General features: G+C 66.7%; 185 protein-coding genes and 1 tRNA gene (2 of these 186 only partly in view). 89 read left to right on the plus strand and 97 right to left on the minus strand.

Features of this window, described 5'->3' with window-relative positions; translation table 11 throughout:
• Positions 1–1,258, plus strand: partial view of an adenosylhomocysteinase gene (gene ahcY, locus AC3QL3_RS18205; protein ID WP_492895513.1) — the 3' portion only. Its footprint begins 170 nt before the window's first position; only the last 1,258 of its 1,428 coding nucleotides appear in the window; its start codon lies off the left edge, out of view; it ends in the stop codon at positions 1,256–1,258.
• A 122-nt stretch (positions 1,259–1,380) separates the two neighbouring features.
• Here ahcY and AC3QL3_RS18210 read toward each other — a convergent pair whose 3' ends face one another.
• The 4 genes from AC3QL3_RS18210 to AC3QL3_RS18225 all read right to left on the minus strand — a co-directional run bounded on the left by AC3QL3_RS18210 (position 1,381) and on the right by AC3QL3_RS18225 (position 4,695).
• Positions 1,381–1,932, minus strand: coding sequence for a hypothetical protein (locus AC3QL3_RS18210; RefSeq protein ID WP_492895515.1), 552 nt, complete (start codon positions 1,930–1,932; stop codon positions 1,381–1,383).
• Positions 1,933–2,039: 107 nt separating this feature from the next.
• Positions 2,040–3,002, minus strand: a complete 963-nt coding sequence (locus AC3QL3_RS18215) for an alpha/beta hydrolase (RefSeq protein ID WP_492895516.1) — start codon at positions 3,000–3,002, stop codon at positions 2,040–2,042.
• A gap of 46 nt (positions 3,003–3,048) precedes the next feature.
• Positions 3,049–3,606, minus strand: coding sequence for a DUF3228 family protein (locus AC3QL3_RS18220; protein ID WP_492895517.1), 558 nt, complete (start codon positions 3,604–3,606; stop codon positions 3,049–3,051).
• Between the two features lie 129 nt (positions 3,607–3,735).
• Positions 3,736–4,695, minus strand: a complete 960-nt coding sequence (locus tag AC3QL3_RS18225) for a glutathione S-transferase family protein (protein ID WP_492895518.1) — start codon at positions 4,693–4,695, stop codon at positions 3,736–3,738.
• Positions 4,696–4,840: 145 nt separating this feature from the next.
• Here AC3QL3_RS18225 and metF point away from each other — a divergent pair, with 145 nt between their 5' ends.
• The 4 genes from metF to AC3QL3_RS18245 all read left to right on the plus strand — a co-directional run bounded on the left by metF (position 4,841) and on the right by AC3QL3_RS18245 (position 8,943).
• Positions 4,841–5,668 (plus strand): methylenetetrahydrofolate reductase [NAD(P)H], encoded by an 828-nt coding sequence (metF, locus tag AC3QL3_RS18230; RefSeq protein ID WP_492898983.1) that lies wholly within the window; start codon positions 4,841–4,843, stop codon positions 5,666–5,668.
• Between the two features lie 354 nt (positions 5,669–6,022).
• Positions 6,023–7,288 carry a M12 family metallo-peptidase gene (locus AC3QL3_RS18235; RefSeq protein ID WP_492895519.1) on the plus strand — a complete coding sequence of 422 codons (1,266 nt, stop codon included), beginning with the start codon at positions 6,023–6,025 and terminating at the stop codon, positions 7,286–7,288.
• 139 nt (positions 7,289–7,427) lie between these two features.
• Positions 7,428–7,967, plus strand: a complete 540-nt coding sequence (locus tag AC3QL3_RS18240) for a hypothetical protein (RefSeq protein WP_492895520.1) — start codon at positions 7,428–7,430, stop codon at positions 7,965–7,967.
• A 52-nt stretch (positions 7,968–8,019) separates the two neighbouring features.
• On the plus strand, positions 8,020–8,943 hold the full coding sequence (locus AC3QL3_RS18245; protein WP_492895521.1) for a branched-chain amino acid transaminase: 924 nt from the start codon (positions 8,020–8,022) through the stop codon (positions 8,941–8,943).
• A 157-nt stretch (positions 8,944–9,100) separates the two neighbouring features.
• Here the strand turns inward: AC3QL3_RS18245 and AC3QL3_RS18250 are convergent, their stop codons facing one another.
• The 9 genes from AC3QL3_RS18250 to AC3QL3_RS18290 form a co-directional block, all read right to left on the minus strand.
• Positions 9,101–10,390, minus strand: a complete 1,290-nt coding sequence (locus AC3QL3_RS18250; protein WP_492895522.1) for a sensor histidine kinase — start codon at positions 10,388–10,390, stop codon at positions 9,101–9,103.
• Positions 10,374–11,060 (minus strand): response regulator transcription factor, encoded by a 687-nt coding sequence (locus tag AC3QL3_RS18255; protein ID WP_492895523.1) that lies wholly within the window; start codon positions 11,058–11,060, stop codon positions 10,374–10,376. The genes AC3QL3_RS18250 and AC3QL3_RS18255 overlap by 17 nt, the downstream gene beginning before the upstream one ends.
• 423 nt (positions 11,061–11,483) lie before the next feature.
• Positions 11,484–13,451, minus strand: coding sequence for a TonB family protein (locus AC3QL3_RS18260; RefSeq protein ID WP_492895524.1), 1,968 nt, complete (start codon positions 13,449–13,451; stop codon positions 11,484–11,486).
• Entirely contained in the window at positions 13,451–13,852 is a 402-nt protein-coding gene (locus tag AC3QL3_RS18265; RefSeq protein ID WP_492895526.1) for a BlaI/MecI/CopY family transcriptional regulator, read from the minus strand. Before AC3QL3_RS18265 ends, AC3QL3_RS18260 begins: the two co-directional genes overlap by 1 nt.
• Before the next feature lie 63 nt (positions 13,853–13,915).
• Positions 13,916–14,407: a hypothetical protein gene (locus tag AC3QL3_RS18270; RefSeq protein WP_492895527.1), complete on the minus strand. Its 492-nt coding sequence runs from the start codon at positions 14,405–14,407 to the stop codon at positions 13,916–13,918.
• Positions 14,408–14,470: 63 nt separating this feature from the next.
• Positions 14,471–14,977, minus strand: a complete 507-nt coding sequence (locus tag AC3QL3_RS18275; protein ID WP_492895528.1) for a hypothetical protein — start codon at positions 14,975–14,977, stop codon at positions 14,471–14,473.
• Positions 14,978–15,031: 54 nt separating this feature from the next.
• The gene (gene rimK / locus AC3QL3_RS18280; protein ID WP_492895530.1) at positions 15,032–15,937 is read right to left on the minus strand and encodes a 30S ribosomal protein S6--L-glutamate ligase; all 906 of its coding nucleotides are present in this window, start codon (positions 15,935–15,937) and stop codon (positions 15,032–15,034) included.
• The gene (locus tag AC3QL3_RS18285; RefSeq protein WP_492898985.1) at positions 15,934–16,377 is read right to left on the minus strand and encodes an ATP-dependent zinc protease family protein; all 444 of its coding nucleotides are present in this window, start codon (positions 16,375–16,377) and stop codon (positions 15,934–15,936) included. Before AC3QL3_RS18285 ends, rimK begins: the two co-directional genes overlap by 4 nt.
• 101 nt (positions 16,378–16,478) lie before the next feature.
• Positions 16,479–16,552 (minus strand) — tRNA-Gly (locus AC3QL3_RS18290).
• A 230-nt stretch (positions 16,553–16,782) separates the two neighbouring features.
• Here AC3QL3_RS18290 and AC3QL3_RS18295 point away from each other — a divergent pair.
• From AC3QL3_RS18295 to AC3QL3_RS18320, 6 genes are all read left to right on the plus strand, one after another.
• On the plus strand, positions 16,783–19,341 hold the full coding sequence (locus tag AC3QL3_RS18295; RefSeq protein ID WP_492895532.1) for a DUF6600 domain-containing protein: 2,559 nt from the start codon (positions 16,783–16,785) through the stop codon (positions 19,339–19,341).
• A gap of 99 nt (positions 19,342–19,440) precedes the next feature.
• Positions 19,441–19,641, plus strand: coding sequence for a sulfur carrier protein ThiS (gene thiS, locus AC3QL3_RS18300; RefSeq protein WP_492895533.1), 201 nt, complete (start codon positions 19,441–19,443; stop codon positions 19,639–19,641).
• Between the two features lie 106 nt (positions 19,642–19,747).
• A complete protein-coding gene (locus AC3QL3_RS18305) occupies positions 19,748–20,536 on the plus strand; it encodes a thiazole synthase (protein WP_492895535.1) in 789 nt (262 codons plus the stop codon).
• An 82-nt stretch (positions 20,537–20,618) separates the two neighbouring features.
• Positions 20,619–21,311: a tRNA (guanosine(46)-N7)-methyltransferase TrmB gene (gene trmB, locus AC3QL3_RS18310; protein ID WP_492895536.1), complete on the plus strand. Its 693-nt coding sequence runs from the start codon at positions 20,619–20,621 to the stop codon at positions 21,309–21,311.
• Positions 21,312–21,467: 156 nt separating this feature from the next.
• Complete coding sequence (locus AC3QL3_RS18315; protein ID WP_492895537.1) at positions 21,468–23,318, plus strand: SLC13 family permease; 1,851 nt, start codon at positions 21,468–21,470, stop codon at positions 23,316–23,318.
• A 92-nt stretch (positions 23,319–23,410) separates the two neighbouring features.
• Positions 23,411–23,779, plus strand: a complete 369-nt coding sequence (locus tag AC3QL3_RS18320; protein ID WP_492895538.1) for a hypothetical protein — start codon at positions 23,411–23,413, stop codon at positions 23,777–23,779.
• 13 nt (positions 23,780–23,792) lie between these two features.
• Here AC3QL3_RS18320 and AC3QL3_RS18325 read toward each other — a convergent pair whose 3' ends face one another.
• Positions 23,793–24,125: a Rieske (2Fe-2S) protein gene (locus tag AC3QL3_RS18325; RefSeq protein WP_492895539.1), complete on the minus strand. Its 333-nt coding sequence runs from the start codon at positions 24,123–24,125 to the stop codon at positions 23,793–23,795.
• 131 nt (positions 24,126–24,256) lie between these two features.
• On the opposite strand from AC3QL3_RS18325, the gene AC3QL3_RS18330 reads away from it, so the two are divergent.
• The 3 genes from AC3QL3_RS18330 (at position 24,257) to yedA (ending at position 26,488) form a co-directional block, all read left to right on the plus strand.
• The gene (locus AC3QL3_RS18330) at positions 24,257–24,544 is read left to right on the plus strand and encodes a hypothetical protein (RefSeq protein ID WP_492895540.1); all 288 of its coding nucleotides are present in this window, start codon (positions 24,257–24,259) and stop codon (positions 24,542–24,544) included.
• A gap of 58 nt (positions 24,545–24,602) precedes the next feature.
• The gene (locus AC3QL3_RS18335; RefSeq protein WP_492895542.1) at positions 24,603–25,466 is read left to right on the plus strand and encodes a bifunctional transcriptional activator/DNA repair enzyme AdaA; all 864 of its coding nucleotides are present in this window, start codon (positions 24,603–24,605) and stop codon (positions 25,464–25,466) included.
• Between the two features lie 101 nt (positions 25,467–25,567).
• Entirely contained in the window at positions 25,568–26,488 is a 921-nt protein-coding gene (yedA, locus tag AC3QL3_RS18340) for a drug/metabolite exporter YedA (RefSeq protein ID WP_492895543.1), read from the plus strand.
• Positions 26,489–26,533: 45 nt separating this feature from the next.
• On the opposite strand, the gene AC3QL3_RS18345 is transcribed toward yedA, so the two are convergent.
• The 4 genes from AC3QL3_RS18345 to AC3QL3_RS18360 form a co-directional block, all read right to left on the minus strand.
• Positions 26,534–27,847 (minus strand): ABC transporter permease, encoded by a 1,314-nt coding sequence (locus AC3QL3_RS18345; RefSeq protein ID WP_492895544.1) that lies wholly within the window; start codon positions 27,845–27,847, stop codon positions 26,534–26,536.
• 10 nt (positions 27,848–27,857) lie between these two features.
• A complete protein-coding gene (locus AC3QL3_RS18350) occupies positions 27,858–29,021 on the minus strand; it encodes an ABC transporter permease (protein ID WP_492895545.1) in 1,164 nt (387 codons plus the stop codon).
• Positions 29,022–29,147: 126 nt separating this feature from the next.
• Entirely contained in the window at positions 29,148–29,837 is a 690-nt protein-coding gene (locus AC3QL3_RS18355; protein ID WP_492895546.1) for an ABC transporter ATP-binding protein, read from the minus strand.
• Positions 29,838–30,003: 166 nt separating this feature from the next.
• On the minus strand, positions 30,004–31,239 hold the full coding sequence (locus AC3QL3_RS18360) for an efflux RND transporter periplasmic adaptor subunit (RefSeq protein ID WP_492895547.1): 1,236 nt from the start codon (positions 31,237–31,239) through the stop codon (positions 30,004–30,006).
• A gap of 244 nt (positions 31,240–31,483) precedes the next feature.
• Here AC3QL3_RS18360 and AC3QL3_RS18365 point away from each other — a divergent pair, with 244 nt between their 5' ends.
• The 4 genes from AC3QL3_RS18365 to AC3QL3_RS18380 all read left to right on the plus strand — a co-directional run bounded on the left by AC3QL3_RS18365 (position 31,484) and on the right by AC3QL3_RS18380 (position 34,730).
• Complete coding sequence (locus AC3QL3_RS18365; RefSeq protein WP_492895549.1) at positions 31,484–31,918, plus strand: DUF3052 domain-containing protein; 435 nt, start codon at positions 31,484–31,486, stop codon at positions 31,916–31,918.
• A 45-nt stretch (positions 31,919–31,963) separates the two neighbouring features.
• Positions 31,964–32,653 (plus strand): fumarylacetoacetate hydrolase family protein, encoded by a 690-nt coding sequence (locus AC3QL3_RS18370; RefSeq protein WP_492895550.1) that lies wholly within the window; start codon positions 31,964–31,966, stop codon positions 32,651–32,653.
• 71 nt (positions 32,654–32,724) lie between these two features.
• The gene (mscL, locus tag AC3QL3_RS18375) at positions 32,725–33,120 is read left to right on the plus strand and encodes a large-conductance mechanosensitive channel protein MscL (RefSeq protein ID WP_492895551.1); all 396 of its coding nucleotides are present in this window, start codon (positions 32,725–32,727) and stop codon (positions 33,118–33,120) included.
• 167 nt (positions 33,121–33,287) lie between these two features.
• Positions 33,288–34,730: a M28 family peptidase gene (locus AC3QL3_RS18380; RefSeq protein WP_492895553.1), complete on the plus strand. Its 1,443-nt coding sequence runs from the start codon at positions 33,288–33,290 to the stop codon at positions 34,728–34,730.
• A 6-nt stretch (positions 34,731–34,736) separates the two neighbouring features.
• Here AC3QL3_RS18380 and AC3QL3_RS18385 read toward each other — a convergent pair whose 3' ends face one another.
• From AC3QL3_RS18385 to AC3QL3_RS18405, 5 genes are all read right to left on the minus strand, one after another.
• The gene (locus AC3QL3_RS18385) at positions 34,737–35,561 is read right to left on the minus strand and encodes a TrmH family RNA methyltransferase (protein ID WP_492895554.1); all 825 of its coding nucleotides are present in this window, start codon (positions 35,559–35,561) and stop codon (positions 34,737–34,739) included.
• Positions 35,558–36,115 (minus strand): GNAT family N-acetyltransferase, encoded by a 558-nt coding sequence (locus AC3QL3_RS18390; RefSeq protein ID WP_492895555.1) that lies wholly within the window; start codon positions 36,113–36,115, stop codon positions 35,558–35,560. The genes AC3QL3_RS18385 and AC3QL3_RS18390 overlap by 4 nt, the downstream gene beginning before the upstream one ends.
• Before the next feature lie 96 nt (positions 36,116–36,211).
• On the minus strand, positions 36,212–48,808 hold the full coding sequence (locus tag AC3QL3_RS18395) for a DUF7933 domain-containing protein (RefSeq protein WP_492895557.1): 12,597 nt from the start codon (positions 48,806–48,808) through the stop codon (positions 36,212–36,214).
• A 74-nt stretch (positions 48,809–48,882) separates the two neighbouring features.
• The gene (locus AC3QL3_RS18400) at positions 48,883–52,791 is read right to left on the minus strand and encodes a DUF6923 family protein (RefSeq protein WP_492895559.1); all 3,909 of its coding nucleotides are present in this window, start codon (positions 52,789–52,791) and stop codon (positions 48,883–48,885) included.
• Between the two features lie 376 nt (positions 52,792–53,167).
• Positions 53,168–53,884: a response regulator transcription factor gene (locus tag AC3QL3_RS18405; protein WP_492895561.1), complete on the minus strand. Its 717-nt coding sequence runs from the start codon at positions 53,882–53,884 to the stop codon at positions 53,168–53,170.
• 419 nt (positions 53,885–54,303) lie between these two features.
• Here AC3QL3_RS18405 and AC3QL3_RS18410 point away from each other — a divergent pair, with 419 nt between their 5' ends.
• The 3 genes from AC3QL3_RS18410 to AC3QL3_RS18420 all read left to right on the plus strand — a co-directional run bounded on the left by AC3QL3_RS18410 (position 54,304) and on the right by AC3QL3_RS18420 (position 56,999).
• Positions 54,304–54,834 carry an O-acetyl-ADP-ribose deacetylase gene (locus tag AC3QL3_RS18410; protein ID WP_492895562.1) on the plus strand — a complete coding sequence of 177 codons (531 nt, stop codon included), beginning with the start codon at positions 54,304–54,306 and terminating at the stop codon, positions 54,832–54,834.
• Between the two features lie 132 nt (positions 54,835–54,966).
• On the plus strand, positions 54,967–55,545 hold the full coding sequence (locus tag AC3QL3_RS18415) for a cysteine dioxygenase (RefSeq protein WP_492895563.1): 579 nt from the start codon (positions 54,967–54,969) through the stop codon (positions 55,543–55,545).
• 41 nt (positions 55,546–55,586) lie between these two features.
• The gene (locus AC3QL3_RS18420; protein ID WP_492895564.1) at positions 55,587–56,999 is read left to right on the plus strand and encodes an FAD/NAD(P)-binding protein; all 1,413 of its coding nucleotides are present in this window, start codon (positions 55,587–55,589) and stop codon (positions 56,997–56,999) included.
• 102 nt (positions 57,000–57,101) lie between these two features.
• Here AC3QL3_RS18420 and AC3QL3_RS18425 read toward each other — a convergent pair whose 3' ends face one another.
• Positions 57,102–59,978 carry a protease pro-enzyme activation domain-containing protein gene (locus tag AC3QL3_RS18425; RefSeq protein WP_492895565.1) on the minus strand — a complete coding sequence of 959 codons (2,877 nt, stop codon included), beginning with the start codon at positions 59,976–59,978 and terminating at the stop codon, positions 57,102–57,104.
• Between the two features lie 315 nt (positions 59,979–60,293).
• Between AC3QL3_RS18425 and AC3QL3_RS18430 the strand changes: the two genes are divergently transcribed.
• From AC3QL3_RS18430 to AC3QL3_RS18440, 3 genes are all read left to right on the plus strand, one after another.
• Complete coding sequence (locus tag AC3QL3_RS18430; protein ID WP_492895566.1) at positions 60,294–62,111, plus strand: assimilatory sulfite reductase (NADPH) flavoprotein subunit; 1,818 nt, start codon at positions 60,294–60,296, stop codon at positions 62,109–62,111.
• 77 nt (positions 62,112–62,188) lie between these two features.
• Positions 62,189–63,892 (plus strand): assimilatory sulfite reductase (NADPH) hemoprotein subunit, encoded by a 1,704-nt coding sequence (gene cysI / locus AC3QL3_RS18435; protein ID WP_492895568.1) that lies wholly within the window; start codon positions 62,189–62,191, stop codon positions 63,890–63,892.
• A complete protein-coding gene (locus AC3QL3_RS18440; protein WP_492895569.1) occupies positions 63,889–64,611 on the plus strand; it encodes a phosphoadenylyl-sulfate reductase in 723 nt (240 codons plus the stop codon). Before cysI ends, AC3QL3_RS18440 begins: the two co-directional genes overlap by 4 nt.
• Before the next feature lie 100 nt (positions 64,612–64,711).
• Here AC3QL3_RS18440 and AC3QL3_RS18445 read toward each other — a convergent pair whose 3' ends face one another.
• A complete protein-coding gene (locus AC3QL3_RS18445) occupies positions 64,712–65,704 on the minus strand; it encodes a LysR family transcriptional regulator (protein ID WP_492895570.1) in 993 nt (330 codons plus the stop codon).
• Between the two features lie 311 nt (positions 65,705–66,015).
• Here AC3QL3_RS18445 and cysG point away from each other — a divergent pair, with 311 nt between their 5' ends.
• A complete protein-coding gene (gene cysG, locus AC3QL3_RS18450; protein WP_492895571.1) occupies positions 66,016–67,446 on the plus strand; it encodes a siroheme synthase CysG in 1,431 nt (476 codons plus the stop codon).
• Positions 67,447–67,656: 210 nt separating this feature from the next.
• Positions 67,657–68,613 (plus strand): cysteine synthase A, encoded by a 957-nt coding sequence (gene cysK / locus AC3QL3_RS18455; protein WP_492895572.1) that lies wholly within the window; start codon positions 67,657–67,659, stop codon positions 68,611–68,613.
• Between the two features lie 49 nt (positions 68,614–68,662).
• Here cysK and pdxR read toward each other — a convergent pair whose 3' ends face one another.
• Entirely contained in the window at positions 68,663–70,090 is a 1,428-nt protein-coding gene (gene pdxR / locus AC3QL3_RS18460) for a MocR-like pyridoxine biosynthesis transcription factor PdxR (protein WP_492895573.1), read from the minus strand.
• 80 nt (positions 70,091–70,170) lie between these two features.
• On the opposite strand from pdxR, the gene AC3QL3_RS18465 reads away from it, so the two are divergent.
• The 7 genes from AC3QL3_RS18465 (at position 70,171) to AC3QL3_RS18495 (ending at position 78,586) form a co-directional block, all read left to right on the plus strand.
• Entirely contained in the window at positions 70,171–70,797 is a 627-nt protein-coding gene (locus tag AC3QL3_RS18465; protein WP_492895574.1) for a hypothetical protein, read from the plus strand.
• A 222-nt stretch (positions 70,798–71,019) separates the two neighbouring features.
• Positions 71,020–73,263 (plus strand): TonB-dependent receptor, encoded by a 2,244-nt coding sequence (locus AC3QL3_RS18470; RefSeq protein WP_492895575.1) that lies wholly within the window; start codon positions 71,020–71,022, stop codon positions 73,261–73,263.
• On the plus strand, positions 73,263–74,639 hold the full coding sequence (locus tag AC3QL3_RS18475) for a PepSY-associated TM helix domain-containing protein (RefSeq protein ID WP_492895577.1): 1,377 nt from the start codon (positions 73,263–73,265) through the stop codon (positions 74,637–74,639). Before AC3QL3_RS18470 ends, AC3QL3_RS18475 begins: the two co-directional genes overlap by 1 nt.
• 105 nt (positions 74,640–74,744) lie before the next feature.
• Complete coding sequence (locus AC3QL3_RS18480; RefSeq protein ID WP_492895578.1) at positions 74,745–75,986, plus strand: ATP-binding protein; 1,242 nt, start codon at positions 74,745–74,747, stop codon at positions 75,984–75,986.
• Entirely contained in the window at positions 75,983–76,528 is a 546-nt protein-coding gene (locus tag AC3QL3_RS18485) for a response regulator transcription factor (protein ID WP_492895580.1), read from the plus strand. Before AC3QL3_RS18480 ends, AC3QL3_RS18485 begins: the two co-directional genes overlap by 4 nt.
• 166 nt (positions 76,529–76,694) lie before the next feature.
• Positions 76,695–77,579, plus strand: coding sequence for an oxidoreductase (locus tag AC3QL3_RS18490; RefSeq protein ID WP_492895581.1), 885 nt, complete (start codon positions 76,695–76,697; stop codon positions 77,577–77,579).
• Positions 77,576–78,586 carry an AraC family transcriptional regulator gene (locus AC3QL3_RS18495; protein WP_492895582.1) on the plus strand — a complete coding sequence of 337 codons (1,011 nt, stop codon included), beginning with the start codon at positions 77,576–77,578 and terminating at the stop codon, positions 78,584–78,586. Before AC3QL3_RS18490 ends, AC3QL3_RS18495 begins: the two co-directional genes overlap by 4 nt.
• Positions 78,587–78,612: 26 nt before the next feature.
• Here AC3QL3_RS18495 and AC3QL3_RS18500 read toward each other — a convergent pair whose 3' ends face one another.
• From AC3QL3_RS18500 to groES, 5 genes are all read right to left on the minus strand, one after another.
• The gene (locus AC3QL3_RS18500) at positions 78,613–80,193 is read right to left on the minus strand and encodes a flavin monoamine oxidase family protein (RefSeq protein ID WP_492895584.1); all 1,581 of its coding nucleotides are present in this window, start codon (positions 80,191–80,193) and stop codon (positions 78,613–78,615) included.
• Positions 80,194–80,272: 79 nt separating this feature from the next.
• Positions 80,273–81,685, minus strand: coding sequence for a hypothetical protein (locus AC3QL3_RS18505; protein WP_492895586.1), 1,413 nt, complete (start codon positions 81,683–81,685; stop codon positions 80,273–80,275).
• A 138-nt stretch (positions 81,686–81,823) separates the two neighbouring features.
• Positions 81,824–82,948 carry an agmatine deiminase family protein gene (locus AC3QL3_RS18510; protein ID WP_492895587.1) on the minus strand — a complete coding sequence of 375 codons (1,125 nt, stop codon included), beginning with the start codon at positions 82,946–82,948 and terminating at the stop codon, positions 81,824–81,826.
• A 202-nt stretch (positions 82,949–83,150) separates the two neighbouring features.
• The gene (groL, locus tag AC3QL3_RS18515) at positions 83,151–84,800 is read right to left on the minus strand and encodes a chaperonin GroEL (protein ID WP_492895588.1); all 1,650 of its coding nucleotides are present in this window, start codon (positions 84,798–84,800) and stop codon (positions 83,151–83,153) included.
• A gap of 124 nt (positions 84,801–84,924) precedes the next feature.
• The gene (gene groES / locus AC3QL3_RS18520) at positions 84,925–85,212 is read right to left on the minus strand and encodes a co-chaperone GroES (protein ID WP_492895589.1); all 288 of its coding nucleotides are present in this window, start codon (positions 85,210–85,212) and stop codon (positions 84,925–84,927) included.
• 349 nt (positions 85,213–85,561) lie between these two features.
• On the opposite strand from groES, the gene AC3QL3_RS18525 reads away from it, so the two are divergent.
• The 14 genes from AC3QL3_RS18525 to purD all read left to right on the plus strand — a co-directional run bounded on the left by AC3QL3_RS18525 (position 85,562) and on the right by purD (position 103,619).
• A complete protein-coding gene (locus tag AC3QL3_RS18525) occupies positions 85,562–88,081 on the plus strand; it encodes a M64 family metallopeptidase (RefSeq protein WP_492895590.1) in 2,520 nt (839 codons plus the stop codon).
• A gap of 128 nt (positions 88,082–88,209) precedes the next feature.
• A complete protein-coding gene (locus AC3QL3_RS18530; protein WP_492895591.1) occupies positions 88,210–91,806 on the plus strand; it encodes a M64 family metallopeptidase in 3,597 nt (1,198 codons plus the stop codon).
• Between the two features lie 91 nt (positions 91,807–91,897).
• Positions 91,898–92,212, plus strand: a complete 315-nt coding sequence (gene cutA, locus AC3QL3_RS18535; RefSeq protein WP_492895592.1) for a divalent-cation tolerance protein CutA — start codon at positions 91,898–91,900, stop codon at positions 92,210–92,212.
• A gap of 76 nt (positions 92,213–92,288) precedes the next feature.
• Positions 92,289–94,631 (plus strand): protein-disulfide reductase DsbD, encoded by a 2,343-nt coding sequence (locus tag AC3QL3_RS18540; protein WP_492895593.1) that lies wholly within the window; start codon positions 92,289–92,291, stop codon positions 94,629–94,631.
• Positions 94,628–95,179 carry a TlpA family protein disulfide reductase gene (locus AC3QL3_RS18545; protein ID WP_492895594.1) on the plus strand — a complete coding sequence of 184 codons (552 nt, stop codon included), beginning with the start codon at positions 94,628–94,630 and terminating at the stop codon, positions 95,177–95,179. Before AC3QL3_RS18540 ends, AC3QL3_RS18545 begins: the two co-directional genes overlap by 4 nt.
• Positions 95,180–95,272: 93 nt before the next feature.
• Positions 95,273–95,713 (plus strand): type II 3-dehydroquinate dehydratase, encoded by a 441-nt coding sequence (aroQ, locus tag AC3QL3_RS18550; RefSeq protein WP_492895595.1) that lies wholly within the window; start codon positions 95,273–95,275, stop codon positions 95,711–95,713.
• A 32-nt stretch (positions 95,714–95,745) separates the two neighbouring features.
• Positions 95,746–96,219, plus strand: a complete 474-nt coding sequence (gene accB / locus AC3QL3_RS18555) for an acetyl-CoA carboxylase biotin carboxyl carrier protein (protein ID WP_492895596.1) — start codon at positions 95,746–95,748, stop codon at positions 96,217–96,219.
• A 20-nt stretch (positions 96,220–96,239) separates the two neighbouring features.
• Positions 96,240–96,674, plus strand: coding sequence for a four helix bundle protein (locus AC3QL3_RS18560; protein WP_492895597.1), 435 nt, complete (start codon positions 96,240–96,242; stop codon positions 96,672–96,674).
• On the plus strand, positions 96,664–98,031 hold the full coding sequence (accC, locus tag AC3QL3_RS18565) for an acetyl-CoA carboxylase biotin carboxylase subunit (protein ID WP_492895598.1): 1,368 nt from the start codon (positions 96,664–96,666) through the stop codon (positions 98,029–98,031). Before AC3QL3_RS18560 ends, accC begins: the two co-directional genes overlap by 11 nt.
• Before the next feature lie 123 nt (positions 98,032–98,154).
• Entirely contained in the window at positions 98,155–99,084 is a 930-nt protein-coding gene (gene prmA / locus AC3QL3_RS18570) for a 50S ribosomal protein L11 methyltransferase (RefSeq protein WP_492895599.1), read from the plus strand.
• A gap of 175 nt (positions 99,085–99,259) precedes the next feature.
• Positions 99,260–100,048 (plus strand): zinc-ribbon and DUF3426 domain-containing protein, encoded by a 789-nt coding sequence (locus AC3QL3_RS18575; RefSeq protein WP_492895600.1) that lies wholly within the window; start codon positions 99,260–99,262, stop codon positions 100,046–100,048.
• A gap of 225 nt (positions 100,049–100,273) precedes the next feature.
• Positions 100,274–100,555: a helix-turn-helix domain-containing protein gene (locus tag AC3QL3_RS18580; RefSeq protein ID WP_492895601.1), complete on the plus strand. Its 282-nt coding sequence runs from the start codon at positions 100,274–100,276 to the stop codon at positions 100,553–100,555.
• Positions 100,556–100,633: 78 nt separating this feature from the next.
• Positions 100,634–102,211, plus strand: a complete 1,578-nt coding sequence (gene purH / locus AC3QL3_RS18585) for a bifunctional phosphoribosylaminoimidazolecarboxamide formyltransferase/IMP cyclohydrolase (protein WP_492895602.1) — start codon at positions 100,634–100,636, stop codon at positions 102,209–102,211.
• A 127-nt stretch (positions 102,212–102,338) separates the two neighbouring features.
• Positions 102,339–103,619, plus strand: a complete 1,281-nt coding sequence (gene purD / locus AC3QL3_RS18590; protein WP_492895603.1) for a phosphoribosylamine--glycine ligase — start codon at positions 102,339–102,341, stop codon at positions 103,617–103,619.
• Between the two features lie 24 nt (positions 103,620–103,643).
• Here purD and AC3QL3_RS18595 read toward each other — a convergent pair whose 3' ends face one another.
• On the minus strand, positions 103,644–105,341 hold the full coding sequence (locus AC3QL3_RS18595) for a tetratricopeptide repeat protein (RefSeq protein WP_492895604.1): 1,698 nt from the start codon (positions 105,339–105,341) through the stop codon (positions 103,644–103,646).
• A gap of 171 nt (positions 105,342–105,512) precedes the next feature.
• Here AC3QL3_RS18595 and AC3QL3_RS18600 point away from each other — a divergent pair, with 171 nt between their 5' ends.
• Positions 105,513–107,393 (plus strand): MFS transporter, encoded by a 1,881-nt coding sequence (locus tag AC3QL3_RS18600; protein WP_492895605.1) that lies wholly within the window; start codon positions 105,513–105,515, stop codon positions 107,391–107,393.
• Entirely contained in the window at positions 107,390–108,520 is a 1,131-nt protein-coding gene (locus AC3QL3_RS18605) for an MGDG synthase family glycosyltransferase (protein ID WP_492895606.1), read from the plus strand. Before AC3QL3_RS18600 ends, AC3QL3_RS18605 begins: the two co-directional genes overlap by 4 nt.
• A 4-nt stretch (positions 108,521–108,524) precedes the next feature.
• Here AC3QL3_RS18605 and ampE read toward each other — a convergent pair whose 3' ends face one another.
• The 5 genes from ampE to AC3QL3_RS18630 all read right to left on the minus strand — a co-directional run bounded on the left by ampE (position 108,525) and on the right by AC3QL3_RS18630 (position 111,999).
• Entirely contained in the window at positions 108,525–109,400 is an 876-nt protein-coding gene (gene ampE / locus AC3QL3_RS18610) for a regulatory signaling modulator protein AmpE (protein ID WP_492895607.1), read from the minus strand.
• Positions 109,401–109,473: 73 nt separating this feature from the next.
• Positions 109,474–110,436, minus strand: coding sequence for an NAD(+) diphosphatase (gene nudC / locus AC3QL3_RS18615; RefSeq protein WP_492895608.1), 963 nt, complete (start codon positions 110,434–110,436; stop codon positions 109,474–109,476).
• Positions 110,437–110,441: 5 nt separating this feature from the next.
• Positions 110,442–110,810 (minus strand): iron-sulfur cluster insertion protein ErpA, encoded by a 369-nt coding sequence (gene erpA, locus AC3QL3_RS18620; protein ID WP_492895609.1) that lies wholly within the window; start codon positions 110,808–110,810, stop codon positions 110,442–110,444.
• Positions 110,811–110,861: 51 nt separating this feature from the next.
• Positions 110,862–111,281 (minus strand): bactofilin family protein, encoded by a 420-nt coding sequence (locus AC3QL3_RS18625; RefSeq protein WP_492895610.1) that lies wholly within the window; start codon positions 111,279–111,281, stop codon positions 110,862–110,864.
• A complete protein-coding gene (locus tag AC3QL3_RS18630; RefSeq protein ID WP_492895611.1) occupies positions 111,268–111,999 on the minus strand; it encodes a DUF6776 family protein in 732 nt (243 codons plus the stop codon). The genes AC3QL3_RS18625 and AC3QL3_RS18630 overlap by 14 nt, the downstream gene beginning before the upstream one ends.
• 112 nt (positions 112,000–112,111) lie before the next feature.
• On the opposite strand from AC3QL3_RS18630, the gene AC3QL3_RS18635 reads away from it, so the two are divergent.
• A complete protein-coding gene (locus AC3QL3_RS18635; protein WP_492895612.1) occupies positions 112,112–112,540 on the plus strand; it encodes a CopD family protein in 429 nt (142 codons plus the stop codon).
• A 105-nt stretch (positions 112,541–112,645) separates the two neighbouring features.
• Positions 112,646–114,025 carry an EAL domain-containing protein gene (locus AC3QL3_RS18640; protein WP_492895613.1) on the plus strand — a complete coding sequence of 460 codons (1,380 nt, stop codon included), beginning with the start codon at positions 112,646–112,648 and terminating at the stop codon, positions 114,023–114,025.
• A 16-nt stretch (positions 114,026–114,041) separates the two neighbouring features.
• Here AC3QL3_RS18640 and AC3QL3_RS18645 read toward each other — a convergent pair whose 3' ends face one another.
• The 8 genes from AC3QL3_RS18645 to AC3QL3_RS18680 form a co-directional block, all read right to left on the minus strand.
• On the minus strand, positions 114,042–114,791 hold the full coding sequence (locus AC3QL3_RS18645; protein ID WP_492895614.1) for a cupin domain-containing protein: 750 nt from the start codon (positions 114,789–114,791) through the stop codon (positions 114,042–114,044).
• Between the two features lie 103 nt (positions 114,792–114,894).
• The gene (bfr, locus tag AC3QL3_RS18650) at positions 114,895–115,365 is read right to left on the minus strand and encodes a bacterioferritin (RefSeq protein WP_492895615.1); all 471 of its coding nucleotides are present in this window, start codon (positions 115,363–115,365) and stop codon (positions 114,895–114,897) included.
• Between the two features lie 152 nt (positions 115,366–115,517).
• Positions 115,518–115,721 (minus strand): (2Fe-2S)-binding protein, encoded by a 204-nt coding sequence (locus AC3QL3_RS18655; protein WP_492895616.1) that lies wholly within the window; start codon positions 115,719–115,721, stop codon positions 115,518–115,520.
• A gap of 181 nt (positions 115,722–115,902) precedes the next feature.
• Positions 115,903–117,543, minus strand: coding sequence for an MSCRAMM family protein (locus AC3QL3_RS18660; protein ID WP_492895617.1), 1,641 nt, complete (start codon positions 117,541–117,543; stop codon positions 115,903–115,905).
• A 294-nt stretch (positions 117,544–117,837) separates the two neighbouring features.
• The gene (locus tag AC3QL3_RS18665; protein WP_492895618.1) at positions 117,838–118,293 is read right to left on the minus strand and encodes a hypothetical protein; all 456 of its coding nucleotides are present in this window, start codon (positions 118,291–118,293) and stop codon (positions 117,838–117,840) included.
• The gene (locus AC3QL3_RS18670) at positions 118,283–127,651 is read right to left on the minus strand and encodes a toxin TcdB middle/N-terminal domain-containing protein (RefSeq protein WP_492895619.1); all 9,369 of its coding nucleotides are present in this window, start codon (positions 127,649–127,651) and stop codon (positions 118,283–118,285) included. The genes AC3QL3_RS18665 and AC3QL3_RS18670 overlap by 11 nt, the downstream gene beginning before the upstream one ends.
• A 1,456-nt stretch (positions 127,652–129,107) precedes the next feature.
• Positions 129,108–129,638 carry an RNA pyrophosphohydrolase gene (locus tag AC3QL3_RS18675; RefSeq protein WP_492895620.1) on the minus strand — a complete coding sequence of 177 codons (531 nt, stop codon included), beginning with the start codon at positions 129,636–129,638 and terminating at the stop codon, positions 129,108–129,110.
• Between the two features lie 160 nt (positions 129,639–129,798).
• A complete protein-coding gene (locus AC3QL3_RS18680) occupies positions 129,799–132,552 on the minus strand; it encodes a TonB-dependent receptor plug domain-containing protein (RefSeq protein WP_492895621.1) in 2,754 nt (917 codons plus the stop codon).
• 238 nt (positions 132,553–132,790) lie between these two features.
• Between AC3QL3_RS18680 and AC3QL3_RS18685 the strand changes: the two genes are divergently transcribed.
• Positions 132,791–133,918, plus strand: a complete 1,128-nt coding sequence (locus tag AC3QL3_RS18685) for a carboxylate-amine ligase (protein ID WP_492895622.1) — start codon at positions 132,791–132,793, stop codon at positions 133,916–133,918.
• Between the two features lie 9 nt (positions 133,919–133,927).
• Here the strand turns inward: AC3QL3_RS18685 and AC3QL3_RS18690 are convergent, their stop codons facing one another.
• Positions 133,928–134,701 (minus strand): NYN domain-containing protein, encoded by a 774-nt coding sequence (locus AC3QL3_RS18690; RefSeq protein WP_492898987.1) that lies wholly within the window; start codon positions 134,699–134,701, stop codon positions 133,928–133,930.
• A 136-nt stretch (positions 134,702–134,837) separates the two neighbouring features.
• Here AC3QL3_RS18690 and AC3QL3_RS18695 point away from each other — a divergent pair, with 136 nt between their 5' ends.
• Complete coding sequence (locus AC3QL3_RS18695) at positions 134,838–135,986, plus strand: serine hydrolase domain-containing protein (protein WP_492895623.1); 1,149 nt, start codon at positions 134,838–134,840, stop codon at positions 135,984–135,986.
• A gap of 58 nt (positions 135,987–136,044) precedes the next feature.
• A complete protein-coding gene (locus AC3QL3_RS18700) occupies positions 136,045–136,842 on the plus strand; it encodes a DUF4377 domain-containing protein (protein WP_492895624.1) in 798 nt (265 codons plus the stop codon).
• A gap of 10 nt (positions 136,843–136,852) precedes the next feature.
• Here the strand turns inward: AC3QL3_RS18700 and AC3QL3_RS18705 are convergent, their stop codons facing one another.
• The 3 genes from AC3QL3_RS18705 to AC3QL3_RS18715 form a co-directional block, all read right to left on the minus strand.
• Positions 136,853–137,299, minus strand: coding sequence for an SRPBCC family protein (locus AC3QL3_RS18705; RefSeq protein ID WP_492895625.1), 447 nt, complete (start codon positions 137,297–137,299; stop codon positions 136,853–136,855).
• A 109-nt stretch (positions 137,300–137,408) separates the two neighbouring features.
• A complete protein-coding gene (locus AC3QL3_RS18710; protein WP_492895626.1) occupies positions 137,409–137,786 on the minus strand; it encodes a DUF488 domain-containing protein in 378 nt (125 codons plus the stop codon).
• Positions 137,783–138,418, minus strand: coding sequence for a uracil-DNA glycosylase family protein (locus tag AC3QL3_RS18715; RefSeq protein ID WP_492895627.1), 636 nt, complete (start codon positions 138,416–138,418; stop codon positions 137,783–137,785). The genes AC3QL3_RS18710 and AC3QL3_RS18715 overlap by 4 nt, the downstream gene beginning before the upstream one ends.
• 226 nt (positions 138,419–138,644) lie before the next feature.
• Here AC3QL3_RS18715 and AC3QL3_RS18720 point away from each other — a divergent pair, with 226 nt between their 5' ends.
• From AC3QL3_RS18720 to AC3QL3_RS18730, 3 genes are all read left to right on the plus strand, one after another.
• A complete protein-coding gene (locus AC3QL3_RS18720) occupies positions 138,645–140,756 on the plus strand; it encodes a WD40/YVTN/BNR-like repeat-containing protein (RefSeq protein ID WP_492895628.1) in 2,112 nt (703 codons plus the stop codon).
• Positions 140,757–140,884: 128 nt separating this feature from the next.
• Positions 140,885–143,332 carry a winged helix-turn-helix domain-containing protein gene (locus tag AC3QL3_RS18725; protein WP_492895629.1) on the plus strand — a complete coding sequence of 816 codons (2,448 nt, stop codon included), beginning with the start codon at positions 140,885–140,887 and terminating at the stop codon, positions 143,330–143,332.
• A gap of 286 nt (positions 143,333–143,618) precedes the next feature.
• Positions 143,619–145,352: an MSCRAMM family protein gene (locus AC3QL3_RS18730; protein WP_492895630.1), complete on the plus strand. Its 1,734-nt coding sequence runs from the start codon at positions 143,619–143,621 to the stop codon at positions 145,350–145,352.
• 129 nt (positions 145,353–145,481) lie between these two features.
• Here the strand turns inward: AC3QL3_RS18730 and AC3QL3_RS18735 are convergent, their stop codons facing one another.
• The 3 genes from AC3QL3_RS18735 to AC3QL3_RS18745 all read right to left on the minus strand — a co-directional run bounded on the left by AC3QL3_RS18735 (position 145,482) and on the right by AC3QL3_RS18745 (position 147,699).
• Positions 145,482–146,483, minus strand: coding sequence for a WD40/YVTN/BNR-like repeat-containing protein (locus AC3QL3_RS18735; RefSeq protein ID WP_492895631.1), 1,002 nt, complete (start codon positions 146,481–146,483; stop codon positions 145,482–145,484).
• Positions 146,484–146,637: 154 nt separating this feature from the next.
• Positions 146,638–147,078, minus strand: a complete 441-nt coding sequence (locus tag AC3QL3_RS18740) for a YybH family protein (protein WP_492895632.1) — start codon at positions 147,076–147,078, stop codon at positions 146,638–146,640.
• Between the two features lie 6 nt (positions 147,079–147,084).
• Positions 147,085–147,699, minus strand: a complete 615-nt coding sequence (locus tag AC3QL3_RS18745; protein WP_492895633.1) for a hypothetical protein — start codon at positions 147,697–147,699, stop codon at positions 147,085–147,087.
• A 187-nt stretch (positions 147,700–147,886) separates the two neighbouring features.
• On the opposite strand from AC3QL3_RS18745, the gene AC3QL3_RS18750 reads away from it, so the two are divergent.
• From AC3QL3_RS18750 to AC3QL3_RS18775, 6 genes are all read left to right on the plus strand, one after another.
• Positions 147,887–148,594 (plus strand): ferric reductase-like transmembrane domain-containing protein, encoded by a 708-nt coding sequence (locus AC3QL3_RS18750; RefSeq protein WP_492895634.1) that lies wholly within the window; start codon positions 147,887–147,889, stop codon positions 148,592–148,594.
• Between the two features lie 3 nt (positions 148,595–148,597).
• Positions 148,598–149,023, plus strand: a complete 426-nt coding sequence (locus AC3QL3_RS18755) for an organic hydroperoxide resistance protein (RefSeq protein ID WP_492895635.1) — start codon at positions 148,598–148,600, stop codon at positions 149,021–149,023.
• 10 nt (positions 149,024–149,033) lie between these two features.
• On the plus strand, positions 149,034–149,825 hold the full coding sequence (locus AC3QL3_RS18760; RefSeq protein WP_492895636.1) for an alpha/beta fold hydrolase: 792 nt from the start codon (positions 149,034–149,036) through the stop codon (positions 149,823–149,825).
• 3 nt (positions 149,826–149,828) lie between these two features.
• Complete coding sequence (locus tag AC3QL3_RS18765; RefSeq protein ID WP_492895637.1) at positions 149,829–150,344, plus strand: thioredoxin family protein; 516 nt, start codon at positions 149,829–149,831, stop codon at positions 150,342–150,344.
• Between the two features lie 84 nt (positions 150,345–150,428).
• Positions 150,429–151,169, plus strand: coding sequence for a response regulator (locus AC3QL3_RS18770; RefSeq protein ID WP_492895638.1), 741 nt, complete (start codon positions 150,429–150,431; stop codon positions 151,167–151,169).
• On the plus strand, positions 151,166–152,494 hold the full coding sequence (locus AC3QL3_RS18775; RefSeq protein WP_492895639.1) for an ATP-binding protein: 1,329 nt from the start codon (positions 151,166–151,168) through the stop codon (positions 152,492–152,494). The genes AC3QL3_RS18770 and AC3QL3_RS18775 overlap by 4 nt, the downstream gene beginning before the upstream one ends.
• A gap of 25 nt (positions 152,495–152,519) precedes the next feature.
• Here the strand turns inward: AC3QL3_RS18775 and AC3QL3_RS18780 are convergent, their stop codons facing one another.
• Positions 152,520–153,446 carry an alpha/beta hydrolase gene (locus AC3QL3_RS18780; RefSeq protein ID WP_492895640.1) on the minus strand — a complete coding sequence of 309 codons (927 nt, stop codon included), beginning with the start codon at positions 153,444–153,446 and terminating at the stop codon, positions 152,520–152,522.
• A gap of 110 nt (positions 153,447–153,556) precedes the next feature.
• Positions 153,557–155,872 carry a choice-of-anchor Q domain-containing protein gene (locus tag AC3QL3_RS18785; protein WP_492895641.1) on the minus strand — a complete coding sequence of 772 codons (2,316 nt, stop codon included), beginning with the start codon at positions 155,870–155,872 and terminating at the stop codon, positions 153,557–153,559.
• 177 nt (positions 155,873–156,049) lie between these two features.
• Here AC3QL3_RS18785 and AC3QL3_RS18790 point away from each other — a divergent pair, with 177 nt between their 5' ends.
• Positions 156,050–158,896: a choice-of-anchor I domain-containing protein gene (locus tag AC3QL3_RS18790; protein WP_492895642.1), complete on the plus strand. Its 2,847-nt coding sequence runs from the start codon at positions 156,050–156,052 to the stop codon at positions 158,894–158,896.
• 117 nt (positions 158,897–159,013) lie between these two features.
• Entirely contained in the window at positions 159,014–160,204 is a 1,191-nt protein-coding gene (locus AC3QL3_RS18795) for a right-handed parallel beta-helix repeat-containing protein (RefSeq protein WP_492895643.1), read from the plus strand.
• A gap of 125 nt (positions 160,205–160,329) precedes the next feature.
• Here the strand turns inward: AC3QL3_RS18795 and AC3QL3_RS18800 are convergent, their stop codons facing one another.
• Entirely contained in the window at positions 160,330–160,863 is a 534-nt protein-coding gene (locus AC3QL3_RS18800) for a hypothetical protein (RefSeq protein ID WP_492895644.1), read from the minus strand.
• A gap of 301 nt (positions 160,864–161,164) precedes the next feature.
• On the opposite strand from AC3QL3_RS18800, the gene AC3QL3_RS18805 reads away from it, so the two are divergent.
• Positions 161,165–162,316 carry an acyltransferase family protein gene (locus AC3QL3_RS18805; protein WP_492895645.1) on the plus strand — a complete coding sequence of 384 codons (1,152 nt, stop codon included), beginning with the start codon at positions 161,165–161,167 and terminating at the stop codon, positions 162,314–162,316.
• Between the two features lie 85 nt (positions 162,317–162,401).
• Here the strand turns inward: AC3QL3_RS18805 and AC3QL3_RS18810 are convergent, their stop codons facing one another.
• Both AC3QL3_RS18810 and AC3QL3_RS18815 read right to left on the minus strand, forming a co-directional pair.
• Positions 162,402–164,465 (minus strand): amidohydrolase, encoded by a 2,064-nt coding sequence (locus AC3QL3_RS18810; RefSeq protein ID WP_492895646.1) that lies wholly within the window; start codon positions 164,463–164,465, stop codon positions 162,402–162,404.
• A gap of 175 nt (positions 164,466–164,640) precedes the next feature.
• Positions 164,641–165,537 carry a LysR family transcriptional regulator gene (locus AC3QL3_RS18815; RefSeq protein ID WP_492895647.1) on the minus strand — a complete coding sequence of 299 codons (897 nt, stop codon included), beginning with the start codon at positions 165,535–165,537 and terminating at the stop codon, positions 164,641–164,643.
• Between the two features lie 139 nt (positions 165,538–165,676).
• On the opposite strand from AC3QL3_RS18815, the gene AC3QL3_RS18820 reads away from it, so the two are divergent.
• Positions 165,677–166,234 carry a hypothetical protein gene (locus AC3QL3_RS18820; protein ID WP_492895648.1) on the plus strand — a complete coding sequence of 186 codons (558 nt, stop codon included), beginning with the start codon at positions 165,677–165,679 and terminating at the stop codon, positions 166,232–166,234.
• Complete coding sequence (locus AC3QL3_RS18825; protein WP_492895649.1) at positions 166,231–167,610, plus strand: MFS transporter; 1,380 nt, start codon at positions 166,231–166,233, stop codon at positions 167,608–167,610. The genes AC3QL3_RS18820 and AC3QL3_RS18825 overlap by 4 nt, the downstream gene beginning before the upstream one ends.
• Before the next feature lie 137 nt (positions 167,611–167,747).
• On the opposite strand, the gene AC3QL3_RS18830 is transcribed toward AC3QL3_RS18825, so the two are convergent.
• Entirely contained in the window at positions 167,748–168,407 is a 660-nt protein-coding gene (locus AC3QL3_RS18830) for an Ig-like domain-containing protein (RefSeq protein ID WP_492895650.1), read from the minus strand.
• Positions 168,408–168,432: 25 nt separating this feature from the next.
• Here AC3QL3_RS18830 and AC3QL3_RS18835 point away from each other — a divergent pair, with 25 nt between their 5' ends.
• The 4 genes from AC3QL3_RS18835 (at position 168,433) to AC3QL3_RS18850 (ending at position 171,143) form a co-directional block, all read left to right on the plus strand.
• The gene (locus AC3QL3_RS18835) at positions 168,433–168,528 is read left to right on the plus strand and encodes a transposase (protein WP_492895651.1); all 96 of its coding nucleotides are present in this window, start codon (positions 168,433–168,435) and stop codon (positions 168,526–168,528) included.
• Between the two features lie 30 nt (positions 168,529–168,558).
• On the plus strand, positions 168,559–169,203 hold the full coding sequence (locus AC3QL3_RS18840; RefSeq protein ID WP_492895652.1) for a hypothetical protein: 645 nt from the start codon (positions 168,559–168,561) through the stop codon (positions 169,201–169,203).
• 196 nt (positions 169,204–169,399) lie between these two features.
• Entirely contained in the window at positions 169,400–170,053 is a 654-nt protein-coding gene (locus tag AC3QL3_RS18845) for a hypothetical protein (protein ID WP_492895653.1), read from the plus strand.
• A 184-nt stretch (positions 170,054–170,237) separates the two neighbouring features.
• Complete coding sequence (locus AC3QL3_RS18850; protein ID WP_492895654.1) at positions 170,238–171,143, plus strand: hypothetical protein; 906 nt, start codon at positions 170,238–170,240, stop codon at positions 171,141–171,143.
• Positions 171,144–171,294: 151 nt separating this feature from the next.
• On the opposite strand, the gene AC3QL3_RS18855 is transcribed toward AC3QL3_RS18850, so the two are convergent.
• From AC3QL3_RS18855 to AC3QL3_RS18895, 9 genes are all read right to left on the minus strand, one after another.
• Positions 171,295–171,504 (minus strand): hypothetical protein, encoded by a 210-nt coding sequence (locus AC3QL3_RS18855; protein WP_492895655.1) that lies wholly within the window; start codon positions 171,502–171,504, stop codon positions 171,295–171,297.
• 297 nt (positions 171,505–171,801) lie between these two features.
• The gene (trxA, locus tag AC3QL3_RS18860; RefSeq protein WP_492895656.1) at positions 171,802–172,131 is read right to left on the minus strand and encodes a thioredoxin; all 330 of its coding nucleotides are present in this window, start codon (positions 172,129–172,131) and stop codon (positions 171,802–171,804) included.
• Positions 172,132–172,173: 42 nt separating this feature from the next.
• Positions 172,174–172,932 (minus strand): signal peptidase I, encoded by a 759-nt coding sequence (lepB, locus tag AC3QL3_RS18865; RefSeq protein ID WP_492895657.1) that lies wholly within the window; start codon positions 172,930–172,932, stop codon positions 172,174–172,176.
• Between the two features lie 244 nt (positions 172,933–173,176).
• Positions 173,177–174,211 (minus strand): SIR2 family protein, encoded by a 1,035-nt coding sequence (locus tag AC3QL3_RS18870; RefSeq protein ID WP_492895658.1) that lies wholly within the window; start codon positions 174,209–174,211, stop codon positions 173,177–173,179.
• A gap of 18 nt (positions 174,212–174,229) precedes the next feature.
• Complete coding sequence (locus AC3QL3_RS18875) at positions 174,230–175,048, minus strand: TSCPD domain-containing protein (RefSeq protein WP_492895659.1); 819 nt, start codon at positions 175,046–175,048, stop codon at positions 174,230–174,232.
• Positions 175,049–175,179: 131 nt separating this feature from the next.
• Positions 175,180–175,512: a hypothetical protein gene (locus tag AC3QL3_RS18880; protein WP_492895660.1), complete on the minus strand. Its 333-nt coding sequence runs from the start codon at positions 175,510–175,512 to the stop codon at positions 175,180–175,182.
• Between the two features lie 81 nt (positions 175,513–175,593).
• A complete protein-coding gene (locus AC3QL3_RS18885) occupies positions 175,594–176,184 on the minus strand; it encodes a hypothetical protein (protein ID WP_492895661.1) in 591 nt (196 codons plus the stop codon).
• 172 nt (positions 176,185–176,356) lie between these two features.
• Positions 176,357–178,504, minus strand: a complete 2,148-nt coding sequence (locus AC3QL3_RS18890) for an adenosylcobalamin-dependent ribonucleoside-diphosphate reductase (protein ID WP_492895662.1) — start codon at positions 178,502–178,504, stop codon at positions 176,357–176,359.
• Positions 178,505–178,774: 270 nt separating this feature from the next.
• Complete coding sequence (locus tag AC3QL3_RS18895) at positions 178,775–178,915, minus strand: hypothetical protein (RefSeq protein WP_492895663.1); 141 nt, start codon at positions 178,913–178,915, stop codon at positions 178,775–178,777.
• 42 nt (positions 178,916–178,957) lie between these two features.
• On the opposite strand from AC3QL3_RS18895, the gene AC3QL3_RS18900 reads away from it, so the two are divergent.
• A complete protein-coding gene (locus AC3QL3_RS18900; RefSeq protein WP_492895664.1) occupies positions 178,958–180,349 on the plus strand; it encodes a DegQ family serine endoprotease in 1,392 nt (463 codons plus the stop codon).
• Between the two features lie 47 nt (positions 180,350–180,396).
• On the opposite strand, the gene AC3QL3_RS18905 is transcribed toward AC3QL3_RS18900, so the two are convergent.
• Complete coding sequence (locus AC3QL3_RS18905) at positions 180,397–181,269, minus strand: CPBP family intramembrane glutamic endopeptidase (RefSeq protein WP_492895665.1); 873 nt, start codon at positions 181,267–181,269, stop codon at positions 180,397–180,399.
• Positions 181,270–181,368: 99 nt separating this feature from the next.
• Between AC3QL3_RS18905 and AC3QL3_RS18910 the strand changes: the two genes are divergently transcribed.
• The 4 genes from AC3QL3_RS18910 (at position 181,369) to AC3QL3_RS18925 (ending at position 186,251) form a co-directional block, all read left to right on the plus strand.
• Positions 181,369–182,679, plus strand: coding sequence for a substrate-binding domain-containing protein (locus AC3QL3_RS18910; RefSeq protein WP_492895666.1), 1,311 nt, complete (start codon positions 181,369–181,371; stop codon positions 182,677–182,679).
• Between the two features lie 73 nt (positions 182,680–182,752).
• The gene (locus tag AC3QL3_RS18915) at positions 182,753–183,445 is read left to right on the plus strand and encodes an HAD family hydrolase (protein ID WP_492898989.1); all 693 of its coding nucleotides are present in this window, start codon (positions 182,753–182,755) and stop codon (positions 183,443–183,445) included.
• A gap of 39 nt (positions 183,446–183,484) precedes the next feature.
• Complete coding sequence (locus tag AC3QL3_RS18920; protein ID WP_492895667.1) at positions 183,485–184,861, plus strand: leucyl aminopeptidase family protein; 1,377 nt, start codon at positions 183,485–183,487, stop codon at positions 184,859–184,861.
• A gap of 49 nt (positions 184,862–184,910) precedes the next feature.
• Positions 184,911–186,251: a hypothetical protein gene (locus AC3QL3_RS18925; RefSeq protein ID WP_492895668.1), complete on the plus strand. Its 1,341-nt coding sequence runs from the start codon at positions 184,911–184,913 to the stop codon at positions 186,249–186,251.
• A 121-nt stretch (positions 186,252–186,372) separates the two neighbouring features.
• Here the strand turns inward: AC3QL3_RS18925 and AC3QL3_RS18930 are convergent, their stop codons facing one another.
• The 4 genes from AC3QL3_RS18930 to lipB form a co-directional block, all read right to left on the minus strand.
• The gene (locus AC3QL3_RS18930; RefSeq protein ID WP_492895669.1) at positions 186,373–186,993 is read right to left on the minus strand and encodes a YiiX family permuted papain-like enzyme; all 621 of its coding nucleotides are present in this window, start codon (positions 186,991–186,993) and stop codon (positions 186,373–186,375) included.
• Between the two features lie 13 nt (positions 186,994–187,006).
• Entirely contained in the window at positions 187,007–189,310 is a 2,304-nt protein-coding gene (locus AC3QL3_RS18935) for a carboxy terminal-processing peptidase (RefSeq protein WP_492895670.1), read from the minus strand.
• Between the two features lie 156 nt (positions 189,311–189,466).
• Positions 189,467–190,468: a lipoyl synthase gene (gene lipA, locus AC3QL3_RS18940; protein ID WP_492895671.1), complete on the minus strand. Its 1,002-nt coding sequence runs from the start codon at positions 190,466–190,468 to the stop codon at positions 189,467–189,469.
• The gene (lipB, locus tag AC3QL3_RS18945) at positions 190,465–191,151 is read right to left on the minus strand and encodes a lipoyl(octanoyl) transferase LipB (protein ID WP_492895672.1); all 687 of its coding nucleotides are present in this window, start codon (positions 191,149–191,151) and stop codon (positions 190,465–190,467) included. The genes lipA and lipB overlap by 4 nt, the downstream gene beginning before the upstream one ends.
• A 107-nt stretch (positions 191,152–191,258) precedes the next feature.
• On the opposite strand from lipB, the gene AC3QL3_RS18950 reads away from it, so the two are divergent.
• Complete coding sequence (locus AC3QL3_RS18950) at positions 191,259–193,259, plus strand: hypothetical protein (protein WP_492895673.1); 2,001 nt, start codon at positions 191,259–191,261, stop codon at positions 193,257–193,259.
• A 67-nt stretch (positions 193,260–193,326) separates the two neighbouring features.
• Complete coding sequence (locus AC3QL3_RS18955; RefSeq protein WP_492895674.1) at positions 193,327–194,493, plus strand: hypothetical protein; 1,167 nt, start codon at positions 193,327–193,329, stop codon at positions 194,491–194,493.
• Positions 194,494–194,535: 42 nt separating this feature from the next.
• On the opposite strand, the gene AC3QL3_RS18960 is transcribed toward AC3QL3_RS18955, so the two are convergent.
• The 4 genes from AC3QL3_RS18960 to mltB form a co-directional block, all read right to left on the minus strand.
• The gene (locus tag AC3QL3_RS18960; protein ID WP_492895675.1) at positions 194,536–194,826 is read right to left on the minus strand and encodes a DUF493 family protein; all 291 of its coding nucleotides are present in this window, start codon (positions 194,824–194,826) and stop codon (positions 194,536–194,538) included.
• Complete coding sequence (locus tag AC3QL3_RS18965) at positions 194,826–196,151, minus strand: D-alanyl-D-alanine carboxypeptidase family protein (protein WP_492895676.1); 1,326 nt, start codon at positions 196,149–196,151, stop codon at positions 194,826–194,828. The genes AC3QL3_RS18960 and AC3QL3_RS18965 overlap by 1 nt, the downstream gene beginning before the upstream one ends.
• Before the next feature lie 102 nt (positions 196,152–196,253).
• Positions 196,254–197,210, minus strand: a complete 957-nt coding sequence (locus tag AC3QL3_RS18970; protein ID WP_492895677.1) for a septal ring lytic transglycosylase RlpA family protein — start codon at positions 197,208–197,210, stop codon at positions 196,254–196,256.
• A complete protein-coding gene (gene mltB, locus AC3QL3_RS18975) occupies positions 197,207–198,214 on the minus strand; it encodes a lytic murein transglycosylase B (protein WP_492895678.1) in 1,008 nt (335 codons plus the stop codon). The genes AC3QL3_RS18970 and mltB overlap by 4 nt, the downstream gene beginning before the upstream one ends.
• A 230-nt stretch (positions 198,215–198,444) precedes the next feature.
• Between mltB and AC3QL3_RS18980 the strand changes: the two genes are divergently transcribed.
• Complete coding sequence (locus AC3QL3_RS18980) at positions 198,445–198,918, plus strand: hypothetical protein (RefSeq protein ID WP_492895679.1); 474 nt, start codon at positions 198,445–198,447, stop codon at positions 198,916–198,918.
• Between the two features lie 48 nt (positions 198,919–198,966).
• Here the strand turns inward: AC3QL3_RS18980 and rodA are convergent, their stop codons facing one another.
• The 5 genes from rodA to AC3QL3_RS19005 all read right to left on the minus strand — a co-directional run bounded on the left by rodA (position 198,967) and on the right by AC3QL3_RS19005 (position 204,727).
• Positions 198,967–200,097 carry a rod shape-determining protein RodA gene (gene rodA, locus AC3QL3_RS18985; protein WP_492895680.1) on the minus strand — a complete coding sequence of 377 codons (1,131 nt, stop codon included), beginning with the start codon at positions 200,095–200,097 and terminating at the stop codon, positions 198,967–198,969.
• Complete coding sequence (gene mrdA / locus AC3QL3_RS18990; protein WP_492895681.1) at positions 200,094–202,001, minus strand: penicillin-binding protein 2; 1,908 nt, start codon at positions 201,999–202,001, stop codon at positions 200,094–200,096. Before mrdA ends, rodA begins: the two co-directional genes overlap by 4 nt.
• An 11-nt stretch (positions 202,002–202,012) precedes the next feature.
• Positions 202,013–202,501, minus strand: a complete 489-nt coding sequence (gene mreD / locus AC3QL3_RS18995) for a rod shape-determining protein MreD (protein ID WP_492895682.1) — start codon at positions 202,499–202,501, stop codon at positions 202,013–202,015.
• Positions 202,498–203,544, minus strand: coding sequence for a rod shape-determining protein MreC (gene mreC, locus AC3QL3_RS19000; RefSeq protein WP_492895683.1), 1,047 nt, complete (start codon positions 203,542–203,544; stop codon positions 202,498–202,500). The genes mreD and mreC overlap by 4 nt, the downstream gene beginning before the upstream one ends.
• 136 nt (positions 203,545–203,680) lie before the next feature.
• Positions 203,681–204,727 (minus strand): rod shape-determining protein, encoded by a 1,047-nt coding sequence (locus AC3QL3_RS19005; RefSeq protein ID WP_380021142.1) that lies wholly within the window; start codon positions 204,725–204,727, stop codon positions 203,681–203,683.
• Positions 204,728–204,988: 261 nt separating this feature from the next.
• Between AC3QL3_RS19005 and AC3QL3_RS19010 the strand changes: the two genes are divergently transcribed.
• Both AC3QL3_RS19010 and AC3QL3_RS19015 read left to right on the plus strand, forming a co-directional pair.
• The gene (locus AC3QL3_RS19010) at positions 204,989–205,924 is read left to right on the plus strand and encodes a carbohydrate kinase family protein (protein ID WP_492895684.1); all 936 of its coding nucleotides are present in this window, start codon (positions 204,989–204,991) and stop codon (positions 205,922–205,924) included.
• Between the two features lie 36 nt (positions 205,925–205,960).
• Complete coding sequence (locus AC3QL3_RS19015; RefSeq protein ID WP_492895685.1) at positions 205,961–206,401, plus strand: DUF192 domain-containing protein; 441 nt, start codon at positions 205,961–205,963, stop codon at positions 206,399–206,401.
• 28 nt (positions 206,402–206,429) lie between these two features.
• On the opposite strand, the gene AC3QL3_RS19020 is transcribed toward AC3QL3_RS19015, so the two are convergent.
• Both AC3QL3_RS19020 and AC3QL3_RS19025 read right to left on the minus strand, forming a co-directional pair.
• Positions 206,430–206,642, minus strand: a complete 213-nt coding sequence (locus tag AC3QL3_RS19020) for a hypothetical protein (RefSeq protein WP_492895686.1) — start codon at positions 206,640–206,642, stop codon at positions 206,430–206,432.
• Positions 206,643–206,781: 139 nt separating this feature from the next.
• Positions 206,782–206,979: a rubredoxin gene (locus AC3QL3_RS19025; protein WP_492895687.1), complete on the minus strand. Its 198-nt coding sequence runs from the start codon at positions 206,977–206,979 to the stop codon at positions 206,782–206,784.
• 63 nt (positions 206,980–207,042) lie between these two features.
• Here AC3QL3_RS19025 and thiE point away from each other — a divergent pair, with 63 nt between their 5' ends.
• Together thiE and hemL are read left to right on the plus strand one after the other, a co-directional pair.
• Positions 207,043–207,678, plus strand: a complete 636-nt coding sequence (gene thiE, locus AC3QL3_RS19030; RefSeq protein ID WP_492895688.1) for a thiamine phosphate synthase — start codon at positions 207,043–207,045, stop codon at positions 207,676–207,678.
• Positions 207,679–207,737: 59 nt separating this feature from the next.
• Positions 207,738–209,024, plus strand: coding sequence for a glutamate-1-semialdehyde 2,1-aminomutase (gene hemL, locus AC3QL3_RS19035; RefSeq protein ID WP_492895689.1), 1,287 nt, complete (start codon positions 207,738–207,740; stop codon positions 209,022–209,024).
• Positions 209,025–209,048: 24 nt separating this feature from the next.
• On the opposite strand, the gene AC3QL3_RS19040 is transcribed toward hemL, so the two are convergent.
• The 7 genes from AC3QL3_RS19040 to AC3QL3_RS19070 all read right to left on the minus strand — a co-directional run bounded on the left by AC3QL3_RS19040 (position 209,049) and on the right by AC3QL3_RS19070 (position 215,547).
• Positions 209,049–210,443, minus strand: a complete 1,395-nt coding sequence (locus AC3QL3_RS19040) for a metal-dependent hydrolase family protein (RefSeq protein ID WP_492895690.1) — start codon at positions 210,441–210,443, stop codon at positions 209,049–209,051.
• Positions 210,444–210,527: 84 nt separating this feature from the next.
• The gene (locus tag AC3QL3_RS19045) at positions 210,528–211,763 is read right to left on the minus strand and encodes an acetylornithine/succinylornithine family transaminase (RefSeq protein WP_492895691.1); all 1,236 of its coding nucleotides are present in this window, start codon (positions 211,761–211,763) and stop codon (positions 210,528–210,530) included.
• Positions 211,763–212,200, minus strand: coding sequence for a VOC family protein (locus tag AC3QL3_RS19050; protein WP_492895692.1), 438 nt, complete (start codon positions 212,198–212,200; stop codon positions 211,763–211,765). The genes AC3QL3_RS19045 and AC3QL3_RS19050 overlap by 1 nt, the downstream gene beginning before the upstream one ends.
• Positions 212,201–212,229: 29 nt before the next feature.
• Positions 212,230–212,820 (minus strand): LON peptidase substrate-binding domain-containing protein, encoded by a 591-nt coding sequence (locus AC3QL3_RS19055; RefSeq protein WP_492895693.1) that lies wholly within the window; start codon positions 212,818–212,820, stop codon positions 212,230–212,232.
• A 57-nt stretch (positions 212,821–212,877) separates the two neighbouring features.
• The gene (mpl, locus tag AC3QL3_RS19060; protein WP_492895694.1) at positions 212,878–214,323 is read right to left on the minus strand and encodes a UDP-N-acetylmuramate:L-alanyl-gamma-D-glutamyl-meso-diaminopimelate ligase; all 1,446 of its coding nucleotides are present in this window, start codon (positions 214,321–214,323) and stop codon (positions 212,878–212,880) included.
• A 20-nt stretch (positions 214,324–214,343) separates the two neighbouring features.
• Positions 214,344–214,820 (minus strand): hypothetical protein, encoded by a 477-nt coding sequence (locus AC3QL3_RS19065; RefSeq protein WP_492895695.1) that lies wholly within the window; start codon positions 214,818–214,820, stop codon positions 214,344–214,346.
• A gap of 139 nt (positions 214,821–214,959) precedes the next feature.
• A complete protein-coding gene (locus tag AC3QL3_RS19070) occupies positions 214,960–215,547 on the minus strand; it encodes an adenylate kinase (RefSeq protein WP_492895696.1) in 588 nt (195 codons plus the stop codon).
• 271 nt (positions 215,548–215,818) lie between these two features.
• Here AC3QL3_RS19070 and AC3QL3_RS19075 point away from each other — a divergent pair, with 271 nt between their 5' ends.
• On the plus strand, positions 215,819–217,081 hold the full coding sequence (locus AC3QL3_RS19075; RefSeq protein ID WP_492895697.1) for a 6-phosphofructokinase: 1,263 nt from the start codon (positions 215,819–215,821) through the stop codon (positions 217,079–217,081).
• Here AC3QL3_RS19075 and AC3QL3_RS19080 read toward each other — a convergent pair whose 3' ends face one another.
• Entirely contained in the window at positions 217,082–218,233 is a 1,152-nt protein-coding gene (locus AC3QL3_RS19080; RefSeq protein WP_492895698.1) for an acyltransferase family protein, read from the minus strand.
• Positions 218,234–218,413: 180 nt separating this feature from the next.
• Here AC3QL3_RS19080 and AC3QL3_RS19085 point away from each other — a divergent pair, with 180 nt between their 5' ends.
• Complete coding sequence (locus tag AC3QL3_RS19085) at positions 218,414–220,468, plus strand: sodium-translocating pyrophosphatase (RefSeq protein WP_492895699.1); 2,055 nt, start codon at positions 218,414–218,416, stop codon at positions 220,466–220,468.
• A gap of 106 nt (positions 220,469–220,574) precedes the next feature.
• On the opposite strand, the gene AC3QL3_RS19090 is transcribed toward AC3QL3_RS19085, so the two are convergent.
• Both AC3QL3_RS19090 and AC3QL3_RS19095 read right to left on the minus strand, forming a co-directional pair.
• Complete coding sequence (locus AC3QL3_RS19090; RefSeq protein ID WP_492898991.1) at positions 220,575–222,833, minus strand: heavy metal translocating P-type ATPase; 2,259 nt, start codon at positions 222,831–222,833, stop codon at positions 220,575–220,577.
• Positions 222,834–222,955: 122 nt separating this feature from the next.
• Positions 222,956–223,357, minus strand: coding sequence for a heavy metal-responsive transcriptional regulator (locus AC3QL3_RS19095; RefSeq protein ID WP_492895700.1), 402 nt, complete (start codon positions 223,355–223,357; stop codon positions 222,956–222,958).
• A 135-nt stretch (positions 223,358–223,492) separates the two neighbouring features.
• On the opposite strand from AC3QL3_RS19095, the gene AC3QL3_RS19100 reads away from it, so the two are divergent.
• On the plus strand, positions 223,493–223,975 hold the full coding sequence (locus tag AC3QL3_RS19100) for an MgtC/SapB family protein (protein WP_492895701.1): 483 nt from the start codon (positions 223,493–223,495) through the stop codon (positions 223,973–223,975).
• A gap of 48 nt (positions 223,976–224,023) precedes the next feature.
• Here AC3QL3_RS19100 and AC3QL3_RS19105 read toward each other — a convergent pair whose 3' ends face one another.
• From AC3QL3_RS19105 to AC3QL3_RS19120, 4 genes are all read right to left on the minus strand, one after another.
• Positions 224,024–224,734: a c-type cytochrome gene (locus AC3QL3_RS19105; protein WP_492895702.1), complete on the minus strand. Its 711-nt coding sequence runs from the start codon at positions 224,732–224,734 to the stop codon at positions 224,024–224,026.
• Between the two features lie 10 nt (positions 224,735–224,744).
• Positions 224,745–225,779, minus strand: a complete 1,035-nt coding sequence (locus tag AC3QL3_RS19110) for a copper resistance protein B (RefSeq protein ID WP_492895703.1) — start codon at positions 225,777–225,779, stop codon at positions 224,745–224,747.
• Positions 225,776–227,584, minus strand: coding sequence for a copper resistance system multicopper oxidase (locus tag AC3QL3_RS19115; RefSeq protein ID WP_492895704.1), 1,809 nt, complete (start codon positions 227,582–227,584; stop codon positions 225,776–225,778). Before AC3QL3_RS19115 ends, AC3QL3_RS19110 begins: the two co-directional genes overlap by 4 nt.
• Before the next feature lie 145 nt (positions 227,585–227,729).
• Positions 227,730–228,146 (minus strand): CopL family metal-binding regulatory protein, encoded by a 417-nt coding sequence (locus AC3QL3_RS19120; RefSeq protein WP_492895705.1) that lies wholly within the window; start codon positions 228,144–228,146, stop codon positions 227,730–227,732.
• A 115-nt stretch (positions 228,147–228,261) separates the two neighbouring features.
• Here AC3QL3_RS19120 and AC3QL3_RS19125 point away from each other — a divergent pair, with 115 nt between their 5' ends.
• Both AC3QL3_RS19125 and AC3QL3_RS19130 read left to right on the plus strand, forming a co-directional pair.
• Positions 228,262–230,424: a prolyl oligopeptidase family serine peptidase gene (locus tag AC3QL3_RS19125; protein ID WP_492895706.1), complete on the plus strand. Its 2,163-nt coding sequence runs from the start codon at positions 228,262–228,264 to the stop codon at positions 230,422–230,424.
• Positions 230,421–230,686: the 5' end (the start) of a thioredoxin fold domain-containing protein gene (locus AC3QL3_RS19130; protein ID WP_492895707.1), read on the plus strand. It continues 1,027 nt past the right edge of the window; the window shows 266 of its 1,293 coding nt (coding positions 1–266); it begins with the start codon at positions 230,421–230,423; the stop codon falls past the right edge of the window. The genes AC3QL3_RS19125 and AC3QL3_RS19130 overlap by 4 nt, the downstream gene beginning before the upstream one ends.

Here is a 230,686-nt window from a genome sequence, read left to right on the forward strand (position 1 = left end):
CGGCTCGCTGCACATGACGATCCAGACCGCGGTGCTGATCGAGACGCTGAAGGATCTCGGCGCCGAAGTGCGCTGGGCTTCATGCAACATCTTCTCGACCCAGGACCACGCCGCCGCCGCGATCGCCGCGTCCGGCACGCCGGTGTTCGCCTGGAAGGGCGAGACGCTGGAGGAGTACTGGGATTGCACGCTCGATGCGCTCTCCTTCCCCGGCAACAAGGGTCCGCAGCTGGTGGTCGACGACGGCGGCGACGTAACCCTCTTGATCCACAAGGGCTACGAGCTCGAGAACGGTTCCGACTGGGTCAACACGCCTTCGTCCAACCACGAAGAGCAGGTGATCAAGAACCTGCTCAAGCGCGTGGCGAAAGAGCGTCCGGGCTTCTGGGCCGGCGTGGTCAAGGAATGGAAGGGCGTCTCCGAAGAGACCACCACGGGCGTGCATCGCCTGTATCAGCTCGCCGAGGCGGGCAAGCTGCTGGTGCCGGCGATCAACGTCAACGACTCGGTCACCAAGAGCAAGTTCGACAACCTCTACGGCTGCCGCGAGTCGCTGGCCGACGGCCTCAAGCGTGCGATGGACGTGATGCTGGCCGGTAAGGTCGCGGTCGTGTGCGGTTACGGCGACGTCGGCAAGGGCTCGGCGCACTCGCTGCGCGCGTACGGTGCGCGCGTGGTGGTCACCGAGATCGATCCGATCAATGCGCTGCAGGCGGCGATGGAAGGCTTCGAGGTCAACACGGTCGAAGCCACGCTCGGCCGCGGCGACATCTACGTCACCACTACCGGCAACAAGGACGTGCTCACGCTCGCCCACATGCAGGCGATGAAGGACCAGGCCATCGTCTGCAACATCGGCCACTTCGACAACGAGATCCAGGTCGATGCACTGAACACCTCCGGCGCGACCCGCCTCAACATCAAGCCGCAGGTCGACAAGTACACCTTCAAGAACGGCAACTCGATCTTCCTGCTCGCCGAAGGCCGCCTGGTGAATCTCGGCTGCGCCACCGGCCACCCGAGCTTCGTCATGTCCAACTCGTTCTCGAACCAGACGCTGGCGCAGATCGACCTGTGGGCGAACAAGGACGCTTACGAGTCGAAGGTCTACATCCTGCCGAAGAAGCTCGACGAGGAAGTCGCGCGTCTGCATCTGGAAAAGATCGGCGTGAAGCTGACCACGCTGACGGCCGACCAGGCCGCGTATCTCGGCGTGTCGGTGGACGGTCCGTACAAGCCGGATCACTACCGCTATTGATCGGCGGTTCGATCCATCCCTGAAACGAAACGGGCGCCGCGAGGCGCCCGTTTCGCTTTAGAGGATTGCCGCACTCGCCCTTTCGCCGAAGCCGATGCGGGCGAGCGCGACAGCGCCGAGGATCAGTTCTTATGCTTGCGGAACAGAATGTCGAACAGCGGCTTCCAGGTCTTGCCGCCGTCGTCGGAGACGGTGGCGGTTTCGCGCACGTCCTCTCCCTGCGGATACCAGACCGCACGCGTGCGCTTCTTGCCCTTCGGCGTGATCGCTTCTCCTTCCAGCGTGATGCGCTCGCCCTCGCGCTTGCCTTCGAGGATCAGCAGCTCGCCTCGATTGGTCACCCAGCTCTGATGCCAGACCTTGCGTGTCGCGTCGTAGATCGTAAAGCTCTGGCCGCGATAACCGTCGAACTGGTCGTAGTCCTCGCGGATCACGCAGCCTTCCAGGATCGCATCGATGCGAGTGCGCGCAACCGACTTCGAGGTCGGCGTCAGCGGCAGGTCGAACGTATCCCAATCGCCGACCCAGAAATCGAACTTGCGGTGTTCCGGATCGCTGCACGATTTCGTCGGCTCGGCGGCGACCGCGCTCGCTGCAAATCCACCCACCATGCACAGCAGCAGCAGCCAAAACCAAGCCTTCATCGCGCGTCCTCCACCGTTGGAAGTACGCATCTTCGACGCCCTTGCGGCACCCGTTAAACACCAATTCGTGCGTTCCGCGCAGAGCCACTATGGCCTAAGCGGCGGATTTCACGAGAGCGAACGCACCAACCCTTGCATCACGGCAACTTCCGCAACACGCCGATCGCTCGCAGCCACGACTCAAGCAAGTCCGGCCATTGCGTGATCGGCTGATCGCTGTGACGCAAGCCGAACGCATGGCCGCCGTGGGCGTACAAATGCATCTCGACCGAAACGTGTGCCTTCAATAGCGCGAGGTAGTAGACGAGCGATTCGTGCACGTCGTCGACCGGGTCGTCCTGCGCCTGCACGATGAAGGTCGGCGGCGTCGCCGCACTGACCCGAACGTCGCCGATCAATGTCTGCAGATGATGGCCGTCCCACATATGGCCGGGATAGAGCACGACGGCGAAGTCGGGGCGGCTGCTCTGCGTGTCCGCATGGTCGACGGCTGAATAGCGGCGCGAGGTCTCGTTGCTGACCGCCGCGACCAAGTGACCGCCGGCGGAAAAACCCAGCACGCCGATCTTGTGCGGATCGACGCCCCACTCCTGCGCGCGCTCGCGCAATACGCCGATGGCTCTTTGCGCATCCTGCAACGCCATCGGCACACGCGGAGTCTTGCCGCAGCGGCACGCTTCGTTCCAATGCGGACCCGAACCGGGAACGCGGTACTTCAACACCGCACAAGTGATGCCGATCGGAGTGAGCCAATCGCAGACTTCCGTCCCCTCGAGATCGATCGCCAGTACCCGATAACCGCCGCCGGGGAAGACCACGACCGCGGCCCCAGTATTCGGTCCGGTGGCGGGAAACACCGTCATCGTCGGGCGTTCGACGTTCTCGATCATCGTCCACGGGCGACCCGCGACCATCGTGGGCGCGGACGACGCGCGCTCTTCGCCACGAATCTTCGGACGTTCGATCGTGATGCCGTCCGGCCAGAGCGGAATCTGCTCGATGCCGGCCGGCGGCTGCCATGCTGTCGCCGCAGCACTGTGCGCGAAGGCGATCGCAGCCATCGTCAGGCAAGCCCGCAGCAGAATGCTCAGCTGTTGCATAAAACCTCTTCGCGCGGAATGAACTCGCCGGCTGCGTTCGCGCACGCTAAGGGCGCCAGTTCGCATGGCGTTCCCAATACTCGACGCTGCGCCGATAGGCCGCGCGGTCGAGCGGTACACCCGAGCCCCCTTCCTCGACGCCGAGCGCGTTGCGCATCATCGTGATCGGCGCCATCGGAATCTCTTCCGGCTCCATCGTGTAGAGACAGCCGACGATGCCCCAGTCGGCTGCGATCGGCGCACCTTCGTTGGCGAGCTGTTCGCGGCTGTACAAGATCGCTATCAGATAGTTCGCCACCGGCGGCTCGACGCCTTCGAACCAGCGCACCAGTACCGGCAGTTCTTCCGACGAGCGCGCTTCGTAGGCCGAGCGGAGCCGGTCGCGATTGTGTTCGGTGATCGGCGCGGTCAGGCAGCGCGTCGAAGTCCAGTTGCGGTGCACGTGCAGCTTGCAGAACGGGGCATAGCCGTCGAGCACGTTCAGCGGAGTCTCGCTGTCGAGCCGACGTTCGAACTCATCGGGCGTGCAGTCCTGAATCGTGTTGCGGCGTGGCCGCGCGGGAAACAAGCGGGTACGAGCGAACGGGGTCAAGACGATCGACATGGAGAGAGGTTGCAACTCCGACAGAGTGCTTGCACAGGGATCGGACAAAACATACGCGATGGCGCGCCATTCACCTAGAAGCTCTTGCAGCGATTCGCCCTCACCGAAACGGGATTTTCCGCGATGGCATCAGCTCGGTATGCCGGCAACGTACGGAACTCGGCCCACTCCGCTGAACCAGCGCAGCTTCAGATAGCCAGGCAGACCCAGCAACAGCGAGCCGCGACTGACCGGATGCTGGTCGTTGTGCACCGCTCGCAACGGCGGTGTGAGCGCCGCCTCGATCGCGCCGTCCATCGACGTGCGCAGCCAGCTGACCCGTCCGCACATCGAACGCCGTCGCTCGCGGCGCGCCCGGATCAGCCCTTCGTAAGCGTAGGCCGGGTCGCGTCCGTGCTCACGAAACAAGCGCTCCTGCCACGCGAACAAAGATTGCAGCCGTGGATGGCCGCGGAAGTGCGGCACGATGCGCAGCGGCCGCAGCAGCGAGGCCAAGGTCAGATCGGCACCGGTGAAACCTCCGCCGACCAGGAATCCATCGCGGTCGATCCGCGCCGCAATCGGCAGCAGTTGCGCTTCGAGCTGCTCGTGCACGCGGTCGGCGCGGTTGCGGTCGAAACGGAAGCGTCGCACCAGCATGGCGCCGAGAATGGGCGCCGCCAGCGCACGCCAGCCCGCACGCGTGAACAGGCCGCCGAGCACGTTGCGCAGGAACAAGCTCGACAGCGCCGCCGGGGCTTCCATGATCAGCTGGGTGTAGCCGAGCCGGCGCGCGTGCAGGCCGAGGGTCGAATCCAGATGCAGCATCCAGCGCCACGCCGCTTCGCGCTCGGCCGGATCGGCCGGCAGCAGAGCCGGCTGCGGATAGGTTTCGTCGAGGTAGCGAACGATCGAGGAGGATTCGCTCATCGCGATCCCGCTCGCCGTGTCGTGGATCAGCGGCACGCGCTGCGGACAGGCGAAGCGCTGCATCTCGCGCTTGCTGTAGGCCACGACCTCGATATCGCGCCAAGCGAGCCGCTTGAAATCGAGCGCCCAGCGAACCTTTTCGACGTAGTGCGACCAGCGCAGTTGATAAAGCTCGATCATCTCGGCCCCTCTTCGGAACGAACGAGATCAGGGTGACCGAGGACGGATCAAGCCGTCCGATCGCCGAGCGCCGATGCCACATATATCCCTTCATCGCGACAAAGAGATATATACTTTGCCTTCCTCCGACTACGACCCGCCGACGATGCCGTCGATCAGCCTCGAATTCTTCCCGCCGAAAACCGACGAACAGAAGTCGACGCTCGAAGCCGCGCTGCCGAAGCTGAAGGCGCTCGCTCCCGATTACGTCAGCTGCACCTTCGGCGCCGGCGGCTCGACGCTGTCGTACACGCCCGAGACGGTGCGCCACTTGCGCGAGGAACATGGCCTCGACGCCGCACCGCATCTTTCCTGCATGGGCGGCACGCGCGATGAAATTCGCCGCCTGCTCGATCAATACAGGGCGATGGGCTGCAAGCGCATCGTCGCCTTGCGCGGCGACCTGCCCTCGGGCATGGCCAGCTACGGCGATTTTCGCTACGCCAGCGAATTGGTCGCGTTCATCCGCCGCGAACGCGACGGCTGGTTCCACATCGAGGTCGCCTGCTACCCGGAAGTGCACCCGCAGTCCGACGACGCGCTGGCTGACTTGCGTCATTTCAAGACAAAAGTCGACGCCGGCGCGAACGGCGCGATCACGCAGTACTTCTACAACCCCGATGCCTACTTCCGCTTCGTCGACGCGGCGCGGCGCGCCGGCGTGAACGTGCCGATCGTGCCCGGCATCATGCCGATCGCGAACTTCACCCAACTGCGCCGCTTCTCGGACATGTGCGGCGCGGAAATTCCGCGCTGGCTGGCCAAACGTCTGCATGCCTACGGCGACGACGTCGATTCGATCCGCGAGTTTTCCGCCGACGTCGTCGCCGAACTTTGTCGCCGTCTGCTCGAAGGCGGCGCGCCGGGTCTGCATTTCTATACGCTCAATCGCGCCAAGGCGACCTTGGCCGTGTGCGAGCGCCTCGATCGCTGACGGGACGAGAACGTCGGTCGCACGCCTGCCGACTGCACCGTTCTGAACGCTGGAGCGACGCATCGCGACTCCGCGATGTGCGTCGAAAAATCCTCGGCGAACAATAGCGCCGAATCGGCGGCCGATCGAAAAACACGGCGCGTAACTCACTCACCGTGAATTTCCTGCGAATTCTCGCGCGCTCCTACCGGCATGGGCGCACATTGCCGGAAGCGTGGACCCAATCGCATAACCCGCTCCGATGCGGGAGTACAACCGACGCGAGGTCGGGTCCGCCGTTTCTCAACGGCTGCGCAGCGCCGCCTCTGAATGCGGACCTTTCGGCGCCGAGCAGTCCACGGAGGAGGACGTTTCATGCAACTGGGGAAAGTCATTTCGGGGTGTGCGTTGTGCGCGGCAATGCTGGTTCCGGCCGGTGTTGTGCTGGCGAGCGAACCGTTGTTCTCGGCCGCGCCGCTGGTACTCAAGAACGCTACTGAGGATCGCGCCTACGCGGCACTCACCGCACAGCCATCCAGCCATGCAATCCAACTCGTCGTCGCCGACAGCGCCTTGGTCGACGAAGCGACGCCGAGCATTGCCTTCGATCTCGATTTCGGCGGCGCAATGCGGCTGACCGCGGAGCGCACGAAGTCCTATCGCAGCACGTCGGGAGCGGTGATCTGGCAAGGCACGATCGCCGAAACCGCGGCCAAGCGCTCGGGCGACGCCAACGAGATCGCGAGCGATCCGATGAACTCGGTCATCCTCGTGCGCAACGGCGACAAGATCACCGGCAACCTGCACGTGCAGGGTCAGCTGTACGCGATCCGTCCACTGCACGACGGCCGCACGGCGATCGTCGAGGTGAATCAGGCGGCGATGCCGCCGGACCATCCGCCGGCTTCCTATCGCCGGATCTTCGAAGAGAGCGCGGCGATCGACGATGCCTCTCTTTCGGCCGCAGGGCCGCTGCCGCTGGCCAACACCGTCATCCGCGTCATGGTGAACTACACCCCGGCGGTGGCAGCGAACGTCGCCGACGTACCCGGTCTGATCGATCTCGCCGTATCCGAATCGAACGACGGCTACACCAACAGCGACGTTTCGATCACGCTGGAGCTCGCCGCGACCTCGCAGGTGACCTACACCGAAACCGGCAACTTCGACACCGATCTCGCGCGCTACCGCGGCACCACCGACAGCTACATGAACAACATTCATACGCTGCGCAACAGCTCAGCTGCCGACGTCGGTGTGCTGCTGGTCAACAACACCGCGTATTGCGGACTGGCCTCGGCCATCGGAGCGAGTGCGTCGACGGCCTTCGTCGAGGTGTATTGGGATTGCGCGACTGGCTACTACTCGTTCGCGCACGAGATCGGTCATTTGCAATCGGCTCGCCACGATCCGGCCAATGATCCGACCAACACGCCGTACGCCTACGGTCACGGCTATCAGTACCCGGCCGGGCACTGGCGCACGATCATGGCCTACGAATGCTCCGCCGGCTGCACGCGGCTCAACTATTGGTCCAATCCCGGCAAGACCTACGGCGGCGTGCCGATGGGAACGGCGGCGGGCAACGACAATCATCGCGTGCTCAACAACACGCGGGCGACGATTGCCGCGTTCCGCTGAGCCTCGTCTGACGATGAGTAACTGAAATCGGATGTCCGCGGATCGCCGTCGATGACGATCCGCGGGCATCTCGATGCGATGGAGTTCTCCGTGCAGCGGCAAGCGGGTTAGCCTTGGCGATATCCCGCCGGACTCCGCCATGTTCGCCAAGATCGTTGTTCCTTTCGCCTTGCTGGCTGCAACCACCGAAGTCCACGCGCAAGCGGCGACATCGACGCAGCGCGTGCATCGCTGCGTAGGCCGCCACGGCGAGATCGTGTTCTCCGGATTGCCGTGCCGCAGTGATGCCGCCGCCGTCGGCAGCGCACTCGCGAGCGATGCAGCGAATCCGGTAGCCAGCTCGCCGGCGCTGAGCATGTCCTGTCCCGCTACACGCGCCGAATTGCGCGAGCGCATTGCTGCCGCCGTCACACAGCGAGATGCGAACGGGCTTGCCAGCCTGCTGCGTTGGAACGATGTCGGCGGTCGCGCCGCGGGAACGCGCTTGCGCGAGTTGCGCGATCTCACCCAACGCCCCTTGCTCGCGATCGAGGATGGCAGCGCCGACGCGACGGATCGCGCCACTGATGCAAACAGCGACCACCTACGCCTGCGTACGGGCAGCGGCGCCGAGGGCGGTGTGCGCGAGCATTCTTTCGGCGTCAGCGCACACGCAGGCTGCTACTGGCTCGAATGGTAGGTGAGCGGCCGGCTGGTATCATGCGCGTTTCCCCCGCTCGACGGATCCGCACATGGCGCAGCAGTATCCCGATCACATCTGGCAGAACGGCCGCATGAAGCCATGGGCGGAAGCGACCGTGCACGTGATGGCACATGCGCTGCATTACGGTTCCTCGGTCTTCGAGGGTATTCGCAGCTACGAGACGCCGAACGGTCCGGCGATCTTTCGCCTGACCGATCACATCAAGCGCCTGTTCGCGTCGGCCAAGATCTACGACATCGCGATTCCCTATACGCTCGAAGAGATCAACGCGGCTTGTCGCGAAGTGATCAAAGCGAACGGCTTGACCAAGGCCTACCTGCGCCCGGTCGCCTATCGCGGCCTCGGAGGATTCGGACTGTCCGCCGAAACACCGACGGATGTCGCCGTCGCGGCCTGGTTCATGGGTCCCTACCTCGGCGCCGGCGTACTCGAGCAGGGCATCGACGCCTGCGTCTCGAGCTGGCAGCGCTTTGCGCCCAATACGATCCCGGCCGGTGCCAAGGCCGGCGGCAATTATCTGTCCGGTCAGCTCGTCGCGCGTGAAGCGCGCCGACTGGGCTTCGGCGAGGGCATCGCACTGGCGTCGACCGGCCTGCTCAGCGAGGGTGCCGGCGAGAACCTGTTCCTGGTCTTCGACGGCGTTCTGCACACGACGCCGGTCAGCGCGGCGCTGCTCAACGGCCTCACGCGCAACACGCTGATCACGCTCGCGCGCGCGAACGGCATCGAAGTGGTCGAACGCGACCTGCCGCGCGAATACCTTTACCTCTGCGACGAGCTGTTCATGTGCGGCACCGCGGCCGAGCTCACGCCGATCCGCTCCGTCGACGGCAAGCCGGTCGGCAGCGGCAAGCCGGGTCCGCTCACCGCGCGCATGCAGAAGCTATTCTTCGGCCTGTTCGATGGCTCGACGGAAGATCGCTGGGGCTGGCTCGAACCGGTCGGCAGCTGAAGGTCGGAATCATGGCCACCGTCTCCAACGAAGTGGCGGTGAGTTGAAAAGTGCAGGCACGGATGCCTGCTGTTTGATCTTCGCGATCAAGGACGAGCGCAGAAGTATCCGAATGCCTGCTGTTTGATTTTCGCGATCAGAGACGATCGCGAAAAACTCATCGATCGCTGAAATCCAACGTGGCGGTCGCCCCACCCTGCGGCCGCGGCGCCAGCGAAACTTTCCAGCCGTAGAGTTCGCACAGACGGCGCACGATCGCCAGCCCGAGCCCGCCGCCCTTGCCGACCGTGGTGCCGCGGACGCCGCGCTCGAACAGCTTCTCGGCTTCTTCGGCCTTGATGCCGGGGCCGCTGTCTTCGACCGTCACTCGTCCATGGCCGACCGTGACGATGACCTCGCCGCTCGGCGTGTACTTGAACGCATTCCCGATCAGGTTGCTGAGCGCAACCGCGACCACCGAAGACGGCGCCGCCGCTGCCAGCGGCTGCTCGAGTTCGACACGCACCTGCACGGGCTTGTTGGCCAAATGCGGACGTTGCGCGTCGACCACCTGCTCGACGACCTTGGCTACATCGGTCGTTTCGCCATCGGTCGGTGCCTGGCGTTCGCGGCGCGACAGCAGCAGCAACGCATCGATCAGCTCGGTCGACTGGCGCACGGCGCGCTCGATGCGCTTCAGGCGCTCGCGCAGCTTGTCGGTCAGGTCGGGCGAGCCTTGCAGCAGTTCGGTCGTGCTCGCGATCACCGCCAGCGGCGTGCGCAGCTCGTGGCTGACGTCGGCGTTGAACTCGCGATCGCGCTGCACGATCTCGGTCAGGCGCATGGAATAGTCGTCGAGCACCGAGGCGAGTTCGCCGACCTCGTCGTCGGCGAAGTGCTTCTTCAGCGATTCCGGCTTACCGCTGCGGCTCATCGCGCGTACGCGCCGGGCGAGTTCGATGACCGGGCTGATCACCCGCGCCGACAGCCAGAAACCGATCACCAACGAAAGGATCGCGAACAGGAACACCACGGTGGCGAGCGCAGTGAGCAGTTGGCGCTCGTTGAGCTTCTGCGTGCTCAAGTCGAAGCGCAAATACGCCCAGTAGTCGGCGTCTTTGTAGACGGCCAATCGATATGGGCGGTTCTTGCCTTCGCGGCCGATCTCCTCGATGTCGTAGACACCGGAATCGAATCTCTGCCAGGCCAGCGGCACGGTCGCGCTGCGGCCGGCGCGTACGATCTGCGCGTCGTACACGCTCATCGTCCACGGCGCGTTCGGATCGGGGTTGTCGCGCTTGAAGTCGACGAAATTCTTCAGCTCGCGCTGCAGCGTGTTGTTGATCAGCTGGTCTTCCAGCCGCGCGCGCAAGTAGATCGTGGCGACCGCGAACAGCGCGGTCAGCCCGAGTCCGAACAACGCGAAAGAAATGACGATGCGGCTGCGCAGCCTACGCCGGTAGCGCATCCGGATCGACCATGCGGTAGCCGATGCCGTGACGCGTCTGAATCAGCGGCTTGTCGAACGGTTTGTCGATCGCCGCGCGCAGACCGTGGATGTGCACGCGCAGCGAATCGCTGTCGGGAAGCTCTTCGCCCCACACGCGGGTTTCGAGCTCTTGCCGCGTGACCACCGACGGCGCCGCTTCCATCAGCGACTGCAGCAGCTTCAGGCCGATCGGGTTCAACTGGATCGGCTTGCCGGCGCGATTGATCGTCAGCGTGTCGAGGTTGTAGGTGAGGTCGGCGAGCTGCAGCAGGCGGCTCTTGTTGCCCTTGCCGCGTCGGCCGAGCACTTCCAAGCGCGCGGCCAATTCCTGCAGCGCGAACGGCTTGACCATGTAGTCGTCGGCGCCGGAATCGAAACCGGTCAGCTTATTGTCGAGTGTGTCGCGCGCGGTCAGCATCAGCACCGGCGTCTGCCGCTTGGCTTCCTGGCGGAGTTTGCGACAGACCTCCAAACCATCCATGCCGGGCAGGCCGAGGTCGAGCACGATGACGTCGAAGTCGTTGACGACCGCGAGGTGCAAGCCGGTCACGCCGTCGCCGGCGAAATCGACTACATGACCCTTGTCGGCCAGGAAATCACCGATGTTCGCGGCGATGTCGCTGTTGTCTTCAATAACGAGAATACGCATGGGTGCTTACTTTAACGCGGAATTCGCCGAATGCGGAGCGCGGCCGCGCCGGGAAAGTTCCGCTCGAAATGCAGCCGCCCCCGTCAGAACCATCCGATGGCGCCGCAGGCGACACGCGTGATCGACGAGAAGTGCCGCTGTGAAAGGCCGCTTCTGGATTCCAGCGCAGCGGAGGAGAGTTCAGGGTTCGACTTCCGCATCGAAGTCGACGCGACCTAGGACGGATCGCACAAGTACACAAAAGAAAATGGCCCAAGGAGGTGTCATTGGGGGAACACACCTCGCTTGGGCCAAAAAGCTACTGCCCCGATTACCGTAATTCGCCAGTCACCTGACCTGACTTAGGAGTGTCGAGCAAACTACAGTGCAGCGACTATAGGCATTGAAGAATTAAGCTGCCGTTAAAGCGCTCTGAGCCTTCCGTTAACCGCCGGTCGGCGCGCCGTTGTACGGCATCTGCGCAGCCTGCTTCGGGCCGGCCAGGACGTCGACGGTCGACTTCTCGGTGCCATTGCAGACGCGCGATCCCAGGCGCCGATCACAAACGGCTACCGCCATTTGCGTCGCCTCGTCCTGCGGCGGAGCGAGCGTATCGCCACCGCCCTCACCAGCACGCCGGCACAAGCGCGAACCGGTGCGGCGCCCGCAACCGAGATCAGCCGTCTCGCTGTCGCCTCGCGGCGAAGCGAAGACGAAGGTCTGTGCGTAGCGCTTCCGCGCCGAGGATTGGAACGAACCTGGCGCGAATTGCCATTGCTTCAATGCGCGCTCGGCGGCGCGGGAAAACGCGACCGGTTGCGAGGACACGACTTGGATGTCGCGCACGCCGCCGTTCGCGGCGATCGAGAATTCAAGCTTGACGCGTTCGGTGCGGGTCGATGAACTCGCTTCGGGATACTCCGGCGACACCGTATGGATCGCTACCGGCGACGACTTCCGCTCGGCGGCGGGCGCCGCGGGCTCCGAAGCGGCGCTGCTCGACGGCTCGGCGGCAGCCAGCGAGGCCGCCGCGGGCGCCGGTTCGGGCTGCGCTGCCGGTGCGTCCGCGCTCGGCGGACTCGTCTGAGCCGAGGCAGCGGGTTCCGTCGCGGCGACCGCGATCTGACGCTTGTCTTGCTCCTCACCCATCGCAGGGCTCGCCGGCGCGGTCTGCTCAGCCGCAGGCGGGGCGGCGATCGGACGTTCCTCGATTTTCGCGACCGGTGCGGACACCACCGCCGTCTCGGTCGACGGCTGTATGGGCTGCAGATCGGGATCGGCTTCGCGCGTCAGTGAGATCAGCGGCGGACGACGCAGAGGCGCGGCGGAGAAGTCCGCCGGAACCAGCTGAGCCAGTGCCGGCCGATCCAAGAGCAACTCCAAGCCGGCGACGGAGGTGGGTTCGCGATGCTCGATTCGCATCGCCACCAGCAACGCGATCGCGGCACCGGCAACAGCGAACAGCCACGGCCAGCGGCCGGAGCGTTTCGCAGGACTGCGATGACCGCCCAAGATACGCCGAACCCGATCGAGCAGAACGCCGCCGGTAGCGGCCAACGCGAGCTGCGCCGGCGGCTGGCGCAATTCCTCCAGCGCCGCGAGCGTTCGCGCGTATTCACGCGGATCGCTCGACGTCTTGTGCAGCACCAGCGTATCGCAGCAGATTTCGCGCTCGTTGCGGATCTCGCGCGAAACCCAATGCACCACCGGGTGATAGAACAGCAGCGTCTCGACCATCGCCTGCGCCAGATTGACGATGTGATCGTAGCGGCGCAGATGACCCAGTTCGTGAGCGAGAATCAGTTCCACTTGCTGACGTGGAAAACCCAAAACGACGGCGGTCGGCAGCAGGATCACCGGCTTGAACCAACCGATCAGAATCGGCGTGTCGATGCGATCGGACACCAGCACCTTGATACGGCGCACGAACTCGAAGCGGCGCGACAGCGCGAGTAATGCCGTTTCCAGCTCCGCATTCGGCTGCGCCCACTTGCGCGCGATCTGCATCAGCGAGCGCCACTGGTACCAGGAGCGGTACGCCATCAACAGCACACCGGCGATCCACAGGCAGACGATCCATTGCAGCGCGGTATCCATCGCGGACATCGCCGCCGACGGAGCCGAATCGGAAATAGCACTGGCCGTGGCGGCTACCGCGGTGGTCAGTGAGGTCGCCGATTCGGCCGGCATGTCCGCACGCAGCATCGCGAACAAGGTGACCAGCGGGAACACCAGCATGAGGGCCAGTGCAGCCAGGCCGTTGGCGTAACGCGCGTTGCAGTTGCCGACCGGAATCAGCGCACGCAACGCGGCGAACACCATGCCGATTAACGCGCCCTGCCAGACGAAGTGCAGCAGAGTCCATCCCAGCGCCTGCACCCATGGCAGCTGCGCGATGTACGACGGCGTCATCACTTGCCTCCTTCCAACCGGTCGAGCAACGCGCGAATCTCGTCCAATTCCTCACGCGTGGCGCGCGGCCGGCCACCGAGCGCCTGCAGCACGAGCTGCGAGGGCGAGCCGTCGAAGACTCGCTGCACGATATCGGTCAGGAAGCGCTTTTGCGTGCGCTCCTTGTTGACCGCCGGTCGATAGACGTGCGCGCGTTGCGAATCGTCGCGCTCGACCAATCCCTTCGCGTGCATGATCTGCAGCAACTTGAGCGCGGTCGTATAGCCGCCACCGTCGTCGCGATACAGATCTTGATACACGTCACGCACGGTACCTTCGCCGTTTTCCCACAGCACGTTCAGGATGGCCAACTCGGCTTCGGTCGGCTTGGGAATTTCATTCGGCTTGCGCGGCAGGCTCATCGGACGGGTCTCCCTTGGCGGCGGCGATGGAGGCATCAGCGTACAGATGATAACCCGGGCGGGCTAGTTGCCAGGGGCCTGGCTGCCGCCGCCCTTCAAAATTGCATTTTGAAACCCTTCTTGACTCTTACGGCGCTCGCGGTCGCGATCGCTCACCGTCATGCAGGTCTTGTACTTGAAGTTCGAGCCGGAACGGCGTTCGAAGGTGCAAACCAGCCGGTCGCCGTCATTGCGCGTCAGAATTGCATTGACCCGCTCCTGCGCGTTCGCCAGCTCCACCTGCTCGCCGCCGCTCAGGACGCTGCCCGAGCCTTTGCGCTTGAGCAAGTCCGAAATCTTGTCGAGGTCGACCTCGACCGCGTGGCGATCCGAGGTGCTGATGCCGGCGTATTGACCGGACTCTTTCATTCCGTCGCGTACTTTGCTCGCCTGCTGTTCAAATTCCGCCGGCGTATCCGCGTTGAATTTCCAGTTCTGTCCGCTGTTGGCCGATGCCGTTCCGACCACTCCGCATGCAACCAGCGCTGCCAGCAGCGCCACCGATTTCACTGACATGTTGCCCTCACTGAGATAAATAAGAGACGGGGCGATCGAGAAAGCGCCGTCCCGGTTGTTCGGTTAGTCTCCGTGCACCGATTGACTCCGTTTCTTCGTTTCAGTGAAGAAACGGTCTTTGTCGCGTCGCTGGCTTTCGATATCACCGTAGGTTCGACATGTCTTCACCGGGACCAACGAACCGATCGGCGCCTTCTTCTCGCAAACCAGACGTCGACTGTCGCTACCGGTCAGAATGCCGTTCAATTTTTCCTGCGCATTGAACAGCTGCAATCGATCCCGTTCGGACATCGCGGCGACCGAGCCGCTTTTCTCCAGCATCCCTTGCATGTCGCTGAACAGCCCTTCGGCCTGGGTCCGTTTCTCCGGGGAAATGAATTCGTAGCGCCCTCCGGGCGCCATTTCCCCTTCGACCGAGGCCTTCGTCTCGAGCAGCTTTTGCGGCGTATCCGCAACCACGACCGTGTCCGGCGTTTCAGCCCGGACAGAGCCTGCGGATACCGCAAACAAGAACAATGCCAATAGGCGAATATTCATGGCAGCCTGTCGTACGATCAGCCTCGTATTCATGCTATTCGCCCTTGTTCGAGGTGTCAACGAGAAACTTCGTAGATTTGCAAGTCCTTACTTTCGGACCTGTGAGGCGGTGCGCTTTTGTTGTACGGCGCGCTCCACGCTCTTGATGATCTTCGCGGCGACGTCCACCCCGGAGGCGCCCTCGATGCCTTCCAGCCCGGGCGAGGAATTGACTTCCACCACCAGTGGCCCGCGGGTGGATCGAAGCAGATCGACGCCGGCGATGCCCAGTCCCAGAAGTCGTGCCGCCCGAATCGCCGTGGCGGCCTCGTCGGCGCTCAATTCCACCGGACTGGCCTTGGCGCCGCGGTGCAGATTCGCGCGGAACTCGCCGTCCGGCGCCTGCCGCTGCATTGCCGCGATGACTTTGCCGCCGACCACGAAGCAGCGCAGATCCGCGCCCTTCGCCTCGCGGATGAATTCCTGCACGAGGAAGTTGGCGTAGAGGCCGCGGAAGGCTTCGATCATGCCCTGTGCCGCCGAGCGCTTCTCGGCCAGCAGGACGCCCTGCCCCTGCGCGCCCTCGTTCAGCTTGATCACGTGGGGCGGGTCGCCCAGCATCGCCAGCAGATCGGCGGTGTCGTCGGGGTTGTCGCCGAATACGGTGGTCGGCAGGTCGATGCCTTCGCGGGCAATCAGCTGCAAGGTACGCAGCTTGTCGCGTGCGCGCAGGATCGCGTCGGACCCGTTCGGCGTGTAGACCCCCATCATCTCGAACTGGCGCACGACGGCGGTGCCGTAGAACGTGATCGACGAGCCGATGCGCGGGAGTACCGCGTCGACACCGCGCAGTACACGTCCTTTGTAGTGCATCTCGAACTTGCCGGCCGCGATGCGCATGTAGCAGCGCAAAGGGTCGAGCACGCGTGCACTGTGGCCGCGAGCGCGTGCGGCCTCGACCAGACGTATCGTCGAATACAAGCGCGCGTTGCGCGACAGGATGGCAATCTTCATGGGGTACCTTTGCGGACGTCCTCGTCCGCGAGCGCGGAAAGGCGGCCGTCCGCCGCTGCATTTTTCGATGGAGGCTTACCGGCACGATACGAGCCGGCCGGGTCGACGGCGAAGCGGCCGCCGAGCGCGCTGCGCCCGAGCAGCAGCGGAAACAGCATCGCGCCGCGGTCTGTCAGATTTATTTCGGTGGCGAAGCGGAGGCCGGCGAGATCGACCTCGGTGCGGATGAACCAGCGCTCGCTCCGATGTCCGCCCGAATCGGTCACCAGCCGGCGATCGTGCACCGGCGCCGCACAGGCGACGAGGCGCTTGCCGCGGCGGCGCGGACGAACCACGAAGCGCACATGCAGCACACCGTCCTGCTGAAACGTTTCCAAGGCCTCGACGTGCAGCGCCGAGGAGCGCGCGCCGGTGTCGAGCTTGGCCTTGATCGCCACGATGCCGAGGGCCGGCAGCGCCAGCCATTCACGCCAGCCTAGACTCGTGCAAGGAGCCGCCAGGGTCGGCAGCGGAGGGGGATGGGGGGACACGGCCGTGCGCCTGGAGCGGGTGATGGGAATCGAACCCACGTTCGCAGCTTGGGAAGCTGCTGTCTTACCATTAGACGACACCCGCGGGGTGCCGAAGCGTAGCCGCAGGCGTGCGCAGCGACAAGCGCCGGCGGCGCCTCTGAACACGCGCTAAGCGGTCGCGCAAGAAGATGCAAAGCGCGATGGGTGGAAAGTCGTCATTCAGCGGCTTTGCGCTGATATTGTGCCCAGCCTGTCGGCGCGGCCCGGCTGATGCGTATGGGGAAGGCGAATCCCACCGTAACCGCGTCTGGCGTAGGCTCCAGGAGAGCTTTCATGTCCACCAAGCGTCATTCCACTCCCAAGCTCTGGTACGCAGCCGTCTTGCTGCTGTGCGGGCTGTACGCGGGCACCGCGTTGGCCGACGTCGATCCGCCCGATCGCGTCGCGCGCGTGAGCTACCTGCGCGGCAACGTCAGCTTCCAGCCGGCCGGCGACGATCAATGGGCTGAGACTTCGCTCAACCGCCCGCTGGTCACCGGCGACAAGCTCTATGCCGACCGCGACTCGCGCGTCGAGCTGGAGATCGGCGCCGCCAGCATCCGGCTCGACGAAAGCAGCACGTTCAGCCTGCTCAATCTCGACGACAACATCGCGCAGATCGAGCTGACCGAGGGTACGCTGAACCTGCACGTGCGCCGCGTCTTCGACGGCCAATCCTACGAAATCGACACGCCGACGCTGGCCTTCGTCGTCAATCGCCCGGGCGACTACCGCATCGACATCGCGCCGCAAGGCGATTCGACCATGGTCACCGTGCTCGAAGGCGACGGTGACGTCTATGGCGAGAACAACGCGAGCTACAGCGTCCGCGCCGGCAACTCTTACAAGTTCCACGATTCCAGCCTGCGCGACTACGAGGTGTTCGACCTGCCGCGCCGCGACGACTTCGACCAGTGGTGCCTGTCGCGCAACGATCGCTACGAGCGCTCGGTGTCGCGTCAGTACGTCTCCGACGACGTCATCGGCTATGCCGACCTCGACGATCACGGCAGCTGGCGCGAAGAGCGCGAGTACGGCGCGGTGTGGTATCCGAGCAGCGTCGAAGTCGACTGGACTCCTTACCGCAGCGGTCGTTGGTCGTGGGTCGATCCATGGGGTTGGAGCTGGGTCGACAGCTCGCCTTGGGGCTTCGCTCCGTTCCACTACGGCCGCTGGGCCTACATCGGCAACCGCTGGGGCTGGTGCCCGGGCGCGCGCCACGTGCGCTCGGTGTATGCGCCGGCGCTGGTCGGCTTCGTCGGCGGCGGCGGTTGGGGCGTCTCGATCGGCAGCGGTCCAGTCGGCTGGTTCCCGCTCGGCCCGCGCGACGTCTACGTGCCGTGGTATCGCGCCTCGCGCAACTACTTCACCAACGTGAACGTGCGCAACACCACGATCATCAACAACACCTACATCACCAACGTCTACAACGACTACTCGCGCGGACGTCCGATCCGTGGCGATTACGCCTACGGCAGGAACGTGAACGCCGTGACCGCGGTTTCGCGCGACACCTTCATCGGTTCGCGCGCCGTGTCCGGCGCACGTGTGCAGGTGAACGAGACCAACCTGCGCAACGCACAAGTGGTCAGCCGCCTCGGTATCGCGCCCGAACGTGCCAGCTTCGCCGCCAGCGCCGGCCGCGGCCGCGCCGCGCCGACCGCCGCGCTCGACCGCCGCGTGATCGCGCGCGCCGCGCCGCCGGCGCAAGCGGCTCCGATCGCCTCGCGTATCCAGGCGATTCAGCGCAACGATGCGCAGCCGCTCGCGCGCAACCAATTGCGTGATCTGTCGCCCGCACGCGGCGGTGCCCAGCCCGGTGAGCGTGGCGCAGCCCCCGCCTCGCGCGTGCAGGTCGTGGGTCAGAACCTGCGCGGCACGCCGCAGCCGTTGCCGACGCGCGGCGCCGCCACCGCACAGCGACCGGGTGATGCCGGCCAACCGAACGCGCCCTCGCGCGGTGGCGCGATGCCGCCCAGCCGCAGCCCGACCGAGGCCGTGGGAACCGATCCGCGTGCGCCCAACCAGCGCGTACTGCCAGGCGATCGCACGGCGCCGACTGCGCCCAGTCGTGCCGGTTCCACGCCGTCGTCGCGCTTTGCGCCGCCGGCGGGCAGCCCCGGCAGCGATCCGCGCACGCCGATTTCCCGCGGCGGCGTCGATACGCCCAATCGCTCGGCGACGCCGCCCAGCCCGCGCTCGAGCGGTGACGTCGGTGGACGCAACACGCCGAACGCCGGCGGCCTGCCGTCGAGTCGTTTCGCTCCGCGTGCGCAGCCGTCGGACAATTCGTCGACGAATCCGCGCTCGCAGCCGAACCAGTCGCCGCGTTCGGCGCCGTCGTTCGAGCGCGGCGCGACCCAATCGCCGCGTAGCGCGCCGCAGACGCAGTACGAGCCGCGAAGCACACCGGCGCCGCAGCAACGCAGTGCACCGCAGCCGCAGTATCAGCCGCGTAGCGCACCGCAGCCGCAACAACGCAGCACGCCGCAGTACCAGCCGCGCAGCACACCGCAGCCGGAGCAACGCAGCATGCCGCAGTACCAGCCACGCAGCGCGCCGCAGCCCGAGCAGCGCAGCGCGCCGCGGGTCGAACGCAGTGCGCCGCAATACCAGCCGCGCAGTGCGCCACAGCCGCAGTATCAACCGCGCAGCGCACCACAGCCCGAGCAACGCAGCATGCCGCAGCCGCAACCCCGTAGCGCACCGCAGCCGCAGTATCAGCCGCGCAGCGCGCCGCAGCCGGAGCAGCGCAGCGCGCCACAGCCGCAACAACGCAGTGCACCCGCAGCACAGCCGCAACAAGGCCGCGGTCGCGGCGGCAACGACAACAACGACCGGGATCGTCGCTGACGAAGCTTTTTTCTAGATCTCTCAACGCCGCGCCTCGCGCGGCGTTTTTTTTGCGCAGGCAAATTCGAGTGGAGCGTTTCACTTAGATACAATGCCGAGATGAAAATCGCATTGAACGGCGAAGAACGCGAAATCGCGCCCGCGACTTCTCTGATGCAACTACTGCAGGAATCGGGCTACGCCGACCGCCGCGTCGCAGTCGAGATCAATCGCGAAATCGTTCCGCGCAGCCGCCACGCGCAGCAGGTGCTGCAAGCGGGCGATCGCGTCGAAATCGTGCACGCGATCGGCGGCGGCTGAAGATTTGCACGACGCTCGGACATCGCGCGCGAATGATCTCAGCGTTTCCGTCACAGCCTTTTGACCAACTCACCCCTGCCTTGCAATGAACGCCCTTCCGCAATCCATGCCTCAATCGCTCGCCGACCCACTCGTCATCGCCGGCAAGACTTACCGTTCGCGTCTCCTGACCGGCACCGGCAAGTTCAAGGACCTCGACGAAACCGCGCGCGCCACCGCCGCAGCCGGTGCCGAGATCGTCACGGCCGCGATCCGGCGCATGAACCTCGGCCAAGACCGCGATGCGCCCAATCTGCTCGACGCGCTGCCGCCGTCGCGCTACACGATCCTGCCCAATACGGCCGGCTGCTACACCGCCGACGACGCCGTACGCACCTGTCGTCTGGCGCGCGAGCTGCTCGACGGTCATACGCTGGTCAAGCTGGAAGTCCTCGGCGACCCGAAGACCTTGTTCCCGGACGTCGTGCAAACCTTGGCCGCCGCGGAAACCCTGGTCGCGGAAGGCTTCGAGGTGATGGTCTACACCTCCGACGATCCGATCCTGGCCAAACGGCTGGAAGAAATCGGCTGCGTCGCGGTGATGCCGCTGGCGGCTCCGATCGGGTCGGGCCTGGGCATCCAGAACCGCTACAACCTGCTCGAGATCGTCGAGAACGCCAAAGTACCGGTGTTGGTGGATGCCGGCGTCGGCACCGCCTCGGACGCGGCCATCGCGATGGAGCTGGGCTGCGACGGCGTGCTGATGAACACCGCGATCGCTGGTGCCAAGGATCCGGTGCGCATGGCACTGGCGATGAAGCTCGCAGTCGAGGCCGGGCGTCTGGCCTTCCTCGCCGGCCGCATTCCGCGCAAGCGCTACGCCTCGGCGTCGAGTCCGCTCGACGGAACGATCTAGTGCGAGCGGCGCCGATCGCGACAACCCGCACGCGGCGGCCGTTCGTGGCCGCCGTTGCAGCGGAAAGCAGCGCACTCTTCGCATGAACGAGCCCCAATCCCACGAGCGCCGCATCCGCAGCTTCGTGCTGAGGCAAGGCCGTTTCACGCCCGCGCAGCAGCGCGCGTTCGATCAGCACTGGTCGCGCTACGGCCTCGCCTGCGATAGCGACGCGAAGCGCGATTTCGCCGCCGTCTTCGGCCGCCGCGCACCGCTGGTGCTCGAGATCGGCTTCGGCAACGGCGAGCAGCTGCTGCATTCGGCCGCGCATGAGCCGGCGCGCGATTTTCTCGGCATCGAAGTGCATCGCCCCGGGGTCGGCCGGCTGATGAACGGTCTCGCGGCGGCCGGTGTAGAAAACGTGCGCCTGTACAACCACGACGCGGTCGAGGTATTGCAGCGGGAAATCGGCGCGCAGACGCTGGCCGAGGTGCGTATCTACTTTCCCGATCCGTGGCACAAGAAGCGCCATCAGAAACGCCGCCTGATCCAGCCGGATTTTCTCGACCTGCTCGCCAGCAAGGTCGAACGCGGCGGGCGCTTGCATCTGGCGACCGACTGGGCCGACTATGCCGAGCAGATGCGCGAGGTGCTGGCCGCGACTCCTGCGTGGCGCAGCGACCCGCAGTACGCCGCCACGACGACGCGTCCGCCGTGGCGCATCGAAACGCATTTCGAGCGCCGCGGCCTGCGGTTAGGCCACGGCGTCTGGGATTTCGTCCATGAACGCGCATAGGATGGGAGCTGGGGCCGGGGACGGCCGCAGGTGGACGATCCAACGGCGCGAGCCAGCGCGCCGGATCGCTCCGACCGGACCGTGGCGATCGGGGACGGATCGCGAACCGAATCACTCCTGATCACGGTCAGGCCCACACAACAAACCAAGCCCCGAATGGACGCCGGCCTGACCCTCACCACCAACATGATGCTCGTGTTCGCGCTGCTCGCGTTCACCGTGCTGATGCTGGTGCTGGAATGGATCCGCGCCGACCTCGTCGCCCTGCTCGTCATCGTCGTCATCGGCATCACGCGCCTGCTGCCGGTCGAGCAGCTGTTCGAGGGCTTCGCCGGTAACGCGGTGATCTCGCTGATCGCGGTGATGATCATGGGCGCCGGCCTCGATCGTACCGGCGTCTTGAGCAAGGCGGCGTCGTTCATCCTGCGTCTGGCCGGTGGCGTCGAATCGCGCGTTTCGCTGCTGATCAACGCGATGGTCGGGAGCCTGTCTGCGGTGATTCAGAGTCAAGCCCTGTCGGCGCTGTTCCTGCCGGTGGTCAGCCGCATCAGCGCGCGCACCGGCCTGCCGCTGAAACGGCTGTTGCTGCCGATGGCCTGCATGATTCTGTGCGGCACCAACATCACCATGATCTCCAACTCGCCGCTGATCCTGCTCAACGATCTGATCGCGAGCGCGAACCGCAACCTGCCGCCGGGCGCACAAACGATCCAGACATTCAGCCTGTTCGCGATCGCGCCGATCGGCATTCCGCTGCTGCTGGCGGGCCTGGCGTTCTTCGCGCTGTTCACGCGCAAACTGCTGCCGAGCGAGGAAGAGCGGCAGAAGGTCACGCCGGGCCGTACCGAAACCTACTTCGCCGAGACCTACGGCATCGATGGCGACGTAGTGGAGCTGGTGGTCACCACCGACAGCCCACTGGTCGGCATGAGCGTGGGCGAGGTCGAACAGCTGCGCGGTGCGCCGCTGATTCTGGCGCTCAAGACCGGCAACGAAGCGCGCCTGGCGCCGCCCGGCGACCAGATGATCTGGGTCGGCAGCGTGCTCGGCGTGCTCGGCAAGCGCGAGGCGGTGGCCGAGTTCGCCAACAACCAGCTGTGCCAGGTGCAGACGCGCCTGCGCAATTTCGCCGACCTGTTCAATCCGAGCCGCGCCGGCATCGCCGAGGCGGTGATCCCGCCCAGTTCGCGCTGGCTGAAGAAAGCGGTCGGCGAACTGCGTCTGCGCAAGACGCACGGCATCTCGGTGCTGGCGGTCAACCGCGGCGATCAGGTTTTCCGCGAAGACGTGCGCAAGGTCGCGCTGCGCGCCGGCGACACCCTGGTGTTGCACGGCTTCTGGCGCGACCTGGCGCAGACCGCCGAATCGCACGACTTCGTCGTCGTCACCGACTACCCGAAAGACGAGCAGCGCCCGAGCAAGATCTGGCACGCGACCACGTTCTTCGCACTGGCGATGGGCCTGGGCCTGTTCACCGATCTGAAGCTGTCGATCGCGATGCTGGCCGGCGCCGTCGGCATGCTGCTCTCGGGCGTGTTGAACATGGACGAGGCCTATGGCGCGATCAACTGGAAGACGATCTTCACCCTCGCCTGCCTGATCCCGCTCGGCTGGGCGATGGACTCCACCGGCGCCGCTGCCTGGCTCGCACAAGAAGTGCTGGTCTATCTCGGCAGCTGGCCGCAATGGGGCCTGCAGGCGGTGGTCGCCATTCTCGCTCTGCTGTTCTCGCAGGTCGTCTCCAACGTCGGCGCCGCGGTCATGACGGTACCGATGGCGATCAACATCGCGCTCGCTTCGGGCGGCAATCCGGCCGTCTACGCCATGATCGTCGCGATCTCGACCTCCAACACCTTCATCATGCCGAGCGCCAATCCGGTCATCATGATCGTCGCCGGACCGGGCGGTTATCGCCGGCGCGACTTCCTCCGCGTCGGCATACCGCTGACCGTACTGATGCTGGTGGTCATGCTGGTCGCGGTGAACCTGATCTTCGGTCGCCTCTGAGCCGTCCGCCGGCGGCCTGTGTCGCGCCGGCGTGCAACGGAGTACGCTGTCGGCGGAACGGTCCGCAGGGATGCCTCTAGAGGGGAACTCCCATGATCCGCTTCGCGTTACTTCCGCTGGTTCTCGCTGCGCTCGTCGGCAGCGCGCCCGCCATCGCCGCCGGCTGCAAGGTCAGCGGTACCGTGTACGACTTCGAGGGCCGCCCGCTGCGCGACGCGGTCGTGCGCCTGGTCGACCTGCAGACGCGCCAGGCCTCGTTCGTCATGGCCGATACGCAGGCGGGCTTCACCGTCGACGCGGCCGCAGCCGGTTCCGACGGCTATCGCCTCGACGTGCTGAGCGAACCGACGCGCGTGACCGGCTCGAACATCCCGACCCGCTCGATCCTCGGCATGACCACGCCGTTCAGCTGCGGAACCGGGCAGCTCGCGCGTCAGGACGTGCGCGTGCAGGTCGAATAAGGCACGCGCGGCGTCAGCGCAGCACCACCGCGCCGTCGACGACCTCGACCGCCACCGCGATCAGGCGGCTGCCGCGACACGGACCTGCGATGCATTCGCCGCCATCGACGGCGAACGTGGCTCCGTGCGCGGCGCAAATCAGACGGCCCTCGCGCACCAGGAACCGACCCGGCGCGTAGTCGAGGTTGCGCCCCTGATGCGGGCATTCGTTGTGGTAAGCGAACGCACGCTCGCCTTGGCGCAGCAGAATCAGCTCGTGAACGCCGTCTGCGGCTTCGACGCGCGCGGAGATCGCATCGCCGTCGGGAATCTGCTCGAGCCGGCACAGCGGCGGGATTGCGTTCATACTTTCAGCACTTGTCGGCGCGGCATCGGCACGCATATTTGGCAAACTGCAAGTTTTTCGAGGGCTGACCCTCGACAACGTGCGCACCGCAACGGAAGGCGGCGCGCGATTCTGTCACACGGAGTTTCGGCATGTATTTTGGTTCGTTCCGCACGTTTCGCCCGCGCCATCCGCTCGCACGCATCGCCGTAGCGGTGCTCGGCTTCATCGCCGTGCTGGCCCTGGTCGCGCTCGGTCTGTTCGCCATCGCGGCGCTCGCGATCGGCGGCGGCATCGTCCTGCTGGTCAACGCCTTGCGTGGCGTGTCGCGCGGCGCGACGCCGCCGGCGGCGAGCGCCGCGCGCCCGGCGCCGACCGGCGTGATCGAGGGCGAGTACACCGTCGTACCGACGCCGTCGACGCGCGAACCCACCCGCTAGCGCGGATCGGCGCAAGATTCGGATGGCCCGGGCGCGGACGCGGGCGTAAATTGAGCGCATGAACGCTCAGCTCTCACCGCGTCGCGATCCGCTCGAACAGGCACGCCGTCTGATCGAAGAGTCGCGTGGCGAACGCGTGAACCTGACCACGCTGGCGCAAGCGGTCGGACTCAGCCCGACCCATTTGCAGCGGCGTTTCCGTGCGCGCTTCGGTCTGTCCCCGGCCGAGTACGCGCGCCAGCTTAAACTCGGCGCCTTCAAATCCGCATTGCGCCAGGGCAGCGCCGTCACCGACGCGGTCTACGATGCCGGCTTCGGCTCCGGCAGCCGCGTCTATGAAAACTCCGACGCGCTGCTCGGCATGACGCCGAGCGCCTACCGCAGCGGCGGCGCCGGCGCCGAGGTGCGCTACACCACCTTGGATACCGGACTCGGGCGACTCTTAGTCGCGACCACCACGCGCGGCATCTGCTCGGTCGCGATCGGCACCAGCGACCAGCGTCTGCTGGCCGACCTGCGCGCCGAATTTCCGCAAGCCGAGCTCGAACGCGTCGACGACGGCCGCGACGAGTGGTTGCGCGCAATCGTCGAGCGCGTGCTCGCCGACCTCGCCGGCAAAGCCCCGGCCGACACGCCGCTGCCGCCGCTCGATCTGCGTGCAACCGCATTCCAATGGCGTGTCTGGCACGCATTGACGCGCATCCCGCGCGGCGAAACGCGCAGCTACGCCGACATCGCCGCAGAGATCGAGGCGCCGCGCGCGGCGCGCGCGGTTGCGCGTGCCTGCGCGAGCAATCGGCTCGCCTTCGTGGTGCCCTGCCATCGCGTCGTGCGTGCGGACGGTCAGCCCGGCGGCTGGCGCTGGGGCCCGCCGCGCAAACGCCGGCTGCTGCGGATCGAAGCCGGAATGGCTCCTACTTGAACCCGTGCAGTGGAACTCGTGAAGGGCCACCGCCGCCGCTATCCTGATATGCGGCCACCTCCCCGCCCGATGGATTTTCGGCGCCACCGCGCCCCTCTTCGATGAACGACACTTCGTCTTGCGCACCCGCCGAGACGGCGGCCTCGTCGCCGCTGCTCACTCCGCGCGTGCTGGTTCCGCTCGCGCTGATCGCGCTGTACCTGATCTGGGGCTCGACCTATCTCGCAATCCGCGTCGCGCTGGCCAGCTACCCGCCGTTCCTGATGGCCGGCACTCGCTTCCTCTGCGCCGGCGTCGCCTTGTTCGCGTTCCTGCGCTGGCGCGGCATGGCCTCACCGACGCGCGCGCAATGGCTCAACGCCGCCGCCACCGGCACCTTGCTGCTCGGCTTGGGCAACGGCTTGGTCTGCTACGCCGAGCAGAGCGTCAGCTCGGGCCTCGCCGCGGTCGCGGTCGCCGCGATGCCGTTGTTCGCCGCCATCTTCGCCGGCTTGTACGGGCAGTGGCCGCAACGCATGGAATGGCTCGGACTCGGCGTCGGCTTCGCCGGCGTGATCCTGTTGAATTTCGGCGGCGGCATGGCAGGAGCGCCGCTCGGCGCGGTGGCGCTGCTGGTCGCCGGCGTGGCGTGGGCGTTCGGTTCGGCCTGGAGCCGCCAGCGCGACATGCCGCCCGCAGCAATGAATACCGCCGCGCAGATGCTGACCGGCGGCGCGGTGCTGTTCGTCGGCGCACTGCTCGCCGGCGAGCGCTTTCCGGTTTCGCCGACGCTGAGTTCGACGCTGGCCCTGGTCTATCTCGGCGTGTTCGGCTCGATCATCGCCTTCTCCGCGTATCTGTATCTGCTCAACACCGTGCGTCCGGCGCTGGCGACCAGCTACGCCTACGTCAATCCGCCGGTCGCGATCCTCTTCGGCGCCTTGCTCGGCGGCGAATCGGTGCACGGCTTGGACGTGATCGCGATGGCAGTAATCCTCAGCGGCGTGGCGCTGATCGCCTTGGCGCGCGCGCGCCGCAACTGACCGTGCTTGCCCCTCTCCGGGCGGAGAGGGGCGCAACGAACCCGCTTACAGCTCGCGCAAGGCGGTCGTCACCGGCAAGCGTGCCGCGCGCAGCGCCGGGTACAGGCCGCCGATGAAGCCGATCGCGAGCGCCCACTTGAGACCGGTCCACAACAACGCCGGCGACACCTTGAAGTCGAAGGTGAGCTGGCCGACGCCGGACATGGTCGAAGCCGTGTAACCGTTGAAGACCAGCCAGGCGAGCGCGCCACCGATGGCGCCGCCGATCAGCGCCAACAGCATCGTCTCGAGCATGATCGCAACCACCACCGGCACGCCGCGGAAGCCGATCGCGCGCAAGGTCGCGATCTCGCGCGCACGCGTCGCGACCGCAGCGAACATCGTGTTGAGCGCGCCGAACACTGCACCGATGCCCATGATCGCGCCGACCACGATGCCGATGAAGGTGATCACCTTGGCGATCTGCTCGGATTGCTTGCTGAAGTATTCGATCGTCGTGCTGGCGTCGACCTGCAGGCGCGGATCGGAAGCCAGCGACGCTTTGAACGGCTCGAACGCGTCGGCGCCGGTCAGACGCACGAACACGGAACTTAAGCTGTTGCCGCTGCGATAAGCCGGGCCGATCACGTCGGCATCGCCCCACAGTTCCGATTCCATCGCGTCCTTCGACTCGAAGATACCGACGATCTTCCAGGTCTGGCTGCCGAGCTTGATCTCACGGTCGACCTCGAGTCCTTCGAACTGGCGCTGCGCGCCCTTGCCGGCGACCAATTCGCGCAGGCCCGGCTGAAAGGTGCGGCCGGCGACGATCTTCGCGTTCGGCCGGAGCTTCCAAGCGCCATCGCCGATACCGCGCAGCTGCACGCTGCCGAAGTCCTCTTCGACGTTGCCGCCCTTGATCGGCAAGTTCGCCGCGACCACCAGTTCGGACGAAGTGATCGGCTTGCCTTGTTCGTCCTTGGCGATGCCGGGCGCCTGCTCGATCACCAGCGCGTTGTCCTTCGACAACACCGAGGCCACTTCTGCCGCCGAGGCGCCGCGCATGACGATCGCGGTGTCATCGCTGCCGCTGCGGCGCAATGTTTCGCTGTAGCCCTCGGCCATCGCGAGCATCGCCACCAGCACGGCGACCACGCCGGCGATACCGACCACGATGACGGCCGAGGAACCGAGCCGCTGCGGCAAGGTGGCGACGCCGATGCCGGTGACCGAAGCCGCCTGACGGCCGCTGCGCAACGAGGACATCCACACCGCCAGCAGGACCAGCAGCACGACCAGCCCGATCCACGGCAGGTTGAGGAAGATCGCGACGCCGACGATGACGGCGAGAAAAGTGACCAGACCAATCAGAAATTTCATCTCACTCTCCTCAGCGGCCGGCCAGTGCGTCGACGATGTTCAAGCGCATCGCGCGCAGCGCCGGCAGCGCACCGATGACCAGGCCGATCGCGAGCATCAGCGCCAGCCCGAGCAGCCAGCTGCTGACGCCGACCGGCGGCAGATTCAACATGCCGTTGCTGTTGGCGGTGATCGCCGGCGCCAACAGGCTGACCAAGCCGATGCCGATCAGGCCGCCGATCAGGAGCAGCAGGATCGATTCCGCCAGCACCAGACCGAGCACGCTGGTGTTGGAAAAACCAATCGTCTTCAGCACCGCCAACTCGGACGTGCGCTCACGCACTGCCTGCATCATCGTATTGCCGGTCAAAAGCAGCAGGGTGAAGAACACCGCGCCCATGATCGAGGTCACGATCAGGCCGATGTCGGCGACGTTCTTCATCCACGAAGCCATCGCCGCCTGTTCGGTCTGCGTCTTGGTCTCGTGATCGGAGTTCGCCGACAGGCCGTCGATCGCCTTCGCCACGCGATCGGCGTTGGCCGGATCGGTCACGCGCGTGACGTACCAGCCGACGGTGCCGCGGTTGTAGGGCGTGGTCTCGTCGAAGTTCTTCCAGTGCAAGAGAAACATCTGGTCGTACCAGGAGTTCTTCTCGTCCTTGGAGTGGATGATGCCGACCAGATCGAAGTTCCAGTTCTTGCTGCCCGACTTGTCCGGGAAGATCGTCGACTGCAGCGGAATCTTGTCGCCGACCTTCCAACCGTATTTCTGCGCCAGCACCGCACCGACCACCGCGCCGTTGGGCGTGTTCGCGAACGCCTTTCGTTGCTCCGGCGAGATCGAGATCTCCGGATACATTTCGATGTAGTTCGGCGCGACCGCGAACGAAAATATCTGGTTGTGCGGATCTTGGTAGGCGCCGCCGAACCAGTTCGCGTAGGTGACCATCTCGACGCCGTCGACCGCGCCGATGCGCGATTCCAGCGCCAGCGGCAGCGTCTGGATGAAGGACAGGCGCGAGCCGGTCTGCAGGCGCTTGGCGCCGTTGGCCGATTTGCCGACGTCGTCGAAGGAGATGCGCACCGCGTCGAGCAGGCCGAACAAGAGAAACGCCGCGATGATCGAAACCAAAGTCAGGATCGTGCGCGTCTTGCGGCGGAACAGCGCGGCCCATATGAGGTGGAGATATTTCATGGCTTCGTACCTGTGCGAAGACTGCCGTTTCTGTAGCCGTCATTCCGGCGCGAGCCGGAATCCATTTCGAGTTCGTCTCGCCCTCGAAAGACCGATGGATTCCCGCATTCGCGGGAATGACGAGATCTAGGCATGCGCCGACTGTTCCACCAGCGTGCCCTTGTCCAGATGCAGCGTATGACTGGCGTATTCGGCCGCCTTCGGATCGTGGGTCACCATGATGATGGTCTTGCCGTGATCGCGATTGAGCGTCTGCAGCAACGTGAGCACGTCCTCGGCCGATTGGCGATCGAGGTCGCCGGTCGGCTCGTCGCAGACCAGAAGCTTGGGGTCGGACACGATCGCGCGCGCGATCGCGACGCGCTGCTGCTGACCGCCGGACAGTTCGGTCGGCTTGTGCGACGTGCGCTCGGCCAGCCCGACCAGCTGCAGCGCGATCGAGGCGTTCTTCTTGCGCTGCGCGGCCGAGAGCTTGGTCAACAGCAGCGGCAGCTCGACGTTCTTCTGCGCCGTCAGCATCGGCAGCAGGTTGTAGAACTGGAAAATGAAACCGACGTGGTTGGAACGCCACTTCGCCAGCGCGCCCTCGCCGAGCTGATCGATGCGCTCGCCGCCGACCGACAGGGTGCCCTCGGTCGGCGAATCGAGCCCGCCGATCAAATTCAGCAGCGTCGTCTTGCCGGAGCCGGACGGACCCATCAGCGCGAGGAAATCGCCCTCGGCGATGTCGAGGTTGATGTGATGCAGCACCTCGACCTTCTGCTTGCCGCGCTCGTAGGTTTTGCTCAGGTTGCGGATTTCGACCAAGTTAGCCATGACGTTTCCCTAAGTTGAGGACTGCCGACCGGCGACGCTGCGGACGGCCCGGCTGATTTCATCCGCCGAGCGCCTGCAACGATCACCTCCGACGCGTCCTGCCGCGCCGATTCATACCCATGACGAACGGGAAGCCGCCTTTTCGACATCCCGTCATCGCGAACATTTACTTCGCCCCTTTCACTTCGACCCGAGCGCCGTCGGCCATCTCGGCCGGCGGCTGCCGCACCACGCGCGTGCCGACCGCGATGCCTTCGGTCAGGCGCAGGTCGCCGAAACTCTGCCCCGGCGTGACCGCCTTGGCGCGCGCACGCTCGCCTTCGAGCGCGAATACCGTGTCCTTGCCGTCGCGCTTGACGATCGCCGAGCCCGGCAGCAGCGCACCCTTCGGCGGGGGCGGCGGCGTCGCACCGGCCGGCTTGGCTTCTTCCATGAACGACACGCGCACGCCCATGTCGGGCAGGATGCGTGGATCTTTCTTCTCGATGGCGACGCGCACCTTCACCGTCGCCTTGCCGCGGTCGGCGCTCGGGATGATCGCGATCACGTGCGCCGGAATCTGCCAATCCGGATACGCGTCGAGCACCGCCTGTGCCGGCTGATTGGGCTGCACGCGGTTGATGTAGGACTCGGTCACGTCGACTTCGACCTCGAGCGAATCCATGTCGACGATGGTGCCCACGCCGGTACGCGTGAAGCCGCCGCCGGCCGACAGCGGCGATACGATTTCGCCGACCTGAGCCGCCTTGGCGGTGATCACGCCGGCGAACGGCGCGCGCACGGTGCAATAGTCGAGCTGCACCTGCGCGGCACGAATGCCCGCGGCGGCGACCTCGACCTGCTTGCGCTGCGTTTCCAGTTGCGAAACCTGGGTCTCGACTTGGGTGCGCGCGACTTCGACCGACTGCGTCGACACCAGCTTGCGCTTGACCAGATCCTCCGCGCGCACCAGATCGCGCCGGCTCTGAGCGAGCTGCGCCTGGTACTGCGCGAGTTGCGCCTGCGCCGCACGCAAGCCCGCCTGCGCTTGCGCCAGCGCCGCGTTCTGCGCGGTGTCCTCGAGCGTCGCCAGCACCTGGCCGGCTTCGACCCGCTCGCCTTCTTCGATCAGCACCTGGGTCAAGGTGCCGGTGATCTGCGCCGAAACGGTGGCCTGGCGACGCGCAGTCACGTAGCCGGTCGCCTGCAGCACCGCCGCCGCGGCGCCGCCACCACCGCCCGGCGCACTCGCCGTCGCGACGTCGACCTCGAACACCTTCGCGTGCGGCAGCATCCACCACACACCGGCACCGACGATCGCCAGCAGCACCACCGCCGCGGCGATCCAGATCGGCGCGCGCGAACGCGCCGCGGGTTCGCTGCGATCGATGCGCAGCTGATGCAGCAGATCCTTGTTTTCCACTCGAATGTCATCCCCGGCGCCGAAGCGCAATGTGCGCAATTTGGAAAGCTCGGCATCCTGCCGTCGTCCGCAAGCCAGTATCGGCGCAACTCCGTCGCGCACGCGTGCGGCTCACGCGAAAAGGCTCAGAGCGGCGATACGCTCTTGCACTTGCTGCCTGTTCCGACCGTCTTCCAGTTTGCCATAGACTGGAGTAGACACCAGCCGAGCTCAAGGCGTCGCAGTCATGCGACGGATGTGACAGATGTCAGTAGAAGTCACCGGCTATTCCGGCAAACCCGTGTGGCGCAAGCTCGGTCTGAACGCCGAGTTGCGCGTGCGCGTGCTCAACGCGCCGCGCGACTACACCGAACTGGTCGGTGCCGAGCATCCGATCGAGCCGGTCGGCGCGCGCGCCGCGTTCGATTTCGCGCACGTGTTCGCGACCTCGGCGGCGATGCTGGCGAAGGACGTCCGCGCGCTGGCCGCGCGGCTGCCGGCCGACGGAGTGATCTGGGTTTCCTGGCCGAAGAAGGCGGCCAAGGTCGCGACCGACATCGGCGAGGACACGGTGCGCGCGATCGCGCTGCCGCTCGGCCTGGTCGACGTCAAAGTCTGCGCGATCGATGCCGTCTGGTCCGGCCTGAAACTGGTCTGGCGGCTCGAGCAGCGTGCCGGCAAGACGCCCGCGCGCCGCTGAGTCGCGCTGCTATTCTGCGCGTCCCGCTTCCGCGAAAGCCAACGCATGAACTACGTGATTCCCGCGCCGGCCGTGCCGAGCGTTCCCGTCGCCGGCACCGCCGAGCGCTTTCCGGTACGTCGCATCTTCTGCATCGGCCGCAACTACGCCGAACACGCGAAAGAGATGGGCGCCGCCGTCGATCGCACGCAACCGATGTTCTTCTGCAAGCCGGCCGATGCCATCGTCGCCGGCGACGAGGTCGAGGTGCCGTATCCATCGGGCACCGCGGACCTGCATCACGAAGCGGAGATGGTGGTCGCGCTCGCGCGCGGCGGCGCCGACATCACAGCCGAGCACGCGCTCGAACACGTGTTCGGCTACGGCGTCGGGCTCGACCTGACCCGCCGCGACCTGCAGGCGGTGGCGAAGGCGAAAGGGCATCCGTGGGACGCGGCGAAAGCGTTCGACCATTCCGCGCCGATCTCCGCATTGCATCCGGTTGCCGCGGTCGGCCATCCTTCCAGCGCGACCTTGAGCCTGCGCGTCAACGACGTGCTGCGGCAGCAAACCGACATCGCCGACATGATCTTTCCGGTCGCCGCGATCATCCACGAGCTGTCCAAGCTGTGGACGCTCGCCGCCGGCGACCTGATCTACACCGGCACCCCGGCCGGCGTCGCCGCGCTGGTGCCGGGCGATCGCTTTCTCGTGCAGCTGGGCGACATCGCCGCTTTGCGCGGGCGCATTTTTTAACGTGGCCTCACACGGAGTCCACGAAGCTTTGGGTTAGGATGCCGACGTTCCAGCCAACTGTGGGAGGTGCCATGAGTTTCGGTTCCGAATTCAAAGCCTTCGTCATGCGCGGTAACGTGCTCGATCTCGCGGTCGGCGTGGTCATCGGCGCCGCCTTCGGCAAGATCGTCACGTCGCTGGTCGATCAGATCATCATGCCGCCGATCGGGCTGTTGATCGGCGGGGTCGACTTCTCCGCCTACAAATGGATCCTCAAAGCCGCCGGCGCAGACGGCAAGGGCGAGGTCGCGATCCAGTTCGGCGCCTTCCTCAACACGATCATCCAGTTCGCGATCGTCGCCTTCGCGATCTTCCTGGTGATCAAGCTCGTCAACCGCTTGGTCAAGAAGCAGGAAGCCGCACCGGCACCGCCGGCGGTGGACGTCGTGCTGCTGACCGAAATTCGCGATCTGCTCAAGACTCGCTGAGACGTTCCCGGCGCAGAGCCCGGCCTCGATCCGGGCTCTGCCGCTGTCGAAGTTGCCGATCCTGCGCGATTTCCGGTGGCAGCGGCTCCATTCCGCGCGTGACGTTTGGCCCGATCGAGGGGTACAGCGCTGACGCATAATGTCCGTTTTCCCGCACGGACACCGCCATGCGCTTGCAGCCGCTCGCTTTCGCCCTCGCCCTCTGCCTCACCACGTCGGCCGCGTTCGCCGCCGGCAAGCCCGGCAAACCGACGACGATCGCGCCGGCCGACATCACCATCGCCGAGCAGCTGCGCGAACGCGCGCTGCACGACGACACCGCCTGGCAGTTCACCGAAGGCCTCACCACCGAAGTCGGCGCGCGTCTGGCCGGCGGCCCGAACGATGCGAAGGCGCGCGAATGGGTCACCGCGAAGTTCAAGGCGCTCGGCTTCGACAAGGTCTGGAGCGAGCCGGTCACCTTTCCGAAGTGGGTGCGCCGGAGCGAGCACGCCGAAGTGCTGGCGCCGTTTCCGCAGCCGCTGACCCTGCTCGCGCTCGGCCATTCGCCCGGTACACCGGCCGGCGGCCTCGAAGCCGAGGTGGTCGGCTTCGATTCGTTCGATGCGCTCAAAGCGGCCGACGCGGCCAGCGTGCGCGGCAAGATCGTCTACGTCGGCGCGCGCATGCACGCGCACAAGGACGGCCACGACTACGGCATCGGCTCGCAGGTACGCGTGGAAGGTCCGCCGCTGGCGACGCAGAAAGGCGCGGCCGCGTTCCTGTTGCGCTCGGCCGGCACCGACAACGACCGCCTGCCGCACACCGGCGTGACGCGTTACGAACCCGGCCAGCCGGCGATTCCGGCGGCCGCGCTGTCCAATCCCGACGCCGACCAGATCGAGCGCCTGCTCAAGAGCGGCCAACCGGTGCGCGTCAAGCTCGCGCTCGACTGCGGCTTCGAAGGCGACTACGTCGGCGCCAACGTGATCGGCGAGCTGCGCGGCTCGAAGAACCCCGAGCAGTTTTTCGTGATGGGCGGACATCTGGATTCGTGGGATCCGGGCACCGGCGCGATCGACGACGCCTCCGGCATCGGCATCGCGGTCGGCGCCGCGCGCCTGATCGCGCAGCTGCCCAAGCGTCCGGCGCGCAGCATCCGCGTGGTCGCCTTCGCCAACGAGGAAGCCGGCCTGTTCGGCGGCAAGGCGATGGCGGAGAAGTACAAGAAGACGATCGGCAACGCCGTGCTCGGCAGCGAATCGGATGCCGGCGCCGATCGCATCTGGAAGATCACCGCGTCCGTAAAGCCCGAGGCGCGCGGCGCGATCGACCAGATCGCCGCCGCGCTGAAGCCGCTCGGCATCGAATACGACGCCGAGGCGCCCGGCCGTGCCGGCTCGGATCTCTCTGCGCTGCACGCGGTCGGCATGGCCGGCTTGTCGCTGCACCAGGACATGACGCGCTACTTCGCCTGGCACCACACCGCCAACGACACGCTCGACAAGATCGATCCGGAACAGCTGCGCCAGAACGTGGCCGCCTACGCGGTGGTCGCCTATCTCGCCGCGCAAGCGAACGGCGATTTCGGTTCGGCGCCGGGCGCGTTCGCCAAGGACGGCGAAGAGTAATTCCGCTCAGCCGCTGCGCTGCCGCCAGTATTCGCCGAGCAGTACGGCGGCGCTGGCGGCGACGTTGAGGCTTTCGACCGCGCCGCTGCCGGGAATCGTCAGGCGCAGATCCGCCGCCGCGATCAGCGCCGCGCTCATACCTTCGCCTTCGGCACCCAGCATCAGCAAGAGGCGCGGCGGCAACTTCGTCGCATACAAGGCGCTGCCCTCGCGCGGCACCGTCGCGGCGAGCGCGTAGCCGCGCGTCCGCAACGCGGCCAGGGCGTCCGCCGCGGAATCGGCACGCGCCAGCGGCACCACCTCGGCGGCGCCTTCGGCCACGCGCGCCGCAGCGCCCGATACTTCCAGCCCCGACGTCGCCGACACGATCGCAGCGTGCGCGCCGAAGTGCGCCGCACTGCGCAGCAAGGCGCCGAGATTGTGCGGATTGCCGACGCCGTCGAGCCACAGCAGCAGCGAAGGCGCCGGTGCCGGCGGCAACCGCGCGAGCAGCGCATCCAGTGTCAGCGGCGCTTCACGCACGAGATCGAAGCAGACGCCCTCGTGATGGCGCGAAGCGGTCAGCTTATCGAGATCCGTTTCTTCCACCACGCGATAGCCGATGCGCTGCTTCACGCACCAGGCCAGCACCGCCTTCAATGCCGGAATGCGCGCCTCGATCAGATACACCTTGCGCAGCGCCTGCGGCCGACGCGCGAACGCGGCGAGGCAAGCGTTGAGGCCGTACAGCCGCGTTTCGGCGTTCTTCTGCGGAACCGCTGCGCGTACTGGCTCGGCGCGTTGCCACGGTGAACTCGTGTGGCTCTTCGGTGTGTTGCGTTCACGGTTCATGCCGGCTCCCGCGCGCGCCGCACCAGCGCGTAGAGATAGACGTCGAGCAGCTGGCCGCGTTTGTACACGGCCGACTTCTGCACGCCTTCGCGCTCGAAGCCGGCCTTCTCCAGCACGCGCGCCGAGGCCGGATTGATCTCATACACCGTCGCGTACAACCGCTGCAGCGGGAACGATTCGAGCACGCGCGGCACGAATGCGCGCAGCACGGTGGTCATCAAACCGCGTCCCCAATAGCGCTGCGCCAGCCAATAGCCGAGTTCGGCCGAATGGCGAAACACATCGCTACCCAGATGCAGACCGACGCCGCCGACCGCCTTGCCATCGACCTCGATCGCCCAAGCGCGATCGGATTCGTCGACCGCACGCTCGAGCCAAGCGCGGCCGTCGTCGCCGGTGTAGGGATAGGGAAAGCGATCGCGCAGGCCGCGCGAAACGCTCTCGTCGTTGGCGCTGGCGACCAGGCTGTCGAGATCGTCGAGCCGCCACGGACGCAGCACGGCGACGCCGCAATCGAGCCGCAGCAGCGGCCAGCGGGAAGAATCGGAAGACATGGCCGCATGCTACACGAGGCGGCCGCCGCGCCGTGCGGCGCGAAAAACCTGGCGCCGCGCGGACCGTCGAAACGGAGCGCGCGGCGCCGTACCCGTCTAGTCGAGTCGACGGCGTGCGTACCAGCCCAACCCCAGCAAACCGAAGCCGATCAAGAGCAGCGCCCACAGCCGCGTCGTCGGCACCGGCAACGCTACGTTCGGCGTCTCGACCACGACGACGACCGTCGCCGGACACGGCGGCGCCGTGCCGCTCGGAGCGCAAGTCGCGATGTCGCTCGGCGTGACCGTAGCGGTGTTGACCACGCTCGCCGGCGGATCGGCCGACACCGTCGCCGTAACCGTGTAGACCAGGCTCGCACCGACCGGGAAGGTCGGCACCGACTCGCTGATCGCGCCGCTGCCGCTCGCGTTCGGACAGGCCACGCCGCCGCTCGCGGCGCAGGTCCAGGCGTAGGCATCGAGTCCGAGCGGGATGGGATCGCTGACCACCACGCCGGTCGCATCGGCGTTGCCGACGCTGCGCACGGTGATCGTGTAGACCACCGATCCGCCCGGTTGCAGCACGTTCGTATTCGCGCTCTTGGTGATCGAGAGTTGCGGCGTGCCGGTTACCGGCGGCACCACGATCACCACGCAGTTCGCCGGCTGCGGGATCGCCGTGCAATCGGGCGGCGTAGTGCCGGTCTGGTAGGCGACGTTGCCGATCTCAGTGACGCCAGCCGGCACCGGATCGACCACGCGCACGACCACGGTCAAGTTCAAGCTCGAATTCGCCGGTATCGTCAGACCGCTCCAGCTGACCACGCCGCCGGCATGACTGCCGCCGTTGTCGGCCGAGACGAACACGGTATTCGCATCGAGCGGATCGGTGACGCCGTAGTTGCTCACCGCGCTGCCGCCGCTGTTGCTGAGCACGATCGTGTAGGTCAGCGTTTCGCCCGGCTCGGCCTGGCCGTTGCCGTTCGCGTCGATCACGGACTTGGCGATCGTCACCGCACCCGCGGTCGGCGTGACCACGCACTGCGAACCGGCCGGCGGACACGAGGGCGGCGTGGTGCCGGTCTGGTACGCGACGTTGGCGACCTGGCTCACACCCGCCGGAAGCGGATCGGCCACGCGCACGACCACGCTCAAGCTCAGTGTGCCGTTGGCGGGAATGTCGAGGCCGCTCCAACCGACCACGCCGGCGGCGAAGGTGCCGCCGTTGCTGGCGCTGACGAAGCTCGTATTCGGATCGAGGCGATCGCTGACCGCGTAGCCGGTGACGGCACTGCCGCCCGTGTTGGTCAGCGTGATCGTGTAGCTGAGCTCCTCGCCCGGCTCGGCCACGCCGGGCTGGCTGCCGCTCTCGCCGACCAGGGCCTTGGCGATGACCACCGCGCCGACGGTCGGCGTGACCACGCACTGCGAACCCGCCGGCGGACACGAAGGCTGCGGCGTGCCGGTCTGGTAGGCGACGTTGGCGAGCTGGCTGACGCCGGCCGGAATCGGATCGACCACGCGCACGACCACGGTCAGCACGAGCTGGCCGTTGGCCGGCACGGTCAAGCCGCTCCAAGTGACGGCACCGGCCGCGGCGGTGCCGCCGTTGTCGGCCGAGACGAAGCTCGTGTTCGGATCGAGCACGTCGGTGACGCCGTAGCCGGTCGCATCGCTGCCGCCGGTATTGGTCAGCGTGATCGTGTAGCTGAGCTGCTCGCCCGGCTCGGCCACGCCGGGCAGGCTGCCGCTCTCGCCGGCGAGCGCCTTCACGATCGTCACCACCGACGGCGTCGGTGTGACCGTGCAGTTGTCCGGCCGCGGCGTCGCGGTGCAGTCGGGCGGCCCGATCGACGGATCGTAGGCGACGTTGCCGATACTGGTGACGCCGGCCGCAATCGGATCGGCCACGCGCACCGTCACCGACAAGGCGAGGCTGCCGCCGGCCGGAACCGTGAGGCCAGTCCACTGCACGTTGCCGCCGACCAGGACGCCGCCGTTGTCGGCCGACACGAACGTCACGTTCGGATCGAGACGATCGGTGATGTCCTGATCGAGCGCGGCGCTGGCGCCGCTGTTGGTCAAGGTGATCGTGTAGGTCAGCTGCTCGCCCGGCTCGGCCACGCCCGGCACGCTGCCGCTTTCGCCGCTCAGCGTCTTCACGATCGCCAACAACGGCGTGCCGGTGCAGGTGCGCGCATCGCCGCTGGCGCTGCCGCCGAGCGCGGCCGCGTTGCGCAGGCCGCCGTTCGGATTGGCGCAGTCGTCGGCCAAGGCCGGATCGGTCAGCGTGAAGGTCACCGTGTAGCTATAACTCTCGCTGCCGCCGGCGGCGATCGTCTCGCCCGTCACGATGGTGCCGCCGCTCGGCGTCAGCGTGCCGAGCGTGCTCGACAACGGATCGGGACCTGCGTGCGTGACCGCACTGACCGAATCGATCGTCGCGCCGGCGAAGGCGAACGCATCAGCCAGGTCGTAGCTACCCTCGGCGCCGCCGGCGTTGCTGACCGCGACGGTGTAGACCAGGGTGTACTGGTTCGGCGTGCCGGTCGGCGTCGGGCCGCTCGCGCTCTTGCTCACGCTGACGTCGGGCACTTCGCTGCAGGTGCCGACCTGGCCGGCCGAGCTGCCGCCGAGCTGCGCCTGATTGCGCAGGCCGCCGCCGCTGCTGCAGCTGCCGATCACCGCGGCGTCGTCGACGGTGAAGGTCACGCTGTAGGTGTAGTTCTCGTCGGCCGCCGCCGCGATCGATTCACCGACCACGATGCTGCCGCCGGTCGCACCGAGCGTGCCGAGCGTGCCGGCGAGCGGATCGCTGCCGCCGTGCTGCACGGCGCTGACCACCACGCTGCTGACGCCGGCGAAGGTGAAGGTGTCACTGAGATCGTAGCTGCCCGGCAGCGTGCCGTTGTTCTGCACGTTGACCAGATAGGTCAGGCGGTACTCGTTCGGATTGCCGGTCGGCGTCGGTCCGCTCGCGCTCTTGCCGATCACCACCGCTGCCGCACCGGTACAGGTGGTCGATTCACCGACCAGCGAACCGCCGAGCTCGGCCTGATTGCGCAAGCCGCCCGATGGATTGGTGCAATCCTGCGCCGTGGCCGGATCGGTGACGGTGTAGGTGACCGTGTAGCTCCAGCTCTCCGCACCGCCGGCACTGATGCTTTCGCCGCTGACGATGCTGCCGCCGCTCGGTGCGGTGAACGTGCCGAGGGTGCCGTCCTGCGTATCGCCGCTGCCCGACGAATACGCCGGTGTGCTGACCGCGTTCACCGTCGCGCCGTTGAAGCTCAGTGTGTCGGCGAGGTCGTAGCGGCCGGCCAGGCTGCCGCTGTTGGCGATCGCGACCGTGTAGGTCAGGGTGAACTGGTTCGGAGTGCCGGTCGGCACCGGCGCGGTCGCGGTCTTGACGATGTTCACGCTCGCAGCGCCCGTGCAGGTATCGGCCGCCGGTGCGCCGGTCGAGGCGCCGCCGAGTGCCGCATGGTTGCGCAGGCCGCCGCTCGGCGATGAGCAATCCGCTGCGACGTCGGCGTCGTCGACGACGTAGGTCACGGTGTAGGTCCAGGTCTCTGTACCCTGCGCGCCGATGCTCTCGTTCGTCACGATGCTGCCGCCGTTGGGCGCACCGATGCTGCCGAGCGTGCCGTCCTGGATCTGGCCGGCGCTGCCGCTGTAGATCGGCGCGCTGATCGCGCCGACAGTGGCGCCGTTGAAGCTCAGCGTATCGGCAAGGTCGTAACGGCCGACGCTGCCGCCGCCGTTGTGCACGCTCACCACGTAGGTGATCTCGTACTGGTTCGGCGTACCGGTCGGCGCCGGTGCGCTCGCGCTCTTGCTCACGCGCACTTGCGGCGCGCTCGGCACGATCACGCACTGAGCGCCGGCCGGCGGACACGCCGGCGGCACGGTGCCGGTCTGATACGCCACGTTGGCGACCTGGGTCACGCCGGCCGGCAACGGATCGACCACGCGCACGACCACGGTCAAGCTCAGCGTGCCGTTCGCCGGCACGGTCAGGCCGCTCCAGGTCACGCTGGCGCCGGCAGCGACGCCGCCGTTCGACGCGCTGACGAAACTCACGTTCGGATCGAGCGTGTCGGTCACGCCGTAGTTGGTCGCGGCGCTGCCGCCGCTGTTGGTCAGCGTGATCGTGTAGGTCAGCTGCTCGCCGGGCTCGGCTTGGCCGGCCAGCGTGCCGCTCTCACCGGTCAAGGCTTTCGCGATCGTCACCGACGGCGCGGTCGGCACGATCACGCACTGTCCGCCGGCCGGCGGACACGCCGGCGGCGTGGTGCCGGTTTCGTAGGCGACGTTGCCGATCTGCGCCACGCCGGGCGGAATCGGGCTTGCCACCTGCACGACGACGGTCAGAGTCAGGGTGCCGTTGGCCGGCACGGTCAGACCGCTCCAGCTGACGACGCCTGCGGCCGCAGTGCCGCCGTTGTCGGCCGAGACGAAGCTCACGTTCGGATCGAGCGTGTCGCTCACACCATAAGCCGTCGCAGCGCTGCCGCCCGAGTTGGTCAACGTGATCGTGTAGGTGAGCTGCTCGCCCGGCTCGGCTTGACCGGCCAGAGCGCCGCTCTCGCCGGTCAGCGCCTTGGCGATGTCGACGTTCGGCGCGCTGGTGCAGGTCGGCGCATCGCCGCTGGCGCTGCCGCCGAGTGCGGCGCGATTGCGCAGGCCGCCGGCCGGATTGGCGCAGTCGGCCGCGGCGTCCGCATCGGTGACGGTGAAGGTGACCGTGTAGGCGTAGGTCTCGTTCGCCGCCGGTGCGATCGGCTCGGCCGTGACGATGCTGCCGCCCGCTGCCGTCAAGGTGCCGAGCGGCGTCGTCAGCGGATCGCTGCCGCCGTGCGTGATCGCGCTGACCGCATCGACCGTGGCGCCGGCGAAGGCGAACGCGTCGGTGAGATCGTAGAAGCCCGCGGCGGCGCCGTTGTTGCTGACGGTGACGAGATAGGCGATCGAGTATTGATGCGGCGTGCCCGTCGGCGTCGGTGCGCCGGCGGTCTTCGCGATGACGAGGTTCGGCACGTCGCTGCAGGTGTCGACCTGGCCGCTGGCGCTGCCGCCGAGTGCGGCCAGATTCTTCAAGCCGCCGCCGCTGGCGCAGCTGCCGATCGCGGCGACGTCAGTGACGCTGAAGACGACGCGGTAGGCGTAGGTCTCGCTCGCGCCGGCGGCGATCGTCTCGCCGCTCACGATGCTGCCGCCGGTCGCGCCGAGCGTGCCGAGCGGTGCGCTCAGCGGATCGCCGCCGCCGTGTGTGATCGCACTGACCGACACCACGTTGACGCCGGCGTAGGTGAAGGTGTCGGCGAGATCGTAGGTACCGGCCAGGCTGCCGTTGTTCTGCACGCTGACCAGATAGTCGAGCGCGTACTCGTTGGCGGTGCCGGTCGGCACCGGGCCGCTCGCGCTCTTGCCGATCACCACCGCCGGCGCGCCGGTACAAGTGGTCGATTCGCCGACCAACGAGCCGCCCAGCTGCGCGTCGTTGCGCAGGCCGCCGGCCGGATTGGCGCAATCCTGCGCCGCCGTCGCGTCGGTCACGGTGTAGGTGACGGTGTAGGTCCAGCGCTCGGCACCACCGGCCGTGATCGTCTCGCCGCTGACGATGCCGCCGCCGCTCGGCGGCGCGAACGTGCCGAGCGTGCCGTCTTGCGTATCGCCGCTGCTCGAGCTGTAGGCCGGCGCGCTGATCGCATTCACCGTGGCGCCGTTGAAGCTCAGCGTGTCGGCGAGGTCGTAGCGACCCGGCAGGCTGCCGCTGTTGGCGATGTCGACCGTGTAAGTCAGCGTGAACTGATTGGCCGCGCCGGTCGGTACCGGCGCCGCCGCGGTCTTGACGATGTTCACGCTCGGCGCGCCGCTGCAGGTGTCGGCCGGCGGTGCGCCGGTGGCGGCGCCGCCGAGCAACGCGTGATTGCGCAAACCGCCCGACGGCGTCGAGCAGTCGGCTGCGACATCGGCGTCGGTGATCGTGTAGGTCACCGTATAGGTCCAGGTTTCGCTGCCGTTCGCAGCGAGCGTCTCGCCGGTCACGATGCTGCCGCCGTTCGGCGCGCCGAACGCACCGAGCGTGCCGTTCTGCGGATCGCCGGTGGCCGACGCGTGCGCCGGTGCGCTGACCGCGGTGACGGTGGCGCCGTTGAAGCTCAGCGTGTCGCCGAGGTCGTAGCTGCCGCTGCTGCCGCCCGCATTCGCGACCGTCACCACGTAGGTGATCGCGTACTGGTTCGGCGTGCCGGTCGGCGCCGGCGTGCTCGCCGTCTTGACGATCGACAGATCGGCCGCGGTCGGCAGCGGACAGCCGGTGACCGTCTGCGGCAAGCCGAAGCTCGACGTCGAGCCTGCCGCGAGCGGATAGCCGCCCGCCACGTAACCGGCGTTGGTCGGATCGTCCGGCGTGTTGACGACGTTGAGCGCCGTACCGCCGAGGTTGCCGGGAATGTACATGCGGTCGTCCGCACCGCGGCGCACGTGGCCGCCCTGGACGGTGCCGGTCGCACCGAGGAATTCCTCCGTGGCCGCGATGTCGCCCGACGTGTTCGCACCCGCGATGCGATAGCGGTACAGGCGGCCGCCACCGAAGATGCGCGAGGCATAGACGTAGTCACCGGCCGGCGAGAAGTCGGCCGTGTACAGGACCGAAACGGCCGGTACGCCGGTCACGCTCGGACGCCAGGTGTAGCGCTCGAACGCATGGCCGCTGGCGCCGTCGAAATTCAGCACGCGCAGTTGTCCCGAGCCGGTCCTGTCCGAGGCGGCCTGGGCGAGCTGGCGCAGCTTCTTGTCGAAGTACAGCGAGCCGTACCAGTTGCCGTTGTTGGTCGACAAGGTGCTCGCGACCGGCGCGCCGACCGGGCCGTTGTCGTCGAAGGCATACGCCAGCAGGGTCGGCGCATTGTTGGTCGCGGTCAGCACCCAGAAACCGGTGCCGTCGGCGTTCGGCACCGCGGTCAGTGCCTCGGACGCGGTATTGGGCGCGCCCAGCGCAATGTTCTTCTGACCGGCGACGATGTCGCCGAGGCCGCCGTTGAGCGTCATGTCGACCACCGAATAGCGCAGCTGGCCGTTCGGCGCCGCGCCGACGTCGGTGTCGGTGGTGACGATGAAGTAGCGGCCCGCATGGCCGATCGCCGGGAACGCCGCCACGGTCTGCGTCGCCGAATCGTTGCCGAGCAGGCCCGAGCCGTTCGGCATCGGCGTCTGGTTGCGCGTGTAGGCGACCTTCGCGTTCGACCAGAACTGCAGCTGGCCGGCCGAATCGGTGACGACGGTGCTGCCCTCGGGCGTGACGATGTTGCTCGGATTCCGCAGCGCGGTGGCGGTCGTTCCGCTGACGCCGAAGTCGATGCCGCCGCGCGTGCCGAAGAACCACCAGCGCTGCGTGGCGCGCGTGTCCTGTTCCGTACACGCCAGCGGCAGATGGATCGTCGGCACGATGACGCACTGCCCGCCGGCCGGCGGACAGCTCGGCGCTACGGTGCCGGTTTCATAGGCGACGTTGCCGATCTGGGTGACGTTGGCCGGCAGCGGATCGACCACCTTGACGACTACGGTCAAGGTCAGCGAACCGCCGGCCGGCACGGTCAGGCCGGCCCACGTGACCGTCGCGCCGGCGGCGCTGCCGCTGTTGTCGGCGGAGACGAACGTCACGTTCGGATCGAGCGTGTCGGTCACGCCGTAGTTGGTCGCGGCGGTACCGCCGCTGTTGCTCAGGGTGATCGTGTACGTCAGTTGCTCACCCGCCTCGGCGAAACCGGGCAGGCTGCCGCTTTCGCCGGCGAGCTTCTTGACGATCGCCACCTTCGGCGCCGTCGGCACGATCACGCATTGCCCGCCGGCCGGCGGACACGCCGGCGGCACGGTGCCGGTTTCGTAGGCGACGTTGGCGATCTGCGCCACGCCGTTCGGGATCGGGTTCGCGACCTGCACGACGACGGTCACGGTCAGCGTGCCGTTCGCCGGCACGGTCAGACCCGCCCACGTCACCGCAGCGCCGGCAGCGGTGCCGCCGTTCGACGCGCTGACGAAGCTCACGTTCGGATCGAGCGTGTCGGTCACGCCGAAGTTGGTCGCGTCGCTGCCGCCGCTGTTATTCAGCGTGATGGTGTAGGTGAGCTGTTCGCCCGGCTCGGCTCGACCGGCTTGCGTGCCGCTCTCGCCGGTCAGCGCCTTGCTGATCGCCACCTTCGGCGCCGTCGGTACGATCACGCACTGCCCACCGGCCGGCGGGCAGGTCGGCGGCACGGTGCCGGTTTCGTAGGCGACGTTGCCGATCTGCGTCACGCCAGCCGGAATCGGGTTCGCGACCTGCACGACGACGGTCAAGCTCAGCGTGCCGTTCGCCGGCACGGTCAGACCGGCCCAGGTCACCGCAGCGCCGGCGGCAGCGCCGCCGTTCGACGCGCTGACGAAGCTCACGTTCGGATCCAACGTATCGGTGACGCCGTAGTTGGTCGCCGGCACGCCGCCGCTGTTGCTCAGCGTGATCGTGTAGGTCAGCTGCTCGCCCGATTCGGCTTGGCCGGCATGCGTGCCGCTCTCGCCGGTCAGCGCTTTGACCAGGGTGACGTTGGCCGGCGCGAACACTGGCACGACGTAGTCTTCCACTTCGCCCGGACCGCGCGAGCCGACGAAATCGGCCGTGCTCAAGTTCGCCGGGAAGGTACTGTTGCGCTCGATGCGCAGGCGCAGATAGGTGCGACCGCTGCTGAGCGCCGCCGTCGCTGCGGCCGGCCACGAGAAGTTGCTGACGGTCGCGCCCGCGGTGAGCGCTTGGCATTGTCCTTCCGCCGCGGAGAAGCTGCCGTTCTGGTCGAAATCGACCCAGGCGCAGGCGGTGGCGTCGCCGGCGGTCGTCTCGACCGGCACGGTCAACGCATACGGCGCCGCGATGATCAGCGACGGCGCGCCACTCGGGAACGCGTTCTCGTCGTCGATGCCGTTGAGGTCGTCGCCGTCGGCATTGGGGCTGGGCTGGCCGTCGAGTTCACCGTCGGGCAAACCGCCGCCCAGGCTCAGGCCCGGGCCGGGGAAGAGATGGCCGGCGCCGTTGCTGGCGTTGAGCGTGCCGTAGCTGTCGGGCGCGTCGCCGAGTTCGCACACCTGGGCGAAGCCGATGTCGTCGAGCGCGACGTCGTTGCCACCCGCGACGCCGGAGTTGTTGGCCAGCTCGACCCGCACCGTGGTTTGCGTGGCGGTGAAGACCAGCTGCTGCTGCAGCCATGGCATCGTGCCGGCCGTGCCTTCCGGCAGGCCGCCGGTATTGAACGAGGCGAGCACCGCGTTCGTCGCCGGATCGACCACGCGCAAGGTGACGTCCGGCAGCCCCAGACCGAAGCCCGCGACGATGTTGGCGAGCGAGGCGAAGAAGTTGTAGCGCGCGCCGATCGCCAGCCCGCTGAAGGTGTGCCGATAGAAGATGCCCGGCGACGGATCGCCGTTGACGATCATCATGTAGCCGTCGGTATCGCCCGGCGTGTGGTCGGGTGCGTCCTGCCAGGCCGGATTGCCCAGGATCGAACGAGTGACCAAGCCGTATTGGCCGGCATCGACGAAGTTCGCACCCGACTGGAACGCGTAGGTGGTGGTGCCGGCCGGCAGCGCCGGGCCCCAGCCGCTGACCGCGCCCGGTGTGACCGCGTAGCTGCCGAAAGTCTCGACGAACGGCGCTTCGCACGTCAGCGGCAACACGGTCGCCACCGAGACGCGATGATCCTCGACCTCTCCGTCCGCCGCCGCGCCTTGCGCGCGCGCATCGCCGCCGCTCGGCGCGGTGCCGGCGGCCAGCGTCTGCGTGGTCAGGCGGAAACGCGCATAGGTCTGGAAGCCGTCCGTCAACGGCGCTGGCGCGGTCCAGGTACAGGTGGCCTGTGTCGCCGCCGTCGCGACGGACGGACAGTTGCCGGCCTCGCCCACGTCGAAGCGGCCGTTGCCGTCGAAGTCGATCCAGGCGTACAGGTTGGCGTTGCCGCCGCTCGTATTGGTGAGCGGCACGTCGAGCGAAACCGCGGTCGAGCCTGGCTGCAGCGCGATCGGGCCGAAGAACGCGTCTTCGTCATCGATGCCGTTTGTATCGTCGCCGTCCGCCGCGGCGCCCGGGAAACCATCGCTCTCATGATCGACGCGCACGCCGAGCATCAGCGGTGCCGTTCCCGCGGCGACGTCGTAACCGACCAGTGTGTGACGCGCGCCGTTGCTGGCGAGCAAGGTGCCGTAACTGTCGGGCGCGTCGCCGAAATCGAGGCGATCGGCGATATTGGTAATCGTGCAGCCGATCTGCTGGCCATAGGCGAGCGCAGACGGCGCTATCGTCCAGGTCGCGCTCGGCGCATCGAAGCTGCCGATCGGCGTGCCGTCGGCAAGCTGGCAGGTGATGCCCGAGAGCACCCAGTTTGCGGGCAGCGACTCCGCGAGGGTGACCGGCTGCGAAATGTCGAGCACGTCGAACACCGCGCTCGAGGTACCCGGCGCACCCGGCGCCGTGGTCGTGATCGTGACCGGATTGGTCGCGCTGGTATTGCCGAGCGTGAAGCCGAAGCTGCCGACGGCGTTCTGGCTGATCTTGGTCAGCTGGATCGTCGGCTGCACCGCGACGCACTGGCCGCTGATGCCGTTGTTGAGATTGGGCGACAGACCGCTGATGTTGCCGAAGCCGTTGGTGGTGGCCGAGTCGGGACAATCGGGCGGCGTCACGCTGACGCAGGTGAACTGCTGGATCTGTGCGATCAGGTTTTGCAGGCCGACGAGATTCTGGTTCTCGTTGGCGAAATTGGGGTTGTAGCAAAGACCCGAGAAACCGGGCCGGTTGGTGACGTCGACCGTCACCGTGCAGAAGCCGCCGGCGACCACGGTGCCGCCGGCGAACGCGACGCGGCTGTCGCCGGGCGCGGCGGTGATGGTGCCGCCGCAAGTGGTCGTGCCGTTGGCCGGATCGGCGATCTGCAGGCCGGTGGCGAGGTTGTCGGTGAAGGCGATCGGACGATCGATCGAGGCCGCACCGGAGTTGTCGATCAGGAAGGTCAGCGTGGCGACGCCGCCGTAGGGAATCGTGTCCGGCGCGAAGGTCTTGCCGAGCGTCGGTACGGCTTCGTCGGTGATCGTGTAGGTCGAATCGGCGATGCCGGTGCGGCAGCCGCTGGCGCCGGCGAGCGACAAGCCGGCCGAGGCGTTGCGCAAACGCAAGACAATCGTCTCCGCGCCTTCGACCGCGCTGTCGGTCGCGATCTGCAGATACGGCGCCAGCGAGATCGCGGTCGCCGCAGTGCCGTCGTAGTTGCCGGCCGGGATCGTCACCACGATCGTGCCGGTGGTCGGATTGGTGGTGTAGTCGCTGCCGCGCACGGCGCTGCCGCCGACGATCTCGAGCTCGAGCGTCTGCGCGCTCGCGACCGGGCCGTTGACCAGGAGCTGCGGCAGGTTCGCGCTCGCCACCGATTCGGGGCCGGTCGCGGAGGAGGTGCTGAATTCGACCGCCGCGGTCAAGCCGGTGATGCTGACGTTGTCGATGAAATTGCCGGCGCCCGGACTGCCCGAAGCGGACGAGATCGCCGCGAACTCGAACGTCATCGCCTTCGGTTGCGTCAGCGAATTGGTCCAGCTGCCCTGCCAGCGGCCCCAACCGGCGGCGGTCGGAGAACCCGCCTGCGCCGAGCAAGTGAATCCGGCGGTCGGCGTGCAGGTGTGCGGATCGGCCTGCACCGTGCCGTCGCTCAGCGTGGCGATGTCCTGTCCGTTGATGCGCAGGCGCGCGACGTCGACCGCACCCGCAGCGCCGCGTGCGCGATGCGAGACGCGCCACGTGAAGGTCTCGCCCGGATAGACGCACAGCGGGGCCGGGCTCAAGGCGCCGTTGATGAAGGCGTTGAGTTCGACGAACTGATTGCCCTCATCGGGCAGCACGCCGCCGAAGCCGGACCGCCACAGTTCGATGTTGCCGCCGGTCAGGAACGGCGTGCCGAAGCCTGCGTTCGGAACCGCGACGGAGTCGGTGGTCGACCAGCCCGGCACCAGGGTCTCGGAAACTTGTGCGTTCCCTGTCGCGAGCGCCGGCTGCTCGAAACTCGGATTGAGGATCGTGCGCGACGGCGGTGCGCCCTCGAACACCTCGATCTCGGCCAGGTTCAGCGTCGTGCTCGCCTTCATCGTGTAGATGCGCACGTAGCGTGCGATGTGCGTGCCGACCTTCATGTCGAGCGAGGTCCAGGGATTGCCCTGGCCGGTGCCGTAGCCGCCGCCGGCGGCGTTGGTGCCGGCGGCGTAGGCGATCTTGTTGACGAAGGGCGCGCTCGGATTGAGCGCCGGATCGAGCGTGGACTGCGGACTCGAGGTCACGCCGGTCAGGCTCGACGGCCGCGTCGTCAGCACGATCCAGCGCGCGAGGTCGCCATTGCCGCCGTCGGTGCGGTTGGACAGGCGCACGCGGTCGATGATGTAGTCCTGACCGAGGTCGACTTCGATCCACTCGCGGTTCGTGCCGGTCTGCGTCGAGCCGGTCCAGCAGATGCGGTCGGTCGGATAGTTGCCGTTCGTGTTGCCGTCGGTGCAGTTGGCGCCGGCCAGGGTCGGATCGCCGTTGCTGCCGGACATCGTGACCGGCTTGCCCAAGGCGATGTTGTCGCCTTGCGCGGCATGCGCGGCACCACCGAACAGCGCGGCGGCAGCGAATGCAAAGCGCGCCCATACTCGCGGTGAAGCCATGCAGGCGATTCGCCGGGATGCCTTCGCGAAGGAAAGCGCTTGTTGGCCGATCGAGTTCATCGCTGCCCCGTTCTTCATGGCGCCGCCGCGACACGCACGGTGAAGCTGCAATCGGCGCCGACGGCGACGCTGCCGCCGGCGAGTGAAATCGCGTTGCTGCCGGCTTGCGCCGTGACGGTGCCGCCGCAGCTGTTCGTGCCGACCAGCGCGGCCGGCGGCGCGTCGCCGCTGCCGAGCACCAAGCCCGCGGGCAAGGTGTCGGTGAAAGCGAGATTGCTTTGCGCGCTCGCGCTCGGCGCGCGATTGCTGATGACGAAGGTCAGCAGCGCCGCGCCGCTGCGCGGAATCACCGGCCGCTGCGGCGGCGGATCGCTCGGCGGATCGGTGTTGAAGTACTTGGCCAAGGTCGGCAGCGCGGTCGGCGCGTTGGTGTAGGTGCAGGTGACCTGATCGCCGAAGCCGACATTGAGATTCACGGTCACGTCGCCGCGCTCGAAGCCGTTGCTCGGATTCACGGTGGCGCCGGTGTAGGTGACGCTGGCGTTGCCGACGGCGTTGTTGCAGACGATGTCGATCAGCGCCCAACCCGCGTTGGCGCCTTCGCTGATCGAGACCGTGCCGGGCGTGACGGTGAACGTCTTCGTCAACGCCGCGCTGCTCGACAGCGTGAACGCATTGTTGGGTGCCGGCGCGGTCGTGCTGAACGCGAACGGCGTGCCGTCGAGCGCGGTCGGGACTTTGACGATCGTGATCTGCGCATCGGTCGGCGGATTCGCGACCGTGGCGGTGCACGGCGGCTGCGTGTTGCCGGGCAGACACAGACCCCCCGGCGGCGTGACCGCGACGGTATTGATGATCTGCGCCGGCGGCGCTGCCGCGACCGTGGCAGCGATCGTGTAGGTCACGCTGCTGCCGGCGGGGAACGTCGCCAGCGTTTGGTCGAGCAACTCCGCCGGCGGCGTGATCGTGCCGGCGCTGCTCGCGTTCGGGCAGACCGCGCCGCCGGCGGCCGCGCAGGTCCAAGTCGCCGAGGCGATGCCGGCGGGGAAGGTGTCGACCACGTGCGTGGCCGGCGCCGCGACGCTGCCCTCGTTGCTGACGACGACGGTGTAAGTGACGACTCCGCCGGGCGTCAGTGCGCCGGGCGGATTGGCGCTCTTCGTCACGCGCACCTGCGGCGTCGCCGGCAAGATCACCGTGCTCTTGCACGGCGGTGCGCTGGCATCGCTGCAGATGCCGCCGCCGGGCGGCGTGACGCTGACGGTGTTGGTCACACTCGCCGGCGGATTCGCGTCCACCGTCGCGCTCACCTGATACACCAGTTCGCCGCCGGCCGGGAACACCGCGATCGTTTCGTTGATCGCGCCCGTGCCGCTCGCGTTCGCGCACAGCGCGCCGCCGTTCGAGGTGCACGTCCAGCTCACGCCGCTCAAACCGGCCGGCACCGGGTCGGCTACGACCGCGCCGTCGGCGGCGACGCTGCCGGTGTTCTGCACGTGGATTTCGTAGCTCAGCGTGGCGCCGGCGACCGCTTGCGTCGCCTCGGTCGCCTTGGTCACCGCGATCACCGGCACCGGCGGATTGCTGACCGCCGCCGTGCACGGCGCGGCGCTGCCGCCGGGATAACAGGTGCCGTTCGTCGGCGGCGTCGCCGTCGCGGTATTGGTGACACTGGCCGGCGGTGCCGCAGCGACTTGTCCGGTGATCGTGTAGATCACGACGCCGCCGCCCGGGAAGGTCGCGAGAGTCTGGTTCAGCGGCATCGCGCCGCTCGCGGCCGGGCACACCGCGCCGCTGGTCGCCGCGCAGGTCCAGGTACCGGACGCGATGCCGGCCGGCAGCGGATCGGCGACGACCGTGTTCGGCGCGGCGACATTGCCGGTGTTGGTCGCGGTCACTGTGTAGGTGACGGTGCCACCCGGCGTCAGCGCACCCGGCGGATCGACGCTCTTGTCGATACCGACCTGAATCGGGCACAGGCTGGTCGAGGTGACCTGGGCGAGGAAGCCGACCGCGCCCGGCGCACTGCGCACCAGCACGACGATTTCGTTCGGACCGCTGCGCCAATTGCGGTTGAGCAAGAGCTGCGCGCGATTGGCATTGGTGAAGCCGCCGTAGAAGTACGGATTGGTCGGACTCTGCGGCAGACCGGCGACCTGGCCGCTCTGCGCTTGGCCGTTGACGTAGACCTCCCACACCGAGTTGTCGGCGTAGAAGTCGATGCCGAGCGCGAACGTGCTCGGATCGACCGCACCGTCGAGCGTGAAGCGATAACGGTGGTACTCCTCGACGTTCGCCGCGCCCTGCTGTGCATTGGAAAAGTACGAGGTCCAGTCGGCGTTGCCGAACGGCGAATTGGCCCAGGCGCCCGGCGCCGCGTTGCCGGTGACGTAGGCGTCGATCCAGTTCGTCACGCTGGCGGGACCACCGGTCGGCGTGCCGAGGCCGACGTCCCAGTTGCGATCGCGCGAACCCGGCGCGAGCACGCCGTTGCCGGCCGCGTTGATCGCGGTGTTGAACACCGACGGCGACGTCGCGCAGCCGACCGGCTGGGTGATCGGCACGATGTAGTCTTCGACCTCGCCGTCGGCCGCGGCACCGATCGGTGTGGCGACTTGCGCCGCGACCGTCGCGATGCGGAAACGCGCGGCGCCGCTGAAATTCGTCGCGATCGGCGCGAGGCCGCTCCAGTTCAGCGTGAACGGTGTCGCTGCCGTGGTGTTCGCCGGCACCGTCACCTGCGCGCGCTCGCCCGCGTCGAAGGTGCCGTTGCCGTTGAAGTCGATCCAGCCGGCCAAGGTCGCCGCGGTCGCTTTCGCGTTGATCGCGCGCACCACCGCGCTGGCCGTGGTCGCGCCGGTGGTCAGGATCAGGCTGGTCGGATCGAGGCCGTCGTCGAAGGTGTCGAGCGCGGCGTTCGCATCCGGCTGGCCGTCGTTGTCGGCGCTGATGCGGCTGCCGAGCATCAGGGTCGCGGTCTTCGCCGCCGCGTTGTAGTTGGGGATGCTGTGGCGCGCGCCGTTGTCGGCCAGCAAGGTGCCGTAGCTGGCCGGCGCGTCGCCGAAATCGACCGGCACCGGCGCGTTGAAACAGCGCGCGCCGTCGTTGCTGCCGCTGGCGGGGCCGTTGGAGAACAGCGCGCCGCTGTTATTGGCCGGATTGATGCGGTAGATGCGGCCGGAGGTGTTGTCGCTGGCATAGATGAAACCGCCTGCGTCGGCGTAGTTTGCCCCGACCGAATAGTTCGCGTTGGCCGCGATGCCGGCGATCGCGCCGAGATCGGTCTGCACGCCGCTGGTGCGGTTGTAGCGCAACAGGTGCAGGCGATTGGTCGTCGTATTGGTCGGCGTGCGATAGAGGAAGCCGTCGACCGGGCTGAAGGCCCAGTCGGCGCCGGCGAAGAACGCGGCCGGCGTGGTCAGCGCGCGCGAACCGACCACCGTGAAGTAGGTCGGCGAACCCGGCTTGAGATCGACCTGGTAGACCGTGCTCGGACTCGCCGAGGTGGTGACCCAGTAGCGGCCGTTGGCGTCGAACTCGCCGACGTTGAACGAGCTTCCGGCCGGCATGCCGGTCGGCACGCCGAGGTTCTGCACGCTGAAGTCGGAGCCGACGCGGAAGAAGCGGCCCAAGGTCGCGCCGGCGGTGCTCGACACGCCGTAGATGTAGTTGTCGAGCGGGTTATAGGCGACGCCGTTGAGATTGGGCGGCGTAATGGCGTTGCCGACCTGAGTCGAGGTGCCGGTGACCAAGTCGATCGCGAACACGTCGGTCGGGGTGCCCTGGAACAAGAACGCGCGCGTGTCGCAGCCGGAAAACGCCGGCGGCACCTGCGCCAGTGCAGGCACGGCGTACAAAGCGAACGGCAGCAGCCAGCGAGCGAGTCGTCGCGACGACGCCCCAACGCGAGTGCGATCGGCGGCTGGGCGACACGGCGCGACCGCACCCGTCTGCGGATGCAGTTCATCAGTCGGGCGATTCATATCCTTCCTTCCGCCAAAGCCCAGGAACATTCGCTCGACCTCACGTCGAAGCACGTACAGGACGTACGCATCCGCTTCGCCCGATAGCTCCCTGTGCGCGGCGAAACGTTCTGCGACGAACCGCGCCGCGCGACGTCCGCCGCGCGCAGCGCCATGGGCGCGTGCGGCGAGGAGACTTGCGACGACACGACACGCAGCGGCACCCCTGCCGTCTGCGCGGGCGGAACTTACTAAAGGGGCGCGGTGGAAATCACTCGCGCCAGCTCACCCTCGCTCACGTCCACTTACGTAAATGGCTACAAGTACTTGTAGCTATTAGGTGCGAATGTGGATTCCGTACGCGGAGGAATTGAACGAAGTGTGCGTTGCGACACCTTCAGTGCTTGCCGCGGCCGCGCTCGTCGCTGATCAGCATCAGGTAGCCGACGCCACGCACGGCGCGCAGCGGCAGCGGCAGGCCGAGCTGACGCTCGACTTTGCGGCGCAGGCGATGGATCACGATCTCCAGGCGATGGCGGTCGAAGTTCTCCGCCACCTCGGCGAGATCGGCGATCAGATCCTCGTGCGCGACCGGCTCGCCGCTGGCGCCGAACAGATGCGCCAGCATGCGCCGTTCGAGCAGGTTCACCGCGACGTTGCCACCGCTCGGCGCGTACAGGCGCCAGCCCGACTCCGACAAACGCCAGCTGTCGGCTGCCGGCGCGCTGCGGCGGCCGCCCTCGCCGCGCCGCGCGCGCCGCGCGATGCCGCGCAGGGTCGCGACCAGCAGTTCGATCTCGACCGGCTTGGGTAGCCAAGCGTCGACCAACTCGGTCAACGCGCGCACGCGCTCGGAGTCGCTGCCACGCCCGGTCAGCATGACGATGCCGATCGGCGACACCTCACCGAGATAGCGCGCGACCTCCAGACCGCTCTCCCCGTCCAGGCGCAGGTCGAGCACGAGCAGCTCGAACGGCATCGCGATCATGCGTCGATACAACTCGGCCGGACTGCCGAAGCCTTCGACGTCGAAGCCGTGTTCGATCAGTTGCGGCACGAGGATGTCCTCGCGCAGCGCCGCATCGTCTTCCAGTACCGCCACTTTCAATTGCACGCCGGAATTTCCTGGTTTTGCCCACGTCGGGCGTGTGGCGATACGCCGCCGACTCGCTGCGAAATGTCCGCAACCCCAGGGGAAGAGCGACCACTGCGAACGAACGCGTTTCGAGCGCACTCGATGCCGTCAGCACGAGAAGATCGCGTCGATCCGCAAGCGCTCGTGCGTGAAGAGCCGAAGTGCGCCAGCGCGCATTCTCAACCGTGAAGCGACAGCGACAAGGACGAAGTTCACGCTTCGAGCGCAGCGCAGCTTAGACCTTCGTAGGCTGCTTGCGCGATAGTGTCGGCGTGCGCGGCGCAAGATGAAAAACTTTCCGCGACGATCGCTTCATGAAATCCGATTTATATTTCATCGAAGCGACTCGATGAGCGAAGAATCGCGAACCTAGCAACGACTCGACGCCGGCGCCGCCCATGCAACCTGCTCTGGACATCATCGAAGCCGACATCACCACCTTGGATGTCGACGCGATCTTGAATGCGGCGAATGAAACGTTGTTGGGCGGCGGCGGCGTCGATGGCGCCATCCACCGCGCCGCCGGCCCCGCGCTGCTCGCCGCCTGCCGCGCCTTGCCGCAAGTGCGACCCGGCGTGCGCTGTCCGACCGGCGAGGCGCGCATCACGGCGGGCTTCGCGCTGCCGGCACGCTGGGTGATCCACACCGTAGGTCCGGTCTGGCGCGGCGGCACGCACGCTGAAGCCGCACGACTCGCCCAGTGCTATCGCGAATCGTTGCGGCTCGCCCATGCGCACGCGATCGAGCGCATCGCGTTTCCGGCGATCAGTTGCGGCGTCTACGGCTACCCGATCGACGCGGCGGTGGAGATCGCGACGCGCGAGGTGCGCGCTTGGCTGAGCGCGCAGAAGGCGCCGCATTCGATCCTGTTCTGCTGCTTCGGCAGCGCAATCGCGCGGGCCTACCGCAGCGCCATCGCCAGGCGCTGACGTCTCATCACGGCGCAGCATGTCGACAGTCGCGCGCGCCATGACGACACTTCGCGACGGCCGCTTCGGTTTAGCTTGCGTTTAACGCGCGTCGTGTTGGCATGCGCGCCATTCTCCCAGCGAGTCCTTCGCATGCATCCCCCATTCGCAACGAGCAGCCGCGGCTGGCTCGCAACCGTACGCGCCGACCTCGCCAGCCTCGGCCAGGCACCGACCATCGCCGCGATCGAGACTTTGTCCACGCGTCTGGCCGAGCGCGCCTTGCAGATCGACGCGCCGCGCAACTCGGCGCCGCAGCAAGAGCGCTACCGCCGCCATCTGCTCGCCGGCGACGGCGAGGCGTATTCGTGCCTGTTGATCGAATGGCCGCTCGCGCATCGCACGCCGATCCACGACCACGCCGGCTTGTGGGGCATCGAACTGGTGCTCGACGGCGCGCTCGAAGTCGAGGAGTTCGCGCTCGGCGGCGATCTCGAGCAGCCGCTGCTGACGCCGACGCGCACCCTGATGCTCGGCACCGGCGATGCCGCCGTGTTCACCGGCCGCCGTTACGCGCATCGCTGCCGCAACCTGTCGACGACGCGGCCGGCACTGTCGCTGCACGTCTACGGCGGCGTGCTCGATCGCTATCATGCGTTCCACGCCGAACCGCACGGCCGCCACGACGCACGCATACAACACGCGCGCATCGATGCGACCCTGACGATCTGATTGCGCGCCGACCGACGCCGCCCCACTTCCGCGAGGACACCATGCAACGCATAGCCATCATCGGCGGCGGTGCCGCCGGCTCCGCCGTCGTCGCCCAGTTCCTGCGCAACGCGGCCGACTACGACTACAGCCGCGGCTGCGCGCTGAGCTGGATCGTCGGCGACCGCGCACCCGGCCGCGGCGTCGCCTATCAGACGCCCGACGAGCAGCACCTTTTGAACGTGCGCGCTTCCAACATGGGCCTGTTCGCTGACCGTCCCGGCGATTTCCTCGACTACGCCGCCGCACGCGGCATCGCCGCCAGCGGCGGCCAGTTCCTGCCGCGCGCGATCTACGGCGACTATCTCGAAGCGACTCTGGCGCAGCTGCTCGGCGCGACGCGCCGGCGCGTCACGTTGGCGGCACGCACGACCGAAGCGGTTGCGCTGCATCCGCTCGGCGACGGCGGCTTCGGCGTGCGCACGCGCGAGGGCGACGAACTGCGCGCCGACGGCGTCGTGCTCGCGCTCGGCGCGCTGCCGCCGGCGCGCCTGCCCGGCGTCAGCGCCGCCGCGCTCGCCAGCGGCGTCTACGCCAACGATCCATGGCGCTGGCCGTCGCTGTCGCGCGCGCCGCAACACGTGTTGGTGATCGGCACCGGCCTGACCGGCGTCGATGCTCTGCTCAGCGCCGCGGCGCGCTGGCCGCAGGCGCGCTTGACCGCGGTCTCGCGCCGCGGCCGCCTGCCCGCCCTGCACTCCGAACAGCCGCTGGCGCCGTACGCCGCACAAGACGCGCTGCTCGCGCGCCTGCGCGCCAGCGACGATTTGCGCGACTGGCTGCGCGAGATCCGCGCGGCGACCGCGAACGCCGACTGGCGCACCGTGCTCGACGCGGTACGCGCGGAAACGCCGCGGCTGTGGCAGCGGCTGTCCACGCCGCAACGCGCGCGCTTCCTGCGCCATCTGCGCTCGAGCTGGGAAGTCGTGCGCCATCGCATGCCCTCGCAGACCGCCGCACGGCTGCGCGAGCTGCAAGAATCGGGACGCCTGCGCATTCTCGCGGCGCGCGTGCGCGAGATCGACCACAGCGCACCGTTCCTGCTCGCCAGCGTGCAGCCGCGCGGCAGCGCGCGCGCGCAGACCTTGGCCGCCGACTTCGTGATCCAGGCGACCGGGCTCGAATCCGCCGCCGCTTCGACGCCGCATGCGCTGGTGCGGCAGTTGGTCGACGAGGGCATCGCGCGTGCCGATCCGCTCGGCCTCGGCCTCGCCGCACAACCCGATGGCCGCCTGCTGCGTGCCGACGGCAGTCCGTGGCCGAACCTGTACGCGCTCGGCACCTTGCTGCGCGGTGCCTCGTGGGAATGCACCGGCATGCCGGAAATCCGCAGCGCGGCGCGCGACATCGCGCGCGAGCTGCCGCTCGGCCTCGAGCGAAGCTTGCAGGCGCCGCGGTTCGCCGCGATCGCCTGACGACTCGAACAGCCGGCGATACGCAAACAGACGTCTGGATGTCCGCAGAACCCCGCGCCTCCCCGCCGTCATGACGGCGACGGGAAGGCGCGAGAGCGTGGCTTACGGAATCGTGATCGCGGCGCCGCTGTCGTCGAAGCCGTAGTCGAGCACTTGCGCCGGGAAGCCGGCCGGCGCGGTCGTGTGCAAGTGGATGTAGCCGTAGTTCAGATGGCCCGTGCGGCTGTTGCGGAAGGCGACGCCGAGATAGCCGTCGGTGCCGGCGGCCCAGTTCGTGGTCAAAGCTTCGTTGGTGTCGTCGCGCGAGAAGGTCGAGGACGGTCCGATCGTCGCGCCCGATTGCAGCACCGCGTACTTGCCGCTGACGGTGACGCCGCCGACCTGATGCGAGAACGGCGCGGCGAGCAGATCGTCGTACCAGTAGAACATCAGGCTGCTCCCGTCGAAGTACGGATTGATGCTGTCGGCGACGGCGCCATCGAAGAAGTGATAGTTGCCGGTGGCGAGATCGAGGCCGCTGCCGGCCTGGCTCTGATCGACCGCGGCATCGACGTCGAAGGTGTACACGCCGGGATAGTCGGTGCTCTCGTTCAATTCCATGCCGCTGGCGAAGATGGTGTCGCTGAGCGGGCCGGGCACGATCGTGATGTTCACCGGCACCACGATGTTCGCCTGCGCCGGATCGCTGGTGGCGATGCAGATGGCGGCGGTGTAGTCGCCGAGCGCCAGCGCGCCGGCCGGCTCGATGTGCACGGAGAATCCGGCAGTCTGACCGCCGTCGACCGCACCGCTGCTGGCTCCGCGCACGCTGAGCCAGCTCGGCGCCGCGCCGCTGCACTCGCTGCCGTCCGCTTGCTTGGAGGAAGTCGCCGCGGCCGTCACGGTGTAGGTCAAGGGCACGCTGTCGGCCGCATTGGACAAGGTGAGCCGCACGCCTTGCAGGCCGAGCGGCACGACGCGATCGAACGCGATCGACGTCGGCGTCGCGCTCGCTGCGGCTGCATTGCCGACCTGGAAGCTGACCGTCGTCGTGCGAGTTTGCGTGCCGGCGCTGCCGGAGATCACCACCGGCGCCACGCCGAGCGGCGCGTCCGAGACGGCGCTCAAGGTCAGCACGCTCGAAGAGTTGGTCGTCGGCGGATCGAAGCTCGCCGTGACCCCGTTCGGCAAGCTGCCGACCGACAGCGTGACCGGATCGCCGAAGCCGTTCAGCGCGCCGACCGTGATCGTGGTGGTCGCGCTGGCGCCGCGCAGCGCGCTCGTCTTGGCCGGATAGTTCGCCAGCACGTAACCGGGCGCGCTGGTCGAGCCGGACAGATCGGCGATCAGATGCGCGCCGTTCGGACTGCCCCAGCCGGTGGCGAGGTCGTAGCCGGCCAGCGCCTGGAAGCCGCCGTTGTTGCCGCTGTGCGGGTCGTTGAAATCGGTCGCGGCGTTGGCGCCGGTACCGATCGCGTACAACTGCGGATTGACGAAGCCGAGCGCGGCGCCGCCGTTCGCCACCGCCTGCTCGTTGGCGAGCGCGATGAAGCCGGACCAACGCGGCGCGGCGAAGCTGGTGCCGCCATAGCCGCTGGCGAGGTGGCCGGCGATCACGGTGGGGTTGTCGTAGTTCGCTTCGGCGGAGACGTCGGGATCGTTGCGCCAGGCGGTCGAGCCGTGATTGGTCGCGGTGATCACGCCGGCGAGCTGCTGCCAGGCCGGAATCGCATAACCGGCCGGCGCGTAGAAGCCGCCGCCGCCGTCGTGCCAAGCGGTTTCGCCGGTCCAGCTGCCGCCGGGGCCGGTGACGGTGAGGTCGGTGCCGCCGACTTCGAGCGCATAGCTGTTGGCCGAAGGCGGCAGCCACGACGAGGCGCTGTAGGAGCCGTCGTCGCCGGTCGCGTTGGCGAAAGTCTGTCCCTGCGCCTGGAACTGCTGGTAGATCGGATCGGCGACGTGGCCGAGATCGGTCGAGCCCCACGAACAGCTGATCACCTGGGCGAGATTATCGGTAGCGATCTGGTTGAGGATGTCGGTACCGCTGTCGCCTTCGTAGAACAGGAGTTGCGACAGGCCCGGCGCGACGCCGAGCACGTTGACGATGTCGAGCACCGGCTCGCCGTCGTCGCAGTCGCCGCAGTAGTTGACGTAGCCGTTGACCGCGACGTCGTTGATCGGCACCTGGGTCGGCGTCTCGCCGGTCAGGCTGTAGAAGAGGCCGATGTCCTCTTTGTTGTACGGCGCGAACGAGAACACCGCCACGGTCTGACCGGCGCCGGTCAGCGGGCCCGCGCCGTAGTAGGCCGCACGCATGTCGCTCGGCAGGAACACGCCGCCGGGGCCGGAGCCGCCGGCGTGCACCACCGGGCCGAGCCGCAGCGAACCATCGCCGCGCTTGAGCCGCGGCGTCGGCAAGGTGTAGTCGTCGAGACCGGTGATCTGCAGCACCGGCACCGCCAGCGCCAGGCTCGGTTCGCGATCGGGCGCGAAGAACGCGCGCTGTTCGTTCGGATGCCGGTACGACCCCATCTGCACATGCAACGCACGCTCGATCACCTCGACCGTGCCGTCGAGATCGACAAGGTGGCGATTGGAGGTCGTGCGCGTGACGGTGAAGCCCTGCGCGCGGGCCCAGTCGACCACCGCGTCGTAGTCGGCCTGGCTCGGGCTGAAGCGCGCGGTGAACTGCTCGTTGGTCAAATAGCGGTGGTAGAGCGGGCTGACCGGGTCGTACAGCTGCGCGATCAGGCTTTGCAAGCCGGGTTCGTCGCGCAGCGGGAGGTTGACCGCGAGCTTGAGATGGCGGCTGCCGTCGAGCCGATGCAGGAAGCTGGCCTGGCCGGCGCTGACCGCACTCGGCACCTGCTGCAGCGAGGTCGATCGCGCCGTGTCGGCCGCCGCGACCGTACCGGCGGCGCCGATCAGACCGCACGCCAACAGCACCGACAACCAGCCGGGCCGCGCGCCCGATCGGCGCGCAACGCTTGGGAAATTCACGATGAGTCCTCCTGTCCTGCACGAGAGCGGATACGCGGCTGCCGCCCCGCCCCGGGCGAACGCGACTCACCGTCGTCGGCCCGTATAGCCAAGGAAAGCTTACGAATTGCTGTCAGTCCGGCGCCGACGCCGCGTCTTTACATGCGTCGATTGCGCCGGCTGCGGCCGTCTCATGCGCGTCGGCAATGGCCGCGCCGGTCGCGCCGCAGATGCAGCCCACGCATGTGCGCATAACCAGGCGTTCTTTCCGCGCCTCTCCGCCGCGGCCTAGCATGCAGTGATCTTGGACGTTTGGACGTCCAAACGGAGTCCGCCGTGTCCGCCCTGCCCGCCTTGCCGCTCGCGCCGTTGCCGGAAGAGAAGTCGGCCGAGATCCGCCGCCTGCTCGAAGGACTGGAGCCGCCGGCGCTGTGGTGGCTGTCGGGCTACACCGCGGCGCTGGCCGCGCAAACCGACGGCGCCGTGCGCGTGCCGGCCGCGCCGAGCGTGCGCGAAGCCGGCGCGCAGGAACGACTGACCGTGCTGTACGGCAGCCAGACCGGCAATTCCAAGCGCGTGGCCGAGAAGCTCGCGCGCGAGGCGGAAGCGGCGGGCCTGGCCGTGCGCCTGTTGCGCGCCGACGCCTACCCGCAGCGCGAATTGAAAAGCGAACGTCAGCTCGCGATCGTGATCAGCACCCAAGGCGACGGCGATCCGCCCGACGACGCACGCGGCCTGCTCGACTTCATCGGCGGCAAGCGCGCGCCGCAGCTGCCCGAACTCAAGTACAGCGTACTCGCGCTCGGCGATTCGAGCTATCCGCAGTTCTGCGCGATCGGGCGCCAGCTCGACGCGCGCCTGGCCGAACTCGGCGCGACGCGTTTGGGACCGGTGGCCGAGGCCGACCTCGACCTCGAAACGGTCGCCACGCCCTGGCTCGAACGCACGCTGAGTCTGGCGCGCGAGGCGCTGAAGGCGGGCGCGCCGCGCGCGGCCACGGTGACGCCGCTGCGCGCGGTCGCCTCCGCGCCATCGAGCGAGTGGACACGCGAACGCCCGTTCGCCGCCGAGCTGTTGGTCAATCAACGCATCAGCGCACGCGACGGCACCCGCGATGTGCGCCATCTGGAACTCTCCACCGAAGGCAGCGGTTTCGTCTACGAGCCGGGCGACGCGCTCGGTGTGTGGCCGACCAATCCGCCGGCCTTGGTCGATGCGGTGCTCGAGGCGCTGCATCTCGACGGCAGCGCGGCGGTCGCGCACGGCGGCGAAACGCGTTCCCTGCACGACTGGCTGCTCGGCAAGCGCGAGCTGACCAAACTGGCGCGGCCTTTCGTCGCCGCGCACGCGGCGCAAGCGCGCGCCGCCGATCTCAATCGCCTGCTCGCGCCCGATCGCGCCGGCGAGTTCGGCGCCTTGCTGCAAAGTCATCAAGTCGTCGATCTCCTGCGCGCCTACCCGGCCGAGTGGCAGGCGGAGGAATTCGTCGCCGCGCTGCGGCCGCTGACGCCGCGGCAGTACTCGATCGCGTCCAGCCGCAAGGCGGTCGGCGAGGAAGTGCACCTGACCGTCGCCAAACTCGAATACGAGGCGTTCGGGCAGAGCCACCTCGGCGCCGCCTCGAGCTTTCTCGCCGCGCGCGAAGAAGGCGCCGCGCTGCCGGTCTTCCTCGAAGCGAACGAGCGCTTCCGCCTGCCCAAGGACGGCACACGCGATCTCGTCATGATCGGCCCCGGCACCGGCGTCGCGCCATTCCGCGGCTTCGTGCAGGAGCGCGCGGCGGTCGGCGCGCGCGGTCGCAACTGGTTGTTCTTCGGCAATCCGCATTTCGAGCGCGACTTCCTTTATCAGATCGAATGGCAGGCCGCGCTGAAGGACGGCTCGCTGAACCGGCTCGATCTCGCCTTCTCGCGCGATCAGGCCGAAAAGATCTACGTGCAGCGGCGCCTGCGCGAGCGCGGCCGCGAGCTGTACGACTGGCTCGAGAACGGCGCGCATTTGTACGTCTGCGGCGACGCCACGCGCATGGCCAAGGACGTGCACGCCGCGCTGCTCGAGATCGTCGCCGAGCACGGCGGCAAGGACCGCGAACACGCGACCGAATACCTCGACGCCCTGCAGCAGCAAGGGCGCTATGCGAGGGACGTCTACTAGGAGCCGAATCGCAGCTCCGAGCGCGGGCCCGCTACACACGCACGACGCCGGATACGAAAGGACGCAGCCAGCAAGCCATGAACACGCCTCTTTCCCCTGTCGAGAAGATCAAGACCGAAAGCCGCCATCTGCGCGGCACGCTGGCCGAAAGCCTGCTCGACCCGGTCACCGGCGCGATCGCCGACAGCGACACCCAGCTGATCAAGTTCCACGGCAGCTATCAGCAGGACGACCGCGACCTGCGCGAGGAGCGCCGCCAGCAGAAGCTGGAACCGGCCTACAGCTTCATGATCCGCACGCGCACGCCGGGCGGCGTGGTCACGCCGGCGCAGTGGCTGCAGCTCGACGCGATCGCGACCACCTACGCCAACGGCACGCTGCGCCTGACCACGCGGCAGGCGTTCCAATTCCACGGCGTGGTCAAGCGCGAACTGCGCACGACCATGCAGGCGATCAACGCGGCCCTGGTCGACACCATCGCCGCCTGCGGCGACGTCAACCGCAATGTCCTGGTCGGCGTGAATCCGCACAGCTCGCGCGCGCACGCGAGCGTGCAGGACGCGGCGATGCGCTTGTCCGAGCGGCTCAAGCCGAAGACGCGCGCGTACTACGAGATCTGGCTCGGCGAAGAGAAGATCGTCGATTCGGAAGCCGAACACACCTACGAGCCGGTCTACGGAAAAACCTATCTGCCGCGCAAGTTCAAAGTCGCGTTCGCGCTGCCGCCGAGCAACGACGTCGACGTGTTCGCACACGACCTGGGCTTCATCGCGATCGTCGAACGCGACGCCCTGATCGGCTTCAACGTCACGGTCGGCGGCGGCATGGGCGCCACCCACGGCGACGACAAGACCTTCCCGCGCGTGGCCGACCTGCTCGGTTTCATTTCAATCGAACAGCTGCTCGCCGTGGCCGAAGCGGTGGTGACGACACAGCGCGACTTCGGCGACCGCAGCGAGCGCAAGCACGCGCGCCTGAAATACACCATCGCCGATCGCGGCATCGACTGGTTCAAGCGCGAGGTCGAGCGCCGCCTCGGCTTCGCGATCCTGCCGCCGCGGCCGTTCGCGTTCGAGCAGGTCGGCGACCGCTTCGGCTGGAGCGAGGGCCACGACGGCCGCTGGCATCTGAACCTGCGCATCGAAGCCGGCCGCCTCGCCGACCGCGGCGCGCAGACACAGCTGACCGGCCTGCGCGAGATCGCGCGCATCCACGACGGCGAATTCCGCCTGACCTCGAACCAGAACCTGATCGTCGCCAACGTCGCGCGCGAAAACCGCGCGGCGATCGATGCGCTGGTCGCGCAGCACGGATTGGACGGCTTCCGCAACGCATCGCCGCTGCGTCTGAACGCGCTCGCCTGCGTCGCGCTGCCGACCTGCGCGCTGGCGATGGCCGAAGCCGAACGCTATCTGCCCGATCTGCTCGACAAGGTCGAAAACCTGCTCGCCGCGCACGCGCTCGAAGACGCGCCGATTTCCTTGCGCGTGTCCGGCTGCCCGAACGGCTGCTCGCGGCCGTACCTGGCCGAGATCGCCTTGGTCGGCAAGGCGCCGGGACGCTACAACCTCATGCTCGGCGCCGATGCGCGCGGGCAGCGATTGAATCGCCTGCATCGCGAGAACATCGACGAGGCCGAGATCCTGCGCACGCTCGACGCGCTGTTCGCGCACTACGCCGACCAGCGCAACGCTGCGGAAGGGTTCGGCGATTTTCTGCTGCGAGCCGGCCTGATCGCCGCGCCGCAGCGCATTGCGACACCGTTGGAGACAAGAACATGACGCCCCCCGATCTGATCAGCGCCGCGGAAGACGAGCGCGCCTTGGAAGAACTCAATGTCTGGCTGGAAGCGCAGAGCGCGCAGGAGCGCGTGGCCTGGGCGCTCGACAGCCTGCCCGGCGAACACGTGCTGTCGTCGAGCTTCGGCGCACAATCGGCCGCGCTGTTGCACTTGGTCACGCGGCAGCGCGCCGACATTCCGATCGTGCTGGTCGACACCGGCTATCTGTTTCCGGAAACCTATCGCTTCGCCGACGAGCTGACCGAGCGCTTCAAGCTGAACCTCAAGGTGTATCGCCCGCAGCTCGGCATCGCCTGGATGGAGGCGCGCTTGGGCCGTCTGTGGGAGAAAGGCCTGGACGGCATCGAGCGCTACAACAGCCTGCGCAAGGTCGAACCGATGCGCCGCGCGCTGAAGGAACTCGACGCGCGCAGCTGGATCGCCGGCCTGCGTCGCGCGCAGAGCGATACGCGCCGCAACATCCGCGTGCTCGAACTGCGCGAGGGCCGCTGGAAACTGCATCCGCTCGCCGACTGGAACGACCGCCACGTGTGGGACTACGCGCAAGCGCACGACCTGCCCTATCACCCGCTGTGGGAAAAAGGCTACGTCTCGATCGGCGACGTGCACACCACCAGCGCGTTGGCCGACGGCATGCGCGCCGAAGACACGCGCTTCTTCGGCCTCAAGCGCGAGTGCGGCTTGCATTTCGATCTTTGAGCGCCGGCGGTCGGTCGAGACCGCGCTGGTCCTGCCCGCGCAGCTCACGCGGGCATGCAAGGCGCGTTGACGAGATTGCCTACGCGCCGATGACGTCGACCTACGCGGCCGCGAGCTTGCCCTCGTGCAGCTCGCGCCAGCTCGGCGGCAGCGGCCATTGCGCCGGCGCGTTGCCGGCCAGCACGCGGCGCAGTTCGCGGCCGTCGATCTGCGGCGCGACCAGTTCGACCAGCGCCGTCGCGTAGTCGCGCAGCACGCGGTCGCGGCGCAGCACCAGCCAGGCCGTGCATTCGGGCAGCAGCTCGCCGGCGTCGAGCACGCGCAGGTCGACCGCGTCTTCCGGCGTCATCGCCATCTCGGCCAAGACGCCGACGCCGAGACCGGCACGCACATAGGTCTTGATCAGGTCGGCGTCGCGCGCGGTGCAGGCGAAGTTCGGGATCAGGCCGGCCAGCGCGAACGCGTGGCGCAGGGAGGAGTCGGTGCGCAGCGAAGATTCGTAGCTGACCAGCGGGTGGCGCGCCAGGTCGGCCAAGTTCGGTGCGCGGCCGAGCTTGGCCAGCGCGTGGTCGCGCGGCGCGATCACCGCGCGCTGCCAGCGGAACAGCGGCACGGCGAGGCCGTCGGACGGCGGCTTGCCGGCGGTGCTGACGATCGCCAGATCGACCTGGCCGCGTTCGAGCAGCTCCATCACCTGCGCGTCGCCGTGCGGCTTCAGATGCACGCTGACCTCGGGGTAGCGCTTCTTCAACGCGCCGACCGCGGCCGGCAGCACGAAGCGTGCTTGAGTATGGGTGGTCGCGATCGACAGTTCGCCCTGCTCGTCGCTGCGCAGATTGGCCGCGAGCGCGCGAATGTTGGCCGCTTCGGCCAGGATCGTGCGCGCGCGCTCGATCACCTGGCTGCCCTGCGGCGTGATCGCGTCGAGACTGCGGCCGCGACGGGCGAACAGCTGGAAGCCGAGCTCGTCTTCCAGCTGCTTGAGCTGCTTGGACAGGCCCGGCTGGGTCGCATGGACGCGATCGGCGGCGAGCGTGATGTTGAGCCCGGAGTCGGCGATCGCGACGATGTAGCGGAGCTGGGTCAGAGTCATCGGAGGTTCCTGGGAGTGTCGGAGCGGCCTTGCGAACCGCGCTCGTTTTCGCCGCGGCGTTCCTGCGCGGCATGTCTTATGCAGGTTAACGCATAAGCATTTGGACGTCCAGATGGCTATTTATGCAAAAAGCCAGTCCGGTTCAGCTCATGCGGCACAAGCATATGCTGCTGCCGCCAGCTTATTTGCGCCAGCGGCGGCGGCGGCGGAGCATCGGGGTCGTTACTCCGAGTGTGACCCCAACTCACCGCCGCATCGATACCTCAACGGCGCGGCGGTTTTTTTTCGCCCTCATTTCGTGCCGCGACCCGATGGCTTTGTATCCGCTGTTCGCCGATCTCCGTTCGCGCGCCGTGCTCGTCGTCGGCGGCGGCGCGGTGGCCGAACGCAAGGCCAAAGCCCTGCTCGACGCCGGCGCCGCGGTCACCGTCGGCGCGCCGACGCTGAACGACGGCATGCAAGATCTGGTCGCGCGCGGCGTGGTCCGCCATCGCGACGGCCGCTTCGAGCCGGATTGGCTCGACGGCGCCTGGCTGGTGGTCGCCGCCACCGCCGACAAATCCGTCAACCGCCGCATCGCCGAATGCGCCGAGCAGCGCCGCGTGTTCGTGAACGTGGTCGACGACGCCGAGCTTTCGAGCTTCCACGTGCCGGCCGTGGTCGAACGCGCGCCGCTGGTGGTCGCGATCTCCAGCGGCGGCGCTGCGCCGGCGCTCGCCAGTCACGTGCGCGCACGCATCGAAACCTTGCTCGAACCCTCGCTCGGCGCGCTGGCCGCGCTGGCGCAGCGTTGGCGCGGACGTTTGCGCGAACGTCTGCCCGATGCCGCCGCGCGCCGGCGTTTCTTCGAGCGCAGCCTGCTCGGGCCGGTCGCCGAGCTGTTGCGCCGCGGCCGCGGCGCGGCGGCGGAAGCCGAACTCGCGCGCGCGCTGGCGCAGGCGCCGACGGCCGCGCCGACGGGCAGCGTCGCCATCGTCGGCGCCGGTCCCGGCGATCCCGGCCTTTTGACCCTGGCCGCGCTGCGCGCACTCGGCCGCGCCGATGTGATCCTGCACGACCGTCTGGTCAGCGCCGAGGTGCTGGTGCTAGCGCGGCGCGACGCGACGCGGATCGACGTCGGCAAAAAGGTCGGCGGTCATCGCAGCCAGCAGGACGAGATCCACGCGCTGATGCTCGAACACGCGCGCGCCGGGCGCCACGTCGTGCGGCTCAAGGCCGGCGATCCGTTCGTGTTCGGGCGCGGCGGCGAAGAGCTGCAATTTCTGCGCGCGCACGGCGTCGCTTACGAAGTCGTACCCGGCATCACCGCGGCGCTGGCGTGTGCGGCGTATGCCGGCGTGCCGCTGACCCATCGCGAACACGCGCAGTCGGCGCGCCTGGTCACCGCGCATTGCCGCGATTCGCTCGACACGCTGGATTGGCCGGCACTCGCCGCCGAACGGCAAACCCTGGCGGTCTACATGGGCGTGGCGGGCTTGGACACCTTGCGCGCGCGCCTGCTCGAACACGGCCGCGCGCCGGAGACGCCGTTCGCGCTGGTCGAAAACGGCTCGCGGCGTGAACAGCGCGTGGTCACCGGCAGCTTGGCGAACCTGCCCGAACGCGCACGCGCGCATGCCATCCAAGCGCCGGCGCTGCTGATACTCGGCGAGGTCGCGGCGCTGGCCACGAGCCTGCACTGGTTCGGCGCGCCGCCGCTCGGTGCCGCGCTCGAACCGATGCGGGAAGCGCGCGCCGCGTGAGGGTAGGATGCGGCGGAGCGGCGCCGATGCGCTCGACGGATGGAGCGCCAATGGATTCGGGCTGGCGCGGAATGACGAGCGATCGGCCCCATCCGGCTGACTCATTCGGGCGCCGAACGGCGTTACTGCAATCTTGCGGCCGCATGATCGGCCGCAGCGAAACTCTTGCCTGCCGCGTTCGGCGGGACCGATCCACTTGAGGAGCCCAGCATGATCCACGATTCCATTCTCGACACCATCGGCCATACGCCGGTCGTGCGGCTGCAGCGGCTGGCGCCGCAACACGTCGATCTGTACGTCAAGATCGAAGCCTTCAATCCGGGCGGCTCGGTCAAGGACCGCCTGGCGCTGGCGATCGTGCTCGACGCCGAGCAGAAGGGCCTGCTCAAGCCCGGCGACACCATCGTCGAGGCGACCTCGGGCAACACCGGCGTGGCGCTGGCGATGGTCGCCGCCGCGCGCGGCTACAAGTTCGTCGCGGTGATGACGGAAACCTTCTCGATCGAGCGGCGCAAGCTGATGCGCGCCTACGGCGCCAAGGTGATCCTGACCCCGGCCGCCGAACGCGGCACCGGCATGGTCCGGAAAGCGGAGGAGCTGGCGGCCAAACACGGTTGGTTCCTCGCACGGCAATTCCAGAATCCGGCCAACCCGGCCTATCACCGCAACACCACCGCGGCCGAGATCTTGCGCGACTTCGCCGGCCGCCGCCTCGACTACTTCGTATCCGGCTGGGGCACCGGCGGCACGCTCACCGGCGTCGGCGAAGTGCTGCGTCTGGCGCGGCCGGAAGTGAAGATCGTCGCGACCGAACCGGCCGGCGCGCCGCTGCTGTCGGGGAAGGAGTGGAAGCCGCACAAGATTCAGGGCTGGACGCCGGACTTCCTGCCCGACGTGCTCAGCCGCACGGTCGCGCACGACATCGAGCTGGTCGACGAAGTGCTCGCGCGCGACACCGCGCGCCGTCTCGCCGCCGAGGAAGGCATTTTCGTCGGCATCTCCTCCGGCGCAACCTTGGCGACCGCGCTGAAGATCGCCGCCGAGGCGCCGCAAGGCGCGGTGCTGCTGGCGATGCTGCCCGACACCGGCGAGCGCTATCTGTCGACCTTCTTGTTTGAAGGCGTCAACGAGGGCTCCGACGACGAGTGGCTGGCTGCGCTCGGCTGAGCGCCTCGTCAACCTTGGCCGACCTCGGCGAGGCGTGCGAATCGCGGAACTAGACCGCTTCGCGCAGGACCTCGCCGAGCACGCGCGTCGCCGCCGACAGGCGCTGCGCGCTCGAACCGCCGAAGCCGAGCAGGAGTCCGCTGCGACGCTCGCCGCCTAGATAACAAGTCGACAGCGCGGTCGCGGTCAGACCGCGCTCGCGCAGGCGCCGCACGACGTCGACGTCGTCGAGCCCGTGCGCGAGCAGCACTGTCGCGTGCAGGCCCGCGTCAGTGTTGTACAGAGTGAGTCGATCGGCGCAATGGCGCGCGAGGCCGGCGAGCAAGGCGTCGCGCCGGCGCAGATAGACCCCGCGCATGCGGCGCAGATGCCGCACGAAATGACCCTCGCGCAGAAATTGCGCGAGCGCGAGTTGATACAGCGTCGGCGAAAACAAGTCGTGCGCCAGGCGCGCCTCGACGAAGCGCTGCCACAACGGTGTCGGCACCACCAGATAGCCGACGCGCAGGGCCGGAAACAGCACCTTGCTGAAAGTGCCGATGTAGATCACGCGACCGTTCGCATCCATGCCCTGCAGCGCGCCGAGCGGGCGGCTGACGTAGCGGTATTCGCTGTCGTAGTCGTCCTCGATCAGCCAGGCGTCGCGGCGCGCCGCCCAGTCGAGCAAGGCGAGCCGACGCGCCGCCGTCATCGACACGCCGAGCGGATACTGATGCGACGGCGTCACGTAGACCGCACGCACGCGGCCGCCGCGCCGGCGCAAGTGCGCGATGTCGAGCCCTTCCTCGTCGAGCGGCACCGGCACCAGCTGCGCACCGCTGGCGACCAGCGCCGCGCGCGCGCCGGCATAGCCCGGCTCTTCGACCACGACGCGATCGCCCACCCCCAACAGCACCGCAGCGACCAGACGCAAGGCCGCCTGCGAGCCCGGCACGATCAGGATCTGCTCGGCCTCGCAGCGCACGCCGCGCGCGCTGCGCAAGTGGTCGGCGACGGCGTCGCGCAGAACGGCGACGCCGGCCGGATCGCCGTACGCCATGTGCGCCAGCGGCAGTGCCTGCGCCTGCCGCGCGACCAGGCGCGCCCACGCCGCGTGCGGAAACTGATCAAGCGCCGGCAGGCTGGTGCGGAACGGCGCGAGGCCGCCGTGATCGTGCGCGCGCGGCGGAGCCGCCTTCTTCGCGCGCACGGCCGGCGCGGCCGCTGCGGCGCGCAGCAGATCGTCGGGCAGCGCCGCACTGACGAAGCTGCCCGATCCGTGACGGCCTTCGAGATAGCACTCGTGCACCAGCTGCTCGTAAGCGGCGAGCACCGGCAGGCGCGATACGCCGAGATCCGCGGCTAAGGCACGCGTCGACGGCAGCCGTTGGCGCGGGCGCAGGCGGCCTTCGAGTATCGCCTGGCGCAGGCCGTCGTAGATCTGCCGATGCAGCGGAACGGCCGAACGGCGCTCCAGCGGGAGATGCAAAGTGGTCATGCGTCTCCTTGCGGAAGTGGTGATGGCGACGATACCACTTCGATTCTAGATTGAGGTTCCCGATGTTGCGGAGCCGTCTCATGTCCGACCCGACCAACAGCCGTTCCGGCCTTTCCTTCATCAGCGAGACCCGCGCACATCGTCGTCTCGCATGCATTCTGGCGCTGCTCTGCGCCGCGGCTGCCGTCTTGCTGTTGCCGTCGGCGCAGGCGCGCGACGACGCGGCGGTGGGTTCCCAATCGGGCCAGCGCGATTTCGATTTCGAGTTCGGCCGCTGGAAAACGCAGCTGAAGGTGCTGCGCAATCCGCTCAGCGGCTCCACCACTTGGGTCGAGTACGAGGGCACTACCGTCGTCACTCGTGTGTGGGAAGGCCGCGCCAACCTGGTCGAACTCGAAGTCGCCGGCGCCGCCGGCCGTATCGAAGGCGCCAGCTGGCGTCTGTACAACCCGCAGACGAACCAATGGAGCCTCAACTTCTCCAACAGCCGCGCCGGCACCTTGACCCCGCCGGTCTACGGCGGTTTCGTCAACGGACGCGGCGAGTTCTACGGCCAGGATTTCCTCGACGGCCGCGCGATCCTCGTGCGTTTCGTGATCGCGCCGCAGACGCCGAACACGATCCGCTTCGAGCAGGCGTTCTCCGCCGACGGCGGCAAGAACTGGGAAGTCAATTGGCTCGCGACCGATACGCGCATCGCGCCCTGATGCGCCGCGTACGGGCGATGCGCTCGCGGCGCAGGCGCAGGCGCAGAGAGCGGGATACCAACGACGACCAACTCGTGGCAACCCCGAGGCGCTCGACGGGTACTTAGCCTCCAGCCAAGTGCGTCAGTCGGTCACTGTTGCGGACCCATCGGCCGATCGAGACTGCGCGGCTCGCGCCGCGCGCTTTTTGCACGCGGCGCCCTCGTCTCTACTGGGTTGCCGATGCCGCGTTTTCGTTCTCTCGCCGCCCTGCTGGCGCTATCCCCCCTGGCTGCGACCGCCGACGACTTGCCGCAGGTCGATCTCGAGCGCGTCGTCGTCACCGCGCCGAAGAAAGAGGCCAGCGCCATCGCGCCGGACACGCCGGGGCCGAGCTTCGGCATCGACGCCAACGCACTCGACGCATTCAACGTGGTCAACAGCGAAGACGCGCTGAAGTACGCGCCCAACCTCGCCGTGCGCCGCCGCTTCGTCGGCGACAACAATTCGATCGTGGCGGTGCGCGGCACCAGTTCGCGCCAGTCGGCACGCACCTTGGTGTACGCCGACGGCCTTTTGCTCAGCAATCTGCTCGGCTCGGATTTCGGCTTCGCGCCGCGCTGGTCGGCGGTCGCGCCGGCCGAAATCGATCGTGTCGACGTGCTGTACGGACCGTATTCGGCCGCGCTGCCGGGCAACTCGCTCGGCGCCACCGTGCTGATCCGCACGCGCATGCCCGAGCGCTTCGAGGCCAATGCGAATGTGCAGTGGCTGCGGCAGGAGTTCGACTTGTTCCGCACGCACGGCGACTACGACGGCACGCGCGAAAGCGCCTACATCGGCAACCGCAGCGGCGCCTGGTCGTATCTGCTGAGCCTCGACCACCTCAAAAACAAAGGCCAGCCGCTGAGTTTCTACACGGTCGCGCAATCGACCACGCCGGCCGGCGCGGGCGATGTCGCGGTCGGCGGCGCCGCGCCGTACGTCGATCAATTCGGTCGCCGCGGCTACGCCTTCGGCATCAACAGCGAAGGCGAGACCGAGATCGACAACACCCAAGTCAAGCTCAAGCTCGCCTACGATTTCGCACCGGCGACGCGGTTGGCGCTGACCGTGGTCGACTGGCGCCAGGATTCGGACAATCGCACCGGCAGTTACTTGCGCGACGCCGACGGCCGCGTCGTCAATAGCGGCAGCGTCGCGATCGACGGCTGGCGCTACGTGCTGCCGGCGAACGCGTTCGCACCCGGCGACGGCGAAGCCGAGCGCCGTCTGTACGGCCTCTCGTTCGACTCGGCGCTCGGCAGCGACTGGAACCTCGCCGCGACCGCCTCGCTGTTCGACGTCGCGCGCGACATCGCGGCGACCTCATCCGGCGCCGGTGCGGGTCAAGTCAGCTACGGCGACGGCAGCGGCTGGCGCACGTTCGACCTGCGCCTCGACCGCCGCAGCGACTCGCCGCACGCGCTCGCGTTCGGCTACCACTACGACCGCTATATCCAAGACAGCCGCACCTTCGACGCCAGCGACTGGCGCGCGCGCAGCTTGAGCACGTTCAACAACGCGTTCGCCGGCAAGACGCAGACAAAGGCGCTGTTCGCACAGGACGCCTGGCGTTTCGCGCCGCAATGGACCCTGATCGCCGGGTTGCGCTACGAGCGCTGGCGCGCGTTCGACGGCGTGCGCGCGCAAGGCGCGACGCGGCTCGACTACGCCGCGCGCTCGAATGCGTACTGGTCGCCCAAGCTCGCGCTCGAACGCGAGCTGGGCGATGGCTGGAGCGCGCGCCTCTCGTTCGGACGCGCGGTGCGCCTGCCGACCGTGGGCGAGTTGTTCCAAGGCCGCATCACCGGCGGCGCGCTGGTCAACAACGATCCGAACTTGAAGCCCGAGCGCGCCTCGTCCAAGGATCTGACCATCGAACGCACGCTGGAAGCGGGCACGCTGCGCTTCTCGCTCTACCAAGACGACGTGCGCGACGCGTTGTTCAGCCAGACCAATACCACCGTGTTCCCGACCGTGACCAACATCCAGAACGTCGATCGCGTGCGCACGCGCGGACAGGAGATCGCGTGGGAGTCGCGCGAGGTGCTCGCCGGCCTCGATCTCGGTCTCAGCGCCGCGCACAACGACGCGCGCACGGTCGCCAACGCGAACAATCCGGTCAGCGTCGGCAAGCGCTTCTACCGCATCCCCGAATGGCGCGCGGACGCGGTCGGCACCTACCGCTTCGATCCGCGCGTGGCGCTGACCCTGGCGGCGCGCTACTCGGGCCGGCAGTACAACACGCTCGACAATTCCGACGTGCACCCGGCCACGTTCGGCGGCACCAGCTCTTATTTCGTCGTCGACGCCAAGCTGAAACTGCGCTTGAGCGCGCAAGCCGAACTCGGCTTCGGCGTCGACAACGCGACCGATCGGCGCTACTACGTGTTCCACCCCTACCCCGGGCGCACCTACTACGCCGAAGGCAAGGTGTCCTACTGATGGCGGCAGTCGCGGCCCCGATCGAGCGCGTGCGCGGACTCGACTACCGCACGGTGTGGCGTTGGCATTTCTACGCCGGCCTGTTCTGCATCCCGTTCGTGCTGTGGCTGGCCGCGACCGGCTCGATCTATCTGTTCAAGCCGCAGATCGAGGCTTGGCTCGATCGTCCCTACGATCACCTCGCGATCGGCGGCGCGCGTGCGTCGCCGCAGGCGATCGTCGCGGCCGCGCTGGCGGCGGTGCCGGGCTCGGCGCTGAACGCGTACGAGCTGCCGACCTCGAACGAGTCCGCCGTGCGCGTGCTGGTCGGCAGCGGCGAGCGGCTGCTGCGCGTCTACGTGCATCCGCAGACCTTGGCGATCTTGAAGACGATCGACGAAGACCAGCGGCCGATGCGCCTGATCTTCCGCCTGCACGGCGAATTGATGCTCGGTGACTATGGCTCGATGATCGTCGAGCTGGCCGCGTCGTGGGCGATCCTGATGCTGCTGAGCGGATTGTGGCTGTGGTGGCCGCGCGACGGCGCCGGCGCGGCCGGCGTGCTGTATCCGCGTCTGTCGCTCGGCGGACGCCGCTTCTGGCGCGACCTGCATGCGGTGATCGGCGTGTGGGTGTCGCTGTTCGCGTTGTTCCTGCTGTTCTCCGGCTTGCCGTGGGCGAAGTCCTGGGGCGGCCTGCTGAAAGAAGTCCGCAGCATCGGCAGCGCCGTCGCGGTGCGGCAGGATTGGAGTACCGGCCGCAGCGGCGAATTGGCCGAGCGGCGCGCGCGCAACGAGACCGCCGGCGGCGAGCACGCCGGCCATCGCATGCACACCGACGCGGCGGCGCCGCGCGACTACGCCGCGCTCGACCGTCTGGTGCCGATCGTCGCTGCCGAACGACTGGCCGCACCGGTGCTGATCGCGCCGCCCTCGCGCGCGCAGGCGGCGTGGACCGCCCGCTCGGACACGCAGAACCGACCGCAGCGCGCGAATCTGAGCTTGGACGGCGCCAGCGGCGCCGTGCTCGAACGCAAGGACTTCAGCCAGCGCGCGCTGATCGATCGCATCGTCGGCGTCGGCGTGGCGGCGCACGAAGGCCAGCTGTTCGGCTGGCCGAACCAGGCGCTCGGCGCGTTCACCGCGCTCGGTTTGATGGCGGTGTCGCTCAGTGCCATCGTGATGTGGTGGCAGCGCCGCCGCGCCGGCGTGCTCGGTGCGCCGCCGGCGCTGGCCGCGCGGCGCTTGTCGTGGCCGTTCCTCGGCTTGGTCGCCATGTTCGCCGTGCTGCTGCCCTTGTTCGGTGCCACGCTGCTGGCGGTGCTCGCGCTGGAACGCTGCGTGCTGCGGCGCTCGGCGCGGGCCGCGCACTTTCTTGGTTTGCGTGCGGCGGCGTGAGCGCGTGATGGCGTGCAAACAGCGGCTCGTCGTTCGCGCGTTGCTGAGAATGACGAGGCGAGAAAGCACAGCAGCGCGGACGCCGGCGGTACGATTCGCCTCGCCATGACCGATCCCTCACCCAGCCTGTTGCGCAATCTGGTCGTGCTGCGCTGGCTCGCGGTCGCCGGTCAGGCGGTCACGATCGTCCTCGCCGTGAACCTGCTCGGCATTCCGCTGCGCGCCGCGCCGCTGTGGGGCGGCGTCGCCGCGCTGGCCGCGTTCAATCTGTGGGCCGGCTGGCGCGCGCGCCACGCCGCGCGCGTGAGCGCCGGCGAGGCGGTCGCGCAGGTCGCCGTCGACGTGATCGTGCTGGCCTGGCAGATCGGCTGGAGCGGCGGCGCGATGAATCCGTTCGCGCCCTTGTTCCTCTTGCCGATCGCCTTGCTCGCGGTCGCGTTGCCGACGCGCTGGGTGGTGCTGACAGCGGCGCTGTGCTGCCTCGGCTACGCGGCTTCGGCCCTGCTCGGACCGCCGTTGCCGCACGTGCACGGCACGCTGGCCGACCCGTTCAACCTGCATCTGGCCGGCATGGCGGTGACGTTCGCGATCTCGGCCCTGGTGGTGACCTTCTTCCTGACGCGCCTGGCGCAGGCGCTGCGCGAGCGCGAACGCGAACTGGCGCGGCTGCGCGAGCAGTTCGCGCGCAACGAAGGCATCCTCGCCTTGGCCACGCACGCCGCTGCGGTCGCGCACGAACTCAACACGCCGCTGGCGACCCTGACCTTGATGCTCGAAGACCGCCTCGATGAGACCGCGCCCGGCAGCGATCGCGCCGAACTGGAGACCATGGCGGCGCTGATCGACGCCTGCCGCGACCGCGTGCGCGAACTGGCGGCGCCGGCCGATCGCGCCAACGTCGATGCGCGTCCGCTCGCCGAGGCGCTCGAAGCGGTGGTCGAACGCTGGCGCTTGCTGCGGCCGGGGATCGAACTCGAACGCGACGACGATCTGGCGCGCGCGCCGGAGTGGCCGCTGGCGCCCGGCATCGGCCACTTGCTGACGGCCTTGCTCAACAACGCCGCCGATGCCAGCGAAGCAGCCGGCGAGCGGCGTGTCGCGCTGCAACTGGTCAGCGACGGCCGCGCGCTGAGCGGCTCGGTGCGCGACTACGGCGCCGGTGTCGCCGCCGAAGCGGCGAACGGCGCGCTGTTCCACAGCACCAAGCCGGACGGCCTCGGCGTCGGCCTCGCGTTGTCGCATGCGACGGTCGAGCGCCTCGGCGGCGAGCTGTCGCTGCAGGCGGCGCCGGGGCGCGGCACGCGCGTCGCGTTCCGCCTGCCGTTGCAGGCCGAGGCCGCCTCGTGAACGGTGTTCTGGTCGACGACGACGTGCTGTACGCGCAGACCTTGCAGCGCTCGCTCGCGCGCCGCGGCGTCGAACTGCGCATCGCGCACGACGGTGCGGCCGCGCTCGCGCGGGTACGCGAGCAGCGGCCCGACTTCGTCCTGCTCGATCTCAAGCTCGGGCGCGAATCGGGGCTGGCCTTGATCGAACCCTTGCGCGAACTCGACGCCGACCTGCGCATCGTGCTGATGACCGGCTACGCCAGCGTCGCCACCGCGGTGGAGGCGATCAAGCGCGGCGCCGACGACTACCTGGCCAAACCGGTCACCGCCGAGGCGCTGCTGCGCCTGCTGCGCGGCGAGGCGCCGGACGCGCAGGCGGAGCCGACGATGACGCCGCTGGCGCGGCTGGAGTGGGAACACATCCAGCAGGCCTTGCAGGAAACCGGCGGCAACATCGCCGCGGCCGCGCGCCTGCTCGGCATGCATCGGCGCTCGCTGCAACGCAAGCTCGGCAAGCGGCCGGGGCCGGAGCGGCGCGCGCCGGAGGCCTTGGGCGACTGAGATTTCCCGCGGCGAAGTACCCGTCTTGCCGCAATTTTCGCTGCGACCCGAGCCGGCGTCAGGTTTGGCGTCTTTGGATAATCAATTGGCGCGATCGGATTGTCTGAGCCGTCCTCACGCTCTCTATAGTCCGCCTCGACGAAACTCCCGCACGAGGGAAATGGATATGTCCAAGGTCTGGTTGATCACTGGCAGCTCGCGCGGCTTCGGCCGCAGTCTGGCCGAAGCGGTGCTGGCGAGCGGCGATCGTCTGGTCGCCACCGCGCGCGATCCCGCGCAGCTGGCCGATCTGGTCGCGCGCTACGGCGAGCGGGTGCGCGCCGTCGCGCTCGACGTCACCGACGAAGCCGCCATCTACGCGGCGCTGAATGCGACGCTGGCCGCGTTCGGCCGGCTCGACGTCGTCGTCAACAACGCCGGCTACGGCAATGTCTGCTCGATCGAGGACATCGCCGAGGCGGACTTCCGCGCGCAGTTCGAAACGAACTTCTTCGGCCTCGCCAACGTGACCCGCGCGGCCTTGCCGATCCTGCGCGAGCAGGGCACGGGGCATTTCATCCAGTTTTCCTCGGTCGGCGGCCGGCGCGGCTCGCCCGGACTGGCGGCGTATCAGTCGGCCAAGTTCGCGGTGGAAGGCTTTTCCGAAGTGCTCTCCAAGGAGATCGCGCCTCTGGGTCTGAAGGTCACCATCGTCGAGCCGGGCGGCTTCCGCACCGACTGGGCCGGCGCTTCGATGAAGATCGCGCCGATCTCGCCCGACTATCGCGCGACCGTCGGCGCCACGGCGGACCGCCTGACCCAGTACGACGGCAAGCAGAACGGCGATCCGGACAAGGCCGCGCAGGTGATCCTGCAGGTCGCGCAGATGGCGCAGCCGCCGCTGCGTCTCTTGCTCGGCAGCGACGCCGTCGCGTTGGCGCAGCAGCAAAGCGCCTGGCAAGCGGCCGAAGACGCGAAGTGGCGCGCGCTGAGTTTGTCGACCGACTTCAGCGTGCCGCCGCGGCCCCAGCTCGCTCTCGTCGGTGCCGCCGCCGGAGGTTCGCTGCGATGAGTGCCGACCTGATCCCGCTCGGCAAGGTCACGCGTACGCGCCTGCTCGAACTCGGCATCGACGAAGCGCGCGTGCTGCAACTCGCCGGCTTGTCGCCGACGCTGTTCGCCACGCGCCAGCCGCGCCTGAGCACACGCCAGTTCTTCGCCTTCTGGCAGGCCTTGGGCGAGGCCAGCGAGGATGCGCTGTTCGGTCTGCGGCTGGGCGATCAGCTGGCGATCGAGCACTACGATCCGGCCTCGATCGCAGCATTGCACTCGGCCAACTTCTTCGACGCGATGCGCAAGGTCGCGCGCTACAAGCGGCTGTCGTGCCCGGAGGAAATCACCATCGAGATGGCCGGCGACGCCGCGATCGTGCACTACCGCTGGACCGCGGCGGAGAACCACGCGCCGGCGGTGCTGACCGATGCGATGTTCGCCTCCTCGCTGCGCCTGGTACGGCAAGGCAGCGGCGATGCGACGATCGTGCCGCGGCGCGTCGAGTTCACGCGGCGCGCGCCGGCAGAGCCGATCGCGGCAGGTCTGGCTCGCTATTTCGGCTGTCCCTTGCGCTTCGATGCGCCGCAGGATTTGTTGGTCTGGGACGCGGCGACCATGCAGGTCGATTTCGTCACCTACAACGAGGACACGCTCGCGATGTTGCTGCCGGGACTCGAGGCGGCCTTGCGCGAGCACGACGCGGCGCCTTCGCTGACGCATCAGGTCTGCGCCATCTTGGGTCGCAGCATGCGCGGCCAGCGGCCGAACGTCGAAGCGGTCGCCGCGCAGCTGCACGTCAGTCCGCGCACGCTGCAGCGGCGCCTGGCCGATGAGGGCACCAGCTACCAGCAGGAACTCGACCGCGTGCGCCAGCGCGCCGCGCGGCACCTGTTGACCGCGACCGACATGGAAGCCGGCGAGATCGCGTTTTTTCTCGGCTTCGAGGAATTGAACTCGTTCACGCGCGCGTTTCATCAATGGGAAGGCACCACGCCGAACCGTTGGCGCGACGTGGCCAGGCACTGACACCGGCGCTCGGGGCGAGTCGAACCTCAGGCCGCCACCGCGGCCGCAGGACTGAGAATCGCCTGCGCCACGGCTTCGCCGCTTTCGACGCCGCCTTCCATGAAGCCCTGGTTCTCGAACGCGCAGTGCTCGCCGGCGAAATGCAGATTACCGACGCGCTCGCCGATCGCGCCGCGCAAGCCGGTCCACTGGCCGGGGTGGAAGCAAGCGTAGCTGCCGAGCGACCAGACGAAGCGCGGCCATGGCATGCGCGCCTCACGTGCGCCGACGCGCGCTGCGGCGATGCCGGGAAAGATCGCGTCGAGCTGGCCGGCGGCCGCATCGGCAAGCGGCTTGAGCGGGCTGTTGCTGATCTCCAGACCGTGCCGGCCGCCGGTGAAATTGGTCAGGATGCCGGCCGTGCCGGCCTGCATGCGGCTGGTTTCCCACGTCGTCTGCAGCGGCAGATCGCTGTAGGTGCTGCCGCCGCTGGCGTGACGCGTGCGCCAGACGCGCTCGTTGAAGCCGATCATCAGCTTGGTGTTGGTGCCGTAACCGAGCTCGGCGATCGCGCGGCGCTTGACCTGCGGCAGCTCCAAGTCGAGGCGCACCTGGCGCAGCAGAGTGAACGGCAAGGCCAGCACGACGCGGCGTGCGCGCACATCGAATGAGGCCGCGCCGCGGCGGAAGCTCAGCACGTAGCGGCCGTCGGCCGAGCGGTGCAGCGCTTCGAGTGCGCTGCCAGTGACGATCGCATCGTCGAGCTTGGCGCCGAGCCGTTCGGGAATCTGCTCGTTGCCGCCGCGCACGTGGAAGCGCTCGTCGCTGTCGCCGAATACGCGGAAGCGCTCGGTGCTCGGATCGATGAAAGTCAGGAAGTTCAGCGCCGACTGTTCCTCGCAATCGAGGCCCATCTCGGTGGTGAAAGCGACCTCGATCAGCCGGCGCAGCCAGCCGGAAGCGCCGTTGCGATCGAGCCACTGGCTGATCGACATCGCATCGAGCGCTTCGGCGCTGCCGGGTGCTGCATAGGTGATCTCGGCGTCGGGCAGCGTTTCGGCGTCGCGCCGGATCGCCGCGGCGAGCGGTGCGAATTCGCGCAGGATCTCGCTCTCTTCGTAGCGGCGGCCGCCGCAGAACCAGATGTCGCCGTAGGCGGCGGTCGGATCGGCGGCGAGATCGTCGAGCGTGAGATCGAACTCGGCCGCGAGCGCGCGCATGCGCGCGTGGCCGCTGTCGATCAGCTCGCCGCCGAGTTCGCACACTTGCTTGTCGGCGAAATGGTGACGCAGGCTCCAGATGCGGCCGCCGACGCGCTCCTGCGCCTCGTACAGGCGCACGCCGATGCCGGCCTGCCGCAGCCGATGCGCGCACACCAGGCCGGCGATGCCGGCGCCGACGATGACCACGTCGTCACCGCGCGCGCGCTGCGGCAACGGCGCGCAGGCGGCCAAGACGAGACCCGCCGAAACGCCGGCGGATTGGCGCAGGAAGCGGCGCCGCGCCGCATCGACGCGGCGCTCGCGTTCGCGTGCGATCGCCTCGTTCAGCGGCTGGCCGGACACGCGCGCGTGTTCGGCCAGCCGCGCCGCACGCCGCAACAGATCGACCAGTGCCGTCCTCGCCATCGTTCTCCCCCCGTTTCGCCGCCGTGGCTCTGAGGGTAGAACGAGATTTCGCGCGATTTCGAGACAGCGACTGCGGTGCTCAGTCGAAGCCGTCGGCGAAGACGCGGTCCGTCGCGCCCTCGAGCAGGCGCAGCACACCGAGTTCGCCGAGCGGCTCGGTGGCGTCGGGCGATGGGCTGCGTTGCGTGCGGCCGGCGACGAGCAGGCGACCGTCGGGCTGCTGCGCGAGACAGCCGGCCTGACTGCCCGGACCGCTCGGCGCGAGATCGGCGGCGAGCACGCCGGCGGCGGCGAAATCCGTATCCAGGCGGCCGTCGGCGCCGGCGCGCAGCACGAGGAAGCTTTGCTTGGTCTGCTCGGCGAAGTAACTCAGCGACACCACCGCTTTGCCGTCGGCCTGCAGCAGCAGCGCGGTCGCGTCGACGCCGAACGCGTCGGCCAGGATCGGCGGCAACAGATAGCCCGGCGTGGCCGGATCGCCGAAGCTCGTGTCGGTGCGACCGTCGGCCGTGAGGCGGCCGAGCGCGAACGCGCGCCGGCCGGCCGCGTTGGTGTACTGGCCGGCGAAGACGATGCCGCCGTCGGCGGCGAGCGCGAGGCGTTCGACGTTGTTGCCGGCCGAGGCCGCGCCGGCGTCGTGGAAGACGCGCCAGCCGCGGTCCGCGAACGTGGTGTCGAAACTGCCGTCGGCGGCCAGCCGCGCGATCGCGAAATCGGCATTCGGCCCGTCGGTGCTGTAGCGACCGCCGACGACGATGCGATCGTCGGCGTCGAGCGCGAGGTCGTTGAGATTGCCCGCATGGGTCGCGTCGTCCCAGTCGATCGTGCGAATGCCGGCGGTTCCGAAGCCCGCATCGAACGAACCGTCGGGCAGCAGGCGCACGACGGTGGCGATGGTGCGGTCGAAATCCTCGACATTGGTGGCGGCGACGACGATGCGGCCTTGGCTGTCGAGCGCGAGCGCATCGAATTCGGTGTACGCCAGCAGAGTCTTGCCCTGCGTGCCGAAGGAGGCATCGAGGCTGCCGTCGGCGTGCAGCTTCAGCACGAAGCCGGTGGCCGGCGCTTCCGCCACCGCCGTGCCGGCGACCAGGATCGAACCGTCGGCGAGGCGGCGCATCGATTGGATCGACTGGATGCGCGTGTCGGGCACCAGATCGGGCAGCACGACCACGCCGGCGATCGGGCCGCTGCCGAAACTGGTATCGACGCTGCCGTCGGCGTTCAGCCGCGCCAGCATCGCGCGCAGCTTGAGTTCCCACGGCAGCTCCGGATTGAACTGGCCGCGAAAGCCGCCGAGCAGCAGCTTGCCGTCGGGCAGCACGCTCATCGCGTACGGATAGAGAGTGCGCGCTTCGACGTCGTCGGGCGTGAGAAAGGCGCTGCCGCCGTCGCCGAAGCTGGGATCGGGCGTGCCGTCCGCGGCGTGGGACGACGCGGCCTGCACGGCAAGAAATACAAAGATCAACGCGAGGAAAAGAATTCGCGGCATCGGCGGGCTCCAGGATTCGGCGAGCCTTGCACCCTGCGCGGCGGCTTCTCCGAGCGCATTCGATTCGTGTTCGGATCGCATCAAACCGCATCTCAAACGGCGCTGCGAAGCCGTTTGAGATGCGGCGGCAACGTGCGATCAACTCGGTTGCTGCTGGGTCGTGCAATGGATGCCGCCGCCACCGGCGGCGATCGCATCGATGTTCAGCTGCACGATGTCGCGCCCTGGGAACAGCTCGGTCAAGAGGTCGCGGCTGCGGCGGTCCGCCTTGGCGTCGCCGAACTGCGGCGCGATCACGGCGCGGTTGCACACGTAGAAATTGATGTAGCCGGCGGCGAAGTCCGCGCTCTCGTACTGGGCGCGCACGCTGCGCGGACCTTCGAGCGTCAGCACTTTCAGCTTGCGTCCATCGGCATCGGTGGCCTTGCGCAGAATCTCCAGGTGACGCCGCGTGACGGCGTAGTCGAACGCGGCGGGATCGGATTCCAGCCCGGCGACGACTGCGCCGGGGCCGGCGAAGCGGGCGTAGAAGTCGGTGTGGCCGTCGGTGATGTCGCGGCCGGCGATGCCGGGTAGCCAAAGGATTTTTCGCAGCCCGAGCAGGCGGCGCAGCTCCGCTTCGCACTCGGCTTTGCCGAGGCCGGGATTGCGGTTGGGATTGAGGACGCAGCTTTCGGTGACGATGGCGGTGCCGGCGCCGTCCACTTCGATGCCGCCGCCTTCCATAACCAAGCGCGTCTGCAGCGCACGAGCGCGGCTTCGATCGGCGATGAAGCCGGCGACTTTCGCGTCATGCTCGTGCTCCTGCTTGCCGCCCCAGCCGTTGAAGTTGAAGTCCACCGCCGCGCGCTCGCCGGCCGGGCCTTTGACGAACACCGGCCCGGTGTCGCGCATCCACAAGTCGTCGATCGGCTGCACCACCAGCTCGACGGAACTGCCGCACAGACGCGCAGCGAGGTCGTAGTCCTCCTCGCGCACCAGCATCTTGACCGGCTCGTGCGCGGCGATCGCCTTGGCGATGGCGGCCAAGTTCTCGCGCGCGGCCGGCAGCAATTTGCGACCCCATACCTCCTCGTCGGGACCGAAGGCCATCCACGTGGCCGCGTGCGCGGCGCCTTCATCGGGCATCTGCCACATCGCGTTCTCCTGCCTCGGCGCGGGTTCGGCGCGACCGACGGCGCCGACGGCGAAGCTGCCGCCGGCCAGCAGCAGGGCGCGCTCGAGGAAATGGCGGCGGGTCATCGCATGGTGTTGCGCGGTCATGGGCTGCGCCTCTCGCTCGAATTCACGAGATGGTAGTCCCTTGCCTCGATGTTCAGCGCAAGATTTTTTGCCCGTTCACCGATGATTCTGCGCGCAAAAAAAAAGCCCCGCATCGCTGCGGGGCTTTTTGATGAAGCGTCGGAGCTTTCGCTCACTCCTCGCCCGGAAGCGGGAGAGGAGAAAAGCGCGGGCTTCGGATTTCTTAGAAATCCATACCGCCCATGCCGCCCATGCCGCCACCACCGCCACCGCCGTGGTTGTGCGCTTCTTCCTTCTTCGGCGCTTCGGCCACCATCGCCTCGGTCGTGATGACCAGGCCGGCGATCGACGCGGCGTTCTGCAGCGCGGTGCGCGTGACCTTGGTCGGGTCCAGGATGCCGAGCTCGACCATGTCGCCGTACTCGCCGGTCGCCGCGTTGTAGCCGAAGTTGCCCTTGCCGTCGGCGACCTTGTTCAGGATGACCGAAGCCTCTTCACCGGCATTGGTGACGATTTCGCGCAGCGGCGCTTCCATCGAGCGCTTGGCGATCTGGATGCCGTGGTTCTGGTCTTCGTTGTCGCCCTTGAGCTTGCCCAGGCCTGCCAGCGCGCGGATCAGCGCAACGCCACCGCCCGGCACCACGCCTTCCTCGACCGCCGCACGCGTCGCGTGCAGAGCGTCTTCGACGCGCGCCTTCTTTTCCTTCATTTCGACTTCGGTCGCGGCGCCGACCTTGATCACCGCCACGCCGCCGGCCAGCTTGGCCACGCGCTCTTGCAGCTTCTCGCGGTCGTAGTCGGAGGAGGTCTCCTCGATCTGCGCCTTGATCTGCTTGATGCGCGACTGGATCGCCGCGGCTTCACCGGCGCCGTCGATGAGGGTGGTGTTTTCCTTGGTGATCAGCACCTTCTTGGCGCGGCCGAGATCCTTCAGCGTGGCCTTTTCGAGCTGCAGGCCGACTTCCTCGGAGATGACCTGGCCGCCGGTCAGGATCGCCATGTCTTCCAACATCGCCTTGCGACGATCGCCGAAGCCCGGCGCCTTCACGGCCGCAACCTTGACGATGCCGCGGATCGTGTTGACGACCAGGGTCGCCAGCGCTTCGCCTTCGACTTCCTCGGCGACGATCAACAGCGGCTTGCCGGCCTTGGCCACGCCTTCGAGCACCGGCAGGAGTTCGCGCACGTTGGCGATCTTCTTGTCGTACAGGAGGACGTAGGGGTCATCCAGCTCGACCTGCTGGCTCTGCTGGTTGTTGATGAAGTACGGCGACAGGTAGCCGCGGTCGAACTGCATGCCCTCGACCGTGTCGAGCTGGTTTTCCAGGCCCGAGCCTTCCTCGACCGTGATGACGCCTTCCTTGCCGACCTTGTCCATCGCCTCGGCGATCAGCTTGCCGATTGCGTCGTCGCCGTTGGCCGAGATCGCGCCGACCTGGGCGATCGACTTGGAATCGGCCGACGGCTTGCTCAGCTTCTTCAGCTCTTCGACTGCCGCGATCACGGCCTTGTCGATGCCGCGCTTGAGGTCCATCGGGTTCATGCCGGCCGCAACGGCCTTGAGGCCTTCGCGGATCAGCGCCTGCGCGAGAACGGTGGCGGTGGTGGTGCCGTCACCGGCGACGTCGGAGGTCTTGGAAGCGACTTCCTTGACCATCTGCGCGCCCATGTTCTCGAACTTGTCGGCCAGTTCGATCTCCTTGGCGACGGACACGCCGTCCTTGGTGATCGTCGGCGCGCCGAAGCTCTTCTCGAGCACGACGTTGCGGCCCTTCGGGCCGAGCGTGGCCTTGACCGCGTTGGCGAGGGTGTTCACGCCGCGCAGGATGCGCGCGCGGGCGTCTTCGGAAAAACGGATCTCTTTAGCTGCCATGGGGAAACTCCAGAATTCGGGATTGGGGATTCGGAAAAGCGGGGAGCGGGGGTTGGGAGGAGGTGGGAATCGGAGCGCGTAGTGCTTCTACGAATCCCGAATCTCCAATCCCAAATCCCGGCTCTTACTCGATCACTGCAACGAGGTCTTCCTCGCGCATGACCAGGAGTTCCTCGCCGTCGACCTTGACCTCGGTGCCGGAGTACTTGCCGAACAGCACCTTGTCGCCCTTCTTCACGGCGAGCGGACGGACCTTGCCGTCTTCCAGGATCTTGCCGGTGCCGACGGCGACGACTTCGCCCTTGATCGGCTTTTCCGCCGCGGCGTCGGGAATGACGATGCCGCCGGCCGACTTGGTCTCGGCCTCCAGGCGCTTGATGATCACGCGGTCGTGCAACGGGCGAAGTGCCATGATGGGGAATTCCTCAACAGGTTGATGAAAAAGGGGTTTTTGAAAATTGTTAGCACTTGCTAGTGCTGAGTGCCAAGTTTAACGGCGAAGGACGCGTGAAGGAAGTCCGTCCCCGACTGGCGAGACAGATGAAGCTCCGCCCGGAGCCTTTCAAGAGCGATTCGCAAAACGGCCCGGCTCGTGCGCTCGAACGACGGTCGCAGGCGGAGTTTTCGATCCGTGAGTTCCGTTCGCGCGCCGGCCGATTCGGCGGCACGCTCACGCTGCAAATAATACGAAGTACTTCGTTGACCTCGACGGGCGCGGCATGCTCGAATCCTCGACAGGAAGAGGCCGTGAGGATTTGGAGATGACGCGTCGCATTGCACTCCTGTTGGCGGCGTTGCTGGCCGGAACAGCCCTCGCGAAAACGCCGAGCGGAGTGGTGTTGGACTTCCGCGCCGGCGCCGCCGTCGAACTGGTCGGCGTTTCCACCGCCGAGCAGGTCGATTCGCGGCCATTCCGTGACGGACCGACGTGGACCATCGCGCTCGAATCGCCGTCCGGCAATGCCTCTTGGACCAACCGCCTCCCTGTGCCGCGTGCCTTCCATGCCGACACTGAAGAGGATCTGCATTTTTCCCTGGTCGTGCCGCGCCCCGCGCCCGGATCGCATCTGGTGTTGCGCAGCGAGCGAGGCGACGTGCTGTGGACGCGCACGGTCGATGCGGGACTGATCGCGCAAGCCGATCGCGAGGGCGCGCACGTGCGGCGCGAACTGGCGGGCGCCTATGCGGCGACGGCGAAGCTCAGGCAATCGGTGTCGGCGCAGTCCGGTTATGCGCGCGCGCCGCGCACCGAAGTCGCCGATCCGCCCCGCCCGCCCGAGATCACGAACGCCCCTGTAACTCGCACGAAACCCGCCGCGCTGAAAGACGACGCCGAGCCGACCTTCGCGGTGAGCGGCCACGTCGACGTCGATCACCCCATCATCGTCCGCGCCTACGCCGCGGACGGCGGCCGCTTCGTGCTCTCGACGCAGCAAGATCCGAAGAGCGGGCTGTTCGAGATGCCGTTGCCGGCCGGCCGCTACGTGTTCGAAGCCGACGACAATCTGATGAACTTCGAACGCACACTGTTCTATCGCACGCCGATCCGAACCGGCGCGCTGCAGGTGTCCGCCGATACCACGCTTCCCGACATCGCCGTCGACCCCAGCAGCGGTGCCTTCGTGCTCTCCGCCGAACTGCCCTGCCCGCGCCAGCCGCCGCCGTTGGCGCATTTCACCGTCGTCGCGACGTCGGCGGACGGGGCACGCATCGAACGCCTGATCCCCGCCGCTAGCGCAACGCCGACCGATGCGGCCGGAAACTGCATCGCACAGTACCGCCTGCGCCTCAGCCCCGGCACCTATACGATCGAAGGGGCTCCGCTCGGCTGGAACAGCAAGCGTTACGCCGCGGTGCGCATCACGGCCGATGCCCAAGTCGAGCAGACCGAGATTTTTTCCGCCGCGGCGCGCAGCTTGGTCTGGCGCGGCCAACTCGTCTCCGAAACCGGCCAGCCGATCGCGGGCCGCTTGCATTGGCACGATGGAATGCTGCTCGGGGAAAAAACGCTGGAAACATCCACCGATGCAAACGGCAGGTTCGAAACGCCGTATCACAAAGGTTGGACCGCTCAGTTCTTCCCCGACGACCGCGCGGAGTACGACGCCAAAGCGAGCACGCGCGTGACCATCGGCGAGGAGCCGCCGCCGGCGACCGTGGTGCTGCCCGAGTTGGCGTTTCAGTCGCTCGACGAGGGCGGATTGCTGCGTCTGTACGGTGACGGCAATCGCAAGACGCGCTTCAACATCCTGATCGTCGGCGACGGCTACGCGGCAGCACACGAGTCCTATACCGACCTCAACGGCAACGGCCAGTGGGACGGTTTCGCTTGGCAGGACCTGGACCGGAACGGTGTCGTCAGCGACGGTGACTTCGTCACCGCGTACGGCTCGCCCACCCCCGCCGTATTGCCGAACGGGGCCAACCCGGCCGATTTCAGCGAGCCGTTCACCGATCTCAACGGCGACGGCGTGCTCAGCATCGACGATGGCGCGATCTTCCATCGTGGCGCGCGCGAATTCACGCGCGCCTTGCTCGGCGCCGACCTCTGGAACGAGCATCGCGACGCCTTCAACGTCTATGAATTGTTCGAGCCGTCCGAACAGGCCGGTTACAGCGTCATGGCGGAATCGGGCGAGCGGGTCATCGAACGCCGCACACGCTACGACACGGTGCTGCGGCTGAAGCGCTTCATCCTGGCCACCGATCGCGAAGAGCTCGAGCATCGCGCGCTTGCCGCCCTTCCGGAACTCGACCTCGTCGTGCTCCTGATCAACCGGCCGGTGATGGACATCGCCCGCGGCAATTCCTCCCTTACCCAGCCCGGCAGCATTCTGTGGACGGCGGGGGCCCAGACGGACTGGAGTTTCGAGACCGGCCCGGCGCACGAAATGGGGCACTTCGTCGGCGGCTTGTGCGACGAGTACACCGAATTCTTCGGCGTGCATCCGGAGGCCGGCAACCCGATCGCCTGGTGCGCGAATGTCGGCTTTGTGCCCGAATTCCTCGACCTGCCCTGGATGAGTTGGCTGGCGAACGATACGCGCATTCCGAGCCGCGACATGGTGCCGTCGTTGGGCGTCTACGAGGGCGCCGAGTACTACCCCGGCGGTGCCTTCCGGCCGAACTTCAACTCGATCATGCGCAACAACCGGCTGTCGCCGCTGTTCAACCCGCCTTCGCGCACGGCACTCGAGCGTGCGATCGCGCGGCGCACGAATCCGGCCGTGCCGCCGCGTTCACCGCGCCCGTTGCCGCCGTTGTTTCCGCGGCGCGACTAAAGCTATCTGCCATCCGCGGCGACCCGGCGCTGGACCGCGCCCACAATTTTGACGTTGGCGGGAACACGCATTGACGGCTGCTCTTCCACGTGAGGCAATCGACAGCCTCAGGACGGGAGGGAACCGAGATGCGACACTTTTTTGCATGGATCATCAGCCTGGGCATGCTGATTCCGGTGACGGCAGCGGCTGGCAACGAAGCGCTGGTCCTTGGTTTCCGAATGGATTCCCAGCGGCAACCGCACCTCGTCTCACTGACGACCAGTCCACGCGTCCCCGCTGCGCCACCCGTTGTCGGTGCCGCTTGGACGATAGCGGCGACTGCAGACCGTTCCGCCCTCCTCTGGTCGCGCCAATTGCCGATACCTCACCGATTCCACGCCGGCGAAGACTCAGAAACGTCCTTCGTGGCTGTCGTGCCGTCGCCTTCACCCGGCACGCATCTGAGTCTGCTGGACGAAACGCAACGCGAGCTGTGGGCCATGGACGTCGATCAGGCATCTCTGGACGGCGCAGCAGCCGCGTCTCTCAAGTTGGAACCCTCGCTTGTGGCCGCGAAAGCAGCCACCCATGAACTTCTCAACCATCAAACTGAGCCCGCATTGCAACGACAGATCGACGCGGCACGCGCCACCGGAGCAGAGCTCAGTAAGGACCTCCGCCTCCCCTATGCGGACTCGCACTCGAGTTTGAACCCTGGCATTACCGCACGTTCTCCGGCGAGCAGTCCTCTCATTTCCGCCCCTGACACCGCTGCTGCAAAGATGGCCGCCATCGTGGTCGCGCACGTCGTGGACGAAAGTGGCGGTGCTCCCGGCGTGGCTTTTCCTGCGACCGTGAGAGCGCTCGATGGCAGCGAACAGCAGGACTTGCAGGTAGAGGCAGACGGATCGCTCCGCATGTCCCTCACCGCGGGCACTTCCTATCGGCTGAGCCTGGCACCGCCGCCGCCGCTGGCAACCACGACGATTCGTTTCAACTATTCGGGAGCCGAGCCCGACCCTTTCGTCGTGAAGCGGGGCTGGCAGCTGGAGATGATTCTGAAGAATGCGCGTACCGGAGAGGTCATCAGCGACAACCTCGGAGCTTCCTACTCGGTTCGCAACGATCAGAATGAAGACTTCTTTGTGACGGCAAGCCGAGGACGACTGCTCGCTACCGTTTCCAGAGACTCCACCGCGAAGCTCGCTTTGGGAATAACGAATCTGTCGGGATACGCGCCCTCGATCTTATATCCACTCGGTCTTGTTTCCGGCAACGGAGCGATCGACATCCTGCTAGACCACGTCGAGACCGTCTTCGCCCACGTCTCGACAGAGCCGGGCGCTCAGTTCGCTGGTAGTTTCTATGCCGAATGCAATTCCCACGCAACGGAAAACGAGCCTCAGTACTGGATACGAGGCACTACGATCGAGCCCAATTCCATACGCTTTTACGCACCCTCGGGCCGCAAGTATTACTGCGACCTGAGTTCGTTGAATTTCAGCCGTCGCTTCACCGAGGTCCAGTTCAACACCGCAAGACCGGTCAACTGGACGATGCCGACGACGATCGACACGCGGTTCGACCTAATCGATACCGCCGGACGGCCTTACGAAGGCTCCTTCTATGGAGAATCCAACGACGAGGGGCTCGATACGAGATCGTACTGCGTCGAAAATCCCTGCATGTTGCCGCTGCCCTCCCAGCGTCCGGCGACTGTCCAGTTCTTTCTGACGAGCGACATCCCGTTTGCAACGATCGGCCCCGAAGTCTTCCGGAACGGCGACAGACGAAAGGTCGCCGTGCGGATGCAGCGTCGCGTAAACGGCCGCATTGTGAATCCCCAGTCCGATTCCTACGCCCGCCCTCGCGTTCGTGCATACGAAGTCCCCGGTGATCGCTTCGTCGTGTCGACCAGAACCAACGGGATCGGCGAATACGAGTTGCCGTTAATGGAGGGAACCTACGTCTTCGAGATCGACACCAACCGCGAAGATGGCGGACGCGGCAACGTCTTCTACCGGCGCCCCCATCGAACGTCCCCCATCACGATTTTGTCCGACCAACAATTGCCGGACATTGTGCTCGATGCGCAAGAAGGAGAAGTTCAACTCTCCATTACCCAAGCGTGCTTCACGACAGCGCCGCTCCATTCGTACCTCTTGGCCAGCGCTCAACTCGTCGCTGCCGACGGCACTCACGTCACCCGACCCTTTTTTCCTGTCACGCCCCCGACGCCGACGGCCGATGGACGATGTGTCGAGGAGTATCGTCTTTCGCTCAGCCCTGGCCACTACAACCTCTCCATTACGCGCCTAGGCTGGCCTCAGCGAGCTCCGGTGGACATAGAGGTCGTCGCCAACCAAGTCGCTCGATACGCGCAAACTTTTCCTGCCGAGCCACCCCCGCTGCTGTGGTCCACGCGTTTCTCGGACGCTCGCGGAAAACCGCTGCGTGACGTGCAGCTGTTGTTGCACGACCCAGCCCAGGCCGAAGCTTTTCCTTTGACTCTCAGTGAGGAGGGCCGAATCGCCATTCCTTACGCCGAAGGCTGGGGCGTCGAAATCCAATCCCCGGACGGCGGAAGTTCGGCGGGCCGTACATTCCTGTTCGGCCGCGATCCGCTCCCAGCCGAGGTCGTCCTTGAGGATCTTCCGCTGCAGGAAACGATGGAAAACGGCCTTCTCCGCCTGTACGGGAACGGGGATCGCGCCCACCGCTTCAACATCCTCGTGCTGGCGGATGGCTATGCCGATGAAAAAGAGTCCTTTACCGACAGCAACCGGAACGGGACTTGGGATGGTCTCATCTGGTACGACCTCGACGGCGACCATGTCTACTCGTCAGGAGATCTGACCTACTACGATTGGAATCATCCTCCGCCGGTGCTCGGAACCGTTCCGACCGACGGCGACGAACCGTTCGTCGACCTCAATGGCGACGGCTACCTCAGCGTCGACGACAAGGGGCTGTTTCTGGAAGCCTCGCGCTCGTTCGTGCGTTCGCTGCTCGGCTCGGACTTCTGGAACGAGCATCAAGACGCATTCAACGTCTATGTGCTTTTCACGCCTTCGCCGCAAGCGGGATTCAATGTCGTAGCGGCAAACGGCGCGAAGGTATGGGAACGCCGCACCCGCTACGGGGCGACTTTCGAGCTGGCTCGGTCGACACTCGAACTGGACCGCAACGCCGCCCTGGTCGACGCGACGGCCATACTGCCCGAAGTCGACCTGGCGGTCGTGGCCGTCAATACCCCACTCTGGGGGCCGCGATCCAATGTCACCTTGGCGCATCCGGGACTCATGGTCTTAGCCGCCGGCGCAAGCCAGATATCACCCAATGACTTTACGTCGAGCCACGAAATGGGGCATTTCGTCGGCGCCCTTTGCGACGAGTACGAAGAGTTTGGCGGCGTGCATCCGGCTGCCGGGTCGGCGGCATCGTACTGCCCCAACGTGTCCTTCACTCCTGAGGCTTCGAAGACGCCTTGGCTGGCATGGCTTCCGGCGGGCTTCAACGCTCCCAGCCGGGATATTGATGGCTCCGTGGGGATGTTTGAAGGCGCAAGCTATTACGCCGGTGGAGCATATCGCCCCTCTTACGATTCAAGGATGCGAAGCGAGAAGCCCTTCTTCAACGCTCCATCGCGTGCGGCTCTGCTCAAGGCCGTGCAACAGAGGATGGGACTTCCGACTTCGGAACGTCGACGATTGCCGCCGATTCTGCCCCGACGCCCCAATTGACGCATACCGCGGATTTGCCCGCTTGGGATGCAAGCCGGAGTCATCGGAACAGGATTGTGTGAAGATCGCCGATTGCGCACCCGCTGATCGCATGTCCGCCCTCATCGCCCACTGCAGCTGCCCCGACCCCGAAACCGCCGCCCGGATCGCGCGCGCGCTGGTCGAGGAACGCCTCGCCGCCTGCGTGCAGGCGCTGCCCGGGATGGTCTCGACCTATCGCTGGCAGGGCGCCGTGCAGGAAGAGCGCGAAGTGCTGCTGCTGATCAAGACCACGCGCGAGCGCTTCGAGGCATTGAAGTCGCGGCTGCCGGACTTGCATCCCTTCGATGTGCCCGAATTGATCGCGCTGGACGTCGTCGACGGCCTGCCGGCGTATCTGGATTGGGTCGCGGCTGCGACATCGTGACAATGAACGACCTGTAATGCGCGCGGTCCAAGCGCGGTCCTGTAGCCCGTCTACCGTTTTCCGGAGTGTTTTCGTGATGCGAACACTGTTCCTCGGCTTCTTCCTGGCGCTCGGCCTGGTCGGCTTCGCACAAGCGCAGGACGACGACCTGCTGCCGGTCGAGCAGGCGTTCAAGTTGAGCGCGAGCGTGACCGCGCCCGGCAAGATCGCTCTGCATTGGGACATCGCCAAGGACTACTACCTGTACCGCTCGCGCATCAAAGCGAAGACGACGCAGGCGGGGTTGACGCTCGGCGCGCCGGAACTGCCGCCCGGCAAGCAGAAGCACGACGAATTCCTCGGCGATGTCGAGACTTATCACGGTGCGGTCGACGCCGTCCTGCCCTACACGCTGGCCGATGCGACGGGCAAGACGCTGACCTTGAGCGTCAGCGTGCAGGGTTGCCACGAAGTCGATCCGAAGATCTGCTACCCGCCGCATGCGACGACGCTGAATCTGGAAATTCCTGCCGCCAGCGCGACGGCCGCGGCCACGCCAGTCGAATCGGCGCCGGAAGGTCTCAAGAGCGGCGCCGCCGAATCGCTGGTCAAGCTCGGCGGCGAGCCCGGGCTCGGCGGCAGCGGCGACCGCACGCCGCTGCCGCCGGAACAGGCGTTCGTGTTCGAAGCGATCGCGGCCAGTCCGACCGCGCTGCTCGCGCGCTGGACGATGCCCAAGGGCTACTACCTGTATCGCGACAAGAGCACGGTCACCCTCGCCGACGGCAGCGGTGCGCGCCTCGGCGCGCCGCGCTGGCCCGAGGGTGTGCCGCACACGGACGAGCATTTCGGCGAGGTCGTCGTCTATTTCAATCAAGTCGAGCTGCCGCTCGCGCTGGCACGCGAACGCGGCGAGCCGCAGACGATCAAGGTGCATGCGGAATATCAAGGCTGCCAGGACGACGGCATCTGCTACCCGGTGATGACGCGCGAGGTCAGCGTGGACATGCCGGCGGCGACGGCGGAGGAGCTGGAGGCGGCGAAGGCGTCGTTCGTGCCGACGGTGGCGCAGGCGCAGCCCGCTTCCGGCGCTGTCGCGCCGGCCTCTCCCGCAAGCGGAAAAGGCGCCAGCAGTGAAGGCCAGTCGGAAGAGCAGGTGCTCGCTGCGAACCTGTCGAGCAATCGCTTGGTCGCCTTGCTCTCGTTCTTCGGTTTCGGCCTGCTGCTCGCGTTCACGCCCTGCGTGTTCCCGATGGTCCCGATCCTGTCGGGCATCATCGCCGGCTCCGGCGACAACATCTCGACCCGGCGCGCGTTCGTGCTGTCGGTGGTGTACGTGCTGGCGACCTGCGTCGTGTTCACCATTGCCGGCGTCGTCGCCGGGCTCGCCGGTGCGAACCTGCAGGCGGCGTTCCAAAAGCCGTGGATTCTGTGGAGCTTCGCCGGCATTTTCGTGCTGCTCTCGCTCAGCATGTTCGGTTTTTACGATCTGCAGTTGCCGAGCTCGCTGCAGACCAAGCTGGCCGACATCAGCAACCGCCAGAAAGGCGGCTCGCTGCTGGGCGTCGCGATCATGGGCCTGCTCTCGGCGCTGATCGTCGGCCCCTGCGTGGCGCCGCCGCTCGCCGCAGCCGTGCTCTACATCAGCCAGACGCGCGATCCGGTGTTCGGCGGTCTCGCGTTGTTCGTGCTGAGTCTCGGCATGGGCGCGCCGCTGGTCGTGTTCGGCACTGCGGCCGGGCGCTACCTACCGCGTGCGGGCGCTTGGATGAACGCGGTCAAGGCGGTGTTCGGCGTGCTCTTCTTGGGCCTCGCGATCTGGATGCTGAGCCGTATCCTCGACGGCGTCTGGGTCATGCTGATGAGCGGCGCGCTGCTGGTCGCCTCGGCGGTCTATCTCGGTGCGCTCGAACGCCTGCCCGACGACGCCTCCGGCTGGAGCCGGTTGTGGAAGGCGCTCGGCGTGATCCTGCTCCTGCTCGGCGCGGCCGAGCTGATCGGCGCCGCGGCCGGCGGGCGCGACGTGCTCAAGCCGCTCGGCGGCATCGTCGCCAGCGGCGGCGGCCAGCAAAGCGGCGGCGAGCTCGCGTTCCGCAAGATCAAGTCCAGCGCCGACCTCGACCGCGAAATCGCCGCCGCCGCACAGGGCGGCCATCCGGTGATGCTCGATTTCTATGCGGACTGGTGCGTGAGCTGCAAGGAGATGGAGAAATTCACCTTCACCCAAGCTCCGGTGCACAAGAGCCTGGCCAATTTCGTGCTGCTGAAGGCCGACGTCACCGCCAACGACGAGGCCGATCAGGCTCTGTTGAAGCGCTTCGGCCTGTTCGGCCCGCCGGCGACGATCTTCTTCAGCGGCGGCGAGGAGCGCCGCGCATTGCGCCTGATCGGCTTCGAGAACGCCGACGCGTTCGTCGCACGGATCGGCAAGCTGCAGTGAGCGGGTTCAATCGCACCAACCTGCTGATCCTCGTCATTGCGATCGGCGGTGCGCTCGGCGGTTTCCTGGTCGGCGGCTGGCTGCGGCCCTCGCCGCCGCAATTCGCGGCAGCGCATACGCTGAAGGTGGGCGATGCGAGTACGCCGCTCAGTCTGCCCGACCTCGCCGGCAAGCCGCGCGCGCTGGGCGAGTGGCAAGGCAAGCTGGTGCTGCTGAATTTCTGGGCCAGCTGGTGCGCCCCCTGCCGCGAAGAGATGCCTCTGCTCGACCGCAGCCAGCAGCGCTACGCCGGCAAGGGTTTGCAGATCGTCGGCGTCGCGGCCGACTCGCCGGAGGCGACGCAAGCGTTCTTGCGGCAATATCCGGTCGCCTATCCGATCCTGCTCGACGACCCGGCGCGCGGCGGCGACGTCGCGCTCGATTACGGCAATCTGCGCGGCGTGCTGCCCTATACGGTCTTGATCGGCCGCGACGGCCGCATCCTCGCGCAACGCGCCGGCAACTTCACCGAAGCGGCGCTCGAGGCCTGGCTCGCCCCGCATTTCTAACCCAAACTCCGGCATTTCCCGTCGAACGTCGTCGAACTGGACAGAACGGGCAAGCTCCCCCAGACTAGCGCCCCGTTTCCCGCGAGTGCGCCCGTGGCCAAGATTCTGGTCCTGCACGGCCCCAACCTCAACTTGCTCGGTACGCGCGAGCCCGAGGTCTACGGGCGCACGACGCTGGTCGACATCGACGCCGAGCTGGCGCGCAACGCGCGCGACGCCGGGCACGAACTGAGCAGCCTGCAGTCGAACGCCGAACACGTACTGATCGATCGTGTCCAGGCCGCCGCGCGCGACGGTACTGCCTTCATCCTGATCAACCCGGGCGCGTTCACCCACACCAGCGTCGCGCTGCGCGATGCGTTCGCCGCCGTTGCGATCCCGTTCGTCGAGATCCATCTGAGCAACGTGCACGCGCGCGAAGCGTTCCGTCATCACTCGTATTTTTCCGACCTCGCCGTCGGCGTCATCGCCGGCTTCGGCGCGGACAGCTACCGTCTCGCGCTCGACGCCGCCGTGCGCCGGCTCGGGGCCTGACCTTTTTCAAAGACTTTCAGCCGGGAGTCCGCATGGACCTGCGCAAGATCAAAAAACTCATCGACCTGCTCGAAGAATCCAATCTCGCCGAACTCGAAATCAAAGAAGGCGAAGAGATCGTGCGTCTGTCGCGCCTGCCCAAGGGCATGGTCGCCTCGATGCCGCAGATGGTGCCGGCGCAGCCCATGCGCGTCGAAGCACCGGCCCCGGCCGCCGCACCCGCGGCGAGCGAGCCTCCGGCGGCGAGCACCGGCGGCAAGTCGCTGCCGGCCGGCCATGTCGTAAAAGCACCGATGGTCGGTACCTTCTACGCGTCGGCGAACCCGGAAGCGGCGGCGTTCGTCAAAGTCGGCCAGGCGGTCAAGGCCGGCGACACGCTCGGCATCATCGAGGCGATGAAGATGTTCAACCAGATCGAGGCCGACGTCAGCGGCACCGTCCTCGCCATCCTCGTCAACAACGGCCAGCCGGTCGAGTTTGACGAGCCGATGTTCGTGGTGGGCTGAAGAGCCGGGATTGGGGATTCGTGATTCGGGATTCGAAACAGCGCCCGCATGAGCGACTCGATGTCTGGCAGGATGCCATGGCATTGGTGGAAGCCATTTATCGGCTGACCGAACATTTCCCCGACAGCGAGCGGTTCGGACTGATCAGCCAAATGCGCCGTGCTGCCGTCAGCGTCCCTTCCAACATCGCGGAAGGTGCGGCGCGGCGATCCACCGTCGAATACCTGCGCTTCCTCTCGATCGCCCGCGGCTCGCTCGCCGAGCTCGACACGCAAATCCACATCGCCGTACGTCTCGACTTTGCCGCTCGCTCCGAGCCGTTGGACGAAATCCTTCAACGCACCTTCGCGCGCCTGAACGCGCTGATCCATTCGATCGAGTCGCGCAGCGCGGATTCCGCGCTTTCCCAATCCCCAATCCCAAATCCCCAATCCCGGCCCCTCCATGCTCGATAAAGTCGTCATCGCTAACCGCGGCGAGATCGCACTGCGCGTGCTGCGCGCCTGCCATACGCTCGGCATCAAGACGGTCGCGGTGCACTCGACCGCCGACCGCAACCTCAAGCACGTCGGCATGGCCGACGAGTCGGTCTGCATCGGGCCGCCGCCGGCGGCCGAAAGCTATCTCAACGTGCCGGCGATCATCGCGGCGGCGGAAGTCACCGACGCGCAGGCGATCCATCCCGGTTACGGCTTCTTGTCGGAGAACGCCGACTTCGCCGAAAGAGTGGAAAAGTCCGGCTTCATCTTCATCGGCCCGACCGCCGACGTGATTCGCCTGATGGGCGACAAGGTCGAGGCGATCCGCGCGATGAAGGCGGCCGGCGTGCCGTGCGTGCCGGGCTCGGGCGGTCCGCTCGGCGAGGACATGGTCGCCAACACCAAGGTCGCGCGCGAGATCGGCTACCCGGTCATCATCAAGGCGGCCGGCGGCGGCGGCGGGCGCGGCATGCGCGTCGTGCACACCGAAGCGCATCTCTCCAACGCGATCCAGATGACCAAGTCGGAAGCCAAGGCCGCGTTCGGTAACGGCGAGGTCTACATGGAGAAATTCCTGGAGAACCCGCGCCACGTCGAAATCCAAGTGCTCGCCGACGGCCAGGGCAATGCGATTCATCTGGGCGAGCGTGACTGCTCGATGCAGCGCCGCCACCAGAAAGTGGTCGAGGAAGCGCCGGCACCGGGCATCACGCCCGAGCAGCGCGCGGAGATCGGCAAGGTCTGCGTCGAAGCCTGCCTGCGCATCGGCTATCGCGGCGCCGGCACGTTCGAGTTCCTGTACGAGAACGGCCGCTTCTACTTCATCGAGATGAACACGCGCATCCAAGTCGAGCATCCGGTCACCGAGCTGATCACCGGCGTCGATCTGGTGCGCGAGCAGCTCTTGATCGCGGCCGGCGAGAAGCTGTCGATCCGCCAGCAGGACGTGGTGCTGACCGGCCACGCGATCGAATGCCGCGTCAACGCCGAAGATCCCGACACCTTCATGCCGAGCCCGGGCATCGTGAAGCGCTTCGAAGCGCCCGGCGGCCCCGGCGTGCGCGTCGACACGCACGTCTACGACGGCTACCGCATTCCGCCGAACTACGATTCGATGATTGGCAAGCTGATCGTGCACGGTCGCGACCGCGCCACCGCGATCGCACGCATGCGCATCGCGTTGTCGGAGATGGTCGTCGAAGGCATCAAGACCAACGTGCCGCTGCAGCAACGCATCATGGCCGACGGCGGCTTCCAGAGCGGCGGCCAGAACATCCACTACCTCGAGCGGCGCATCGCGGAGGCGAAAGAGAAAGCGATCGGGATCGGGTAAAGGCCGAGATTTGGGATTTGGGATTGGGAATTGGAAGGAGCCGGTTGTTGCGACGGCGATTCATTTCCCCACCAAGACGGCGAGCGCTTCGCGATCCACTTTTGCGCACTCTAGGAGTCTGCTTTGTCCAATCCGCCATCCCAAACCCCTAATCCCGGCTTCCTCGAACTCGCCCTCACCGTCCACGAATCCGAGCAGGAACGCGTCGAACTCGCGCTCGAAGAAGTCGGCGCGCTCAGCGTGACCCTGCTCGATGCCGAGGTCGACACGCCCAATGAACGTGCGATCCTCGAACCCGGCGTCGGCGAGACGCCGTTGTGGGGCGAGATCGCATTGTGTGCGCTGTTCGACGCCGGCACCGATCGCGCCGGATTGCTGCACGTCTTGACCGACCTCCTGCCCGAGCTCGCGCCCGAGCGCATCGCGTTTCGCGAGGTCGCCGACCAGGACTGGACGCGAGTCTGGATGGATCAGTTCCAGCCGATGCGCTTCGGTCGCCGGCTGTGGATCTATCCGTGGAACATCGAACCGCCGGCGGACGATCGCGACGCGATCGTGGTGCGTCTCGATCCCGGCCTCGCGTTCGGCACCGGCACGCATCCGACCACGGCCCTGTGCCTGGAATGGCTCGACGGCATCGAGATCGCCGGCCGCGACGTGATCGACTACGGCTGCGGCTCGGGCGTGCTCGCGATTGCCGCGCTCAAGCTCGGCGCCGCACGTGTGGTCGGCGTCGACAACGATCCGCAGGCGATCGAGGCGAGTCGCGACAACGCCGCGCGCAACGGCGTCGTAGAACGTCTCGAACTCCTGTTGCCGGAGGAGTTTGCGCAGGCGCAGGCAGACGTCTTCGTCGCCAACATCCTCGCAGGCCCCCTGGCCGAACTCGCGCCGCGCTTCGCCGCGAACGTGCGCCCGGGCGGCGCGCTGGCGCTGTCGGGCATCCTGCAAGGACAGGCGCAGGAACTGGTCGAGCGCTACGCGGAATGGTTCGACGATCTGCTCGTGACCACGCGCGAAGATTGGGTGCGCATCAGCGGCCGCCGCCGCTGACCCGACCCGACACGCCCGACGCGCGTAACGCGTCACGCCCGCGACCTTCGCTCTTGCGATCCTCCTTGATCGCCGCGACCTGCTCGCGCGCAAGAACCGGTGCGGTGCGTCTTCGGGAAACTCTACTCGCGGCCGTCCATGGCCGCGCTTCTCATCAGCGGCTTACAATCGGCGCATGTATGCGCAATGTCCCGAGTGCCTGACGATCTTCAAACTCGGCGGCGCCGAGCTCGCCGCAACGCGCGGTGAGGTGCGCTGCGGCCATTGTGCGGCCGTGTTCGACGCGCTGCGCACGTTGACCGAGCAGTTGCCGCCCGAACCGATCGAATATCTGCAGACCCATCCGCTCGGGCCGGCGCCGCCGCAGCTGGAGCTGCCGGTGTTCCGCCCCAATCCGGCGCAGGCGATGCTGTTCGTCACCCAAGCCGAACGCGTGCTCGCGGCCGATCGCTCGACCTTGCCCGCGTTCGCCGCCGCGCGTCGGCGCGCACGCGCGCCGCGCAATGGGACATGGCTCGCCGGCTGCTTCCTGCTGCTGCTCGTGCTCGGCGGCGAGATCGCCTGGGCCGAACGCGCACGCTGGATCGACGACGCACGCGTGCGGCCGTGGCTCGACGCGGCCTGCGCACGCCTCGCCTGCCGCCTGCCGTTGCGCCACGATGCGTCCACGCTGAGCCTGCTCTCGCGCGACATTCGGCCGCACCCGTCCGTCGACGGCGCGCTGATCGTCTCCGCCACGCTGCGCAACGACGCCGCCTTCGCGCAGTCGTATCCGACCGTCGGCATCACCTTGTCGGATCTCGACGAGAAACGCATCGCGATGCGCCGCTTCGTGCCGCGCGACTACCTCGGCGATACGCGCGCCGTCGAGCAGGGGCTCGCCGCCGGCGCCAGCGCAGCGCTGGTGTTCGAGATCGCCGATCCCGGCCGCAATGCGGTCGCGTTCGAGTTCAAGTTCGAGTGAGCGCAAGCGTCGCCGGGCGTCTGCTCAGTGATCGCTTGAAGAAGCACACGCAAGCCGCGCACGCGCAACGACCTCGCCGCACGCACGAATCGCAACACCGGATTTCACATTCCAAGGACTTACCAAGGCGACCCCGCGGCGCTAATATCCCCTTCCGACGTGCATCTCGCTTGCGCGTCGGCCCACTCAAGGAAGTCGGTTTCATCTGAAGGGGCCCTGTTCGCTGTGAACGCCGCAAGTCTGCCGCGCGCCGATGTCGCGCACGAATCCTCATTGCAACCCGCGCTGCGCGAATGCGTTTCGCGCGCGGTACGCCGCTATTTGTCCGACGTCGAATCCGAGCCCGGCGAGGGCTTGCATTCGCTCGTCATGTGCGAAGTCGAATCACCGCTGCTGCGCGAAGTGATGACCTGGTACGGCGGCAACCAGAGCCGCGCCGCGGCCGCTCTCGGCATCAATCGCGCCACCCTGCGCAAGAAGCTGCAGCAGTACGGTTTGGCCGATTGAGGGGCGCCGCCCGCGGCGCAAGCGCGAAGCCGGTCGCGCCGCTACAATTCCGCCTTTTCCGGCGACCTGTTTGATCCCATGTTCGATGCGACTCTGGTTCCCGCGCGGCGCGCGCTGCTCAGCGTTTCCGACAAGACCGGCCTGATCGATCTCGCGCGCGGCCTCGACGCGCTCGGCGTCGCGCTGCTGTCGACCGGCGGCACCGCCAAGGCGCTGCGCGAGGCCAGTCTGCCGGTAACCGATGTCAGCACGTTGACCGGCTTTCCCGAGATCATGGATGGGCGCGTCAAAACGCTGCACCCGCGCGTGCACGGCGGCTTGCTCGGCCGGCGCGGCATCGACGATGCAGTGATGGAACAGCACGGCATCGAACCGATCGATTTGTTGATCGTCAATCTGTATCCGTTCGAGCAGGTCACCTCGGCACCCGATTGCACCCTCGCCGATGCGGTCGAGAACATCGACATCGGCGGCCCGGCGATGCTGCGCGCCGCGGCGAAGAACCACGATCACGTCGCCGTCGCGGTCGATCCGACCGACTACGCCGAAGTGCTCGAAGCGCTCGCGCACGGCGGCACCTCGCTGGTGCTGCGCCGCCGCCTCGCCGCCAAGACCTATGCGCACACGGCGCGCTACGACGGCCTGATCGCGAACTGGCTCGGCACGCGCGCCGATGCGGACAAGCCCGAAGCGTTCGCGCCGAGCCTGCGCCTCGCATTCGAGCGCAAGCAGACGCTGCGGTACGGCGAGAATCCGCATCAAGGCGCGGCACTGTACGTCGAACGCCACCCGCCGCGCGGCACCGTCGCCGCCGCGCGCGTGCTCGCCGGCAAGGAACTCTCCTACAACAACATCGCCGACGCCGACGCCGCGCTCGAGTGCGTAAAAGCGTTCCGCAAGACGCCGGCCTGCGTCATCGTCAAGCACGCCAATCCTTGCGGCGTCGCGCTCGGCGCCAACTTGGCCGAAGCCTACGAGAACGCCTACGCGACCGATCCGGTGTCCGCGTTCGGCGGCATCATCGCCTTCAACGGCCGTCTCGATGCGGCGACGGCGAAGACGATCGTCGCGCGCCAGTTCGTCGAAGTCGTGGTCGCGCCGGCGTTCGAGCCCGAAGCGATCGCGGCGATCGCAGCGAAGCCGAATGTGCGCGTGCTCGAAACCGGCGACTGGGACGAACTGCCGCCGCACGCGCAGGACTACAAGCGCATCGCCGGCGGCCTGTTGGTGCAGGACGCCGATCGCGACACGCTGCTCTTGTCCGACCTCAAGGTCGTGTCCAAGCGCACGCCCGACGCGACCGAGCTGCACGATCTCCTGTTCGCCTGGCACGTCGCGATGTACGTGAAGTCGAACGCGATCGTGTACGCGCGCGGCGGCCGCACGGTCGGCATCGGCGCCGGTCAAATGAGCCGCGTCATCAGCGCCAAGATCGCCGCGCTGAAGGCGGCCGATGCCAAGCTCGAAGTGCCCGGCAGCGTGATGGCGTCCGATGCGTTCTTCCCGTTCCGCGACGGCATCGACGCCGCCGCCGCGGCCGGCATCCGCGCCGTGATCCAGCCGGGCGGTTCGATGCGCGATGCCGAAGTCGTCTCTGCCGCGGACGAGCACGGCATGGCGATGGTGTTCACTGGCGTGCGGCATTTCAGACATTGAAGCGAGGATTGGGGATTCGGGATTGGGGATTCGGAAAAGCCAATCCGAATTCCTGCGCGAAGCCCATCCCCTTCCGTAGCGGTGCTCTACCAATCCCCAATCCCGAATCTCGAATCCCGGCCTCCCCATGAAAATTCTGGTCATCGGTTCCGGCGGCCGCGAGCACGCGCTGGCCTGGAAGTTGAAGCAATCATCGCGCGTCACTGAAGTGCTGGTCGCGCCCGGCAATGCCGGCACCGCGCTCGAGCCCGGCGTGCGCAACGTCGAGATCGGCGTGACCGATGTCGACGGTCTGCTGACCTTGGCCTTGGACGAAGACATCGCGCTGACCGTGGTCGGGCCGGAAGCGGCGCTTGCCGCCGGCGTGGTCGACCGCTTTCGCGCCGCGGGCCTGCCGTGTTTCGGTCCGACCCGCGTCGCTGCGCAGCTCGAAAGCTCCAAAGCGTTCGCCAAGGATTTTCTCGCGCGTCACAACATCCCGACCGCGCACTACGCCGTCTTCACCGAACTCGAACCCGCGCTCGCCTACGTGCGCGCGCAAGGCGCGCCGATCGTGATCAAGGCCGACGGTCTCGCCGCCGGCAAGGGCGTGGTCGTCGCGCTGACCCTGGCCGACGCCGAACAAGCGCTGCACGACATGCTCGGCGCGCACGCTTTCGGCGACGCCTCCGCGCGCGTGGTGATCGAGGAATTCCTCGACGGCGAGGAAGCCAGCTACATCGTCATGAGCGACGGTCGCAACGTGCTGCCGCTGGCGACCAGCCAGGACCACAAGCGCCGCGACGAAGGCGATCTGGGTCCGAACACCGGCGGCATGGGCGCCTATTCGCCGGCGCCGGTGGTCACGCCCGCGGTCGAGCAGCGCATCCTCGAACAGGTCGTGCGCCCGACTATCGCCGGCATGGCGGCCGAAGGGGCGCCGTTCGTCGGCTTTCTCTACGCCGGTTTGATGATCGACAAGAGCGGCGCGCCGAAGGTGATCGAATTCAACGCGCGCTTGGGTGATCCGGAAACGCAGCCGATCCTGTTGCGTCTGCGATCGGATCTGGTCGAACTCGCCGAAGCGGCGATCGACGGCCGCCTCGACACGCAGTCGGCGCAATGGGACCCGCGCCCGGCGCTCGGCGTGGTGGTCGCCGCGGGCGGCTATCCGGGCAAGGTACGCAGCGGCGATGCGATCGACGGCCTCGCGGTATCAGCCGCCCCCGACGCCAAGGTGTTCCACGCCGGTACCCGACTCGACGGCGAGCGCGTCGTCACCGCCGGCGGCCGCGTGCTGACCGTGTGCGCGCTCGGCGAAGACATCGGTGCCGCACGCGAACGCGCCTACGCGCTGTTGCGCACGCTGCATTTCGACGGCGCTTTCCATCGGCGCGACATCGGGCATCGCGCGCTGCGGCGCAGCTGAGCAGCCGCGCCGCACGAAATCATCTCAACGCTTCGGCGGCGGCGCAGCCGGTGCCGCCGGTGCCGCACCGGGCGGTGGCGGCGCCGGTCCGCGATCGGCCTGCAACCGGCTCGGACGGAAGATGTCGGAACTGGCCGGCCAAGGGCGGTCGGGCAGCTTCTTCGCTTGCAGCAACTGCAGCACTTCGCGATAACCGCCGAGTTCGGCCTGACCGCCGGCGCGCAGGACCAGGAACATCGCTCCCTGCTGCGTCTTCACCGCATCGTCCCACTTGCCGTTGGCGGCCAACGCGAGCGCATAAGCCTCGCCGACTTGCGGCAATTGGCTGCCGCGGTACACCTTGGCGGCGTAGTCGAGGGCGACGCGCTTTTCGTCGGCACTGGCCGCCGGACAGGTGCTGGCCAAGCGCGCGAACAGTTGCAGCAAGTAGACATCGTTCGGATTCTTGGCGAGTGCGCCGTTGACGTCCTTGATCCCGGCGGCGCAACGCCCGGCGGCGACTTCGGCCGCGACCAGTCGCGCCCAGCTGTCGCCATCGGCCGGAACGATTTCGGCCGCAGCGCGGTACTGCTCGACCGCGCCTTCGGGGCGGCCGCTGCGCATCAGGAGATTGCCGAGCGAGACGCGCGCGCCGATCAATTTCGGGTCGAGGCGGACCGCTTCTTCGTAGCCGCGTTGCGCGCCGGCGTCGTCGCCGGCGACTTCGCGCACCGCGCCCTGGCTGAAGCGCGCGACCGCGTTCTTGCCGTCGGCTGCGATCGCCGCGGCGACGCGCGACTCCGCCGCCGGCAGGTTGCCCGACAGCGCTTCGATGCGTGCGTACAGCGCCAGCACGGCGACGTCGTTCGGCGCGATCTTGAGCGCGTTGTCCAAGCTCGCGCGCGCAGCCGGATACTGGCGTTGGCCGGCGAGCACGATCGCTTCGTTCAAGGCCAGCGTCTTCGGATCGACCGGCTTGGGCGGCGCCTGCGTGGCGGCGCGACCGAACAGACCGGCGCCGAGCGGATCGTACAGACTCGGCGCGTTGGGGCCGGCCTTCGCGCGCGCCTCCGCAGCGGCTTTCGCATTGCCCGTGCCGGCGTAGGCGTCGGCGAGTTCCGTGTACAGCTTGTTCGCATCGGGCGCCAGCTTCAGCGCTTGGTTGTATTGCTGGACTGCGTCGGCGTAGCGCTTCTGGCGCAAGGCGATCTCACCGAGCATCGCGTACGGCACCGCCTGGTCCTGCTTCTTGGCGGTGTATTCCTCCAGCATCTTGCGCGCGCCGTCGAGATCGCCGCCGCTCATCTTCTGGTTCGCCGCCGCGGTGCGGATCGGCAGATAGTTCTGATCGAGCGCGAACGCGTTCTCGAACGAGGATTTCGCGCCGATCGTGTTCTTGTCGCCGAGCGAAATGATGCCTTGCAGATAGCGCCAGCGGCCGTCCTTGGGCGCCAGCAGCACGGCGTCTTCGATCGCGACCGAAGCAGCCGCATAGAGCTCGTTGCGTGCATAGACCGCGGCGAGCAGCGCGTAGGCCTCGGCGAGCGGATCGCCGGCCAGCGTGGCGCGAACCTTGTCGAATTCCTCGCGCTCCTTGCGCAGCGCGTCCGCCTTCGGCGCCGGCAATTTCGACAGATCCGGCGTCGGCACCGGCTTGAGCAGCGCTTCGGCATGCAGCAGCGACGGCAGCGCCAAGGCGATGGCAGCGGCGAGGAGGAATCGGGAGAGCGGCTTGGAAGACATCGGCGGATACCGCGGCGACGCGGCCATGAAGGAACAAGCCGCGCAGTTTACCCGCTCGCGCCGGTGCGCGCGCCGACCGGTGGCGGCACGCGAAGTTCGCTATCTTCCGGCGTCGCCAATGCGGGGCGCGTGCTGCTAGATTCGTGCAAACCACGGGGGAATCGGCGGGCCATGGGCAGCTCCAATCAGTTCGATCTGTTGCGCACGCGCCGCTTCCTGCCGTTCTTCGCCACGCAAGCGCTCGGCGCGTTCAACGACAACGCGTTTCGTCAGGCGCTGGTGGTGCTGGTCGCCTTTCATCTGGGTCTCTCCGATGCCGACGTCGGGTTCTACTCGAACCTCGCGCCGGCGCTGTTCATCTTGCCGTTCTTCCTGTTCTCGGCCAGCGCCGGTCAGCTCGCGGAAAAGTACGAAAAGACGCGCCTGATCCGTTTCGTCAAACTGTTCGAGATCGCCGCGATGGCGTTGGCCGCCTACGCCTTCCACGCCAAGAACGTACCGCTGTTGCTCGGCGTGTTGTTTCTGATGGGCCTGCATTCGACCCTGTTCGGCCCGATCAAATACGCGATCCTGCCGCAGGCGCTCGCGCCGAACGAGCTGGTCGGCGGCAACGGGCTGGTCGAAATGGGCACTTCGCTGGCGATCCTGATCGGCATGATCGCCGGCGGCTCGCTGATGGCGATGACCGACATCGGGCCGACCGCGGCGTCGATCCTGGTCGTCGGCGTCGCGTTGCTCGGTTATCTGGTCAGCCGCGCGATTCCGCCGGCCCCGCCGACCGCGCCGGATCTCCGCTTCAACTGGAATCTGTTCACCGAGACGGCGCGCGCGTTGCGCTTCGTCGCGCGCAATCGCACGGTGTTCAATTCGGTGCTCGGCATCTCCTGGTTCTGGTTCTTCGGCGGCGTGTTCACCGCGCAGCTGCCCAACTACACCAAGCTTTTCCTCGGCGGCAACGAATCGGTCGCGATCTTAGTGCTGGCGCTGTTCTCGATCGGTGTCGGCGCCGGTTCGCTGCTGTGCGAACGGTTGTCGGGGCACAAAGTCGAGATCGGCCTGGTGCCGTTCGGCTCGATCGGACTGACCTTGTTCGGCGTCGATCTGTACTTCGCCCGACCCGAGCCATCCGTCGTACACGGGCTCAGCGCACTCGCCTTCCTGGCCTCGCCCGGCGGCTGGCGCATCGCGCTCGATCTGACCCTGCTCGGCGTGTTCGCCGGCTTCTACATCGTGCCGCTGTTCGCCCTGGTGCAGAGCCGCGCCGAGCGCAGCGAGCTGTCGCGCGTGATCGCCGGCAACAACGTGCTCAACGCCTTGTTCATGGTGGTCGCGGCCGGACTCGGCATCGGTCTCACTGCGCTCGGTTTTTCGATTCCGCAGATCTTCCTGACCGTGGCGCTGATGAACGCGCTGGTCGCGATCTACATCTACACGCTGGTGCCGGAATTCCTGATGCGGTTCCTGTCGTGGATCCTGGTCAAGACGCTGTATCGCATCAAGACCGAGGGACTCGAGCAGGTGCCCGACGAGGGCGCCGCCCTGCTCGTCTGCAACCACGTCAGCTATATGGATCCGCTGATCGTCGGCGGCCTCGTGCGGCGGCCGCTGCGCTTCGTGATGTACTACAAGATCTTCAACGTGCCGCTGCTGAACTTCATCTTCCGCACCGCCAAGGCGATTCCGATCGCCGGCAGCAAGGAAGACCCGGCTCTGCTCGAACGCGCATTCGACGAGATCGATCGCGCGCTCGCCGAAGGCGAGCTGGTCTGCGTTTTTCCGGAAGGTGCGCTCACGCGCGACGGCGAGATCGCGCCGTTCCGCAACGGCGTCGAGAAGATTCTCGCGCGCCGCCCGGTGCCGGTGGTGCCGGTCGCGCTGCGCGGCCTGTGGGGCTCGGTGTTCAGCCGCCACGACTCCGCGCTCGGCCGCGCGCGCCTGCCGCGGCGTTTCTGGTCGCGTATCGCGGTCGCGTTCGGCGCGCCGCTGCCGCCCACGACCGACGCGGCGACGCTCGAACAGCGCGTGCGCGAACTGCGCGGAGAATGGGCGTGACGGCGACCAAGCGCCGTCTGCTTCTGCTCAGTGTGTCCGCCGGCGCCGGCCATGTGCGCGCTGCCGAAGCGCTGCGCGCCACTGCCGCAACGCAGTTCGATGCAGAAGCTTTGCATCTGGACGTGATGGACTACGTGCCGGCGGCATTCCGCACGCTATACACCGACCTGTATCTGAAATTAGTCGAGCACAGCCCGACCACTTGGTCGATGCTGTATCGGATCATGGATCGCACGCCACCGAGCGCACCGCTGGCGCGCCTGCGCCGCGCGATCGAGCGCCTGAACTCGCGCGAGCTGCGCCGGGCCGTCGCCGACTTCGCTCCCGACGTAGTGATCTGCACGCATTTTCTGCCGGCCGAATTGCTGATGCGCGAGCGCCAACGCGCGCGTCTCACCGCGTCGGTGTTCGTCGTGGTGACCGACTTCGATCTGCACGGCCTTTGGGTGGTGCCGGAGATGGCCGGCTACTTCGCCGCCAGCGACGAAGTCGCGTTCCGCATGCGTGCGCGCGGCATCGACGAACGCTGCATCCAGGTCAGCGGCATCCCGATCATGCCGGTCTTCGCGCAAACGCTCGACCGTAACGCCTGCGCGACCGAGTTCGGCCTCGATCCGCAGCGCCGCGCGATCCTCTTGATGGGCGGCGGCGCGGGTCTGGGTGGTCTCGACGAAGTCGCCGAGCGGCTGCTCGCGCTCGAGGCGGACTTCCAGCTGGTCGCGCTGGCCGGCCGCAATGCGGCGATGCTCGAGCGTCTGCGCGCGCTGGCCGAGCGGCATCCGCGCCGCCTGATCGCGCAGGGCTACACCGACCGTGTCGAACGCTTGATGACGGCCTGCGACCTGGTCATCACCAAACCCGGCGGACTGACCACCTCCGAATGCCTCGCACTCGGCCGGCCGATGATCGTGCATGCGCCGATTCCGGGCCAGGAAGAGCGCAACTGCGACTACCTGCTCGAACAAGGCGCCGCGCTGAAGGCGGTCGACGCGACCGCGCTCGACTATCGCGTGCGCGATCTCTTGGCCGACTCGCAGCGCCTCGCCGCGCTGTCGCGGCGCGCGCTGGCGCTCGGCCGGCCGCAGGCGGCACGCGACGTGTTGCGCACGGCGCTCGCGCCAGCCTGAGCGCTCAGGCCGCCCAGCCGGCAATCACGCAGAGCGCGATCAGCGCGACCCAGACGTACAGGATGCGGCGCAGCACGGTGCGTGCGTCGGTCAGTTCCAGCAGCGGATTGTCGACGTCGGTGGCGTAGCCGTCGCCGGCGATCACGTCGGCGTCGATGCCGGCACGCGCGAGCGCGCCGAGGAAGCCGAGATCGAGGGTAAAGTAACCCTGGCCGTGCGTGGCGTGATAGTCGCGCCAGGTCTTGACCACGGCGTCGAACTCGGTCGCCAGCGCCAAGGTCAGCGCGACCAGATGCGAAGGGGCCCAATCGAGCACCAGCGCGGCGCGCTCCAAGCCCGCGCGGCGCTCGGCGTCGATTTCCGCGGTGAAGGCCGGGTGCCGCGCCAGCAATTGCACGACACGATAGGTGATGGCGCCGGCCGGGCCCAACACGACGAACCAGAACAGCACGCCGAACCAGCGCGACAGCGCCGAGGCGAACGTGGCTTCCACCAGCGGGGCCGATTGCAGCGGCAACGGCTCGGCTGCCGGTACCGGGCGCAGGCCTTGCGCGGCGGCGTAGCGACGATCGCTGTCGGGCGCTTTCAACACCGCGTCGATGTCGGCTTCGAGATCGCGCGGTCCAATGCTGTAGAACAGCACCAGCACGCCGAAGGCGAATGCCGGCAAGCCGAACAGCACGTGCGCCAGTGCGCTCTGAATCAATGCACACAGCACCAGCACGATCAGCGGCAACCACCACGGCGGCGGCGCGCCGGCCGCGCCGTTCCAGCGGCTCAGCCAGTGCTTCAACCAGGAGAAGTCACGCAGGCGTGCGAGGTCGGGCAAGGCATGCGCCGCCGCCAGAACCAGCACTACCGCGAGCAGAGTCTGTGCCATATGCCTTTCCGAAGGACGCGCGAGCGGCGACGCTCGCCGCATTCTAGCGGAGCCGGCCGCGCACGCGCCCGGCTCAGGCGCGCGCTTTCTGCCAGGGTTCGTCGGAAAGCAGCGTCGAGAGCTCCAGACCGCTGCGCTGGCGCAGCCAGTCGGCGATCAGTTCGTGCGAAACGGACACGCGTGGCGGCAGCACCAGCCGGCGTTCGCTCAGCTCGCGCACGAGGTCGTCGATGCTGAACCAGCGCGCATCGCTGAGTTCGGCACCGAGGCGGATGGTCGGATCGATCGCTTCGGCGAAAAAACCGAGCATCAAAGACGAGGGAAACGGCCATGGTTGCGAGGAATGGTAGGTGCAGGCGCCCACGCGCACGCCGGCCTCCTCGAACACCTCGCGGCGCACGGCGTCCTCGAGCGATTCGCCCGGCTCGACGAAACCGGCCAGGGTCGAGTAGCGATGTTCCGACCAGCTCGCCTGGCGGCCGAGCAGGCAGCGGTCGCCGAAGCCGACGATCACGATCATGGCCGGATCGACGCGCGGGAAATGCTCGATCGCGCATGCGCCGTTCGGGCACAGCGCGCGATGACCGAGCGCGACCAGGTGCAAGGCCGTGCCGCAATTCGAGCAGTAGCGCGTGCGCGCCTGCCAATGCGCGTACGCGCGTGCGTAAGCGAACAGGCCGGCGTCGAACGCCGACAGGCGCATGCCGGCTGCGCGCAGATCGATGAAATCGGCGTCCAGCGCCGCCGCGACCTGCGCCGCGCGCGCGGCATCGAGGCCGAACGAGAACAGCGGGCCGCCGACATCGGCGCCCAGATACGTCAGCGCGACCTCGGCCGCCAGCGCCTCGCGCTCGGGCGCGGTGAGCAGGCGCAGGCCATCGCGTGCTTGCGTGCACAAGGCACGACCGTCGTCGACGATCAGTACGAAGCGTGCGCGTGCATCGGCCCGCTGTGCGGCGCCCCACTCAGCGTCGTCGCGCAGCTCGGCGTTGCGTTCCAGCGGATGGCCGGCGAAGACGTTGACGCGGTCGCTCACGGCGCTCAGACGGTGAACGACGAACCGCAACCGCAGGTCGTCTTCGCGTTCGGATTGCGGATCACGAACTGCGCGCCGGTCAGCGATTCGGAGTAGTCGATTTCGGCGCCGGCGAGGTATTGCAGGCTAAGCGGATCGACCAGCAGAGTCACGCCGTCGCGATCGACCGCGAGGTCGTCCTCGGCGCGCGCCTCATCGAAGGTGAAGCCGTACTGGAAGCCCGAACAACCGCCGCCGCTGATGTAGACGCGCAGCTTCAGTTCGGGATTGCCTTCCTCGGCGATCAACTCGCGCACCTTGCCGGCGGCGGCCTGCGTGAACACGAGCGGCGCGGACGCGGTATCGAGATAGCTGGGGGTGGCGGTTTGGGTCATGTCGGCGGGCGCGATCCAAGCCGCACAAGATCGCGGCTCGGCGCGTTCATTTCAAGCCTCGGCGACCACTCCGGTCAGTTCCGGCGCCGGCAGGCGGCGCGGCGGCTCGCTCTGGTACAGCATCTTGCCGTTGATCTGCGCGCCGGCGGCCATCTCCAACAGCTTGTAGTGCACGTTGCCGTCGATGCGCGCGTTGCCGGCCAGCTCCAGCCGCTCGCCGACGAAGATGTCGCCGTTGACGGCGCCGTTGATGACCGCGTTGGCGACGCGCACCTCGCCGTTGATGCGCCCCTTCTCGCTCAGGGTCAGCACCGCGTCGGAACCCTCGGCCGAGACCGAACCGTCGATGATGCCTTCCAAGTGCAGCCCGCCGCCGAAATGCACGTCGCCGCGAATCGTGGTGCCTTCCGCGATCAGAGTGCTGATCGAGGCGACCATCGGCTTGCCGGTGCTTTTGTTATTGCCGAACATCTTCTTTCCCCTCCGCTTCACCGTTGACGGCGTCCTTCCACTCGAACTCTTGCTCGACACGACCGCCGTCGCCGTCGGCCCGCACCTTCACGCGATTGGGCGCGAAGCCGGGCGGGATCATGATGGTACCGTTCACCTGTTGGAAATACTTGAAGCCGTACTCGATTCCGGAACTGTCGCGGCCCTGATTCAACGCCGCCCAGTCGAGCGCGGCGAGTTTGCCAGCCTGCACGCCTTCGATGGCGAGCGTGAGACGGCCCTTGATCTCCTGTCCGCGCTTGAAGTTCTGCGTCAGCGTCGCGCCGAAGTTCCAGGCTTTGCTGTCGCCGACCTGGGTCAAGGTCAACGTGTGCACCGCCAGCCCTTCGCGCTTGGCGCCGCCGACCAGGCGCCCGTAGAAGGCGAGGTCGGCGCGCAAGGCGTCGATCTCCTCGTCGCGCTCGCGCAAGCTCTGCTGCACTTCGGTCAGCGCGGCGCGCGCGACCTGCTCGGAGCGCTCGAGCACGGCGATCTGCTTCTTCAGATCCTCGTTCTGCGCCTCGGCTGCGGCCAGCACGGCGCGACTGTTGTCCTTGCGTGCGCTGCTGGCCAGGCCCGAGGCGATCGCGGCCACGACCAGCACCGAACCGAGCCAGAGCAGGCCGAGCAACAGCCATTCGCGGCGGCGGCGCTCGGGATCGTGTTTGCGCACGATGAAAGGCGGAATGACCCGAGGCATCGAAGAACACCCAACCGGCAAGCGAACCGAGGCTTATAGTCGCGCCCGCGAGTCGCGGTCAAGGCGCCGGCGTCGACGCCTTTATACTCCCAGCCAGCCATTGGAGCCGAACATGTTGTGGTTGAAAGCTTTCCACGTGATCTTCGTGGTGACTTGGTTCGCCGGCCTGTTCTACCTGCCGCGCCTGTTCGTCTATTCCGCCGAAGCGACCGAGGCGGTGGTGCGCGAACGCCTGAAGGTCATGCAGCGACGCCTTTTGATGATCACCCACATCGGTGGCGGGCTCGCGCTCTTGTTCGGCCTGCTGACGCTCGGTGCCTTCGCGCACGTCAATCTCGGCTATCTGCAGCAAGGCTGGCTGCACGCGAAGCTGGCCTTGGTCGTGCTGCTGATCGGCTATCACGTCATGTTGGTCAAGCTGGTGGGCGAGTTCGCGCGCGACCAGGTGCGCCATTCCAGCCGCTGGCTGCGCATCTTCAACGAAGTGCCGGCGCTGCTCTTGATCGGCATCGTCGTGCTAGTGGTGGTCAGGCCGTTCTGAAGACCGGCCGCACGTGGCGCGCGTAAACATCCGCAACACGGAACCTTCTCCACAATTTGCGCCGCGAGGCGCTGCTACAGTCTTCGCGCCTTCATGAGGTCGCCGATGGCCGTACGCGAAATCGCGCCTAATCCATCATTGCTGCAAGCGCAGCTGCCGCGACGGCTCGCGCGCCTGTGCCGCCGCGGCCAGCGCCTGCAGGACGGCTGGGACGTGAACACACTCGCCCTGCTCGGCGAGGACGCCCGTTTTCTCGCCACGAACCTGCGCGGATCCGGCACCGACGCCGTCGCCGCCGCACTGGCCGCGCTCGACGCTGCAGTCGCACCGCTGCTCGATCCGCCGCAGACTCCCGACCACGCCGGGATGGCACGCCTGGCCGCGCGCATCGCGGCGCTGACCCAGCTCGATCCGTCCGAACTCGACACGGCGGATGCGCAAGCTCACGCCGCGAACGCCGGGCCGACTCACGCCGACGGTTTTCCGTTGCAGGTCATCCCACCGGCGAACTATTGGCAACGTTTCGCCGATTCGGCCACCGTCCCGTTTGCGGCAGCGTCGTCGTCTCCGATCGAGACAGTCGACGACGACTTGCTGGAAGCGATGATCGCCGCCGCGCACGCGAGCGCCGAGCCGCGTGCGGCACCTGCTCCTATCTCGAGCAATAGCGGCTCGAGCAACAACGGCGACCGCGATCGCGCGGCCGCCCGCAGCGCAACCCCGCCAGCCGAACTCGACCTGCTCGATCGCCTGCGTCTCGCGCTCGAGGGCGACGGTCTGCAGCTGATGTTCCAGGCGATCGTGCCGCTGCATGGGGAATCGGTGGAGCAGTTCCAGGCTCTGTTACGCCTGCGCGGCGAGGACGGTCGAGTACACACGGCGGCCGAACTGATACCGCTCGCCGAACAAGCCGGACTGCTTGGCGCGATCGATCGCTGGGTACTCGAACGTTGCATCGAGGTGGTCACGCAGCGCCTTCAAGCCGGTCGGCCGCTGCGCCTGCTGGTCAGTCAGTCTCTGCACAGCGTGCGCAATGCTTGGGCGACGACGCGTTTGGAACGATTGCTCGGCGAGCAGCCGCTGGTCGCGCCGGCGATCGCTTTGGAATTGCACGCGCAAGACGCGATCGCGGCGCCGGCCGAGGTGGCTCGCTATGCGAACGCGGTGAAGGCGTTCGGCGCCGGCTTCGTCGTGTCCGGCTTCGAGGCCGGCGCGCTCGGCGAGCGGCTGCTGGCCGAGCTGCCGTTCGACGCCGTTCGTCTCGCGCCGGGTCATTTGCAGCTGGCCGATGCGAGCCAACGCGAGCAGCTGCGCAAATGGGTCGAGCGCCTGCACGAACACGGCCGCAGCGTGATCGCGCCGCGCGTCGAGGACGCGCGCGCGGCCAGTGCGCTGTGGGCGGCCGGCGTCGACTACGTGCAGGGCAATTTCGTGCAAGCGGCGGACAGCGATCTGGGTTTCGATTTCCGCGGTTCGATCATGTAACGAGCCGGCGCGCGGCTCACACTGCGCTGGTGTAGCGACGGCTCGATTCGTCGAAACCGATGATCGGCGCGAGCACGGTGCCGTCGCCCAACGGCCGTGCACGCAAGGGGTCGACCGGATCGATGCGGAACGCCGGCTGGCCGGCGTCCAGATGATCGACGATCAGATCGAAGGTCATGGCCGATTCGGAAGTCGGCACGAACCAATGCACGTTGTCGCGCTCGGAACTCATCGTCGAAATGTCGCCGGCGCGAACCGTCGTGTCGCGCGTCGCGCGCAGCACCATCGCGTCGCCTTCGTCGCGCAAGCGATCGAAGTTGCGCAAGCGCAGCGTGCCGGCGACGACCATGTGCGCCGACACCATGTGGCGATGTCCGTGCGGCGTGATCACGTTGCCGCGCTCGAATGCGAACAGCGCGACGCCGTAGTGCAGATGGCGGCGCCGGCCCTGCTCGTCCTTGAACACGACGCTGCGCCGCAGCGGATCGTTGTCCGAACCGCGCGTGCCGGGGCGCAGGTCCGCACGATGAGCCGCGTCGAGCAGCGCATCGATCTCGATCGTCCGCGCCAGCTCTTCCACTCCGCTTTGCCATTGCAGCGGCTTCAACGCGCCGGCGGCGAGTGCGGCGGCCATCTCGTCCTGCCGTTGCAGCCACGCCGCAACGTTCGCCGACCGCCTCGGTGCCGCACGAACACGGGTTTCGCGCAGCAAGGCGTAGACGGCGAAAGCGGACAGACTTTGCAGCAGCAGGCGGCGTGTCGGCATCGCGGGGCTCCGATCGGAACACCCAAGCCTGGACGTACGCGCGGCCTCTGCGGTGTCGCCGCAGAGGCGATTTGCGGGCATTGGCGCCGTTGCGGCGCGCGGCTCAGCTTTCGATCTTGGTTTGCAGATACGGCACTTCGCCGAGCTGGCCGATCAGGCTGAGCTGGGTTTCGAGCCAGTCGATGTGCTCTTCTTCCGATTCGAGGATGTGCTCGAACAGCTCGCGGCTGACGTAGTCGCCGAGCCGCTCGGCATCGGCGATGCCGGCCTTCAGATCCGGCACCGCCTGCAGCTCGAGCTTCAGGTCGCAGGCCAGAGCTTCTTTCGGCGATTCGCCGATCAGCAGCTTGCCCAGTGTTTGCAGGTTGGGCAGGCCGTCGAGGAACAGGATGCGCTCGATCAGCTTGTCCGCATGCTTCATCTCGTCGATCGACTCCTTGTACTCGTGCTCGGCGAGTTCCGCGTAGCCCCAGTTCTTGTACATGCGGAAATGCAGGAAGTACTGATTGATCGCGGTGAGTTCGTTGTAGAGCACCTTGTTGAGGTGCTTGATGATTTCGGGATGGCCCTTCATGACGCGCTCCGGGTCGTTGCGGTAGGCACTCGTCGATGCGACCGCGAAGCGGCGCAGGCGAGCGGAACGCCGCGGACTATAGCCCGCGTTCGAAAATCATGAGGGAACGAAAATCGCACGCATTTGCGCGTGCTGAATACCAGACGCGAGACTCAGGCCGCGGCGGCGATCAGCGGCAGATCGAGCATTCGAGCAGGCGTGGCGCTGTCGAGAATTTCGCGCGCGAGGTCCTCACAGCTGCCGCAGCAATCGCCGCAGCCGGTGCGACGCTGCAGCTCCGCAAAAGTGTGCGCGCCAGTGCGCGCTTCTTCGCGGATCTTGCGTTCGGTGACGGCGTTGCAGATGCAGACGTACATACAGGAACTCAGATGAGGCCTGTCTATTCAAATGCAAATGCGAATGATTGTCAACAAGTCGCTGGCGCAAAGCGTGCGCGCCCCACCGGGCCGCCGTCAGGCCCTATTCATAGGGCTACGCAGGCAGAACGTTGCCACGGCTGCCCCCGGCAGACATTCGTCGAGCGCTTGACGATGAAGACTAGCGCCCCGACGGCAGATCGAATCCGTTCGCGAATAGCGGCAATTCAGCCGGCAGGCGCAGATCGATGCCTCCAACGCTCCCACCATCGGGTAGGACTATCGGAGTAGGTGCGATCGCGGCAATCTCGCTCGGCTCGGCCGCACTCTTGGAACACGGATGATCCAAATAGAAGGTACAACGGAAATTCCAGCTGAAGTAGGAGGCGATGTAGTAAGTTCCGGCCGCCCATTTGGGAGTGACGTACTCACCTCCGGCTCCCGAATGAAAACTGAAGACAAAGCGGTAGCTCGAATCGAACATCGCGACGGCCGCGTACTCTAGCGGTTCGCCGGTCACACCATCGGTAATGGTGCCGCTGATGTGCGCGCTCTTGTGTAGAACAAAATCGAAACCGTCGTAGTAGTGGCCTTCTTCCGCACTGATCGATGTATCGTTGTAGGACGTGCACCAATCATCGAGGCAGTTCTTGTCTGGATAGATCTGGCTGACGTGATCGTCGTCGGCGAGCGCAACCATCAAATAGCTTCGGTTATCGAGATCGAGTTCGTAGCGACCGTCAGCATCCGAACTAACGCCAAAGCAGTCTGGCCAGATCCACCCGATAAGACATGCAGAAATTCGCACCCCAGAGATCGGCATACCCGTGGTACGGTCCGTAACGCTGCCTCCAACGGTAGCGATGGGCTGAAAGCTAAAGTCGATGCCGCTTACAGACGCATGCTCGGTCACGACGATGGGCCGGCCGCTCATGATCGAATCGCAGGGCCTTTGTGTACAATCGATGCCATCGTAGAGCACAGTGCCGCGGAATCCGCGCGAAGCCACGCTGGCCGTCGCATAGAATGTGCCATTGGGAACTCCGTCAATACGGTAGGCGCCCGACGCATCCGTGAATGTATCGAGTGTTTCGAGTAGATGGCCGCCGGCGTCATAGAGCGCAATCATTACTAGGATATTTCCAATCGAACTACCGGAACGTCTGTTGATCAACGTGCCCGATACGACTCCTCCCTGCAGAAGCTCGAAGTTTATCCCTGTGCGCGTCTCGTCCGCGCTAAGCACGACCGGCGATGCCATCTCGATATCGGAAGCGCTACGAATTTCGACGTTGTTGTAGCAGCGACGAGCAAATACGCCGCCTAGAAATCCTGCGCAGATTCGGTACTCACCTGGGTCGAGGCCGGACAGTTCAAACGTCTCGTCGGGCGCAGCGGAGGTATGGCCGGCCATAATCCAGTTCTCGTCGGCGCGCTTCAACGCGATGACGGAGACACCGACTTCTGGTCGTGGGCTGTAATGAACGACACCGGACACGATGGTCTGCCGATGCAGCGCGAAGTCGGCTTGAATATCGCCTTCTGTTGGATCAATTGGATGTTCGATATACATGTAGTTTTTCGCGCTGACGCCAACAGAGGCCGTACTGCTCGGAGTAAGCTCAGCGTCGGCACTCAAGGAATAGGTGCCATCACCCAGAGTCGCCGTACTAAAGGCATAGCCGTCGACGACCAGCGAGGCTCGCCCGCCTGCTATCGGTTGTCCGCTCACAAAGTCTGTGACTCGACCACGAACGGTGATATTCGATGCCAACGCAGGCAAAGCACAAACGAGCAGAATGAATGCGAGAAGTAGACGCATAAGTTAAGTCTGACTAACTAAATATAATTCCGATGGGATTGCGATCTGATCGCAACAGGCGTTTAATTGACACAGAACATCAATGTTAGACCGAAGAGAGAGCTTTCACAGTTCGCGACCCACTCTTGATCGACCTGGATAGGAAAATGAAGATCCACTTAAGGATAAGGCATCGTTAAAGTAATATGCAGAATACACGCATCAACGGTCTTGGCAGCGCCACTGATCAATTTCAATAAAAATTATAGACTCCAATTGATCCATATTTTCGGTAACTCGCTCTTGCATGTTGGGCTAGTTGGAGTAACACATCATTGCCATTCTATTGTTCTTTTCCTCTACTCGAGATTGATCCAGGGTGGTTTCCTTCAAGGATTTCTCCAGCTCTCCTCTGGTAACAAGTATGCCCTGTGAGTTTTTGCGCCCGATAAGAATTACATTGGGGCGATACTTGTCCGGCCCAACCGAACGAATTTTGTATTCACTTAACCAGGGCGGCATAATTATGCCCGCCTTTTCAAGAACGATATTACCGCCATAACGTCCAGGCCCCGAAGGGGCAAGACGATCGAAATCTTCGTCTTTGAAGGTCTTTGTGAATATTTCCGCATCAGTCCATGACAGTAGTTCCTGCCGGCGTGATGGATCACGCAGCAGTTCTTGATAACTACCGCACTGGATTTTATTCCAATCCACACAGCTTGTTAGAAGAGCCAATGTAAGAAGAAAAAAAAAGCACTTACTTGTCATCGAAAGCTCCGGATTTATATGCCGTGTAGCCATAAACAGTGAACTGAATGCGTTCCGGAAGGCGCAGAAAGCTGCCGCCCATGTAGGTATTCCACGTTGCCACGATGGCATTTACTTCGGTCAGCGTCTTGCCAGCCATGGCAAAGAATATTCCTTGGTTTATATAATTTAAATCACCGCCTACGTAGGGGCCTTCACCATCGATACGGTATGCTCTTCCGCCATTGTCATTGTAAAACCAGGAATCTCCATAGTCGTAAGCTTCCTGGAAAAGAGATGCATAACCTAAGTTTTCGTAACCACCAACCTCAGAACTTCGCATTGATAGTCGTGCGGTCTCATAGGTAAAGACCTCTCGAAGCTCTTTTGTTGATAGATCGACGATGCCATCCGATTCGGCGGCTTTATATGTGATTTCCTGCGCTCTTGTATTTAGTTCCGATAGACGACCTTCGCCAGTCTTACTATGGGGAATATTGTTGAATGCATAGCCGAAAGCTGCCGTCACTGCGCCGTTCGCAAACTTCCCCCCCACCAGTCTGGATGTCGTTCCACCGATGGCCGCTGCCATCATCACCCGCCCTGGAACCGACCGAATGTTGCCGATTGCCGGCGACAGCGCCTCGCTGAACCCCGCGCTCGCGAAGCCGTGCCCAAACCGGCCGCCTTGCATCTGCGCCATCACACCGCCTGCAATGCCATGGCTCAACGTCTTCGCCGCGTAGCCGGAATAGCTCAAGCCGCTTCTGAACGCATTGTCCGACGGGGTTGCCTGCGCCCATCCAGCACTCTGGAAGTAACTTCCGATTCCGAAGAACACACCAGCGCTCAACGCACCAGCAGCGGCACCTTTCATTGAGCCGGTCTGCACCGCACCCGCCGCAAATCCACCCGCTATAGCGACAGCCAGCGCCTCTCCCATCAATCCCTTCGCCGCCAGACCCCACGCCGCGCCACCCGTTACGGAGCCGATCGCGATTGGCACGACTATCCGTAGCAGTTCGCCGATCGAGATGTTTCCGCTCGGGTCCGTGTACGCCAGCGGGTTGTTGAACGCGTAGGTGTAGCGATTCCAGTTCTGGCTATCCTGAGGACTCTGCACGAATGGGTCCGCCTGCAGGAATCGCGCGAACTGCGGGTCGTACAAGCGGCCGTTCATGTGGATCACGCCGACCGATTCGGCCATCTCATGACCGGTATAGCCATGCGTCGAGCTGGCTTGCAGTAGGGGCTCAAGGAACGTGTTCCACGGAGCGACCTCGCTCCAGGTCTCCCCGTTCCGCCGCATGCCCCAGGGATCGAAGTTCGTCGGTGTCGCTCCGTTCACCGGCAGCAAAGTCGTCGCTGCCAAGACCTTGTCCGTGCTTCCTTGCCGGTCCGTCAGCAGAATTTGGCGCCTCAGCCGATAGATGCCTACGTCCAGGCTCTGGACCGAAAGCACATTGCCGGCGTAGCGCCGCACTTCCTTCAATGCACCGGGCGTATTGCCGCTTGCGGCCGTGTATCGAATCTCTGCGGTGCCCACGTAATGCACGATCGAGTCCGCTGTCTGCGCCAACGCCCCCGAGAAATCCAAACGACGAACCCGCTCGCGGTTCGGACCGTAGCTAAAGCCCACGCGTGCGCCATTGCCGCTGTGCACCAGATCCACGGCCTGATCAGCCGCGTTGTAGGTGATCTTTTGAACTTGCTGGCCGCTCTGGTTGAGCTGACGCACCCGGTTGCCGTTCTTGTCGTAGCACAGCCACATCCCGCCTGCGTTGCTCATCGCGTGCGGTCCCGGCGCCACCTCATCGTTCGCCGTACATCCGGCCGGCTTCGTCCCGTAGGTGTACTGACCTACATCGTTCTTGTAGGTCAGATTGCCGTCCAAGCCGTAGCTCTGTGCGCGGGAGTAGAACGTCGTCCCACCTGTACGGACCGAACTGTTGGTCAAGCGTTGCAATTGGTCGTAACCGAACTCCTCCTCCAGCACTTGCGTCGGCGCAACGCTGATGCGGCTCATCAGATTGCCAATTTTGTCGTAGGTGTAGTTGAGATCCTGCATGAATCCCACGGTGTTCGATTGCGCCAGCAGACGCTTCAATCGACCCGTGTTCGGTTCGAACTCGCGTGATTGGATGTACTCCGAACCGGCGGCGTTTCGCTCCCGCTCGATTTGCCCCCGCGCGTTCATGGCCTCAACTTGTCGATACGAGACGAACCGTCCGTCGGGCAGCGGATAGGCTGAACGCACTTGGCGGAGATACCCCGGGGTAACTCCGGGACTGCCGCTGTCGCTGTAGACGTTGCGCTCGCCAGTTCCTCCCGCCAGATCCGGTGCTTTGAAGAAGTGCTGGAACGGACGACCGAAGGGATCGAAGGTCCACTGATCGGTGTACCGCTTACCGTCGAGCGTAGTGTCCGTTTGAGCAACGCGGCCGAACGGATCGTAGAAGAGATCGCGCGTGACTTGACCGTTGGACTCCCGCACCAATCCGCCGCGCCCCTTGCTGTCCAAGTCATAGGTCCAGGTCGCTTCCGACTCCTTGACCCCCGCGTTGGTGTAGTCGCTGCGCCGCCATACGCGACCGCGTCCGTCGATCTCGTTGGTCGTGTAGGTGCCCTTCGGGCTGATCTGTCGAACGACTTCGCCGGCACCGTTCACCTTGTAAACCCACAAACCGGAGCCAGCGTCGGGGTCCTGCATGGTCTTCTTGCGACCAAGGCTGTCGTAGGTCATCGTCGTAATCTGACTGCCGCGGCTGACTCGTTCCGGATTGCCGCCGGCGTCGTAGCGAGTCACCACCTCGAAGCCATTGGCATCGATCACGCGCACGACTTCACCAAGCCCGTTCCTGATCTCCGTCTTGTCCTGGATCGCACCCAGCCCGTTCTCCGGCAGCGTGGTCGTGGTCGTCAGACCGTCGTAGATCATCCTTGTCCTTGCGTCGGTACCGGTGTAATACACCTCTTTGGGGCGATTGAGAGCGTCGTAGGTTGTCTCCGTCCAAATGATGGGAGAAGTCGACACAGAGACCGAGGAGCCTGCACCCGTACCGTTATCGCGTGCGAAGAACGGGTCGGATTTTCGCTGCACGTTGCCCCGGTCGTCGTACTGCACCATGGACGCGATCCAACTGTTGGCGGCAAATCCTTGGGTCAGTGTGATCACTGGTCGACCCAATCGATCGTGGAACGCCATGCTGATCGGCGCGCCCGCTTTCGTCGTGGTCGTCCGATACGCCAGCCCCATGCTTCCCGGACAGGGCACCGTCGGCGTTCCAGCCGGAACGGTTACGCCGGTACAGAAACGAGCGTCCCAACGCGTCGAGGAGCCATCCTCCGTCCAGGTATAGCGCTTGCGCCCCATCTCGCCATAGCGGATTTCCGAGCGAACGCCGTTGGGATCGAGCAGCCGTGTGGGATCGCCGGCAGCGTTGCGGGTGCCAACGGTCGAAGCGAACTCCTGTGCCGTCGTCGTGCCGAGGCCGTTGGAGTATCGCTCCCACGAGGTGTCCACGAAGCGCCCGGACGCCTCGTACTCGACCCTCGTATGCCGCATGACATCGGGAGCACGATTGGGATCGCTGGAGGAGGGATGGAACGAATAGCCGCCGCCACCAGTAGCGCCTTGCGTCCTGCAGTTCGCTTCCGAGATGTTCGTGCTGCAGACAAACGTCTTCGTTCGGATTCCGAAAGTGTTGTCGTATTCGTAGTACTTGGCGACGGCCGGTACCGTGGTATCCACGGGCGCCGCAGTCGTCATTCCGTTCAGACCTTCGACTCGTTCGGAAGCCAGCAATCCCCTGCCGTCGTAGGTGAAGCTCGACCGCCGCGCGTTCGTGCTCTCAATCTGCGCCGATCCTTCCTGCGTCGCCCGCTTCGTAACGACGGAGGCTTTCATCAGCCGGCCGAGCCGCCAGTTCACATCGTCGTCGTTGTATTCGAACGCACTCGTGCTCGTCACGGTGACGCCGCCACCGCCCTTTATCGACGTGCCGGCCTTCGGGTTGCCGTAGGCATCGTAGTCCGCGATTTTGAATTCCGTCGATTCCGTACTAAGCGAGCCACCCGGCACACCAAAATTCAGATCGTAATTGCTGCTGACCGATTGGGTACGCGCCAGGAAAATCGGAGCGGCCGGAGCCGCGAACGCGCGTCGATCCAGTTCATCAGGCTCTGCCCACATGCCCGTGCATGCGCCGCCACCCGGGCCACCGCCCGCATTGAGAGGCAGGTCAAAGCCCTCCGCCAGGTTCGACGAGGTTCTCTCGACACAGGCGCGCTCAAGGGCGCCGACCTTGGCGCCCATGCGCCACTGCCATTGATCCATCGACTTCCGAATGATCAGTTTATCGACCCCTATGTCGCTAAGGTCGTCGTCGCAGGTCTCCTGCAGTCCGTCCGCACAGGGTGGAACGTACTTCATGCAATCGACGGAGTCCGGCGAGCCTGTGACAGTGCAGGAATCCTGAGGCAGCCCCACACTCCCCAAATTCCGTGTTTCCGTAAACTCGGCCAATCCGGTGTAAGGGAAGCGCTGCGTGTAGTCCGTGTCCACTTCGGCCATGGTTTGCTTATCAAAGGAAGACACGCGCCGGAAACCCAGCGAACCACGACCGCCCGCCTGAACTTTCAACCCGGCGTAACGATAGGTCACCTCCGATTGCGCGCTGCCGTTGGTTGCGGTGGGTGCAGTGCTTTTCGCGCTGCGCACGACGTAGTTCGGGCTCGTGATATCGAACACCGGCGATCCACGTCCCGAGGTCATCAACGGTGCGTTGTAGTCGCGCCGATAAACGGAAGAGAAGGTCAATGGCGCATAGGCGATGTCGGTGACGGCACCGAGACCGTTGGTGATTTTCGTCACCACGCCGCGGGGCTTAAATGGCGCCTTCGAGCGCTGGAGCTTCCAGGCCCGGCTAGCTCGATCGGCTCTGAGGTTGTCGACAACACCGTCGCCATCGAAATCGCCGATCGCCTGCATCCATCCGGCCTCCGGCGTCGAGTAGCCGGTGGCTGCGATGGCGGTCGAAGACCAATTGTCTCCGCGCCATAGACGGACGGCGTAGGTTCCGTTCCCGTAGAGGTTCTCCCAAAGATCGAGCTTGCCGTCACCGTCGAAATCGAGCAGCTGCAATGTCCCTTGGTTCGCTGTCGAGCCACTGGAACTCAGGCTGTCGACCGAGCGGGTATCTCGAGCGTCGGCGTAGGGACCGCCCAATCGAAAGCGCCATTCGGCATCGATGGTGACTCGATAGACGATGTCCGTGAGACCGTCGCCGTTGATATCGAGTGTGCGGACGCGAAGGCCGGGATTGTTGTTGCCCTCTTCGTTGATGTTGCCGTAGATCGCAGGAAGGTCGCCGAAGGGGCGATTGGCCTGAAACACGAAGGGGCCGAGCTTGGTAAGCACACCCTTGGCCAGGAAAATTCCGAGCGCGGCGTAGTTCGATTCAACGCAGCGCGTGCCATCGTGCACCTGCGCATTGGCGAGAAAGCGCAGGTCCGCGCGCCCGTCGCCATCGAAATCCGTAGCCTGAGTGTAGTTCTCTGCTTCGCGTGTCAGATTTGCCGGAAGGACCGGACACGAGCCGTCCTCGCCAATCACCGCGCCAGCTTCGTCCTGGAATTGCGCTGGAGTGACCGTGAATTCGTAGGGCCTGTCCGCAGCCCCCGTGCGCTTCATGCGTGCCACCCAGAATGAGCCGTCGCTGGCGCGGAAGACCAGATCCGTCAACCCGTCGCCATCGACATCGGCAAGCATGCTGCTGCCGAGCCGATAGACTGCTCCGTTCGGTTGAGTACCCGACGGCCTACGCGCAGCGATCCAGTTGGACCATTTCGTCAATTGAGCGCCGTCGAGCTTCACCGTGAACAAAAGCTCCTCGTCCGCCAAGCCCGTGCCGGTAGAGAGTTTTCGCTTCCAAGTCGTGTGAGTGGGAGGCACCCCTGCAGGACATGGTTGGCCGTTGCAGTTGTCGAACATGAACACGACGTCGTCGCGACCATCGCCGTCGGTGTCGAACACTTCCCAAATCCCTCCGTTGAGGTACCCATTAGGGAACCGAAAACCGGGGTCGATCGTGCGCAACGTGGGCGTGTCGGATTTGTTGCTCGCCGTGAATGTACTGATGTGCAGCAACTGGTTGTCTTGACCGTCCGGACTGCTGGTCCACCACAGGTCCGTACGACCATCGCCGTTGAGATCGCCCAGCTTGTAGTAGCCGCCTGGCTCGTCGGTAAGTGAAGTCCCTTCGAAAGGTTCGGTCGGCGCTGAAGCGAAATTCCAGGTCAGCGTCGTCGCGGGATAGCACGCGCCGCCTGCACGCGAACACTCCCTTAAGGACGTCAGAACAGGCCGGCTGCGCGACCAGGCCGGTATGTAGGCATCGGGCGATGTCGTGTTGTATTTCGGTTCGTAGTAGCGAAGCGTTGTGCCGTTTGCCGCTTTGATCTCGATGCTCTTGAGCAACTGGGATTGACGGCGCGGACCCAGCACGGAGTAGGCAACGTCCGTACGTGTGGTCGAGTCATCATAGTCGAACGTTACGCTACCTCCCGAATAGGTCACGTTCTCCAGATAGCGTTCGCCGAGAACCGTCGCCGAGGTGTACTGGAAAGCGATCGCGTTGCCAGCGACGTCTTTGAGTTGAGTTTGCAACCAGGCTTGTGCCGTCGTGCGACTGCCGGGGTTGCTCGGGGGCACAAGGAAGCCCACTTCTTCGGGCACGGCCGATGTCGTGGTGCCCCCCAGCGCGGCGAGTCCGGACACCGTTCCCGCCCTTCCGCCATACGTGCGGAGGCTGCCATCCTTGCCTTCGACCGTGAAAACAAAACCCGTCGCGTCGTGGTTCGAAAGACTTGGCGTTTCAATCGCCGTCAGCTTGATGCGCTGGAAGCTCTCGATCTCGGTGCGATATTCCGCACCGACTTGACGGTGAGGGGATCCGCGAACCCAGAGCAGGCGCTGACCATCCAGGCAAAACTGATTCGGATCCGCTGTCGGCTTGCTCGAATCCCCTGCCTCGACACTCGGTCGGCAGGGCGTAATGGAGGAGGTGCCCTCCATGGTGAATCCGGTGCCCATCGAGCCGTCCGCACCGTTGCTGTTGTAGACCAACGCCAGCGACGGCGACAGCCCGCCGGCTCCCGCCGGCACTGCCAACGGAATACGATAGACCGCACCGCCGCTCTCATCCACCCGGAATTCGCCAGCGATGGCGCCCACTTGGTCGGATTCGACGTCCAGGCTGGGTTGCACGAAGGCGGCAGGATTTCCGGGGTTCTCCGCCGGCCCGTCGTTCGAATCTCCCCTTTCGCTATCGGTCTCTGCGCTGACCGTCGTCGTCTTCGCGTGGAGCCGCTCGACGCCATCTTCTACGAGACGCACCTCGTAGCGGACGCGTGCTCCTGGAGCCAAAGCATCGGATACCGTTCCTCCAGCCCCGGACACGAGTTCGCTGGTGTTGCCGCCACTCGTTTCTTCCACGCGATAGATTTTCGCCCCGTCGACCGACGCCCAATTGACTTCGACCGGACAGGTCGTTTGCGTGCCTTGTACGATACACGCCGTCACGTCCGTCCAGATCCGACTCCGGATTGCGCTGACGTCGTTGGACGTGGCCTGTGGATTGCCGGCGACCCGCACTTGATACTGCACGTGGCTGTCGACGGGAAGGTCGTCTTTTTTGGTTCCCTCCGCTCCCTCCGCTATCCAACCGCCGATCGCCGTACCGGTCGCCACATCGATGCGGTGAACCCGTGCACTCGAATCCCCCGAGAGCCACTTCACATTCGTCGAGCACGTCGTCCGGTCCAGAGCCACCGAACAATCGCGTGGCGACGCGGTGACGTAGGCGCGCACGGGAATCGTGGGATCGGCGGACGTGGAGTGCAACCAGGTGCTTCTGGCCTCCTCGATCGGATAGCGACGCAATTCATAGTAGACCGTTGAGCGTTCCGCCACTGTATCTTGAGCGCTGCCATTGGAAACACGTCGCCCCCATGATGGGAGTGATCGCGTCACCGGAAGGCCGTTAACGCTCTCGAACCGGTACACGTAGATATCACTGGTGACGGAATTGTCGTCGGGCGTCGACCAGGTCACCGTTGTCGGGCACGTGTTCGCGCCTGCCGAGATCACGCAAGGCTTCTTGGCGGATATCCGGCTGTAACCGGCGCGGGCGCCTGCCGTCTTGACCACCACGTTTTTCAACTTGAGCCGATACTCCACCCGTTGCTCAGCGGTGTAGGTATCAATCACCTTGCCCCAGGTGCTGCCGCCCACGATTCCTCTATCGCTGACGCCGTTGGCGTTCACACGGGGAATCAGTTGTCCCGTAACAGCGTCTACCCGCTCTACCGAAGCCAAAAGAGAGGCGTTCCAGGCCACGGTAATCTGGCAACTGCCATTGCCGGCGACGAGATCGCAAACGATCGGCGTAGCCGTGATGTTTTCCAATTCCGTCTGTCGCTTGACCGGACGGCAAATTCGCGTCCCCTTTGGGCAGCCGGAAACGTCGCTGCCCGGCGGCGGATCGGGCCAGTCGCGAACGGGCGGCCAAGTGATGCTGACGGGCGAGCTCTGGGCGATGCTCAACCCCATCACCGCGTCGTTGAGGACTGGCAAGCCTCCTGGGGTCCAGTGATACGCCCGACCGAAATAGTTGTCGGGCCTTTGGAAGCGATAATCGGTCAGGCATCCACTGGAACTTGAGCAGGGCTGACTGACGATATCTCGGTCCGCCACTCGATAAATGAGGTCCACCTCGGTTCGATCCACAGCGCTATAGCCCGCGCCGAGCCAGGCGGTGGACGGCCAATCCGGCGGGGGGCTCGACCCCGTCGGCTGCAACGGAATTTGCGCCGAGACCCAGATCGGATTTCCGTTGTTGTCGTAGAAATTGATCGTCACCAGTTCCGTTGACGGAGGGACCATCGTCACTGCCGCCTCAAACCCCGGAGTGGACGGATCCGACCAGATGCCCGTGTAGTACTCGCCGCGCGGCGGCGCGCCTGCGGTCAGCTGGGGAGGGGTTTCCGAAACGGTTACCAGCGATGGCCCGCGGGATGCCGCAGGACCGTCGACGTTGTAGGCGTAGATGCATTCGGTGCCGTTGAAGGACTGCCCGGTGCCATTGTCGGATGCCCACTTCCATACGACCGCTGCACGCGTGGCGCTATCTTCAGGGAATGCGAGCGTCACCCTTCCTACGCTGGGATAGGGCCACACCTCTTTGTACCTTGGACGGTACAAGTCGCCCTGGTAGGTGCGCTCTCCATTGCCCGCATCCCTGATTTCCTCGAGGTTCGACGTCAGCCACGTCATGCCACCACCCGCTTTTGGATAGAGCGTGTGCCAGAGCACACGCATGCGCGGCCTCGCGCCTGGGGTTAGTGGCGGCAAGAAAGAAAATGACCAGCCGGTGGTCAGGCGGTCCGGATTGGCCCAGATCCCTGCGCGTATGTCGCCCGGATTGGGATTCTCGAGGTATGTCGAACAGTCGCTCCGCATGAAGTTGAGCGCCGTCTGGACGTCTGCATCCGCGGTTCCCTCGTCCAATCCCTCGTCGGATGTCGATGGAGCAGATGCCGCCCGGAAGGGTATAGCCCCTGCCACGGAGGAAGTCGCAAACGAAGGCGAAGCGACAGATTCCGCCCCAACGGAGCGATCAGACAAAGAAGACTGTGAGGGGGACAGCAGAGAAGCATTTGTCGCCCCGGCCGAGTGCTGTAGCTCCGCAATAAACGGTGCTGCGGTTGCTCCGATGACAACCAGCGACAGCGCCAACCCCTTCCATGACCTCAAGAACCCGCTCATGCTTCATTACCCTGTTCAAGATTCGCGATTTGATCGTGCCGCGCTCAGCCTTGCGGCTGAGCAAGGAAATCGGATGCGCAAGGTGCGAACAGGCATCAGCGTCGCTGCGCAACGCTGCGTGCGGTTAGGCAATCGAAGGACTCGGCACAGCCGCGGGACCGCACGGGTGCGCGCTGCTTGCCCAGCCTGAGAGTGCGATGACGAACCTCACGGTTTGGTCATCGGTCGAACGGTCGATGGCTTTCCCCAGAAAGCCAACGCCACCTCTTCCCATTTCCCCAACTACCCCAGCCCTCTTCTACACCCCTGCATCCCATCTACATTGATGAACCCAAGCCGCGCGCATGCTAGGCAAGGCTTGTTACGAATACAACCATGGCATCAATAGACTGTGCAAAAATGACAATTCGTCCAGCGGGCACTTAAACGATCCGCTTCCGCAACGCTATTTATCGGATGCCGATTTCCTATGTGACTTCGCGCTGGCATCGAGCTCTTTCAAAGACGGCTCGCTCTGCGATTCGGCGTGGAACTTTTGTGCTCGAAACGTCGGCACACCTATCACTAGATAGGTCGATCTTTCTTGGTCGCATAAACATCGGACTATCGATGTCTTATGGGGAGATCAATGGCGATGGCCATCGCACAAGGGTGGTTAGCTGCATGAAGCCGCCACCGAAGAGGGCCAGGTCAAGACGTCCTATAGAGCTCGCTCGTACCAACGCCTTAATGATTTGCCGATTGAACATACACTGACCGTGGGAGACCGTGCTCCTCTCGTAGCGATCGTCCGCGGGGCGTTCGCACGGACGGACACAATGGCAGTTTGCAATGTGCCCTTGGTCTTCATTTAAAGCCACCAGAGGTCACCGAGTGAGCAGGACTACATCAGTCTGGTGTCGTATCGAGCCCAAATTCCGCCAACTATTGAAGCCCGCCGCCCTCGAAAGCTCAGCAGGCTATTGGCATCAATAGCTTATGTACAGTTTCGACGCGCTTGGCGTTCCGCTCAAGTCCCGACCGCGAAGCGCTCGTTCCACTGCTGCTCGCGCAAGGAAACGCTGCAGCTGCTCTCGGCCAAGACGACCAGGTGGCGCAGCGCCTGTTCGTAGACGCGGCGCTTGAAGTTGACCACGTGCGCGGCCGGATACCAGAAATCGACCCAGCGCCAGATGTCGAACTCGGGTTTCTCGTTCGCATCGAGGCGGAACGCGGACTCCTCGCCGACCAGGCGCAACAGGAACCAGACCTGCTTCTGGCCGATGCACACCGGGCGCTCGTGCCGTCGTACCAGCCGCGGCGGCAGGCGATAGCGCAGCCAGCCCGGGGTCGCGCCGAGTACCTCGACATGACGCGGCAAGAGGCCGGTTTCTTCTTCCAGCTCGCGGTACATCGCTTCGATCGGCGTCTCGTCGCTGCGCATGCCGCCTTGCGGAAACTGCCAGCCGTCGCGGCCGACGCGGCGCGCCCAGAACACGTGCCCGTGCGGGTTGAGCAGGATGATGCCTACGTTGGGGCGAAAACCATCGGGATCGATCACGGCGAACTTCCTCCGTCTTGATCCGATTCTTCCACAGCGCTTGCGGGCGCGGCAAGGCGAGCCATCGCCGCGAACTGTCTCAATTTGAAAGCACTCGGCCGCTCGCGCAGCTCCGCCACGTGGCGGAGCTGCGCGTCGGCGCCAACGATCGGCCGGCGGCTCAGCCGCGCTTGCCGCCGCCGAAGTGGTAGTCGAACTGCAGCCACCACTGGCGGCCGTAGGCGTCGTACCAGGCCGAAGTGTAGGCAGGCCAGCCGGCGGTTTTGTCGAACGGAACCGAGTTGCGCAAGTTGTTGACGATCAGCGAGAGCTGCGCGCGTTCGTTGAAGTCGTAGCTGACGCTGCCGTTGAACAAGCTGTACGGCTTGAGCCGGGTCTCGCCATCGTTGTGCGGCACGCTGCTGTAGCGGGTGCCGTTCAAGGTCGCACCCCAAGCGCCCAGGCTCCAGCTCACCGACGCGTTGATCTTCGTGCGCCAATCCTGCTGGTAGGTGATGCTGTTGATGTAGTCGCGCGTCGGATCGCCTTCGAACTGCTGGTAGTCGTGGTTCAACACGCGCGTGAAGGCGCCGTGCAGCAGGAATTTGCCGAACCGGTCGGTGCTCAAGCGATAGTTGGCGCTGAGGTCGACACCCGAAGTGCGCTCGGTCGCCGCATTGATCGGATTGAGCAGGAGCAGGTTGACCTGGTTGGGATTAACCGGCGCGGTGGATGAGCTGCGCGAGACGCGCGCGAGCGCATCGCGGCAGATCTGCGAACCGATGTCGACCGGCACACCTTCTTCGGTGTGGCCGACGCGGCAGTCCGCTTCGGTGCGCAGGATCAGCTCCGAATCAAGGTTGGTCACCGCGTCCTTGATGCGGATGTGGTAGTAGTCGGCGGATACGTCGAGCCCGTCCAGCGGCGACCAGACCAAGCCGTAGGTGAACGACTTGCCGTTCTCCGGCTTCAGCTTGAGGTTGCCGGAGCTGCGGAAGTTCATGTTGTACTGGATGTCGCAGTTGTTGTAGCTCTGACCGTCGAGCGCGCACTGGTAGAAGTCGGTATCACCCGGCTCGTAACCGACTGTTCCTTTGGCGAACAGATAGTTCATGTCCGGCGCACGAAACGAGGTCGAATAGGTGCCGCGCACGAGCAAGGTCTCGAAGGGGCGGTACTCGAAGCCGAGGTTGTAGGTGCTCTTGGCGATGCTCTCGCCCGAATAGGTGTAGCGGTCGTAACGCGCCGCGGCGATGCCGGTCAGCTGCGAGAAGATCGGCACGTTCAATTCGAGGCCCGCGGCATAACGATTGCGCGTGCCGCCGTCGTTGTGCGCCTCGGTCACGTTCCAGATTTCGCCGGCGTTGATGCGCGCATCGGGGCGGTTGCTGTAGCCCTGGCGTCCGGCTTCGACCACCGCAGCGACGCCGACGGGACCGGCCGGGAGGTGGAACAGCTCGCCGTTGACGCTGAAGCTCAAGTCCTCGGTCCAAGCTTTGTCGTGCTCGAGCGTGTGCGTGCTGAGGCTGCGGAACAGGTCCGCATTCAGCGGCGTCAACAGACGCGAGGGATCGGCGTTGTAGGACGGGAACGTCTCGCCCTCGTACTCGTGCGTGCCCGTTTGCGGACCGAGGAAATACTGGTCGATGCCGCTCAAGAAGCGGAACACCCCCTGATCGCTCTTGTAGTCGGAACGATTCGCCGCCGCGACGTACTTCCAACCCGAATCGCCGAACGAACCGCGCGCGCCGAAAGTGACGTTGAACTGCCGCTGCAGGAAGGTGCGCGAGCTGGCCATGCGGCCGCCGGTTTCCTCCGGCGCCAGCAGCCGCGTCCAAGCTTCCAGGCGGCCGGTCGCGTCGTTCCAGAACGCCGCCGGCGAAGTCCAGTTCGGATTGCGCACCACGGTGTCGATGTCCGACCAGCCAGCCATGAAATCGCCGAAGAACTCGGTGTTTTCGTTGAAGGCGTAAGTCAGGCTGGCGTAGCCGGTGGCGAGCTTCTTCTTCGTCTGGATGGTGCGATTGCTGTAGTAGTGCTCGCTGCTGCAATAGCTGCCGTCGTAGTTGGGACGCTCGAACGCGCGCACGCTGCCGCCCATCAAGTATCCGAGCGCGTCGCAGTTCAGCGGGTAGTACTCGCGATCGGCCGGATTGCGGATGCCGATGACCTGCGGCGGCGGCGTGCCACTGTTGTCGTAGCGTGTATAGGAGTTGGCGAAGCCGCGATCGCCGTACCAGATCGGCTCGCGATTGGTCAGCTCCGCTCCGAATACGCCTTTGAGATCGCCCCACGTACCGCCGCCGATCAGCTGCACGCGCTGGTTGTCGCCGCCGCCGCGCTGCGTGCCGCCGGCGCGCACGCTGACGTCGAAGCCTTCGTGCTGCTGCTTCAAGATGATGTTGACCACACCGGCGATCGCGTCCGAACCGTAGATGGCCGAGGCGCTGCCGCTGAGAATTTCGATGCGATCGATCATCACGCTCGGCACGTTGGCGAAGTCGACCGCGTTGACCGAGCCGTTGTAGGCGATCGGGTAGTCGGCGATGCGATGACCGTTGATCAAGACCAGGGTGTAGTTCGGTCCCAATCCGCGCAAGCTGATCACGTTCGCCGCCGGCGTGAAGGTGCTGCCGTAGTCCTCGCCCTGCACCAAGCCGGTGTTCTGGGTGAGCTGGGTCAGTACGTCGAACACGCTGCGGAAACCGCCCTTGTCGATGTCGTCGCCCTTGATCACGATGACCGGCGCAGGACCTTCGACTTGCGCGCGCGGAATGCGCGAGCCGGTCACGGTGATCGCTTCGAGCTGGCGCGACTCCGACGGCACGTCGGCGGCGGTGGTTTTTTCCGCCGCGTCCTGCGCGGCCGCACTCAACGACAAGGACAACAAAACCGCAGCCGACAGAGCCTGCCGGTGAATCGGGCGTATGCGCATTGTGGACTCGCTGACAAAAGAGACGTGGCGCAGCACATGTCCCCACGTGCCACGAATGGGTCGCGAGCGTAGCGACGGCCCCCCGTTTGCGCTCCCAACGGAACGGAATATCGTGATGACGCGCCGCAACATACCGTGACCGCGATCGCAATTGCGACGGCTCGTGCGATCGTGTTTAACGTTCGTCACATACCGCGCAGGCGATGCTGAGAGCACCCTCCTTCCGAAGCGCGCGCCGATGGCCGACGACCACGCCTACACCTTCGGAATCGAAGAGGAGTTCTTTCTCGTCAATCCGACCACGCGCAACGCCGCCGCGCGCGTACCGAAGCTGCTGTTGAAACTGTGTCGGCAACGCTTCGGCGCGGTCGTCGCGCACGAGCTATTGCAGTCGCAGATCGAAATCAGCTCGCCCGTGTTCGATCGCGTCGACGCCGCGCGCGAGGAGATGCGCCGGCTGCGTCTGGGAGTTGCCGAGATTGCTGCCGCTACGGGCTTGCGTCTGGTCGCGGCCGGCACCCACCCGCTCAGCGCCTGGCATCAGCAGGCGCATACCGAAAAGACGCGCTACGCGCGCATCGTCGACGATTTCCAGATCCTCGGCCGGCGCAATTTCCTGTGCGGCCTGCACGTGCACGTGGCGCCGCCGGCCGGCGTCGACCGCGTCGAATTGATGAACCGCCTGATGCCGTGGCTGCCGCTGTTCCTCGCCCTGTCGACCTCCTCGCCGTTCTGGAACCGCAGTCGCACCGGCCTGCTCAGCTATCGCCAGTCGGCCTACGACGAATGGCCGCGCGCCGGCATTCCGGATTTTTTCTCAGGCGAAGCCGAGTACGACGCGTTCCGCGATCTGCTCGTGCGCACCGGCGCGATGCGCGACGGCAGCTATCTGTGGTGGGCGATCCGCCCCGCGCTACAGCATCCGACGCTGGAATTGCGCATCGCCGATTGCTGCACCCATCTCGACGACGCGCTCGCGCTGGCGCAGCTGTTTCGCTGTCTGGTGCGTGCGCACGTGCGCCGTCCCGAATTGGGGCTCGCGCGCAGCGCGCTGACGCGACGAGTGATCGACGAGAACCGCTGGCGCGCGAAGCGCTTCGGGCTCGAAGCCGAGTTCATCGACGAACACGAGGGTTCTGCGCGAACCTGCGCGCAATGGTTGGAGCAAGCCTTGCAACTGGTCGCCGAAGACGCGCGGCGGCTCGAATGCGAGCAGCCGCTGCGCCACCTCGGCACGATCTTCGCGCGCGGCACCAGCGCGCATGAACAGTTGGCGATCTATCGCGCGCGGCGCGATACCGGCGCGACCACGAGCGAAGCCTTGCGCAGCGTGGTCGATTGGCTGATCGAAGCGAGCGTGGCGTGAACGCGCCGCTCAGGTGCTGGCGCTGGTGCCGCCGCGCCGGCGACCGCTCTCGCGGCGACGGTTGCGCACATAGGTCGAGGTCGCGGCGCCGTCGGCGCTCTTGCGTTTTTCGAGGTCGAACAGTTCGGTCGCCGCGATCAGATCGCTGAGTTTGCGAAACCCGTAGTTGCGCGCGTCGAACTCCGGCGCCTGCTTGGCGATCGTGCTGCCGACCGTGCCGAGCTGCGACCAGCCGGCATCGTCGGAAGACGACTCGACCGCCTGACGCAGCAACGCGACGAGGCGACCGTCCTGCTTGAGCTGCGCGCTGCTGCGCGGACCGGCGGCTTCGTCTTCGTCTTCCTTGTCGACCAGGATTTCGGTATAGATGAACTTGTCGCAGGCCGACACGAACGGCATCGGCGTCTTCTTTTCACCGAACCCGTACACGAGTAGACCCGCTTCGCGCACGCGCGCGGCGAGGCGGGTGAAATCGCTGTCGCTGGAAACGATGCAGAAACCGCCGAGCTTGGCGCCGTAAAGCAGATCCATCGCGTCGATGATCAAGGCCGAATCGGTCGCGTTCTTGCCGGTGGTGTAGCGGAATTGTTGAATCGGCTGGATCGCGTATTTGAGCAACGCTTCCTTCCAGCCTTTCAATTGCGGTCCGGTCCAGTCGCCGTAGATGCGCTTGACCGTGGCGGTGCCGTACTTGGCGATCTCGGCGAGCAGACCTTCGACCACCGCCGGTTGCGCATTGTCGGCATCGATCAACACGGCGAGTTTGGGTGATTGGCCGGCCATGTTCGGTTCCGCGTAAGAAAGCACCGAGCCTACTCCGTCATAGGCTCGCTGCAAACGCGTTCGCTGCATCGTCACACGGCCTTGATGTACCGTCACGATGCAGGGGCGATAATTGGTGCGGTGCAGGGAGAAGCGGATGCAGCGTATGCAATGGGGAAGGTTCGCGGTGGCTGCGTTGTTGGCGATGAGCGCGCCGCTCGGTGCGAACACGCTCGACAACGTCGTGCGCAAGGCGAACGAGGCCGGGCAGTTCGACGGCGTGGTGTTGGTCGGACTCGACGACGCCGTCGTCTATCGGCGCGCGATCGGCCTGGCCGACCGCATCGCACAGCAAGCGCACACGCCGAACGAAAGCTGGCGCTGGTTGGCGATCAGCGAACAAGTCGCTGCGGTGCTCGCCTTGCAGGACGTCGAGCGCGGACATCTGCATCTCGACGGCACGCTGAGCGACTATCTGCCCGGCTTCGGCAACGCCGCGATCGGCCGCATCACGCTGCGCCAGTTGTTGCAGCACACGGCCGGGCTGGCCAATCCGGACGACGCCGGCGTCGACGAACGCGGCGTACCGACGTTCTATCGCGCCAACGGCGAAGCGACCACGAACAAGGCCATGCTCGCCGCTTGCGCCGGCACGCCCAAGTCCGCGCCCGGCGCGCGTTACGAAGCGAACACCTGCGACTACCTCGTGCTCGCCGCCGTGCTCGAACGCGTGAACGACGCGCGCTACGCGCAACTGGTCGCCAAACGCATCGCCAAACCGCTGGGTCTGTCGTCATTGACCTTGCTGCCACCCAACGGCACGCCGACGCGCAGCGGCGTGATCGGTCACAGCAGCGAAGGTTCGCGCGAAGCGCCCTACGACGTCGGCCGCTACGGCGCCGCCGGCGCACTGCACGGCAGTCTGGACGATCTGTGGCGCTTCGATCGCGCGCTGATGGATTACGTGCTGGTGTCCAAGCCGGCCGCGGCGACGATGTGGACCGGCAATCCGCGCCTGAGCAATGCCGCGCTCGGCGCGTTCGCGTATCTGGCCAAGCCCAAACATTGCACCGCGCCGGTCGGCGTGATCGAACGGCGCAGCGAAGTCGGCGGCATCCGCGCGATCAACCTGATGGTGCCCGAGCGTCAGCTCGGCTTGATCGTGTTCTCCAACACCGCGCGCACGGAATGGGGCCAGATCTCGCAAGGCAGCGGTTTGCTGCACGACTTGCTCGACGCCGCCTTGTGCGCCGAGGATGCGCCGGTGGCACCGCCGAAGAAGAAACCGGCGCGCAAGAAAAACTGAAGCGCTAACCCCACAACGCGTGCACGGACGTTGTAGACGGGCCCGAACGGAGTTCGCCATGAAGTACGCCTTGCTGCTGTTGCCGATCCTCGCCTCGTGCTCGACCGCCGCACCGACGCAGGAAACCGCCACGACCATCCCCGCGGCGCGCGCGAACGTCGATGCGGCTACGCTCGGCGCGCATCACTGGCAGCTGCGCAACGCCATCGATCGCGACGGCAAACGCATCGACGCCTTGTTCGCGCGTCCGCAACAGCCGCTGCAGCTCGACTTCGGCGACGGTCGTCTCAGCGTCGTCAACGCCTGCAACCACATCGGCGGCGGCTACCGCATCGAGAACGAGAAGCTGCAGCTCGGCCAGATGATGCAGACCCTGATGGCCTGCACCGATCCGAAGCTGTCCCGACTCGACGACGCGATCAGCCAGCGACTCAAAGACGGCCCTCGCATCAGCCTGCAGTCCGGTAGCAGCGAACCGCTGCTGCGCCTCGCCACCGCCGGCGGCGACACGCTCGACTTCGCCGGCGTGCCGACCGCGCAAACGCGCTACGGCAGCGAGGGCGAAACGCTGTTCCTCGAAGTCGACGCGCAGACTGCGCCGTGCTCGCATCCGCTGATCCGCGACATGCGTTGCCTCAAGGTGCGCGAGCGCCGCTACGACGCGAACGGGCTCGCCACCGGCACGCCAGGCGAATGGCAGTTCCTGTATCAGGACATCGAGGGCTACACCCACCAAGCCGGCACCCGCAACGTGCTGCGCGTGAAGCGCTACGCGATCGCCCATCCGCCGGCCGACGCGCCGTCGCAAGCCTACGTGCTCGACTTGGTGGTCGAATCCGAACGCGTCGAGCGCTGAAGCCGGCGCGTCAAGCGGTGGCGGCGCCCTCGACCAAGAGCGCGAGCAGTCGCAGCGAATCCTGCCAGCCGAAATAGCAGTCGTCGGGCTCGATCGGCGCCGGCAGGTTGGCTTGCTCGATGCGCACTTCGGTGCCGCCGTTGATCGCGCGCAGGTTCACCGTCGTTTCCATCCGGCCCGGCAGATTCGCATCGTCGAATTCGTCGGTGTAGCGCAGGCGCTGATTGGGCACCAGTTCGAGATACTCGCCGCCGAACGCGTGCTGCTCGCCGGTAGCGAGGTTGCTGAAGGACATGCGGTGGCGGCCGCCGACGCGCGCGTCGAGTTCGTAGACCTTGCCGGTGAATCCGTTCGGCGGCAGCCACTTGGCCAGCGCATCGGCGTCGAGGAAGGCGCGGTAGACGCGCTCGGGCGTGGCGCGCAGCACACGGTGCAAACGGATCGTGCGGTCGGACATGGTTCTGCTCCTGCGCCGAGGACGATCCTCGGCTTCTTGCTACCACGACGAACGGCAGACTCCGTTTTCGACACGCCGGTCGTCTCCGCGCTGAACCGCGATTGCAGGTTCAGCGGGCAGCACGCATCGCTTGCATGGCCTCGCGCAACACGACCGCCTGATTCTGCGTCTCGCTGCGCGCGCCGTAGACCAAGGTGATGCGCCGGCGTTCGGCCGCGGTCAGCAGCGCTTGCAAACGATCGCGCTGCGCAGGTTCGGCGAGCTCGGCGAGGTAGCGTGCGCGAAACTCGTCCCAGCGCTCGGGCCGATGACCGAACCAGCGGATCAAGGCAGCGCTCGGCGCGAGTTCGCGCGCCCAGAGGTCCAAGCGCAGCGACTCCTTGCTGCGTCCGCGCGGCCAGAAGCGGTCGACCAAGGCGCGATAGCCGTCGCGCGCACCCGGCTCGTCGTAAGCGCGGCGCAGACCGATGGTGACTGCACCGCTCACGACGGCTGCTCCTGCGGCGGCGCCAGCGTCTTCTGCACCCGCTCGCGCAAGCGCGGCACCAGCTCGCGCTCGAACCAGGCGTGCCGTTGGCGCCAACCGATATTGCGCGGCGAGGGATGCGGCAAAGGCCAGTAGCGCGGCAGGTAGTCCTGCCACGCCGCCACGGTCGCGCTCAGGTTCGGCTTCGCCGCGGCGCCGAGCAAGCGGCGTTGCGCGTAACCGCCGACCAGCAAGGTCAACTCGATCTGCGGCAGGCGCGCGAGCAGCGCGTCCAGCCACAGCGGCGCGCATTCGCGCCGCGGCGGCAAGTCACCGCCGCGACCGCGCCCCGGATAGCACAAGCCGATCGGTACCAGCGCGACCTGCGCGGCGTCGTAGAACTGCACCGCATCGAGTCCAAGCCAATCGCGCAGGCGCGCGCCGCTGGCGTCGTCCCAGGGTACGCCGCTGGCGTGCACCTTCGCGCCCGGCGCCTGGCCGACGATCAGCAGCCGCGCGCTCGCCGCGGCCTGCAGCACCGGCCGCGGCCCGAGCGGCAGCGCCGCGGCGCAAACGCGGCAGGCACGGATCGCCGCGAGCAGTTCGGCGAGATCGCGAACGGGCGGCGTCGCGCTGCGGGCGGGCGTTGGCATGCATTCCATTCTACGCAGCCCGTCAACCGGCCGAAGACGCGACGCCGTTCGCACTCCGCGCGGCCGTCTTCACCGAAACCGCATCGAATACAAACGTGCGCCGAATGCCCGCACGCGGCGAACGGCCGACCCTCGATGCCCACACGACACGCCGGCGCGCCGCCGGCCGCCACCCTGGGAGATTGCGATGCACGCTCGCCGCTGTGCCGTTCTGTGCGGATGTCTGATGGTTTCCGGCGTGATGGTTTCGAGCGCTGTGGCCGCGCCCGCGCTCGATGCCAACGGCGCGCGCGCGCCGCGGCTCGATCGCAGCGCCGATGCACGCGCAGCGCTACCGGCCGGCACGGCGGATTGGCAGTCGCTCGGACCGCCCGGCGGCGACGTCACCGACGTCGCCGCATCGCCGACCGTAGCCGGCCTCCTGCTCGCCGGCACCGCGCCCTTGGCCAGCTTCGGCGGCAGTCTGTACCGCTCCACCGATAGCGGCGCGACCTGGAGCGTGGCGCCCGATCTGGCCGGCCGCAGCGTGTTCGCGCTCGAATTCGGCAGCGACGGCAAGGCGTACGCGGCGACGCAGGACGGCTTGTGGAGCAGCACTGACGGTGGCGCCAGCTGGACCCAGCGCGATCTCGGCATCGACCCGCTCAACGACGTCGTGCTCAAGGTCGCGGTGGACCCGTCCGATCCGGCCGTGCTGTGGATCGGCCTCAGCGCGGGCTTCGGCCAGCAGCCGGTCAATCTGATGCGCTCGGGCGACGGCGGCGCCACTTGGCAGGATCGCACGCCGGCCCTGGCGGCACCGGCGAACGGCGTCGCCGTGGCGGTCGACCCGGCCAATCCGCTGCACGTCGCCGCGGGATTCCGCGGCGATTTCAACGGCGGCGAAGTCTGGCTCAGCGAAGACGGCGGCAGCACCTGGCAGAACCGTTCCGACGGCCTGCCCGGCACGCCGGTCAACGCGCTGGCCTGGAACGGCGCGCGCCTCTTGGTCGGCGGCGGCATGCTGTTCGGCTCGCAAGACTTCGGCCTGTACGGCTCCGACGATCTCGGCCAGAGCTGGAGCGCGCTGCACGCCGGCTGGCCGCTCCTGGTCGCGACCTCGATCGCGGTCGATCCGAACGATGCGCAAACGATCGTGGTGGCGACCGACGGCAGCGGCGTGCATCGCACGCACGACGGCGGCGTCACGTGGGAGATCGGCATCGGCGGCACGCGCGCGCTGGCGACGCAATCGGTGCGCTACGCGCCGGGCAGCTCGCAGGAACTCTTGAGCGGCGCGAATTCGCTCGGCGTGTTTCTCTCGCACGACGGCGGCGCCGCGTTCGATGCTGCCTCCGCCGGCATTTCCGAATTCAATCTGTATTCGATCGCGGCCAATCCGCTCGATGCGGCCGAACTCGCGGTCGCGTTTCAGGGCAACAACAGCGGCGGCGTGCTCAGCTCGCGCGACGGCGGCGCGAACTGGACGCTCGAAGCGCTGCCGGCGACGCGCTACAGCCGGCTCGGCTATTCGCCCAGCGGCGTGCTCTACGCAATCTCCAGCGGTCCTTCCTCGATCGCGCCGGAAGGCTTGTACCGGCGCGAGAGCGACGGCCACTGGAACGGGCTCGGCCCCGATCAGGGTGTGCAGTTCGAATCCGATCTGGCCAGCCTGCGCTTCGGCACCAGCGATCCGGACTTGATCCTGCTCGCCGGTGCCGACTTCGGCGTCGCCGGCAACCGAGGCACGATCTGGCGCTCGACCGACGCCGGGCAGCACTGGAGCAAGCAGGCGTTCGAAGGCGCCACCTTCGTCAGCGATCTGGAGATCGTCGGCGACGACGATCTCACCCTGGTCGCACCCTACACCGGCAACGACACGCCCGATCAGGGCGGCGTGCTGCGCTCGGTCGACGGCGGCGCGAGCTGGACGCTCGCCTACGAAATCGCCACTTATTCGCAGCGGCCGCGGCTGTGCGTCGCTGCCGGTGAATCGCCGGCGCTGTACCTCGCACTCGCCACCGATTGGTCGGCCGGCGGCATCCTGCGCAGCGACGACGCCGGCGCGAGCTGGACGGCGACCGCGTGGCAAGGCAGCACGATCGCCGACATCGCCTGCGATCCGCAGCGCAGCGAGGTGCTCTATCTGGCCCAGGTCGGCGGCGGCGCGCGCATCGCACGCTCGGGTGACGGCGGGCAAACCGCGCAGCCTTTCGATGGTGGTTTGCAAAGCGCCGGCTGGCCGCGCGAGCTGGCCTTCGCCGATGGCGGCGCGCGCCTTTTGCTGGCCACCACGCGCGGCAGCAACGCGACCGCGCTCGGCGACGCCGACGCGATCTTCGCCGACGGTTTCGACTGAGCCTCGACGTGCGCGCAGCGAACCGCGGCAGGCGGCGCGGCCACGGCGCGCTGCGCGCCACGGTGCGAGTGCTTCCTCGCGGCGGTTACACTGCATCCCCGGCTCCCGGAGCGAGGCCCGGAGCGAGGATGGAACAGCAGGACCCGGTCGCCTACCGCTGCGGCGACTACACGATCATGCCCGCCGAGCGCCGTCTGCTGCGCGGGCAGGACGCGCTCGATCTCGAAGCGAAGGTCTTCGATCTGATTCTGCTGCTCCTGCGCAACCGCGAGCGCGCGCTGGACAAGCAAGCCTTGATCGCCGCGCTGTGGGGACGCCGTCCGGTCACCGACGCCGCGCTGAGCCAGCTCGTGCACAAGGCGCGGCGCGCGCTCGACGACGACGGCGATCGTCAGGCGATGATCCGCACCGTCTACGGCCGCGGCTTGCAGTGGGTCGCGCCGACCGAAGCGGTATTGCCCGCGGCGGCGGAACCGGCACCGCCCGCCGCGATTGCCGCCGCACCCGCGACAACGACGCACACGCAGCGGCGCCGCACGTGGATCACGCTGGCGGCTCTGCTGGGGTTCGTGGTCGTGATCGCGTCGGTGTTCGTCTGGCGCGTGCGCGAGGCGGCACCGTCCGCGCTGCCGCGCCTGGCGATGCTGCCGATCGAGAACGCGACCGGCGAGCCCGCGCTGGACTGGACCCGCAGCGGCCTGCCCGGCCTGATCGGCAGCCTGCTCGGCGACAGCGGCGCGGTCGACGTCGGCGATCCGCTGCAGATCGCCAAGGCCTGGGACTACCTGCCCCTGCCCGGCCGCTCGCAAAGCGAACGGCTGCGCTACGCCACCGGCGCTGCGATCCTGGTCGAAGGACGCCTGCGCCGGCTCAGCGACGATCTCTACGAACTCAATCTGCGCGTCGACGGCGGCGACGCCGCGCACAGCGGCGAACTGGTGCTGACCGCAGCGCAGCCGGCCACGCTCGGCGTCGATGCGGTGCCGCGGCTCCTGCGCCTGCTCAAGCGCGAGGCGAACGCGGACGCCGCCACCCAGCGCGGCCTCGGCGGCGACGCCTACCTCGCGCAGACCTTCGCGCGCGGCGTCGACCTCGCCACCCACGGCGACTGGGACGATGCCAAGACTTATTTCGCGCTGTGCGTACAGAACGCGCCCGATTTCCTGCCGGCGCGCCTGCGCCTGGGCCAGGCGCAGGCGAACACGCGCGATCTCGCCGCCAGCGAAGCGACCTTGCGCAGCCTGATCGAGGAAGCGCGCCGCCGCCAGCTGCCGGCGATGGAAGCGGCCGCGCTGATCGATCTGGCCGAAAACGAATTCCGCCGCGGTGACCGCAGCGCCGCGCTCGCCCTGCTCGAACAGGCACGCGCGCCGGCCGAACGCGGCGGCGATCCGGACGCGCAAGCGCGCCTGGCCCTGCTCGCCGCGCGCGCGCACGCGATCCTGCAGCAGCCGGAACAGGCGGCGGCCAACCTGCGGCAGGGGCGCGAGTTGATCGAGCGGCACGCCTTGCGCCAACGCGCGCCGCTCTTGCACTACGCCGAAGAACAAATCGCCGAAGTGCGGCGCGACTACCCGGCACAAGAAACCGCCGCGCGCGCCGCGCTGGCCGCGGCCGAAGCGATCGGCGACGAACGCATGGCGATCAGCGAAACCTATCGCATCGGCCGCATGCTGGGTTGGCAGGAGCGGCCGTTCGCGGCGCTGCCGCCGCTGGCGCGCGCCTGGCAGCGCGCGCGCGAGCGCAAGCTGCTCGACATCGAAGCGGTGGCCGGCGTCGAGCTGGCCTGGGTGCTCTCGGAAACCGGGCGCTACAGCGAGGCCTGCGCCGTCGCCGATACCTTGATCGCGGAAATGCAGTCGCAGCCGAACGCATATTGGAAAGCCGTGTCGCTGGCGGCACGCGCGCGCTGCCAGCGCGCCGGCGGCGATGCGCGCGCGGCCTTGGCGAGCTATCGCGCAGTGCGACCCTTGGTCAATCCGCGCGAAGACCCCGGGCTCGACGCGCTGGTGTCGCAGTACGAAGCCTTGGCCGCCTTCACGGTCGAACGCGAGGCGCTGCCGGCAATTCAAGCGCGGCTCGCCGCTGCCGGCGACGCCGCGCCGTACCAGCACGTGCGCCGTCTGGTCGATGCGCTGACGGCCGCCGCACGAGGCGACCTCGCCAGCGCAACCGCCAAGCTCGAAGAGGAATCGGCCGACCCCGACCGTGACGACGGCCAGGGCAACGAGCTGCGCCGCTTCGCGCTGCACATCGCACTCGCGGTCATGCGCGATCCGCTCGATTCCAACGAAACGAGTTCCAGCAAGCGCGACCCCGGCCAGATCGCTTCCGACAAGACCGTCTCCGCCGAAGCGGCCGCGGAAACGATCGCGCGCATCGCGCAACGGCGCGACGATCTGGCCGCCAGCAACGACGTCGAAGTGCTGCGCCTGTATCAGGAATGGCTGGCGCGACGCGGCGACGACGCGACCCGAGCGCAAGTGCAGACGCGCATCGACACCTTGCGCCGCGACGCCTTGGCCGCCCTCGAAGGCGTCGATTTCCGCCTGCCGCAGCCTGCGCAGACGAACTAGCGGACTCGCGCTGCAGACGCCGCAAGACGGCCGCCGCCCGGCTCGTTACCGATCCGATACCGAAGCGTTACCGCCCAGTGGCGACTCGCCGGATTCGGCTTGCTAGGTTCCGTACCGTCGGCGGAATTCGCGATGAGCAAAACACAATAAACGAGTTGGCGAGGTCTGCTTCAAAGACGCTCCTTCCGAGAAGGATGGAGCGAAAAAACTCCGCGAGCGGTGACCCGTCCTTCGCGTCTTACGCATCGACATCGTCCTGCGACTACCTGCTTAAGGAGTTTCCCCTATGCGCCTGATTCAACTTGCGGCGGCCAGCGTACGCTGGCGCCGCCTCGCCCGTCTTCGGCTACTGACCCCAATAGCCTTGCTGATCGCCCTCGCCGTCTGCGCGTTGCCGTCGGCGGCACGCGCCACCACGGTATCGGGTCACGTCACCGACCAATCGACCGGCCTCCCGCTCGACGGCATACCGCTGACCTTCTGGTATTGGGGTTTGCCGGGCATCGGTCAGACTATCGGCACCACGACCACCGTTGCCGACGGATCGTATTCGTGGACCGGCGAATGTCCGGTGCAGGATTCGCGCGTCTGCTACATCACCATCAGCGACGAGCGTTTCCTGTACGCCATCAGCCAGTTCCGCTACGACCAAGCCGAAGTCACCGCCGATTTCGTGCTGACCCGGCCAGCGACCGTTTCCGGCGAGGTGCGCATCGACGGCACCGTGACGAGTGCTGCGGTCGACGTGAACATCTCTTATTACTCGGAGGAGGACGAGATGTGGCTGCCGCCTCCCAACACCAACAGCATCGTACAAACGCAAGACGGCCGCTACCGATTCATCAACCTTCCGCCCGGCGTTCCGTATCGGATATGCGCCGGCGGCGTCGAAGGCACGAGCGCAGTCGCTGTCAAGCAATGTTTCGACCATCACGACCAGACCAGGCTGGATCAAGATCCCTCCTACGACTCGGTCACGCTCGCGGCCGGCGAGCAGCGCGACGACATCGATTTCGATCTGGTCAGCGGCGGTGGCATCGAAGGCACCTTGCACGACGGCTACCTCGGCGGACCGCTCGCGAACGAGCAGATGTTGGTTGTTTTCTACAACCAAAACGGCGCGCGGCTCTCCCTCTCGACCACCGTCTCGGACGCCGACGGCCGCTACCGCGTCAAAGGATTGCCCGACGGCGCCTACTACGTCCGCGTGTCGATCAGCGATCCGTTCGTCGACGCGATCCAGATCTATCCCGGCATCGTCTGCGAAAACAGCGTCTGTCCGCCGATCACCAGCGGAGGACGGCTCACGGTCGCCGGTGGCGCGACGATTACCGGCGTCGACTTCACCCTGCATCCGATTTCCGTGGTCCGAGGCCGCGTCACCGACGCGGCAACCGGCTTGGGTTTGGGCGGCGTGCAAGTGTTCCCGAGCCGTTGGGGAAGCCAGAGAAAAACGTTGGACAACGGCGACTTCGCGCTCTACATGCCGGCGGACGTCGACCCGTTCGAGGTCTATCTCGTCGCGCCGCTGCCCTACGTCAACCAGGTCTATCCGGCCATCGCCTGCCTGGAATATCCCTGCCTGGAGCCGGGCCAAACCTTCAGCCCGACCACGGGCGAGGTGATCGAACACGTCGACTTCGCGCTGCAGACCGGCGCCGCGATCCGCGGCACGCTCAGCGACGCGGTGACCGGTGAGCCGCAAGTGGCCGAGATCAAGCTCTACGATCAGAACTTCAACCTGGTCTGGCGAGGCTTCGCCTTCGACCAATACACAACGCCCGCCTGGCTTCCCGGCACCTACTACGTCCAGGCGATCGCCCGCGACGGCGCCTTCCAGCAGGTCGACTGCGTGTTCTACCTGAGCCGGTCGTGCCCGCCGGAGGGCGGAGATCCGGCCTCGGTGGAACCGACGCCGCTGGTCATCGCGGCCGGCGAAGTTCGCGACGGCGTCGATTTCCGCTTGAAGATGGATGGCGTGTTCCGTGACGGCTTCGAACCGGCGCTGCGCAAGCAGTAGAGGGGGTCGCAGGATCAGGTCGGGCGTGAGCGGGCGTGAACCCTCGCTCTCGATCAGGACCTGTGTCGGATCAATGGCTCGGGCGAGTACAGCGCTCGCCCGAGCCGGTCTTCGCGGATGTCGCAGCGATCAGCGCGGCGCTTCGAAGCCGTCACCGAAGATGCGGTTCTCATACACCACCAAGCCGTCGTTGCCGGCCGCCACCGCGGCGCCGCCGCGCAGGCTCAGCGAGGCGATCGCGCGGCCGTTGGCGTCGCAATAGCTCTCGCTCCAGCTCTGGCCGGCATCGCGGCTTTCGTAGACGCAGCCTTCGTAGGTCGAGGCATACCAGTGCTGCGCATCGCGGTGCTTGAGCTGGGTCACCAGACCCGCCGGCGCCGACGGCAACGCGGTCCAGGTCTGCGCGCCGTCGGCGGTGGCGTAGAACGTGGTGCCGCTTCCGCTCTGCACCGCGACCATCGCGTGATCGACGTCGACGAAGCTGGCCGCGTTGATCTTGCCGTAGTTGCCACTGCCGTCGCCGAACGGGAGCAAGGTCCAATTCGCGCCGCCGTCGTCGCTGCGCAGCACGGTGCCGCGGCCGGCGCCCTCGCGGATCACCCCGCCGGTGGCGTAGCCGATCTCGCTGGCCGGGAAATGCAGCTCGTTGAAGTTGATGTCCATCTCGCCCGGATAGGACAAGGTCCAGTTGAGGCCTGCGTCGGTGCTGCTCCAGATCTGGCCGCCCTTGATCGCGACGTAGTGTTCCGCGTCGAAGAAATTGACGTCGAACACGCTGCCGTTGGTGTCGGTGCCCCAGCCGCCGACCTGGCTCCAGGTCTGGCCGCGATCGGTGCTGCGATAGAAACCGCGGCGCGCCGCGTACAGCTCGTCCGCGCTGACCGCGTGCGCCCACAACAGGCTCTGGCCCTGGTCGGGGATGACGCGAATCGGGCTCCAGCTGTAGCCGCCGTCTTCGGTCAGAAGGCCGCAGTTGAACGCGCCGGCGGCGAAGCCGCGCGGACCGTCGGGGAAATCGACCGAGGTCACCGAACAATTGCCGGTGCCGCTGGCGACGACCCAGCCGTCGGCCGAGGCGCCTTGACCGGCGCTGAGCGCCAGGGCGATGAAAGAGGTAGCGACTGCAAACATGGATTGCCCTTTATTCGTTCCCAGGATCGGCGCGGGCGCCGCACGCGGACGTGCCGGCAGCGCAACACCGTAGGCGGGATCACAGCACGAGGCCGCGCGGACACGCCATCACGAAGTTCTTACGAAGTGCTTACGCGGCCTGATGGCGCGCGATTCAATCGCCGGACGGGCGTTTCAACATCGCCTTCAGCGACGTGTGCTCGACCGGCGCGGAGGTGTGCTCGTGCACGATGCGCCAGTCCGCACCGACGCGACGCAAGGCCATCGTGAGGCGATTGTCGAGCGAACGCAGCTCGCGTCCATCGGCGGCGAACGCGGTGAAATTCAGAAACGCGTGGCCGACGGCGAGGTCGCCGGAGAGGAAGGACTCGATCTGATCGGCGCGCACCACCACGCGTTCGTCACCGAGCGAGCCGAACCAGTCGGCGACCAGCACGCGCCAGGCGTCGATGCCGCGCAGCGACCAGCTACCCCATAAATCGAACAGCTGAATGTCGTCGGCGTACAACGCCAGAAAGGCGTCGGCGTCCTTGGCCTCGACCGCGGCGGCGTAGGCAGCGAGCGTTTGTGCGAACGGATCGGCGGGTGTGTTCATGACGGTCTACAACTCTCCTGCGGCCGGCCACAGCGTAGCGGGCGTACGCGTCGCCGCCCAGGCCTCGTATTGGTCGCGCCAGGCGACGAACTGCGCCGGCATGTCGTAAGGCGGCGGCGCACTCACCGAGTAGGCCATGCCCTCGCGCCACCAGTTTGGCGCGCTCAGCATGCGCAGCGCGCCCAGGCGCTGCGTCTGCGCGACGTGGATCAATTCGTGGCGCGCGAAATGCGGCGCCCATGAGTCGGGCGCGAGCAGCGAGCCGGCGTAGGGATAGGTGATCGCGCGCTCGGCGCCGCCGCCGAACGACGCGTAGCAGTCGCGCGTCGCGCAAAACACCATGCGCGGGCGTCCTTGCAGCGCGCCCAGTCTCGCGCCGACCTCGATCAACGCCGCGTCATACAGCGCGAGCGCCTGCGGCAGCCGCTGCTCGTCGTCGGAACAGACCGAATCGGCGCAGACCAGACCTTGCCATTGCGGCGCCAGCAAGCGCACCGGCTTGACCAGCGCCCAGGCGGTCGGCGGCAGCGCCAGCAGGGCGAACAGCAGCCAGCGCAACGGCCGCAGCCGCCGCCTGCGCGCGCGTGCCGGATGTCGATCGATTGGTCTGTCTGCGTTCATGGCCGCTCCTTCGCGCCGACGATAGCGCAAGCGCGGCACGGCCGTGCTCGGTTTGTATCGCTGTGTATCTGCGGCGCCGCCGATTACGTGAACCGACGCAGCGGCCGCGCACACGACACAAGCGCGATACCGCGCGGCCTCGAAATGGCGCCACCGACACAGACGGCCGCCGGCCGAGGAAACCGCGATGAACCCGACCGCCGCTGCACCCCGCCCACCGGCGACGCCGAACGCGAGCGCGCCAGCGCTGCACTGGCCGAGCGGCTGGCCGCTGTTCTGGCTGCTCGGCGCGCTGGTGCTGGCGATGTCCGCACTGATCGTGCTGCTCGATCCGGACCCGGCCGAAGGTTTGCGCCGCGCCATCCGCGCCACCGCGCGCAGCTCGTTCGCGCTGTTCCTGCTCGCCTTCGTCGCCTCGTCTCTGGCGACGCTGGTACCGAACGAACTGACGCGCCGGCTGCTGCGCGAACGGCGCTACCTCGGCCTCGCCTTCGCCTTCTCGCATCTGGTGCACCTCGGCGTGATCTTTGCCTACGGCGCCGTGAACCCGGCGTTCTGGCCCGGCCGCAGCGCGCTGACCAATACACCCGGCACGATCGGTTACGTCTTCATCGCTCTGCTCGCGCTGACCTCGTTCCGCTTCGCCGCCAAACAGCTGAGCGCGGCGGCGTGGAAGCGCCTGCACACGACCGGCATCTGGGTCATCGCCGCGATCTTCGGCTACTCGTTCTTCAAACGCATTCCGACGATGGGCGCGCTGTACGCGCTTCCGTTCGCGCTCCTGTGCGTCGCTGTCGCCGTGCGCCTGCTCGGCAAATGGGCGCAAGCCGAGCGGCGCCGGCAGGCGCGCGGCGGCCGCCGTTCTCTTCCTTCCCCGCAACCGATGGAGTCTTGAGTCATGAGCCATTCCCTGCAAACCGTTCTCTACACCGCACACACCCGCACCAGCGGCGGCCGCAACGGCCACGGCCGCTCCAGCGACGGCGCCCTCGACATCGCGCTGAGCCCACCCGGCTCGGGCCGGCCTGGCAGCAATCCCGAGCAGCTGTTCGGCGTCGGCTACTCGGCCTGCTTCATCGGCGCGATGCAGCTGGCCGCCAGCAAGTTGAACCTGCGGCTGCCGCCGGAGACGGCGGTCGAGGCCGAGGTCTCGCTCGGCAAGACCCAAGGCGATGCCGACTTCGAACTCGCGGTGATTCTGAATATCGACCTGCCCGGCCTGGATACCGACACCCAGCGCGCGCTGGTCGAGGCCGCTCATCGCACCTGCCCGTACTCGCGCATGACGCGCGGCGACGTCAACGTCGAACTGAAGATCCGCTGAGGAGACGACCATGCGCACCGTGTTGTTCGCAGCTTCCCTGTTCGTCGCCGGTCTCGCGTCGGCTCACGCGGCCGATCGCATGCCGATGCCCGCCGCACCGCCGACCGTGGTGCTGGTGCACGGCGCCTTCGCCGATGCGTCGAGTTGGGACCGCGTCGTGCCGATCCTCGAAAAATGGGGCGTGCACGCGGTCGAGGTGCAAGCCCCTTTGACCTCGCTCGCCGACGACGTCGCCGCCACGCGCCGCGCGATCGACGCCGCGCCGGGCAAGGTCGTCTTGGTCGGCCACTCTTGGGGCGGCACGGTCATCACCGAGGCCGGTGTCGACGCCAAGGTCAGCGCGCTGGTCTACGTCGCCGCGTTCGCACCGGAGGTCGGCGAGAACACCGCACAGCAAGGCAAGGCCTTCCCGGCGCCGCCGGGGCTCGCGCAGCTGCAAGAGCGCGACGGTTTCTTGTGGCTGAGCGAGGCCGGCGCGCGCGACGACTTCGCGCCCGATCTCGGTGCCGCCGTCGCGCAGCGCCTGTTCCAGACGCAGCGACCGATCCGCGCCAGCGCCTTCACCGACACCGTGACGCAGGCCGCCTGGCACGACAAGCCGAGTTGGTACGTGCTTTCGCGCGACGACCGCATGCTCGCGCCGCCACTGCAGGCGGCGACCGCCGCGCGCATCGCCGCCGAGCGCGTCTCGGTCGGCGCCGGTCACGTGTCGCCGCTGAGCAAGCCGAACGAGGTGGCGGAAACGATTCTCGAAGCGGCCGGCGTGAAGCAGGCCGAAACCGATCCGCTGGCGGAGGGCTGAGTGATGTGGAAATCGATCGCCATCGCCATCACCCTCTTCGCCGCCGCCTTCGTGCAAGACCCGGCCGCGCGCGCAGAGCCCGCGCCGACGGCGCCCGAATTCGCCGGTATCGAGCGCTGGTTCAATACGCCGCCGCTGAGCTTGGCCGAGTTGAAGGGCAAGGTCGTCTTGGTCGAGTTCTGGACCTACTCCTGCATCAACTGCATCCACGTGTTGCCGCACGTGAAGGAATGGCACGCACGTTATCGCGACCAGGGTTTGGTGGTGGTCGGCGTGCATACGCCCGAGTACGACGAGGAGCGCGATGCGAGCAAGGTCGCCGCGGCGATCGAGCGCTTCGGCATCGACTACGCGGTCGCGCAGGACAACGGCTATCGCACCTGGGACGCGTACGCCAACCGCTACTGGCCGGCCTCGTATTTGATCGACCGCGACGGCCGCATCGTCTATCGCCACTACGGCGAGGGCGCGTACGAAGTCATGGACGAACGCATCCGGCAGGCACTCGCCGCACGCTGAGCTTCGCGCAGCGGTCCACAACGGGCCGCTGCGAGGCGATGGCACAATCGCCGCCGCCTGCCGCTACCGCAGCTCGGGAAACGCATGGAACAGCCAGACCACATCCTGGTCGTCGACGACGACCACGAGATCCGGCAGATGGTCGCCGACTATCTGCGCAAGAACGGCCTGCGCGCGAGCGTCGCCGCCGACGGCCGCGAGATGCGCGCCCTGCTCGATACGCAGACGATCGACCTGATCCTGCTCGACGTGATGATGCCGGGCGAAGACGGCTTGACGCTGGCGCGCAACCTGCGCGCCGGCAAGCACCGCGCGGTGCCGCTGGTGATGTTGACCGCGCGCGACGATCAAACCGATCGCATCGTCGGTCTGGAGATGGGCGCCGACGATTACGTGACCAAGCCGTTCGTCGCGCGCGAACTGCTCGCACGCATCAAGGCGGTGATCCGGCGCACGCGCATGCTGCCGCCGAACCTGCAGGTCAGCGAAGCGGTGCGCCTGCTCGCGTTCGGCCGCTGGCGCCTGGACACCACCGCGCGCCACCTGCTCGATCCGGACGACACCGTGGTCGCGCTCAGCGGCGCCGAATTCCGTCTGCTGCGCGTGTTTCTCGATCACCCCAACCGCGTGCTCAATCGCGACCAGCTGCTCAACCTCACGCAGGGACGCGACGCCGAGCTGTTCGACCGTTCGATCGATCTTCTGGTCAGCCGCCTGCGTCAGCGCTTGCAGGACGACGCGCGCGAGCAGAGCTACATCAAGACCGTGCGCAACGAAGGCTACGTCTTCAGCATGGCGGTGACCCTGCTCGGCGAAGGTGAATGAGCGCGCCGCGCGCCGGCAGCGGCTGGCCGCGCTCGATCGCCGCGCGCCTGTCCTTGATCGTGTTCGGCGGCCTGCTCGCCGCGCACGCGCTGTCGTTCGGTCTGCTCTTCTACGAGCGCTACGAAGCGGCCAGTTCGATGCTGCTGACCAACCTCGAACAAGACGTGGTGGTCGCGGTGAATCTGCTCGACCGTCTGCCGGCCGCGGAACGCGCAGCGTGGCTGCCGATGCTGCGGCGGCGCACCTTCCACTATCTGCTCGGCGTCGGCGAGACCGGCACAGCGCTCGCGACCGACACCGCACGCGAGATGACGCGCGCGATCGCCGCCGCGCTCGGCCCGCGCTATCCGCTCACCGCGAACGCGGTGGCGGACGAGCCGGAGCGCTTTCAAGTGCATCTGACGCTCAGCGACGGCAGCCCGATGACGATCGAAGTGCGGCCGTCTGTGATGCCGTTGGCGCAGTGGCTGCCGTACGTGTTGCTGACACAACTTGCCGTGCTGCTCTTGTGCACCTGGCTCGCCGTGCGGCTCGCGACGCGCCCGCTGCAGCGCCTCGCCGACGCCGCGCAAACGCTCGATCCGACCGGCGCCGGCGCTCGCCTGCGCGAAGGCGGTCCGAGCGAGGTCGCCGACGCGGTCGCTGCGTTCAACACCATGCAAGATCGCATCGCACGCCACATGCAGGAGCGCGTGCAGATCCTGGCCGCGATCTCGCACGATCTGCAGACCCCGATCACACGCATGCAGTTGCGCGCCGAAACGCTGGAAGACGACGGCACGCGCGAGAAACTGATCGACGACCTCGGTCAGATGCAAGAGCTCGTGCGCGAAGGCATCGCGTACGCGCGCAGCGCGCACGGTGCGGCGGAAGAACCGCGACGGATCGATCTCGACGCCTTGCTCGACAGTCTCGTCTACGACTACCAGGACATCGGCCGTGCGGTCAGCCTGCAAGGTCGCGTCGCTGCGCCGACGGTGACGCGACCCGAGGCCCTGCGCCGCATCGTCGGCAATCTCATCGACAACGCGCTCAAGTACGCCGGCGCGGCGGAGCTTGCGGTCGAGGCCGACGCCGACGGCGGCGCGCGCATCCAGGTGCGCGACCGTGGCCCCGGCATTCCGGCGGCCGAGCTCGACAAAGTGCTGCAGCCGTTCTACCGGCTGGAAACCTCGCGCAACCGCGGAACCGGCGGCACCGGCTTGGGCCTCGCGATCGCGCAGCAGCTGGCCGGCTCGATCGGCGCGACGCTGACGTTGCGCAACCGCGACGGCGGCGGCCTCGAGGCTGAGCTGCATCTGCGCGCCGTCAGCGCGAAGGCGTGACGGCGAGCGCGCGGCGCGCGCGATCTCAGTTCTTGCCGCCTGTCTTGTTCGGCGCGAGCACGCTGCGGAACACCGTCGGCGAAGCCTGCCGATAGATGGTGGAGTGCTTGAGGTCCTTGCGCGGCTGATAGGTCCATTGCAAGCGCGCCGGCGCGTTAGCGCGGAACACGGCGGCCAAATGTTCGCCGGCGTCGTCGATGTCGTCGTCCGCGGAGGTCGCGAAGTACAAGACCTTGTGCGGACCTTTCGCCGGCCACGCCTGCAAGCGCTCCGCGGCACCGCGCAACAGCGCTTTGTTGTTCCACCACAGCGAAGGGCTCAGGGCGATGTAGGTCTGGAACAGATCCGGCTGCAAGAAGAAGGTCTCCATCACGAACAAGCCGGCCAAGGATTCGCCGACCAGCGCATCGCCGCCGCCGCTGCGATAACGGCGGCGCACTTCCGGCATCAGCTCCTGCGCGATGAAGGCACGGAACGGCGCCGAGCCGCCGACCTGCGGCGCGATCTTGCGGTCGCTCTCGACGTCGGTCGGTCCGGTCATGTCGCGGCGGCGCTGCGTGTTCTCGATGCCGACCACGATCATCGCGCGCATCTCACCGGCGCGGATCGCGGCGTCGACCGTGTTGGCGACATGCGGAAAATCTTCCTTCAAACCGCCGTCGGGCATGTACAGCACCGGATAGCGCGCGTGCTTGTCGACAGCGTAGCGCGGCGGCAGGTACACGTTCAGATGCCGCGTTTCGCCGAGCAGGCGCGAATCGATGGTGAAGGTCTCGTGCACCGGCATCGGATCGGCCGGCTCAGTGGCTGCGCTAGACGCGCTCGGCGCGGGGTTCTGCGCGAGAGCGGCGGCGGCGAACAGCACGCCGCTCAAGCCGAGCAATGCATGCGCGAAGAGGAAACGGATCGCCGGCCGTTGCGGACGGCGTCGTGCGTCGAGCGTGGGCGTCATCGGAGCCGTCGTAAGCAAGGGTCGCGCATCCTGGCAAACGACGACGGCAAAGCCAAGCCAGCGAATGGGCTAGCTCGTGGCCGCGATGATGATGACGTGAGCGCGCGCGATCATTCGCCCGGATAGTCCATTTCAGCACCGTCGGCGTAGATCAGATCGGAGGCGCCTTCGATCGCGCCGCTGGTGCAGGCGTCCTCGCTGCCGTCGTCGCCGGGACGCTCGCTGCTGAACTGATCGAAGGCGTCGACCAGGCCGCTCGCGGTCAGGCACAGCGGCGCATGATTCACCGCCGGATTGTCCGGCTGCGGCGCGCTCCACGGCATCGGCCGGCCGAGCAGGCTCACGCGCGACATCGGCGCGGCGACGCCGATCAGATTGCCGTCGAGGTCGCCCGACAGCGGACAGGTGGCGTCGGCGAATACGTTGTGACCCTTGGAGATCGCCGCTCCTGCACCGACCACGGCGCAGTCGGGGCTCGAATTGTCGGTGCCGGTGTCGCTGTTGCCCGAAGAGAGCAGCGCCGTCAGCACCGTGTTGCGATCGACCGCGAAGCCGCCGCCGGCGCTGCGCGCGGTGTGGTTGCCGGTGAAGGTGGTGTAGGCGATCTCGACATCGCTGGAATTGGAGGTGGCGAGGCCGCCGCCGAAATCGCCGGCGCTGTTGTCGGCGAACAAGGTGTCGCGCACCAGCACCGGATTGCCTTGCGCGAGGAAGACGCCGCCGCCACCGCCGTCGCGCGCGGTGTTGCGGGTGAACGCGCTGCGCGTGATGCGCACCCTGCCGCCGTCGGAAATCAGATACAGGCCACCGCCGTCGCCATCGGCGGAATTGCCGTCGAACCAGACGTTGTCGATCGTGGTGTAGCCGTCGGGAAACAACAGCATGCCGCCGCCGCGCTCGGACCAGCTGACGTCGCTCTTGTGCGCGTTGCCGCCGCTGATGCGCAGGCCGAACAAGCCGATCGGCACCTGAAAGGACGAGCCGCTCGGCGTGCCGAACACGCGGTCGCCGCTTTGTGCGTGGATGATCGAACGGTCCGGTCCATGCCCGACCAGGATGCGCGGCGCGTGCTCGAGGCCGGTCAAGTCGAGATCGCCCTTGGCGCCTTCGTCTTCGTCGCGGCCGGGAATGTTCACGTCGTACACGCCGGGCGGCACGTGGATCACGGCCAGTGCGTTGCTGGCGGAGGCCTCTTGCACGGCCGCGCGCAGGGTGCAGCCGCCGAGCGTGCTCTGGCAGATGCCGTTGCCGACGTTGGCGTCGGGCGCATCGGCGGTGCTGTTCAAGGTGTAGGTGTAGCGCTGCTCGTAGGCGCCGCGGTCGCAGCCGTTGGAGCGGCCGACGCCGCGCTGATCGGTCGAGGTGCAGTGCGCGCCTTCGCCGTCGTAGTCGCCGGGCGCGCCGCTGTCGACCGCGGGACTGCCGGGCAGGAGCAGGTTCACCGGTACGCCGTCGCCGGCATCGACCAAAGTGCCGAGCAAGGGATCGGCCTGCTGGTCGCTCGGCGGCGCCGGCGAGAACGCGCAGGCTTTGCGCTGGTACAGGTTGTAGCCGAGCGAGTGCACGCTGCTGCACGAGAGATCCGACGCCGCGCGCGCGCCGTCGGCGATCACCGAGTTGTAGGCGAAGATCGAGTTGTCGATGGTGGTGTCGCCGGCGGTGAAGTTCGCGCCGCCGCGTTGGTTGGCCGAGTTGAACGCGACGGTGACGTTCTTCAGCCGCGCCGACACCCCTTGCGAATACAGCGCGCCGGAGTCGGAGGCGACGTTCTCGGCGAGCGTGCTGCTTTCGAGCGAGAAGGTGCCGACGCTGGCCAGCGCACCGCCGAACTGGCTCGCCACGTTGCGCGTGAACGAGCTTTTGTTGATCGACACCTCGAGCGCGCCCGAGTAGACGAAGATCGCGCCGCCGCGCTGTGCCGCGTTGCGCGTCAGATGGGTTTGGGTGACGCGCACGCGACCGCGCCGCGCGTAGATCGCGCCGCCCACGTCGTTGCCGGCATCGCCGCGGCTCAAGGTCACGTTGCTGACGATGAAGGTCGCGGCCGCGTCCATGTTGACGTGGAAGATGCGGTCGACGCCGTTGCCGCTGATCACGCTGCGGCCGGCGCCGGCGCCGACCACGGCGATGGTGCCGCTGCCGGTGACGTCGAAGTCGCCGCTCGCGTTGGCATCCTCACCGGCTCCCTCGCGCGTGATCTTGTAGCCGAGCAGATTGGTGCCGACTTGGATCAGGTCGGTGCTGGTGCCGGCGGCGCAGCCGCCGAACGCGGTGTCGGTGCGCGCGGCTTGCACCGCTTCGCGCAGCGAGCAGTGCTCGGGGTCCTCGCCGAACTGATCTTGGCCGGTGTTGACTTCGATCAGCCCGGCGCGGCACGGCAGCCAGACGAGGACGAGGGCGGCAAAAAGAAATCGGGACGAGCGCATGGACGGATCCGTTCGGGATGCATCCGGTTCCACGCGAAACCGCGCCGGCAGGGGCCAGGTCGGCGATCGGGACGTCTTCGCACGAGCGCCGCCGCACGCGCGCGCAACGAAAGTGCAAGCGCCACGTCACCTCGGCCACGTCCAATGTGCGGTTCTCACCCTCTAAGGACAGAACCGATGCTTCGCCGATCCCCTCTCGCCCGCGCCGTGCTCGTCGCCCTCACCGTGTTCTGCGCCGGCCAGGCCCAGGCCGCGGTCGAACTCGTCCGCCGCGGCAGCTATGCCTCGGGCACCGTCGCCGGTGCCGAGATCGTCGCCTACGATGCGCCGACGCGGCGCCTGTTCGTCACCAACGGTGCGCTCGACAAGATCGACGTGCTCAATGTCGCCGACGTCGACGCACCCGAACTCCTGTTCCAGATCGACGTCGCGCCGTACGGCGGATCGTTGACCAGCGTCGCCGTGAAGAACGGCGTGCTCGCCGCCGCGATCCCGAATGCCGACGGCACCCAGCCCGGCGTGATCGCGCTGTTCGACGCCGACGGCCAGCACCTCGGCACCTTCACCGCCGGCGTGCTGCCCGACCACGTGAGCTTCAGCCCCGACGGCCGTTACGTGATGTCGGCGAACGAAGGCGAGCCAGTCGGCGACGTCGATCCGCCCGGTTCGGTGACGATCGTCGATCTCTCCGGCGGTGTTAGCGCCGGCGTGGCGACGACGCTCGGCTTCGACGCCTTCGACGGCCGCGAAGCAGAGCTGCGTGCGAGAGGAGTGCGCCTGTTCCCCAACCGCGCCGCCAGCGTCGACCTCGAACCCGAATACATCGCCACCGCGCCCGCCAGCGACGTCGCCTTCGTCAGCTTGCAGGAGGCCAATGCCTTCGCGGTGATCGATTTGGAAACGCTGAGCATCAAGGACATCGTCGCCGCCGGCTTGAAAGATCATTCGCGCGGCCTGCCGCGCGTGAACACCTACACCTTCCCCGAACTGCCGACGCTCGGCACCACGCCGGCCGGACAGACCATCCGTCTGGGCGGCTTCTCGGGCCTGTGGTTCGAGGGCACCGACAGCGCCACCGGCGCGCTGAAATTCGTCACCGTGCCCGACCGCGGCCCGAACGGCGAACCGAGCAACGTCGACGGCGATGCGGTGCTCGAACGGCCGTTCGTGCTGCCCAGCTACCAGCCGCGCATCGTGCGCTTCAGCCTCGACCCGGCCAGCGGTGCGATCACGCTCGGCCAGCAGCTGCCGCTGTTCCAGCAGAACGGCAGCACGCCGATGACCGGATTGCCCAACATCGGCAACGGCGTCGACGAGGAACCGGTCGACCTGTTCGGCAAGCCGCTGCCGCTCGATCCGCTCGGCGCGGACATCGAAGGCATCGCCATCGCACCGGACGGCTCGTACTGGATGGTCGACGAGTATCGCCCGGCGATCTATCACTTCAGCATCGCCGGCGTGCTGCTCGACCGCTTCGTGCCGCAAGGCACCGGCGCACTCGGCGGCCAAGCGGCCGGCCACTACGGCCGCGAGACCTTGCCGGCGGAATACTCGACGCGGCGCCCCAACCGCGGCTTCGAAGGCATGGCCTACGACACCGACGCCGGCATCCTGTACGCGTTCATCCAGACGCCGCTGGCGAACCCGAACACTGCCGCGAGCAACGCCTCCAAGGTGATCCGCATGCTCGGCATCGACCCGGCCAGCGGCGCCACCGTCGCCGAGTACGTCTACCTCATCGACAAGACCGACTTCCGCGAACAGAACACCGACAAGATCGGCGACGCCGCCTACCTCGGCAACGGACGCTTCGCGATCGTCGAACGCGACGACTCGACCGAGCGCAGCGGCAAGAAGATGCTGTTCCAGTTCACCCTGAAGGGCGCGACCAACCTGCGCGCCGCGGGCGCGCCGACGCCGATCGCAGGCCTCACGCTGGAACAACACACGCCCGACCAGCTCGTCACCGCCGGCATCCACGCGGTCGACAAGGTCAAGGTCGCCAACCTGCCCTCGCTCGGCTACTTCGCCGGCGACAAGCTCGAAGGCCTGGCCGCATTGCCCGACGGCCGCCTCGCCCTCATCAACGACAACGACTTCGGCATCGCGCCGCAGCCGCTGCCGAACCCGCCCGACGGCAGCGTGCCGATGGACGCCGTGCCGACGCCGATCCAGCTCGGTCTCGTCAGCTTCGACGTGCCGAGCGGTCTCGACGCCTCCGATCGCGACGGCGCTTCGGGCGGCCCGGCCATCAACATCCGCAACTGGCCGGTGTTCGGCATGCACATGCCCGACTCGATCGCGGCCTTCGCCGCCGGCGGCGCCACCTTCTACGCCAGCGCCGGCGAAGGCGACGACCGCGGCGAAGTCGCGCGCATCTCCTCGCTCGATCTCGATCCGAACGTATTCCCCGACGCCGCCGCGTTGAAGACCGACGCGCAGATCGGACGACTCAACGCATCGACCATCGACGGCGATCTCGACGGCGACGGCAAGCTCGACCGCCTGCAGATTCTCGGCAGCCGCTCGATGGCGATCTGGGACCGCTGGGGCAACCTGGTCTACGACAGCGGCGACCTCATCGAACAAGTCACCGCCGAGCGCTTCCCCACCGCGTTCAACTCCGACAACGAAGCGAACGGCAGCTTCGACACGCGCAGCGACAACAAGGGGCCGGAACCCGAAGCGCTCGCCGTCGGCACCACGCCGTCGGGCCGCACCTACGCCTTCGTCGGCCTCGAGCGCATCGGCGGCATCGTCACGTTCGATGTGACCAATCCGTACGAGGTGAGCTACGCCGGCTACGTCAATCCGCGCGACTTCAGCGTGACGGTCGACCCCGACGTCGACCCAGCCGCGGCCGGCGACCTCGGTCCGGAAGGCATCGTATTCATTGCGGCCGCCGACAGCCCCAGCGGCGAAGCGATGATCGCCGTCGCCAACGAGATCAGCGGCACGACCACGCTCTACACGGTGTCGGAAGTGCTGTTCCGCGACGGCTTCGACGGCGCCGCGCGGCGCTGACCCGATCCGCTGCGGGAACCGCCGTCCGCTTCCCGCAGCGGAACGCATCTTCGACAGCGCCGCACTCCGGCGGCGCTATCGATGCGATGATCGCGTTCGCCACTGTGGGAGTGAACGATGACGATTCGAGCCGGCCATGCCGCGACGGCGGCGGCGTGCTGCCTGTTTCCTCTCGCCGCCGCGGCCGCTACTTTGCAGGTCGGTCCCGGCCAAATGTATGCGAAGCCGTGCGCCGCGATCGCCGCGGCCGGCGACGGCGACACCATCCTCATCGATGCCGCCGGGCGCTACGACGGCGACGTCTGCGCCTGGTCGAAAAACGGGCTGACCCTGCGCGGCATCAACGGCCGGCCGCACATCGACGCCGCCGGCAACAACGCGCAAGGCAAGGCGATCTGGGTCATCAGCGGCGACGACACCACGGTCGACGGCGTCGAGCTGTCCGGCTGCCGCGTGCCCGACGCGAACGGCGCCGGCATCCGTCAGCAGGGCACCAACCTGACCGTGCGCAACGCCTATTTCCACGACAACGAGAACGGCATCCTCGCCGGCGATAGCACGGGCAGCACGATCACCATCGAGCACAGCGTGTTCGCCTACAACGGCGCCGGCGATGGCTACTCGCACAACCTCTACATCGGCCACGTCGATCGATTGGTGTTCCGCTACAACTGGTCGCACCACGCCGTGGTCGGCCATCTGCTGAAATCGCGCGCCGCCGAAAACATCATCGAATACAACCGCCTCACCGGCGAGGCCGACGGCAGCGAAAGCTATGAGATCAACCTGCCCAACGGCGGCCTGTCGTACGTGATCGGCAACCTGATCCAGCAGCCCGCGACGACGCAGAACGGCGCCATGCTCGACTACCTCAGCGAAGGATTCGGGCAGAACAGCGACGGCCGCCTGTTCGTCGTCAACAACACCTTCGTCAACCAGCGCGGCAGCGGCACCTTCCTGCAGATCGGTGCGGCCGCGACCACGCCGGTGATCGCGCGCAACAACATTTTCCACGGCGGCGGCACGCCGAGTTCGCGGGCGGATACCGTGCTCGACCACAACCTCGTCGGCAGCGAGGCCTTGTTCGTCGACGCCGCGAACTACGACTACCGCCTCGTGCCGGGCACGGCCGCCGTCGACGGTGGCGTCGATCCCGGCAGCGGCGCGGGGCGATCCTTGTTGCCGACGCGTGAGTACGTGCATCCCGCAGCGAGTTCGGATCGACCTGTGGTCGGCGTGATCGACATCGGTGCCTACGAGTGGGCGGGCGGGATCATCTTTCGCGACGGCTTCGACGGCGAGGGATAGCGTCGCGAGCGCAGGTACGGCTTTTCAGGAGAGCCGACACCGAAGGCGGGCGTCGTGCTGCCCACCTTCGGTGTGCGAGGTCGTGCCGTTCGCGCCACGACCCATCCGCTGACGCGCGCGTTCGATCAGTGCTTCAACTGCTTCGCCGCGGTCTCCGCGTCGTCCCTTACTTTATCGGCCCTCGCCTTCGCCGAGGCGAGGTCGGAATCGGCTGCGTCCTTGCAACTGCCGCGCTGGTCGTTCGGCAGCGCGTTGCACTTCTCGATCGCGACCTTGTGCTCGGCTTCGGCCTTGGCGATGGCGAGATCGCGGCGCGACTTGGCGTCCTTCTGGAACACGTCCGACTGCACCGAGGCGAGATCCTGGCTCGCATCGCGCTCCGCATCGTTCGCATCCGCGGTGGCCGCATTGATCTTCTCGCCCGCTTCCGTGTTGGCCTTGTCCACCTTCGCGCTCGCCTCGGCCTGCGCCGCTTCGAGCTTCTGACGCGCGGCGGCTTCCGCCTCGGCCGCCTTCGCGCGCGCCGCGTCGACGTCGGCGGCGGCCTTCTCCTGCGCCTTGGCAACGTCCTGCTGCGCCTGCTCGGGCGATTTCTGGCACGCGCCCAGGGAAAGCGCGGCGGCCGCGGTCAGGCAGATCCACATCGGTGTACGAGTCATGGAGGACTCCCCAGCAAAGCCGCGGTGCGGCGATGCGAATCAGTGTGTCGGGAGGCGGTTTATCGAAGATGAATGCGATACGGCGCTCGTTGCGAGGCGTTCACCTCGCGACCGCAACGTGCCGCCAGACGCCATCGCCGTGCTGCTGCGACGACTAAGCGCACCCGCGCAACCGGCGGCGCGGCCCTTCCGCACTGGCATCGGCGGCGCCGCTTGCAGGATGATCCGCGACTTGGGTCGCGCGTGCGGGGTGCAGCGGCGGACCCGCATCGCGGCAATCGGTGAGACGAGGAGCATCGGCGTGGGGGATTTTGCGGTAACCGAACCCGCGCGCACGCCGCGGCGCGCCACCGTCGCGACGTTCTTCGCCGGGCGAACACTGGAAGCCTGCGTCGCGAGCGGACGCGACAACATCTTGCAGCTGCGTCTGCTGGCGGCGCTGATGGTCGTGCTCGGCCACAGCTGCATGGGCGGAGCGGGCAGCCTGCCTTACGACCCGCTCAACGCCGTGCTGCCGCGCATGCAGATCCATCCGGCCGGGTTGATGGTGTTCTTCATGATCAGCGGCTTTCTGATCACGCTGTCGTACTCGCGCCGCCCGCATCTCTTGCGTTTCCTGCGTGCACGCGCACTGCGCCTGTGGCCTGCGCTGATCGTCTGCTTGGCGCTGTGGGCCTTCGTGTTGGGTCCGCTGCTGACCACCCTACCCTTGAGCGATTATTTCTCGACCGGCCGCGCCGACAATCCGTATCGGTACGTCATCGACGGCGTATCGATGATGAAGTTCGCGAACGAGCTTCCCGGATTGTTCCGGTCGACGACGAGCATCGTCCCCGGCGAGGTCAACACGCCGTTGTGGTCGCTCACCGTCGAAGCGACGATGTATTTGTGGGTCGCCGGTGCCGGCTTGTTGCGCCTGTTCCGCTTGCCTTGGCTCAGCAGCCTCGCCATCGCCGCGTTCTTCAGTGCGGCGCTTTTGTGGCCCATGATGCAAGGCGCCGCACCGTCCTATCTGCTGACGATCCAGGGCTTCTTCGGCGCCGGCGCGATTGCCTGCTTGCTGCGCCGCTACATCCCGATTTCCAGCGGTCTGATGCTGCTCATCGCGATCGTCTGCGTCGCCGCACGCAACTCCTCGCATACGATTCCGATCACCTGGCTCACCATCGCGTACTTCGTTCTGTGGTTTTCTTACGTGCCGCGCCTACCGCCTATTCCTGGCGACACCGACCTCTCCTACGGCACCTACATCTGGGCTTGGCCGATTCAGCAGACTCTCGTGCTGCTCACGCACACACGCGAGCCGCTGGTGCTCTTCCCTATGACACTCGTCTTCCTGCTTCCGATCGCAGCGGCTTCCTGGTTCTTGGTCGAAAAGCCGGCGTTGCGAATCAAGGACTGGCGCCGGGCTGCTGGTGCGCCCGCGCGCGCGGTCGAGTCAGCGCCCGCTTGATTGGAGCGTTGCACACGACATCGCGGCGGCAGAAATCTGCCGCCGCGATGGATGCGCTCTCACCGAGCGCGCACGCTGCCTTTCTTCAATCGGCGGGCCAGACCGGCGGCACGCTCGCCGTCGGATTGGCGAAGTACTGCCCGTAGCTGACCGTCGCCATCGTGCGGATGTTCTTGAGCAGATCCGGGTTGGCGATCACCTTCGGGTCGAGCGGGTTGTCCGACAGCAGCACCATGTCGGCGAGATAGCTCTCCTTGATCGCGCCGCGGTCGGTGAAGCCGTATTGGATCGCGGCATTGGTGGTGAAAGCCTTGATGCCGTCGAGGATGCTGATGCGCTCGTCGCCCGGTACGTTGGGGTTGTTGGCGAACACCGGCGGGCAGGCGGACGGGTTCTGGTTCGGATACCACGACGGCTGTTGCACGTTGCGCGTCGCCGCGACCCAGATCTCGAACAGCGGATAGGGCGGCTCCACCGGGCTGTCGCTGTGCAGGGTCATCGGCAGGCCGCGCTTGACCACCGACTGCGCCGGATAGACGTTGAGGATGCGCGGCGGGTTGAGCACCATCTGGCACTCGGGCAGGCCGTAGAAATACACGTTGCTCGACATCACGCTGACCGCGGTCGTGCCGACCGACTTGAGCTGGTCGAGATCGTCGCCCGTGATCATCGCCACGTGCAGCATCGTGTCGCGCTTGCCCGGCGGCGGCGGCGAGTCTTGGGTCGAGACCACCGCGTTGACCGCGTCGCTGATCGCCGCGTCGCCGATCTGATGAATGATCATCGGATAGCCGGCTGCGTGCGCCGCGCGCAGGCGCAGCGCCAAATCGGACTGTGGCACGTCAGGCAGTCCGACATAGGGCTGCTGGAACAGACCGCCGATGGTGAAGGGCGGGAACACGTTGGTGTAGGGCGCCTTGAGATAACCGGTATAGCCCTGCAGCGAGCCGTCGGCGAACGACTTCAACGCCTGCACCGACACCAGCTGACTGTCCTTGAAGGTCACCTTGCCGGCCTCGCCCATGGCGATGGTCTTGGCGAAGTCGGAGCTGTTGTTGTCGTAGGCGATCATCGCCGCCGACAGCGGGAACTTGCAGTTGGGCCGCTTGCAGCCCGCGGTCGCCTCTGCGTAGAGCGCCATTTCACCCAGGCCCGCCGCGCCTTCCTGCGCCAGCGTGTAGCCGTGCTGCGCGTACATCTCGGCGCCCTTCTGCAACAGCTGGGCGCCGAGGCCGGAGTTGGCCTTCAGCACCTGCCCCTGGAACACGCCGGTCGCGTACAGCGACAGGTCTTCGTCGAGCTGGCCCATATTCGCCAACGCGGTCTCGACGTTGACGTTCATGATCGGCTTGCGGCACTTGTCGTCGTTGGTCGAGCCTTTGGTGCCGCAGATGTTCAGCGCCGCCAGCGCCGGCGTGTTGACGTAGGAGATGTGCCCCGATTCGCTGGTGATGTAGATCGGCACGGCCGTGGTGATCGCGTCGAGCTGGGCCAGCGCATTGCCGTTTTCGAACGTCGTGCATTCGAACGAAATGCTCTTGGGCTTGCTCACGCAGGCCGGATCGTGGCCGAGACGCGAGGGGTCGTAGTTGAACGCGAGCACCGCCGTCGGCGGCGTGTTCAACAACGCCTTGGCCACCGCGCTGCGCAGGCGCGCGACGACGTCGGACTGGTTCTGCACCGGAATGAAACAACGCTGCGGATCGGTCGGCGTGAGACAGCCGGGCGTGCCCGGCGGCGGCTTGAAGTAGATGTTGATGCTGGAGACGTCGAGCCAGTGGTCGATGTCGGTGAACATCGCGTAGCCGGCCATGTGCGAATGCGGATCGATGAAGCCGGGCAGGATGGTCCAGCCGGTCGCGTCGATGCGCTGCGTCAGCCGCCCGGCGAGCATCATCACCTCGAAGCTGTTGCCGACCTTGATGATCTTGCCGAATCGGTCGACCGCGACCGCTTGCGCCAGCGGCTGCGCGTCGTTCATGGTGACGACGGTGGCGTTGAGCAGGACCAGGCTCGCTTCGCCGGGGAAGCCTTGCGGCTTGTCGGGTGCAGGCCCCTTGGTCGGCGCCGCGCAGCCGGCCAGGCTCAGCAAAGCAGCGGCCAATACGGTACGAATCGCGCGCGGCCGAACGGCCGAGTTCTTCTTCATGTCCACCCTCCACCACGTTGAAGTGCGGCGATTTACGCCAACGCCCGGTGAAGTCGCGGTGAAAAGGAACTTTTGGATTACTGCGCAAATTGCGCAGTGCCGCTCGCGGTGGTCGAGATTTCGCAGCACGATTCCGCGCCCGAACAGCCGACGCGTCGAAGGCCGCCGTGCCGCTTCACAGCGGCTGCCGGCAAACCTCCAGCACGCAACCGCGCAACCAGCGATGCGCCGGATCGGCGTCCATGCGCGGATGCCAGAACAGCGAGACGGTGATCTCGGGCGCGGCGAACGGCAGCGCAAACGCGAACAAGCCACCGCGCAGCGCCTGCGTGCAGCGTTCGGGAACGCTGGCGATCCAGTCCGAGCCGCGCACCAGCGACAACGCCTCGGAGAAGCTACCGACCATCGTCGCGATCTCGCGCTGCGCGTGAGCTTCCTCGAGCGCGGCATCGATGCGCTCGCGGCCGGCCATGCGGCGCGAGATGAGCACGTGGCGCGCGGCGAGATAGCGTTCCAGCGTCACCACGCCTTCGCATAGAGCATGCCCGCTGCGCACGACGCCGACGTAGCGATCGCGGAACAAGCCCTGCGTGCGCACTTCGGGACCGATCGTCGTGCCGATCACGCCGGTTTCCAGATCCACGCTGGCGTCGCGCAAGACAGCGCTGTCGCGATCGATCTTCGGCACGAAACGCAGCTTCACCTTCGGCGCTTCGCGTTCGGCGCGCGCGATCAAGGCGAGCGCGAAACTTTCGACGAAACCCTCGCGATTGCGCAGGGTGAAGGTGCGCTCGAGCTGCCGCAGATCGAGCGCCGCGGCCGGACGCAGCACCGCTTCGACCTCCTGCAGCAAGGGACCGATGCGCTCGCGCAGCGCGATCGCGCGCGGCGTCGGCACCAGCGTGCGACCCGCACGCACCAAGAGCGGGTCGCCCATCGCTTCGCGCAGCCGCGTCAGCGCGCGGCTGGTGGCGGAGGGGCTCAGGCGCAAGCGGCGCGCGGCGCCCGCCACGCTGCCCTCGCGCAAGAGCGCTTCGAGAAGGACCAGCAGATTGAAGTCCGGCGGTGTCACGGCCGCAACATAGCACGGGCATGGAAGGCGTCCGCTGCACGAATTCCTTGCGTCCGACGCGCGTTCCGCCGGCGCTTCCGCGCACCTACCTTTGCCGCCGACGCCGGATCGCCGGCTTTCCGCTGCGAAGGAAAACCCCATGAACAACGATGCTTTGGATGTCTTCGTCGAACGCATGCGCGCGAGCTGGGGGCCGCTCAGCACCGAGCTGGCCGCCACCGCACAGAGTGCTCTGCAGGACCTGGCACGAACACCGCCCGATCAACCGTGGCTCGCGGCCCTGCTCGAAAAGGGCGCGGCGCAGACGGAGCTGTACCGCGACACCGCGCACGGCTTCGTGCTGCTGGCGCACAGCGAACCGGCCGGCTTGTATCGGCCGCCGCACGACCACGGCCGCGGCTGGGTGATCTACGCCGTGCAGAGCGGCGAGATCGAGATGGGCACGTACGCGCGCATCGAACGGGCACGCATCGAAGACGATGAGCGCGTTCGGCTGGTCCGGCGCGACACGACGCCGGTGCGCGCGGGACACGCCAAGCTGTTCCTGCCTGGCGACATCCACGACACGCGCTGCACCGACGGGCCCGCGTTGTTGTTCCGCTTCACCGAGCGCGATCTCAAGCGCGAAGACGAGAAGCACCGCCTCACGCGCTACGTTTTTGATGGCGGCGTGTGGACGGTCGGGCCGCGCGCATGAGCGCCGCCGCCACGCTGGTCGCGCCCTTGCGCGACGTCGATGCCGAGTTGCCGCAGCCGCGGCGCCTGCTCGCCATCGCGAGCGTGCTCGCGGTGACGATGCTGGTCGTGCTCGATACGAGCATCGCCAACGTGGCGCTGCCGACCATTGCGCAATCGCTGCAGGTGGAGCCGGCGGTTTCGGTGCGCGTCGTCACCGCTTACCAGATCGCGCTGGTGATGGCCCTGCTACCGTGCGCCGCGCTCGGCGAAAGCCTCGGCTATCGGCGCGTGTTCGTGTTTGGCGTCGCGCTGTTCGTCGGTGCTTCTGCGCTGTGCGCCGCCGCGCCGGATCTGACCTGGCTGTGCGCGGCGCGCTTCGCGCAGGGGCTCGGCGGTGCCTGTGTCATGTCGCTCGGTGTCGCGCTGCTGCGCTTCACCGTGCCGCAGCACCGTCTCGGCGCGGCGATCGGCTGGAACGCGATGACGGTCGCGCTGACCTCGGCGGCGGGACCGACGATCGGCGCGCTGATCTTGTCGAACGCGGATTGGCGCTGGCTGTTCGCCGTCAATATTCCGCTCGGTGCGGCGGTGCTGTTGGCGATGCGCGCGCTGCCGCGGGTTGCCGGTACGGCGCGTGCGCTCGATCTGAAAAGTGCCGCGCTGAATGCCGGCGCGTTCGCTGCGCTGTTTCTCGCGGCGGAAGCGGTCGTCTCGCAGCCGGGATTCGCCGTCGCCGGATTCGCCGTGGCCGGTGCGCTGCTGGCGGCGCTGATCCGGCGCGAGCGGCGCCGGCGGGCGCCGCTGATTCCGCTCGACCTGCTGCGCTCCGATTCGTTCCGCCTTTCGGTGCTCGCTTCGATCTGCTGCTTCACCGGGCAAAGCATCGCGCTGATCGCGCTGCCGTTCTATCTGCAGCACGAATTCGCGCTCGATCCGTTGACGACCGGACTTCTGATCACGCCATGGCCGCTGGCGACGGCGATCGCCGCGCCGATCGCCGGGCGTCTGTGCAATCGCTGGTCGACCGGCGTTCTCTGCGCGATCGGCGGGCTCGGCTTCGCGCTCGGTCTGGCGGGTGCGGCGATCGTTCCCAGTGCGACAGGAAACGCGGCGCTGCTCGTACCGTTCATCGCGTTGTGCGGGGCCGGCTTCGGCTTCTTCCAAACGCCCAACAACCGCAACATGTTCCTTTCCGCGCCGCGCGAACGCAGCGGCGCGGCGGGCGGCATGCAAGGCACTGCGCGCCTACTGGGGCAGACCAGCGGCGCCGTGATCGTGTCCTTGATGTTGGCCGCGTTGCCGTTGCAGGTGGCGCCGCGTCTGGGCTTCGGGCTCGCGGCGGTGCTGGCCGCGACGGCGGGACTGGTGAGCTTGCGGCGGCTCGGTCGCGACTGAGCGCGGTTCGGGACGACGAAAAAAAGCGCCGCGCGAACCGGAGGTTCCGGCGCTCGCGCGGCGTGCAGGGTTCGCGTCCTCCGACGCGAACGAAGCGGCCGATCGACGCGCTGGCACGCGCCGATCGGCCGACTCGACTATTGAATCTTCTTGATGATGAGCGACGTATCGAGGCTGGTGCTGGGCAGCAGCGGAACCTGCGTGCCCGGCGTGAACGCCGCTTTGACCGTGTGCTCACCGGCACCGAGCTGTGTCCGCCACGTCGCTTGACCGTTGGCGTCCAGAACGATCGACGCATCGATGGGCCTGCCGTCCAGCGTGAACTGCACCGTGCCGGCCGCTTGGCCGGTCGCGGTACCGACAGGCTGCCCGGTCTTCTTCATGCGCACGGCGGCGACCAGGGTGACGGCTCCCCGATCCTGCGTGGAATAAACGTCCGTCTTGGTCGCCTGCGCGTCGATCTGCTCGGTGAGCTGATAGGCCTTGACGAAGCTGAGCTCGCCGGTGGCGGCCACGTCGAAGGTGCAGTTGTTGCGATGGTTCGCGACGGTCAGCACGCGGCAGGCTTCGGCCGCCACTTCCCAACGCACCGGTGTAACCGGCGGCGAGCTGGGCGCGACGCAGGGGCCCGGCGCTTCCGGCGGCCACGCCTTGTTGGTGAAGGTCGCGGTGGAGGTGCCCGGCGCGTAGTCGAACAGGCTCGAAGCGTCGGTGACGCGCCAGGCATCGGCGAAGGTGCGGTTGAGATCGTTGTAGCGCTGCGACAGTGCAGCCGGGCGATATAGCGAGGAGTTCAAGCACGAAGCGGTAGGTCCGACCCGGTTGCCAGGCGCGAACGTGTCGCAGATTGCGCGAGACCTGGGCATCGGCGCCAACCAGCTCCCCCGATGGCGTCGCGGGGCTGGATGCGATCAGTAAGAAGGCGTTTCCTGACTGAAGGGACGCACCATGCGTTTGATGTACCGAACTCATCTCAGTGCCGTTCTCGTCTTGCTCTGCGCGCTCGGCACTTCCTCGGCCTGTGCAGGAGGCCGTCCGCAAGTGGATTTGTCGGTCAATGTCAGCACCACGCCGGAACCGTTCATCCCCGATGATGTCTTGACGGTCACGATGGTGGTGCGCAACGACGGACCGGATACCGCTGGGGCCACCTTGCCGGATCAGAGGACCATCGTTGTCCTCGAGAAGGGCTACGACATTACGACGTCGCCGCCTCCTTACGTTCTCTTTGAGCCGGCGACGGGATGCTCAGCCTATGCAGAGCAGAGCGAGCCGATCTTCCCGGGGCCCCGCTTCTTCTATTTGTTTTCGTTCTGGTTCGATCCGATCGGCCCAGGTGAGTCGCGAACCTGCACCTACCGTCTGCGGGTTGACCCGTCGACACGAGCGGCCTTCGATACGTTTTGGCTCGCGTACACGTCGAACGACGAAGACGTCGATCCATCCAACGATCGCTTCGATTACAGCTTCGTTGCCGCGCCGCCCGCGCCACCGGTTGGCGTACCCGTGGGATCTCATGTTGGCTGGTGGGTACTTGGGCTTGGACTGCTGCTGAGTGGCAGGCGCTGGCTCTGCGGCACGGTAAAAGCGTAGCGCCCGTGCGCGTATGTGAGCCGTTTGTACTCGATTTGGGCGCATTGTGAGATTTGCCACCGCGAGCCGCGTTGTCGTGATCTTGCCTAAGGCAAAGCAAATGAACGCGAGCGCGAGGAGCAGCTCGCAGCAAAAGTGAAGCTTTGACGACCAGATCGTCTGTCCCGGCGTCACTGACGGATTGAAGAGAAGCGCCATGCGTTTTCTGTGCCGAGCTCATCTGAGCGCTGTTCTTATCTTCGCTTGCGCGCTCGGCGCTTCATCGGCCTTGGCAGGCGGCCGCCCTCAAATCGATCTTTCGGTCAGCGTTTCGGTGACCCCGGAGAGGTTTCTGCCGGGAGGCAGCGCTATCGTCACGATGACCGTCTTCAATGCAGGTCCGGATACCGCGGGAGATGTGTTGCAAGGCCAGCCGTACATCATCGTGTACGAGAAACCCTACGACATCCTGACCCGCCCTCCGCCGTTCCTTCTCCCGGAACCGTCGGTTGGCTGCACGGCCTATGCAGAGGAAAGCGAGTACATCCCAGGCCTTCCGGGGGGTGGAATCACCCTGATGTATTCCTACTGGTTCGATGCTATTCCGGCTGGCCAGTCACGAACCTGCACCTATCGCGCTCAGTTTCTACGCTCTACCACCGATAGTTTCGCGACCAACTGGGTGGTTTCCAGCTCGTCGAACGATGACGACATCAATCCATCCAACGATCGCTTCGATTACACCTTCGTTGCCGCACCGCCTGCGCCGCCGGTTAGCGTGCCGATGGGATCGCTGTGGGGCTGGCTGATGCTTGGGTTTGGACTGCTGCTGGCGGGCAGACGCGAGCGTTGTCGTGCGGAAAAAGCATAGCGCTGGTGCGGGCAACGTCGGCCGCTCGCGCTTGATGTGGGTGCGCGCAGGATCTACCGCTGCTTGTGCGCTTGGCCTATTCACGATTTCGGCTCATGCGGGGATGGAGCCGCGGGTAGATCTGTCGGTCAGCGTCCGAACGACACCCGAGCCGCTTGTTCCTGGCGGCATCGCAACCGTCACGATGACGGTACACAACGACGGCCCTGACACGGCGGGCGGTGTGCTGCCCGATGAACGCGACATCATCGTGTACGAGAAGCCCTACGACATCGTTTCGCGACCGCCACCGTTCTTGCTGTTCGAGCCGGCCGTCGGTTGCTCCGCTTATGCGGAAGAAAGCGAGTACATCCCGGGGCTGCCCGGCGGTGGAATCACGCTCATGTTTTCCTACTGGTTCGATGCCGTTCCAGCGGGCGAGTCGCGGACGTGCACCTATCGCCTACAGGTCTTGCCGACGACCTTTGAGAATTTCGACACGCGCTGGACCGTGAGGAGTTCCAACGACCAAGACATCAATCCGGACAACGACCGCTTCGACTACACCTTCGTCGCTGCGCCTCCAGCGCCACCAACCACCGTGCCGGCAGGGTCGTTACTCAGTTGGATCGTGTTGGCGCTCGGGTTCTTGCTGTCCACATGGCAGATGCTCCGTCGCGCTGGCAGGATGGGCTTGGATGACTGTCACGATATCGGCTCGCTCGCCGCCGATCGATCATCTCTGACCACTCGCAGCAGCGGATTACGGGGAAAATCGATGTACTGGTACGCGCACATCAAACCATGCGCTGGCTCGACCGGCATGCCGGCTAAGGGCTTGGTGGAAACTCTCGCACGGTTTGAAGGCTTGACCAGGACGGACGGAGATACTTGGTCCGGTACCGACCCGGAGGTCTGGTTCACCCTTACCGCCCTGAAAACCCATGCCCCGAACTCGTGGCATTCCACCGGCGTGCTTCCGGAACAGATCAATTTCATCGCCTGCGTAGTAAGCGCTTCCGGGGAGCCGGAGGCTGTGCTCGCCATTTTCGAGTCGATTGCAGAGATTCTCGGCTGGGAATTCGTGATGGAAGAGCCTTGGTATTGCTGAGTTGGTTGCTGGGTGAGTCCGTAGGAAGATCGTTTCTATCGGCTTTCGAGCCACGCGTATCTGTCGCCTTCCTCTGCAAGATGGGTCGCTTGCTTGCCGACACGAGGAAAGCAACAGGCGGCACCAAGCCGCCTGTTGTGATCGCGATGCGCTAGCGTGGCAACCCACTTTGGCGTTCGGCGCGCTGTAGCCGCCGCCGCAACAGTTCCTCGCACAACGCGGCGATCTTGCGCGCTTGCGTGCCGTAGAACTCGACCGAGCCGTAGCCGGTTTCGATTCGGACTTGTCGTTTCATCGCGGGGACGTGACGCGAGAGCGCGTAGCGCAGTTCTTGGATTTGCAGAGTGAGTTCGTCGTACATGGCCATTCTCCGTTCGCCCGCGGTCCGAAGGGATCGCTGTGGGCGATTCCCCACAGCGCCGCGCGCAGGTGGGTCAAGGCCGCGCGCAGCGCGCCCGAAGGGCTTGGCCTTGACGCGCCGAGCACGGCGCTACGCTGCGACGACCACAGCGAGCCCCCTTGTCACGAGCTCACCTAGTGCGAATTTGGTCGCGAGCGCGAACCTAAGCGCGCGACGAAGCGACGAACGCCCGACATCGCAACCGATTCGCGGCAAGAGGAGAAAGAGAGAAGAAAGATTGCGACAGCGCGTTCCGACTCAGAGCGCCGCGTCGATAACCTTGGCGAGTTGCGCCTTCGAGACGAGCCCGGTCTGCGTCGCCTGCACCTTGCCGCCCTTGAACAGCAGCATCGTCGGCGCCGCACGCACGCCGTAGGCGATGGCGGTCTTCGGGTTCTTGTCCATTTCAAGCTTGGCGATCTTCAGCCGGCCGTCGTAGTCGGCCGCGAGCTGTTCCAGCATCGGCGCCATCGCCTTGCAGGGAGCGCACCATTCGCCCCAGAAGTCGACGAGGACGGCATTGGACGATTGGAGGACGTCCTGAGGAAAGGTGACGTCGGTGGTGATGAAGACGTGTTCGTTGGTCATGGCTCGAGAAGTTGTGCTTTGGTTCGGGTTTGGGGGCATGCATCAAGGCTTGGGCAAATCTCCGCGATGCCCTGGCGACTCGGACCACCAGATCGCCGTGACTTTGGCGCGCAGCTGATTTCGCTCGCTGGGTCCCTCCCAGCGGCTATCTAGGCTGTTGCCTCGATTGTCGCCCATCAGATACAGCTGATCCGGCTCCAGTTGAACATCGGCAAAGCTCAGCGCCATCCGCGGCGGGATGTCGCTTCCTTGCAGATGGTCTCTTGGCTGCAGAACGCCATCGACTCGCGTGCCGTCCTCGTCGATCAACACGTGCTGTCCCCCCATCGCGACGATGCGGCGCAAATAGAGTTGGCCCGGTCTTTCCGTCGACTCCGTGATGACGAGATCACCGTTCTTGAGCGCGGCCAAGGTCGAGGCGCGCGTATCGACGACCACCATGTCGCCGCGAGCCACTGTCGGTTCCATGCTGCCCGAAGGGATGCGATAGCTCGCGTAGCCGAACACCTGTTCGCGGTGCTCGACCATCCAGTAGAACGGAAGCGCCATGATCAGCCAGCCGAGCAGATAGCCCCACCAGCGGTTGTACCAGCGCGGCGTGAAGGCGATCCGTTGCTTGCGCGCAAACCACCAGGGCAACCCGATCGAAGCGCCAAAAAACATCGTGCCGACTACGATCAGCAACCAGAACCCGCGATACGACTGCAACAGTCCCGCCTGGCCCAATACGAACGCCACGCCAAGCAGCACGACCAGCAGCACGACGCCCAGAGCGAGTCTGCCGACATAGATGAACGCCAAGGGCGTCGAGACAAGAGCCAGCAGGAGCGCGAGCCACGGTTTGCGGGCGTGTCGCGAGGAATCTGCGAGTGATGGGGCTGGCGACTGCTCTGTCATGCGAGGGGTGGCCAGCTCAAAAGAGTTCTTAAGAACAGCGTCTAGGCACGCTTAGGCGACTTGGTGGATCAGGAATGGGCGCGGAAGCGACCGTCAGTTCGCGAAAGAAAGTTACTTTGACCATGCCATCCATTTTTCTGCACTGCAATCATGCCCCGATGCGACGGAATAGATTTGTAATTGACGCCCTTGAGAAACCCTCGTCAAATTCGAGCAATGGACTAGGCGTTGGCAATGTAAATTGCGGCCAAACATCCTTCCTAGTATCGATTATGGCCACAGGCGTACTAGACCCTAATCCAGATCTAATGCATGTGTTGATATATTCATCTCTAAATGCAAATCCAACAAATATTACAAGATCAGCCGCCGCAATAGATCTCAGTAAATATGAGTGAAACGAAACAAATGGGTGGTCCGTGGGCTCCCCCTTAAATCCAGGGTATAAAATACAATGCAGTGAATGATTTCCCCTATACTGTGGAGCAGCTATATAGATATCATTATGCTTTCGCTCCCAATTCACGGAACCATGCAGCTTTGTTAGCAACCCACCTGTTTTTAACTCTGCACTTTCCCACGGAGAAAAATCTAACTTCGCATCCCATCCCTGTCTGGATCTAACGACATGTATGGGAACATTCGCCGTTGTAATCGCAGCCTCTGCGACCAAGTCATAATTTGTGGTGAAAACATCAACGACACTGAACTTATTTGCCAGCCTCTCTAATAAGGGGACCCAAGACTTCCCCAGTTCGTCAGTAGTTGGCTCCTGCGCATAAAGTTCGTATACCTGCGCTTGCAATCGATCGATTAATGTATCCAGCTGCATCACCGTACCATCCGCAATGGTAGGGAAATAGCCAACATTCTCCTGACTGCGCCCAGCTAACTGAGCAATCATATTGTTGGGGATACTCCAGCTGGCCGGATGCGAATCAGTGCGAATAGAACGAAGCCAGTTTCGATACTGCGATGCCACCCAGAGAACTTTCTCAATATCCGGCTCCCCTGCGCCGAATACCTTCGAAAGATTAGGCTCAAAATGACCTAACCATTTGTTGCTAAGAAGCTCTTTGGATAAGGATTTATAGAAGCCAACGGTAGTTGGGTACTTCGCAGAACTTACTGCGCACGATGCACCTGCTCCGGCGAATACTACAGCGCGACTAGGCCTTCCCATTGTTATCCCCAATCTGTACTACCCACACTTCGAATACCCACAATTCAAGCAAGTCGCACACCCATCCATAATGATGACGGCGTTCGTATTGCACTTGTGGCAGAGCGTGGCGCCGACGGGAAACGCGGCGGCCGTGTCCTTCGCGGCGCTTTCGGCGCCGGCGCCGGCGAGGCTATCGGAGAAGGAAGCGGAAGCTCGCGTTCGCGAGGAGGCTTCTTCGGAAGGCGCCGTGGCGGCGCCGCCGCTCAGGTCAGAGTTTTTTTTTGAGCGTTCTTCGTAGGCCGCGCGCTTCTCGGCGATCAGGCGGCGCTGCGCTTCGTCGAGTTCGGGGTCTTGCAGGAGGCCGATCATCTTCAAGTGCTGCTCGATCACGCTGCCGAGTTCGGCGACGATGCTCGGCATGTAGACGCCACCGGCCTTGAAGTAGCCGCCGCGCGGGTCGAATACGGCTTTGAGCTCTTCGACCAGGAAGGTCACGTCGCCGCCCTTGCGGAAAACCGCGCTCATGATGCGGGTCAGGGCGACGATCCACTGGAAGTGGTCCATGTTCTTCGAGTTGATGAAGATCTCGAACGGGCGGCGCAGTTCGTGCGGGGTGTCGGGGTTGAGCACGATGTCGTTGATGGTGACGTACAGCGCGTGCTCGAACAGCGGCGATTTGATCTTGTAGGTGGCACCGATGAGCGTGTCGGGGCGCTCGACCTTTTCGTGCATCTGAATGACTTCGGCCATCGGCACGGCGGGGGCGCTCTCGGGCGCTTCGGCCGGCGGCACGATCTTGCTGAGTTCTTCGGGTTTGACGACGCTGTAGGACTTGATCTTCTTGCTGATTTTCATGGCGCTCACTGCGGGCTGGAAACGGGTCGCGGGCCGCGGCGTTGGCTGCGGGCGGGCGACCTCGGGGAATGGATGGCCGGAGCCGGTGCTGCCGGCGCCGCGCGAACTCGCGGCGGCGCGCGGCGGCGGGGTTATTTTCTGGCGGCTTTCTTGACCGCCTTCTTCGCCGCCTTCTTGGCCGGCGCTTTCTTCACGGCTTTCTTGGCCGCGGCTTTTTTCGCGGCGGGTCTTTTAGCGGCAGACTTCTTGGCGGCGGACTTCTTCGCAGCCGCTTTTTTCGCGGCCGGCTTCTTCACCGCTTTCTTCTTCGCGGCGGTGGCTTTCTCGGCCGCGCTCTTGTGCGCCATGTCGGCGCGGTGCGCGCGTTCGTAGGTTTGGATGTCCTTGAACGAACCGTCGGCGTTGCGGACCGCATAGAGCTTCTTGCCGGCACTGCTGTAGAGCGTGGTGCGTTTGGTGGCCATGCGTATCTCCGTTGCGGCGCAAGGCGATTTGGCCATCGGCCGGCCGCCGCGGGTCGGCCGATGGCGCTTCCTGCCGTGGAATTACCTGCGGCGCGCTGCCTTCTTCGCGGCCTTCTTGGCCGGAGCTTTCTTGGCTGGCGCTTTCTTGGCGGGGGCCTTCTTCGCCGCGACTTTCTTGGCGACCTTCTTCACCGCCTTCTTCACGGCTTTCTTGGCGACGGCTTTTTTCGCCGCGGCTTTCTTGACGACCTTCTTCACCGCCTTCTTCGCGGCGGGCTTCTTGGCGGCGACTTTCTTGGCCGCTTTCTTGGCCGCTTTCTTGACCGCCTTCTTCACGACCTTGGCCTTGCTCGCGGCTTTCTTGGCGGCCTTCTTCACCGCGGTCTTCGCAGCGGCCGTCTTGGCTTCGGCTTTCTTCGCCGCCGGCTTGATCGCCTGCTTGGCCTTGGCGACCACCGCCTGCACTTTGCGTGCGGCCTGCTTGCGCGCCTTCGCCGCTTTCTTGGCGACTTTCTTGGCGGTGTTCTCGACCGCGGCCTTGGCGTCCGACGCCGCCGTCGTGACCGAGGTCACCAGCGCGCCGACCGCGTCCACCGCAGCGCCGCCGATCTGGCTCGCGCCTTCCTTCATTTCCTCGAACGTACTGCTGGAACTGCCGCCTTCGCTATGCATAGTCGGTTCCCCTCTCCTCACGCTTCATTAGGGATGGATGTTATTGAGCACGTTTGCCTGGCAGCACGTCGCGGGTTGCTGGGAACTTGCGCCGAATCTTCCAACGGGAACTGCCACTGCCTTCCGTTCGTTCGCTCCGTCGAACTCCACTTTTCTCCCTCGCGTTCTTTCCCTAGAACTTGCCGTAGTAGCCTTCCTTCAACGCATCGAACAAATTCGCCGCGGTGTGCGTTTCGCCATCGTACTCGATCTCTTGATTGCCTTTGACCTCCACCACCGAGCCGTCCTCGAGTTCGAAACGGTAGATGGTGTTCTCCAAATCATGCTCCTTCACCAGCACTCCTTGGAAGGCCGCCGGATTGAAGCGGAAGGTGGTGCATCCCTTCAGGCCCTGCTTGTGGGCGTAGCGGTAGATGTCTTTGAAGTCTTCGTAGGGGTAGTCGGTGGGTACGTTGGCGGTCTTGGAGATCGAGGAATCGACCCATTTCTGCGCCGCCGCCTGAATGTCGACGTGCTCGACCGGGCTGATGTCGTCGGCGGCCACGAAGTAGTCGGGCAGCTTTTCGTCGGCTTCCTGCGAGCCCGGTATGGCCTTGCCGTTGATCAATTCGCGATAAGCCAATAGCTCATAGCTATAGACCGACACCTTCTCCTTCGACTTCTTGCCCTCGCGGATCACGTTGCGGCTGTAGTGGTGGGCGAAGCTCGGCTCGATGCCGTTGGAGGCGTTGTTGGCGAGCGAGAGCGAAATCGTGCCGGTCGGGGCGATCGAGGAATGGTGGGTGAAGCGCGCACCGACCTCGGCCAGCTCGGCCACCAGTTCCGGCGCCACGCCGGCGACGCGCTGCATGTAGCGGCTGTATTTGGCGTGCAGCACGCGGCCGGGAATACTGTCGCCGACCTTCCAGCCGTCGGCGGCCATTTCCGGGCGCTTGCGCAGCATCTCGCCGGTGACCTCGAAGTCGCGCGTGAGTAGCGGCGCGGGGCCTTTCTCCTTGGACAACGACAGCGCAACTTCCCAGCCGGCCAGCGCCATCTCGCGCGCGACGTCTTCGGAGAACGCGACTGCGTCGGGGTTGCCGTAGCGCATCTTCAGCATGGTCAGCGTGCTGCCGAGGCCGAGGAAGCCCATGCCGTGGCGGCGCTTGCTCATGATCTCGTCGCGCTGCTGCGCCAGCGGCAGGCCGTTGATCTCGACCACGTTGTCGAGCATGCGCGTGAACACGCGCACGACTTCGCGGTATTCGTCCCAGTCGAAGCGCGCCTTCGGGCCGAACGGGTCGCGCACGAAGGTGGTCAGGTTGACCGAGCCGAGCAGGCAGGAGCCGTAGGGCGGCAGGGGCTGTTCGCCGCAGGGGTTGGTGGCGCGAATGTGCTCGCACCACCAGTTGTTGTTCATCTCGTTGACGCGGTCGATCAGGATGAAGCCCGGCTCGGCGTAGTCGTACGTCGAGACCATGATCATGTCCCACAGGTGACGCGCGCGGATGTGGCCGTAGATCTTGCAGGCGACCAGGCCGTCGTCGCGGGAGACGTAGTTCTTGTGCGTGGGCCAGTCGCGCCAGACGACTTTGTCGGCGTCGGTGAGATCGATCTCACCCTGCTCTTTGACGTGGATGGGGAACACCAGCGGCCAGTCGGCGTCCTGCTCGACCGCGTCCATGAAGCCGTCGGTGATGAGCAGGCTCAGGTTGAACTGGCGCAGGCGCCCGTCTTCGCGCTTGGCGCGGATGAATTCCTTCACGTCCGGATGGCTGACGTCGAAGGTGCCCATCTGCGCGCCGCGACGGCCACCGGCCGAGGACACGGTGAAGCACATCTTGTCGTAGATATCCATGAACGACAGCGGCCCGGAGGTGTAGGCGCCGGCGCCGGAGACGTACGCGCCGCGCGGACGCAGCGTGGAGAACTCGTAGCCGATGCCGCAGCCGGCTTTCAGCGTGAGGCCGGCCTCGTGCACCTTGTCGAGGATGTTGTCCATCGAGTCTTCGATCGTGCCCGAGACGGTGCAGTTGATCGTCGAGGTCTTCGGCTTGTGTTCCTGCGCGCCGGCGTTGGAGGTGATGCGGCCGGCCGGGATCGCGCCGCGGCGCAGCGCCCACAGGAATCGGTCGTACCAGTAGTTCTGCTTTTCCGGCGTCGCTTCGACGTCGGCCAGCGCCTTGGCGATGCGCTGGTAGCTGTGATCGATCGACAGGTCGACCGCTTCGCCCTGTTTGGACTTCAGGCGGTACTTCTTGTCCCAGATGTCGTAGGAAGCCGGCTGCAGCGGAATCTCCACTGCGCCGCGTGCGAGCTGTTCCAGGCGCACCGTGCTCATTGTCTTTCTGCTCTCCCGAGATTACGGCCGGATTCTTCAGGTCCGGCTTGGACCAATCATCGATCCCGATCGATCGTCGCAACGACGGCAGCGGCGCTGCCTGCCTTACCCCAAATAGCTGGGTACGGCGCCGTTTTAGAACAACCTGTGGCTCAGTTTCCGCCCCCGCTGCCGGAATCTTCGCCGATCGTGCCGATGGTGGGTACAACCCAATGTATAGGTTTTGTGAACATGCGTGAACACAAGATATTGTGCCAGCGGCGCACTAACCTACGCCGCCATGAAAGCGAAGGCAAGCGCTTTTTCGAGTGTGCGCGGCGGCTTTTCCATCACGCTGAACGGAAGCCGCGCAAACGCCGCGAAAGGCTTGAAGCGGCGGAAACCGGACACGATTTGCGCGGTCTGCAACATGCGTCGATGCTTGTCTCCTCTCCTGCCGTAAGGATGCGTTCCATGCCTGCGTTGTCCCGTCGTTCGAATCGTTTGTCTGCGCGCCGTTCCCTGCTCGCCGCCGTGGTGCTGGCCGGCTTGTTCGCGAGCGGCGTCCACGCGGCGCTGCCGCCGGCGGTCGACGGCCAGACCCTGCCCTCGCTCGCGCCGATGCTGGAGAAGGCGACGCCGGCGGTGGTCAACATCGCCTCGAAGACGCGCGTGGCGGTGCGCAATCCCTACTTCGACGATCCGATCTTCCGCCGCTTTTTCGGTGTGCCGAACATGCCGCGCGAACGCGTGCAGCAGTCGCTCGGCTCGGGCGTGATCGTCGATGCAAACAAAGGTTACGTGCTGACCAACAACCACGTGGTCGAAGGCTCCGACGACATCGCGGTCACCATTGCCGACGGCCACACGGTCAAGGCCAAGCTGATCGGCACCGATCCCGATACCGATTTGGCCGTGTTGCAGATTCCGACCGGCACGCTGACCGCGTTGCCCTTGGCCGATTCGGCGCAGCTGCGCGTCGGCGATTTCGTGGTCGCGATCGGCGAGCCGTTCGGGCTCGGTCAGACGGTCACCTCGGGCATCGTCTCCGCGCTCGGCCGCTCGGGCTTGCGCGGTTCGGGCTATCAGAACTTCATCCAGACCGATGCCTCGATCAACCCGGGCAACTCCGGCGGTCCGTTGGTGAATCTGCGCGGCGAGTTGGTCGGCATCAACTCGATGATCTACTCGCCCTCGGGCGGCAACGTCGGTATCGGCTTCGCGATTCCGTCCAACCTTGCCGCCGACGTGATGCGCCAGCTGGTGCAGTTCGGCGAGGTCAAACGCGGCGTGCTCGGCGTGGAAGCGCAGGACGTCACGCCGGAACTGGCCAGCATGCTCGGCATCGGCGAGCGCAAGGGCGCGGTGGTCACGCGCGTGCGCGCGAAGTCGCCGGCCGAAGGCGCCGGGCTCAAGCCGGGCGATGTGATCGTGTCGTTGAACGGCAAGAACGTCGGCGGCGAGCAGGACCTGCACAACATCGAAGGCTTGACCGCGCCGGGCGCGGCGGTCGACGTGGCCGTGCTGCGCGAGGGCAAGCCGCTGACCGTCAACACCGCGCTGAAGGCGAGCGAGAGCGTGGTGCTGAAGGGCGAGGCGCTCGATCCGCGCCTGAACGGCGTGCAGTTCGGCGATATTTCCGACGCGCTGCGCCGGCAGGGTCTGGGCGGCGTCAGCGTGACGCGCGTGGCCGAATCGAGCCGCGCCTATGCCAGCGGCATGCGCAACGGCGATGTGATCGTCGCGGTGAATCGGCGCGATCTCAACGGCAGCGAGGACTTCAGCCGCCTGGTCGGCACGCACCCGCGCCAGCTGATGCTGACCCTGCTGCGCGGCGAGGAAGCGTTCTACCTGCTGCTGCAGTGATCGACGCGGACCGGTGCGCGCGCCAGCGCACCGGTCTGGGCCGAGGCTCAGGCGCTAGCGCGGATCGCGTCGCCGGCCCTGAAACGATGCCTGCTCCAGCGCATCAACACGATCAAGACGAAGATCATCAAGACGATCGTGAGAATCGAATTCTCCGGGCCGAACGCGCCTCCCGTCAGCCAGGGCGGACCGTTGTAATGGCTTTCGATGGGCGCCTGCACGCGCCAGTCCTCGATGCCCGAGAGCGGCACCCCGCTCAGCACGATCGCGAAATTCCACGCCGCATGATTGGCGGTCGCGGCCCACAGGTTGCGAGTACGCACATACACGCAACCCCAGAACGCGCCGAGCAGCGTCACCGACAGCCCCGTCGTCAGCCAGTCCGAAACATTCGCCTCGACGTTGGCCAGGTGCATCGCGGCGAAGATCAACGCTTGCGACCACAACGCGATCGACGTGCCCCAAGCGTCTTCCAAGATACGAAACAGGATGGCGCGATAGATGACTTCCTCGAGAAACGCGGCGACCACGATCACGCCCGCTACGCCCAACAGCCCGTGCTGCAGCCCGCGGTACGCGGTCATTTCATAGCTGCCGAGCGCGAACAGCGACAACAGCGTGATGGAAATCAGCACGGCGCCCGCCACGGCTGCGACGCCAATGGCGACCGGCGCCCAGCGCAACTCGGTGGCCGCGCGCTTCTCGCAGAAATGCACGTAGGCCCAATAGCCGAGCAGCGCGAACAGGAACATGCCGGTTCGTCGAATGGCGCTGGTCGCCGACTCTCCCGCGTGAAAAATCGTCGTGATCGCGGGAAGGACCAGGTATCGAAACAGCAGCAGCGACGCAATCAGGATCGCCAGCGCCGCCGACAGTTTTAGGAATACCCTTTTGATCGTGTGCATGTGGGTCGTCTGCATGGCGAACCGTAGCTTGAAATCATCGGAGGAAAGATACGGGCACGCGTGATAAGGTTGCGCCGCGCTTTTCCCGCCCTTTTTTGCACGAATCCCGACATCATGCCGCTACGCCGCTTGCTGACTCCGCTCGTCTTCGCGTTTTCCCTGCTCGCGATCGGTCCCGCGCTCGCGGCGAAGAAGCCGGCCGCCGCGCCGGCGGCCGCGCCGCCTTCGGCCGACGATCTGATCTGGCGCGGCGATCACGCCACCGGCCGCGCGCTGATGGAGGATCTGTCCAAGCAGTACGCGAAGGAGAAGAAGGGCAAGATTTCGCTGCAGCCGTTCAGCACCCTGTCCGGCCTCGACGCGGTCGCCGCCGGCAGCGCCGACTTCGCCGGCAGCGCGCGCGCCAAGTATTCGCGCCGCGTCGAAGAGGCGAGCCTGAACTTCATCCCGGTCGCGCTCGACGGCGCCGTGCTGATCACCCATCCGAAGAATCCGGTTTCCAACATCACGCTCAAGCAGATCCACGACATCTACTACGGGCGTATCAAGAACTGGAAAGACCTCGGCGGTCCGGACAAGGAAATCAATCTCTACGCGATCGCCTCGCCGCTCGACGGCGTCGAGTACTCCCTGCGCGAGCTGGTGTTCCGCAACGGCGACCAGCGCGTGGCCGCGCCGCGTCTGTACATCAACACGGTGAAGCTCGAAGAAGCCGTCACCCTCGATCCGGCCGGACTGGGCCTGTCGACAATGGCCGGCACCTACACCAACAAAGGCGTCAAGGCGCTCACCGTCGAAGGCGTGACGCCGAACACGGCCAGCGTCGGCGACGGCAGCTATCCGCTCTACATCACGCTGTATCTGGCCGAGCGCACCGACTCGCCCAAGCAGGCCTCGATCGAACGCTTCCTCGCCTTCCTCGAAACGCCGGCCGCGAAAGACATCCTGCGCAAGCATCAGCTGACGCCGTATTCCGACGCCAGCGCGGTGATCGCCAAGAACGAACAGCGCATGGCGTACATCGATGCGCAAGTCGGCCGCAACGCCGCCACCAGCGCCGCCGCGGTCGCGGCCGCTTCGGCACCGCCGCCGACGCCGGTCGCCGCTCCGCGCGCCAGCCTCGAAGCGAAGGCGCGCATCGCGCCGACCGCCGAAACCACCCAAGCCGCACGCGACAACCTCGCCCGCGCCGAGACCAAGAAGGCCGAAAAGGCCGCGGTGGCCAAGGCCGCCGCACCGAAGAAGCCGGCCGCGCCGAAGGCGACGGTGGCGAAGAAGGCCGACGCCGGCACGGCGGTAGCGAAGGCGGCCCCGAAGGAAGCGAAGCCGAAGGCGACCACGGCGAAAGCCGATGCCGCGGCCAAGCCGGCGGCGAAGAAGGCGCCGTCGTTCGGCAACGTCACCGGCAGCGCCAGCGGCGGCTGACGATCCGTTCCCACGCGCGCCTCGTGCACGCGTGAGAAGCGGTTCGCGCAACCACGAAACGGAAGCGGTGCCGATGCGCATCCTCGCGCTGTCGCTCGATCTCGACGATACGCTGTGGCCGGTGACACCGGCGATCCTCAGCGCCGAGCGCGCCTTGCACGACTGGCTGCAGCAGCACCACACTGCAGTCGCCACGCGCTGGCCGGTGCAGGCGATGCGCGAACTGCGCGAGGCGATCTCGGCCGAGCGGCCCGATCTCGCGCACGACTTCACCGCGCAACGCCTGTTGACCCTGCAGCGCGCATTCGCCACCTGCGGCTTCGGCGACGAGCACATCGACGCGGCCTTCGAGGTGTACTTCGACGCGCGCAATCGCGTCGAATGCTATAGCGAGGTCGAAGCGGCGCTGACGACGCTGGCCGCGCGCCTGCCCCTGATCAGCCTGTCCAACGGCAACGCCGATCTCGAACGCATCGGCCTGCGCCGGCATTTCGTGCATTGCATTTCGGCGCGCGAATTCGGCGTGGGCAAACCGGACCCGGCCATCTTTCTCAACGCCTGTGCGCGGCTGGGCCTGGCGCCCGAAAACGTGCTGCACGTCGGCGACGATGCTCTGCTCGACGTCGCCGGTGCCCACGCCGCCGGCCTGCGTACGGGCTGGCTCAATCGCCACGCGCAGGCGTGGACCGAAACCGCGTTCCAACCCGACCTGCAGCTGCGCGATCTCGACGAGCTGGTGCGCTGGCTCGACCGGCGCGCGGCCTGAGACCGCCCCTCTTTCACACGACCGCCCCGAGGACACCGAATGGACGCCTGGATCGTCGCTACCGATGCCGCCGACGCGATGCCGCTGATCGCGGTCGATCGCGAGCACTTCGCCGAGATCACCGCCGCGCTCGGCGGCGAGATGCAGCGCTGGTGCGCGGCGAACGCGTTCGCCGGCGAAGCGGGACGCTTCCTCGTCGTGCCGGGCGCGGACGGCAACGCGAACGCGCTGCTGGTCGGCTGCGATCGCCGCGATGCGGTGTTCGCGCTCGCCTCCTTCCCGCAACGCCTGCCCGAAGGCCGCTACGCGCTCGATGCGCGCGGGCTCGCCTTGGACCTCGGCGACGTCGCACTCGGCTGGGCGCTCGGCGCGTACCAGTTCTCGCGCTACAAGACGCCCGCGCGCAAACCGGCGCAGCTGGTCGTCGACGCCGCCAGCGCAGCGCGCGCCGCGCCGTTCGCGCAGGCGATCTATCAGGTGCGCGACCTGATCAATACGCCGACCGAGGACATGGGCCCGGCCGAACTCGTCGGCGCGCTACGCGTGCTGGCCGAGCAGCACGGCGCGACCTATCACGAATGGGTCGGCGAAGAATTGTTGACGGCCAACCTTCCGACCATCCACGCGGTCGGCCGTGCCAGCCATCGCGAACCGCGGCTGGCCGCGCTGACGCACGGTCCCGCCGACGCGCCGCATTTGGTGCTGGTCGGCAAGGGCGTGTGTTTCGACACCGGCGGTTTGGACATCAAGCCGGCCGACGGCATGCGCTGGATGAAGAAGGACATGGGCGGTGCCGCGCACGCGATCGGGCTGGCCAGTCTGGTGCTGGCGGCGCGGCTGCCGGTGCGCCTGTCGGTGCTGATTCCGGCGGTGGAGAACGCGATCGCCGGCAATGCGTATCGTCCCGGCGAGATCATCAAGACGCGCAACGGCCACACCGTCGAGATCGACAACACCGACGCCGAAGGCCGCCTGATCCTGTGCGATGCGCTGAGCGTGGCGGTCGAGCAGAAGCCCGATCTGATCCTCGACTTCGCCACCTTGACCGGCGCCGCGCGCATCGCGCTCGGCCCGGAACTGCCGGCGCTGTTCGCCAATCGCGACGAGGTCGCCAACGGCCTGCTCGACGCGGCGCAGGCGACGCGCGACCCGCTCTGGCGCCTGCCGTTGTGGCGGCCGTATCTGACCATGCTCGACTCGCACGTGGCCGACCTCGCCAACTCGGGCGCCTCGCGCCACGCCGGTGCGATCACCGCGGCGCTGTATCTCGAACGCTTCATACCCGAGTCGCAAGCTTGGGCGCATCTGGACGTGTATTCCTGGAACGATTCGGACAAGCCGGGCCATCCGCGCGGCGGCGAGGCGCAGGGTCTGCGCGCGTATTTCGAGTTCTTGCGGCGGCGTTACGCGGGCTGAGGCGAGGAATCGTTTCGGTGCACAAGAACGGCGCGACTGAGATATCGACATGCGAAAAATGATGGTCTGCTTCATCCTGCTCGGCGCCATCGCGGCGACTGCGCCAAGCGGGCGAACGGCGGCTGCGCAAGAAGCGCCGCCTGCACCGGCCAGCGACGCCGAACGCCTGGACGCCGCCAATCGGCAGTCCGTCGAAGACGCGCGGCACGGCCGTTACGTCGATGCTTCGTTCGGCCTGCTCGCCAAGCTCGGCCTGACCGATGCGAGCGCCATCAAAGACGCGGACGTCTTCGATCAATGGGCACAAGTGATGTCGTGCATGACGGCGGAGCCGACCTTCAATCCGGCCAAATCCGCCGACTTCGCCGTGCCGCCCGAGCAGATCGCTGCGTTGCGGGCGGCGGACGGCGTGGCGGCGATTCCCGAGATCGTGCGGCGCGCGCGGCAGACGCGCATCGTCATCCTCGACGAGAACCATCTCGATCCGCGCGGACGCGCGTTCGCGCTCGAAGTGGCGCGCGCGCTGCGTCCGCTCGGCTACAGCGTGCTGGCTGCGGAAGCCTTGAAGCGCGATGCCGACGACGCCGCATCGCTGGCCAAGATGCAGGCGCTGTCGGCAGACGGCTATGTGCGCCCGTCGAGCGGCTACTACCTCGACGATCCGGTTTTTTCGGACTTTCTGCGCCAGTCGCTCGCGCTCGGCTATCGCCTGGTTTCCTACGAGACGACGCGCACCGACTACGCGAGCGATCCGCTCGAAGCGCAAGGACAGCGCGAGCAGGATCAAGCCGACAATCTGGTCCGGCGCGCGGTACGGCCGTATCCGGAAGCAAAGATTCTGATCTACCTCGGCGAGCATCACGCCGCCGAGCGGCCGATCGCCGCCGAAGGCGGCAAGGTCGCGCTGATGGCGGAGCGGCTCAAGCGCGCGACCGGGATCGATCCTTTGACCATCGATCAGGCCGGCCTCTCGCGCATCCCGATGAATCGGCCCGACACGGATCTGTATGCGATTGCAGCGAGCAAGGCACACGATCGTTCCGTGGTGCTGATGCGGCAGGGCAAGCCGCTCACGGTAGGACTGCTGGCGGGTTCGGTCGATCTGCAGGTGGCTCATCCGCGCGAGGAGAAAGTCGGCGGCCGTCCGAACTGGCTGAGCGGCATGCAGCGCAAGCCGGCTCCGATTCCGCCGGCCTTGCTGCCGGCTTCGGGCACGCGCTTGGTGCAAGCGTTCCTGGCCAAGGAGGCCGACGATGCGATCCCGGTCGATCAGGTCTTGGTGCACGCCGGAACGGCGCCGCCCGCGTTCATGCTGCCGGCCGGCGCCATTCGTTATCGGGTGCAGGACGTGAAGACGAGCGGCCATGCCGACGAGGGGCGCACGCCTTAGTCAGCGGGCGGCGGCGCGGCGCGAGGTCTGTGCGCGTATTCGCGGTACTGCGGCGCGTTGCGAGCTGAGAAGGTTGGCTCCGTTCCCCCTCTCCCGCAGGCGGGAGAGGGGAAAGCGGCGCTCAGCGCTGCGCCACGGTTTGCAACAGCGGCGAGGCGAACATCGCCTCGGGCGAGATCACCGATTCCTGCAACGGAACCTTGTCGCCGTAGCGCTCGCGCAGCTTCGCGCGCACGCGCGGATCGTCGAGGGCGAAGTCGCCGAGCTTGGCGAGCGCGCCGATCTGCAGGCCGAGCGCGCGGTCGTACAGCTTCCACACCAGCTCGGAACAGTAGATGCGGCGGTCGGACCACTCGAACGTCGTGTCGTAGGGTTTGCCTTCGAACGGCTTCGCCGCCAGCCGCAGCTTTTCCGCCTGCGCGGACGACAGCGGCGTAAGCGGACGCTTGATCACGTAGTGACCACCCTCGCCGCGCGCGAGCCAGGTTTGCAACGGCGTGTAGCGCACGGTGCGCTCGGCTTCGAAGACGAAATCGCGGCCGCCGCGCTTGAGCACGACGCCCATGTGGCTGTAGCGCGATTTCATCGCGGCTTGGATCGCGGCGCTCTGCGTCGAGCGCGAGGTGTGGAAGACGATGTCGCCGTCGGCGACCGCAGGCAGCGGTTCGGCGGCCGCTACCGTTGCGGCGAAGCCGAACAGCGCGCCGAGACAGATCCCTGTCAGCGAGCGCGCGTGCGGCATCGTCGCAGCCGGCTCAGTCGACCCGCGTCGCCGGCACCACGCCGTAGGGAAGCACGCGCGCGGCCAGCTTGGTGTCGGTACGGATCAGGTCGATCTCGTCGGCGAGGATGTGCGCCGCTTCGTCGAGCACGACGTCGTTCTTTTCCTTCGCCTGCTTCTCGCGCTTGATGTCGGTGGTGATGCTGCGCTCGTCGGGCTGCAGGCCGTCGTCCTGCAAGGCCTGACCGTCTTCCTTGTCGGACGGCGCGTCGGTGCTGTCGCGCTTTTGCGGCAGGGTGCTCTTGCCGTTGGCACTGTCCGCGATTGCGCTGTCTTTCTTGGGCGTCGGTGCGCCGGAGGTGGCCTGAATCTTCTCCACCGTCTTGCGCGCCGGATCGAGCGCGGGCGTGGCCGCGTTGCTGGCCTGGTCGCGTGCCTTGCGTTTGGCTTCCTGCTCGTCGCGCTCCTTGCGCCGCAGCTGCTCGTTCAAGGAGACGGTCTTCTCCGCGCGCAGCTTGCGCACTTCGGCGAGATCGGCCTCGAAGTTCTGCCACTCAGGATTCTTCGCCGCGCGCGCGTCGTGGCGCTCGGTCAGCATCGACAGCACCGGTTTCAGGTCCGCCACCGGCGCGTACTTGGCCGGCGCGATCGAGGTCCACGGCAGTGCGTTGTCGTAGCTCGATTCGCCGAAATCCTTCGCTTCCACCGTCAGCGGGAAGCTGATGTCGGGGGTGACGCCGCGCAGCTGGGTCGAGCCGCCGTTGATGCGGAAGAACTGGGCGATGGTCATCTTGACCTCGCCGAAGGCCGGCTTTTCGTTGTGGGCGACGTCGTCGAGATCGACCAGGTTCTGCACCGTGCCCTTGCCGAAAGTCGGCTCGCCCACGATCAGGCCGCGGCCGTAGTCCTGGATCGCCGCGGCGAAGATTTCCGAGGCCGAGGCCGAAGCGCGGTTGACCAGCACCGCGAGCGGGCCGTCCCAGGCCATGCCGGGGTTGGAATCTTCTTCCGCTTCGATCTGGCCGCCGGCGTTGCGCACCTGCACCACCGGGCCCTTGTCGATGAAGAGGCCGGTCAGGTCGGTCGCCTCGGCCAGCGAACCGCCGCCGTTGTTGCGCAGGTCGACGATGACGCCGTCGACTTTGTCGGTTTTCAATTCGCCGAGCAGCTTCTCGACGTCGCGCGTGGCGCTCTTGTAGTTCTTGTCGCCGCGGCGGCGCGCGTCGAAGTCCTGGTAGAAGGTCGGCAGCGAGATCACGCCGATCTTGCGCGTGCGCTCGCCGTCCTTGACGTCGATGATCGACTTCTTCGCCGCCTGCTCTTCGATACTGACTTTCTTGCGCGTCAGCGCGAGGGTGACGTGCTTGCCGTCGGGGCCGGCGTCCGCCGGCAACACTTCCAGGCGCACGACGGTGTCCTTGGCGCCGCGGATCTTCTCGACCACGTCGTCCAGACGCCAGCCGATCACGTCGACGACCTGGCCGTGCTCGCCCTGGCCGACGCCGACGATGCGGTCGCCGACCTTGAGCTTGCCCGACAGCGACGCCGGGCCGCCCGGCACGATCTCGCGGATCGCGGTGTAGTCGTCGTCGCGCTGCAGCACTGCGCCGATGCCTTCCAACGACAGCTTCATCGCGATGTCGAAGTTCTCCGACGCGCGCGGTCCGAGGTAGTTGGTGTGCGGTTCGATCGAGGACGCGTATGCGTTCATGAAGGTCTGGAACACGTCTTCGCTGTTGAGCTGGCGCACGCGATCCAGATACGCCGCGTAGCGCTTGTCGAGCGTGTCGCGGATGTCCTTGTCGGTCTTGTTCGCCAGCTTCAAGCGCAGCCAGTCGTTCTTGACGCGCTTGCGCCACAGTTCATCGAGCTCGGCCGAGTCCTTCGCCCACGGCGCCTTCTCGCGGTCGTACTGGTAGGTCTCGTCGGTGGCGAAATCGAAGCCCTTGACCAGCTGCGCGCGCGCGTAGGCGACGCGGTCGGCCACGCGCTGCTCGTAGATGTTGAACATCGCGTAGGGCGCGGCGAGATCCTGGTCGTAGATCGCGTCGTCGAGCTTGTCTTTGTAGGGCGAGAACTTGTCGACGTCGCTCTGGGTGAAGAACAGCTTGTCGCCGTCGAGCGAGTCGAGGTAGCGCTTGAAGATCTGCTCGCTCATCGCGTCGTCGAGCGGCGTCGGCTTGTAGTGGAAGCGCGTCAGGAAGCGCGTCGCCCAGACGGCCGCTTCGGCCTGTGACGGCGTCGCCTTCAGCAGCGGCGCGCCGTCGCTCTCGGTCGGCTTGGCGAACACCGGCCCGATCAGGCCGGTCAGCGCAACGGTCAACAACAACTTCCGCATCGGTTTCACCGTAGTTTGCGCACGGCTCGTTCCGTGCGGAATGAAATCAGCGCCGCGTATCCGCACGCGGACTTTCCGTATTCGCGCACCGATCCTTCAGTGCGCGGCGACATCGACACTTGCGCATCCGGTACAGACTTGCGCCCAGACCATCGCTCAAGCGACCTGAACGAACCCCGCGGCATGCGCCATCTCGTCCGCGTGATACGACGAGCGCACCATCGGACCCGAAGCGACGTGCTCGAAACCGATCCGGTAGCCGAGCTGCTCGAACGCCTTGAATTCCTCGGGTGTCCAGTAGCGCAGAACCGGATGGTGATGCGGGCTCGGCTGCAGGTACTGGCCGATGGTCACCATATCGACATCGTGCGCACGCAGATCGTTCAACGTTTCCTCGACCTGCTCGTAGGTCTCGCCCAGGCCCAGCATGATGCCGGATTTGGTCGGCACGTCCGGGTACTGCGCTTTGAAGCGCTTGAGCAAATCCAGCGACCAATCGTAGTCGGCGCCGGGGCGCACCTCGCGATACAGCGCGCGCGGCGTTTCCAGATTGTGGTTGAAGACGTCCGGCGGGTTGGCGGCGAGCGCTTCCAGCGCGCGCTCCATGCGGCCTTTGCCGCGGAAGTCCGGGGTCAGGATCTCGATGCGGATGTTCGGGTTCTCGAAGCGCACCGCGCGGATGCAGTCGGCGAAATGCGCCGCGCCGCCGTCACGCAGGTCGTCGCGATCGACCGAGGTGATCACGACGTAGCGCAGACCCATGTCGCGAATCGTGCCGGCCAGATGCGCCGGTTCCAGCGGATCGGGCGCCTTCGGGCGGCCGTGGGCGACGTCGCAGAACGAGCAGCGCCGCGTGCAGACCTCGCCCAGGATCATGAAGGTGGCGGTGCCCTTGCCGAAACATTCGTGGATGTTGGGGCAGGACGCTTCTTCGCAGACCGTGACCAGGCGGTTCTCGCGCAGCTTGGCCTTGAGCTTGGCCACGCCGTTGCCGGGCGGGATGCGCACGCGAATCCACGATGGTTTGCGTAAGGTCGGCGCCTCGGCGAAGGTCGCGCGGTTGCGCGCGATCTTGTCTTCGCCCAGTTGCTTATCAGGCGCGTCGACGGCCGGGGTATGGATCACAGCCAGCGGAATGGTCTTGATGACGTCGGTCATGCGGATTGCGCGACGCGCACGGCGTCGCCGGTGGCGGAAAGGGGGAGTTGCGCTGCGGCGGTCTGCGGCGCCAATTGGAATTGTTTCGCCAGCTCGCCGATCAGGACGGTTTCGACCTCGGCCAGCGAGCCCGGCCCGCCCAAGTCTAGCACCTGGGTCACCGCGAGGCCTTGATAACCGCAGGGATTGATGCGGTGGAACGGTTCGAGGTCCATCGCCACATTGAAGGCGAGGCCGTGGAACGAACAGCCGCGCCGCACGCGCAGGCCGAGCGCGGCGACTTTGGCGTCGCCGACGTAGACGCCCGGCGCGCCGTCGCGACGCGCGGCGACGATGTTCCAGGTGTCGAGCGTGTCGATGATCGCCTGCTCGATGCGGTTCACCAGCTCGCGCACGCCGACCTTGAGCCGGCGCAGATCGAACAAGGGATAGGCGACGATCTGGCCGGGCCCGTGGTAGGTCACCTGGCCGCCGCGATCGACCGGCACCACCGGAATGTCGCCCGGCAGCAGCACGTGCTCCCACTTGCCGGCTTGGCCGAGGGTGAAAACCGGGTCGTGTTCGAGCACCCACAACTCGTCGGGCGTATCCGGTCCGCGCGCATCGGTGAAGGCCTGCATCGCGCGCCAGACCGGTTCGTAGGGTTGGCGGCCGAGGCGGCGGACGATCAGGGGCTGGGACATGCTCGCGAAATGGGTGCGGGGGTCGGTTTCACAACCGCGAACGGGCCGGATTGCGTGCAAAGCCGGCGTGCTAGGCTGGGCGCGCATGCCACCAGGGGAGTCGCGTCATGGGCCGCAAGACGGTAGGAATGGGCATCGTACTCGTTTTCGCACCGGCGATCGGCGGCGCGATCACGGTCGAACCGATCCATGCGGCGGAGCCGCCCGACTCCGCAATGCCCGAGATCGGCGACTATCAACGCCAGCAGCAGGGGCTGTTCGACGCGTTGCGCAACGATTCTTCGCCGCGCGTGCAGGCGCTGGCCGGGCGCATCTATCTCGATTCGGACAGTCCCGAGAACGCGCTGCGCCCCAAACCCGCCGACGTGATGGCGCGCGCCGCGCAACTCGCGCCCGACGACGCCTTCGTGCAATGGCTGGCGGCCGACGCGGGAAACTATTACTCCAGCCAATGCGGCCCGACGCGCTGGCCCGAGGCCGAAGTGGCGGCTCTGCTTCGCCTCGAACCCGACAATGCGGGCGCCTGGCAGTACGCGGTGGCGCTGGCACAGGCCCAGGGCGATGCCACTGCGCTCGACGCGGCCCTGGCCCGCTTCGCCGCAGCGCGCCGCGCCGACGATCATTTCGGCACGGAAATCGCGACCTGGACGCGATTCAACGTGCAGTACCCCGCCTCGTCGCTCGAAGAAGGGATGTTCCAGCAGGCGTCGGCGCAGGCGAAGCCGCTGCTGCGCGCGTTGCTGAGGGCCAGTAGCTATTCCTCGTCGATCGATTCGGCGCTCGAAAAAGCCTGCACGCCGGACCCGAACCAAGACCGCGCCTGGCAGCGCCTCGGCTGGTGCGTCGACGCCGGCAGTCTGCTCGCCGCCCGCGGCAGCAGCTTCGCGCTGCGCGAGCGCGGCTTGAAAATTCTGGCCGCGAGCGGTGCGACCAAGGACGACCTGGCCGATCTGAAACATCCGCTCGACTGGCTGCTCGAGAACGCGGCCACACCGTCGCGCAACTATCGCCTGTTCCAAGACGATCCCGACGATCTCCTCGCCGATTGGAAAAACGCGAGCAGCGAAATCGCCGCAACCGAACATCGCCTGCGGCGCCTCGGTCTGCCATCGACGCCGCCGGCCGGCTGGCTCAGCGAAAGCACGCAAGAAACCGCCGAGGAGGACGCCGCGCGCAGCGCGTGGGAGGCCTACATCCGCGGCTTGCTCGAGGACATGCGCAGCAGCAGCGACGTGCGCACGCAGGCACTGGCGCTCGCGTCGGAGAAAAACTTCGGACGTCTAGGTGCCGCGGCCGGCTCCGACGATACGCAACCAAAGAAGGACGTCCCCGCCACGGAGGCGCTGGCCGCTTTGGCGGCGGCGAATCCGAACGACCTCATCGTGCAGTGGATCGCCGCCCTCGCGAGCGACGATGCGACCGTCGCGGCCATCGCAGCCGTGCAGCGGCTCGACCCCGATAATGCGGCCGCGTGGCAGTTGTCGCTGCCTGCCTCCGACGCCGACGCGGCGACGATCTTGCAGCGCATGGCGGCGGCGAAGCGCTACGACGACCATGCGCGCGATCGGCTGGCGATCGGGCTCGCTGTGGTGCGCAAGCATCCCATGCCGGCCGAAATCGCCGATGGACCGATGTTGCCCGCCGCGACGACGACCGAAACGGCAAACGCCATCGCCAGCAAGGGAACGGCGATCATGCTCGCGGCGATGAGTTCGGCGGACTCTTTGCAACCGGCCGCCGTCCATACGCTCTGCCAATCCGCAGAAACGGATGCGTCGCGCAAGAACGCCTGCACCGCGACCGGCCGCCTCATGCTGAATTCGAGCGGCAGCGTCGCTGTCGCCCTGATCGGCGCACAAGTGCTGCGCGGAGTCGGTGCACTCGGCGCGATCGAGCAGGACCGCCTGCGCCGGATCGCCTGGTGGCGCGAAACGCGGATGCAGACGATGGTCGGCGGCGCCGCGCTCGAGGACCGTTACCTCGACGATCTCATTTCGACCGGCAGCGAAATCGAGGCCCTGCGCCTCGCCGCCACGCGCGCGGGCAAGGCCGATCCGCCGGCCGACTGGAAATCGCCGCTGGAGCGGCGCGCGGCGAAGACGAAGTGAAAGCAGCCTCCGCCTGAGTGACGAGGCGATGCGGTCATTGCAATGATGCCGTTTGGAGTGCCGCACCGTGCAACGTAGAACCGTCAAGCCGTCCATCGCACTCGTTCTCTTGCTCGCCGCCGCGATCGCGTCGGCAGGCTCCGCGCAACCGTCGCCGTCTTCTGCTGCGACTGGCGAATCCAAGCCCGCGCGCGACTCCGTCAAGAACCCAACGGCGCCAGGTCGCGAAGCAGCGCCGGCCGGCGCCGCTGCGCGCTTGGATTCCGCGAAAACGACCGACGAAGAAGCAGAAGCGAAGGCGAACGACGCATACCTCAAAGCGCTGTTCGACGACATGCGCCGCAGTCCCGATCTGCATACGCAAGCGTGGGGTCTGGTCGCGGCAGCACGCTACGATTTGGAGTTTGATTGCTCGGGCCGATCACCCATCACCGAGCGCTACAGACTGCTTTCCGCTCTCGTCGCGCAGTACCCCGACGATCTGCTCGTGCAATGGACGCTCGCGGGCGATTGCGGCGACGCCGCCGACAAGGCGAGCTCGAACGTGCAGCGGCTCGAACCCGACAACGCCGCCGCGTGGACGCTTTCGCAGGGGAAAAGGCTGTCTGACCTTGCCGTGATCCGGAAGATGGCGGCGGCACGGCGCTACGACGAGCACAATGCCGATCAACTGAAGCCGTGGCTCGCGGCGGTGCAGAAGCTGCCCTTTCCGGCCGAACTCAAGCGCAAGCCGGACGCCCTGTGGACCTCCCTGCTACAGCGCGTCGATCTGCCCGCGACAGCGACGGAGGCGAACTACGCCCTGATGATGAGCCGGTCGGGCGTAAACATGAGCACGTTGGGACTTCTTTCGCGCTGGACGTGCGGGCGAAAGGCGATGAGGGACGCCAGCACCCGAGACGCGTGTATTGCGGCCGGCCGCCTGATGCTGAACTCGAAACAAACTTTGGGGGCATCGATGGTCGGAGCCGTGATTCTGCACAACGCCGGCGCGCTCGACGCAGGCGAATGGGATCTCGCCCGTCACGTCTATTGGTGGCAACAAGAGATGGATCATCTCAATATCGGCAACGCCTTCCCGACCTATCTGGCGGACTACTTGTCCAGCAGCAGCGAGGTGGAAGCGTTCCGGCGCGCGGCGAACCGGGCCGGCAAGGCCGATCCGCCCAAAGGCTGGATATCGCCGCTGGAATTGCCCGATAGCTACCCCAAGCACCCGGGCGAGGAGGATTGACGCGCGAGTTCGCCGCCGCGGCGAACTCGCCTCAAGCCGGCGCTACAGCGTCCAGCGTATGCCCGGCTCCGCGCGCAACGCCGCATGCGCGGCGTCGTACTTCTCGCGCGTGGGACAGGTGAAGCTCGCGGTGATGGCGACGTAGTTGCCCTCGCGCGAAGGGCGCACCTGCACCGCGTCGGCGAGCACGATCAAGCCGAGGCCGGCGAGAATCTCGGGCACGCGGCGCTCGAGTTCGGCCCCGGCGCTGCCCATCGCAGTGATTTCGAACACACCCGGAAACTGGAAGCCCTGTTCCGGATTTTGCGCGTGGATATCGTCGAGATCTTTCATCAATTGCCTTTCGGCGCCGCGGCCGATACGGCCGGCCCGGCGTCACCTTTGAACCACATCCAGAACCCGTCGGAGAGCCGCTTGAAGAAACCGCCCTCGCCACCGTCGGCCAAGGCGACCAGCGGCCGCTCGAGCAAGGTCTTGTCGTCGAGCGTGACTTTCAAGGTTCCGACCTGCTTGCCCTTTTCGATCGGCGCGATCAGGCGCGAGGGCATTTCAAGACTGGCCTTGAGGTCGCCGTAGCGGCCGCGCGGGAAGGTGATCAGCACGTCTTCGGCGACGCCGAGCGGCAGGCTCGCGACGGCGCCCTTCCACAGTTCCGGCTCGGCCAGCGGCTTGTTCACCGCGTACAGCTTCTGCGTCTCGAAGAAGCGGAAGCCGTAGGCGAGCAAGGCCTGGTTGTCGTCGGCGCGCTGTTTCTCGCTCGGCGCGCCCATCACCACCGCGATCAGGCGCTGGTCGCCGCGCAGTGCCGACGTCGCCAGGCAGAAACCCGCCTCGGAGGTGTGGCCGGTCTTGATGCCGTCGACGGTGGAATCGCGCCACAGCAGCGTGTTGCGGTTGTGCTGCTTGATGCCGTTCCACTCGAAATCCTTGACCGAATAGACCTTGTATTCGTCGGGGTAGTCGCGGATCAGCGCACGCGACAGCACCGCGATGTCGCGCGCGGTGGTGTAGTGGTTCGGATTGGGCAGGCCGCTGGCGTCGACGTAGTTGGTGCTCTTCATGCCGAGCTTGGCCGCGTACTGATTCATCAGCTGGGCGAACGTCGCCTCCGAACCCGCCGTGTGCTCGGCCAGTGCGATCGCGGCGTCGTTGCCGGACTGAATGATCATGCCGTAGAGCAGGTCTTTCAGCGGCACCTGGCTGTTCAACTGCAGGAAGCTGGTCGAGCCGTCGGTGCCGGCGCCGCCCGAACGCCAGGCGTTCTCGCTGATGCTGACCTTGTCGTCCATCTTGATCTTGCCGTGCGCGAGCTCGGCCGAGACCACGTAGGAGGTCATGACTTTTGTGATCGATGCCGGCGCGACGCGCGCGTCCATATTGCTCTCGGCCAGGATCTGGCCGCTGGTGTAGTCCATCAGCACCCAGCTCTTGGCGTCGATCGACGGCGGCGGCGGCACCGGACCGGTACCCGGCGCGCCGGGCACCGGCGCCGCGGCGGGCTTGGCCACCGGTTGCGGCGTCGGCAGGTTCGCACTCGCCGGCGCCGGCGCTTGTGCGGCGGGCGCGGCGGCCGACGGCTGCTGTGCCGGCAGCGGACCGGCGGCGACGAAGGCCAGAGCGGCGATCAGAAGAGGGAGACGCGGGACGGACTGCTTCATCTCGGGTGCGATCCTGCTGGCACGTAAAAATGCGATTGTCGCAAAGCACGGCGCGCAAAACACGCGTTCATCGCGTCGATGCGGGCCGCGGTCGGTTGCGATTCAGCGCTCGATCGCGACGCGCGGCGCGCCGAGACCGAGCCGTTCGATGCGCGCGGTCATCGCGTCGGCGGCGTCGACGTCGGCGAGCGGACCGACGCGCACGCGATGCACGGTGCGCCCATCGACCGTCGCGGACTGGATGTCGACGCGATCGAGCCCGGCGCGTGTGGCGTTCGCGGCGGCACGTTCGGCGTTGGCGCGATCGCCGAACGCGCCGATCTGCAAGTAGATGCGCGGCTCGCCATCCGACGATGGCGGCGACGGCGCAGAGTCGTCGCGGGCGGGTGCGACCGGGCGCGCCGGCGCGATCGCGGCGACCTGGGTCGGCGGCAATGCGTTGGGATGTTCCGGATCGATCGCGCGCACCTCGACCAGGCCGGTGCCTTTCGGCCACACGCCGATCTTCACTGCGGCCGCGTAGGACAGATCGATCAGGCGGTTCTCGTGGAACGGACCGCGATCGTTGACGCGCACGATCACGCTCTTGCCGTTGTCGAGATTGGTCACGCGCGCGAAGCTCGGCAGCGGCAGCGTCTTGTGCGCCGCGCTGAACGCGTACATGTCGTAGGGCTCGAACGAAGAGGTCATGTAGCCGTGGAATTTGTTGCCGTACCACGAGGCGATGCCGCGCTCGCTGTAGCCGCGCGCATCGGGCAGCAGGCGATAGGTGCGGCCGAGCACGCTGTAGGTTTCGCGATTGCCGTAGCGCGAGCGCGGCTCGGCTTTCGGTACGGGTTCGGGAATCTTGCTGACGTCGATCGGCGGCGCGTCGGGGCCGCCGTCCTGATTCTTGTGGTAGCGGTCCGACTGCGCGCGCGAGGTTTCCGCCGGCAGACGGTCGCCGCGCGCGGAAGGCGGTGGTGCGCGATCCGAATCGCGGCGTGGCTTGGGTCCGCCGCCGCAGGCGACCAGCACGAGGCCGAGCAGCGCGACGACGAGCGCGCGCGTCGCCGTCACGAGGCCGGCGTTTCCGCCGCGCCGGCGGCGATCGCCTGCGCCAGCTGCCATACCGCCATCGAATACAGCGGGCTCTTGTTGTAGCGCGTGATCACGTAGAAATTCTTGAACGTCAGCCAATACTCCGGCCCGCGCTCGCCTTCGAGCCTGAGCAGGGTCGAGGGCGTCTGCGCGTCGATGCGCTCGAGCGGCGCATAGCCCCACGCTTCCAGTTGCTGCAGCGAATAGGCCGGCTCGGAGTTGGCCGGCTCCACCACCTGCGCATCGCTGGCCGGCTGCGCACGCACCGTCACCGGCTGACCTTTCTGCCAGCCGTGTTCGGTGAAATAGTTGGCAACGCTGGCCGTGATGTCGGGCAGCGAATTCCAAAGATCGATGCGACCGTCGCCGTCCTCGTCCTTGGCCCACTGCGCGATGCTGGTCGGCATGAACTGGCCCCAGCCCATCGCGCCGGCGTAGGAACCCTTGAGTTCGTCGATCGGATAGGCGAGATGCTGGTCGCCGAGCAGGAACAACTGCTTCAGCTCGCCGCGGAAGAACTTCGCACGTGGCGGGTAGCTGAACGCGAGCGTCGACAAGGCATCGAGCACGCGGTATTTGCCGGTGATTTTGCCGTAGCTGGTTTCCACGCCGATGATCGCGGTGATCACTTCCGGCGGCACGCCGTATTCGTTGCCGATGCGTTCGAGCAGCTGGCGATTCTCGCGATGGAAGGCGATGCCGTCGGCGACGCGCTTGTCGGTGACGAAGATCGGGCGATAGTCCTTCCACTCGCGCGTCTTCTCGGCCGGACGCGCGATCGCATCCAAGATCGACTGCTGCGTTTTCGCGCCGGCCAGCGTCTGCAGCACGCTGGCTTCGCTCGGGCCGCCTTCCTTCGCCACTTCCGCCGCGAAGGCGCGCTGCTCGGGAGTCGCTTCGATCGCGCGCGGCACGGATGCAGCCGACGCGGCGGCGTGACCACAGGCCAGCGCGCAGATCAGGAAGAGGCGGATGGGAATCAACGGAACACGTTCAGGGGCTTGCACGCGGCTACTCTACCATCGCGGATGCGTTTTTCGCGCCCCGGCGCGCACCTCTCGCACGCCGGATCGGCGTTTTCCGACAGCCACTTGGGACCGCCGCCGACGCCGGTTTCCGATGCCGCCGGCAGGCACGGCCTCGCCATCGGTTCACGCTCCTTCCCGGCCGCCGCACGCGCGTGCCGAGCACCACCGCCATAGGAGAACCGACCATGCCGTTCCGCACTTTGCTGCTCGCAAGCCTCGCCGCCTTTTCGATTCCGCTCGCCGCGCAGACCGCGCCGAACTACGGTGACGTCTACGGCTACTTCCGCACCGATGCGCAATACGAAGCCTGGTACACGCTGCGAACCCAGCTGCGCCACAACTTCGACGACATCTGCGGCGACACGTTCTGCGAGGGTGACTACAGCAATATCCAGTCGATCGAGTATCTGTGCTCGGTCGAGCAAAGCGACGGCACCATCGGGCGCTGCCTTTGGCTGTTCGCCGGCAGCTACCAAGAGATCGATCCCGCCAATGGCCGCGTCACGCTGAACAAGCACTTCTGGCGCTGCCGCACGCCGCTGCCGGCGGGCACGACGATCGACGCGCTGTTCGCCGCGCTGGCCGGCGACGAGCCCTTGTACGCGACCTTGCCGGGTTCGAACGCGACGATCTACGACGGACTCGTCGATTGCTTGTGAACCGATCGCGGCGAGCGGCGAACTCGGCGGCGCACGGCGACAATCTCTTCAGGCGATGCCGCTCTTCGCCACCGTTTTGCGATGCGCATGAATCGACATCAGCACGCCGAAGCCGGCCAGCAGCGATACCGCTGAGGTACCGCCGTAGCTGATCAGCGGCAGCGGCACGCCCACCACCGGCAGCACGCCGGTGATCATGCCGCCGTTGACGACGACGTAGACGAACAGCGACATGCTGATCGCGCCGGCGAGCAGGCGCGAATAGGTGTCTCTCGCCTCGGCCGCGATCCACAGGCAACGCGCGATGATGAAGATGTACAGCGTGAGCAGCAGCAGCACGCCGACCAGGCCCCATTCTTCGGCGAACACCGAGAAAATGAAGTCGGTGGTGTGCTCGGGCAAGAACTCCAGCCGCGATTGCGTGCCCTGATGCCAGCCCTTGCCCCACAAGCCGCCCGAGCCGACCGCGATCTTCGACTGGATGATGTGCCAGCCGTTGCCGAGCGGATCGGCCTCCGGATCGAGCAAGGTCAGCACGCGATTGCGCTGATAGTCGTGCAGGAAATGCCAGCCGACCGGCACCGCCGCGGCGAATACGGCGAGCAAGGCGCCGATGCGCCACCACGCAAGGCCGGACAAGAACACGCCGAACGCGCCGCTGGCGGCGATCAGGAGCGCGGTGCCGAGATCGGGCTGTTCGGCGACCAGGCCGCCCGGAATCGCGATCAGTACGGCGACGGCGAACAAGGTGCCCCAGTTCGGCGGCAGCGGCCGGCCGTGCAGATACCAGGCGACCATCATCGGCATCGTCAGCTTGAGCATTTCCGACGGCTGGAAGCGCACGAACTTCAAGTCCAGCCAGCGATGCGCGCCGCGCCCCTCGCCGAGCACGGCGACCATGACCAACAGCAGCACGCTGCCGGCGTACAGCCACGGCGTCCAGTTGCGCAGCGCCTGCGGCGGCACGCGCGCGATCGCGAACATCAAGGCGAGGCCGAGCGCGAAGCGCAGCGCTTGCGAGATCACCACGCTGCGATCGAGATCGCCGGCGCTGTACAAGGTCATCAGCCCGACGCCCATCAAGAGCAGCAGCGCGCCGAACAGCGGCAGATCGATGCGCGGCTTGCGCCAGAGCGCACCGAGCCGGTAGCGCAGCTGGGCGATCGCCTCGTCGATCACGGCGCCCCTCGCCCGGCTTCGCCCGCGCTGCCCGCCGCGCCGATGCGCGCCTGGCGTTCCTGATCGCCGGGCAACCACGCGTCGAGGATCTTGCGCGCGATCGGTGCCGCGTCGGAGGCGCCGCTGCGCCCGGCTTCGAGCGCGACGATGACCGCGATGCGCGCGCTGTCGGCCGGTGCGAAACATTCGAACAACACTTGATGGCGCTCGATCGGACTGGCGCTGATGCTGGTCCAGGTCTCGTCGGTGCGCGAGAAGCGCTCGGCGGTGCCGGTCTTGCCGGCGATCACGTACGGAAAGCCGTCACCGAGGCCGCGCGCGGTGCCGGCCGCGACCACGCCGATCATGCCTTGCAGCACCGCCTCCCAATTGCCCGGTTTCTGGATCACGCTGGGCAGCGGCGCCGCCTTGTCGGTCAGCTCCGGCGCGCGATCGATGCCGGTCTGCGCCGCGCGCAAGAGATGCGGCACGTGCGGCACGCCGCGATTGGCCACGGTCGCGAGCGCATTGCCGAGCTGCAGCGGCGTGACCACCCAATAGCCCTGGCCGATGCCGGCGATCACCGTCTCGCCGGGATACCACGCTTGATTGAAGCGCCCGCGCTTCCACTCGCGCGAAGGCAGCACGCCGCCGCCTTCGCCGACCAGGTCGATGCCGGTCGGCTTGCCGAAACCGAACTTGCCCAGCGATCCGCTGAAGCGATCGATACCCATGTCCAGCGCGAGCGAATAAAAGTAGGTATTGACCGAGCGCGTGATCGCCTGCTGCATGTCGACGCGACCGAAACCACCGCGTATGTCGTCGCGGTAGGCGCGGCTCTGGCCGGGAATGAAGAACTCGCCGGTCGACAGCACCGTGTCGCTCGGCTTGCGCAGGCCGAGTTCGAGGCCGGCCAGCGCGACGAACGGCTTCATGGTCGAACCGGGCGTGTAGTTGCCGCGCAAGAGGCGGTTCAACAGCGGCTTGTTCGGCGCATCGAGCAAAGCCGCGTAGTCGGCTTTGGAGATGCCGTTGACGAACAGGTTCGGGTCGTAACTCGGCACGCCGACCATCGCCAGAATCTCGCCGTTGCGCGGATCGATCGCGACGGCGGCGCCGGCGCGCCCGCCGAACGCCGCCTCGGCGGCTTCCTGCAAATGCGCATCGATGGTCAGGTACAGGTTCTCGCCGGGCTTGGGCGCGACGCGCGCCAGCGGCTCGCCGATCGGACGATGGTCGGCGTTGACTTCGATCTTCTCGTAGCCGGGATCGCCGTGCAGACGGCTCTCGTAGTAGCGCTCGATGCCGGTCTTGCCGACGTGCGTGGTGCCGGCGTAGTCGTCTTTGTCCAGCCGCCCGAGATCGTCGTTGTCGATACGGCCGACGTAGCCCACCGTGTGCGCGAATTCGGCGCCGAGCGGATAGGAACGCGTCAGGTACGGCACGACTTCGACGCCGGGAAAGCGCCAGCGATCGATCGAGAAGCGCGCGATCTCCTCTTCCGACAACTTCAACCGCAGCGGCACGCCCTGGTAGGACCGCTTGCTCTTGCGCAGCACGTTGAAGCGCGCGATGTCGTCCTCGCCGATCGGCACGATCTTGCCGAGCGATTCGAGCAGCGCCGGCAGATCGTCGGTCTGTTCCGGCGTCACTTCGAGGCGGAACGCGGCGACGTTCTCGGCCAACAGCACGCCGTTGCGGTCGTAGATCAGGCCGCGCGCCGGCGCCAGCGGCCGCGTCAACACGCGGTTGGCGTCCGAGCGCGTGCTGAACTCGTCGTGGCGCACGACCTGCAAGAAATGGAAGCGCACCGCCAGCGCGGCCAGGCACAGCACGATGATCAGGAAGCCGGCCAGTGCGCGACGCCGGAACAATCCGTACTCGTGCCGGTTTTCCTTGATCGGTTTGAAGGTGGCGTTGACCAAAGCCTGCCTTCCTACTCAGTGCCGCGCAGGCGCAAGCGCAGGTCGTCCAAGAGCAGGAATACGAACGGCCACATCAGCATCCCGACCAGCGGCGCGACCCAATAGATCGCCGTCGGCATCACCTCGCCGGAAAAGCCGCGCACCATCAAGGTGACGACGCGGTCGTTCAACAGCAGCGCCAGCACCGCCAGTGCCTGCTGCCACATCGGGAAGAAGCGCAGGCGTGCGCGAAAACGCAGCACGATGAAGGCAAGCACGACCAGGCGCAGCGCCTGCTCGCCGAGCAACTCGCCGGTCAGCACGTCGCCGGCGAGGCCGAACAGGAAAGCGAAACCGAGACCGACGCGCTCAGGCAACTCGATCGCCCAATAGATCAGCACCAGGCCGACCCAGTACGGCTTGAGCGGCAGCAAGAGCTGCGGCAGCGGCATCATCTGCAGCAGGAAAGCGATGAGCAGACTGCCGAAGAACAGCCAGCCGTGGGCGCGCAGACGGTTCATTGCGCCGGCTCCGGCGCAGCGGCGCGTGCGCTCGGCGACGTCTTTTCGCCGGGGTTGGAGCGGTTTTCGCTCGCCCCGACAGGCACGGCGCCGGTGCTTCCCGCTACTGCCGTGGCTCCGGCAAGCGGGGATGGCGGGCGCGCTGCGGCGGCCGGGTCTTCGCTCGGCGGGCCGACCTCTTCCGGCGGCACCGGCGGCGGACCGTACGGCTGCGGCTGATCGTGCAGCAGCAGCACTTCGCCGCTGCGGTCGAGCGCCGCGGCCGGGCGCGCCATCGCGGCGGCGAACATGCCGCTCTGGTCGTTACTGATCGAACGGATCTCACCGACCGGAAAACCGGCCGGGAAGCGCCCGCCCAGGCCCGAGGTCAACAGGCGGTCACCGACCTTGATGTCGGCGCTGATCGGTACGTTCGGCAATTCCAGCCGATCGATCGCGCCGCTGCCGTAGGCGATCGTGCGCACGCCGCTGCGTTCGACCACGACCGGAATCGCGTGGGTCGGGTCGGTCACCAGCATCGCCACCGAGGTATTGGGCAGCACTTCGACGATCTGTCCCATCACGCCGTGCGCGTCGATCACCGGCTGACCGATCTCGATGCCCTGGTTGGCGCCGAGGTCGACCACGATGCGATGGCGGAACGGGTCGAGATCGACGTCGACCAGGCGCGCGAACTGCACCGACAGGCCGAGATTCTTCTGCGCGTCGAGCAAGGCCTTCAGACGTGCGTTCTGCGCGACCACCGTATCGAGCCGGTTCAGGCGCGCCTGCGCCAGCAGCAGTGCTTCGCGCAGCTTGCGGTTCTCGCCGGCGAGCTGGTCTTGGGTGACCACCGCGGTGCGCGTCGCGCGCGCGATGTCGGCCGGAAAGGCGGCCAGCCGGTAGATCGGCTCGACCACCGCGCTGCCGGTCCGTCGCAGCAGCTCCAGATAACTGCTGCGATGATCGAGCACCATCAAGACGACCGCGAACGCGAGATAGACGATCAGCTTGAGCGTGCTGACCGTGCCCTCGGCGAACAGGGTGGCGTTGTCGGTGCGCATCGAGCCGGGATTGGGGATTAGGGATTGGGGATTCGGAAAAAGCGGGAGGATTGAAGTAGCACGCTTTTTACCACTCCCGACCTGCTCGCCTCATCCGCTTTCTACCCAATCCCAAATCCCCAATCTCGAATCCCGGCTACTCCGGCGCGAAAAAGTCGCTGCCGTGCTGGTCGATCAGTTCCAGCGCGCGGCCGCCGCCGCGGGCGACGCAGGTCAGCGGATCGTCGGCGACGTGGACGTGCAGGCCGGTTTCCTCGGAGATCAGCCGGTCGATGTCGCGCAGCAGGGCGCCGCCGCCGGTCAGGATGATGCCGCGCTCGTACACATCCGAGCACAGTTCCGGCGGGGTCTGCTCGAGCGCACCGCGCACCGAGCTGACGATGCCCGACAAAGGCTCGTGCAGCGCTTCGAGGATTTCGTTGGAATTGACGGTGAAATTGCGCGGCACGCCTTCGGCGAGGTTGCGGCCGGAGACTTCGATCTCCTTTACTTCCGACTGCGGGAACGCGCAGCCGACCTCGAACTTGATGCGCTCGGCGGTCGATTCGCCGATCAGGGTGCCGTGGTTGCGGCGCACGTAATTGATGATCGCCTCGTCGAAGCGGTCGCCGCCGATGCGCACCGACTGCGAATAGACGATGCCGTTGAGCGAGATGACCGCGACTTCGGAGGTGCCGCCGCCGATGTCCAGCACCATCGAGCCGCGCGCCTCGTGCACCGGAATGCCGGCACCGATCGCGGCCGCCATCGGCTCTTCGATCAGGTAGACGTCGCGCGCACCGGCCGACTCGGCCGATTCCTTGATCGCGCGGCGCTCGACCTGGGTCGACCCGCAAGGCACGCACACCAGAACGCGCGGGCTCGGCCGGAACATGCGCGCCTTGTGCACTTTCTTGATGAATTGCTTGAGCATCTCCTCGGTCATGGTGAAGTCGGCGATGACGCCGTCCTTCATCGGCCGAACCGTATTGATCGCCGCCGGCGTGCGCCCGAGCATGCGCTTGGCATCGCCGCCGACCGCCGCGACCGAGCGCGGGCCGCCCGGTCCGCGGTCCTGGCGGATCGCCACGACCGAGGGTTCGTTCAACACGATGCCCTGGCCGCGCACGTAAATCAGCGTGTTGGCGGTACCGAGGTCGATCGAGAGATCGTTGGAAAACAGTCCGCGCAGACCTTTGAACATATTCGCGGCGACAACCTTTTAAGTGCGAAAGAAAAGCGCGCGAGTCTAGTCCCGCACGGCGTGCCGAGCAAGGTCGGCGAAGTTAAAAAACCCTTTCCCGGCGCGGATTTCCGACGCACGCCGGCGTATCGAGTCCGCTCCGAGGCACCCGCGGACGCGCGCCGTCGCGTGGGCAGGACGCCATCGGCTCGGGTAGACTCCGGCGGTTTGGCGTGGCGCCTCAGTGCCGCGCCCTCCCCATTCTTTTTTTCGGAATCGTCGATGTCCGCACTGATCTGTGGTTCGCTCGCCTACGACACCATCATGGTGTTCCCGGACCAGTTCAAGAAACACATCCTGCCCGATCAGGTGCACATCCTGAACGTCTCGTTCCTGGTGCCGCGCATGCGCCGCGAGTTCGGCGGCTGCGCCGGCAACATCGCCTACAACCTCAAGCTGCTGGGCGACGATCCGATTCCGTTCGCCGCGGTCGGACAAGACTTCCAACCGTATCGCGAGCACATGAAACAGTGCGGCATCCGTCTCGATCACGTCAGCGTGTTCGAAGACTTGTTCACGCCGCAGTGCTTCATCACCACCGATCTCGACAACAATCAGATCACCGCCTTCCACCCCGGCGCGATGCTCAATTCGCACGAGCATCACGTGCGCGACGTCGAAGGCGTCAGCTTCGGCATCGTCGCCCCCGACAGCCGCGACGGCATGCTGCAGCACGCGCGCGAGTTCGCCGAGAGCGGCGTGCCCTTCATCTTCGATCCGGGCCAAGCGATGCCGCTGTTCAGCGGCGAGGAATTCCGCGCCTTCATCGAGCAGGCCGATTACGCCATCGTCAACGACTACGAATCGCAGCTGTTGCAGCAGCGCACCGGCTGGAGCGCGAACGAGATCGCGCAGCGCGTGAAGGCCTACGTCGTCACCCAGGGGCCGAAGGGTTCGACCGTCTACGCCGGCGGCAAGACCATCGCGATCCCGCCGGCGCAGGAACGCCGCATCGTCGATCCGACCGGCTGCGGCGACGCCTACCGCGCCGGCCTGATCTTCGGCCTGATGCGCGAGATGGACTGGCCGACCACCGGCCGCATCGCTTCGCTGATGGGCACGCTGAAGATCGAGCATCCCGGCACGCAGAACCAGCGCTTCAGCTACGCCGAGTTCGCCGACCAGTTCAAGCAACAGTTCGGCTATACGCTGGGCTGAAGTCCGCATTCCCGTCCGATCGCAGGAGTTCCGCCGATGCCAGTCCGCCTTCCGCTCGTACGCCTCACCGCCGGCCTCGCGCTCGCGGCTCTGATGCAATCTTGCGCGGCGAACACGCCGACGGTCGAGATCAAGGGCAAGCGCTACACGATCGAACTCGCCGAAGACGACGCCTCGCGCGCGCACGGCCTGATGGAGCGCGAGAGCATGCCGACCGACCACGGCATGCTGTTCGTATTCCAGGACGACGCACCGCGCGCGTTCTGGATGAAGAACTGCAAGTTTCCGCAGGACATGCTGTTCTTCGACGCCACGCGCCGATTGATCAGCGTGCAGCGCAACGTGCCGCCGTGCCAGTCCGATCCGTGCCCGGCCTATTCCAGCGGCGCGCCGGCGCGCTACGTGCTCGAACTCAACGCCGGCCAAGCCGATGCGATCGGCGTGAATCCGGGCGACGAGCTGACGATTCACCGCTGAGCGCGCTCGCCGCTGCCGTCTCCGACGCTCAGCAGCGGCGCGGTTCGAGCGGCTCGGCACGCGCGAGGTCCGCGAAATCGACCTTGGCGTCATCGCCGCTCGAGCGGAAATGCAGCCAGCCGTCCTCGTCGAGGACGAAGCCCTCACGCAGGCCGTGCACGCAGACCAGGCCCTGACGATACGGCACCGGAACCACATCGCGATCGACGCTGCCGTCCTCGATCGGAATGAAAACACGCATGACGACTCCGCTTTGTTGACTGCCTACAGTCAAGCAAATGCGGGTGGTGGATTGGCGTCGCGCGGATGACGAAATCGGGACGATTTGTGGCGAATGCGGGCCGCGCGCGCCGCGACCGAACGATCTCTCTCGTCGGCGCTTACAGCTCGACCATCTCGAAATCGGATTTGGTCACGCCGCAATCGGGGCAGGTCCAGCTCTCGGGCACGTCTTCCCAGCGCGTGCCCGCTTCGATTCCGTCGTCCGGCCAGCCTTCGGCTTCGTTGTAGATGAAGCCGCAGACGACGCACATGAAGGTGCGGAACGGCGCCTCGGCACGGGCGGCAGGATCGGACATGCGGGATGGTTCTGGCGGCGGAAGCGCCCTATTCTCCCAGCTTGTCCGACCGCGCGAAAGCCGATGCCGACCGCTCCACGCTGGCCGCTGCGCGGCCTCTACGCCATCACCGACGGTCCGCGCGCCGATTTGCTCGAGGTCTGCGCCGCCGCGCTCGCCGGCGGTGCGCGCCTCTTGCAGTACCGCGACAAGAGCGGCGACGACGCGCGCCGGCTCGAAGAAGCGCGCGCGCTGCAAGCCTTGTGCGCGCGCCACGGCGTGCCGCTGATCGTCAATGACGACGTCGAACTCGCCGCCGCGGTCGGTGCCGCCGGCGTGCATCTGGGCGAGGACGACCTCGCGATCGAGGCGGCGCGCGCACGCTTGGGCTCACACGCGATCGTCGGTGTGTCCTGCTACGACTCGATCGAGCGCGCGCAGCGGCTCGCCGCGGCCGGCGCCGACTATCTCGCCTTCGGCGCGTTCTTTCCCTCGCCGACCAAGCCGCAGGCGCGCCGCGCCACGGCCGAACTGCTGCGCGCGGCGCAGCCGCTCGGCTTGCCCCTGGTCGCGATCGGCGGCATCACGCCGGACAACGCCGGCACGCTGGTCGAAGCCGGCGCCGACTGCGTCGCGGTGATCTCGGCACTGTTCGCGGCATCCGATGTCGCGGCCGCCGCGCGACGGTTCGCCGCGCTGTTCGCGCCTGCGCGTTCGTAACACAATGCCGGCTTCGCGCGGGGCCCGGCTCCGCCGCCAGCGATTCTGACGGAGTTCCGATGAGCACCAACCACGAGCTGTTCCAGCGCGCGCTCGCGCGCATCCCCGGCGGCGTCAATTCGCCGGTGCGCGCGTTCAAATCCGTCGGCGGCGAGCCGTTCTACACCGCACGCGCCGACGGCGCCTGTCTGTGGGACGTCGAGGACAACTGTTATATCGACTACGTCGGCTCGTGGGGACCGATGGTGGTCGGTCACAATCATCCGCACGTGCGCACGGCGGTCGAGCGCGCGATCCGCGACGGTCTTTCCTTCGGCACGCCGTGCGCGGCCGAGGTGGTGATGGCCGAAACGATCACGCAGCTGGTGCCCGCGGTCGAAGTCGTGCGCATGGTCAATTCCGGCACCGAAGCGACGATGTCGGCGATCCGCCTCGCGCGCGGCGCGACCGGGCGCACGCGCATCGTCAAGTTCGAAGGCTGTTATCACGGTCACGGCGACGCGTTCCTGGTCAAAGCCGGCTCCGGCGCGCTGACGCTCGGCACGCCGACCTCGCCCGGTGTGCCGAGCGCGCTGGCCGACCTGACCCTGACCCTGCCCTACAACGACCTCGACGCCGCCGAGCAACTGTTCGCCGAAGCCGGCGACAGCATCGCCGCGCTGATCATCGAGCCGATCGCCGGCAACATGAATTGCATCCTGCCGCGCGCGGGCTATCTGGCCGCGCTGCGCGAGCTGTGCACGCGCCACGGCGCGCTGTTGATCTTCGACGAGGTGATGACCGGCTTCCGCGTCGCGCTCGGCGGCGCGCAGGCGCTGTACGGCATCACGCCGGACCTGACCACCTTCGGCAAAATCATCGGCGGCGGCATGCCGGTCGGCGCCTACGGCGGCCGCCGCGACCTGATGCAGCAGATCGCTCCGGCGGGACCGATCTACCAGGCCGGCACGCTGAGCGGCAATCCGGTCGCGATGGCGGCGGGACTGGCGATGCTCGACTTGATCCAGACGCCCGGCTTCTACGACCAGCTCGACCGCCGCACGCGTCTTTTGACCGACACCTTGCAGGCCGCCGCCGACGAAGCCGGCGTCCCGTTCAGCGTGAATCGCGCCTGCGGCATGTTCGGCCTTTTCTTCAGCGCCGAGAAAGTCGAAACCTACGCGCAGGCGACCGCCTGCGACGTCGCCGCGTTCAAGCGTTTCTTCCACGGCATGCTCGAACGCGGCGTCTACCTCGCACCGTCGGCGTTCGAAGCCGGTTTCGTCTCGATCGCGCACACCGACGAAGTCATCGCCGCCACGCTGGAAGCCGCGCGCGGCGCCTTCGCCGACGTCGCGGCGGGCTGAGCGCGCGCGGCAGCGGCGGCGACGCTATTTCGCCAGCGCCAAGGCCGGCACGACCGGCTTGCCGTCCTGCTTGTAGACGCGGCCGTCCTTCATCACGAAGGAGACGTTCTGCATGCGCGCGATGTCCTGCAGCGGGTCGCCCGGCACTGCGATCAGGTCGGCGAATTTGCCGGCCTCGAGCGTGCCGAGCTCGGCGGATTTCTTCATCAGCTCGGCCGCGTGCGTGGTCGCCGCCTGCAGCGCATACGCCGGCGGCATGCCGGCGCCGACCATGTAGACGAACTCGTGCGCGTTCTCGCCGTGCGGATAGGCGCCTTCGTCGCTGCCGAACGCGACCTTCACGCCGGCGCGGTAAGCGCGTCGCGCGCCGTCCTGCATCAACGCACCGAAGGTACGCATCTTCGCCGCAAGATCCGGCGGAAAATCGGCCGACTCCCCCGACGAAGGCACGCTCGCCGCGATCGCCATGCCGGCGCTGATGGTCGGCACGAACCAGGTGCCGTGCTGCTTCATCAGCTTGGCGGCGGCCTCGTCGATGAAGGTGCCGTGCTCGATCGAGTCGACTCCGCCGAGCACCGCGCGGCGGATGCTTTCCGAATCGTGCGCGTGCGCGCCGACCGCGAGACCGTAGTCGTGCGCGGTGTCGACCACGGCCTTGATCTCGGCCACGGTCATGTGCGGGATCGCGCCGCCGGGCTCGTCGTCGAACAGGCTGCTCGAGGCCATGATCTTGATCACGTCGACGCCGTCCTTGTAGTGCTTGCGCACGGCTTTCACGGCATCGTCGGGGCTGTTGACGATGCCGTCGTTGGGGCCGAGGTCACGCGCCAGATCGTGGCGCAGCCCCTTGCTCCAATCGGCGTGCCCGCCGGTGCTGCCGATCGGACGTCCGGCGCTGAAGATGCGCGGGCCGATCACGACGCCGGCGTTGACCGCATCGCGCAGCGCCAGCGTTTCGTTGTTGATGTCGCTCATGTCGCGCACGGTGGTGAAACCCGCTTCCAGCGTGCGCTGCGCGTGGACGGCGGAGCGCACGGCGTAGTCGGCGAGATTCCAGCGCTCGGGATCGGCGTCGGTGGTCAATGACAGATGCGTATGCGCATCGATCAGACCCGGCAGGCAAGTGGCGTCGCCAAGGTCGATCGCGACGGCGCCGGGCACCTCAGCGCGTCCCGGCTTCAGCTCGCGGATGCGCTGGCCTTGCACGACCACGGTGACGGCGCCGATGCGCTTGCCCACCTTCGCGTCGAACAGGTGGCCGCAGTAAATCGCCTGCGTCGCGGCGGCGCTCGGAGGCGGCTCGGACGGCGAGGCCGGAGTCGCGCCGATCGCCGCGGTCGCGGCGCTGGCGAATGCGGTGGCGACCGTGCCGAACCGCACGACGCGACCGATCCAGCGCCCGTGATGTATGCAGATCATGCTCAGCCCTCCCCGGCTTTCGGCGCGCGACGGCGCGCCAAGGAGGTCGAGCTTTGCCGTCCGTCTAGTTCTAAGACAGTCCCATTAGTTGGCTTGGGCGGCGCCGGCGAACGCGGCCAACGCAGCGCGCAGACGCGCGAGGCCGTCGGCCAACTCTGCGTCAGTGATCGTCAGCGGCGGCACCAGGCGCAGCACGTCGGGTCCGGCCTGCAACAGCAGCAAGCCGTGCGCGGCGGCGTGATCGAGAATCTCGCCGGCGCGGCCCTTGTAGGCATCGGCGAGCACGGCGCCGAGCATCAAGCCGCGGCCGCGGATCTCGGTGAACAAGCGCTGCTGCGAGTCGATCGCGGCGAGCCCCGCACGCAACGCCTGCGCTTGGCGCGCGACCTCGGCGAGCAAGGCCGGCGCGGACAATTTGCGCAAAGCCACGCGCGCCACCGCCGCGGCCAGCGGATTGCCGCCGAAGGTGGTGCCGTGCGCGCCGAACTGCATGACCTCGGCGACCTTCGGCCCGGCCAGCATCGCGCCGATCGGGAATCCGCAGCCGAGCGCCTTCGCCAGCGTGACGATGTCCGGCACCACGCCGTCCTGCGTGTGCGCGAACAAGCTGCCGGTGCGGCCCATGCCGCATTGGATCTCGTCGAGTACGAGCAAGGCGCCGTGCGCATCGCACAGCTCCCGCACGCGCGCGAGAAAGCCCGGCGCGGCCGGCATCACGCCGCCTTCGCCCTGCACCGGCTCGACCAGCACGGCCGCGACGTCGCCCGGCGCGAACGCCTGCTCGAGTTCGCCGACGTCGTTGAAGGCCGCGTAGCGGAAACCGGCCGGCAGCGGCTCGTAGCCTTCCTGATATTTCGGCTGCGCCGTCGCGGTGACGGCAGCGAGAGTGCGGCCGTGGAACGAACCGCGGAAGGTCACGATCACGCGCCGCTCCGGCGCACGCCCGTTCGCCGCCGCCCACTTGCGCACCAGCTTGATCGCGGCCTCGTTCGCTTCCGCGCCGGAGTTGCACAGGAACACGCGCTCGGCGAATTGCGCCGCGGCGATCAGCTCCTCGGCCAGACGCAGCGGCGGTTCGGTGTAGAACACGTTGCTCGCGTGCCAGAGCTTGCCGGCCTGGGCGGTCAGCGCGGCGAGCAGATCGGGATCGCGATGACCGAGCGCATTGACCGCGATGCCGGCGCCGAAATCGACGTAGTCGCGGCCGTCGCGGTCCCACACGCGCGCGCCGTCGCCGCGATCGAGCACGATCTCGCGCGGCTTGTACACCGGCAGCCAGTAGCGCGCGCCGAGCGCGAGCAGATCGGAGGTCCCTTCCATCACCAGCTCCCGCTGTTGGGCATCGACGCCCACGGTTCGGCCGGCGCCAGGTGCTCGCCTTTCTGCAGCAGCTCGATCGAAATCAAATCCGGCGAGCGCACGAAGGCCATGTGGCCGTCGCGCGGCGGGCGGTTGATGGTCACGCCCATCGCCTGCAGGCGCGCGCAGGTCGCGTAGACGTCGTCGACACGGAAGGCGAGATGCCCGAAGTTGCGCGCGCTGCCGTAGTCCTCCGCCGGCGCACCGTCGGCCGGCGGCCAGTTGTGGGTCAGCTCGATCTCGGCATCCGGCGTCTCGTCGGCGGCGAGGAAGACCAGCGTGTAGCGGCCGGCCGGATTGTCCTTGCGCCGCGTTTCGCGCAGACCGAGGCCGGCGCAGAAAAAATTCAGCGCGGCGTCGAGATCGCGCACGCGGATCATCGTGTGCAGGTACTTCATGGATCGCTCCGGGAGAACGCGGCGTAGGATTATCCGCGCTGGAAGCGCGGAATATGTTGCGCAAGTCTGGCCAAACGCTGCAACGGATCGGACAGTTGCAGCAGTTCCTGCCGCTCGGGCGGCGTCAGCGGCAAGGCCTCGGCGAGGCGGAAGCCGACCCAGCTGGCGTCGTCGTAGCTGGCCCGATCCGATTGCGCGAACGGGCCGCCGGAGCGTTCGTGCAGACGCTCCAAGATGGTCGCGAGCAGGCCGTGCTCGGGCGGCACCGGCAGCAAGGGCTCGTCGTCGAGGAAGCGCACCTCCCCATGCACCAGGCCGTTGTCGCGCACCCGCGTGGTGGCGACCTGAAAACGGCCGAAGCCTTCCGCGCCGATGCCGAGCAGGCCGTCGGGCAGGGTGTAGAAATCGGTGATGCGCGCGAAGGTGCCGACCGCGGCCGGCACGGCCGGATCGCCGACCTCGGCTCCATCCAGGATCAGGCAGACGCCGAAGCCGGTGTTGTCGCGCGTGCAGTCGCGCACCAGGTCGATGTAGCGTGGCTCGAAAATGCGCAGGTTCAGCAGGCCGCCCGGGAACAACACCGCGGACAACGGGAACAACGGTATATCGACGAGGCTCACGCGAAGAGTCTAGCAAAGCCGCGCGCGAGCGCTTGCGCCGAAATCGGCTCGGCCACGTCAGCTCCGCGCCGCACGCAAGGCGGCGAAGAATTTGCGCGGCGCGCCTTCGAAGCCGCCGTTGGACATGAACACCACGTGGTCGCCGGGTCGCGCCTGCACGAGCAGATCGCCGACCAGCGCATCGACGCCGGCGGCGGCACGGCCGCGACCCTCGAGCGCGCCGAGCACCTTGCCGGCATCCCAAGCCAGCTCCGGCCGCTGCAAGAAGACGACCGCATCGGCATCGCGCAGGGACGGCGCCAATTCCTCGGCGTGCGCGCCCATGCGCATCGAATTGGAACGCGGTTCCATGCCGACCAGGATGCGCGCCGCGCCGACCTTCGCACGCAGTCCGGCCAGGGTCGTCGCGATCGCGGTCGGGTGATGGGCGAAGTCGTCGTAGACACGCACGCCGGCGTATTCGCCGATCAGCTCCATGCGCCGCGCGACGTTGCGGAACCCGGCCAGCGCCGGCAGCGCCTGCGCCACCTCGATCCCGGCCGCGTGAGCGGCGGCCAACGCGGCCAGCGCATTCATGACGTTGTGGCGGCCGCTCAATTCCCAGCGCGCTTCACCGAGCTCGCGCCCGCGATGCGAGACGACGAAGGCGCTGCCGTCCGCCGCGGTCAGGCGCGCGCGCCAGTCGCCGGCGTCGATGCCGAAGCTCTCGACCGGTGTCCAGCAGCCTATCGCCAGCACTTCGCCGAGGCGCGCGTCCTCGGCGTTGACGATCAGACGGCCGTTGCCCGGCACGGTGCGCACCAGATGATGGAACTGGCGCTGGATCGCGGCGACGTCGGGAAAGATATCCGCGTGGTCGTATTCGAGGTTGTTCAAGATCGCGATCGACGGCCGGTAGTGCACGAACTTCGAGCGTTTGTCGAAGAAGGCGGTGTCGTATTCGTCGGCTTCGATGACGAAAGGCCGGGATTGGGGATTGGGGATTGGGGATTCGAAAGCGAGGCCGTCCAATCCCGAATCCCCAATCCCCAATCCCGGCTCTATCCGCGCCGATACGCCGAAATTCGCCGGTACGCCGCCGACCAGAAATCCCGGCGCGCGCCCTTGCGATTCCAGGATCCAAGCCAGCAGCGAGGTCGTGGTGGTCTTGCCGTGCGTGCCGGCGACGGCCAGCACGCGGCGCTGCGCCAGCAAGGTCTCGCCCAGCCACTGCGGACCGGAAACATAGGGCAGGCGCGCATCCAGCATGTGCTCGATCGCGGCATTGCCGCGCGACAAGGCGTTGCCGACGATGACCAGATCCGGCGCGCGCGCCGGATCGGCGCCGCCGAGGTGTTCGGCGCTGTAGCCCTGCTTTAAGACGATGCCGAGACGTTCGAGCTGGGTCGACATCGGCGGATACACATTCGTATCGGAACCCTCGACCTCGTGGCCGAGTTCGCGCGCGAGCGCCGCGATGCCGCCCATGAAGGTGCCGCAGATGCCGAGGATGTGCAGTTTCATGCGAAAGACTCCGTCCGTGGTCAAGCCGGCTTGCCGAACAGCAGGCTTTCGAGCAGCCAGTAGACGATCAGCCAGCTGGTGGCATGAGCGAGCGCGAAGCCGAAACCGATGTCGACGGCATGCCGCAGGATGTGCGCGTTGACGAAGATCTGCCACACCAAGGTCGCCAAGATCAGCCAGCGCAACAGGGCTTGAAACGGACCGAGCGTCAACGAGGTATCGCCGCCGTCGACCGGCAATTCGATCAGGGCGACGATCGGCAACTGCACCAGCGAGATGAGCAGGCCGCAGGCGCAGATCGCGGCCGCGGCCTGCACGTAGCGGTTGGCGCGACCGCGCAAGGCCAGCTCGGCCCAGACCAGGCCGAAGATGACGACGATGGAAAGCAGAGAGTGAGCGAACGCATCGCTCGCGTCGCCGAGGAAGCTGCCGACCAGTACGTCCAGCGCCACGCCCGCGACGATCAAGCCGACCAGCAGCGTCGGCGAATGCGGCATGTCTTGCGGTCCGCGCCGCAAACGGCACAGATCCGCGACGAGGCGGACGATATCGGGTAGCGCGATCGTCATCGGCTGCGTGACTTGCGCGGACGCGCGCTGGGATGCGGCGCGGACTGTTGGCTTGCGTCGCCGCGCCTCAAGCGCGCCGGCGCGTTTCGCCGTCGTCCGACAACGCCGCGAGAATGCGCCGCGTAATGTCGGCCAGCTCGCCGACGCCGTCGACGATCTTGAGCTTGCCTTCCTCGGCGAAATGCGCGGCGACCGGCTCGGTCTGCTCGGCGTAAACGCGCAAGCGCTCGCGCACGGTTTCGGGCGTGTCGTCCTTGCGTCCTTGCGCGGCCGCGCGGCCGGCGATGCGCTCGACGATGAGTTCGCTCGGCACTTCGAGCTTGATCGCGACGTCGAGCGGCTGGCCGATGCGCGCGAGCAAGGCTTCGAGCGCCTTGCACTGCGCCAGATTGCGCGGATAGCCGTCGAGGATGAAGCCGGCGTGTGCGTCGTCCTGCGCCAGACGCTCTTCCAGCATCGCCAGCACGATGTCGTCGGAAACCAGCTGGCCGGCGTCCATCACCGCCTTCGCCTGCACGCCGAGCGGCGTGCCGGCTTTGACCGCTGCGCGCAGCAGATCGCCGGTGGAGACGTGCGGCACGCCGAGTTCGGCTTTCAGGATCTCCGCCTGAGTGCCCTTGCCCGATCCGGGCGCGCCGAGTAGAACCAGTCGCATGTTGCTCCCATGCCGCCGCCGCGGCGTCGTCGATCGCGTGTGAGGAATGCCGGCAACGCGCAGCTCTCTGCGCCCTGTGGAATTGCCGTGTCGCGCCGGAACCGCCGAACGCGCGCGTCGAACCGATCTAGAATGCGGACAACGCTAGCGGCTGGCCGAAACCCTGTCAAACCGCGCCGGTGAGAACTGCGGCAAGAATGGCCGCTCTTGATTTTTACGCTCGCCGAGGTGCGCAAAAGCGCGCGCCCGAGTGCAAAGGAGGATCCCCGCTATGGCCGAAGGCAAGCTCTTGTACGCCCAATCGGGCGGTGTCACCGCCGTCATCAACGCGACCGCGTGCGCGGTGATCGAGACCGCACGCGCCGCCAAAGTGCCGGTGCTGGCGGCACGCAACGGCATCATCGGCGCGCTGCGCGAGGAGCTGATCGACACCACGCGCGAATCGCGCGCGCGCATTGCGGCATTACGCCACACGCCCGGCGGCGCCTTCGGCTCGTGCCGCTACAAGCTGAAGTCGATCGGCGAGAACCGCGCGCAGTACGAGCGCCTGATCGAGGTGTTCAAGGCGCACGACATCCGCTGGTTCCTCTACAACGGCGGCAACGACTCGGCCGACACCGCGCTGAAGATCTCGCAGATCGGGCGCGAGCTGGGTTATCCGATCGGCGTGATCGGCGTCCCAAAAACGGTCGACAACGATCTCGCCGTCACCGACACCTGCCCCGGCTTCGGTTCGGTGGCGAAGTACGTCGCCGTGTCGGTGGCCGAGGCCAGCCTCGACGTCGAATCGATGTACGCCTCCTCGACCAAGGTTTTCATCATCGAAGTGATGGGCCGCCACGCCGGCTGGATCGCCGCGGCCGGCGGGCTCGCCGCCCGCGCGGCGGGCGACCCGCCGCATCTGATCCTGTTTCCGGAAGTCGCGTTCGACGAAGCGAGCTTCCTCGCACGCGTGCGCGAGACGGTGCAGAAGGTCGGCTACTGCACCGTGGTCGCCTCCGAAGGCTTGCGCAACGTGGCCGGCGAATTCCTCGCCGAGGCCGGCACGCGCGACTCGTTCGGCCATTCGCAATTGGGCGGCGTCGCACCGGTGCTGGCGCAGCTGGTGAAGAACAAGCTCGGCTACAAGTACCACTGGGCGCTGCCCGACTATCTGCAGCGTTCGGCGCGCCATCTCGCCTCCAAGACCGACGCCGAGCAGGCTTATGCGGTGGGCAAGGCGGCGGTCGAATACGCCCTGGCCGGCAAGAATGCGGTGATGCCGGTGATCGTGCGCACCTCCGATGCGCCCTACCGCTGGAAGATCGAAGCGGCGCCGCTGGCGAAAGTCGCCAACCACGAGAAGAAACTGCCGAAGGGTTTCATCCGCAAGGACGGCTACGGCATCACCGCCGCGGCGCGGCGTTATCTGGAGCCTTTGATCCGCGGCGAAGACGCGCCCAAGTACGGCAAGGACGGCCTGCCCGACTACGTGCGGCTCGAACACCGGCTGGTGCGCAAGAAACTTCCTGCGTACACGATCGAGGATCGCTGATCAGCCGTTCGCATCCTGTCGCGCGGCCGGCGCGGTGAGCAGGAACGGATGCTCGGTCAGGCGGTAGGACAGCCACGACACCAGCAGGACCACCGGCGTCAGCAGCAGAGCGAGCGCGGCGAGGCTGCCGGCGACCGGCGACCACTGCGACAAGCCGCTGCGCTGGGCGAGCTGAAACACGACCCAGTGCCACAGATACAGGCTGTAACTGATGGTGCCGAGGAAGGCCAGCACGCGGCCGGAAAACAGCGCCTCCGCCAGCCGCGTCCGTTGCGCCGAGGCGTATACGATCAGCGCGAGCGGAGCGCCGGCCAGCGTCGCGTAGAGAAAGATCCACGGCGTCTGCGCCGTAACGAAAATATCGCCGCGGCCGTGCAGTGCGGCCAGCAGCGCGAGCGCGCCGAGCAGGCCGGCTAGCAGCAGCAGGTTCAAGGTGCGCGTGGAGGCTCTGGCGCCACGCAGATGAAACCAAGCGCCGATCATGCCGAAGACGAATTCGTCCAGCCGCGCCGGTAGCTGCAGGATGTTGGGGTAAGACAATCCGCCGCTCATGCGGCCCTCGAACAGCCACTGGTAGCAGACGACGCGGAAGCCGATGACCGCGGCCAGCACGGCGATGCCGACCAGCCACCAGCGCGCGCGCGCGAACGCGAGGCCGAGCAAGGGCAGCACGACATAGAAGTTCCACTCGACCGGCAAGCTCCACCAGACGTTGTTGAGCAGCGGCGAGAGACCATCGAAGAACACGAACTCCATGCTCAGATAGGCGAGCAGCTCGCGCGGACCGACCGGCCAAACGCCATCGATCCACCAGCCGGCCACGATCAGGATCGCCAGCTGGACGTAGTAGGCCGGCAGTACGCGCAGTGCGCGCCGCTTCCAGAACTGCCGCAAGGACGGGAACGGCCGCAGCCCCTGCGCCCAGGCCAGGAACGGCAGGCCGAGCAGGAAGCCGGACAGAACAAAGAACAGATCCACCCCCAGATAGCCACCGGCGAACAGCAGGGTCAGATCGAGCCCGAACGGCGCCACGCGCGGCGAGCCGGCCAACAGCCACAGATGCAGCAGCGCGACCCATCCGGCGGCGATACCGCGCAGCCCGGTCAGGGCCGGGAAATAGTCGCGCGTTCCGCTGGCAGAAGGAGCCGGCATCGGTCGGGGGGATTCCATCGCCGGCATCGCGCCGCAGGCGGCGCGTTATAGCAGATCGGATGCGGCGCCTGCTGCGCCGCGCCAATGCGCTTGCCGCGACGGCGTGGCTATACTCGGCCGGTTGCTCGCGTTTCCCCGTCGTCGTTCGTCATTACGTCCTGGTACACAAGGGAGGGTTCGATGCTGTTCCAGCAACATGGGCTTTTGATCGCGCTGGTGTGCGCGGTGCTTGCGATCCTGTATGGGGTCTGGTCGATTCGTTGGATTCTGGCCAAACCGGCCGGCAACGCACGCATGCAGGAAATCGCCGCGGCGATCCAGGAAGGCGCACGCGCCTATCTGAACCGCCAGTACCGCACGATCGCGATCGTCGGCATCGTCCTGTTCGTGGTGATCGGATTCGCGCTCGACTGGCCGACCGCCATCGGCTTCGCCTTAGGCGCGATCCTGTCCGGTCTGACCGGCTACATCGGCATGAACATCTCGGTACGCGCGAACGTACGCACCGCGGAGGCGGCGCGTTCCGGCATTTCGGCGGCGCTCGCGGTCGCGTTCCGCGGCGGTGCGATCACCGGCATGCTGGTGGTCGGACTCGCCCTGCTCGGCGTCGCCGGCTACTACGTCATTCTGCTCAAGACCGGCAGCACCTCCGACCAGGCTCTGCACGCGCTGGTCGGCCTCGCCTTCGGCTCGTCGTTGATCTCGATCTTCGCGCGCCTGGGCGGCGGCATCTTCACCAAGGGCGCCGACGTCGGTGCCGATCTGGTCGGCAAGGTCGAAGCCGGCATTCCGGAAGACGATCCGCGCAATCCGGCGGTGATCGCCGACAACGTCGGCGACAACGTCGGCGACTGCGCCGGCATGGCGGCCGACTTGTTCGAGACCTACGCGGTCACCCTGATCGCGACCATGCTGATCGGCGGCGTGCTCGCCACCGAGGCCGGCGCCAACGGCGTGCTGTACCCGCTGGTGATCGGCGGCGTCTCCATCATCGCCTCGATCATCGGCACGTTCTTCGTCAAGTACAGCGGCGGCGGCAAGATCATGAACGCGCTGTACAAGGGCGTGATCGTGTCCGGCGTGCTCGCCCTGCTCGCCTTCATTCCGGTCACGCAGGAACTGATGGCCGGCAGCAGCTACGGCGTGTGGAACGTGTTCGGCTGCGCCGTGATCGGCCTGGTCCTGACCGGCGCGATGGTCGTCATCACCGAGTACTACACCGCGACCGAATACAGCCAAGTGCAGCATGTCGCTAAGGCCTCGACCACCGGGCACGCGACCAACATCATCGCCGGCATCGGCATCTCGATGAAGTCGACGGCCTGGCCGGTGCTGGCCGTGTGCGCGGCGATCTGGGGCGCTCACTGGTTCGCCGGTCTGTACGGCATCGCGATCGCCGCCACTTCGATGCTCTCGATGACCGGCATGATCGTCGCGCTCGACGCCTACGGCCCGATCACCGACAACGCCGGCGGCATCGCCGAGATGGCCGAGCTGCCCAAGGAAGTGCGCGCGGTGACCGATCCGCTCGATGCGGTCGGCAACACCACCAAGGCGGTGACCAAGGGTTATGCGATCGGTTCGGCCGGTCTGGCTGCGCTGGTGCTGTTCGCCGATTACACGCACAAGCTCGCCACCCAGCATCCCGACAAGATCTTCACCTTCGACATCTCCAACCACTACGTCATCATCGGCCTTCTGATCGGCGGCTTGATTCCGTATCTGTTCGGCGCGATGGCGATGGAAGCGGTCGGCCGCGCGGCCGGCAGCGTGGTGGAGGAAGTGCGCCGCCAGTTCCGCGACATCAAAGGCATCATGGACGGCAGCGGCAAGCCGGAGTACCACAAAGCCGTCGACCTTCTGACCAAGTCGGCGATCAAGGAAATGATGATTCCGTCGCTGCTGCCGGTGCTGGTGCCGATCGTGGTCGCGTTCGGCTTCCGCTTCATCGGCGGCCCGATGGCCGGCGTGCAGGCGCTCGGCGGCCTGTTGATCGGCACCATCGTCACCGGACTGTTCGTCGCGATCTCGATGACCACCGGCGGCGGCGCCTGGGACAACGCCAAGAAGTACATCGAAGACGGCCATTTCGGCGGCAAGGGCTCGGATGCGCACAAGGCGGCCGTGACCGGCGACACCGTCGGCGATCCGTACAAGGACACCGCAGGTCCGGCCGTCAATCCGCTGATCAAGATCATCAACATCGTGGCTTTGCTGCTCGTGCCGCTGCTGTAACGATCGATACAGCACCGGCTCCCTCTCCCGCTTGCGGGAGAGGGCTGGGGTGAAAAGCGAAAACGGCGGCCACTGGCCGCCGTTTTCGTTTGGACGTCTACGTCGATCAGACCGCTTTGACGCCGGGATCGCGCGCCAGCCGCAGCGCATTGCCGACCACCGACACCGAACTCAGGCTCATCGCCAGCGCCGCGATCATCGGGCTCAAGAGCAAGCCGAGCGACGGATACAACAGGCCCGCCGCGACCGGCACGCCGATGCCGTTGTAGAGCAAGGCGAAGGCGAGGTTCTGGCGCATGTTGGCGACGGTCGAGGCGGAAATCGCACGCGCTTGCAGGATGCGACCGAGGTCGCCCTTGACCAGGGTCACCGGCGCGCTCGACATCGCCACGTCGGTGCCGGTGCCCATCGCGATGCCGACGTCGGCCGCGGCCAGCGCCGGCGCGTCGTTGATGCCGTCGCCGGCCATCGCGACGCGGCGTCCCTGCGCCTGCAGCTCGCGCACCAGCTCGGCCTTCTGCTGCGGACGCAGATCGCCGCGCACCTCCTCGATGTCGAGCGCGCGCGCGACCGCCGCCGCACTTGCCTGCGCATCGCCCGAGGCCATCACGATGCGTACGCCATCGGCGCGCAGTGCCGCCAGCGCCGGCCGTGCGCTGGGCTTGATCGGATCGGCCACGGCCAGCGTGCCGGCGTAGCGGCCGTCGACGGCGAGATGGACCAGGCTGGCGCCTTCCTCGCGCAAGGCCTGCATGCGCGCGTTGAGCGGCTCGAGCGCAATCCCGGCCTGCTGCAGCAGCACGCGATTGCCGAGCGCGACGGCACGGCCGTCGACGCGGCCGCGCACGCCCTCGCCGGCGATCGACTCGAACATCTCGGTCGCGCCGAGCTCGAGCGAGCGCCGCTGCGCTTCGGCGAGAATCGCTTCGGCCAGCGGATGTTCGCTGCCGCGTTCGAGGCTGGCGGCGAGACGCAGCACCTCGTCGGCGTCGAAACCGTCGGCCACGGTCAATTCGCGAAACGCCGGCCGGCCTGCGGTCAGGGTGCCGGTCTTGTCGACCACCAAGGTGTCGATCGTGCGCAGGCGTTCGATCGCCTGCGCGTCGCGGAACAGCACGCCGGCCTGCGCCGCGCGACCGCTGGCGACCATGATCGACATCGGCGTGGCCAGGCCGAGCGCGCAAGGACACGCGATGATCAGCACCGAGACCGCGTTCAACACGCCATAGGTCCACGACGGCTGCGGCCCGAACAAACCCCAACCGAACAAGGTCAGCACGGCGACCGCGAGTACGACCAAGACGAACCCGTAGGCGACGCGATCGGCCAGACGCTGCATCGGCGCGCGCGTGCGCTGCGCCTGCGCGACCAGTTGCACGATCTGCGCGAGCAAGGTCGCCGCGCCGACCTTCTCGGCGCGGATCACCAGGCTGCCGCTGCCGTTGATGGTCGCACCGACGACGCTGTCGCCGCGCGTTTTCTCGACCGGCATCGCTTCGCCGGTCAGCATCGATTCGTCGACGCTGGAGCGCCCCTCGAGAACCGCGCCGTCGACCGGCAGCTTCTCGCCCGGACGCACGCGCAGCCGATCGCCGACATGCACGTGGTCGAGCGGAACGTCTTCCTCGCTACCGTCCTCGCGCAGGCGCCGCGCGGTCTTCGGCGCGAGGCCGAGCAGCGCCTTGATCGCGAGCGAGGTCTGCGATCGCGCACGCAGTTCGAGCAGCTGCCCGAGTAGGGTTAGGGAGACGATCACCGCAGCCGCTTCGAAGTACACGCCGACGCGGCCGTGTTCGCGGAACGATGCGGGAAACAGTTCCGGTGCCAAGGTGGCGACCGCGCTGTAGCCGAACGCGGCGGCGACGCCGATGCCGATCAGGGTCCACATGTTCGGGCTGCGGTTGCGCAGCGACTGCACGCAGCGCACGAAGAACGGCCAGCCGGCCCAGAGCACGACCGGCGCGCTCAAGAGGAGTTCGAGCCCGCTGCGCGCGGCGCTCGACAAGAAGCCGATGCGATGGCCGAACATCGCCAGCACGAACACGGCGAGGCTGAGCGGCAAGCTCCACCAGAAGCGGCGCGAGAAATCGCGCAGCTCCGGATTGTCTTCGTCCTCCAAGCTCGGCAGTTCCGGCTCCAACGCCATGCCGCAGAACGGGCAGGTGCCGGGATGATCCTGGCGCACGTCCGGGTGCATCGGGCAGGTGTAGATCGTTCCGGCCGCAGCCGCAGCCGCCGGCGGCTGCGGCTCGAGATACTTCGAGGGATCGGCGACGAACTTCTCACGGCAACGCGCCGCGCAGAAGTGGTAGTAGCGCCCGGCGTGCTCGGCGCGATGCGCGCTGGTGGCCGGGTCGACCTGCATGCCGCAGACCGGATCGCGCTCGCTGCTCGCGGCAGCGCTCGCTGCGGCAGCGGACTTCATCGAGCAGCAACTGGGTGCGGCGGGCACCGGCGCGAGTGGGCGGTGATCGTGATCGTGCGCGCTCATGCCGCGTCCTCCTGCGCCAAGGCATTGAGGATCGGACACTGTTCGAGCGAACCGTGCCCGGGACAGGCGGCGATCAAGGCGTTCAAGCCGTCGCGGACGCGCGCCAGTTCCGCCAGCTTGCGTTCGATGTCGATCAGCTTCTGCTGCGCCACCGCCTTCATCGATGCCATGTCCTCGTCGACGTGGCTGGACAGCGCGAGCAGCTCGCGGATTTCCGGCAGGGTGAAGCCGAGCCCCTTGGCGCGGCGCACGAAACGCAGCCGCTGCAGATCGATCGCGGCGTAGCTGCGATAGCCCGAGGCGAGACGCGGCGGCGCCGGCAGCAAGCCTTCGCGTTCGTAGTGGCGCACGGTGTCGATGCCGACGCCCGAGCGCTGTGCAAGTTGTCCGATCTTCATCGCGGCAAGCTTCCGATGGCGGGAGAGAAGGCAGTGTCCACCCCGGACCACGGTCCGGAGTCAAGCCCCGGCCGGCGTCGCGCCGCCTCGCGTTGGCGGGCTACCATCGAAGCGTCTGTTGCTGCGGGAGCCGTCATGAATGTGATCCTGGAAGAACTGAGCGCCGGACTGCCGGACATGCGCCACATCGGCCAGGCGGTCATCCGCATCGTCGCGGCGATCGTGCTCGGCGCCGCGATCGGCTGGGAGCGCGAGAGAGCGGGCAAGCCGGCCGGCTTGCGTACGCACATCCTGGTCTGCCTCGGCACGACCGTGTTCATCGTCGCCTGCATCGGCGCGAACTTCTCCACCGACGGGCTTTCGCGGGTGATCCAGGGCATCGTCACCGGTCTCGGTTTCATCGGCGCCGGTTCGATCCTCAAGATCAGCGCCGAACGCGACGTGCGCGGACTGACCACCGCCGCCAGCATCTGGATGACCGCGGCGATCGGCGTCGCCGTCGGTCTCGGTTGCGTCGGTATCGCCCTGCTCGCGACCACGGCGACCTTCATCCTGCTGCGGCTGGGCTTGCTCGGCGACAGCGATTCGGCACCGCGCAAGGACGACCGCGGCGGTTGAACCGCCGCGGCCTGGTGCGATCGCATCGACCTCGCTCGTCGGTGCGGGTCAGTGCGAGTGGCCATCGTCGGCAGGCGCCGATTCGGGCGCATGAACATGCGTCTTGCCGTCGGCGTGCACGTGCGTGGTGCCTTGTGCAGCAGGTGCCGACGACTCGGCGTCGGCATCGTCGTGCTCGTGCGGCGTCTCGTCGTGATGATCGTGACCGCCGCCCGAATGCGCATGCGCGCCGCTCTCGCCGCCGCCGTGCGAATGACCTTCGCTGCTCGCGACGAGGGCGTCGTAGGCGGCACGATCGAGCGTGGGCAGTCGTTGCAGGAAGGCGACCATGTTCCACAGGTACGCATCGTCCATGCTGCGACCCCAGGCCGGCATACCGCTGGCCTTGATGCCGTGTTTGACGACCCAGAACGCCGCCGCCGGCGACACCTTCGTGCGGCTCAGATCGGGCGGTGCCGGATACAGCCCGCGACTCAGTTCGGTCGGCGCCGCGCCGGGCTTGAGGTGGCAACCGCTGCACATCGCCTCGTAGTTGCCGGCGCCCTGGCGGATGCGTGCCGCGTCGTCGAGATCGGCGGGCACGTCGAGCTTGCCCGCGCGCGCGGCGATCGAGCGTTCGCGCGCGAATTCCAGCACGGCGTACACCGGTCGCGTATGCGGTACATCCGCGGCAACGTCGTAGACGCCGGAATACAAGGCGACCGCGCCGCCCGCCGCGGCGATGCCGAGCACGAGCAGAGTCTTCATCAAGAAGTTCATTTCACTCTCCTCAGAACCAGGCACGCAGGCCGACGACGAAACGCGTTTCGCCGGCCTTCTCGAAATGCTCGCGCCGATAGTCGGCGGTGCCGCCGAACGCACGCTCGTGGACGAGGCCGATGTAGGGCGCGAACTGGCGCGTGAACTCGTAGCGCAGACGCAAACCGACCTCCGCCGTACTGAGCCCCGAGCCGACGTGGCGCGCCGGGTCGTCCTTGCCGAACAGCTCGATCTCGATCAAGGGTTGCAGCACCAGCCGATTGCTCAGCAGCAATTCGTACTCGGCCTCCAGACGCGCCGCGGTCTGACCGCGCTCGCCGATGTAGGCGGTCGCCGAGACTTCAAATTTCTGCGGTGCAAGGCCTTGCACGCCGATCGCGGCGAAAGTCTGCGAATCGCCGGGCTTGAAGTCCTGCCGCACGCCGGCGACGACATCCCACCACGGCGAAATCGCGCGGCCGTACAACAGCTCGAGATCGGCCGATTCGGTGGCGCCGCGTTCGCGCTCGCCTTCGCTGCGCAGCCACAGGCGATTGAGATCGCCGCCGATCCAGCCGGACGCTTCCCAGGCTTGGCCGGAACCGGGGTCGGCATCGAACGCTTCCAGGCGGTTGAGCAGGAAGTAGGAATTGACGGTGGCGCCGTGCAGCTGATGGCCGTGCATGTCGGGCGGAAACGCGGCGGCGCGATCGGCGTCGGTCAAGGGCGGAATCGGCTCGCGCGGTTCTGTGCTTGCCGGCGCGGTGTGCCCCATCGCGGCGTGATCCATGCCGGACATGTCGCCGTCGCCCATGGCGGCGTGATCCACCGCCGCGGCCGCTTCGGTCTGCGGCTGCCGCGCGTGGTCTTTCTTCGGCTTGGCGGCAGTGCTCGCGTTCGCGGCGTGATCCATCGCGGCGTGAGCGTCGGCATCGGCGTTCTTCGGTGCCGGCGTCGCGTGCTCGGAATGATCCATCTCCTGCGCGAGCGCCGCGCCGCTCGCGCAGACGAGCAGCAAGGCGATGACGCGAGAGAGCGACTGAGGATGAAGGCGCATGGTCGTCATTCCTCCACCCGCACTTCGCGGAACATGCCCGCTTCCATGTGATAGAGCAGATGGCAGTGGTAGGCCCAGCGGCCGAGCGCGTCGGCGCGCACGCGATAGCTGCGCTTGCTGCCGGGCGGCATGTCGATGGTGTGCTTGCGCACGAGGAAGTCGCCGCGCTCGTCTTCGAGATCGCTCCATAGTCCGTGCAGATGGATCGGGTGCGTCATCATGGTGTCGTTGACGAGCACGATGCGCAGACGTTCGCCGTACGTCAGCTTGAGCGGCGCGGCGTCGGCGAACTTGATGCCGTCGAAGGACCAGGCGAACTTCTCCATGTGCCCGGTCAAGTGCAGCTCGACCGTGCGGCCCGGCTCGCGGCCGTCGGGATCTTCGAACAACGAGCGCAGCGCGCCGTAGGTCAGCACCTGGCGGCCGTTGTCGCGCAGGCCGAGGCCGGGATCGTCGAGCTTGGACGTCGGCGCCATCGTCTGCATGTCGACCAGCGGATTGTTCTTTTCGCTGGCCGGATGGGTTTGCATGGCACCGCCATGCTGCATGCCCGCCATGCCGCTCATGTCGTGGCCGCCGTGATCCATCCCCGGCATGGCGTCCTGCGCGGACATCCGGCTCATGTCGTGACCGCCCCCCATGCCGCCGTGCCCCATGTCGGCCATGCCGAGCAGCGGGCGCGGATCGAGCGACGGCAGCGGCGCGCGCAGACCTTCGCGCGTCGCCAGCGTGCCGCTGACGTAGCCGGTGCGACCCATGTCCTGCGCGAAGATCGTGAAGGCGTCTTGTCCGGACGGCTCGACGATGACGTCGAAGGTTTCCGCCACCGCGATGCGGAATTCGTCCACCGTGACCGGATGCACGTACTGACCGTCGGCCGCGACCACGGTCATCTTCAAGCCCGGGATGCGCACGTCGAAATAGGTCATCGCCGAGCCGTTGATGAAGCGCAGGCGCAACTTCTCGCCGGAACGGAACAAGCCGGTCCAGTTGCCGAGCGAAGTGGTGCCGTTCATCAGGTAGGTGTAGGTGTTCGCGTTGACGTCGGACAGATCGGTCGGCGTCATGCGCATCTCGCCCCAGGCGAGGCGATCGGCCAAGGTCGCGTCGAAGCCGCGCCGGTGCACGTCGTCGAGGAAATCGCCGAGCGTGCGCTTGTGGTAGTTGTCGTAGGACGACATCTTCTTCAAGCGCCGGAACAGCACGTTCGGATCGAGATCGGTCCAGTCGGTCAACAGCACCACGTAGTCGCGCTCGTAGCGAAACGGCTCCGGCTCGGCCGCGTCGATGATCAGCGCGCCGTACAGGCCGGCCTGTTCCTGGAAGCCGGAATGGCTGTGGTACCAGTAGGTGCCGTTCTGGCGCACCTCGAAGCGATATTGGAAGGTCTCGCCGCGCGCGATGCCGTTGAAGCTCAGGCCCGGCACGCCGTCCATGTTCGCCGGCAGCAAGATGCCGTGCCAATGGATCGAGGTGTGATGGCCGTAGACGGAACCGGCCGGCAGCGCGTTGGCGACGCGCAGGTTCACCGTGCTGCCTTCGCGCCAGCGCAGGATTGGTGCGGGCAGCGAGCCGTTGACCGTCGCGGCGTAGCGCGTGCGGCCGGTGAAGTTGACCGGCGTCTCGCCGACGCGGAGGTCGAACTCGGTGCCGGCGAGCACGCTCTGCGCGCCGGCGCCCGCGAGCGCCCAACTGGTGCGCGGCCGCGGACCGAACGCGGCCAGCGCGCCGCCGGCCGCGAGGCCTTGCACGAAACGGCGTCGCGTCATCGCGCGCCGGAGGTCGGCGTCGCCGCCGAAGAAATCGAATGACATGGGAAAACTCCGAAAGCCTGTGAACGTTCCGCGTGAGCGGAAAGCGGTGGCGAAAGCGTCGCGGCCCGACATCCGTCACCTTTCCCGCAAGCGGGAGAGGGAGAACGGCGGGCAAGGGATGCGGCGCTGCTAGCGCCGCGGAGGCTCAGACGATCGGAGGTCGAGTCGGCAAGGCCAGCGTCGGCGCGGGATGCGCCGCGGCCGCAGACGGCACGGCGTCGCCGTGCAGGAACCACAAGGGCAGCGGCGCGAGCGCGAACAGCGCACCCGAACCGGCCTGTGCACAAGCGCAGTTGCACGAGGAAGAACCGCAGCAGCCGCCCTTGTGATGGTCGGCGCAAGGCACGGCGGCCGTCGCTGCATCGTGCTGGTCGTGATGCGTCGGCGCGGTTTCGGCCGCAGGATGCTGCGCGCACGTCGCACCGTTGGCGGCGACGTGATGGGTCGAAACGCCGCCGTCCATCGCCGCCGCCATACGCGTCGACGCCGCCGCGCCGCCGATCCCATTGAGGACCAGCATCAGGCTCAGCAAGAGTCGCAGCAGGGCGGCGGAGGCGGACATAGGCCAAAGATACCGCATCCGCCGGCTACGAGGCGTAAACCCGCCAGCGCCGTCGTCTGGACAAGAGCGGCCTTGCGCGCGAAGAATCGGGTTCCATCCCGTCGCGAGAGCTTTCATGCGTCTGCCGACCGTTGCGTGCGCGCTAGCGCTGACCACCCTCCTTCTGGCCGCTTGCGCCGCGGTCGAAAAGAAGACTCCGGCGCTGCCCGCCGCTCCCGAGAAACCCGCAACGATGAACGAAGACGCCTATCTCTGGCTGGAAGACATCCACGGTGAGAAGCCCTTGGCTTGGGTGCACGCCGAGAACGAGATCACGCGCAAGGCCTACGCCGACACGCCGGAGTTCGAAGCGACGCGCAGCGGCATCCTCGAAGTGCTCGACTCCGACGCCAAGATCCCGTTCGTGCAGAAGATCGGCGAGCGCTACTACAACTACTGGAAGGATCAGGCCCATCCGCGCGGCGTCTGGCGGCGCACGACGCTGGCCGAATACCGCAAGGACCGCCCGGTGTGGGAGACCGTCATCGACGTCGACGCGCTCGGCCGCAGCGAAGGCAAGTCCTGGGTCTGGCACGGCGCCGACTGCCTCAAGCCGCAGTACCGCCGCTGCCTGGTCTCGCTCTCGCCCGGCGGTGGCGACGCCGATGTCGTGCGCGAGTTCGATCTGGTCGACAAACGCTTCGTCGCGGGCGGCTTCGAACTGCCCGAAGCGAAGACGCAGGTCGCCTGGCTCGACGCCGATCGTCTCTACGTCGCGACCGATTTCGGTCCCGGCTCGATGACCAAGTCGAGCTATCCGCGCATCGTCAAGGAATGGCGGCGCGGCACGCCGCTGAGCGAGGCGACGCTCGTCTACGAAGGCAAAGACGACGACATGATGGTGTTCGCCTTCCGCGATCAGACACCGGGCTATCAGCGCGACTTCGTCGTGCGCCTGATCGATTTCTTCTCCAGCGAAACCTTCCTGCGCGGCAAGGACGGCGCGCTGAGCAAGATCGACGTGCCGCTCGATGCGACCGTGCGCACCCAACGCGAATGGATGCTGATCCAGCCGCGCACGGCCTGGACGGTGGACGGCAAGACCTATCCGTCCGGTTCGCTCGTAGCGGCGCGGTTCGACGATTTCGTGGCGGGCAAGCGCGAACTGACGGCGCTGTTCACGCCGAGCGAGACGACCTCGCTGTCGAACTACTCCTGGACGCGCCACCATCTGATCCTCGACGTGCTCGACGACGTCGTCAGCCGGCTCGAAGTGCTGACGCCGCCGAAGCGGGCCGCGGGCGAATGGGCGCGCGCTCCGCTCGGCGGCGCGCCGGCCTTGTCGGCGATCGAAGCCGGCGCGATCGATGCCGACGACGGCGACGATTACTTCCTCACCGTCAGCAGCTTCCTCGATCCGACCACGCTGTATTACGGCACCTTGGGCAAAGGCGAAGCGAAACCGATCAAGCGTGCGCCGGCTTTCTTCGACGCCACCGGCAACCAGGTCCAGCAATATTTCGCGACCTCCAAGGACGGCACCCGCGTGCCCTACTTCGTGATCGCGCCGAAAGGGATCAAGAACGACGGCAGCAACCCGACCCTGTTGTACGGCTACGGCGGCTTCGAGATTTCGCTGCAGCCGTCCTACAGCGGCAGCGTCGGGCGTTCCTGGCTGCAGCGCGGCGGCGTCTACGTGGTGGCGAACATCCGCGGCGGCGGCGAATACGGACCGCGCTGGCATCAGGCCGCGCTGAAAGCCAACCGCCTGCGCGCCTACGAGGACTTCGCCGCGGTCGCCGAGGACCTGGTCCGCCGCGGCATCACCTCGCGCGGGCATCTCGGTGCCGAAGGCGGCAGCAACGGCGGCCTTTTGGTCGGCAACATGCTGACGCTCTATCCGCAGCTGTTCGGCGCGATCGTGTGCGAGGTGCCGCTGCTCGACATGCGGCGCTATACCAAGCTCTCCGCCGGCGCTTCGTGGATCGCCGAGTACGGCGATCCGGACAAGCCCGAAGAATGGGCCTTCATCCAGAAGTTCTCGCCCTATCGAAATGTCGAGAAAGGCGTGGACTATCCGCCCGTGCTGTTCTACACCGCCACCAGCGACGACCGCGTCGGTCCGGTACAGGCACGCAAGATGGCGGCGAAGATGAAAGAACAGCTCGGCTATCGCAACGTCTGGTTCTACGAGAACACCGAAGGCGGCCACGGCGCCGCGGCGGACAACCGGCAATCCGCCTTCATGCACGCGCTCGCCTACTCCTTCCTGTGGAATCACCTCGAGGCTTCGAAATGAAACCCCTCTTGCCGCTTCTCGTTCTGCTGCTCGCAGCGCCCCTCTACGCGGCCGAACCCGCCAGCGTCGACGACGCGCTCGCGCGTGCGAAGAAAGCGCACCAGCCGGTGCTAATCGATTTCAGCGCGCCGTGGTGTTACTCGTGCTACTTCATGGCCACGCACGTGTTGAACGGCAAGGAGTGGGAAGCGCTTGAGCGCAAGGCGGTCGTGGCGGCGGTCGACGCCGATTCGCCCGACGGCGCGGCCTGGATGAAGAAGCT

The sequence above is a fragment of the Dokdonella sp. GW821-FHT11D02 genome (assembly GCF_058808595.1).

Excerpts from the sequence above, each read along its gene's own strand:
- cutA (WP_492895592.1), top strand. The coding sequence starts at position 91,898 with ATGTCCGCCCTCATCGCCCACTGCAGCTGCCCCGACCCCGAAACCGCC.
- AC3QL3_RS18540 (WP_492895593.1), top strand. The coding sequence starts at position 92,289 with ATGCGAACACTGTTCCTCGGCTTCTTCCTGGCGCTCGGCCTGGTCGGC.
- AC3QL3_RS18575 (WP_492895600.1), top strand. The coding sequence starts at position 99,260 with ATGTATGCGCAATGTCCCGAGTGCCTGACGATCTTCAAACTCGGCGGC.
- AC3QL3_RS19010 (WP_492895684.1), top strand. The coding sequence starts at position 204,989 with ATGTCCGCACTGATCTGTGGTTCGCTCGCCTACGACACCATCATGGTG.
- lipB (WP_492895672.1), bottom strand. The coding sequence starts at position 191,151 with ATGTCCCAGCCCCTGATCGTCCGCCGCCTCGGCCGCCAACCCTACGAA.
- AC3QL3_RS18385 (WP_492895554.1), bottom strand. The coding sequence starts at position 35,561 with ATGAACCGTGAACGCAACACACCGAAGAGCCACACGAGTTCACCGTGG.
- AC3QL3_RS18470 (WP_492895575.1), top strand. The coding sequence starts at position 71,020 with ATGCCGCGTTTTCGTTCTCTCGCCGCCCTGCTGGCGCTATCCCCCCTG.
- AC3QL3_RS18265 (WP_492895526.1), bottom strand. The coding sequence starts at position 13,852 with ATGAGCCTGCCGCGCAAGCCGAATGAAATTCCCAAGCCGACCGAAGCC.
- AC3QL3_RS18925 (WP_492895668.1), top strand. The coding sequence starts at position 184,911 with ATGCGAAAAATGATGGTCTGCTTCATCCTGCTCGGCGCCATCGCGGCG.
- AC3QL3_RS18210 (WP_492895515.1), bottom strand. The coding sequence starts at position 1,932 with ATGCGTACTTCCAACGGTGGAGGACGCGCGATGAAGGCTTGGTTTTGG.
- AC3QL3_RS18960 (WP_492895675.1), bottom strand. The coding sequence starts at position 194,826 with ATGAAAGATCTCGACGATATCCACGCGCAAAATCCGGAACAGGGCTTC.
- AC3QL3_RS18495 (WP_492895582.1), top strand. The coding sequence starts at position 77,576 with ATGAGTGCCGACCTGATCCCGCTCGGCAAGGTCACGCGTACGCGCCTG.
- AC3QL3_RS18505 (WP_492895586.1), bottom strand. The coding sequence starts at position 81,685 with ATGCCGCGAATTCTTTTCCTCGCGTTGATCTTTGTATTTCTTGCCGTG.
- AC3QL3_RS18745 (WP_492895633.1), bottom strand. The coding sequence starts at position 147,699 with ATGAACGCAGACAGACCAATCGATCGACATCCGGCACGCGCGCGCAGG.
- AC3QL3_RS18760 (WP_492895636.1), top strand. The coding sequence starts at position 149,034 with ATGCGCACCGTGTTGTTCGCAGCTTCCCTGTTCGTCGCCGGTCTCGCG.
- AC3QL3_RS18595 (WP_492895604.1), bottom strand. The coding sequence starts at position 105,341 with ATGTCTTCCAAGCCGCTCTCCCGATTCCTCCTCGCCGCTGCCATCGCC.
- AC3QL3_RS18640 (WP_492895613.1), top strand. The coding sequence starts at position 112,646 with ATGGCCGTACGCGAAATCGCGCCTAATCCATCATTGCTGCAAGCGCAG.
- AC3QL3_RS18725 (WP_492895629.1), top strand. The coding sequence starts at position 140,885 with ATGGAACAGCAGGACCCGGTCGCCTACCGCTGCGGCGACTACACGATC.
- AC3QL3_RS18915 (WP_492898989.1), top strand. The coding sequence starts at position 182,753 with ATGCGCATCCTCGCGCTGTCGCTCGATCTCGACGATACGCTGTGGCCG.
- AC3QL3_RS18500 (WP_492895584.1), bottom strand. The coding sequence starts at position 80,193 with ATGGCGAGGACGGCACTGGTCGATCTGTTGCGGCGTGCGGCGCGGCTG.
- AC3QL3_RS18950 (WP_492895673.1), top strand. The coding sequence starts at position 191,259 with ATGGGCCGCAAGACGGTAGGAATGGGCATCGTACTCGTTTTCGCACCG.
- AC3QL3_RS18420 (WP_492895564.1), top strand. The coding sequence starts at position 55,587 with ATGCAACGCATAGCCATCATCGGCGGCGGTGCCGCCGGCTCCGCCGTC.
- cysK (WP_492895572.1), top strand. The coding sequence starts at position 67,657 with ATGATCCACGATTCCATTCTCGACACCATCGGCCATACGCCGGTCGTG.
- AC3QL3_RS18765 (WP_492895637.1), top strand. The coding sequence starts at position 149,829 with ATGTGGAAATCGATCGCCATCGCCATCACCCTCTTCGCCGCCGCCTTC.
- AC3QL3_RS18525 (WP_492895590.1), top strand. The coding sequence starts at position 85,562 with ATGACGCGTCGCATTGCACTCCTGTTGGCGGCGTTGCTGGCCGGAACA.
- AC3QL3_RS19050 (WP_492895692.1), bottom strand. The coding sequence starts at position 212,200 with ATGAAGTACCTGCACACGATGATCCGCGTGCGCGATCTCGACGCCGCG.
- trxA (WP_492895656.1), bottom strand. The coding sequence starts at position 172,131 with ATGACCAACGAACACGTCTTCATCACCACCGACGTCACCTTTCCTCAG.
- AC3QL3_RS18705 (WP_492895625.1), bottom strand. The coding sequence starts at position 137,299 with ATGTCCGACCGCACGATCCGTTTGCACCGTGTGCTGCGCGCCACGCCC.
- AC3QL3_RS18325 (WP_492895539.1), bottom strand. The coding sequence starts at position 24,125 with ATGAACGCAATCCCGCCGCTGTGCCGGCTCGAGCAGATTCCCGACGGC.
- AC3QL3_RS18930 (WP_492895669.1), bottom strand. The coding sequence starts at position 186,993 with ATGCCGCACGCGCGCTCGCTGACAGGGATCTGTCTCGGCGCGCTGTTC.
- pdxR (WP_492895573.1), bottom strand. The coding sequence starts at position 70,090 with ATGACCACTTTGCATCTCCCGCTGGAGCGCCGTTCGGCCGTTCCGCTG.
- AC3QL3_RS18770 (WP_492895638.1), top strand. The coding sequence starts at position 150,429 with ATGGAACAGCCAGACCACATCCTGGTCGTCGACGACGACCACGAGATC.
- mscL (WP_492895551.1), top strand. The coding sequence starts at position 32,725 with ATGAGTTTCGGTTCCGAATTCAAAGCCTTCGTCATGCGCGGTAACGTG.
- AC3QL3_RS18275 (WP_492895528.1), bottom strand. The coding sequence starts at position 14,977 with ATGAATACGAGGCTGATCGTACGACAGGCTGCCATGAATATTCGCCTA.
- AC3QL3_RS19005 (WP_380021142.1), bottom strand. The coding sequence starts at position 204,727 with ATGTTCAAAGGTCTGCGCGGACTGTTTTCCAACGATCTCTCGATCGAC.
- AC3QL3_RS19025 (WP_492895687.1), bottom strand. The coding sequence starts at position 206,979 with ATGTCCGATCCTGCCGCCCGTGCCGAGGCGCCGTTCCGCACCTTCATG.
- AC3QL3_RS18700 (WP_492895624.1), top strand. The coding sequence starts at position 136,045 with ATGAAGTACGCCTTGCTGCTGTTGCCGATCCTCGCCTCGTGCTCGACC.
- AC3QL3_RS18885 (WP_492895661.1), bottom strand. The coding sequence starts at position 176,184 with ATGCATAGCGAAGGCGGCAGTTCCAGCAGTACGTTCGAGGAAATGAAG.
- thiE (WP_492895688.1), top strand. The coding sequence starts at position 207,043 with ATGCCGACCGCTCCACGCTGGCCGCTGCGCGGCCTCTACGCCATCACC.
- AC3QL3_RS19065 (WP_492895695.1), bottom strand. The coding sequence starts at position 214,820 with ATGCCGCATTCGCCGACGCTGCTGGTCGGCTTGATCGTCGCGGGCGTG.
- AC3QL3_RS18750 (WP_492895634.1), top strand. The coding sequence starts at position 147,887 with ATGAACCCGACCGCCGCTGCACCCCGCCCACCGGCGACGCCGAACGCG.
- AC3QL3_RS18410 (WP_492895562.1), top strand. The coding sequence starts at position 54,304 with ATGCAACCTGCTCTGGACATCATCGAAGCCGACATCACCACCTTGGAT.
- AC3QL3_RS18820 (WP_492895648.1), top strand. The coding sequence starts at position 165,677 with ATGAACAACGATGCTTTGGATGTCTTCGTCGAACGCATGCGCGCGAGC.
- AC3QL3_RS18475 (WP_492895577.1), top strand. The coding sequence starts at position 73,263 with ATGGCGGCAGTCGCGGCCCCGATCGAGCGCGTGCGCGGACTCGACTAC.
- AC3QL3_RS19020 (WP_492895686.1), bottom strand. The coding sequence starts at position 206,642 with ATGCGTGTTTTCATTCCGATCGAGGACGGCAGCGTCGATCGCGATGTG.
- AC3QL3_RS18790 (WP_492895642.1), top strand. The coding sequence starts at position 156,050 with ATGCTTCGCCGATCCCCTCTCGCCCGCGCCGTGCTCGTCGCCCTCACC.
- AC3QL3_RS18235 (WP_492895519.1), top strand. The coding sequence starts at position 6,023 with ATGCAACTGGGGAAAGTCATTTCGGGGTGTGCGTTGTGCGCGGCAATG.
- AC3QL3_RS18635 (WP_492895612.1), top strand. The coding sequence starts at position 112,112 with ATGTTGTGGTTGAAAGCTTTCCACGTGATCTTCGTGGTGACTTGGTTC.
- AC3QL3_RS18795 (WP_492895643.1), top strand. The coding sequence starts at position 159,014 with ATGACGATTCGAGCCGGCCATGCCGCGACGGCGGCGGCGTGCTGCCTG.
- accC (WP_492895598.1), top strand. The coding sequence starts at position 96,664 with ATGCTCGATAAAGTCGTCATCGCTAACCGCGGCGAGATCGCACTGCGC.
- AC3QL3_RS18630 (WP_492895611.1), bottom strand. The coding sequence starts at position 111,999 with ATGCCTCGGGTCATTCCGCCTTTCATCGTGCGCAAACACGATCCCGAG.
- AC3QL3_RS18445 (WP_492895570.1), bottom strand. The coding sequence starts at position 65,704 with ATGACTCTGACCCAGCTCCGCTACATCGTCGCGATCGCCGACTCCGGG.
- AC3QL3_RS18440 (WP_492895569.1), top strand. The coding sequence starts at position 63,889 with ATGACGCCCCCCGATCTGATCAGCGCCGCGGAAGACGAGCGCGCCTTG.
- AC3QL3_RS18625 (WP_492895610.1), bottom strand. The coding sequence starts at position 111,281 with ATGTTCGGCAATAACAAAAGCACCGGCAAGCCGATGGTCGCCTCGATC.
- AC3QL3_RS18400 (WP_492895559.1), bottom strand. The coding sequence starts at position 52,791 with ATGAATCGCCCGACTGATGAACTGCATCCGCAGACGGGTGCGGTCGCG.
- AC3QL3_RS18220 (WP_492895517.1), bottom strand. The coding sequence starts at position 3,606 with ATGTCGATCGTCTTGACCCCGTTCGCTCGTACCCGCTTGTTTCCCGCG.
- AC3QL3_RS18755 (WP_492895635.1), top strand. The coding sequence starts at position 148,598 with ATGAGCCATTCCCTGCAAACCGTTCTCTACACCGCACACACCCGCACC.
- yedA (WP_492895543.1), top strand. The coding sequence starts at position 25,568 with ATGAACGACACTTCGTCTTGCGCACCCGCCGAGACGGCGGCCTCGTCG.
- AC3QL3_RS19075 (WP_492895697.1), top strand. The coding sequence starts at position 215,819 with ATGGCCGAAGGCAAGCTCTTGTACGCCCAATCGGGCGGTGTCACCGCC.
- AC3QL3_RS18775 (WP_492895639.1), top strand. The coding sequence starts at position 151,166 with ATGAGCGCGCCGCGCGCCGGCAGCGGCTGGCCGCGCTCGATCGCCGCG.
- AC3QL3_RS18255 (WP_492895523.1), bottom strand. The coding sequence starts at position 11,060 with ATGCGTATTCTCGTTATTGAAGACAACAGCGACATCGCCGCGAACATC.
- AC3QL3_RS18660 (WP_492895617.1), bottom strand. The coding sequence starts at position 117,543 with ATGCGTCTACTTCTCGCATTCATTCTGCTCGTTTGTGCTTTGCCTGCG.
- hemL (WP_492895689.1), top strand. The coding sequence starts at position 207,738 with ATGAGCACCAACCACGAGCTGTTCCAGCGCGCGCTCGCGCGCATCCCC.
- AC3QL3_RS18880 (WP_492895660.1), bottom strand. The coding sequence starts at position 175,512 with ATGGCCACCAAACGCACCACGCTCTACAGCAGTGCCGGCAAGAAGCTC.
- purD (WP_492895603.1), top strand. The coding sequence starts at position 102,339 with ATGAAAATTCTGGTCATCGGTTCCGGCGGCCGCGAGCACGCGCTGGCC.
- AC3QL3_RS18390 (WP_492895555.1), bottom strand. The coding sequence starts at position 36,115 with ATGTCTTCCGATTCTTCCCGCTGGCCGCTGCTGCGGCTCGATTGCGGC.
- AC3QL3_RS18670 (WP_492895619.1), bottom strand. The coding sequence starts at position 127,651 with ATGCGTGTGCTCTGGCACACGCTCTATCCAAAAGCGGGTGGTGGCATG.
- mpl (WP_492895694.1), bottom strand. The coding sequence starts at position 214,323 with ATGAAACTGCACATCCTCGGCATCTGCGGCACCTTCATGGGCGGCATC.
- AC3QL3_RS18870 (WP_492895658.1), bottom strand. The coding sequence starts at position 174,211 with ATGGGAAGGCCTAGTCGCGCTGTAGTATTCGCCGGAGCAGGTGCATCG.
- AC3QL3_RS19125 (WP_492895706.1), top strand. The coding sequence starts at position 228,262 with ATGCGTCTGCCGACCGTTGCGTGCGCGCTAGCGCTGACCACCCTCCTT.
- AC3QL3_RS19070 (WP_492895696.1), bottom strand. The coding sequence starts at position 215,547 with ATGCGACTGGTTCTACTCGGCGCGCCCGGATCGGGCAAGGGCACTCAG.
- AC3QL3_RS19015 (WP_492895685.1), top strand. The coding sequence starts at position 205,961 with ATGCCAGTCCGCCTTCCGCTCGTACGCCTCACCGCCGGCCTCGCGCTC.
- AC3QL3_RS18225 (WP_492895518.1), bottom strand. The coding sequence starts at position 4,695 with ATGATCGAGCTTTATCAACTGCGCTGGTCGCACTACGTCGAAAAGGTT.
- AC3QL3_RS19110 (WP_492895703.1), bottom strand. The coding sequence starts at position 225,779 with ATGACGACCATGCGCCTTCATCCTCAGTCGCTCTCTCGCGTCATCGCC.
- metF (WP_492898983.1), top strand. The coding sequence starts at position 4,841 with ATGCCGTCGATCAGCCTCGAATTCTTCCCGCCGAAAACCGACGAACAG.
- AC3QL3_RS18295 (WP_492895532.1), top strand. The coding sequence starts at position 16,783 with ATGTCCACCAAGCGTCATTCCACTCCCAAGCTCTGGTACGCAGCCGTC.
- AC3QL3_RS18840 (WP_492895652.1), top strand. The coding sequence starts at position 168,559 with ATGCGTTTGATGTACCGAACTCATCTCAGTGCCGTTCTCGTCTTGCTC.
- AC3QL3_RS18465 (WP_492895574.1), top strand. The coding sequence starts at position 70,171 with ATGTCCGACCCGACCAACAGCCGTTCCGGCCTTTCCTTCATCAGCGAG.
- AC3QL3_RS19040 (WP_492895690.1), bottom strand. The coding sequence starts at position 210,443 with ATGATCTGCATACATCACGGGCGCTGGATCGGTCGCGTCGTGCGGTTC.
- AC3QL3_RS18250 (WP_492895522.1), bottom strand. The coding sequence starts at position 10,390 with ATGCGCTACCGGCGTAGGCTGCGCAGCCGCATCGTCATTTCTTTCGCG.
- AC3QL3_RS18240 (WP_492895520.1), top strand. The coding sequence starts at position 7,428 with ATGTTCGCCAAGATCGTTGTTCCTTTCGCCTTGCTGGCTGCAACCACC.
- AC3QL3_RS18330 (WP_492895540.1), top strand. The coding sequence starts at position 24,257 with ATGTATTTTGGTTCGTTCCGCACGTTTCGCCCGCGCCATCCGCTCGCA.
- AC3QL3_RS18655 (WP_492895616.1), bottom strand. The coding sequence starts at position 115,721 with ATGTACGTCTGCATCTGCAACGCCGTCACCGAACGCAAGATCCGCGAA.
- AC3QL3_RS19115 (WP_492895704.1), bottom strand. The coding sequence starts at position 227,584 with ATGTCATTCGATTTCTTCGGCGGCGACGCCGACCTCCGGCGCGCGATG.
- erpA (WP_492895609.1), bottom strand. The coding sequence starts at position 110,810 with ATGACCCAAACCGCCACCCCCAGCTATCTCGATACCGCGTCCGCGCCG.
- AC3QL3_RS18355 (WP_492895546.1), bottom strand. The coding sequence starts at position 29,837 with ATGGCTAACTTGGTCGAAATCCGCAACCTGAGCAAAACCTACGAGCGC.
- AC3QL3_RS18690 (WP_492898987.1), bottom strand. The coding sequence starts at position 134,701 with ATGGCCGGCCAATCACCCAAACTCGCCGTGTTGATCGATGCCGACAAT.
- AC3QL3_RS18600 (WP_492895605.1), top strand. The coding sequence starts at position 105,513 with ATGGGCAGCTCCAATCAGTTCGATCTGTTGCGCACGCGCCGCTTCCTG.
- AC3QL3_RS18785 (WP_492895641.1), bottom strand. The coding sequence starts at position 155,872 with ATGCGCTCGTCCCGATTTCTTTTTGCCGCCCTCGTCCTCGTCTGGCTG.
- lipA (WP_492895671.1), bottom strand. The coding sequence starts at position 190,468 with ATGACCGACGTCATCAAGACCATTCCGCTGGCTGTGATCCATACCCCG.
- AC3QL3_RS18480 (WP_492895578.1), top strand. The coding sequence starts at position 74,745 with ATGACCGATCCCTCACCCAGCCTGTTGCGCAATCTGGTCGTGCTGCGC.
- AC3QL3_RS18720 (WP_492895628.1), top strand. The coding sequence starts at position 138,645 with ATGGTTTCCGGCGTGATGGTTTCGAGCGCTGTGGCCGCGCCCGCGCTC.
- AC3QL3_RS18845 (WP_492895653.1), top strand. The coding sequence starts at position 169,400 with ATGCGTTTTCTGTGCCGAGCTCATCTGAGCGCTGTTCTTATCTTCGCT.
- AC3QL3_RS18730 (WP_492895630.1), top strand. The coding sequence starts at position 143,619 with ATGCGCCTGATTCAACTTGCGGCGGCCAGCGTACGCTGGCGCCGCCTC.
- AC3QL3_RS18895 (WP_492895663.1), bottom strand. The coding sequence starts at position 178,915 with ATGTTGCAGACCGCGCAAATCGTGTCCGGTTTCCGCCGCTTCAAGCCT.
- groL (WP_492895588.1), bottom strand. The coding sequence starts at position 84,800 with ATGGCAGCTAAAGAGATCCGTTTTTCCGAAGACGCCCGCGCGCGCATC.
- AC3QL3_RS18510 (WP_492895587.1), bottom strand. The coding sequence starts at position 82,948 with ATGACCGCGCAACACCATGCGATGACCCGCCGCCATTTCCTCGAGCGC.
- AC3QL3_RS18715 (WP_492895627.1), bottom strand. The coding sequence starts at position 138,418 with ATGCCAACGCCCGCCCGCAGCGCGACGCCGCCCGTTCGCGATCTCGCC.
- AC3QL3_RS19090 (WP_492898991.1), bottom strand. The coding sequence starts at position 222,833 with ATGCAGGTCGACCCGGCCACCAGCGCGCATCGCGCCGAGCACGCCGGG.
- AC3QL3_RS18735 (WP_492895631.1), bottom strand. The coding sequence starts at position 146,483 with ATGTTTGCAGTCGCTACCTCTTTCATCGCCCTGGCGCTCAGCGCCGGT.
- AC3QL3_RS19045 (WP_492895691.1), bottom strand. The coding sequence starts at position 211,763 with ATGGAAGGGACCTCCGATCTGCTCGCGCTCGGCGCGCGCTACTGGCTG.
- mreD (WP_492895682.1), bottom strand. The coding sequence starts at position 202,501 with ATGAACCGTCTGCGCGCCCACGGCTGGCTGTTCTTCGGCAGTCTGCTC.
- AC3QL3_RS18810 (WP_492895646.1), bottom strand. The coding sequence starts at position 164,465 with ATGAAGAAGAACTCGGCCGTTCGGCCGCGCGCGATTCGTACCGTATTG.
- AC3QL3_RS18685 (WP_492895622.1), top strand. The coding sequence starts at position 132,791 with ATGGCCGACGACCACGCCTACACCTTCGGAATCGAAGAGGAGTTCTTT.
- AC3QL3_RS18395 (WP_492895557.1), bottom strand. The coding sequence starts at position 48,808 with ATGGCTTCACCGCGAGTATGGGCGCGCTTTGCATTCGCTGCCGCCGCG.
- AC3QL3_RS18890 (WP_492895662.1), bottom strand. The coding sequence starts at position 178,504 with ATGAGCACGGTGCGCCTGGAACAGCTCGCACGCGGCGCAGTGGAGATT.
- AC3QL3_RS18215 (WP_492895516.1), bottom strand. The coding sequence starts at position 3,002 with ATGCAACAGCTGAGCATTCTGCTGCGGGCTTGCCTGACGATGGCTGCG.
- AC3QL3_RS18680 (WP_492895621.1), bottom strand. The coding sequence starts at position 132,552 with ATGCGCATACGCCCGATTCACCGGCAGGCTCTGTCGGCTGCGGTTTTG.
- AC3QL3_RS18270 (WP_492895527.1), bottom strand. The coding sequence starts at position 14,407 with ATGTCAGTGAAATCGGTGGCGCTGCTGGCAGCGCTGGTTGCATGCGGA.
- cysI (WP_492895568.1), top strand. The coding sequence starts at position 62,189 with ATGAACACGCCTCTTTCCCCTGTCGAGAAGATCAAGACCGAAAGCCGC.
- AC3QL3_RS18645 (WP_492895614.1), bottom strand. The coding sequence starts at position 114,791 with ATGCCGACACGCCGCCTGCTGCTGCAAAGTCTGTCCGCTTTCGCCGTC.
- AC3QL3_RS18315 (WP_492895537.1), top strand. The coding sequence starts at position 21,468 with ATGGACGCCGGCCTGACCCTCACCACCAACATGATGCTCGTGTTCGCG.
- AC3QL3_RS18245 (WP_492895521.1), top strand. The coding sequence starts at position 8,020 with ATGGCGCAGCAGTATCCCGATCACATCTGGCAGAACGGCCGCATGAAG.
- AC3QL3_RS18490 (WP_492895581.1), top strand. The coding sequence starts at position 76,695 with ATGTCCAAGGTCTGGTTGATCACTGGCAGCTCGCGCGGCTTCGGCCGC.
- AC3QL3_RS18910 (WP_492895666.1), top strand. The coding sequence starts at position 181,369 with ATGCCGCTACGCCGCTTGCTGACTCCGCTCGTCTTCGCGTTTTCCCTG.
- AC3QL3_RS18320 (WP_492895538.1), top strand. The coding sequence starts at position 23,411 with ATGATCCGCTTCGCGTTACTTCCGCTGGTTCTCGCTGCGCTCGTCGGC.
- AC3QL3_RS19120 (WP_492895705.1), bottom strand. The coding sequence starts at position 228,146 with ATGTCCGCCTCCGCCGCCCTGCTGCGACTCTTGCTGAGCCTGATGCTG.
- AC3QL3_RS19080 (WP_492895698.1), bottom strand. The coding sequence starts at position 218,233 with ATGCCGGCTCCTTCTGCCAGCGGAACGCGCGACTATTTCCCGGCCCTG.
- cysG (WP_492895571.1), top strand. The coding sequence starts at position 66,016 with ATGGCTTTGTATCCGCTGTTCGCCGATCTCCGTTCGCGCGCCGTGCTC.
- AC3QL3_RS18965 (WP_492895676.1), bottom strand. The coding sequence starts at position 196,151 with ATGAAGCAGTCCGTCCCGCGTCTCCCTCTTCTGATCGCCGCTCTGGCC.
- purH (WP_492895602.1), top strand. The coding sequence starts at position 100,634 with ATGTTCGATGCGACTCTGGTTCCCGCGCGGCGCGCGCTGCTCAGCGTT.
- AC3QL3_RS18530 (WP_492895591.1), top strand. The coding sequence starts at position 88,210 with ATGCGACACTTTTTTGCATGGATCATCAGCCTGGGCATGCTGATTCCG.
- AC3QL3_RS18740 (WP_492895632.1), bottom strand. The coding sequence starts at position 147,078 with ATGAACACACCCGCCGATCCGTTCGCACAAACGCTCGCTGCCTACGCC.
- AC3QL3_RS19095 (WP_492895700.1), bottom strand. The coding sequence starts at position 223,357 with ATGAAGATCGGACAACTTGCACAGCGCTCGGGCGTCGGCATCGACACC.
- AC3QL3_RS18780 (WP_492895640.1), bottom strand. The coding sequence starts at position 153,446 with ATGACGCCCACGCTCGACGCACGACGCCGTCCGCAACGGCCGGCGATC.
- AC3QL3_RS18920 (WP_492895667.1), top strand. The coding sequence starts at position 183,485 with ATGGACGCCTGGATCGTCGCTACCGATGCCGCCGACGCGATGCCGCTG.
- AC3QL3_RS18665 (WP_492895618.1), bottom strand. The coding sequence starts at position 118,293 with ATGACAAGTAAGTGCTTTTTTTTTCTTCTTACATTGGCTCTTCTAACA.
- AC3QL3_RS18370 (WP_492895550.1), top strand. The coding sequence starts at position 31,964 with ATGAACTACGTGATTCCCGCGCCGGCCGTGCCGAGCGTTCCCGTCGCC.
- AC3QL3_RS18905 (WP_492895665.1), bottom strand. The coding sequence starts at position 181,269 with ATGCAGACGACCCACATGCACACGATCAAAAGGGTATTCCTAAAACTG.
- AC3QL3_RS18935 (WP_492895670.1), bottom strand. The coding sequence starts at position 189,310 with ATGCGGAAGTTGTTGTTGACCGTTGCGCTGACCGGCCTGATCGGGCCG.
- AC3QL3_RS18335 (WP_492895542.1), top strand. The coding sequence starts at position 24,603 with ATGAACGCTCAGCTCTCACCGCGTCGCGATCCGCTCGAACAGGCACGC.
- trmB (WP_492895536.1), top strand. The coding sequence starts at position 20,619 with ATGAACGAGCCCCAATCCCACGAGCGCCGCATCCGCAGCTTCGTGCTG.
- AC3QL3_RS18695 (WP_492895623.1), top strand. The coding sequence starts at position 134,838 with ATGCAGCGTATGCAATGGGGAAGGTTCGCGGTGGCTGCGTTGTTGGCG.
- AC3QL3_RS18380 (WP_492895553.1), top strand. The coding sequence starts at position 33,288 with ATGCGCTTGCAGCCGCTCGCTTTCGCCCTCGCCCTCTGCCTCACCACG.
- AC3QL3_RS18305 (WP_492895535.1), top strand. The coding sequence starts at position 19,748 with ATGCCTCAATCGCTCGCCGACCCACTCGTCATCGCCGGCAAGACTTAC.
- AC3QL3_RS18855 (WP_492895655.1), bottom strand. The coding sequence starts at position 171,504 with ATGTACGACGAACTCACTCTGCAAATCCAAGAACTGCGCTACGCGCTC.
- AC3QL3_RS19085 (WP_492895699.1), top strand. The coding sequence starts at position 218,414 with ATGCTGTTCCAGCAACATGGGCTTTTGATCGCGCTGGTGTGCGCGGTG.
- AC3QL3_RS18900 (WP_492895664.1), top strand. The coding sequence starts at position 178,958 with ATGCCTGCGTTGTCCCGTCGTTCGAATCGTTTGTCTGCGCGCCGTTCC.
- mreC (WP_492895683.1), bottom strand. The coding sequence starts at position 203,544 with ATGCGCACCGACAACGCCACCCTGTTCGCCGAGGGCACGGTCAGCACG.
- rimK (WP_492895530.1), bottom strand. The coding sequence starts at position 15,937 with ATGAAGATTGCCATCCTGTCGCGCAACGCGCGCTTGTATTCGACGATA.
- AC3QL3_RS18980 (WP_492895679.1), top strand. The coding sequence starts at position 198,445 with ATGCCGTTCCGCACTTTGCTGCTCGCAAGCCTCGCCGCCTTTTCGATT.
- thiS (WP_492895533.1), top strand. The coding sequence starts at position 19,441 with ATGAAAATCGCATTGAACGGCGAAGAACGCGAAATCGCGCCCGCGACT.
- groES (WP_492895589.1), bottom strand. The coding sequence starts at position 85,212 with ATGGCACTTCGCCCGTTGCACGACCGCGTGATCATCAAGCGCCTGGAG.
- bfr (WP_492895615.1), bottom strand. The coding sequence starts at position 115,365 with ATGAAGGGCCATCCCGAAATCATCAAGCACCTCAACAAGGTGCTCTAC.
- AC3QL3_RS18875 (WP_492895659.1), bottom strand. The coding sequence starts at position 175,048 with ATGAAAATCAGCAAGAAGATCAAGTCCTACAGCGTCGTCAAACCCGAA.
- AC3QL3_RS18365 (WP_492895549.1), top strand. The coding sequence starts at position 31,484 with ATGTCAGTAGAAGTCACCGGCTATTCCGGCAAACCCGTGTGGCGCAAG.
- AC3QL3_RS19105 (WP_492895702.1), bottom strand. The coding sequence starts at position 224,734 with ATGAACTTCTTGATGAAGACTCTGCTCGTGCTCGGCATCGCCGCGGCG.
- ampE (WP_492895607.1), bottom strand. The coding sequence starts at position 109,400 with ATGGCACAGACTCTGCTCGCGGTAGTGCTGGTTCTGGCGGCGGCGCAT.
- AC3QL3_RS18260 (WP_492895524.1), bottom strand. The coding sequence starts at position 13,451 with ATGACGCCGTCGTACATCGCGCAGCTGCCATGGGTGCAGGCGCTGGGA.
- AC3QL3_RS18350 (WP_492895545.1), bottom strand. The coding sequence starts at position 29,021 with ATGAAATATCTCCACCTCATATGGGCCGCGCTGTTCCGCCGCAAGACG.
- accB (WP_492895596.1), top strand. The coding sequence starts at position 95,746 with ATGGACCTGCGCAAGATCAAAAAACTCATCGACCTGCTCGAAGAATCC.
- AC3QL3_RS18800 (WP_492895644.1), bottom strand. The coding sequence starts at position 160,863 with ATGACTCGTACACCGATGTGGATCTGCCTGACCGCGGCCGCCGCGCTT.
- AC3QL3_RS18415 (WP_492895563.1), top strand. The coding sequence starts at position 54,967 with ATGCATCCCCCATTCGCAACGAGCAGCCGCGGCTGGCTCGCAACCGTA.
- AC3QL3_RS19100 (WP_492895701.1), top strand. The coding sequence starts at position 223,493 with ATGAATGTGATCCTGGAAGAACTGAGCGCCGGACTGCCGGACATGCGC.
- AC3QL3_RS18825 (WP_492895649.1), top strand. The coding sequence starts at position 166,231 with ATGAGCGCCGCCGCCACGCTGGTCGCGCCCTTGCGCGACGTCGATGCC.
- AC3QL3_RS18345 (WP_492895544.1), bottom strand. The coding sequence starts at position 27,847 with ATGAAATTTCTGATTGGTCTGGTCACTTTTCTCGCCGTCATCGTCGGC.
- AC3QL3_RS18850 (WP_492895654.1), top strand. The coding sequence starts at position 170,238 with ATGACGGTACACAACGACGGCCCTGACACGGCGGGCGGTGTGCTGCCC.